Origin of the sequence: Bradyrhizobium betae (genome assembly GCF_004123905.1) — a bacterium.
In the GTDB taxonomy this organism is placed as follows: Bacteria; Pseudomonadota; Alphaproteobacteria; order Rhizobiales; family Xanthobacteraceae; genus Bradyrhizobium; species Bradyrhizobium betae_A.
In genome coordinates this window covers 561,675-788,839 of sequence record NZ_MZXW01000016.1, presented here as the reverse complement: position 1 = coordinate 788,839, position 227,165 = coordinate 561,675, and the positions used below count along the sequence as shown (strand labels likewise).

213 protein-coding genes, 1 tRNA gene and 4 pseudogenes (2 of these 218 cut by a window edge) are annotated in these 227,165 nt (G+C 64.1%); 103 read left to right on the top strand and 115 right to left on the bottom strand.

Translation table 11 applies throughout. The features are described from left to right. From B5V03_RS13980 to B5V03_RS13970, 3 genes are all read left to right on the top strand, one after another. A protein-coding gene (locus B5V03_RS13980) for an HPr kinase/phosphorylase (RefSeq protein ID WP_283811537.1) crosses the window boundary here: on the top strand, positions 1-125 show its 3' portion. It extends 355 nt beyond the left edge of the window; only the last 125 of its 480 coding nucleotides appear in the window; its start codon lies beyond the left edge, outside the window; its stop codon occupies positions 123-125. Between the two features lie 209 nt (positions 126-334). After that, positions 335-736, top strand: coding sequence for a PTS sugar transporter subunit IIA (locus tag B5V03_RS13975; protein ID WP_007597752.1), 402 nt, complete (start codon positions 335-337; stop codon positions 734-736). After that, positions 733-1,050 (top strand): HPr family phosphocarrier protein, encoded by a 318-nt coding sequence (locus tag B5V03_RS13970; RefSeq protein WP_129270864.1) that lies wholly within the window; start codon positions 733-735, stop codon positions 1,048-1,050. Before B5V03_RS13975 ends, B5V03_RS13970 begins: the two co-directional genes overlap by 4 nt. A gap of 116 nt (positions 1,051-1,166) precedes the next feature. Here B5V03_RS13970 and B5V03_RS13965 read toward each other — a convergent pair whose 3' ends face one another. Then, positions 1,167-2,792, bottom strand: coding sequence for a glycosyltransferase family 39 protein (locus tag B5V03_RS13965; RefSeq protein WP_129271215.1), 1,626 nt, complete (start codon positions 2,790-2,792; stop codon positions 1,167-1,169). 125 nt (positions 2,793-2,917) lie between these two features. On the opposite strand from B5V03_RS13965, the gene lepA reads away from it, so the two are divergent. The 3 genes from lepA (at position 2,918) to B5V03_RS13950 (ending at position 5,672) form a co-directional block, all read left to right on the top strand. After that, positions 2,918-4,729, top strand: a complete 1,812-nt coding sequence (lepA, locus tag B5V03_RS13960) for a translation elongation factor 4 (protein WP_129270863.1) — start codon at positions 2,918-2,920, stop codon at positions 4,727-4,729. A gap of 221 nt (positions 4,730-4,950) precedes the next feature. Further along, positions 4,951-5,253 carry an antibiotic biosynthesis monooxygenase family protein gene (locus B5V03_RS13955; protein ID WP_129270862.1) on the top strand — a complete coding sequence of 101 codons (303 nt, stop codon included), beginning with the start codon at positions 4,951-4,953 and terminating at the stop codon, positions 5,251-5,253. A 203-nt stretch (positions 5,254-5,456) separates the two neighbouring features. Next, positions 5,457-5,672, top strand: coding sequence for a hypothetical protein (locus B5V03_RS13950; protein WP_129270861.1), 216 nt, complete (start codon positions 5,457-5,459; stop codon positions 5,670-5,672). Between the two features lie 274 nt (positions 5,673-5,946). On the opposite strand, the gene B5V03_RS13945 is transcribed toward B5V03_RS13950, so the two are convergent. The 3 genes from B5V03_RS13945 to B5V03_RS13935 form a co-directional block, all read right to left on the bottom strand. Further along, the gene (locus tag B5V03_RS13945) at positions 5,947-6,360 is read right to left on the bottom strand and encodes an SRPBCC family protein (RefSeq protein WP_129270860.1); all 414 of its coding nucleotides are present in this window, start codon (positions 6,358-6,360) and stop codon (positions 5,947-5,949) included. Positions 6,361-6,507: 147 nt separating this feature from the next. Next, on the bottom strand, positions 6,508-7,848 hold the full coding sequence (locus B5V03_RS13940) for a serine hydrolase domain-containing protein (RefSeq protein ID WP_164987988.1): 1,341 nt from the start codon (positions 7,846-7,848) through the stop codon (positions 6,508-6,510). A 183-nt stretch (positions 7,849-8,031) separates the two neighbouring features. Beyond that, entirely contained in the window at positions 8,032-8,424 is a 393-nt protein-coding gene (locus B5V03_RS13935) for a VOC family protein (protein ID WP_129270859.1), read from the bottom strand. A 3-nt stretch (positions 8,425-8,427) separates the two neighbouring features. Between B5V03_RS13935 and B5V03_RS42290 the strand changes: the two are divergent. Then, a pseudogene (locus tag B5V03_RS42290) lies at positions 8,428-8,818 on the top strand (TetR-like C-terminal domain-containing protein); the annotation flags it as partial. A 68-nt stretch (positions 8,819-8,886) separates the two neighbouring features. Here the strand turns inward: B5V03_RS42290 and B5V03_RS13925 are convergent. The 3 genes from B5V03_RS13925 to B5V03_RS13915 form a co-directional block, all read right to left on the bottom strand. After that, positions 8,887-9,630, bottom strand: coding sequence for a hypothetical protein (locus tag B5V03_RS13925; RefSeq protein WP_129270858.1), 744 nt, complete (start codon positions 9,628-9,630; stop codon positions 8,887-8,889). 153 nt (positions 9,631-9,783) lie between these two features. Then, positions 9,784-10,473, bottom strand: coding sequence for an aspartate/glutamate racemase family protein (locus B5V03_RS13920; RefSeq protein ID WP_129270857.1), 690 nt, complete (start codon positions 10,471-10,473; stop codon positions 9,784-9,786). A gap of 289 nt (positions 10,474-10,762) precedes the next feature. Next, positions 10,763-12,373, bottom strand: coding sequence for an amidase family protein (locus B5V03_RS13915; protein ID WP_129270856.1), 1,611 nt, complete (start codon positions 12,371-12,373; stop codon positions 10,763-10,765). A gap of 79 nt (positions 12,374-12,452) precedes the next feature. Here B5V03_RS13915 and B5V03_RS13910 point away from each other — a divergent pair, with 79 nt between their 5' ends. Then, positions 12,453-12,908, top strand: coding sequence for a GNAT family N-acetyltransferase (locus tag B5V03_RS13910; protein WP_129270855.1), 456 nt, complete (start codon positions 12,453-12,455; stop codon positions 12,906-12,908). Positions 12,909-13,001: 93 nt separating this feature from the next. Beyond that, positions 13,002-14,156 carry an acyl-CoA dehydrogenase family protein gene (locus B5V03_RS13905; protein ID WP_164987987.1) on the top strand — a complete coding sequence of 385 codons (1,155 nt, stop codon included), beginning with the start codon at positions 13,002-13,004 and terminating at the stop codon, positions 14,154-14,156. A 95-nt stretch (positions 14,157-14,251) separates the two neighbouring features. On the opposite strand, the gene B5V03_RS13900 is transcribed toward B5V03_RS13905, so the two are convergent. Next, on the bottom strand, positions 14,252-16,414 hold the full coding sequence (locus tag B5V03_RS13900; protein ID WP_129270853.1) for an EAL domain-containing protein: 2,163 nt from the start codon (positions 16,412-16,414) through the stop codon (positions 14,252-14,254). 501 nt (positions 16,415-16,915) lie between these two features. Between B5V03_RS13900 and mepA the strand changes: the two genes are divergently transcribed. The 5 genes from mepA (at position 16,916) to modC (ending at position 20,869) form a co-directional block, all read left to right on the top strand. Next, on the top strand, positions 16,916-17,860 hold the full coding sequence (gene mepA / locus B5V03_RS13895) for a penicillin-insensitive murein endopeptidase (RefSeq protein WP_129270852.1): 945 nt from the start codon (positions 16,916-16,918) through the stop codon (positions 17,858-17,860). A gap of 154 nt (positions 17,861-18,014) precedes the next feature. Next, on the top strand, positions 18,015-18,521 hold the full coding sequence (locus tag B5V03_RS13890) for a hypothetical protein (protein WP_164987986.1): 507 nt from the start codon (positions 18,015-18,017) through the stop codon (positions 18,519-18,521). A gap of 195 nt (positions 18,522-18,716) precedes the next feature. After that, positions 18,717-19,502, top strand: a complete 786-nt coding sequence (gene modA / locus B5V03_RS13885) for a molybdate ABC transporter substrate-binding protein (protein WP_129270850.1) — start codon at positions 18,717-18,719, stop codon at positions 19,500-19,502. Positions 19,503-19,508: 6 nt separating this feature from the next. Next, a complete protein-coding gene (modB, locus tag B5V03_RS13880) occupies positions 19,509-20,204 on the top strand; it encodes a molybdate ABC transporter permease subunit (RefSeq protein WP_129270849.1) in 696 nt (231 codons plus the stop codon). Positions 20,205-20,206: 2 nt separating this feature from the next. Beyond that, complete coding sequence (modC, locus tag B5V03_RS13875) at positions 20,207-20,869, top strand: molybdenum ABC transporter ATP-binding protein (protein WP_129270848.1); 663 nt, start codon at positions 20,207-20,209, stop codon at positions 20,867-20,869. A gap of 85 nt (positions 20,870-20,954) precedes the next feature. On the opposite strand, the pseudogene B5V03_RS13870 reads toward modC, so the two are convergent. The 5 genes and pseudogenes from B5V03_RS13870 to B5V03_RS13850 all read right to left on the bottom strand — a co-directional run. Then, positions 20,955-21,977, bottom strand: a pseudogene (locus B5V03_RS13870) (glycosyltransferase family 4 protein); the annotation flags it as partial. Continuing rightward, on the bottom strand, positions 21,977-22,870 hold the full coding sequence (locus B5V03_RS13865) for a UDP-2,3-diacylglucosamine diphosphatase (RefSeq protein WP_129271214.1): 894 nt from the start codon (positions 22,868-22,870) through the stop codon (positions 21,977-21,979). The pseudogene B5V03_RS13870 and the gene B5V03_RS13865, both read right to left, overlap by 1 nt. A 239-nt stretch (positions 22,871-23,109) precedes the next feature. Further along, a complete protein-coding gene (locus B5V03_RS13860) occupies positions 23,110-23,787 on the bottom strand; it encodes a DedA family protein (protein WP_129270847.1) in 678 nt (225 codons plus the stop codon). 10 nt (positions 23,788-23,797) lie between these two features. Continuing rightward, entirely contained in the window at positions 23,798-24,376 is a 579-nt protein-coding gene (locus tag B5V03_RS13855; protein WP_129270846.1) for a class I SAM-dependent methyltransferase, read from the bottom strand. 427 nt (positions 24,377-24,803) lie between these two features. Further along, positions 24,804-25,556: a GntR family transcriptional regulator gene (locus B5V03_RS13850; RefSeq protein WP_129270845.1), complete on the bottom strand. Its 753-nt coding sequence runs from the start codon at positions 25,554-25,556 to the stop codon at positions 24,804-24,806. A 196-nt stretch (positions 25,557-25,752) separates the two neighbouring features. Here B5V03_RS13850 and B5V03_RS13845 point away from each other — a divergent pair, with 196 nt between their 5' ends. Genes B5V03_RS13845 through B5V03_RS13825 form a run of 5 tightly spaced genes read left to right on the top strand, consistent with a single transcriptional unit; the run spans position 25,753 to position 30,436 of the window. Continuing rightward, entirely contained in the window at positions 25,753-26,787 is a 1,035-nt protein-coding gene (locus B5V03_RS13845; RefSeq protein WP_129270844.1) for an extracellular solute-binding protein, read from the top strand. Continuing rightward, positions 26,784-27,863, top strand: a complete 1,080-nt coding sequence (locus B5V03_RS13840; protein WP_129270843.1) for an ABC transporter ATP-binding protein — start codon at positions 26,784-26,786, stop codon at positions 27,861-27,863. Before B5V03_RS13845 ends, B5V03_RS13840 begins: the two co-directional genes overlap by 4 nt. Then, positions 27,860-28,723 carry an ABC transporter permease gene (locus tag B5V03_RS13835; RefSeq protein ID WP_129270842.1) on the top strand — a complete coding sequence of 288 codons (864 nt, stop codon included), beginning with the start codon at positions 27,860-27,862 and terminating at the stop codon, positions 28,721-28,723. The genes B5V03_RS13840 and B5V03_RS13835 overlap by 4 nt, the downstream gene beginning before the upstream one ends. Continuing rightward, positions 28,723-29,520: an ABC transporter permease gene (locus B5V03_RS13830; RefSeq protein WP_129270841.1), complete on the top strand. Its 798-nt coding sequence runs from the start codon at positions 28,723-28,725 to the stop codon at positions 29,518-29,520. Before B5V03_RS13835 ends, B5V03_RS13830 begins: the two co-directional genes overlap by 1 nt. Positions 29,521-29,524: 4 nt before the next feature. Next, positions 29,525-30,436, top strand: coding sequence for a polysaccharide deacetylase family protein (locus tag B5V03_RS13825; RefSeq protein ID WP_129270840.1), 912 nt, complete (start codon positions 29,525-29,527; stop codon positions 30,434-30,436). A gap of 128 nt (positions 30,437-30,564) precedes the next feature. On the opposite strand, the gene B5V03_RS13820 is transcribed toward B5V03_RS13825, so the two are convergent. After that, on the bottom strand, positions 30,565-32,358 hold the full coding sequence (locus tag B5V03_RS13820) for a potassium/proton antiporter (RefSeq protein WP_129270839.1): 1,794 nt from the start codon (positions 32,356-32,358) through the stop codon (positions 30,565-30,567). A gap of 212 nt (positions 32,359-32,570) precedes the next feature. Here B5V03_RS13820 and B5V03_RS13815 point away from each other — a divergent pair, with 212 nt between their 5' ends. Then, entirely contained in the window at positions 32,571-33,887 is a 1,317-nt protein-coding gene (locus tag B5V03_RS13815) for a mechanosensitive ion channel family protein (protein WP_164987985.1), read from the top strand. A 110-nt stretch (positions 33,888-33,997) separates the two neighbouring features. Further along, a complete protein-coding gene (gene map, locus B5V03_RS13810; RefSeq protein ID WP_129270838.1) occupies positions 33,998-34,816 on the top strand; it encodes a type I methionyl aminopeptidase in 819 nt (272 codons plus the stop codon). Positions 34,817-34,827: 11 nt separating this feature from the next. Here map and B5V03_RS13805 read toward each other — a convergent pair whose 3' ends face one another. Next, complete coding sequence (locus B5V03_RS13805; RefSeq protein ID WP_129270837.1) at positions 34,828-35,430, bottom strand: bifunctional transcriptional activator/DNA repair enzyme AdaA; 603 nt, start codon at positions 35,428-35,430, stop codon at positions 34,828-34,830. A gap of 133 nt (positions 35,431-35,563) precedes the next feature. Here B5V03_RS13805 and B5V03_RS13800 point away from each other — a divergent pair, with 133 nt between their 5' ends. The 3 genes from B5V03_RS13800 to B5V03_RS13790 all read left to right on the top strand — a co-directional run bounded on the left by B5V03_RS13800 (position 35,564) and on the right by B5V03_RS13790 (position 38,130). Beyond that, a complete protein-coding gene (locus B5V03_RS13800) occupies positions 35,564-36,505 on the top strand; it encodes a DMT family transporter (protein ID WP_129270836.1) in 942 nt (313 codons plus the stop codon). Positions 36,506-36,600: 95 nt separating this feature from the next. Continuing rightward, positions 36,601-37,314, top strand: a complete 714-nt coding sequence (gene radC, locus B5V03_RS13795) for a RadC family protein (RefSeq protein WP_129270835.1) — start codon at positions 36,601-36,603, stop codon at positions 37,312-37,314. Between the two features lie 27 nt (positions 37,315-37,341). Continuing rightward, a complete protein-coding gene (locus tag B5V03_RS13790) occupies positions 37,342-38,130 on the top strand; it encodes a DUF4239 domain-containing protein (RefSeq protein ID WP_129270834.1) in 789 nt (262 codons plus the stop codon). 50 nt (positions 38,131-38,180) lie between these two features. On the opposite strand, the gene B5V03_RS13785 is transcribed toward B5V03_RS13790, so the two are convergent. Next, the gene (locus B5V03_RS13785) at positions 38,181-38,501 is read right to left on the bottom strand and encodes a YMGG-like glycine zipper-containing protein (protein ID WP_129270833.1); all 321 of its coding nucleotides are present in this window, start codon (positions 38,499-38,501) and stop codon (positions 38,181-38,183) included. A gap of 168 nt (positions 38,502-38,669) precedes the next feature. Further along, the gene (locus B5V03_RS13780) at positions 38,670-39,044 is read right to left on the bottom strand and encodes a hypothetical protein (RefSeq protein ID WP_129270832.1); all 375 of its coding nucleotides are present in this window, start codon (positions 39,042-39,044) and stop codon (positions 38,670-38,672) included. Positions 39,045-39,307: 263 nt separating this feature from the next. On the opposite strand from B5V03_RS13780, the gene B5V03_RS13775 reads away from it, so the two are divergent. After that, positions 39,308-40,696 (top strand): peptidoglycan-binding protein, encoded by a 1,389-nt coding sequence (locus B5V03_RS13775; RefSeq protein ID WP_129270831.1) that lies wholly within the window; start codon positions 39,308-39,310, stop codon positions 40,694-40,696. Positions 40,697-40,933: 237 nt separating this feature from the next. Here the strand turns inward: B5V03_RS13775 and B5V03_RS13770 are convergent, their stop codons facing one another. Genes B5V03_RS13770 through B5V03_RS13750 form a run of 5 tightly spaced genes read right to left on the bottom strand, consistent with a single transcriptional unit; the run spans position 40,934 to position 45,278 of the window. Next, on the bottom strand, positions 40,934-41,626 hold the full coding sequence (locus tag B5V03_RS13770; RefSeq protein ID WP_129270830.1) for an AprI/Inh family metalloprotease inhibitor: 693 nt from the start codon (positions 41,624-41,626) through the stop codon (positions 40,934-40,936). Then, complete coding sequence (locus tag B5V03_RS13765) at positions 41,626-42,615, bottom strand: 2-hydroxyacid dehydrogenase (RefSeq protein WP_129270829.1); 990 nt, start codon at positions 42,613-42,615, stop codon at positions 41,626-41,628. The genes B5V03_RS13770 and B5V03_RS13765 overlap by 1 nt, the downstream gene beginning before the upstream one ends. Beyond that, positions 42,615-43,433, bottom strand: a complete 819-nt coding sequence (locus tag B5V03_RS13760; RefSeq protein ID WP_129270828.1) for an ABC transporter permease — start codon at positions 43,431-43,433, stop codon at positions 42,615-42,617. Before B5V03_RS13760 ends, B5V03_RS13765 begins: the two co-directional genes overlap by 1 nt. Continuing rightward, positions 43,430-44,245, bottom strand: a complete 816-nt coding sequence (locus B5V03_RS13755) for an ABC transporter ATP-binding protein (RefSeq protein ID WP_129270827.1) — start codon at positions 44,243-44,245, stop codon at positions 43,430-43,432. The genes B5V03_RS13760 and B5V03_RS13755 overlap by 4 nt, the downstream gene beginning before the upstream one ends. A 10-nt stretch (positions 44,246-44,255) precedes the next feature. After that, a complete protein-coding gene (locus B5V03_RS13750; RefSeq protein WP_129270826.1) occupies positions 44,256-45,278 on the bottom strand; it encodes an ABC transporter substrate-binding protein in 1,023 nt (340 codons plus the stop codon). 138 nt (positions 45,279-45,416) lie between these two features. On the opposite strand from B5V03_RS13750, the gene B5V03_RS13745 reads away from it, so the two are divergent. The 4 genes from B5V03_RS13745 (at position 45,417) to B5V03_RS13730 (ending at position 50,414) form a co-directional block, all read left to right on the top strand. Beyond that, positions 45,417-46,223, top strand: a complete 807-nt coding sequence (locus B5V03_RS13745) for a creatininase family protein (protein ID WP_129270825.1) — start codon at positions 45,417-45,419, stop codon at positions 46,221-46,223. Positions 46,224-46,361: 138 nt separating this feature from the next. Continuing rightward, a complete protein-coding gene (locus B5V03_RS13740) occupies positions 46,362-46,625 on the top strand; it encodes a hypothetical protein (protein WP_164987984.1) in 264 nt (87 codons plus the stop codon). A 398-nt stretch (positions 46,626-47,023) separates the two neighbouring features. Next, a complete protein-coding gene (locus B5V03_RS13735; RefSeq protein WP_129270823.1) occupies positions 47,024-48,994 on the top strand; it encodes a carbohydrate porin in 1,971 nt (656 codons plus the stop codon). A 124-nt stretch (positions 48,995-49,118) separates the two neighbouring features. Continuing rightward, complete coding sequence (locus B5V03_RS13730; protein ID WP_129270822.1) at positions 49,119-50,414, top strand: hemolysin family protein; 1,296 nt, start codon at positions 49,119-49,121, stop codon at positions 50,412-50,414. A gap of 43 nt (positions 50,415-50,457) precedes the next feature. Here the strand turns inward: B5V03_RS13730 and B5V03_RS13725 are convergent, their stop codons facing one another. The 4 genes from B5V03_RS13725 to B5V03_RS13710 all read right to left on the bottom strand — a co-directional run bounded on the left by B5V03_RS13725 (position 50,458) and on the right by B5V03_RS13710 (position 54,489). After that, complete coding sequence (locus B5V03_RS13725) at positions 50,458-50,697, bottom strand: PilZ domain-containing protein (RefSeq protein ID WP_129270821.1); 240 nt, start codon at positions 50,695-50,697, stop codon at positions 50,458-50,460. A gap of 104 nt (positions 50,698-50,801) precedes the next feature. Then, positions 50,802-52,427 carry an FMN-binding glutamate synthase family protein gene (locus tag B5V03_RS13720; RefSeq protein ID WP_129270820.1) on the bottom strand — a complete coding sequence of 542 codons (1,626 nt, stop codon included), beginning with the start codon at positions 52,425-52,427 and terminating at the stop codon, positions 50,802-50,804. A gap of 216 nt (positions 52,428-52,643) precedes the next feature. Next, a complete protein-coding gene (locus B5V03_RS13715) occupies positions 52,644-53,558 on the bottom strand; it encodes a patatin-like phospholipase family protein (protein WP_349643390.1) in 915 nt (304 codons plus the stop codon). A gap of 157 nt (positions 53,559-53,715) precedes the next feature. Beyond that, positions 53,716-54,489 (bottom strand): ferredoxin--NADP reductase, encoded by a 774-nt coding sequence (locus B5V03_RS13710; RefSeq protein ID WP_129270819.1) that lies wholly within the window; start codon positions 54,487-54,489, stop codon positions 53,716-53,718. A 373-nt stretch (positions 54,490-54,862) separates the two neighbouring features. Here B5V03_RS13710 and B5V03_RS13705 point away from each other — a divergent pair, with 373 nt between their 5' ends. After that, positions 54,863-55,666: an ATP-grasp domain-containing protein gene (locus B5V03_RS13705; RefSeq protein ID WP_129270818.1), complete on the top strand. Its 804-nt coding sequence runs from the start codon at positions 54,863-54,865 to the stop codon at positions 55,664-55,666. 186 nt (positions 55,667-55,852) lie between these two features. Here the strand turns inward: B5V03_RS13705 and B5V03_RS13700 are convergent, their stop codons facing one another. After that, positions 55,853-56,773, bottom strand: a complete 921-nt coding sequence (locus B5V03_RS13700; RefSeq protein WP_129270817.1) for an amino acid ABC transporter substrate-binding protein — start codon at positions 56,771-56,773, stop codon at positions 55,853-55,855. Positions 56,774-56,785: 12 nt separating this feature from the next. Next, a complete protein-coding gene (locus tag B5V03_RS13695) occupies positions 56,786-58,081 on the bottom strand; it encodes a dicarboxylate/amino acid:cation symporter (RefSeq protein WP_129270816.1) in 1,296 nt (431 codons plus the stop codon). A gap of 210 nt (positions 58,082-58,291) precedes the next feature. Here B5V03_RS13695 and B5V03_RS13690 point away from each other — a divergent pair, with 210 nt between their 5' ends. From B5V03_RS13690 to B5V03_RS13670, 5 genes are all read left to right on the top strand, one after another. After that, positions 58,292-59,293, top strand: a complete 1,002-nt coding sequence (locus B5V03_RS13690; protein WP_129270815.1) for an NADP-dependent oxidoreductase — start codon at positions 58,292-58,294, stop codon at positions 59,291-59,293. A 150-nt stretch (positions 59,294-59,443) separates the two neighbouring features. Next, positions 59,444-60,268 carry a cysteine rich repeat-containing protein gene (locus B5V03_RS13685; protein ID WP_129270814.1) on the top strand — a complete coding sequence of 275 codons (825 nt, stop codon included), beginning with the start codon at positions 59,444-59,446 and terminating at the stop codon, positions 60,266-60,268. A 132-nt stretch (positions 60,269-60,400) separates the two neighbouring features. Continuing rightward, positions 60,401-60,616 (top strand): hypothetical protein, encoded by a 216-nt coding sequence (locus B5V03_RS13680; RefSeq protein WP_129270813.1) that lies wholly within the window; start codon positions 60,401-60,403, stop codon positions 60,614-60,616. Between the two features lie 184 nt (positions 60,617-60,800). Then, a complete protein-coding gene (locus B5V03_RS13675; RefSeq protein WP_164987983.1) occupies positions 60,801-61,967 on the top strand; it encodes an FAD-dependent monooxygenase in 1,167 nt (388 codons plus the stop codon). After that, entirely contained in the window at positions 61,964-63,577 is a 1,614-nt protein-coding gene (locus B5V03_RS13670) for a benzoate-CoA ligase family protein (protein WP_129270812.1), read from the top strand. The genes B5V03_RS13675 and B5V03_RS13670 overlap by 4 nt, the downstream gene beginning before the upstream one ends. Positions 63,578-63,699: 122 nt before the next feature. On the opposite strand, the gene B5V03_RS13665 is transcribed toward B5V03_RS13670, so the two are convergent. Both B5V03_RS13665 and maiA read right to left on the bottom strand, forming a co-directional pair. Next, positions 63,700-64,212 carry a MarR family winged helix-turn-helix transcriptional regulator gene (locus B5V03_RS13665; protein WP_129270811.1) on the bottom strand — a complete coding sequence of 171 codons (513 nt, stop codon included), beginning with the start codon at positions 64,210-64,212 and terminating at the stop codon, positions 63,700-63,702. After that, complete coding sequence (maiA, locus tag B5V03_RS13660) at positions 64,202-64,834, bottom strand: maleylacetoacetate isomerase (protein ID WP_129270810.1); 633 nt, start codon at positions 64,832-64,834, stop codon at positions 64,202-64,204. Before maiA ends, B5V03_RS13665 begins: the two co-directional genes overlap by 11 nt. 110 nt (positions 64,835-64,944) lie before the next feature. Here maiA and gtdA point away from each other — a divergent pair, with 110 nt between their 5' ends. Beyond that, positions 64,945-65,985 carry a gentisate 1,2-dioxygenase gene (gene gtdA, locus B5V03_RS13655; protein WP_129270809.1) on the top strand — a complete coding sequence of 347 codons (1,041 nt, stop codon included), beginning with the start codon at positions 64,945-64,947 and terminating at the stop codon, positions 65,983-65,985. 117 nt (positions 65,986-66,102) lie between these two features. On the opposite strand, the gene B5V03_RS13650 is transcribed toward gtdA, so the two are convergent. The 4 genes from B5V03_RS13650 to B5V03_RS13635 all read right to left on the bottom strand — a co-directional run bounded on the left by B5V03_RS13650 (position 66,103) and on the right by B5V03_RS13635 (position 70,288). Continuing rightward, positions 66,103-66,921 carry an ABC transporter permease gene (locus B5V03_RS13650; protein ID WP_164987982.1) on the bottom strand — a complete coding sequence of 273 codons (819 nt, stop codon included), beginning with the start codon at positions 66,919-66,921 and terminating at the stop codon, positions 66,103-66,105. After that, positions 66,914-67,687 (bottom strand): ABC transporter ATP-binding protein, encoded by a 774-nt coding sequence (locus tag B5V03_RS13645; RefSeq protein ID WP_129270807.1) that lies wholly within the window; start codon positions 67,685-67,687, stop codon positions 66,914-66,916. Before B5V03_RS13645 ends, B5V03_RS13650 begins: the two co-directional genes overlap by 8 nt. A 188-nt stretch (positions 67,688-67,875) precedes the next feature. Next, on the bottom strand, positions 67,876-68,880 hold the full coding sequence (locus B5V03_RS13640) for an ABC transporter substrate-binding protein (RefSeq protein ID WP_129270806.1): 1,005 nt from the start codon (positions 68,878-68,880) through the stop codon (positions 67,876-67,878). A 43-nt stretch (positions 68,881-68,923) separates the two neighbouring features. Continuing rightward, on the bottom strand, positions 68,924-70,288 hold the full coding sequence (locus B5V03_RS13635; protein ID WP_129270805.1) for an FAD-dependent oxidoreductase: 1,365 nt from the start codon (positions 70,286-70,288) through the stop codon (positions 68,924-68,926). A 111-nt stretch (positions 70,289-70,399) separates the two neighbouring features. Here B5V03_RS13635 and B5V03_RS13630 point away from each other — a divergent pair, with 111 nt between their 5' ends. Next, positions 70,400-71,284 (top strand): LysR family transcriptional regulator, encoded by an 885-nt coding sequence (locus tag B5V03_RS13630; protein WP_129270804.1) that lies wholly within the window; start codon positions 70,400-70,402, stop codon positions 71,282-71,284. A 99-nt stretch (positions 71,285-71,383) separates the two neighbouring features. Here the strand turns inward: B5V03_RS13630 and B5V03_RS13625 are convergent, their stop codons facing one another. Next, positions 71,384-72,181 (bottom strand): enoyl-CoA hydratase-related protein, encoded by a 798-nt coding sequence (locus B5V03_RS13625; RefSeq protein ID WP_164987981.1) that lies wholly within the window; start codon positions 72,179-72,181, stop codon positions 71,384-71,386. A gap of 154 nt (positions 72,182-72,335) precedes the next feature. Here B5V03_RS13625 and B5V03_RS13620 point away from each other — a divergent pair, with 154 nt between their 5' ends. Further along, positions 72,336-73,310, top strand: a complete 975-nt coding sequence (locus tag B5V03_RS13620) for a ketopantoate reductase family protein (protein WP_129270802.1) — start codon at positions 72,336-72,338, stop codon at positions 73,308-73,310. A 3-nt stretch (positions 73,311-73,313) separates the two neighbouring features. On the opposite strand, the gene B5V03_RS13615 is transcribed toward B5V03_RS13620, so the two are convergent. Next, positions 73,314-73,991 (bottom strand): alpha/beta hydrolase family protein, encoded by a 678-nt coding sequence (locus B5V03_RS13615; protein WP_164987980.1) that lies wholly within the window; start codon positions 73,989-73,991, stop codon positions 73,314-73,316. Between the two features lie 126 nt (positions 73,992-74,117). Between B5V03_RS13615 and B5V03_RS13610 the strand changes: the two genes are divergently transcribed. Further along, positions 74,118-75,263, top strand: coding sequence for an acyl-CoA dehydrogenase family protein (locus B5V03_RS13610; RefSeq protein WP_129270800.1), 1,146 nt, complete (start codon positions 74,118-74,120; stop codon positions 75,261-75,263). Between the two features lie 33 nt (positions 75,264-75,296). Here B5V03_RS13610 and B5V03_RS13605 read toward each other — a convergent pair whose 3' ends face one another. Further along, a complete protein-coding gene (locus B5V03_RS13605; protein ID WP_129270799.1) occupies positions 75,297-76,181 on the bottom strand; it encodes a LysR family transcriptional regulator in 885 nt (294 codons plus the stop codon). Between the two features lie 105 nt (positions 76,182-76,286). On the opposite strand from B5V03_RS13605, the gene B5V03_RS13600 reads away from it, so the two are divergent. From B5V03_RS13600 to B5V03_RS13585, 4 genes are all read left to right on the top strand, one after another. Next, positions 76,287-76,715, top strand: coding sequence for a DoxX family protein (locus B5V03_RS13600; RefSeq protein ID WP_129270798.1), 429 nt, complete (start codon positions 76,287-76,289; stop codon positions 76,713-76,715). A 14-nt stretch (positions 76,716-76,729) separates the two neighbouring features. Beyond that, the gene (locus B5V03_RS13595; protein ID WP_164987979.1) at positions 76,730-77,203 is read left to right on the top strand and encodes a DsrE family protein; all 474 of its coding nucleotides are present in this window, start codon (positions 76,730-76,732) and stop codon (positions 77,201-77,203) included. Beyond that, positions 77,196-77,801, top strand: a complete 606-nt coding sequence (locus B5V03_RS13590; protein WP_129270796.1) for a TlpA family protein disulfide reductase — start codon at positions 77,196-77,198, stop codon at positions 77,799-77,801. The genes B5V03_RS13595 and B5V03_RS13590 overlap by 8 nt, the downstream gene beginning before the upstream one ends. 165 nt (positions 77,802-77,966) lie before the next feature. After that, positions 77,967-79,577: an ABC transporter substrate-binding protein gene (locus B5V03_RS13585; RefSeq protein WP_129270795.1), complete on the top strand. Its 1,611-nt coding sequence runs from the start codon at positions 77,967-77,969 to the stop codon at positions 79,575-79,577. Between the two features lie 42 nt (positions 79,578-79,619). Here the strand turns inward: B5V03_RS13585 and B5V03_RS13580 are convergent, their stop codons facing one another. The 3 genes from B5V03_RS13580 to B5V03_RS13570 form a co-directional block, all read right to left on the bottom strand. Next, positions 79,620-80,759 carry an amidohydrolase/deacetylase family metallohydrolase gene (locus B5V03_RS13580; protein WP_129270794.1) on the bottom strand — a complete coding sequence of 380 codons (1,140 nt, stop codon included), beginning with the start codon at positions 80,757-80,759 and terminating at the stop codon, positions 79,620-79,622. Between the two features lie 201 nt (positions 80,760-80,960). Further along, positions 80,961-82,421 (bottom strand): catalase, encoded by a 1,461-nt coding sequence (locus B5V03_RS13575; protein WP_129270793.1) that lies wholly within the window; start codon positions 82,419-82,421, stop codon positions 80,961-80,963. 115 nt (positions 82,422-82,536) lie between these two features. Continuing rightward, the gene (locus tag B5V03_RS13570; protein ID WP_129270792.1) at positions 82,537-83,178 is read right to left on the bottom strand and encodes an HD domain-containing protein; all 642 of its coding nucleotides are present in this window, start codon (positions 83,176-83,178) and stop codon (positions 82,537-82,539) included. Between the two features lie 86 nt (positions 83,179-83,264). Here B5V03_RS13570 and B5V03_RS13565 point away from each other — a divergent pair, with 86 nt between their 5' ends. Then, positions 83,265-84,278, top strand: a complete 1,014-nt coding sequence (locus B5V03_RS13565) for a GlxA family transcriptional regulator (RefSeq protein ID WP_245502213.1) — start codon at positions 83,265-83,267, stop codon at positions 84,276-84,278. A gap of 23 nt (positions 84,279-84,301) precedes the next feature. On the opposite strand, the gene B5V03_RS13560 is transcribed toward B5V03_RS13565, so the two are convergent. Further along, positions 84,302-84,378: transfer RNA gene (locus B5V03_RS13560), tRNA-Arg, on the bottom strand. Positions 84,379-84,520: 142 nt separating this feature from the next. Here B5V03_RS13560 and B5V03_RS13555 point away from each other — a divergent pair. Together B5V03_RS13555 and B5V03_RS13550 are read left to right on the top strand one after the other, a co-directional pair. Further along, positions 84,521-84,874, top strand: a complete 354-nt coding sequence (locus B5V03_RS13555; RefSeq protein ID WP_129270791.1) for a VOC family protein — start codon at positions 84,521-84,523, stop codon at positions 84,872-84,874. A gap of 124 nt (positions 84,875-84,998) precedes the next feature. After that, the gene (locus B5V03_RS13550) at positions 84,999-85,292 is read left to right on the top strand and encodes a GYD domain-containing protein (RefSeq protein WP_011082959.1); all 294 of its coding nucleotides are present in this window, start codon (positions 84,999-85,001) and stop codon (positions 85,290-85,292) included. Positions 85,293-85,349: 57 nt separating this feature from the next. Here the strand turns inward: B5V03_RS13550 and B5V03_RS13545 are convergent, their stop codons facing one another. The 5 genes from B5V03_RS13545 to B5V03_RS13525 form a co-directional block, all read right to left on the bottom strand. After that, positions 85,350-86,306: a tripartite tricarboxylate transporter substrate-binding protein gene (locus tag B5V03_RS13545; RefSeq protein WP_129270790.1), complete on the bottom strand. Its 957-nt coding sequence runs from the start codon at positions 86,304-86,306 to the stop codon at positions 85,350-85,352. Between the two features lie 47 nt (positions 86,307-86,353). After that, the gene (locus B5V03_RS13540) at positions 86,354-86,725 is read right to left on the bottom strand and encodes a cupin domain-containing protein (RefSeq protein ID WP_129270789.1); all 372 of its coding nucleotides are present in this window, start codon (positions 86,723-86,725) and stop codon (positions 86,354-86,356) included. 27 nt (positions 86,726-86,752) lie between these two features. After that, on the bottom strand, positions 86,753-87,391 hold the full coding sequence (locus tag B5V03_RS13535; RefSeq protein ID WP_129270788.1) for an RraA family protein: 639 nt from the start codon (positions 87,389-87,391) through the stop codon (positions 86,753-86,755). Between the two features lie 24 nt (positions 87,392-87,415). After that, positions 87,416-88,933 (bottom strand): AMP-binding protein, encoded by a 1,518-nt coding sequence (locus B5V03_RS13530; RefSeq protein WP_129270787.1) that lies wholly within the window; start codon positions 88,931-88,933, stop codon positions 87,416-87,418. 106 nt (positions 88,934-89,039) lie between these two features. After that, positions 89,040-90,068, bottom strand: a complete 1,029-nt coding sequence (locus tag B5V03_RS13525; RefSeq protein ID WP_129270786.1) for an alpha/beta hydrolase — start codon at positions 90,066-90,068, stop codon at positions 89,040-89,042. A gap of 210 nt (positions 90,069-90,278) precedes the next feature. On the opposite strand from B5V03_RS13525, the gene B5V03_RS41435 reads away from it, so the two are divergent. After that, on the top strand, positions 90,279-90,899 hold the full coding sequence (locus B5V03_RS41435) for a hypothetical protein (RefSeq protein ID WP_164987978.1): 621 nt from the start codon (positions 90,279-90,281) through the stop codon (positions 90,897-90,899). 153 nt (positions 90,900-91,052) lie between these two features. On the opposite strand, the gene B5V03_RS13515 is transcribed toward B5V03_RS41435, so the two are convergent. Both B5V03_RS13515 and B5V03_RS13510 read right to left on the bottom strand, forming a co-directional pair. Continuing rightward, complete coding sequence (locus B5V03_RS13515) at positions 91,053-91,268, bottom strand: hypothetical protein (RefSeq protein ID WP_129270785.1); 216 nt, start codon at positions 91,266-91,268, stop codon at positions 91,053-91,055. Positions 91,269-91,285: 17 nt separating this feature from the next. Further along, positions 91,286-92,293: a 2-dehydropantoate 2-reductase gene (locus tag B5V03_RS13510; protein ID WP_129270784.1), complete on the bottom strand. Its 1,008-nt coding sequence runs from the start codon at positions 92,291-92,293 to the stop codon at positions 91,286-91,288. A 142-nt stretch (positions 92,294-92,435) separates the two neighbouring features. Here B5V03_RS13510 and B5V03_RS13505 point away from each other — a divergent pair, with 142 nt between their 5' ends. Both B5V03_RS13505 and B5V03_RS13500 read left to right on the top strand, forming a co-directional pair. Continuing rightward, positions 92,436-93,038, top strand: coding sequence for a YidB family protein (locus B5V03_RS13505; RefSeq protein WP_129270783.1), 603 nt, complete (start codon positions 92,436-92,438; stop codon positions 93,036-93,038). Between the two features lie 40 nt (positions 93,039-93,078). Next, positions 93,079-93,351: a GlsB/YeaQ/YmgE family stress response membrane protein gene (locus B5V03_RS13500; RefSeq protein ID WP_129270782.1), complete on the top strand. Its 273-nt coding sequence runs from the start codon at positions 93,079-93,081 to the stop codon at positions 93,349-93,351. 126 nt (positions 93,352-93,477) lie between these two features. Here the strand turns inward: B5V03_RS13500 and B5V03_RS13495 are convergent, their stop codons facing one another. Further along, positions 93,478-94,263: an SDR family NAD(P)-dependent oxidoreductase gene (locus B5V03_RS13495; RefSeq protein WP_129270781.1), complete on the bottom strand. Its 786-nt coding sequence runs from the start codon at positions 94,261-94,263 to the stop codon at positions 93,478-93,480. Positions 94,264-94,509: 246 nt separating this feature from the next. On the opposite strand from B5V03_RS13495, the gene B5V03_RS13490 reads away from it, so the two are divergent. The 3 genes from B5V03_RS13490 to B5V03_RS13480 are packed head-to-tail and all read left to right on the top strand — an operon-like array spanning position 94,510 to position 97,603. Further along, positions 94,510-95,574, top strand: a complete 1,065-nt coding sequence (locus B5V03_RS13490; RefSeq protein ID WP_129270780.1) for an acyl-CoA dehydrogenase family protein — start codon at positions 94,510-94,512, stop codon at positions 95,572-95,574. A 16-nt stretch (positions 95,575-95,590) separates the two neighbouring features. Then, positions 95,591-96,751, top strand: coding sequence for an acyl-CoA dehydrogenase family protein (locus B5V03_RS13485; RefSeq protein ID WP_129270779.1), 1,161 nt, complete (start codon positions 95,591-95,593; stop codon positions 96,749-96,751). 39 nt (positions 96,752-96,790) lie between these two features. Beyond that, a complete protein-coding gene (locus B5V03_RS13480; protein ID WP_129270778.1) occupies positions 96,791-97,603 on the top strand; it encodes an enoyl-CoA hydratase/isomerase family protein in 813 nt (270 codons plus the stop codon). Between the two features lie 190 nt (positions 97,604-97,793). Here the strand turns inward: B5V03_RS13480 and B5V03_RS13475 are convergent, their stop codons facing one another. The 4 genes from B5V03_RS13475 to B5V03_RS13460 form a co-directional block, all read right to left on the bottom strand. Then, complete coding sequence (locus B5V03_RS13475) at positions 97,794-99,908, bottom strand: acetate--CoA ligase family protein (RefSeq protein WP_129270777.1); 2,115 nt, start codon at positions 99,906-99,908, stop codon at positions 97,794-97,796. Between the two features lie 175 nt (positions 99,909-100,083). Further along, on the bottom strand, positions 100,084-100,830 hold the full coding sequence (locus B5V03_RS13470) for a hypothetical protein (protein ID WP_164988032.1): 747 nt from the start codon (positions 100,828-100,830) through the stop codon (positions 100,084-100,086). Between the two features lie 2 nt (positions 100,831-100,832). Beyond that, positions 100,833-101,621: an enoyl-CoA hydratase gene (locus B5V03_RS13465; protein ID WP_129270775.1), complete on the bottom strand. Its 789-nt coding sequence runs from the start codon at positions 101,619-101,621 to the stop codon at positions 100,833-100,835. Positions 101,622-101,771: 150 nt separating this feature from the next. Beyond that, positions 101,772-102,980: an ABC transporter substrate-binding protein gene (locus tag B5V03_RS13460; RefSeq protein ID WP_129270774.1), complete on the bottom strand. Its 1,209-nt coding sequence runs from the start codon at positions 102,978-102,980 to the stop codon at positions 101,772-101,774. A 297-nt stretch (positions 102,981-103,277) separates the two neighbouring features. Between B5V03_RS13460 and B5V03_RS13455 the strand changes: the two genes are divergently transcribed. After that, complete coding sequence (locus B5V03_RS13455; protein WP_129270773.1) at positions 103,278-104,075, top strand: thermonuclease family protein; 798 nt, start codon at positions 103,278-103,280, stop codon at positions 104,073-104,075. Positions 104,076-104,203: 128 nt separating this feature from the next. After that, positions 104,204-105,595, top strand: a complete 1,392-nt coding sequence (locus B5V03_RS13450; protein ID WP_245502212.1) for a M48 family metalloprotease — start codon at positions 104,204-104,206, stop codon at positions 105,593-105,595. Between the two features lie 19 nt (positions 105,596-105,614). Here the strand turns inward: B5V03_RS13450 and B5V03_RS13445 are convergent, their stop codons facing one another. Then, entirely contained in the window at positions 105,615-106,010 is a 396-nt protein-coding gene (locus tag B5V03_RS13445; protein WP_129270772.1) for a c-type cytochrome, read from the bottom strand. A gap of 72 nt (positions 106,011-106,082) precedes the next feature. Continuing rightward, positions 106,083-107,411: an MFS transporter gene (locus B5V03_RS13440; RefSeq protein WP_129270771.1), complete on the bottom strand. Its 1,329-nt coding sequence runs from the start codon at positions 107,409-107,411 to the stop codon at positions 106,083-106,085. 180 nt (positions 107,412-107,591) lie between these two features. On the opposite strand from B5V03_RS13440, the gene cyoA reads away from it, so the two are divergent. The 7 genes from cyoA to B5V03_RS13405 are packed head-to-tail and all read left to right on the top strand — an operon-like array spanning position 107,592 to position 114,508. Continuing rightward, positions 107,592-108,752: a ubiquinol oxidase subunit II gene (gene cyoA, locus B5V03_RS13435; RefSeq protein ID WP_129270770.1), complete on the top strand. Its 1,161-nt coding sequence runs from the start codon at positions 107,592-107,594 to the stop codon at positions 108,750-108,752. An 11-nt stretch (positions 108,753-108,763) separates the two neighbouring features. After that, a complete protein-coding gene (gene cyoB, locus B5V03_RS13430; protein WP_129270769.1) occupies positions 108,764-110,761 on the top strand; it encodes a cytochrome o ubiquinol oxidase subunit I in 1,998 nt (665 codons plus the stop codon). After that, complete coding sequence (cyoC, locus tag B5V03_RS13425; RefSeq protein ID WP_129270768.1) at positions 110,762-111,391, top strand: cytochrome o ubiquinol oxidase subunit III; 630 nt, start codon at positions 110,762-110,764, stop codon at positions 111,389-111,391. It begins immediately after the preceding gene. After that, a complete protein-coding gene (cyoD, locus tag B5V03_RS13420; RefSeq protein ID WP_129270767.1) occupies positions 111,388-111,768 on the top strand; it encodes a cytochrome o ubiquinol oxidase subunit IV in 381 nt (126 codons plus the stop codon). The genes cyoC and cyoD overlap by 4 nt, the downstream gene beginning before the upstream one ends. Positions 111,769-111,776: 8 nt before the next feature. Then, complete coding sequence (locus B5V03_RS13415) at positions 111,777-112,616, top strand: SURF1 family protein (protein WP_245502211.1); 840 nt, start codon at positions 111,777-111,779, stop codon at positions 112,614-112,616. After that, positions 112,588-113,985 carry an ATP-binding protein gene (locus B5V03_RS13410; RefSeq protein WP_164987977.1) on the top strand — a complete coding sequence of 466 codons (1,398 nt, stop codon included), beginning with the start codon at positions 112,588-112,590 and terminating at the stop codon, positions 113,983-113,985. The genes B5V03_RS13415 and B5V03_RS13410 overlap by 29 nt, the downstream gene beginning before the upstream one ends. Further along, positions 113,975-114,508, top strand: coding sequence for a response regulator transcription factor (locus tag B5V03_RS13405; protein ID WP_129270764.1), 534 nt, complete (start codon positions 113,975-113,977; stop codon positions 114,506-114,508). Before B5V03_RS13410 ends, B5V03_RS13405 begins: the two co-directional genes overlap by 11 nt. A gap of 40 nt (positions 114,509-114,548) precedes the next feature. Here the strand turns inward: B5V03_RS13405 and B5V03_RS13400 are convergent, their stop codons facing one another. After that, entirely contained in the window at positions 114,549-115,253 is a 705-nt protein-coding gene (locus tag B5V03_RS13400) for a glutathione S-transferase family protein (protein WP_129271208.1), read from the bottom strand. A gap of 107 nt (positions 115,254-115,360) precedes the next feature. On the opposite strand from B5V03_RS13400, the gene B5V03_RS13395 reads away from it, so the two are divergent. Beyond that, a complete protein-coding gene (locus B5V03_RS13395; protein ID WP_129270763.1) occupies positions 115,361-115,720 on the top strand; it encodes a winged helix-turn-helix transcriptional regulator in 360 nt (119 codons plus the stop codon). 91 nt (positions 115,721-115,811) lie between these two features. Here B5V03_RS13395 and B5V03_RS13390 read toward each other — a convergent pair whose 3' ends face one another. From B5V03_RS13390 to B5V03_RS13365, 5 genes are all read right to left on the bottom strand, one after another. Then, positions 115,812-116,627 carry a CarD family transcriptional regulator gene (locus tag B5V03_RS13390; RefSeq protein WP_164987976.1) on the bottom strand — a complete coding sequence of 272 codons (816 nt, stop codon included), beginning with the start codon at positions 116,625-116,627 and terminating at the stop codon, positions 115,812-115,814. Positions 116,628-116,975: 348 nt separating this feature from the next. Further along, positions 116,976-117,314 (bottom strand): ferredoxin FdxA, encoded by a 339-nt coding sequence (gene fdxA, locus B5V03_RS13385; RefSeq protein WP_129270761.1) that lies wholly within the window; start codon positions 117,312-117,314, stop codon positions 116,976-116,978. Positions 117,315-117,446: 132 nt separating this feature from the next. After that, the gene (locus B5V03_RS13380; protein ID WP_129270760.1) at positions 117,447-117,704 is read right to left on the bottom strand and encodes an RNA-binding S4 domain-containing protein; all 258 of its coding nucleotides are present in this window, start codon (positions 117,702-117,704) and stop codon (positions 117,447-117,449) included. 22 nt (positions 117,705-117,726) lie between these two features. Continuing rightward, a complete protein-coding gene (locus B5V03_RS13375) occupies positions 117,727-121,110 on the bottom strand; it encodes a helicase-related protein (protein WP_129270759.1) in 3,384 nt (1,127 codons plus the stop codon). 676 nt (positions 121,111-121,786) lie between these two features. Next, positions 121,787-122,650 (bottom strand): DUF3108 domain-containing protein, encoded by an 864-nt coding sequence (locus B5V03_RS13365; protein WP_129270758.1) that lies wholly within the window; start codon positions 122,648-122,650, stop codon positions 121,787-121,789. A 473-nt stretch (positions 122,651-123,123) separates the two neighbouring features. On the opposite strand from B5V03_RS13365, the gene rpmB reads away from it, so the two are divergent. From rpmB to B5V03_RS13340, 5 genes are all read left to right on the top strand, one after another. Beyond that, positions 123,124-123,435 carry a 50S ribosomal protein L28 gene (rpmB, locus tag B5V03_RS13360; RefSeq protein WP_129270757.1) on the top strand — a complete coding sequence of 104 codons (312 nt, stop codon included), beginning with the start codon at positions 123,124-123,126 and terminating at the stop codon, positions 123,433-123,435. A gap of 210 nt (positions 123,436-123,645) precedes the next feature. Beyond that, a complete protein-coding gene (locus B5V03_RS13355) occupies positions 123,646-124,767 on the top strand; it encodes an ABC-three component system protein (RefSeq protein WP_245502209.1) in 1,122 nt (373 codons plus the stop codon). Then, a complete protein-coding gene (locus B5V03_RS13350) occupies positions 124,764-125,270 on the top strand; it encodes an ABC-three component system middle component 2 (RefSeq protein ID WP_164987975.1) in 507 nt (168 codons plus the stop codon). Before B5V03_RS13355 ends, B5V03_RS13350 begins: the two co-directional genes overlap by 4 nt. 155 nt (positions 125,271-125,425) lie before the next feature. Beyond that, positions 125,426-127,117 (top strand): hypothetical protein, encoded by a 1,692-nt coding sequence (locus B5V03_RS13345; protein ID WP_129270755.1) that lies wholly within the window; start codon positions 125,426-125,428, stop codon positions 127,115-127,117. Positions 127,118-127,140: 23 nt separating this feature from the next. Continuing rightward, positions 127,141-128,103, top strand: a complete 963-nt coding sequence (locus tag B5V03_RS13340; protein ID WP_129270754.1) for a DUF4917 family protein — start codon at positions 127,141-127,143, stop codon at positions 128,101-128,103. Between the two features lie 139 nt (positions 128,104-128,242). Here B5V03_RS13340 and B5V03_RS13335 read toward each other — a convergent pair whose 3' ends face one another. From B5V03_RS13335 to B5V03_RS13325, 3 genes are all read right to left on the bottom strand, one after another. Further along, positions 128,243-128,521: a DUF1488 family protein gene (locus tag B5V03_RS13335; protein ID WP_129270753.1), complete on the bottom strand. Its 279-nt coding sequence runs from the start codon at positions 128,519-128,521 to the stop codon at positions 128,243-128,245. 268 nt (positions 128,522-128,789) lie between these two features. Continuing rightward, entirely contained in the window at positions 128,790-129,086 is a 297-nt protein-coding gene (locus B5V03_RS13330; protein ID WP_129270752.1) for a hypothetical protein, read from the bottom strand. Then, positions 129,083-129,346 carry a hypothetical protein gene (locus B5V03_RS13325; protein WP_129270751.1) on the bottom strand — a complete coding sequence of 88 codons (264 nt, stop codon included), beginning with the start codon at positions 129,344-129,346 and terminating at the stop codon, positions 129,083-129,085. Before B5V03_RS13325 ends, B5V03_RS13330 begins: the two co-directional genes overlap by 4 nt. 343 nt (positions 129,347-129,689) lie before the next feature. Between B5V03_RS13325 and B5V03_RS42725 the strand changes: the two genes are divergently transcribed. The 3 genes from B5V03_RS42725 to B5V03_RS13315 all read left to right on the top strand — a co-directional run bounded on the left by B5V03_RS42725 (position 129,690) and on the right by B5V03_RS13315 (position 131,850). Further along, positions 129,690-129,824, top strand: a complete 135-nt coding sequence (locus B5V03_RS42725) for a hypothetical protein (RefSeq protein ID WP_283811536.1) — start codon at positions 129,690-129,692, stop codon at positions 129,822-129,824. Between the two features lie 218 nt (positions 129,825-130,042). After that, positions 130,043-131,365, top strand: coding sequence for a DUF2235 domain-containing protein (locus tag B5V03_RS13320; RefSeq protein ID WP_129270750.1), 1,323 nt, complete (start codon positions 130,043-130,045; stop codon positions 131,363-131,365). Between the two features lie 239 nt (positions 131,366-131,604). Then, complete coding sequence (locus tag B5V03_RS13315; RefSeq protein WP_164987974.1) at positions 131,605-131,850, top strand: PilZ domain-containing protein; 246 nt, start codon at positions 131,605-131,607, stop codon at positions 131,848-131,850. A gap of 18 nt (positions 131,851-131,868) precedes the next feature. On the opposite strand, the gene B5V03_RS13310 is transcribed toward B5V03_RS13315, so the two are convergent. From B5V03_RS13310 to cobS, 7 genes are all read right to left on the bottom strand, one after another. Continuing rightward, positions 131,869-132,282 (bottom strand): hypothetical protein, encoded by a 414-nt coding sequence (locus tag B5V03_RS13310; protein WP_129270749.1) that lies wholly within the window; start codon positions 132,280-132,282, stop codon positions 131,869-131,871. 299 nt (positions 132,283-132,581) lie between these two features. After that, entirely contained in the window at positions 132,582-133,694 is a 1,113-nt protein-coding gene (locus tag B5V03_RS13305) for an NADH:flavin oxidoreductase/NADH oxidase (RefSeq protein WP_129270748.1), read from the bottom strand. Between the two features lie 127 nt (positions 133,695-133,821). Further along, complete coding sequence (locus B5V03_RS13300) at positions 133,822-134,790, bottom strand: Bug family tripartite tricarboxylate transporter substrate binding protein (protein WP_129270747.1); 969 nt, start codon at positions 134,788-134,790, stop codon at positions 133,822-133,824. A gap of 55 nt (positions 134,791-134,845) precedes the next feature. Next, a complete protein-coding gene (locus B5V03_RS13295; RefSeq protein WP_129270746.1) occupies positions 134,846-135,916 on the bottom strand; it encodes an esterase-like activity of phytase family protein in 1,071 nt (356 codons plus the stop codon). Beyond that, positions 135,913-137,820, bottom strand: a complete 1,908-nt coding sequence (gene cobT, locus B5V03_RS13290; protein WP_129270745.1) for a cobaltochelatase subunit CobT — start codon at positions 137,818-137,820, stop codon at positions 135,913-135,915. The genes B5V03_RS13295 and cobT overlap by 4 nt, the downstream gene beginning before the upstream one ends. Continuing rightward, entirely contained in the window at positions 137,817-138,227 is a 411-nt protein-coding gene (locus B5V03_RS13285; protein WP_129270744.1) for a GNAT family N-acetyltransferase, read from the bottom strand. Before B5V03_RS13285 ends, cobT begins: the two co-directional genes overlap by 4 nt. A gap of 17 nt (positions 138,228-138,244) precedes the next feature. Beyond that, on the bottom strand, positions 138,245-139,243 hold the full coding sequence (gene cobS, locus B5V03_RS13280; protein ID WP_129270743.1) for a cobaltochelatase subunit CobS: 999 nt from the start codon (positions 139,241-139,243) through the stop codon (positions 138,245-138,247). 296 nt (positions 139,244-139,539) lie between these two features. On the opposite strand from cobS, the gene B5V03_RS13275 reads away from it, so the two are divergent. Further along, a complete protein-coding gene (locus B5V03_RS13275; RefSeq protein ID WP_129270742.1) occupies positions 139,540-140,199 on the top strand; it encodes a DedA family protein in 660 nt (219 codons plus the stop codon). An 11-nt stretch (positions 140,200-140,210) separates the two neighbouring features. Here the strand turns inward: B5V03_RS13275 and B5V03_RS13270 are convergent, their stop codons facing one another. Continuing rightward, the gene (locus B5V03_RS13270; protein WP_129270741.1) at positions 140,211-140,591 is read right to left on the bottom strand and encodes a nuclear transport factor 2 family protein; all 381 of its coding nucleotides are present in this window, start codon (positions 140,589-140,591) and stop codon (positions 140,211-140,213) included. A 71-nt stretch (positions 140,592-140,662) separates the two neighbouring features. After that, a complete protein-coding gene (locus B5V03_RS13265) occupies positions 140,663-141,397 on the bottom strand; it encodes an SDR family oxidoreductase (RefSeq protein ID WP_129270740.1) in 735 nt (244 codons plus the stop codon). Positions 141,398-141,508: 111 nt separating this feature from the next. Here B5V03_RS13265 and B5V03_RS13260 point away from each other — a divergent pair, with 111 nt between their 5' ends. Then, complete coding sequence (locus tag B5V03_RS13260) at positions 141,509-142,471, top strand: LysR family transcriptional regulator (RefSeq protein ID WP_129270739.1); 963 nt, start codon at positions 141,509-141,511, stop codon at positions 142,469-142,471. A 48-nt stretch (positions 142,472-142,519) separates the two neighbouring features. On the opposite strand, the gene B5V03_RS13255 is transcribed toward B5V03_RS13260, so the two are convergent. Further along, complete coding sequence (locus tag B5V03_RS13255; RefSeq protein WP_129271206.1) at positions 142,520-145,675, bottom strand: acetoacetate--CoA ligase; 3,156 nt, start codon at positions 145,673-145,675, stop codon at positions 142,520-142,522. A gap of 716 nt (positions 145,676-146,391) precedes the next feature. Here B5V03_RS13255 and B5V03_RS13245 point away from each other — a divergent pair. Continuing rightward, a complete protein-coding gene (locus tag B5V03_RS13245; protein ID WP_129270737.1) occupies positions 146,392-147,462 on the top strand; it encodes a glycosyltransferase family 4 protein in 1,071 nt (356 codons plus the stop codon). A 96-nt stretch (positions 147,463-147,558) separates the two neighbouring features. Here the strand turns inward: B5V03_RS13245 and B5V03_RS13240 are convergent, their stop codons facing one another. Continuing rightward, positions 147,559-148,785, bottom strand: a complete 1,227-nt coding sequence (locus tag B5V03_RS13240; protein WP_129270736.1) for a citrate synthase family protein — start codon at positions 148,783-148,785, stop codon at positions 147,559-147,561. A 78-nt stretch (positions 148,786-148,863) separates the two neighbouring features. Here B5V03_RS13240 and B5V03_RS13235 point away from each other — a divergent pair, with 78 nt between their 5' ends. Further along, positions 148,864-149,958, top strand: a complete 1,095-nt coding sequence (locus tag B5V03_RS13235) for a citrate synthase/methylcitrate synthase (RefSeq protein WP_129270735.1) — start codon at positions 148,864-148,866, stop codon at positions 149,956-149,958. 51 nt (positions 149,959-150,009) lie between these two features. On the opposite strand, the gene B5V03_RS13230 is transcribed toward B5V03_RS13235, so the two are convergent. Continuing rightward, positions 150,010-151,512 carry a flavin-containing monooxygenase gene (locus tag B5V03_RS13230; RefSeq protein ID WP_129270734.1) on the bottom strand — a complete coding sequence of 501 codons (1,503 nt, stop codon included), beginning with the start codon at positions 151,510-151,512 and terminating at the stop codon, positions 150,010-150,012. A 122-nt stretch (positions 151,513-151,634) separates the two neighbouring features. After that, a complete protein-coding gene (locus B5V03_RS13225) occupies positions 151,635-152,393 on the bottom strand; it encodes a S1 family peptidase (protein ID WP_164987972.1) in 759 nt (252 codons plus the stop codon). Positions 152,394-152,497: 104 nt separating this feature from the next. Between B5V03_RS13225 and B5V03_RS13220 the strand changes: the two genes are divergently transcribed. Continuing rightward, positions 152,498-153,133 carry an HAD-IA family hydrolase gene (locus B5V03_RS13220; RefSeq protein ID WP_164988030.1) on the top strand — a complete coding sequence of 212 codons (636 nt, stop codon included), beginning with the start codon at positions 152,498-152,500 and terminating at the stop codon, positions 153,131-153,133. A gap of 125 nt (positions 153,134-153,258) precedes the next feature. Here B5V03_RS13220 and mtnA read toward each other — a convergent pair whose 3' ends face one another. From mtnA to B5V03_RS13205, 3 genes are all read right to left on the bottom strand, one after another. Then, positions 153,259-154,365: an S-methyl-5-thioribose-1-phosphate isomerase gene (mtnA, locus tag B5V03_RS13215; protein WP_129270732.1), complete on the bottom strand. Its 1,107-nt coding sequence runs from the start codon at positions 154,363-154,365 to the stop codon at positions 153,259-153,261. An 18-nt stretch (positions 154,366-154,383) separates the two neighbouring features. Beyond that, entirely contained in the window at positions 154,384-155,259 is an 876-nt protein-coding gene (locus B5V03_RS13210) for an S-methyl-5'-thioadenosine phosphorylase (RefSeq protein WP_129270731.1), read from the bottom strand. A gap of 107 nt (positions 155,260-155,366) precedes the next feature. Then, a complete protein-coding gene (locus tag B5V03_RS13205; RefSeq protein ID WP_129270730.1) occupies positions 155,367-155,639 on the bottom strand; it encodes a phosphopantetheine-binding protein in 273 nt (90 codons plus the stop codon). A gap of 355 nt (positions 155,640-155,994) precedes the next feature. Between B5V03_RS13205 and B5V03_RS13200 the strand changes: the two genes are divergently transcribed. The 4 genes from B5V03_RS13200 to B5V03_RS13185 all read left to right on the top strand — a co-directional run bounded on the left by B5V03_RS13200 (position 155,995) and on the right by B5V03_RS13185 (position 162,335). After that, on the top strand, positions 155,995-157,212 hold the full coding sequence (locus tag B5V03_RS13200) for an acyl-CoA dehydrogenase family protein (RefSeq protein ID WP_129270729.1): 1,218 nt from the start codon (positions 155,995-155,997) through the stop codon (positions 157,210-157,212). 65 nt (positions 157,213-157,277) lie between these two features. Then, complete coding sequence (locus B5V03_RS13195; RefSeq protein WP_129270728.1) at positions 157,278-158,258, top strand: amino acid--[acyl-carrier-protein] ligase; 981 nt, start codon at positions 157,278-157,280, stop codon at positions 158,256-158,258. A 95-nt stretch (positions 158,259-158,353) separates the two neighbouring features. After that, complete coding sequence (locus B5V03_RS13190) at positions 158,354-159,229, top strand: acyl-CoA acyltransferase (protein ID WP_129270727.1); 876 nt, start codon at positions 158,354-158,356, stop codon at positions 159,227-159,229. 238 nt (positions 159,230-159,467) lie between these two features. Continuing rightward, positions 159,468-162,335, top strand: coding sequence for a PAS-domain containing protein (locus B5V03_RS13185; protein ID WP_129270726.1), 2,868 nt, complete (start codon positions 159,468-159,470; stop codon positions 162,333-162,335). 12 nt (positions 162,336-162,347) lie between these two features. On the opposite strand, the gene B5V03_RS13180 is transcribed toward B5V03_RS13185, so the two are convergent. Beyond that, positions 162,348-162,812 carry a MarR family winged helix-turn-helix transcriptional regulator gene (locus B5V03_RS13180; protein WP_129270725.1) on the bottom strand — a complete coding sequence of 155 codons (465 nt, stop codon included), beginning with the start codon at positions 162,810-162,812 and terminating at the stop codon, positions 162,348-162,350. Positions 162,813-162,909: 97 nt separating this feature from the next. On the opposite strand from B5V03_RS13180, the gene B5V03_RS13175 reads away from it, so the two are divergent. Continuing rightward, positions 162,910-163,278 carry an antibiotic biosynthesis monooxygenase family protein gene (locus B5V03_RS13175; RefSeq protein WP_129270724.1) on the top strand — a complete coding sequence of 123 codons (369 nt, stop codon included), beginning with the start codon at positions 162,910-162,912 and terminating at the stop codon, positions 163,276-163,278. Between the two features lie 84 nt (positions 163,279-163,362). Here B5V03_RS13175 and B5V03_RS13170 read toward each other — a convergent pair whose 3' ends face one another. Further along, positions 163,363-165,057 carry a bifunctional diguanylate cyclase/phosphodiesterase gene (locus B5V03_RS13170; protein WP_164987971.1) on the bottom strand — a complete coding sequence of 565 codons (1,695 nt, stop codon included), beginning with the start codon at positions 165,055-165,057 and terminating at the stop codon, positions 163,363-163,365. A gap of 221 nt (positions 165,058-165,278) precedes the next feature. On the opposite strand from B5V03_RS13170, the gene B5V03_RS13165 reads away from it, so the two are divergent. After that, positions 165,279-165,539, top strand: coding sequence for a hypothetical protein (locus tag B5V03_RS13165; protein ID WP_164987970.1), 261 nt, complete (start codon positions 165,279-165,281; stop codon positions 165,537-165,539). 155 nt (positions 165,540-165,694) lie between these two features. Here the strand turns inward: B5V03_RS13165 and B5V03_RS13160 are convergent, their stop codons facing one another. The 3 genes from B5V03_RS13160 to mtgA form a co-directional block, all read right to left on the bottom strand. Beyond that, a complete protein-coding gene (locus B5V03_RS13160) occupies positions 165,695-166,333 on the bottom strand; it encodes a hypothetical protein (protein WP_164987969.1) in 639 nt (212 codons plus the stop codon). Between the two features lie 144 nt (positions 166,334-166,477). After that, positions 166,478-166,660: a 50S ribosomal protein L32 gene (gene rpmF / locus B5V03_RS13155; protein WP_007598106.1), complete on the bottom strand. Its 183-nt coding sequence runs from the start codon at positions 166,658-166,660 to the stop codon at positions 166,478-166,480. Between the two features lie 168 nt (positions 166,661-166,828). Then, a complete protein-coding gene (gene mtgA, locus B5V03_RS13150; protein WP_129271204.1) occupies positions 166,829-167,503 on the bottom strand; it encodes a monofunctional biosynthetic peptidoglycan transglycosylase in 675 nt (224 codons plus the stop codon). 160 nt (positions 167,504-167,663) lie between these two features. Between mtgA and B5V03_RS13145 the strand changes: the two genes are divergently transcribed. Both B5V03_RS13145 and B5V03_RS13140 read left to right on the top strand, forming a co-directional pair. Continuing rightward, positions 167,664-168,587 carry a polyprenyl synthetase family protein gene (locus B5V03_RS13145; protein WP_129270720.1) on the top strand — a complete coding sequence of 308 codons (924 nt, stop codon included), beginning with the start codon at positions 167,664-167,666 and terminating at the stop codon, positions 168,585-168,587. Positions 168,588-168,800: 213 nt separating this feature from the next. Beyond that, on the top strand, positions 168,801-169,487 hold the full coding sequence (locus tag B5V03_RS13140; RefSeq protein WP_129270719.1) for a DUF1345 domain-containing protein: 687 nt from the start codon (positions 168,801-168,803) through the stop codon (positions 169,485-169,487). A 162-nt stretch (positions 169,488-169,649) separates the two neighbouring features. On the opposite strand, the gene B5V03_RS13135 is transcribed toward B5V03_RS13140, so the two are convergent. Together B5V03_RS13135 and B5V03_RS13130 are read right to left on the bottom strand one after the other, a co-directional pair. Then, positions 169,650-171,488, bottom strand: a complete 1,839-nt coding sequence (locus B5V03_RS13135; RefSeq protein ID WP_129270718.1) for a caspase family protein — start codon at positions 171,486-171,488, stop codon at positions 169,650-169,652. 181 nt (positions 171,489-171,669) lie between these two features. Further along, positions 171,670-172,098, bottom strand: coding sequence for a GFA family protein (locus tag B5V03_RS13130; RefSeq protein ID WP_164987968.1), 429 nt, complete (start codon positions 172,096-172,098; stop codon positions 171,670-171,672). 94 nt (positions 172,099-172,192) lie between these two features. Here B5V03_RS13130 and B5V03_RS13125 point away from each other — a divergent pair, with 94 nt between their 5' ends. The 3 genes from B5V03_RS13125 to B5V03_RS13115 all read left to right on the top strand — a co-directional run bounded on the left by B5V03_RS13125 (position 172,193) and on the right by B5V03_RS13115 (position 175,315). Beyond that, positions 172,193-172,567: a nuclear transport factor 2 family protein gene (locus tag B5V03_RS13125; RefSeq protein ID WP_007598116.1), complete on the top strand. Its 375-nt coding sequence runs from the start codon at positions 172,193-172,195 to the stop codon at positions 172,565-172,567. A gap of 223 nt (positions 172,568-172,790) precedes the next feature. Beyond that, the gene (bla, locus tag B5V03_RS13120) at positions 172,791-173,648 is read left to right on the top strand and encodes a class A beta-lactamase (protein ID WP_129270716.1); all 858 of its coding nucleotides are present in this window, start codon (positions 172,791-172,793) and stop codon (positions 173,646-173,648) included. 56 nt (positions 173,649-173,704) lie between these two features. Then, complete coding sequence (locus tag B5V03_RS13115; RefSeq protein WP_129270715.1) at positions 173,705-175,315, top strand: Na+/H+ antiporter; 1,611 nt, start codon at positions 173,705-173,707, stop codon at positions 175,313-175,315. Positions 175,316-175,417: 102 nt separating this feature from the next. Here B5V03_RS13115 and B5V03_RS13110 read toward each other — a convergent pair whose 3' ends face one another. From B5V03_RS13110 to B5V03_RS13100, 3 genes are all read right to left on the bottom strand, one after another. After that, on the bottom strand, positions 175,418-176,233 hold the full coding sequence (locus tag B5V03_RS13110; RefSeq protein ID WP_164987967.1) for an N-acetylmuramoyl-L-alanine amidase: 816 nt from the start codon (positions 176,231-176,233) through the stop codon (positions 175,418-175,420). A 3-nt stretch (positions 176,234-176,236) separates the two neighbouring features. Next, a complete protein-coding gene (locus B5V03_RS13105) occupies positions 176,237-177,574 on the bottom strand; it encodes a Rieske 2Fe-2S domain-containing protein (RefSeq protein WP_129270714.1) in 1,338 nt (445 codons plus the stop codon). Positions 177,575-177,749: 175 nt separating this feature from the next. Then, positions 177,750-178,646, bottom strand: a complete 897-nt coding sequence (locus B5V03_RS13100; RefSeq protein WP_129270713.1) for a TauD/TfdA dioxygenase family protein — start codon at positions 178,644-178,646, stop codon at positions 177,750-177,752. Positions 178,647-178,826: 180 nt separating this feature from the next. Between B5V03_RS13100 and B5V03_RS13095 the strand changes: the two genes are divergently transcribed. Beyond that, entirely contained in the window at positions 178,827-180,686 is a 1,860-nt protein-coding gene (locus B5V03_RS13095) for a hypothetical protein (protein WP_129270712.1), read from the top strand. 28 nt (positions 180,687-180,714) lie between these two features. Here B5V03_RS13095 and ispG read toward each other — a convergent pair whose 3' ends face one another. Genes ispG through B5V03_RS13080 form a run of 3 tightly spaced genes read right to left on the bottom strand, consistent with a single transcriptional unit; the run spans position 180,715 to position 183,494 of the window. Beyond that, positions 180,715-181,998, bottom strand: a complete 1,284-nt coding sequence (gene ispG / locus B5V03_RS13090) for a flavodoxin-dependent (E)-4-hydroxy-3-methylbut-2-enyl-diphosphate synthase (RefSeq protein WP_129270711.1) — start codon at positions 181,996-181,998, stop codon at positions 180,715-180,717. A 12-nt stretch (positions 181,999-182,010) separates the two neighbouring features. Next, a complete protein-coding gene (locus B5V03_RS13085; RefSeq protein ID WP_129270710.1) occupies positions 182,011-182,964 on the bottom strand; it encodes a DMT family transporter in 954 nt (317 codons plus the stop codon). 35 nt (positions 182,965-182,999) lie between these two features. Next, positions 183,000-183,494: a Fur family transcriptional regulator gene (locus B5V03_RS13080; protein ID WP_129270709.1), complete on the bottom strand. Its 495-nt coding sequence runs from the start codon at positions 183,492-183,494 to the stop codon at positions 183,000-183,002. A gap of 154 nt (positions 183,495-183,648) precedes the next feature. On the opposite strand from B5V03_RS13080, the gene B5V03_RS13075 reads away from it, so the two are divergent. Genes B5V03_RS13075 through B5V03_RS13065 form a run of 3 tightly spaced genes read left to right on the top strand, consistent with a single transcriptional unit; the run spans position 183,649 to position 186,848 of the window. After that, positions 183,649-184,131 (top strand): MarR family winged helix-turn-helix transcriptional regulator, encoded by a 483-nt coding sequence (locus B5V03_RS13075; RefSeq protein WP_129270708.1) that lies wholly within the window; start codon positions 183,649-183,651, stop codon positions 184,129-184,131. Beyond that, the gene (locus B5V03_RS13070) at positions 184,124-185,287 is read left to right on the top strand and encodes an HlyD family secretion protein (protein WP_129270707.1); all 1,164 of its coding nucleotides are present in this window, start codon (positions 184,124-184,126) and stop codon (positions 185,285-185,287) included. Before B5V03_RS13075 ends, B5V03_RS13070 begins: the two co-directional genes overlap by 8 nt. Before the next feature lie 4 nt (positions 185,288-185,291). Next, the gene (locus tag B5V03_RS13065) at positions 185,292-186,848 is read left to right on the top strand and encodes an MDR family MFS transporter (RefSeq protein WP_129270706.1); all 1,557 of its coding nucleotides are present in this window, start codon (positions 185,292-185,294) and stop codon (positions 186,846-186,848) included. 143 nt (positions 186,849-186,991) lie between these two features. On the opposite strand, the pseudogene B5V03_RS13060 reads toward B5V03_RS13065, so the two are convergent. The 6 genes and pseudogenes from B5V03_RS13060 to pcaF form a co-directional block, all read right to left on the bottom strand. Beyond that, a pseudogene (locus B5V03_RS13060) lies at positions 186,992-188,079 on the bottom strand (phosphotransferase). 48 nt (positions 188,080-188,127) lie between these two features. After that, positions 188,128-189,819: a methyl-accepting chemotaxis protein gene (locus B5V03_RS13055; RefSeq protein WP_129270705.1), complete on the bottom strand. Its 1,692-nt coding sequence runs from the start codon at positions 189,817-189,819 to the stop codon at positions 188,128-188,130. 205 nt (positions 189,820-190,024) lie between these two features. Further along, positions 190,025-190,627, bottom strand: coding sequence for a protocatechuate 3,4-dioxygenase subunit alpha (gene pcaG, locus B5V03_RS13050; protein ID WP_129270704.1), 603 nt, complete (start codon positions 190,625-190,627; stop codon positions 190,025-190,027). Between the two features lies 1 nt (position 190,628). Beyond that, positions 190,629-191,330: a protocatechuate 3,4-dioxygenase subunit beta gene (gene pcaH, locus B5V03_RS13045; protein WP_129270703.1), complete on the bottom strand. Its 702-nt coding sequence runs from the start codon at positions 191,328-191,330 to the stop codon at positions 190,629-190,631. Between the two features lie 111 nt (positions 191,331-191,441). Then, entirely contained in the window at positions 191,442-192,335 is an 894-nt protein-coding gene (locus B5V03_RS13040) for a dioxygenase (RefSeq protein WP_129270702.1), read from the bottom strand. Positions 192,336-192,515: 180 nt separating this feature from the next. After that, positions 192,516-193,724, bottom strand: coding sequence for a 3-oxoadipyl-CoA thiolase (gene pcaF / locus B5V03_RS13035; RefSeq protein ID WP_129270701.1), 1,209 nt, complete (start codon positions 193,722-193,724; stop codon positions 192,516-192,518). Between the two features lie 216 nt (positions 193,725-193,940). Between pcaF and mutS the strand changes: the two genes are divergently transcribed. Beyond that, complete coding sequence (gene mutS / locus B5V03_RS13030) at positions 193,941-196,679, top strand: DNA mismatch repair protein MutS (RefSeq protein WP_129270700.1); 2,739 nt, start codon at positions 193,941-193,943, stop codon at positions 196,677-196,679. 137 nt (positions 196,680-196,816) lie between these two features. Here the strand turns inward: mutS and B5V03_RS13025 are convergent, their stop codons facing one another. From B5V03_RS13025 to B5V03_RS13000, 6 genes are all read right to left on the bottom strand, one after another. Beyond that, positions 196,817-198,493 carry a methyl-accepting chemotaxis protein gene (locus tag B5V03_RS13025; protein ID WP_129270699.1) on the bottom strand — a complete coding sequence of 559 codons (1,677 nt, stop codon included), beginning with the start codon at positions 198,491-198,493 and terminating at the stop codon, positions 196,817-196,819. Positions 198,494-198,737: 244 nt separating this feature from the next. Further along, positions 198,738-199,547, bottom strand: coding sequence for a hypothetical protein (locus B5V03_RS13020; RefSeq protein ID WP_129270698.1), 810 nt, complete (start codon positions 199,545-199,547; stop codon positions 198,738-198,740). A 35-nt stretch (positions 199,548-199,582) separates the two neighbouring features. Next, positions 199,583-200,092, bottom strand: a complete 510-nt coding sequence (locus B5V03_RS13015) for an OsmC family protein (protein WP_129270697.1) — start codon at positions 200,090-200,092, stop codon at positions 199,583-199,585. A gap of 54 nt (positions 200,093-200,146) precedes the next feature. Then, positions 200,147-200,932, bottom strand: coding sequence for an ABC transporter ATP-binding protein (locus B5V03_RS13010; protein ID WP_129270696.1), 786 nt, complete (start codon positions 200,930-200,932; stop codon positions 200,147-200,149). Positions 200,933-200,949: 17 nt separating this feature from the next. Continuing rightward, entirely contained in the window at positions 200,950-201,795 is an 846-nt protein-coding gene (locus tag B5V03_RS13005) for an ABC transporter permease (RefSeq protein ID WP_129271202.1), read from the bottom strand. A gap of 255 nt (positions 201,796-202,050) precedes the next feature. Next, complete coding sequence (locus B5V03_RS13000; protein WP_164987965.1) at positions 202,051-203,022, bottom strand: aliphatic sulfonate ABC transporter substrate-binding protein; 972 nt, start codon at positions 203,020-203,022, stop codon at positions 202,051-202,053. Between the two features lie 188 nt (positions 203,023-203,210). Between B5V03_RS13000 and B5V03_RS12995 the strand changes: the two genes are divergently transcribed. Then, positions 203,211-206,003, top strand: coding sequence for a [protein-PII] uridylyltransferase (locus tag B5V03_RS12995; protein ID WP_129270694.1), 2,793 nt, complete (start codon positions 203,211-203,213; stop codon positions 206,001-206,003). A 35-nt stretch (positions 206,004-206,038) separates the two neighbouring features. Continuing rightward, a complete protein-coding gene (locus B5V03_RS12990) occupies positions 206,039-206,224 on the top strand; it encodes a hypothetical protein (RefSeq protein WP_129270693.1) in 186 nt (61 codons plus the stop codon). Between the two features lie 9 nt (positions 206,225-206,233). On the opposite strand, the gene B5V03_RS12985 is transcribed toward B5V03_RS12990, so the two are convergent. After that, positions 206,234-206,764: a methylated-DNA--[protein]-cysteine S-methyltransferase gene (locus B5V03_RS12985; protein ID WP_129270692.1), complete on the bottom strand. Its 531-nt coding sequence runs from the start codon at positions 206,762-206,764 to the stop codon at positions 206,234-206,236. Between the two features lie 95 nt (positions 206,765-206,859). Here B5V03_RS12985 and B5V03_RS12980 point away from each other — a divergent pair, with 95 nt between their 5' ends. From B5V03_RS12980 to B5V03_RS12970, 3 genes are all read left to right on the top strand, one after another. Next, on the top strand, positions 206,860-207,222 hold the full coding sequence (locus B5V03_RS12980) for a DUF1304 domain-containing protein (RefSeq protein ID WP_164987964.1): 363 nt from the start codon (positions 206,860-206,862) through the stop codon (positions 207,220-207,222). A gap of 135 nt (positions 207,223-207,357) precedes the next feature. Next, entirely contained in the window at positions 207,358-208,584 is a 1,227-nt protein-coding gene (locus tag B5V03_RS12975; RefSeq protein ID WP_129270691.1) for an ABC transporter substrate-binding protein, read from the top strand. Positions 208,585-208,738: 154 nt separating this feature from the next. Next, the gene (locus tag B5V03_RS12970; RefSeq protein WP_164987963.1) at positions 208,739-209,965 is read left to right on the top strand and encodes an ABC transporter substrate-binding protein; all 1,227 of its coding nucleotides are present in this window, start codon (positions 208,739-208,741) and stop codon (positions 209,963-209,965) included. A gap of 188 nt (positions 209,966-210,153) precedes the next feature. Here B5V03_RS12970 and B5V03_RS12965 read toward each other — a convergent pair whose 3' ends face one another. Next, positions 210,154-210,579: a DUF1330 domain-containing protein gene (locus B5V03_RS12965; protein ID WP_129270689.1), complete on the bottom strand. Its 426-nt coding sequence runs from the start codon at positions 210,577-210,579 to the stop codon at positions 210,154-210,156. A gap of 170 nt (positions 210,580-210,749) precedes the next feature. Here B5V03_RS12965 and B5V03_RS12960 point away from each other — a divergent pair, with 170 nt between their 5' ends. Continuing rightward, a complete protein-coding gene (locus B5V03_RS12960) occupies positions 210,750-212,963 on the top strand; it encodes a transglycosylase domain-containing protein (protein WP_129270688.1) in 2,214 nt (737 codons plus the stop codon). Positions 212,964-213,333: 370 nt separating this feature from the next. After that, a complete protein-coding gene (locus tag B5V03_RS12955; protein ID WP_129270687.1) occupies positions 213,334-213,993 on the top strand; it encodes a hypothetical protein in 660 nt (219 codons plus the stop codon). Between the two features lie 184 nt (positions 213,994-214,177). On the opposite strand, the gene B5V03_RS12950 is transcribed toward B5V03_RS12955, so the two are convergent. The 4 genes from B5V03_RS12950 to B5V03_RS12935 form a co-directional block, all read right to left on the bottom strand. Further along, positions 214,178-215,017 (bottom strand): M48 family metallopeptidase, encoded by an 840-nt coding sequence (locus B5V03_RS12950; protein WP_129270686.1) that lies wholly within the window; start codon positions 215,015-215,017, stop codon positions 214,178-214,180. Between the two features lie 217 nt (positions 215,018-215,234). Further along, positions 215,235-216,563, bottom strand: a complete 1,329-nt coding sequence (locus tag B5V03_RS12945) for a polyhydroxyalkanoate depolymerase (RefSeq protein WP_129270685.1) — start codon at positions 216,561-216,563, stop codon at positions 215,235-215,237. A gap of 121 nt (positions 216,564-216,684) precedes the next feature. Continuing rightward, positions 216,685-217,503, bottom strand: coding sequence for an ABC transporter permease (locus B5V03_RS12940; RefSeq protein ID WP_129270684.1), 819 nt, complete (start codon positions 217,501-217,503; stop codon positions 216,685-216,687). Beyond that, positions 217,500-218,297, bottom strand: a complete 798-nt coding sequence (locus B5V03_RS12935; protein WP_164987962.1) for an ABC transporter ATP-binding protein — start codon at positions 218,295-218,297, stop codon at positions 217,500-217,502. The genes B5V03_RS12940 and B5V03_RS12935 overlap by 4 nt, the downstream gene beginning before the upstream one ends. Positions 218,298-218,403: 106 nt before the next feature. On the opposite strand from B5V03_RS12935, the gene B5V03_RS12930 reads away from it, so the two are divergent. Together B5V03_RS12930 and B5V03_RS12925 are read left to right on the top strand one after the other, a co-directional pair. After that, positions 218,404-219,714 (top strand): ActS/PrrB/RegB family redox-sensitive histidine kinase, encoded by a 1,311-nt coding sequence (locus B5V03_RS12930; RefSeq protein ID WP_129270683.1) that lies wholly within the window; start codon positions 218,404-218,406, stop codon positions 219,712-219,714. A 102-nt stretch (positions 219,715-219,816) separates the two neighbouring features. Beyond that, positions 219,817-220,371: an ActR/PrrA/RegA family redox response regulator transcription factor gene (locus B5V03_RS12925; RefSeq protein WP_008141807.1), complete on the top strand. Its 555-nt coding sequence runs from the start codon at positions 219,817-219,819 to the stop codon at positions 220,369-220,371. A gap of 154 nt (positions 220,372-220,525) precedes the next feature. On the opposite strand, the gene B5V03_RS12920 is transcribed toward B5V03_RS12925, so the two are convergent. Next, entirely contained in the window at positions 220,526-221,017 is a 492-nt protein-coding gene (locus B5V03_RS12920) for an MmcB family DNA repair protein (protein WP_129270682.1), read from the bottom strand. A gap of 290 nt (positions 221,018-221,307) precedes the next feature. Between B5V03_RS12920 and B5V03_RS12915 the strand changes: the two genes are divergently transcribed. Next, positions 221,308-223,005, top strand: coding sequence for an alpha-amylase family protein (locus B5V03_RS12915; RefSeq protein ID WP_129270681.1), 1,698 nt, complete (start codon positions 221,308-221,310; stop codon positions 223,003-223,005). Between the two features lie 211 nt (positions 223,006-223,216). On the opposite strand, the pseudogene B5V03_RS12910 reads toward B5V03_RS12915, so the two are convergent. Further along, positions 223,217-224,812 (bottom strand): annotated as a pseudogene (locus tag B5V03_RS12910) (alpha-amylase family glycosyl hydrolase); the annotation flags it as partial. 173 nt (positions 224,813-224,985) lie between these two features. On the opposite strand from B5V03_RS12910, the gene B5V03_RS12905 reads away from it, so the two are divergent. Then, positions 224,986-225,654, top strand: a complete 669-nt coding sequence (locus B5V03_RS12905) for an MBL fold metallo-hydrolase (protein WP_129270680.1) — start codon at positions 224,986-224,988, stop codon at positions 225,652-225,654. 3 nt (positions 225,655-225,657) lie between these two features. Here B5V03_RS12905 and B5V03_RS12900 read toward each other — a convergent pair whose 3' ends face one another. After that, on the bottom strand, positions 225,658-226,146 hold the full coding sequence (locus B5V03_RS12900; protein ID WP_245502208.1) for a winged helix-turn-helix transcriptional regulator: 489 nt from the start codon (positions 226,144-226,146) through the stop codon (positions 225,658-225,660). 19 nt (positions 226,147-226,165) lie between these two features. Between B5V03_RS12900 and B5V03_RS12895 the strand changes: the two genes are divergently transcribed. After that, positions 226,166-226,471, top strand: a complete 306-nt coding sequence (locus B5V03_RS12895) for a hypothetical protein (RefSeq protein ID WP_245502207.1) — start codon at positions 226,166-226,168, stop codon at positions 226,469-226,471. Between the two features lie 27 nt (positions 226,472-226,498). On the opposite strand, the gene B5V03_RS12890 is transcribed toward B5V03_RS12895, so the two are convergent. Then, positions 226,499-227,165, bottom strand: partial view of an extracellular catalytic domain type 1 short-chain-length polyhydroxyalkanoate depolymerase gene (locus tag B5V03_RS12890; RefSeq protein WP_129270678.1) — the 3' portion only. It continues 488 nt past the right edge of the window; only the last 667 of its 1,155 coding nucleotides appear in the window; its start codon lies off the right edge, out of view — the gene reads right to left on this strand; the stop codon is at positions 226,499-226,501.

Below are 227,165 nucleotides of genomic sequence, written 5' to 3'. Positions count from 1 at the left end.
GGCTGCCGCCGGCCGAATCTCTGAAAACAAGCATTTTCGGTGTCGAAATACCGCGAATCCCGGTCGGACGCGACTATTCGCCCCTCCCCTTGGTTGTCGCGGCCTTGACCACTACCAAGAGTTAACCTTCTGCTAAGCCCTCAGGCGATTGTTTGAAGGGAAATTGTAACCATATGACCCCCACTATCGCGACCGAATAGACCGGCGCAGCTCCCCTCATCCATCCGTCTAGATTCAGGGAGATACGCAACATCCCCTCTTGCGCGGGGGCTCTGGATGGTCAAAGTGGCGCGTTCGTGCGGTGCACCAAAAGCGCCCGCGAGGAGTTTTTCCGATGATTGGTCTAGTACTTGTGACCCACGGGCGCCTTGCCGACGAATTCAAGGCAGCGCTTGAACATGTCATGGGCCCACAAAAGCAAATCGAAGCGATCACGATCGGTGCCGAAGACGATTCCGATCTCTGCCGAAGCGACATCATCGAGGCGGTTAACCGCGTCGATTCCGGCGATGGGGTAGCGATCCTCACCGACATGTTCGGCGGCACGCCGTCGAACCTTGCAATATCCTGCATGAGCCGACCGAAGGTCGAGGTGCTCGCGGGCATCAACCTGCCCATGCTGGTGAAGCTCGCGAAGGTTCGTGAAGAGCGTCCACTGCCCGATGCGATCGCGATGGCACAGGAAGCGGGCCGCAAATACGTCACCATCGCCAGCCGTGTACTCGCCGGCAAATGAGCGACGACGCGCCGCAAGCCGGAACCGGCGTGCCCGCGGGCGCGATCTCCAAAGAACTCCTGATCATCAACAAGCGCGGCCTGCACGCGCGGGCTTCGGCGAAATTCGTCCAGGCGGTCGAGCGCTTCAACGCGCAAGTGTGGGTGACGCGCGGCGGCGAGACCGTCGGCGGCACCTCGATCATGGGCCTGATGATGCTGGCGGCAGGACCGGGCACGACGATCACGGTCGCTGCAGCTGGTGCTGAAGCTGATGCCGCACTCGCGGCGATCACGGAACTCGTTGAAAGCAAGTTCAACGAGGAAGGGGTCTGAGCCACACGTTCAGTGCCGTGGGGCGGGCAAAGGCGCAACGCGCCGTGCCCACGACCTTTCTACAATCGTTAAACGTCGTGGGCACGCTTCGCTTTGCCCACCCTACGGCAGCTCGGCTATTTCGCCGGGCCTGCGATGTAGATGTTCCAGCTCATCGACGGGCCGGCCTTGCCGTGGGTGAAGCGGCGCGTCGTCATCACGATGCGCTCGGCATTCGGCGCCACTTCCGACACCCATTTCTCGAACGCCGGCAGGCGGCCATCGGTCGGATCGAACACGCCGATGAAGCCATACTTCCTGGCGTCATCGCGCGAGGTCAGGCCGGAATCCCAGGCTTCGATCGGAACGAGTGCCGCCGGATGATCCGGGCTGTAGAACACCATCGGCTGGATCGACTCCATCGTGCCGGCGACGACGGCCCAGCGCGAGGCAAAGCGCGCGTGCCAGGCCTGCGTCAGCTCTCGTGCAAGCTCCGACCGCGCGCCATAGGTCGCGGTGTTGCCGGCATTCGCCGCCATCTCGCGCGCGGCGATCCAGGGCGAGGCTATGAGCGTGGCCACGCTGAGCACGAGCCAGATCGCGACGATGTTGAACAGCACCGCGCTCTGCACCCGCAGCGCGGGGATCGCGACCAGCGCCAAGGGCGCCAGGAAGAACAGCGAGATGCCCCAATCGGTCTTCATGTAGATGCTGAACACCAGCGCGCCGAGCGGCGGGCCGAATGCGACGATGATCTGGATGATCCAGACATTCAGCGCCTGCGAGACATTGACGCCCATATTGGGACCGCGCGCCCAGGCGCGCGTGACGATGCGCAAGGGCGCGCGCAGCAGCAGCGACAACCACGGCGGCACCAGCGCCATGGCGAGCGCGGCGAGCGCCACCGGCAGCGCCAGCAGCGCGATATTGTGCAGGACGTAGCCGGCCACGAGCTGATGCACGAAGCCGGCGTCCTCGAGGCTGTAGGTGTCGCCGGCATAGGTCAGCGGCACGAAATGCACGTCCGCCAGCCAGACGATGTGCGGGATCATCGCCACCACCATCGTCGCGACCGCCACCCACGGCGCCGGCGACGACAGGAATCTCATCCGATCCGGATGGATCAGCGCGGCAAGGCCGATCGCGCCGATCATGGTCAGCACCCAATATTTGGTCATCAGCGCCAGCGCGCCGGCGAGCCCGAGCAAGACTCCAGATTGCCAGCTCCGCTTCTCGAAGGCGTTGAGATAAGCGAGCACGAGCAGCGGCAGCGTGACCAGCTGGAGCAGGTCCGGATTGTACTTGAAACCCTTGAAATTGAAGATTGGGTAGAGCGCGATCATCACCACGACCAGGAAGGCGCGGCGCGCGTCCACCACGCGCAGTGCAAGCAGCCAGCAGATCACCATGCCGACGCCGACCGTCGCCATTGCGAGCGCATAGGTCGCCCAATCCGTCGCCGGGAACACTGTGAACCAGAGGCCGGCGACCCAGCCCGACAGCGGCGGGTGCTTGCCGTAGCCCCACAGGAATTTCTGGCCCCAGCCCCAGGCTTCTGCGACGTCCATGTGAACGTCCTGCGCCGCCTTCAGATTGATCAGGATGAAGGTCCAGAGCACCGCATGCAGGATGGCGAGCTGGATCACCAGCCAGAGGCGCGCCTCGGGCCGGGTTGCACTGGCAATTAGCCAGGCCCGGAAACGGTCAAAGCGCACCCGGGTTCTTACGCGTGCTCGGGCGGAGGGGATCGAGGTGGTGGACATCGGCCTGGACATGGCCGCTGCGTAGCGCGTTTTGGGCCGTCGTGGAATCAGCTTGGCGTGAAGAAAGGCCCTGAAAATACAGCAATATGGTTGCCGCACGGGGATGTGAGTGGTATCCCGCGCCCATGACGACCGTCCCCATTTCGAACATCCGCAATTTCTCCATCGTCGCCCATATCGACCATGGCAAATCGACGCTGGCCGACCGTCTGATCCAGATGACCGGCGGCCTCTCCGACCGCGAAATGGCGGGCAAGGAGCAGGTGCTCGATTCCATGGACATCGAGCGCGAGCGCGGCATCACCATCAAGGCGCAGACGGTGCGCCTCGCCTACCGCGCCAAGGACGGCAAGGATTACATCTTCAACCTGATGGACACGCCCGGCCATGTCGACTTCGCCTACGAAGTCTCGCGGTCGCTGGCGGCGTGCGAGGGTTCCCTGCTGGTGGTCGACGCCAGCCAGGGCGTCGAAGCGCAGACGCTCGCCAACGTCTACCAGGCGCTCGACAACAATCACGAGATCGTCCCGGTCCTGAACAAGGTCGATCTTCCCGCGGCCGAGCCCGAGAAGATCAAGCAGCAGATCGAGGACGTCATCGGCATCGATGCCTCTGACGCGGTGATGATCTCGGCCAAGACCGGCCTCGGCGTGCCTGACGTGCTGGAAGCCATCGTCACCCGCCTGCCGCCGCCGAAGGGCGATCGCGATGCGACCCTGAAGGCGCTGCTGGTCGACAGCTGGTACGACGTCTATCTCGGCGTCGTCGTGCTGATCCGCGTCGTCGACGGCGTCATGAAGAAGGGCAGCCGCGTTCGCATGATGGGCACGGGTGCGGCCTACGACGTCGAGCGCGTCGGCTTCTTCACGCCGAAGATGACACAGGTCGACGAGCTTGGCCCCGGCGAGATCGGCTTCATCACCGCCGCGATCAAGGAAGTCGCCGACACCCGCGTCGGCGACACCATCACCGACGACCGCAAGCCGGTCACCGACATGCTGCCGGGCTTCAAGCCGGCGATCCCCGTCGTGTTCTGCGGCCTGTTCCCGGTCGATGCCGACGATTTCGAGACGCTGCGCGCCGCGATGGGCAAGCTGCGTCTCAACGACGCCAGCTTCTCGTTCGAGATGGAAACATCCGCCGCGCTCGGCTTCGGCTTCCGCTGCGGCTTCCTCGGCCTGCTGCACCTGGAGATCATCCAGGAGCGTCTCTCGCGCGAGTTCGATCTCAACCTGATCGCGACCGCGCCGAGCGTCATCTACAGGATGAAGCTCAACGATGGCACCGAGATCGAGATCCACAATCCGATCGACATGCCCGACGTGGTCAAGATCGCCGAGATCGAGGAGCCCTGGATCGAGGCCACGATCCTCACGCCCGACGATTATCTCGGCAGCGTTTTAAAACTGTGCCAGGAGCGCCGCGGCTCGCAGAAGGAGCTGACTTATGTCGGCTCGCGCGCGATGGTGAAATACGACCTGCCGCTCAACGAGGTCGTGTTCGATTTCTACGATCGGCTCAAGTCGGTCTCCAAAGGCTACGCCTCGTTCGACTATCATCTCACCGACTACAAGCCCGCGGATCTCGTCAAGATGCAGATCCTGGTCAACAACGAGCCGGTCGATGCGCTCTCCATGCTGGTCCATCGCACCCGCGCCGAAGGGCGTGGCCGCGCCATGGTCGAGAAGATGAAGGAGCTGATCCCGCCGCACATGTTCCAGATCCCGATCCAGGCGGCGATCGGCGGCAAGGTGATCGCGCGCGAAACCGTCCGCGCGCTGCGCAAGGACGTCACCGCAAAGTGCTACGGCGGCGACATCACGCGTAAGCGCAAGCTTCTGGAGAAGCAGAAGGAAGGCAAGAAGAAGATGCGGCAGTTCGGCAAGGTCGACATCCCGCAGGAAGCTTTCATTGCCGCGCTGAAGGTGGATAGCTGAGGCGAAGACTCGGGTCGCTTCGGGCATGAAGCGATGGGTCCGATCCGGGATGTTTGTGACCGGACGACACGAACGCGAAAACAACCCCATGCACAGTAGCCAACAGCCTGGCGGCGCTGGATTTTCCGATTTTACGAATCCTGATTGACCCGTCGGGCAAAACAGGGGCATGATGTCATCATGGCAACGGGTGCAGTCGGCAGACGGTGATGTCTCATCAAATGACCCCCGTCACGTTTGTGCTCATGGCCCGGATACCTCCAGAAAGCGTCGAAGCGTTTCGAGCTTACGAGGATGCCGCCCTGCCGTTGTTACCTGAGTTCAACGGATGCCTGGAGCGTCGTCTCCGCAATCCGGATGGCACCATCGAGATGCACATCGTCAGCTTCGCATCCGAAACGGACTTTCAAAATTACCGGAACGACCCACGGCGTATGAGCCAAGCCGGGCTGCTGGAAAAATCATCTGCGAAGATGGAATTGCTCCGGATGGCGGACGTCTCGAGCATTATCGGTTCTGATTGAATCAGAACCGAAGCGTACGGGCAAACGCGTCGGGCGGTACGGCCTCTACAGATTGCGCCAGTTGTGCCCGAAACGCGATTTGAAGGTGTAACGAAATCGAATCGCTCTTCAGGGCTGAAAATTAGTTCAGCGTCATAATCGTAATGACTCCAACGCAAAAAAAGAAAATAGGCTGCAATCAACAAGAATAAAGGGAGGAGTACATGGATACTGCGGGTCGCCTGCGCGCGATGGCAGTGTTGTGCCGTCAGACAGCCGCGCGTCATCCTGATCGAAGCTGGAAACTGCTCGCCGAAGCTGAATATTGGGAGCATCTGGCCAATGATACGGCGCTCGATCATTTCGACCGTTGCTTGGTTCGCTCACCGCTTCATCGAGCGCGTAGTATCCCACAACCGGCCGCAGCGCCTGCGGAGTGACTGCAAACAAAATAGTTTGTTAGCTTCTGTGTGCCTAACTTGGTGAGTGCCGCCCACCGCCGATTGCGGCACCTTGGAATGGGAATGCCGGCCCCGGCTGTTACCCCATCCTGCGGCTGGGGCCGTTTTGAACTTTCACAGCATCGTTCAACCCCGGTCCACAGCCATGCTTAGAGGCGTCGCTATAGCGCGCGTAGGATGGGTAGAGCGAAGCGCTTGATCGCGACGGAATAGATCGCTGTCACGGCAGAGTGACAAATCGCGCTACAAGCCGTCACGATGCGCGCTTCGCTTCCACATATCTTTTGAAATTGTCGAGGATCGCCTGCCAGCCGCCCTGCTGCTGCTCGACCGAGTGCGTCGGCTCGCTGTCGAAGACGACGCGGACGACAACGCCCTTCGGGCTGGGCACGAACTCGACCTCGGCCTTGCGATCGCCGAATGAATATTCGATCAGCTTGTGTTCGACGATCGTCGTATAAGTACCGGCGAAGTCAAAGCCCATGCTGCCGTCCTTGGCCTCCATGCGAGACGAGAAGACGCCACCTTCCCGCAGGTCGACCGTCACCTTGGTCGTGTGCCAGTCGTCCGACGCGGCGTTCCATTTCACGATGTCGGCAGGCGTCGTATAGGCACGCCAGACCTGATCGATGGGGGCTGCTACGTTGGTTTCGACGGTGATCCTCATGGGCATTGCTCCAGTTCAATTCTTGCAGTCGGGGTGACGACACCACATCCGCGGAACTTCCGGGGATTGTAACCAAGGACGATCGAACCCCGGCGGCGCCGACATGGTCGTCGCAAATTTTTGGGGATTCAAGGCGCCGTCAGACCATCATTGTCCGAGCTGTTGAAGCACGGCGAACCACAACGCGAGCGGCTCCCTGAGGCCGCCCGGCTCGGACGGCTTCTGGTGAACGGCGGTGTGCACCATGACGAGCTTGGAGGCCGGATCGACCAGGATGACCTGACCGCGGATGCCAAGCAGCGCAAATCTGCGCTGCTCGCCGGGGAGGAGCCACACCTGATAGCCGTAGCCGAAATAGGGTGTGGCCACGCCCGGAGCGAGATGGCCATCGCCTGGTCGGACGGTCGTGGCATCGAGCAGCCACTGCCGGGGGATCAATTGCCGACCTTCCCAGGCGCCGTCGTTTGCGAGCAACCGGGCCAGGCGCGCATAGTCGCGCAAGGTGGCGTTGAAGCAGCAAAAGGCAATCTCTTGCCCGCTACCGTCTATCGCCCACGACGCATCCGCTTCGGTGCCGATGGCGTCCCAGATCCGGTCGTGTAGATAGTCGGCAACCGGAATGGCCGTGGCGGAGCGCAGGACCAGGCCGAGTATCTCGGTTTCAACGCTTGCATAGTGCCATCGGGTCCCCTGCGGTGCGGTTCGGGTATTGAATTGCGCGACGATGGCGGCGGGATCTTTTGGCTCATCGACGAACAGGGCCCGCCCGAGCCGGGCGATGTCGTCGTGCCCATCATAGACTTCCGAGAATTCGACGCCCGAAGACATGTTCAGCAAGGCCCGGATGGATGTGTTTCCATATTCCGCTCCTGCAAGGCCGGGGACATAGGTTGAGACGAGGTCGTCGATCGACTTGATCCGTCCCTCCGAGACCGCGACCCCGACCAGCATGGCCACCAGCGTCTTCGCCATGGACTGCGAGAGAAAGCGATCGTGGTCGGTCCGCGAATATTGATAGTGCTCGTACAGGATGGTGTCGCCCCTGGCGATCAGGAGCCCCGTTACCGGGTTACGCTTGAGGTAGTCCGCGATGCTCAGCCGTTCGGCGCCAAAACTGTACGTGATTGATGGCTCTGGCGCGCGTTTGAATTGCCAGGGCGCCGTCGCGCGGCTGACCGCGCGCGAGGGGTAGATCTCGCCAAAATGGCTGTAGACCCCGACGAGCTTGTCAAGCTGGGTGGTGGTCCCGCGCGTGCCGACCGGATAACCGGAGGCCGCGCCGTAGAGTTCGGCATCGGGGCCGCTATCCGAAAAGACCGGCCCCGGCTCGCGAGGAGAGCTTCCACCATCCTGTGCGCATGCGAGAGGTGCCGAGACCGCAGCGGCGAAAGTGACAGCCATGAAAAGCCTGCGGCAACCGCGCGGCCTGCAAAGTGCTCCCCATCTCATTGAACTTGCCTCCTCGCACGTTCCTGTGTGCGCGCTCATGAGAACAACCTCGCAGGCCGGTGACGAGAGGCATGCTATCATGACGGGTAGACGGTGTCAGCGTGCGCCCAGCGCGCAGGATGGGGTGAGCCCTTGCGAAAACCATCAGGTTTCGTCACCGAGCAAGGCCTTGATGGGTTTCGCTCTCGCTCTACCCATCCTACGGGCTGCCCATGCTGCGAGCTATCGCGTCAGCTGCAGGAGGTCCCAGCGATTTCCGTAGAGATCAACGAAGACAGCAACGGTCCCGTACGGCTCGACGCGCGGCTCCTCCCGGAACAGCACGCCTTTCGAGCGGTAGGCTTCATAGTCGCGCCAGAAATCGTCGGTGTGCAGGAAGAGGAACACGCGCCCGCCGGTTTGATTCCCGATGTGCTGCGTTTGATTTGGCGTAGCCGCTTTCGCCAGGAGGATGCGGGTCTCCACGGAGCCCGGTGGCGCGATCAAGACCCACCTCTTGCCGTTGCCCAGGTTCGTGTCCTCAACCAGACCAAAGCCCAGCCGTTCGATGAAGTAGGCAATGGCTTCATCGTAATCGCGAACAAGAACAGACACGTATCCGATGTGCTGCCGCATGGTCGCATCGCTCTCAAGAATGTGGCGATGGCCTATCTCGCCTTCGGGCCAAGTCACCCTGCCCTCTATGAGGCCATGTTTGTCCTTTTTGAGGCACTCGTCAAGGTTGACCAGCGGCCCTCCGCGACCAACGAGAAACTCCCGACGGATCTGCGGTTCGCGGAAGCTGGAAGCAGACCGGAGCTACAGGCTGCTTTCGAAGCGCTGGCGGCTGTCGTCACGCCGTTTTTGCGACGATGTCGCTGTCGTCACCGAGACATTCTGGGCGGCGCTTCATGGGCTCGCTGAACTGGAACGTTCAGGGCGAATCAGGCCCGCGGCGCGGGACAAGCGCATCGCGCTGGTTGTTCGGGCGATCGTCATGTCCGGACACAGTTCGCCGGCACGCGGCTGATACCCTTTGTTTCATGGCCGCCTTGGGGCTTCGACGAAGCGTCGCCATCGCAGATCGAAAGGCGTAGCTCAATTCACCGCCCGCAGCGCCGCCGTGAAGGCGGCGAGATCCGCGCGTGCCGTCTCGTCCGGGGCCCAATGCGGGAGGTCGGCGAGCTCTGCGATCACGCGGGCCCGGTCCTGCGGCAGCAGGAAGCTCGCCCAGACATCGCTTGTGTCGCGGATGGCGGCGGCCACCAGGCGGGCGTTCTCGGGCTTGCTTGCGCCCTGGATCGCCGCGCAGACCGTGGTCAGGATGTATGTGGCGCTGTTCTTGCGGAAGCCCGTCATCCCCTCCTCGCGGATACGGGTGCGCTGCTCCGGCGGAAGGCCCGCCCAGAACAACTGGCCCGCAACCGCCTCGCGCGCCATGCCGCGGATCATGAAGCTGATCGCCACCGCGTACTGGTCACCGTACTCGGTCATGTTGCGCTGGAGCGCGACAAGATCGGGCTGCGGCGGCCTCGATCCGTAAAGGATGAACAGCTTGTGGGTCGCGTTGGCGGCGTCGGTCCAGTCCATCAGCCAGTTCATGTCGCTGGCCTGCGCGGGGGGCAGCGCCGCGAGGGCGTCGAGATTGAACACGTGGCCGAGCAGTACTGCGACCTCGGGCCGGGTCAGGTCGGGCCGCCCGCCCTTTTTGGCTACGCCATCCACATAGACCCGGAAAGCCTGCGCGGCCTCGCGCGCAGCGGCCGCATCATGCGCGCCGTCCTGCGCAAGCGCCGGTGACGCGAGTGCGAGAAGGACGAGGAGGATTCTGATGATCGGCATGGGCAACCTCAACCGGCGCGTTATGCGGCCCCGTTCGTGACGATGGCGGTTGTTGGTCGCAGCCAACGCCGTCAAGGTTCGCGGACCGTCCTTCGAGACGCCCGGCCAAGGCCGGCCCGCGGGATGAGGTGGTCGCCTCCACCGAGACCGCGATCACCCAATCGCAAAATCCGCCGCTGTCTCGGCGTGAATGGCCGTCGTGTCGAAGGTCTCGACTGACGTGTCTTCCGCGCCGACCAGCATCGTGATCTCGGTGCAGCCGAGGATGATGCACTCCGCGCCGGCAGCGACGAGCGCGGCCATCACCTCCTGATAGCGGCGGCGCGAGGGGGCCGAGACGACTCCAAGACACAGCTCATCATAGATGATGCGGTTCACTTCGGCGCGGGCGTCGGCGGGAGGAACCAGGACGTCGAGATCATGCGCGCGCAGCCGGTCGATGTAGAAATCTTCCTCCATCGTGAACTTGGTGCCGAGCAGCCCGACCCGCCGGTAGCCTTTGGACCGGATGCGCTCTGCCGTTGCGTCGCCGATGTGGATGAAGGGGATGGTCACGTTCGACACGATGTCGGGCGCCAGCTTGTGCATGGTGTTGGTGCAGAGCACGATCGCACGCGCGCCGGCGCTTTCGAGGCGCCGCGCGACCTCCGCGAGGCTGTTCGCCGCCTCGTCCCAGCGGCCGGCATATTGCATCTCCTTGATCGCCTGAAAATCGTAGGAATACAGCAGCAGCGGGGCTGAATGCAGTTGCCCCATCCGGTCGCGGACGCGCTCGTTGATGAGCTTGTAATAGAGCGCAGTGCTCTCCCAGCTCATGCCTCCAATCAGGCCAATGGTTCGCATTCCGGCGGCTCCACAAATGGTTCGACCGGATCGTAGACGAAGAGGTCGAGGCTGGCCATGTCGCATCGATCACACCTGTCACTCCGTCATCCTGAGGCGAGAAGCTTGCGATGCAAGGCATCGCAAGCTGAGCCTCGAAGGATGAACGGCCGAGATGCAGCCGGGCCGTCGCCCTTCGAGGCTCGCCGAAGAGGCGAGCACCTCAGGGTGACGGGGATGGAGTTTCGCCGTTGCGATCTTCGGGTGGTGGCTGAGGATCCGCCGATGGCCTCGGTAAGAATTTTGAAATCTAGAGCGCCGGCAAACCGGGCGGGGCCTTGCGCATGTTCGACGCCTGCTCGTAGGCATAGGCCAGACGCAGCAGCTTGTGCTCGCTCCAGGCACGGCCGGCGAAGGTGAGGCCGAGCGGATAGTCGGGCGTGTCCTTGCCGTCGATCCCCGAGACGAAGCCGGCCGGCACCATGACGCTGGGATAGCCGGCCTTGGCTGCAATTGCCGCGCCGGTCGCGCCGGGAAACAGAACGGCGTCCAGCCTGTGCTGATTCATATAGGCATCCATGCCGTGCGTCCTGGCGGAGAGCAGATCCATGGCGCGTGCCGATTTGTATTCGCGCTCGCTCAGGTCGCCTCTGGTGAGGGCGGCGGCGAGGAACAGGTCCTGGCCAAACCGGAGCGCCCTCTCCGCATTCGCAGCATTGAAGGCCACGATGTCGGCCATGGTCTTGATGTCGGTATTGGTCGCCCAATCCTTCAAATAGAGATTGAGACCGTATTTCAGCTCGTAGAGGAAGACGACCGGCGAGCCGGTCGGATTGCCCTTGTTGCGGCTGAGCGGATTGCGGTTGAGCACCGCCATGCCGGTGCCGGGCCCGGCAATCCAGCCACGCGTCGGCATGTTGGCGCGCACGATGACGGCGCCGAGATCCTCCAGCACCTTGATGACGTCGGCCATCAGCCTGGCCCCATCTGGTGGCAGCTTGCCGTAATAGCAATCGTTCAGCGGATCGGCGGGATCGCTCGGTACGCCGATGCGCGTCCCCTTCATCGCATCGCGTGCGAGGTCGGCCGTGTAATCGGCCGGCCTGCGCTGCCGCTCCGTCATGGGATCGCGTGGGTCGCCGGCGGCCAGCACGTTCAGCAGCATCGCCGCATCCCGCACGGTGCGCGTCATCGGTCCCGCCGTGTCCTGGCTGTGCGCGATCGGCATGATGCCGGCGCGGCTGATCAGTCCGACTGTCGGCTTCACGGTGACGATGCCATTGCGGCTGGCAGGATGCAGCAGCGAGCCCGAGGTTTCGGTGCCGATCGAGGCCGCGCACAGGCCTGCCGCCACGGCCACCGCCGAACCCGAGCTCGATCCACCGGGATCCACGAGCGGGATGCCGTGTTCGTTCAGCAGCGCCGGCACAAAGGGATTCTTCACCTGGCCTCCCAGCGAGGAATAGCCCGAGGGCATCTCGATCGCGAGGATGTTGGCGAACTCGGTCAAATTGGCCTTGCCGAGGATGACCGCACCAGCCTTGCGCAGCAGCTTGACGACCGTGGCGTCGCGCCTCGCGCGCGCCCCCTCCAGCGCCAGCGAGCCTGCCGTGGTCGGCTGCCTATCGCCGGTGGCAATGTTGTCCTTCAGCAGAATGGGAACGCCGGCCAGCGGCCGTTTGGCCGAGGGCCTGGTGCCGTCGAGCTTGCCCGCGATCGCAAGCGCGTCGGGGTTGAGCGCGCGTACGGAATTGAGCTTGTGGCCGTTGCGGTCACAGGCTTCGATCCGCGCGAGATAGGCTTTGGTCAGCGCCGTCGCGGTGACACGCCCGGCGGCCAGGGCATCGATGATGTCGGTCATGGGCGCGTCCTCGAGCTTCAGCTCGGGCGGCGCCGCGGCGCGGCCGGTTGGCGTCTTCATCGCGTGCCTCGTGGATGGATATGTGCTACGAAACGTAGCATTTCCGCCGATCGTAGGACAAGCCGCTCGGGAGCGACCAATGGACTGCACCATCCGGCCTGCGCTTGCCGATGACGCCGCCGACATCAGCACGGTGATCCTGCGTGCGTTGCGCGAAACGAATGCGAAGGACTATACGGGCGAGATCATCGAAAGGGTCGAGCGCAGCTTCAGCCCGGACGCCGTGCGGGCGCTGATCGCAAAACGCACCGTCTTCGTCGCCACCCTTGGCCGCGGCGTCGTTGGAACGGCAAGCCTCGACGGAAGCGTCATCCGCACGGTGTTCGTGGCTCCGGATGTTCAGGGCCGCGGGATCGGCCGGCTGCTGATGGCCGAGATCGGGCGGACGGCGCGCGAGCGGAGCATTGCCGCGTTGACGGTGCCTTCGTCGGTCACCGCGGAGACTTTCTATGCAAAGCTCGGATTCAATGCCGTGCGCGACAGCTATCATGGTGACGAACGCACGATCATCATGGAGCGGTTGCTCGGTGAATAGTCCGTGGCCCGGATGCCACCTTGATCCTCTCCGCTAAATAGACGACCATCGCGCCCGTCACCGCTCACACCAAGAATGGGCGAGGAAACGCGCATGAACGCAACTCCCGAACTTGGCCTGGTCGAGCGGGCCCGCGCCATCGCGCCGCTGATTGCGCGCGAGGCGGACGAGATCGAGCGGATGCGGCGGCTGACGCCTGTGGTCGTGACTGCGTTGGTCGAGAACGGGCTTTATCGCGCGCTGCTGCCGCAGAGCCTTGGCGGCGCCGAGGCCGCGCCGGAACATTTTATGCAGATGCTGGAGGAGATCGCCAAGGCGGATGCCTCTACGGCCTGGTGTCTTGGCCAATGCAGCGTCTGCGCGATGATCGCAGCCTCGCTCGATCACGACACCGCGCAGGAGATCTTCAACGCAGGCCCCGGCATCCTCGCCTGGGGCGCGATCGCACATGAGGCGCGCGCAGTCGAGGGCGGCTATCGCGTCACGGCGCGGTGGGATTTTGCCTCGGGCTCGCGGCAGGCGAGCTGGCTCGGGGCGCATGTCCGCATCGTCGGTAGCGACGGGACGCCGCGCAAGAATGCCGACGGATCGGCGGAGGTTCGCACCATCCTGTTTCCGGTTGCAAGCGCGACGTTGCATGATGTGTGGCAAGCGATCGGGCTCGCAGGCACCGGCACGGATTCGTATGACGTCGCCGACCTCTTCATCCCCGAGCGCTTCACCGCGTTCCGCGACGTGCCGCATGCGCTGGTCGAGAAAGGCCCGCTCTACAGGATAGGCACCGGCTCGACCTTCAGCCTCGGCTTTGCCGCGGTCTCGCTGGGCGTCGCGCGCGCCACGCTGGATGCCGCGATTGCGTTGTCGCGCGGAAAACATCAATCGCTGGCGGCGAGCGCCATGCGCGACAACCAGGCGATTCACGGCCTGATCGGCCGCACCGAGGGCGATCTGCGCGCCGCCCGCGCCTATCTCTATGCGACCGCGAATGCGATGTGGCGCGACCTCGTCGCGACTGGCGAGTTCAGCGCGGCGCATCGGGGCGCGGTGCGACTGGCCGCGACCTGGACCATCCATCAATCGGCAAAAGTGGTCGACGCGGCTTATCACATGGCCGGCGCGACCGCGGTGTTCCGCAGCAATCCGTTCGAGCGCCGGTTCCGCGACATGCACGCCATCGCGCAGCAGATCCAGGCGCGCGACACGCATTACGAGGACGTCGGGAAGATGATTCTCGCGAAGGCACGCTGAGCGCCAACGGTGCTGCGCTCCCTCGCCCGTTCTTACGGGGCCGCGACGAGTTCGCTCGCGCTGGGAGGGTTGGGGTGAGGGGGTGAGGTACGAAATCACGCCACCAGCGCGGCGTCTTCTTCGTCCCCGTCGATCCCGCGTTGCGCGGCCAGCAGGCTGATGATCTCCGCGTTCGGCCTCGCCTTGCTGAACAGAAAGCCCTGGCCTTCGTCGCAGCCTTCAGCGCGGAGGCAGCTCAGCTCGGCTTCGGTCTCAACGCCCTCGGCGGTGATGATGACCCCTAAGCCCTTGCCGAGGCTGACGATGGAGCGGATGATCGCCTGGGCCTCGCGATTGGCGCCGAGATCGCGCACGAAGGACTGGTCGATCTTGATCTTGTCGAACGGGAAGCTGCGTAAGTAACTGAGGCTGGAATAGCCGGTGCCGAAATCGTCCATCGAGATCCGGACGCCGAGCGCGCGTAGCGCATGCAGCGTCGCCAGCACCTGCGCGCTTTTCTCCAGCAGCAGCGTCTCGGTGATCTCGAGCTCGAGCCGGCGCGCCGGCAGGCCGGAATGCTTCAGCGCGTCCGTCACCACCGAGAGCAGATTGCCGCTGCGGAACTGGAGCGGCGACAGATTGACGGCCACGCGGACGTCGTCGGGCCAGGTCACCGCATCGAGGCAGGCCCGGCGCAGCATCAGCCCGCCGACCGGGTTGATCAGCCCCGTTTCCTCGGCGACCGGAATGAACTCGGCCGGCGAGACCATGCCGCGCTCAGCGTGCGGCCAGCGCACCAGCGCCTCGAAACCGGTGATGCGGCCGCTCTGGAGGTCGACCAGCGGCTGGTAATAGGGCCGCAGCACGTCGTTCTGGATCGCGTCGCGCAGCTCGACCTCGATCTTGCGGCGGCTCTGCGCCTTCGCATCGAGCGCGGCCTCGAAAAATGCAAAAGTGCCGCGCGCATCCAGCTTGGCGCGCGACAGCGCCATGTCGGCGTTCTTGAGCAGCTTTTCGGACTCGTCGCCGTCGGCCGGCGCCATCGCAATGCCGATGGAGGCGCCGATCACCACGGAATGACCGTCAAGCAGATAGGGATCGGCGATGGCCTCCAGCAGGCGTTTTGCCAGCAGCACCGCATCCTCGGGACGCGTCAGGCCACACTGCACGATCGCGAACTCGTCAGAATTCAGCCGCGCCAGCGCGTCGTCCTCGCGCAAGGTCGAGCGCAGGCGCTTGGCAACGCCGCGCAGCAGCTTGTCGCCGACCGCGTGTCCCAGCGTGTCGTTGACCGACTTGAAATTGTCGAGCCCCAGCATCAGCAGCGCGACCTTGTCCGAGCTGCGCCGGCCGTGCTGCAGCATCTCGTCGACCTGCTGGCGCAGCAGATTGCGATTCGGCAGGCCGGTCAATCCGTCATGCTGGGCCATGAAGGCGAGCCGCGCCTCGGCGCGCTTGCGCTCGGTGATGTCCATCAGCGCGAGCAGCACCGCGGGCCGCTCGGCATAGGTCAGTTCGCGGGAATAGATCGCGAGATCGATCAGCGCACCGTCGGCCTTGACGTGCTTCCAGGTGCGGCCGGCCTGCTCGTCGCTGGAGCGGTCAGTGGTCCAGGGCGGCTCGCTCTCGAAGGCCTGCAAGCTGCGGATCTTCAGCTTCTCGAACTCGGCACGGCTATAGCCGTAATGCGCGATCGCGGCGTCGTTGACACCGAGGATGCGTTCGTCGTCCAGCGCGCAGACGATCATCGGCACGGGATTGCCGTCGAACAGCAGGCGGAACGAGGCCTCGCGCTGCTTCAACTCGGTGATGTCGACGCGCAGGCCGACCACGCCGCCGTCATCGGTGCGGCGTTCCTCGATCAGGATGACGCGGCCGTCCGACAGCGTCTGCTCATGGCGCTTGCCGGGCTCGTAAAGCTTCTTCAGCCGCTGGGCGATCCATTCTTCCTCATGGCCTGCGGCTTCCGGATAGTCGCCGCGGGCGACGCCGACGCGCAGCGTATCTTCCAGGCGCGCGCCTTCCGCGAACAGATCGGCGGTCTTGCTGTAGATTTCCGAATATTGCTTGTTCCAGAGGACGTAGCGGCCTTCGGGGTCGAGAATCACGATGCCCTGCGGCAGCAGATCGACGGCCTGGCGCAGCCGCTCATGCGATTTGCGCGCCTCAGTGATGGCCGCTTCGGCTTCGGCGCGGCTCTGCACGAGTTCGTCATGGTCGACCGGCGGATGCGGCGCGCGCGCGAATCGCGGCTTGCGCGGCCGGTGGCCGGCAAGCACGTCTTGCTTTCGCTTTCTTGGTTTTCGAGACCCCAAACTCAACTTCACATGTCCCAGTCGCGCCCTGCAGCCGCAAGTCTTGGAGCAAGTGTCTGAAAAAAAAGTAATCTTCGCCGGTCGGACCGCGGGACGGCCAGCACCGCGGCTCTCGTGTGTCAGGCATCTGTGCCTGTTTGCGAGGCGCAAGAACCCCGATGGGCGCAGCAAACCTGCTTCGTCGTCGCAATGGGAGAGTGCAATGGCGCAAAATTGCGCGCTCGCTTGAATCATTTCCTCGATCGCGCGCGATTGCATGCGGCCTGCGGATATCCCTCACTCCGCGCACGAATTTTGGTCAACGCAGGATACGGTTATCGCGCCGTTAAAAATGCGGCCGGTCCCAGTAAAATCTACGACTTTTGGACCAGTTAGTTCGAAGTATGGATCGTCGTGTTGCGCGCGCCCTCGCGCCGGACCCTAATTCTTAACCCTGACGCGGTGTTGGGCTATAAGGATGTCAGCATGAGTCCCCGCCGCATCGCCCCTCTCCTGCTCGTCATGACGCTCCTGGCCGCCGGCGACGCGCTGGCCCAGGACAAGGGCAGCGTGAACGCAAAACCGCTGCCGCCGCTCGCCAATCCCAATGATCCCACGATCGGCGCCAGGGAGCTGTTCGCACGAAAGCTGCTGCCCTCGACGGGGCCGGCGCATGTCATCGGCTCCTACACCAAGGGCTGCATCGGCGGCGCCATGCAGATGCCGCTCAACGGCGACCATTGGCAGGTGATGCGGCTGTCGCGTAACCGCAATTTCGGCCACCCCGACATGATCGCGCTGATCAAGCGGCTCGCGGCCAAGGCGAACAAGGACGCCGGCTGGCCCGGCATCCTTGTCGGCGACATCGGCCAGCCGCGTGGCGGGCCGGCGCTGTCAGGCCACGCCAGCCACCAGATCGGGCTCGATGCCGACATCTGGCTGACGCCGATGCCGGATCATCGCCTCTCCCGCGAGGAGCGCGAGGACATGTCGGCGGTGATGATGGTGCGGCAGGACCGGCTCGACATCGACCCAAAGGTGTTCACACCTGGTCATGTGCTGGTGCTGCGCGATGTGGCGCAGGAGCCGGCGGTGCAGCGCATCTTCGTCAATGCCGCGATCAAGAAGGCGCTGTGCCGCGAAGCCAAGGGCGACCGCTCCTGGCTGTCAAAAATCCGGCCATGGTGGGGCCACGACTATCACTTCCACATCCGCATGCGCTGCCCGGCGGGCGCCGGCGAATGCGAAGGACAGCCGTCGCAATCCGAGGACGAGGGCTGCAAGCCTGCCGATCTCGCCTATTGGTTCAGCGACGCCGTGCTGCACCCGAAGCCGCCGCCCGAGCCGCCGAAGCCAAAGCCGCCAATGACGCTGGCGCAGATGCCGGCCGCCTGCAAAGTGGTGCTGCACGCGGGGGATGCGAAGCCGTAACAAGTTCGTCAGCCGGCTGGTCGCTGCGCTCTGAAATGCGCTAGGATCGCCCTGCCGCGCGGCCGTAAGCCCGCGGCATTCGGGGATGCGCATCCCTTTCACTAAGCCTGACCGCAAGCCCCGCATCCTCGCGTGGCCAACGATGAGATTTAACATGCGCATCCTCACCCTCCTTGCCGCACTTTCGCTTGGCGCGACCTCCGCTTTCGCCGCCGAGGAGCCCAGCGGCTGCGACAAGTTCAAATGGCCGATCGAGCGCGAGCGCGCCGCGCTGACTGCGCCGGATCGTGCCAAGCTCTCGACCGGAAGCGAACAGGCGGCCCTGCCCTCGTCGGCCATCACGCTGGGACTGGTCGCACCCGCGGAGGCAAAGCTGCCCTCGCCGCCGGAGCGGGCGCCGAAGGACGGCACGTTTGCCGGCTTCACGGGCATCAAGGCGGCGCCCAAGGCGGGCCTCTACACGATCAGCCTGTCCTCCGGAGCCTGGGTGGACGTGGTCCAGGACGGGCATGTCCTCAAGCCCGTGGCCTTCAGCGGCGCCACCGATTGCGACGGCATCCGCAAGACCATGAAATACGAGCTGTCGGCCCAGCCCTTCGTACTCCAGGTCAGTGGGGCCAAGGACAATTCGCTACCGATCGCGATCCTGCCGGCACAATGAGCGGGCCTGGCTAGACAAACGGTCGCCTTTGACCTGAGGCGCCGGCCTGCTATCTTCGAGGCCAGCGATATCCCTGCCGGCCGTAAGCCGCTGCGGGGACACGTGGAACAGCGCTTCCGCCCGTCGCGACCTGACTTAACCCAACGCCAGATTTGCGCGTGCCTTTGTGCGCGCGGACTCGCACGGAGCGCACCCATGATTCGTATCGCCGGACTTTTCACCGCCTTCGTGATCCTCGCGGGCGCAAGCCTCTCGCCTGCCGTGGCCGAGGACAAGACCATCACCGTGTTCGCCGCGGCGTCGATGAAGAACGCGCTCGACGAGGTCGACGCCGCCTACACCGCCAAGACCGGAATCAAGTTCAGCGTCTCCTATGCCGCAAGCTCGGTATTGGCAAAACAGATCGAGCAGGGCGCGCCGGCCGACGTGTTCGTCTCGGCCGACATCGACTGGATGGACTACGCCATCTCCAAGAAGACCATCAACGAGCCTTCCAGAGTCAACCTGCTCGGCAACAGCATTGTGCTGATCGCGCCGAAGGATTCCGCGATCAACAACGTCACCATCGCGCAGGGTTTTGACCTCGCAAAGCTCGCCGGCGACGGTAAGGTCGCGACCGGCGACGTCAAGTCGGTGCCAGCCGGCAAGTATGCCAAGGCTGCGCTGGAGAAGCTCGGCGCCTGGACCGCCGCGGAGCCGAAATTCGCCATGGCCGAGAGCGTGCGCGCCGCGCTGACGCTGGTCGCCCGTGGTGAAGCCAATCTCGGCATCGTCTATTCGACCGACGCCAAGGTCGAGCCCGGCGTGAAGATCGTCGGCACGTTCCCGGCGGATTCGCATCCCGCGATCATCTATCCGGTCGCGGCCACCACGACCGCGAAGTCGGAGACCAATGACTATCTCGCCTTCCTGCGTACCTCGGCCGCCAAGACCATTTTGGAAAAATACGGCTTCAAATTCCTGATCAGCCCGACCACCTGATCTTTCGTGCTCGACATTTCTCCCGCCGAATGGACGGCGATCCTGCTCTCGCTTAGGGTCGCCGTCATCGCCACGCTGGTCGCAACGCCGTTCGGCATTGCGCTGGCGTGGCTGCTCGCCCGCAAGGATTTTTGGGGCAAGTCGGTGCTCGACGCAATCGTGCATCTGCCGCTGGTGCTGCCGCCTGTCGTCACCGGCTATCTGCTGCTTCTCACATTTGGACGCCGCGGCCTCGTCGGCGCTTTTCTCGCCGACCATCTCGGCATCGTCTTCGCATTCCGCTGGACCGGCGCTGCGCTCGCTTGCGGCATCATGTCGTTTCCGCTGCTGGTGCGGCCGATGCGGCTGTCGATCGAGGCGATCGATCGCCGGCTCGAGCAGGCGGCGGAGACGCTGGGCGCGGCACCCTGGAAAGTGTTCTTCACGGTGACACTGCCCTTGGCGCTGCCCGGCGTGCTCGCCGGCATGGTGCTGGGCTTTGCCAAGGCGATCGGCGAGTTCGGCGCTACCATCACCTTCGTCTCCAACATCCCCGGCGAGACCCAGACGATTTCGTCCGCGATCTATTCGCTGATCCAGACGCCCGACGGCGACGCCGCGGCGGGACGACTTGTCATCGTCTCGGTCGTCCTCGCGCTCGGCGCGCTGATCGCCGCCGAATGGTTCGCTCGACGAGCCACGCAACGCCTGCACGGGAACTGACCATGCTGCGCGTCGACATCGAAAAACAGCTCGGCGAATTCTCGCTCTCCGCATCCTTCAGCAGCGAAGGCCGCGTCATCGGCCTGTTCGGCGCGTCCGGCGCCGGCAAGAGCTCGCTGGTCAACATGATCGCAGGGCTGCTGCGGCCCGACCGCGGCACCATCGCAATCGACGGCGAGACGGTCGACGACACCGCGGCCGGCATTCATGTGCCGACCTGGCGCCGCCGCATCGGCTATGTGTTCCAGGATGCGCGGCTGTTTCCGCATCTCAATGTCGCGCAGAATCTCGACTACGGCAGGCGGATGAACGGCCTTGCGTCCGACCCGGCCCAGCACAAGCGCGTCGTCGAGCTGCTCGACATCGGCGCTCTTCTCGACCGCCGTCCCGGAAAACTCTCCGGCGGCGAACGCCAGCGCGTCGCGCTTGGCCGCGCGCTGCTGTCGAAGCCGCGCCTGTTGCTGCTCGACGAGCCGCTCGGCGCGCTCGACGAGGGCCGCAAGCTCGAGATTTTGCCGTACCTTGTGCGGCTGCGGGATGAGGCCAACGTTCCCATGGTCTATGTCAGCCACGACGTCGCCGAACTGCGCCAGCTGGCCACGCAGATCGTGATGCTGAAGCAGGGGCGGGTGACGTCGTTGGGCGGGGTGAAGGTGCTGACGTGAGGGAGCGGCATGGGCTTTCTTCCCCGTCATGGCTAGGCAATGTCTGACCGAGATCGACACTTGCCGAGTGTGGAGATTTGAACACCGGCCGCGCGGCGTCTGCCAGCATGCCATGCGCCCGTTTGACGTTGTCGAGAAACTGCCGCACGCTTTCCCGCCACGTGAAGGTCAAGGCATAGGCCCGGCATTTTTCGCGCGGCACCTGCAAGGCGGCGAGCGCCGCGCGGCGCAAATCGGCATCGAGACAGCCGCAGCCGGACTTGCCGATCACGTCGAGCGGCCCCATCACCGGGAAGGCCGCGACCGGCAGGCCGCATGCCAGCGCTTCCAGGATCACCATCCCGAACGTGTCGGTCAGGCTCGGAAAGACGAAGACATCGGCCGAGGCATAGACATCGGCGAGCGCTTGCCCGGTCCGTATGCTCATGAAATGGACCTGCGGAAACCGCGCCTGCAGGCTGGCGCGCAACGGCCCGTCGCCAACCACGACCTTCGATCCCGGCAGGTCCAGAGCCAGGAAGGCCTCGAGGTTCTTCTCCACCGCGACGCGGCCGACATACAGGAACACCGGCCCGGGAAACGCGAGCGGCCGCACGCGGCGGGGACGAAACAACTCGGCATCGACGCCGCGCGACCACGGCATCAAATTGCGGAAGCCATGCGCCTTCAACGCCTGCTCCAGTGTCGGCGAGCCGACCATGATGCCATCGCCGCCGTTGTGGAAACGGCGCAACGCTGCATAGCTCCACCTCAGCGGCACCGGCAGCCGCGCCGCCAAATATTCGGGAAAGCGGGTGTGGTAGCTCGTCGTGAACGGATAGCCGCGGGTCTGGCAGACATAGCGCGTGATCCACCCGATCGGCCCCTCGGTCGCGATGTGCACGGAATCCGGACCCATGCTTTTGATCGCACGCTCGATCCGCCCCACCGGGGCCAGCGCAAGGCGGATCTCCCGGTAGCCGGGCAGCGGCACCGTGCGGAAATCGTCCGGCGTGAGGAAGCCGATATGGGCGCCGAACGCAGGCGCTTCGCTAGCGAGATATTCGAGCGAGCGCACCACGCCGTTGACCTGCGGGCGCCAGGCGTCGGTTGCCACCAGCACGCGCATCAGGCGACCGCCCGTGCGAACGGCACCACGCTCGACGCGCCCGACATCTGCCGTGGCCGCGCCTCGGCCCAGCGGATGATCTCGAAGCGGCCGTCATGGTGCTCCACGACACCGGTGCAGGATTCCACCCAGTCGCCGGTGTTGATGTAGCGAATACCGAACTCGTCGTGCATCGCCGCGTGGTGGATGTGGCCGCAGATCACGCCCTGCGCATCGTGGCGCCTTGCTTCCGACGCCAGCACCTCCTCGAAGCGGCCGATGTGATTGACCGCATTCTTGACCCGCAGCTTCGCCCAGGACGAGAACGACCAATAGGCAAGCCCGAACCGGTTCCGGATCCAGTTGAGCCAGACGTTGGAGGCAAGCGCCGTGCGATAGCCGACATCGCCGAGGAGCGCCAGCCAGCGGGCGTGGCGCACGACGAGATCGAAGTGATCGCCATGGACGACAAGGTAATCGCGGCCGTCGACGCTCCGGTGGATCGCGTGCTCAACCACCTCGACGTTGCCGAAGGTCGAGCCGACATAGTCGCGCACGAACTCGTCGTGATTGCCGGCCACATAGACCAGCCGCTTGCCACCCCGCGCAAGATCGACGAGCTCCTGCACCACCGCATTGTGCGTGCCTGGCCAATACCAGCTCGACCGCAGATACCAGCCATCGACGATGTCGCCGACCAGGTACACAGTGTCGGCATCATGATGATGGAGAAAGTCGATCAGCCGTTCGGCCTGGCAACCTCTCGTCCCGAGATGGACATCGGAGATGAACAGGCTCCTGACCTTGACGACATCGGGCGGCAAAGCCGCATCCCTGTCTTGGCATCGCTCCTGACATTGCTCCTGGCGTTGCGCCGACCGGTCGCCGCTAGGGCCATCGCGGAGGAATGCCATCGCGGCGGCTTCCGCCAATCCCGCGACCGCCTTCGTCACATCCCGGTTGGCGCGCCGCCGGAAGATCGAGCGATGCCAATAAACCGCGACGGCAAAAACCAGGAGCGCGAACTGGGCGCCGCGATGCCGCCCGTCCGACGCCGCGACACCGAACTGAAGGCCGGCGAGCAGGATCAGCACCCCGGCGCTGAGGTGCTCGAGCGTGTGCGAGCCGGGCCGGAAGCGGGACAACAGGGCTCTCATGCGATCTCCTCCACAGCCTTGATTTCCCCCAAAGCTTTGGGGGCGGCGATGGCGCGCGGTGACGCGAGGCCTGGCCGCGCGGTCGCGCGCTTGTAAAAGCGAAGTCCGAGAATGATCGCGACTTCCACCGCGACAAGGATGGCGACCACCCAGAAGCCGATGCTGACGGGATCCTGTCCGCTGTCGCGCAGCGCATAGCCGAGGCTCAAGAACGGCATGTTCCAGATCACGGTGCCGATCGCGGTGGCGGCGACGAAGGCGCGCGGCTCCAGCCGCAACACGCCGGCCGGCAACGCCAGATAGATTCGCACGGTCGGCAGCGTCTGGCCGATCAGCGTGACCCAGAAATGGTTACCGCGATAGGCATCGGTGAGCTGCTCGTAGAACGAGGGCCGCAGCAGCACATATTTGCCGTAGGTCCTCACCAGTCGCTCGATCCGCTGCGAGCCGAGCACGCGGCCAAGCCCGTACCAGCCGATCGCGCCGACCACCGACCCGACACTTGTCACCAGGATGGCCATGGCCAACGTCGCGCCATCGGGCACGGTGAGACCGAGCAGCATCAACAGAACGTAGGACGGAAACACCGGAATGAATTTCTCGGCGATCGCCAGGCAAGCCATGCCCAGCAGGCCGAAGTGCAGAAACATTGCGATCGTGCTCGACGTGTCCATGATGCCTCGGTTACGCGAAGGGGGGACGGCGGCTGATCCGGTACACCGAGGCCGGAGGCAGGTTGCGATAGGTCTGCCCGATGCGGCTTGCCTGCAGGTCGAGATGATCGAGAATCGCATCAGGGACGGGACAGCGCGGGCCGTAGGTGATCTGGTAGAACGCGCCGCCGGGACGGAGATAGGCAAACGCGCCGCCGAGAATCGCTAGCACTTTTCCCTGCGGCATCGTCAGCAGCCCGAGCCCGCTGACGACGGCGCCGACCAGCGCCCCCTCGAACAGTTTTTCTCTCACCAGCCAGGCTGCATCCATCCACAGCACCCGCGCGCCGGGGAAGCGCCGCTGCAGCAGCGGGATGAAATCGGAGCCGTATTCGACCAGCGTCAGATCCTGCTGCCGGACGCCGCGATCGAGCAATGCGCGGGTGAAGGCGCCGGTGCCGGGGCCGAGTTCGATGACGGGGCCGGTCTCGGCTGTGATCTCCTGCGCCATCAGCGACGATGCGGCGGGTCCCGTCGGCGCAACCGCTGCCACACGCAGGGGATCGCGAATCCAGGCACGAAAGAACGGCAGGATGTCAGCGGCCGACATGCCGTCTCTCCTTCGCAAGGCAGCCAATTTCGCAGGTGAGGTTCGGTACCAAAGCCATTCAAATGTCTTTCCGCTTGCGCGTGTCCGCCATCGAACGCGAAAGACACGCGCCAGATCAGCCATGTCGGGCGCGGCAGGATGATCAAGCCCGGCCCGACAGTCGATTCAGTCTCACGCCAACATTGCGAGAGTCTGTCGCGATTGCGCATGCTTCGGAAATATCCGCGACGTTGTCGCAAGATGGAGCCGCAACGTTGCCGCAATGAATTGGGCACAAAGCCGGCAACGAGGAGCGCGAAGGACGTTAAGCCCGTGGCCCTCCACCGTCATTGCGAGCGCAGCGAAGCAATCCAGAATCTTTCCGCGGAGGCAGACTGGATTGCTTCGCTACGCTCGCAATGACGGGTGGAGACAGCGGCGCGGAAAGCTAGCGCTTCCGCCGCTTCGGCTTTATTGCGCCGAACACATCCGTCAAATCCTCGCTCGCCGGCACCGGATCATCATCCAGATGCAGGCGGCTCTCCACATGCAGAAAATGCTCGCGGGACACGGCAATCGCGCGCGCCACATCGCGAGCACGTAGCGCTTCGACGATGGCGCCGTGCTCGTCCACCGCGCAGATCGAATCCGTCGCGGGCTCGTAGACCGAGACCATCACCGAGGAGCGGCTGAGCAGATCGGCGAGGAAACGCGTGAGCTCGGCATTGCCGAGCGCCTCCACCAGATGGACGTGGAACGCGCCTGACAGCCGCACCGATGCGGCCCGGTCGCCGCGCGTTGCGGCGGCGCGCTCCTCAGTGAGATGCGCGGTCAGCTTTTCGATCAAGGCATCGTCGACAAGGCGGACGAGCTGCGTCAGCACGCCAGCCTCGAGCACGCGATGCGCTTCGTAGACGCTCCTGATATCGTCGAGCGTCGGGCGCGGCACGCGGGCGCCACGATTGGGGATCATCTCCAGGCGCCGCTCCGCGCCAAGCCGATGCAGCACCTTGCGGATGCGCTCGCGCGAGACGCCAAAAATGTCGGCGAGCGGCGGCTCGGCGAGCTTCACCCCGGCCTTCAGCTTGCCCTCCAGCAGCGCGTGCAGGATGGCCTGATAGACCGCCTCGTCCTCCGCGGGATTGGCCTTACCAGCCCTCTTGCCGTTCGTCTTGCCGTTGCGCCTGCGCTGCGTCGCCATGGCGCTAGCTAGGCCCAAAGGCTGCGCAGCGTCACCTCCAAAAAATGTGCACATTTTTCGCGCGACGAGGCAGGCGGCAGAGACGACCTGAATTCATATAATTGATATCATTATCTAATTCATAAATGTGCACATTTGGCATGACGCTTGCTGCTGCCTCATAGCAAGCTTTACGCACAACAAGCGGGATATGCCCATGCACACCCCCTCCCGACGCAGCGTTCTGACATCAGGCGCGGCCCTCACCGTGGTTCTCGCAGCTCCCGCGCGGCTGCGCGCCGCGCCCAAGGAGATCGTCATCGGCGGTCCCGCGGGCGCCGCGAAATATTTCAACGCCGATCTGTTTCCGGTGCTGGAGAAGAAGCTCGACTGCAAGGTGCTGTACGAGGGCACCAACTCGCTGACGAATTTGCAGAAGATGCAGGCCGACAAGGCCGCGCCAAAGATCTCCGTCGTCATCATGGACGATCCGGTGATGCTGCCGGCGGCGAGCGAGGGACTGATCACAAAAATGTCGGCCTCGTCGATCGCCAATCTCGGCAAGCTCGTGGACGGCGCGGTGCACCAGGACGGGATGTGGGCGAACTATCAGCGGCCCTGGGCCGGCATCGCCTATTCGACCAAGCGCATGAAGACGGCGCCGGCAAAATGGTCGGACCTGTGGGACGCGAAATATGCCTCTAAGGTGATCGTGCCGTCGCTCTCCAACACCGAAGGTTTCTGGACGCTGCTTGCGGCCGCGCATCTCGAGACTGGAAAACCCTACAAGGAGGCGCAGTACGAGATCGATGGGGCCTTCAAGAAGGTGAAGGAGCTGAAGGCGAATTTGCTGAACGTCTACACCAACGCGCCGCAGGCCATCAATCTGATGGAGCAGGGCGAGGCCTGGATGATCGGCGGGCAATTCTCGGCCTACACGCTGATCCGAAAGGCGGAAGGGTCGCCAGTCGATCTCGCCGTGCCTGGGGACGGCGGATTTGCGATGCCCTCGGGCATTGCGAAAGTGGCGGGCGCGCCGGCCGGCGACCTCGCTGATGCCGCGATCGACTTCTTCCTGAGCCCGGAAGCGCAGACCATTCTTGCCGACAAGGCGTTTGTCGCGCCGACCAACAAGGGCACGCCGACGCCGGCGGGTTTTCCCGATCCCGCCTCGCTGTTCGCGCCGGACTGGGCGTTCGTCGCCAAGAACCGCGCGGGCTGGGTGGACCGCTGGAGCAAGGAGATGACATGAGCGAGAGCAGCCCGCATCTCGTCGTCCGCGGCGTCTCCAAGCGATACGGCCCGACCACGGTTCTCGATCATATCGACCTCACCATCCGCCGTGGCGAGCTGGTGACGCTGCTCGGCCCCTCCGGTTGCGGCAAGACCACCCTGCTCCGCGCCATCGCGGGGCTGGCGCAACCCGACACCGGCAAGGTCGAGCTCGCCGGCCGCGACATCACCCACGTGCCGCCGCACAAGCGCAATGTCGGCGTCGTGTTCCAGAGCTACGCGCTGTTTCCGCATCTCACCGTCGCCGGCAATGTCGCGTTTGGATTGAAAGTGCGCGGCATGGCCAGGCGCGAGATCGACGTTGCTGTCGATCGCGCGCTGTCGCTGGTCAAGCTCGGCCATCTCGCTAGCAGACGCATCTCGGCGCTATCAGGGGGACAGCAGCAGCGCGTGGCGCTGGCGCGCGCCATCGCGGTCGAGCCAGATGTGCTGCTGTTCGACGAGGCGCTCTCCGCGCTCGACCGCAAGCTGCGCGAGGAAATGCAGGTCGAGTTGCGCCGCCTGCTCCAAGAGGTGAAGGCGACCGCGATCTTCGTGACGCACGACCAGGACGAGGCGCTGACCATGTCCGACCGCGTCGCGGTCATGAACAAGGGACGTATCGAGCAGCTCGCCGAGCCGCGCGAATTGTATTTGCGGCCCGCAAGCCTGTTCGCTCTCAACTTCGTCGGGCTGTCGACGCGGATTTCCGGCACCGTGCTGTCCGCTGACAACGGCAAGGTCGATGTCGAGACCAAGGTCGGCCGCCTCTCCGCGCTGGGCAATTTCCAGGCCGGCTCTCCCGTCATCGTGGCCGCGCGGCCCGAGCAGCTTCGGATCGGCGGAGAGGATGAGACGAACTCTGCATCGGGGCGCGTGCGCTCCGTGGTGTTCCAGGGCTCGCGCACGCTGGTCGAGGTCGATGCGGGCGCAGGCGAAAGCCTGCTCGCCGAACTCTCCGGACGCGACGGCGCGATCCCCGGCGTGCATGACGAGATCCGCCTGAGCTGGCCTGTGGCCGAGACCTTTGCGTTTCCGATGGAGGCGCAGGCATGACCGAGGCAGCCCTTTCCGCGCCGGTCGCGGCGCCTGCGGTCGATCGCGAACGGTTGACGGCTGTTGGATTCGTGCTGCCCTCCTTCGTTATCATCGCTGGCGTGTTCGCTCTGCCGCTGATGCTCTTGCTCGGCGTCAGTTTTGTCGATGCCAACGGGCTGACCATTGCCAACTACAAGCGCCTGCTCGGCACGCCCTATTATCTCTGGGTGATCTGGAATTCGCTGCGGCTCGGGTTGCTGACCACCATCATCGCCTTCCTGATCAGCTATCCCGCTGCCTTCGCGCTGGCGCGGGCCCGCGGGCCCTTGCGCTCCGTGCTGCTGGCGACGCTATTCCTGCCGCTCGCGGCGAGCGTCATCGTGAAGGCGTTCGCCTGGACGATCCTGCTGCGCAGCGACGGCATCGTCAACGAGACGCTGATGGCGCTCGGCATCATCGAAGACCCGATCCGGATGATCTTCACCGAGACCGCGCTGATCGTCGGCGCCGTCAACATCTTCCTGCCCTTCATGATCCTGCCGATCTACGCGATCGTCGCGCAGCTCGATTCCCGTTACGCGGAGGCCGCTGCCACGCTCGGCGCCTCGCCGGTCGTGACGTTCTTCCGCGTCATCCTGCCGCTGACCTTGCCCGGCATCATCGCCGGCGTCGCGCTGGTGTTCTCGCTTTCCGTTTCGGCTTATGTGGTGCCGACGCTATTGATCGGCGAGAAATATCCGACGCTCGCGACCACGATCGCTAAAGCTTATCTGCTGGCGCGTGAGCCCGGCTTCGGCGCCGCCGCCGGTGTCGTGCTGCTCGCCATCGCGATCGCCGTCGTCGCGCTGAGTGCGCGCCTGTCGCGGGAGCCGAAGTGATGACGCGGGCTGCAATCATCGTCTGCTGGGTGATGGCGATCGGCCTCGCGCTGTTCCTGATCATCCCGTTGCTGGTGATCGCCGCCGCCAGCTTCTCGCCGACGCCGGTGTTCGACCTGCCGCTGACCGGCGCTTCGACGCGCTGGTATGGCCGGATCGGCCGGCTCGACGGCTTCTGGCCGTCGCTGTTGCTATCGCTCCAGATTGCGCTGCTGTCGACGGTCATCTCGCTGGTGTGCGGCACGCTCGCGGCGATCGCGATCGCACGCGGAAAGCTGCCGGGCGCTGGCATCTTTGCGACCGCGCTTGTGTCGCCGCTGATGATGCCGGGCCTCGTGCTCGGCATCGCGCTGTTGCAGGGCTTTCGCGCGGTTGGTTTCACCGCACCATGGGCGACGCTGCTGGTTGCGCATCTCGTGATCACCCTTCCTTACGTCGCCCGCACGATGATCTCAGGGCTTGCGCGGTTCGACTTCACGCTGATCGAGGCGGCGCGCACGCTCGGCTGCAGCTATCCCGGCAGCGTGCTGCGCGTGATGGTGCCGGCGCTGGCGCCGTCGTTCCTGATCGCGGGGATTTTTTCGTTCCTGGCCTCGTTCGACAATTATCCGGTGTCGATCTTCCTCGCCGACGTCCGCACCAAGACGCTGCCGATCCGGATGCTGCAATATATCGAGGAGGCGCCCGACCCGACGCTCGCGGCGCTCTCCACCCTCATCCTCGCCGGCACAGTGATCCTGCTGTTCGTCAGCGACCGCGTCGTCGGCCTGCATCGCATGGCCGGAACTTCGGATTGATGCCATGAGCGAAGCAAAGCATCCCCTCTCACAACGTGACTTCGCCGGCTATCGCGGCAATCCGCCGAACCCGCGCTGGCCCAACGGCGCGCGCGTCGCGGTGTCGCTGGTGGTGAATTTCGAGGAGGGCTCGGAGTTTTCCATCAACGACGGCGATGCGAACAACGAGGCGATTTACGAGGTCGTGCACCAGCTGAAGGGCCCGGATTCCTGCATCGACGGCCATTTCGAATACGGCACGCGTGCCGCGTGGTGGCGCATCATGGATTTGTTCGACGCCCATGGCGTCAAAGTGACGGTGAGTTCCTGTGGCCGCGCGGTCGAGCGTTCACCGGAGCTGGCGCGCGATGCGATCGCGCGCGGCCACGAAGTGTCGGCGCATGGCTGGCGCTGGCAGAGCCATGCCGACATGGACGAAGCGAGCGAGCGGGAGGTCATCGCCAAGACAGTGGCGGCGATCGAACGCGTCACGGGACAGCGCCCGGTCGGCTGGCACACCCGCTCGGCGACCTCGCCGAACACGCGGCGGCTGCTGGTCGAGGACGGCGGCTTTCTCTACGACAGCGACGCCTATAATGACGATTTGCCCTATTATCACGAAGTCTCGGGCAAGCAGCACCTGGTGCTGCCCTACGCGTTCGATACCAACGACATGCAGTACTACAATGCCGGTCGCTTCAGCGGGCAGGATTTTGCCGACTACGTCATCGACGCCTTCGAGTGGCTGACGCGTGAGAGCGACACGTCGCCGAAGATGATGTCGATCGGATTGCATTTGCGCATGATCGGCCGGCCGGGGCGCATCGGTGCGCTGGATCGGATCTTGGCGCATATTGCGGGGAACAGCGCTGCGTGGATCGCGCCGAGGGCGGCGATTGCGCGGCATTGGAAGGAAGTGGTGCCGGCGGAGAAGTAACACGCTCCGTGCCCCGGACGCGATGCAGCACGAAGTGATGCGTCGCAGAGCCGGGGCCCACCCGACATGGGTCCCGGCTCTGCGGTGCAGCGTTTCACGCTGCGCCGCGTCCGGGACACGAGGGTATTCTAGACCCCCGCCACCGAGGTCCACAGTTCCGCGAGCTTCTTCCGCAGCGCCTGACGGCGCGTCAGCGGCGGTGGCGTTTCGTCCTCTTCCGGCAGACGCAGGCCGACGACGTTGACCCGGCCGCCGGAGATGCTGCGCGCGACCAGCACGATCTCGTCCAGCGCGAGCTCGGCACCCTCTTTCGGCGCGCGGTCGAGATGGACGTCGAAATAATCGGCAAGTGTCAGCTTGCCCTCTTCCTCACTCACCTTGACGCCGTAGATCTCCGCAAGCTCGGCCAGCGTGTGCTCGCCAGAGACCATGAAGTCGCCGAGAAGATGCGGATCGGGCGCGGTGCTCGGCTGCATGTCGACGAAGAAGCGGTCGAGTGACTCGGCCTTTTCCGGCGGGGCCAGCAAATAGATGTAGTCGCCGGGCGCGATCGGATCGGCTTCCACGGGCGTCAAAATGCTCTCTTTGCGGATCACCAGCGTCGGCTTCGACCAGGACGGGATCAGGCCACGGCGGAAATACAGGCTTTTCGGCCGCACCGGATAGCCCACCAGTTGCTGCTCGAGCTGGCCGGGCAGGTCGAGCTCCACGCGACGCGGGCCGCGTTCGGCGCGCGGCAGCGCGACGTGCAGCTTGCGCGCGGCGGGCGCCAAGGTCCAGCCCTGCAACAACAGCGAGATGATGACGACGACGAAGGCGACGTCGAAATAGAGATAGGCTTTCGACAGGCCCACCAGCATCGGGATCGAGGCCAGGAAGATCGCGACGGCGCCACGCAGGCCGGTCCAGGCGATGAAGATCTTCTCGCGCCAGTTGAAGCGGAATGGCGCCAGGCACACGAACACCGCGAGCGGCCGCGCGACCAGCATCAGCACGAATGCGACCCCGACCGCCGGCAGCACGCTGATGCCGAGCCGGCTCGGCGAAACCAGCAGGCCGAGCAGCACGAACATCACGATCTGCGCCAGCCAGGTCGCAGCATCGAGGAACGCCACCACCGAATTATGCGCGCGCGTCGGACGATTGCCGATGATGATGCCGGCGAGATAGACCGCAAGGAAACCCGAGGCGTGCATCATCTGCGAGCCGCCGAAGATCACGAGCGCGCCCGTGGTCACGAACGGCGCATGCAGGCCCTGCGGCAGCGCCACCTGGTTGAGCGCGATGACGACGAAACGTCCGCCGAGGAATCCGACGACGGCGCCCAGCACGGCCTCCTGAATGAACTCCATCGCGACGTGCCCTGCCGAGGTCGAGCCCAGCGAGATGTATTCGACCAGCATCAGGGTGAGGAAGATCGCGAAGGGATCGTTGGTGCCGGATTCGGCCTCCAGCGTCGCACCGACGCGCGGGCGCAGGCGCAGGCCCTGGGTGTGCACCAGCAGGAACACGGCAGCCGCGTCGGTCGAGGCCACGACGGCGCCGACCAGCAGCGACTCCGTCCAGTTGAGGTCGAGCGCGTATTTGGCGAACGGCGCCGTAACCAGCGCGGTCAAGAGCACGCCGACGGTCGCGAGCACCACGGAGGGCGCGAGCACGGTGCGGATGCTGGCAAAGCGCGTCTTCAGGCCGCCGTCGAACAGGATCAGGGCCAGCGCCACCGAGCCGACCAGATAGGTGGTGCGGACGTCATCGAACTGGAGCTGCCCGGGGCCGGAATCGCCCGCGAGCATGCCGATCGCAAGGAAGACTAGCAGCAGGGGCGCGCCGAAGCGCAGTGCAAGCAGGCTCGACAGGATGCCGGCCATGACGAGGACGGCGCCGAGCAATATGGCGAGGCTGACAGAGTCGAGAGAGGCCATCCACCTTCCGGGTAAAATCGCTGGAATTGCATCCTTATCGTCGCCACACCGGCGCGCCAACCCATTTTCGCACCTCGCGGCAATCTGCCCGTATTTTGCGGCCTTAACGCGCTTCACTTCACGGTGTATCGATGGCCCGGCCGCGCCCTTTGTGGGATTCTGCGGCGCCCTCGAATCAAATCCTTCCGCCCGCTTCCCGACGAGACCTCCCGATGGACATGGACCTCAAAGACTTCATGGAGTTCGTGCAGACGACCGCGCGAAGCGTCGGGGCGGAAATCTCCTCACCCTGGTTCTACCTGCAATTCGGCCTCATTCTCGCCGCGGCCGGAATCGCCTATGCGGCGGAAGCCGGGGTTCGCAACCGCGTCGACATGACGTCGCTGGCGCTGCGCTGGCCGCTGCCGCTCCGGCACTTCGCCCGCGTGATGGTGTCCAGCGCCTCGACGGCGGTGTTCACCCTGCTCGTGATCATCGAGCGCGTGGTGATGTACCATGCGACCTGGCCGAGCCGCTCCTATCTGCTGATGGTCGCGGCCAAGCTGGGCCTGGCCTGGCTCGCGATCCGGCTCGTGACCCCGGTGCTGCGCAACGCCTTCATCGTCAAGCTGGTGTCGATCACGGCCTGGTTCGTTGCCGCGCTCTCCATCCTCGGCCAGCTCGATGCGACGGTGGATCTGCTCGATTCCTACGCCATCGTGCTCGGCGGCCTGCGGCTGACGCCGCTTCTGGTGATCAAGGCCGGCGCGCTTCTGCTCATCGCGCTCTGGGCCACCAACATCGCCAGCAATTTCGCCGAGAACCGGATCAATTCGGCGACCGATTTGACGCCGTCGGTGCAGGTGCTGCTGGTCAAGATCATCCGCATCGGGCTGCTTGCGATCGCGATCGTGATCGCGCTCGGTTCCGTCGGCATCGACCTCTCGGCGCTTGCGGTCTTCTCCGGCGCGGTCGGTGTCGGCATCGGTATCGGCCTGCAGAAGATCGTCGCCAATTTCATCTCGGGGATCATCCTGCTCGCCGATAAATCGGTGAAGCCCGGCGATCTCGTGACCATCGGCGACAACACCGGCCGCATCAGCGCAATGAAGACGCGCTATATTTCCGTCGCCGCCGGCGACGGCCGCGAATTCCTGGTGCCGAACGAGGATCTGGTGACGCAGAAGGTCGTCAACTGGACCTATACCGACAAGAATACGCTGGTGAAGATCGCCTTCGGCACCAATTACGACGCCGACCCCCGCCTGGTCTGCAAGCTCGCCGCCGAGACCGCCGCCGCCCATCCCCGCGCACAGAAGGGCAAGCCGCCGAACAGCATTTTGACCGAGTTCGCCGAAGCCGGCATGAAGTTCTCGCTGACCTTCTGGATCGCGGACCCCGACGGCATGGACAACGTCAAGAGCGACGTGATGCTGGCGCTGTGGGACGCCTTCAAGCGCGAGGGCATCCGGGTTCCCTATCCGGTGCGCGAAATCCGCGTCCGCGGCGGCGCACTACCGGTGGAAACCACCGTAGAAGTCCCGAATTAGGCCCGGTTTCGGGCGCAATAGGAACGCTTAACTTGCATGAAGGCCCGCGATCATTAGATTAGGGCCTGAAATCAATCCTTTCCGCCGATATTTCAGAAGACACCACCCGCATGAGCTACGTCGAAGCCTCCGATACCTCCTTGCGCAAGACCGGACAGATCAAGCTGCATGGGCCGAGCGCCTTTGCCGGCATGCGCAAGGCGGGAGCGCTGGTGGCAAAGTGCCTCGACGAGCTCACCGATATCGTCGGCCCCGGCGTGCCGACCGAGCGCATCGACCAGTTCGTCCGCGACTTCGCCTTCAGCAACAATGCCTATCCGGCGACGCTGATGTATCGCGGCTATCGCTACTCGACCTGCACCTCGCTCAACCACGTGGTCTGCCACGGCATGCCCGGCGATCGTCCGCTGAAGGAAGGCGACATCGTCAATATCGACGTCACCTTCATCGTCGACGGCTGGTACGGCGATTCCAGCAGGATGTATGCGATCGGCCCGATCGCGCGCAAGGCGGAGCGGCTGATCGAGGTGACCTATGAGGCCATGATGCGCGGCATCGCCGCCGTGAAGCCAGGCGCCACCACCGGCGACATCGGCCACGCCATCCAGAGTTTTGTCGAACCGCAAGCCATGAGCGTGGTGCGCGATTTCTGCGGCCATGGCCTCGGGCGCATGTTCCACGACGAGCCGAACATCATCCACATCGGCCGGCCCGGCGAAGGCGTCCAGCTCAAGCCCGGCATGTTCTTCACCATCGAGCCGATGATCAATCTCGGCAAGCCGCATGTGAAGATTCTCTCCGACGGTTGGACCGCGGTGACCCGCGACCGCTCGCTGTCGGCGCAGTTCGAGCACTCGGTCGGCGTGACCGCTGATGGCGTCGAGATTTTCACGCTGTCGGAGCGGCACGGCGAGAAGCAGATCGGGTGATCTGCCTGGCGCTAAGCCCTGTGGCGGCGCCGGAATGACGACGGCGCCCGCTTGTAGGTCGCAGCAAAGGCATCGTTGAATCTGCGCACGCTGCCGAAGCCGGCCGCAAACGCGATCTCCGCGAACGTCATGTCGGTCTGGTCGATCAGGCGCTTGGCCTCCTGCACGCGCCGCGTCGCGGCGATCTCGCTCGGGCTGGCGCCGGCGTGGCGCATGAACAGACGCAGCAGATGGCGTGGCCCGACGCCGAGCGCTTCCGCAAGATCCGCCATCGATGTCCGATCCAGAAAGCCCTCATTGATCAGGCGCATGCCGCGCGCCACGGTGGTCGCCGTACCCATCCAGGCCGGCGAGCCCGGCGCCGTTTCCGGACGGCAGCGCAGGCACGGACGGAAGCCGGCCCGCTCGGCGGCAGCAGCGGTTGCGTAGAAGGTGACGTTCTCGGAGCGCGCGGGACGCACCGGGCAGACCGGCCGGCAATAGATGCGCGTCGAACGCACGCCAGAGAAGAACAGGCCGTCGAACGCGCGGGCGCGCGCCAGCCGCGCCCGATCGCAGGTCTCCCGGTCGAGATGTGGCGGCAGGGTCTGCCGCTGCGCTGAAACGCTCGCCATACCAGGACATTAGTTTCAACGCGGCCGGCCGAGTAGCTGAAATCGGACTCGATCGGGCGATGAGGTCCGAATTCAGCCAGCCCGCACCACAGCTTTCGGATCATCGTGCCTGATAGCTTCAGGAGCACGACGCATGAACATGCACGCACAGGCCATGTCGAAGCCGATCCGCCTCACGCGCGAGATCGGTCTGCTGCTGCTGCTCGCGCTGATCTGGGGCAGTTCGTTCACGCTGATCAAGGTCGCGATCCCGACGATTCCGCCGTTCACGATGGTGGCCGTGCGCGTGACGATCGCAGCGGTTCTGCTCCTGCTCATCGCAACTGCGCAAGGACACGCACTGCCTCGCCAGGGATCGGTCTGGGCGGCCTTCCTGGTGCAGGGGCTGCTGCAAAGTGCGCTGCCGTTTACCCTGATCAGCTGGGGCGAGGCGCATATCACCAGCGGTCTCGCCGGCGTGCTCAATGCAACGCCGCCGATGTTCGTGCTCGCGATCGCGATGATGAGCGGGCGCGGCCGGCAGGCCATCGACGGCCGCAAGATCGTTGGCGTCGCGCTTGGCCTCGCCGGTGTCGCCGTGACCATCGGTATCGATACGCTGGCCGGGATAGGCACCGCCGCGCCGCTGGCGCAAGCCGCCGTGCTCGGCGCCAGCCTCTGCTATGCGCTCGCACCGATCTGGGGACAACGGTTTTCGAAGTTACCCGCGATCGTCACGGCGGCCGGTGCCATGAGCTGCGCCGCCATCCTGATGCTGCCCGCGGCCGCAATCCTCGAGCAGCCATGGACGCTGGCGCCGCCGCCAGCGCAGGCGATCGCGGCGGTCATGGCTCTCGCAATCGTCTGCACGGCGCTTGCGATGGTGATCTATTTCCGGCTGATCCGCACGCTCGGCCCGCTCGGAACCACCAGCGGGAGTTACTTACGGGCAGGATTCGCGGTGGTGCTCGGCACCACCCTGCTCGGTGAGAGCTTTAGCTGGTCCAATCTTGCCGGAATGGTGCTCATTCTCGCCGGTGTGGTGGCGGTCACGGTGCGTCTGCCGGCGCGGCAGGACCAGATGCGGCCGGGATGATTGCCGCCATCTTCAAAGCCTGATGATTGAGACCAGCGCGGAGTCCCGCAATTGACGGTTGCAAAAGCGCAAGTCCGCGGCAATGCTGGCGGCCGATGCCCGCCAAGCCCGACCACGACAAGACCAGCCCGGAGGACGCGCCGCACTATCACGGCCATCGCGAGCGGCTGCGCGAACGCTTCTACAGCGCCGGCGCGGACGCGCTCAGCGACTACGAGCTTTTGGAGATGGCGCTGTTTCCGGCGCTGCCGCGGCGCGACACCAAGCCGCTGGCGAAAACGCTGATCAAGATTTTCGGCTCGTTCGCAGAAGTCATCCACGCGCCGGTGGCGCGCTTGCGCGAGGTCGATGGCATCGGTGAGTCCGCGGTCCACCAGCTCAAACTGATCGCGGCGGCGACGCACCGCGTCGCCAAGGGCGAGGTCAACAGCCGCAACGCGCTGTCGTCCTGGAACGAGGTGATCGACTATTGCCGCTCCAGCATGGCGTTCTCGGACAAGGAGCAATTCCGCCTGCTCTTCCTCGACAAGCGCAACCAGCTGATCGCCGACGAGGTGCAGCAGACCGGCACCGTCGACCACACCCCGGTGTATCCGCGCGAAGTGATCAAGCGCGCGCTGGAGCTGTCGGCGACGGCGCTCATTTTGGTGCACAATCATCCAAGCGGCGATCCCTCGCCCTCGCAGGCCGATATCCAGATGACCAAGGCGATCGTCGAGATCGCAAAGCCGCTCGGCATCTCCGTGCACGACCACATCATCGTCGGCAAGAACGGTCATGCGAGCCTGCGCGGGATGCGGTTGATCTAAACTCTCGAATCACATGACAACAACAGCATGAGCGACTGGCTGCACAATCTGCCGCTGCCCTTGATGGCGGTGGTGATCTTCGCCTTCACCTATCTTCTGGCTGCGGGCATCTTCGCAGGCATAGCGCTTGCCGCGACGGAGGAGCGCGCGAAGTCGCTGAAGGCGATCTCGCCAGGCATGCTGCCGGTGCTCGGCATCATCTTCGGCCTGTTCGTCGCCTTCACCGCGGCGCAGGTCTGGGGCGACAGCGACCGCGCCAGCGCGGCGGTCAGCCGCGAGGCCAGCGCACTCAGAAGCGCCGTCCTGCTGGCCGGCGGCCTGCCGACGGAGCAGGAGACCAAGCTTCGCGGCTTGGTGCGCGACTATGTCGGACAGGCTGTCGCAGTGGAATGGCCGATGATGGCGCATCAGCAGGCGTCACTGAAGGTGACACCGCCTCCGCTCGCGGAAGCCTTGCAGCTCGTCGTCACGATGACGCCGCAAGGAACGGGTCAGGCCAACGTGCAGCGCGAGCTGATCGCCGCGCTGGAGCAGGCGCTGGATGCGCGGCGGCAGCGGATCATCGTCAGCCTCGCCGCGGTAAACCCGGTCAAATGGTGGTGCCTGTATCTCCAGGCGGCCTGCGCGCTGCTGGTGATCGGCCTCGTTCACTGCGACAACCGCCTGGGATCGGCGATCGCGATGGGCCTGTTCGCGACGGGCGTGGCCACCTCCGTCCTGCTCATCGCCGCGCATGACCGGCCGTTCGCCGGCCAGATCTCGATCCAGCCTGAGCCGCTGCTCCAGATCATGCCGGAAGGACCCGGCAAGGGTTGAGCCGGGATCCTGCCCGGCACCAGCAGCCAATCGCGCCGACGGCCGATCGATCAATAGCAATAACGGGGATCGACCGGGACGTAGCGGCCGTCGGGGCGCTGCATGTAGCAGCCGCGCTGATAGGCGTAGTAGCCGGAGCGGCGACGCTCGCCTTCGGAGGCGATCGCAGCGCCCGTGCCGGCACCGACGACGGCGCCGATTGCCGCGCCGCGGCCTCCGCCGATCGCGCCACCGAGGATCGCCCCGCCGACACCGCCGATGATCGCGCCGCCGACGGCATCCTGGGCTGCCGCTTCATGTCCCGGCACCGCCATCGCAACGGTCAGACACGCTGCGATTCCAAAAGTTCCCATTCCAAGACGTCGAAGCATCGCGCGCCCCTCCCTGTGATGAGGCAAATCCTAGCCCTGGAGGCGGCTTCGGGCCAGACAAATTGCCGGTGCCGCGGCTCATCACGTCACGCGATGGCGTCGGAGGCGCAGCGCGACGGCGCTTTAACCATGCCGCTTGCGATCCATCGGCTTGCCGATTCCATCATCTCAGGGTTCGATCCAGCGCTGCACGGCCTCGGCGGTGTCGGCAGGCGTGGTGTTGAAGCAAATTGCTGCATCCGGCGCGAGGCGGTGGACGAGGTTGAGCACCTTCTCGAACAGCAGCAGGCGCTCCTTCGGCTCGCGCAGGCCCGCGCCGATCACGATGCAGTCGAAGCTCTCCTCGCGCAGCGCGGCGGCGACGCCGGCTTCCGCAGTTGCTTCGAGATCGATCAGGCAGCTCGTGACCTCGAAGCCGAGATCACGCAGGCGCAACAGCTGCGCCTCGATATAGCCGCGTACCAGCTCCGGCGTCAGTTGCGGGAATGCGCTGTAGTCGGCACTGCCGGGTTCGATACCGATCGCGAGGACGCGCTTGGTCATGCAGGGCTCCTTGCAGGACTCCTTGCCGAAACGTCTCCGTTTCTAACGGATGGACGGCGTCGCCGGTTCCCGGAGGGACAATCGCATTGACGTGGGGCGCGCCGATTGGCGGGCCAAAATCTGTAAGCCATTTCATATGGCCCCAACCGGCAACCTGCGACATTCGCGCAGATCACGCTGGAGTCACGCCCTGCTCACGGCGCCTGGTCCATATCTAGATTGCACGAAATTTCGATCATCCATCAATTTGCGGGAGCGGAACAATGGCTGTGTCATTCGACAGGATCAAGGACGAGTACGAACGAAACTGGTCCAACATGAAGATCAGGCCCTCGCACGCCGACGAGGCGAACCACGCGGCGAACACGGCCATCAAGAGCAAGGACATCTATAAGCAGATCGAAGACAAGACCGACGTGCCCTGGTGGTTCGTCGCCATCCTTCATTCGCGCGAAGCCAGTTTCAACTTCAACAAGTATCTCGGAAACGGCCAGCCGCTTAATCGGATGACGACCATCGTCCCGAAGGGACATGGCCCGTTTACCTCGTTCGCCGAAGGCGCCGTGGACGCGCTCAGGCACGAGGGATTTATCGGCGCACGCGACTGGGGCGTTGCAAGAACGATGTTCCGGCTGGAGCAGTATAACGGCTTCGGCTATCGCGGCCGCGGCATCAATTCGCCGTATCTGTGGTCCGGATCCAATATCTATGGGCCGCCGGAGCAGAGGGGTGGAAAGTTCGTCGGTGATGGCGACTTCTCGTCCGGCGAGGTCGACAAGCAACTGGGCGCAGCGACGATCCTCCGGGCGATGATGGAACTGGACTCCTCGATCAATCTCGACGGCGCCCCGACGCTGGGGGGCCAACTCGAACCCGAGGAGCGGATCGCGCCGATGGCGTTGCTGATGCAACAATCGCTCAACAAGATCGGCGCCAATCCCCCGCTTGAGGAAGACGGCATCGTCGGACCGAAGACCAAGGCGGCGGTGGCGCAGTTTCAGCAGCAGCACGGCATCACCGAATCCGGGGCCCTGGACAGCGTGACGGTCGCCGCCATCACGCGGGCGGCGCACCAATCGGTGACGGTTGCACAGCCAGCGGACTTGTCTCCCGTTCTGACGCGCCTGGAGGATCTGGTGACGTTGTTTCAATCCGGACCGAAGGTGCTGGCACCGCCGAACAACCCGGCGCCCGCGGCCGGCGACCCGATCAACTTGCTGGAGCGGTTGCTGACGCTCGTCAACAAGACCGGCACCGCGCCGGGGACGACCACGCCGGGCGCGCCCAGCAAGGCGCGCGTCGATCAGTTGAAGCAGGTGATCGACCTGGTCGGCGCGCTGCTCAACAAGGACGGCAAGCCTGTGCTTGGCCAGGTCAACGGCGCGCTCGGCGAAACCGTCGGGAAGCTGCTCGACGGCAAGAAGACCGCGCTCGGCCTCGGCGGCTCGGTGCTCACCGCCCTGCTCTCGTCGGTGACGGCGAGCCCCAATGCGGGCGGCATTGCCGGATTGCTCGGGACGATCGTCTCGGCGGTGCCGGGCCTCGGCCAGTTCGCAATGCCGATCTCGCTGGCGCTCACCGCCTGGGGCGTGCTCGGCAAGCTGGAGAAATGGGCGCAAGGCACCGCGCCGCCGCCCAAGGTGACGACGTGATGCGATAAGATCAGGGCGCGGTGTTCGTCACAGAACAGCTGCGCTCCCTCCCCTGCTTGCGGGGGGGGTTAGGGAGAGGGTGTCTCCACAGCGGGACAGCCCCCAAGAGGAGAGAGCCCTCACCCGGCGCTTCGCCATAGCCGAGGCTTCGCCTCGGCGTTCCGTAAACGGCCGCCGAAGGCGGCCTATGCCTCTCCCGCACGCGGGAGAGGTGCACCGACCGCGGCGTCCGCGGGCCTACTGCCGCAGCATGATCAGGGGATCGGCGGTGTCGGGGACGCGCCGCCACTGCGCGTTGTCGTCGGCTTCGAACTGCCAGACGTCGCCTGATTTCGACATCAGGATGATCTGGCCGCGTTCGAGCCGCCATTGCGTCGGGTTGAACTGCGCGATGGTCGCGTCGCATTTCGGCTTGAGGAAGACCTGGAAATTGTCGGGGCCTGCCTCGGTGTTGGTCAGCGTCAGCCCGCACACCGGCTGGCCGTTGCCGCGCACCATCGACCAGTCGCCGATCATCTGGTCCATCGACTTGGCCATCGAGCGGGCGGCGGCGAGATCCTGAAGGATATAGACGCCCTCGCCCTGCCGCAGCCCCTCGAAGATGCCGGCCTCGACCTCGGTGAAGTCGATCACGGATTCACCGGTTGCGTCCTGCAAACGGACGATGTCGAGACCCCTGACACTCCAGGCGACGATGTCCTTGGTGAAGGGCAGCGCGGTCTTGCAAGCCGGCTCCAGCTCCAGCTTGAACCCCGGGCCCGCAGGATCGCCCTTCATCGTGACCACGCAGGTCTTGCTGCGCTCGGTGGTCGAAAGCTCCCACTGCCCGACCATGTCCTTCTTCAGGGTCGTCGCATCCTGCGCACGCGCGATGCCGATGGCGGCCAGGCAGGCCGCGACGGCGAATGCAACGACCCGAAGAACTTTCATCAGCGCCCCTTGAACGGCGTTTCCGCAACCGGTGTTAACGGCGCCTTGCCTGAGAACCATGACTTGAGGTTATCGACCACGAGCTGGTCCATCGCGTTGCGCGTCACCACCGACGCCGAGCCGATATGCGGCAGCAGCACGACGTTCTGCATGGTCTTGAGCTCGTCCGGCACGCTCGGCTCGGCGGCGAACACGTCGAGGCCGGCAGCGAGAATGGTGCCTGATTTCAGCGCCTGGACCAGCGCCTGCTCGTCAACCACCGAACCGCGCGCGACGTTGACCAGCACGCCGCGCGGGCCGAGTGCCTTGAGCACCTCGGCATTGACCATCTTGTTGGTCGAGGCGCCGCCGGGCACGATCACCATCAGCGTGTCCACCGCCTTCGCCATCTCGATCAGATCGGGATAGTGCTTGTAGGAGACATCCTTGGACGGATTGCGCGAGTGGTAGACCACCGGCACCAGCGAGGCATCGAGCCGGCGCGCGATGGCCTGGCCGATCCGGCCCATGCCGACGATGCCGACCTTGCGGTCGCGCAGCGAGCCGACGCTGAGCGGATAGTTCTGGGTCTGCCAGAGGCCGGAGCGGACGTAACGGTCGGCCTTGATGAATTCGCGGACCGTCGAGATCAGAAGGCCCATCGCGACGTCGGCGACCTCCTCGGTCAGCACGTCAGGCGTGTTGGTGACGATGATGTTGTGCTCAGCCGCGTATTTGGCATCGACGTGGTCGTAGCCGACGCCAAAACTCGCCACCATCTCGATCTTGGGCAACTGCGACAGCGATTCCCTGTCGGCGCGCACGGTGTGATAGGTCACCGCGACGCCGCGAATCTTTTCGCGGACCGCCGGCGTCAGCCGCTCGAGGTCGCCCCGCGTCTCGGCCTTGTGCACGACGAAATGATCGGAAAAACCGTTCTCGAGGATCGGCCGGACCGGCCCATAAATCAGAAGGTCGATCTTTTCGGACGAAATCGAACCGGTGGTCATCAGTTGTCCTTTCCAAGCGCGCTCTCGTGCCAGCGCCGTAAAACGAGGTGGGAAACTAGCGCCAGCACCCCATAGATGACAATCCCGGCCAGCGACAACAAAAGCAGCGCTGCGAACATGCGGGGTATGTTTAATCGGTAGCCGGATTCGGCGATCCGGTAGGCAAGCCCGGAGCCCGCGCCGGCGGTGCCGGCCGCGATTTCGGCCACGACCGCGCCGATCAGCGACAGGCCGCCTGCAATGCGCAGGCCGCCGAGGATATAGGGCAGCGCCGCCGGCAGCTTCAGGAAGCGCAGCGTCTGCTGTGGCGAGGCGCCATAGAGCTGGAACAGGCCTGAGAGGTTGCGATCGACCGAATTCAGCCCGAGCGTGGTGTTCGACAGCACCGGAAAAAAAGCGACGATGAAGGCGCAGACGACGACCGCGGTCTGCTGCTCCAGATAGATCAGCAGGAGCGGCGCGATCGCGATGACAGGCGTCACCTGGAGCACGATGGCATAGGGGAACAGCGAATATTCCACCCATTTCGACTGATTGAACAACAGCGCCAGCGCGATGCCGCCGATGCTGGCGGCGACAAAACCTTCGAGCGTGGTCAGCAGCGTGGCCGCAAGCGATTGTGACAGCACCGCCCAGTCCTTGATCAGGGTCAGGACAATGACGGAAGGCGCGGGCAGCACATAAGGCGGGATGTCCTTGACGCGGACCACGAGTTCCCAGGCCAAGAGTCCGGCCGCGAACACGATGACCGGAAGCACGAAACGCATCGCGCGTTGCGCGCCGGATGGCTTTGCGGTGATGGCAGCTTGCGCGCTCATAGCGTCGACTGCCCCGAATAGGACGGCGCCAACGCGGCCGATACTTTGCGGCAATAATCGGAATAGGCCGCCGAAGTACGAAACTCCTCGCCCCGCGGCTCGACCGTCTCGATCCGGATGTCGGCCTGGATGCGGCCGGGCCGCGCCGTCATGACCACGACGCGCTGGGACAGATAGACGGATTCGAACACCGAATGAGTGACGAAGATGACGGTCTTGCCCAGAGCTCGCCACAGCGCCAGCAAATCGTTGTTGAGGCGAAAGCGCGTGATCTCGTCGAGCGCCGCGAACGGCTCGTCCATCAGGAGGATGTCAGGATCGGTGACGAGCGCGCGCGCCAGCGACACCCGCATCTTCATCCCACCGGAGAGTTCGCGTGGGAAGGCGTCGGCGAAATCGGCAAGCCCGACACTGGCCAGTGCTTCATCGGCACGCGCGCGGGCCTCGGCTTTCGCCACGCCTGCAAGCCTCAAGGGCAGCCGCACGTTCTCGCGCACGCTGGTCCAGGGCATCAGGGTCGGCTCTTGGAACACGAAGCCGATGCCGTGACCCGGCAGCACCTCGCCTTCGTGGCGCGCCACCCGCACGGTGCCTGATGACGGCGCGCTGAGCTCCGCGATCAGTCGCAGCGCGGTCGACTTGCCGCAGCCGGACGGGCCCAGCAGCGAGATGAACTCGCCCTTGCGCACGGCGAGATCGAGCGGGCCGAGCGCCATGACGCCATTGTCATACGCCTTCGTCACGCCGCGCAGGCTGGCGGCGAGAGCCGTCAGGCCGGCCTCGGCCCCGGACGAAGTTTTGACAGCAGCCATCGTCCCAGCGTTACGGCTTGCTCGGACGCAGCTCGACGCCGACGCCCTTGTTGACGAAGCGCAGCGTGTAAGACTTGCGGAAGTCGAGATCGCCCTTCACGACGCCTGCCTTCACCATCTTGTTGAAGAAGGAGGTGTAGCGCTCGTCGCTCATCGCGCCGATGCCGCCCTTCACGCTGTCGCCGGAATCGACGATGCCGTATTCCTTCATCTTGGCGACGGAGTAGGCGAGCAGATCGTCGGTCATTTCCGGGTTGAGCTTCTTGATCATGGCATTGCCGGCCGAATTGTCGCGGTAGATGTAATTGTACCAGCCGATCATGGAGGCATCGACGAAGCGCTGCACGAGGTCTGGCTTCTTCTCGGCGATGTCGCGGCGGGTCTCGATCAGGGTCGAATAGGTGTTGAAGCCGTAATCCGCGAGCAGCAGCACGTTCGGCTTGAAGCCGGCAGCCTTCTCGACCGCGAAGGGCTCGGAGGTGACGTAGCCCTGCATCGCGCTCTTGGGGTTGGCGATGAAGGGCTGCGGATTGAAATTGTAGGGCCGGACATTCTTCTCGCTGAAACCGTATTCGGACTTCAGCCATTGGAAGTAGCTGGTCATGCCTTCCTTGGAGACGAACAAGGTCAGCGGCTTGAGATCCTCGATCTTGGCGACCTTGGCATCGGGCTGCGTCAGCATCACCTGCGGGTCCTTCTGGAACACCGCGGCAATGGTCACGACGGGAACGTTGTTGGCGACGGCGTCGAACGACATCAGCGTGTTCGCGGCCATGAAGAAATCGATCTTGCCGGCGATCAGCAGCATCCGGTTGTTCTCGTTCGGACCGCCCGGGACGATGGTGACGTCGAGGCCGTATTTCTTGTAGGTGCCGTCGGCAACCGCCTGGAAGAAGCCGCCATGCTCGGCCTCGGCGACCCAATTGGTGCCGAAGGTGACCTTGTCCAGCGTCTCGGCCCGCGCCGGCGCAAGAGAGACGCAAGCGGCCATCAAGCCCGCCGTTAACGCTCGCCGCAGATGAGAGGGGCTCATGGGTGCACTCCGTCGATCGCTTCTAGCCGATACCAGTCCAACGCGATAAAACCGCAAGATATCGGGGGACGCGAGCCGGCCAGGCCCGTGTCCCCTCCATACCCAAACTACGTGACAAAATTGGGCAAAGAAACCTTGATGACGCCGTCCCGCGACTGGACCTCGATCCGCTGGGCCGACGCCGCCCCCGCGGATGTGTCGCGCTGGATCGCGGTGCTGCCGCTGGCGGCGACCGAGCAGCATGGCCCGCATCTGCCTGTTACGACCGACGTGCTGATCGCGGACGCCTATCTGGCGCGCGTGCGCGAGCTTCTGCCCGACAGCGTTCCGGCGACGTTCCTGCCCGTTGAACCGATCGGAATTTCCACTGAGCATATCGACTATCCCGGCACGCAGACGCTGCCAACTGAGGTCGCGCTGAAGCGATGGACCGCGATCGGCGAAGAGGTCGCGCGGCGCGGGGTGAAGAAGCTCGTCATCATCACCAGCCATGGCGGCAACAGCGCGGCCATGATGCTGATCGCGCAGGATCTGCGCGCGCATCAAAAACAATTCGTGGTGACGACGTCGTGGTCACGGCTCTCGGGCGCGGACACTTTGTTCCCGGCCGATGAAGTGCGCCACGGCATTCACGGCGGCGCAATCGAGACCTCGATCATGCTGGCGCGCTATCCCGATCAGGTGCGCGTGGATGCGATCGCGGATTTTCCCGCGAGCAGCATCGCCATGGAAAAACAATATCGCTGGCTCTCGACGCAGCGGCCCGCGCCGTTCGCCTGGCAGGCGCAGGATCTCAACACCAGCGGCGCCATCGGCAACGCGACATTGGCCGTCCCCGAGAAGGGCGAGCGGCTGCTCGATCAGGGCGCGACGGCCTTTTGCGAGTTGCTGGCTGAAGTCGATAACTTCGACGTGAACAGGCTCGCCAACGGGCCTCTCGGCTAACTCTCATCCTCCTGGAATCATTCAGGAAAGAGCCGCATTCCGGGGACGCTTTTCGCGCTTTCGAACCGGATGCGAGCAGCCTCCGTCCAACTGGGCACGCGGACCACAACGGACCGCCTCAACCGGATGGAGTTTCACATGTCGATCAAGACCAAGATTGCCGCCGTCGCTCTCGCTGCCCTCGCCGTCACCGGCAGCATCGTGTCCACCACCTCTTCGGCCGAAGCCAAGCAGCCCGGCTGGGTCTGGGGAGTCGGTGCCGGCATCGCCACCGCCGCCGTCGTCGGCTCCGCGATCGCCGCCAGCAACGACCCCTATTATTACGGCTATCGCCGCTGCGGCTGGGTCGCCCAGTACAACGCCTTCGGCCAGTACGTCGGCCGCGTTCGCAGCTGCTACTGATCTGAGTACCTGAGGCCGATCTCACGTGGATCCTGCGTCCGACACGGGCGCCTCATCCACCCCGTGTCGTGCCCCCGACCCCGCCCGGCTGTCCCCCCGGGCGGGGTCAACCATTTTTGGGCCCGGGAATTTGTTGCAGTCCCGTCACACGGCGGTGCGAACTATTGCCTGCGGCAATCCGCACTAGTTGCTATTGCGAATTAATCGCAATAAGCTTCGCAGCAAGCTGAGGGGCTTGGGAAGAAATCGCGTCGAATCCGGATCGTCTGGTCCGATCGCGGAGGCACCTGAGACCTGATGACAGGGCCGCTGCGAATCGGCAGGGATAGCGCAGCGGATGGGTCCATTCGCGTTTGGGGGCGTGCGTTTTGACGTTGAGAGGTCACCGTTACAGGTATTTGCGGACGGCCGCGGCGATTGCCTCGGGCGCGCTGGCTTTTCCCGCTACCGGCCTCGCGGCCGATCTGCCGCTGAAGGCGCCGGCCCTGAAAGCGGTGTACGACTGGACCGGTCTCTATATCGGTGCCCACGCCGGCTATGGGCTCGGCTCGTCGCACTCTGCACTGAACGACGGCCTCGCGATCAGCGGCAATGGCGTCTTCAGCGGCATGATCGGCGGCGTGCAGGCCGGCTACAATTACCGACTCAACTCCGGCTGGCTCGTCGGCGTCGAAGGCGATTTCACGTTTCCGAACTACATCACATCGAATTCGATCGTCTCGTTCCACGCGACGCCGGCCAACACGGTCACGCAGCAATGGGACTACGCCGCGAGCCTGCGCGGCCGCGTCGGCTACGCCAGCGGTTCGTGGCTGGTCTATGCCACCGGCGGCTTTGCATGGATGGGCGAGCGCTATTTCGACGCGCCGGCCTCCGGCGAAGCCGTCCCGAAAATCCTGAACACGCGGCCCGGCTGGATCGCGGGCGCCGGCGTCGAATACGGCTTCGCGCCGCATTGGAGCGCGCGGCTCGAATATCTCTACAGCCGCTTCGACGGGGCCAACGTCGCCTTCTCGACGGGTGCCCAATACAGCTCCTCGTCGCTCGACTTCCAGCAGGTGAGGCTCGGCCTCAACCGCAAGGTCGATTGGCCGGGCATGCCGAGCTACAACCCGAAGAGCTCGCTGATCGACACTGAATCGGATCGCTGGGAGATCCACGGCCAGAGCACGTATCTGCCGCAAGGCTATCCGTCGTTCCCCGCGCTCTACAGCGGGCCGAACTCGCTCTCGCCATCGAGGCAGGCCAAGGCGACCTGGAGCAACAGCCTGTTCCTGAACGCGAAGCTGTGGGACGGCGGCGAGGTCTATTACAATCCAGAGCTGCTCCAGGGGTTTGGACTGAACGACACGGTCGGCGCAGCCGGCTTCCCCAACGGAGAAGCGCAGAAGTCGAACTTCCCCTACCCGCACTACAACACGTCGCGCCTGTTCGTGCGCCAGACCTTCGGCTTCGGCGGCGAGCAGGAAGAGCTCGCCAGCGGCCAGTTGCAGCTCGGGCAGAAGGTCGACGTGTCCCGCCTCACGATGCAGGCCGGCAAGTTCGCAGTGATCGACGTGTTCGACGGCAATGCCTACGCCAAGGACACTCGCAAGGACTTCATGAACTGGTCGCTGTGGGCGCCGGGTGCCTTCGACTATTCCGCCGACAAGGTCGGCCTCACCTACGGCGTCACCGCCGAGCTCAATCAGAAGCAATGGGCGCTGCGCGGCGGCTATTTCCTGATGGTCACGGAGCCCAACGCGAATCATTTCGACACCAAGGTCGGGGAGCGCGGCCAGTACGTGGTCGAGCTCGAGACGCGCTTCTCGCTGTTCGGCCAACCCGGCAAGCTCAGGACCATGGGCTGGCTCGACAGTGCCAACATGGGCAGCTTCCGCGAGACGCTGGACAATCCTGCACTCAATCTCGACATCGCGCAGACCCGGCGCGGCCGCATCAAGGTCGGCTATGTCGTCAATCTCGAGCAGGCGATCACCGATGATGTCGGGCTGTTCGGCCGCTGGAGCTGGAACGACGGCAAGAGCGAAACGCTCGCCTTCACCGACATCAACCGCAGCCTGTCGGGCGGATTGTCGATCAAGGGCACGAAATGGGGCCGGCCCGACGACGTCGTCGGCATCGGCGGCGCGGTCAATGCCATCTCGCAGGATTACCGCGACTTCCTGGCCGCCGGCGGCCTCGGCGTTCTCATCGGCGACGGCGCGCTCAACTACCGCAAGGAGCGGATCCTCGAGACTTACTACGCCTACGCGCTGAACAAGAACCTCACCCTCACCGCCGATTACCAGCTCATCGTAAATCCCGCCTACAACGCTGACAGAGGGCCGGTCTCAGTATTCTCGGGACGGCTGCACGGCGAGTTCTGAGCGGCCCAACTACGGATGCGGTGCGACAATTTGGGTCGGAACCGCGCATATTGCCTACGGAGTTCATATATAAAGGGTTCGGCCCGGCGTCCGCCGGGCTCGATATCCTTCTCCATTGCGCAAAATGTTGTCCGTCGAAATCATCATCGTCGTCGTCCTGATCGTCATCAACGGCCTGTTGTCCATGTCCGAGCTGGCCGTGGTCTCCTCGCGCCCGGCCCGGCTCTCGCTGCTCGCCGCCAAGGGCGTGCGCGGTGCGGAGCGGGCGCTGACGCTGGCCGCCGATCCCGGCAAATTCCTCTCGACAGTGCAGATCGGCATCACGCTGGTCGGGGTGCTCTCGGGCGCGTTCTCCGGCGCGACACTCGGACAGCGGCTGACGCAATGGCTGGTCGAGCTCGGCCTGTCCGCGGGAATCGCCGACATCGTCGGCGTCGGCCTCGTGGTCACGCTGATCACCTATGCGACGCTGATCGTCGGCGAGCTGGTGCCGAAACAGGTCGCACTGCGCGACCCCGAGAGCATCGCGGTGAGGGTTGCGCCGGCGATGCACATGCTGGCGAAGGTTTCGCTGCCGCTGGTCTTCCTGCTCGATCTCTCCGGCAGGCTGATCCTCACGCTGCTCGGCCATGGCGGAAAGTCCGAGGAGAAGGTCTCTGAGGACGAGATCCACCACCTCGTCAGCGAAGCCGAGAACGCGGGCGTGCTCGAGTCGGGCGAAAAGGAGATGATCGCCGGCGTGATGCGACTCGGCGATCGGCCGGTCGGCGCGATCATGACGCCGCGCACCGAGGTCAACGAGATCGACCTGAGCGATACGCCGGAGGCCATTCACGAGATCATCGTCAAGAGCCCGCATTCGCGCTTTCCGGTCTCGGACGGTGATCGCGACAAGCCGATCGGCGTGCTCCAGGCCAAGGATTTGCTGATCGCCTATATGAGCGAACGCGCGCCGGATTTGCGCCCGCTGGTGCGCGAGGCGCCCGGCATCCCGGCATCGGCGGATGCGCGCGATGTGCTGGCCATCCTGAAAGCCGCGCCGGTTCACGTCGGTCTGGTCTACGACGAATACGGTGCCTTCGAAGGCATGGTGACGACGGCTGACATTCTGGAATCGATCGTCGGCGCCTTCCATTCCGAGGAGGGACCACCGGAGCCGGCCTATGTCAGGCGCCCCGACGATTCACTTCTGGTCTCCGGCTGGATGCCGGTCGACGAGTTCGGCGAGCTGCTCGGCATCCAGCTGCCGCCGCACCGCTACAACACGGTGGCGGGCCTGGTGCTGCAACAGTTCAGCGTGCTGCCCAATGTCGGCGATGCCTTCGACTTCGCCGGCTGGCACGTCGAGGTGGTCGATCTCGACGGACGCAGGATCGACAAGATTCTGGCGAGCCGGCTGAGTGAGGTCGAGACGGGGTGAGATGCTTCCCTGCTCCCTTTTGGGAGAAGGTGCACCTACATCCTCACCCGAACCTCACCCCGATCCGCTTTTCCTTGCGCCAGACCACCGTGCAAGCGAGATGCTTCCCGTCGGCCTGGATGAACAGGGTGAAGTGTTCGGGGATGCCGACCGGGCTGGTGACGTCGAGGGCAGCACCTGTGTCGGAGAAATTGCGGACGGTGCAGGAGATCGCGCCGCCGCCGAACTCGATGGTTCCGGCCTTCAGCACGCGGTGCCTGGCTTTATCGCGTCGCTCGTCCATGGGGCCAATGTACACCCAAAGCTGACCCAGACCTTAAAGCCTCCACACACTCCCCCGCGAATTCAGACTGCCGTGACACCGGTCGGTATTATGCGGTGGATCGTCTACATCGCCGGCTGGAACGTCCCGGTCTGCGCCATCCGCCAGGCGTCGCGGAACCGCGGGTCCTCCGTGCCTTCGAGGAGCTCGCCGGGGCGCAGCGCTGGATAGAGCTGGGCGAAGGACCTCACGTCGGTCGTCGAGGTCCGCTGGGTGAAGTGGATCGGGCGCAGCTGCTGGGGATGTTCGAGGCCGGCCGCGGCGATCAGCTCGGTCAGCGAGTGCAGCGTGGCATGGTGATAATTGTGCACGCGGTCGATCTTGAGCGGCACGTAGAGCGCGCGCGCCCGGGTCGGATCCTGCGTCGCGACGCCGGTCGGACAGCGGTCGGTGTGACAGCTCAGCGACTGGATGCAGCCGAGCGAGAACATGAAGCCGCGCGCCGAGTTGCAATAGTCGGCGCCGATCGCCATCGCCCGCGCCATGTCGAAGGCGGTGGCGATCTTGCCGGAGGCGCCGATCTTGATGCGGTCGCGCGCGTTGATGCCGACCAGCGCGTTGTGGACGAAATTGACGCCCTCGCGCATCGGCATGCCCAGATGATCCATGAACTCCAGCGGCGCGGCGCCGGTGCCGCCTTCGTTGCCGTCGACGACGATGAAATCCGGATAGATGCCGGTCTCCAGCATCGCCTTGCAGATCGCCAGAAATTCCCAGGGATGGCCGATGCACAGCTTGAAGCCGGCCGGTTTGCCCCCGGAGAGCCTTCGCATTTCGGCGATGAACTGCATCATGCCAACAGGCGTCGAAAAGGCGCGGTGCGAGGCCGGCGAGATGCAATCCTCGCCCATGGCAACGCCGCGGATCTTTGAAATCTCCTCCGAGACTTTTGCGGCCGGCAGCACGCCGCCATGGCCGGGCTTGGCGCCCTGGCTGATCTTGAGCTCGACCATCTTGATCTGGTCCTGGCTCGCGACGCGCGCGAAGGCTTCAGGATCGAAGGTGCCGTCGAGGTGGCGGCAGCCGAAATAGCCGGAGCCGATCTCCCAGATGATGTCGCCGCCCATCTCGGCGTGATAGGGGCTGAAGCCGCCCTCGCCGGTGTCATGCGCGAAGCTACCCTTCTTGGCGCCGGCATTGAGCGCGCGCACCGCATTCGGGCTGAGCGCACCGAAGCTCATCGCGGAGATGTTGAACACCGAGGCCGAATACGGCTGCTTGCAGTCGGGACCCCCGATGGTGATGCGGAATTTCTCCTCGGCATGCGTCTTCGGCGAGACCGAGTGATGCATCCACTCGTAGCCCTCGCGGTAGACGTCCTCCTGGGTGCCGAACGGCCGCTTGTCGAGCTGCATCTTGGCGCGCTGATAGACCAGCGAACGGGTGTCGCGCGAGAACGGCATGCCGTCCTTCTCGCTCTCGAAGAAATACTGCCGCATCTCCGGGCGTATCTCTTCGAGCAGGAAGCGCATATGCGCCGAGATCGGGTAGTTGCGCAGGACCGCGTGACCCTTCTGCATGAGATCGCGGACGCCGAGCAACGTCAGGGCCCCGAAGATCACGATCGGGATCAGCAGGATGTCGAAGATCTTGCGGTCGGCGATGCCGATGCCGATCAGCAGCGCAGTGACCACCGCGCAGATCGTCAGCACGATGAAGCGCGGCGAGAATGGAAGCAGCAGGGTTTCCATGATCCCCTCTTCGAGGGGGCCCCTGGGTCGATTGTGCATCTTGTTCACGTTGGCCACGACCGCGTCCCTCTCGTCAGATTGACGGGGTATAATACGCCCGCACCACGTCCATGGATATGACGCGGGGCTGGCTTGAGGCTACCGAATCCGGATGCTGCAAATCAATCGCCTCGGGGAACGCTTTTGCAGTGCAATAGATTCAAATGAAATGACAAATCAGTGACCATGCGGCTGCGCCTCGTGCGGGATCACGCCGTGCTGCTCAAGGCCCCCTTGCGCCAGCCAGGCATCGGTACTCGCGACTGCACGCTCGATATGGTCATCCGTGCGCGAGAAATCGTAAGGTGATCCCACCAGCGGACAGAGCGGCGGCACCACGACATATTCGATGTCGGACCCAAGGCCTTCGAGCTCCGCCACCAATTGCCGCGCGATCAGCAGCGTCAGCGCATGCAGGGCATTGGCGACGGCGCCAATCGGCGGATCTTTCAGCGCACAGGCGTGCCCGGTCGGCAGCACGACCAGCCGTCTTGCGCCTTTCTGGATCGCGACCCGGACCGGTGTGTTCGAGGAGAGCGCACCGTCGGCGAGGTAACGATTGCGGTGATGGACCGGCGAGAAGGCACCCGGGATCGCGGTGGATGCCAGGATCGCGTCCACAGTCGACCCCTCCGACAACACGACGCTCTCGCCGGAGACGAAATCGGTGGTGACGATGTGCACCGGCAGCGCGGCATCCTCAAGGTAGCGATAGGGTATATGGTCCTCGACCAGCTTGCGGATGCCGCCATGGGAAATCAGGAAATCCCGCCGCCACATGAATCCGGCGAGGCCCTTCCAAGTCACCGGGAAGACATCATGACGTTTCAGGCCGCGCCAGACTGCTTCGAGCCCGAGCACGCCCTTGAGCGAGGGATCGCCGGCGAAATAGGCGCCGTTGATCGCGCCGACGCTGGAGCCGACCACGAGGTCGGCGACGACCCCGTGCCGCGCCAGCGAATGCATCATCCCGACCTGGATCGCGCCGAAGCTGCCGCCACCCGCCAGCACGAAGGCAGTCGGTTTCGGTGGACGGCCATGGTCGATCGCGGACAAGATTTGCGCGGCTCCCCAGCTCTCGCATTGCAACATCGCGGCGAGATTTTGGCACGAGCATATAGCAACGCGCGCGCGAGCAGAGCCAATAACAAAGTCGGGGGAGGATGGTGAGGTCCCGGATCTGCGCTTCGCTTGTCCGGGACGATAGCTGTTTTGTGGTTAGCGCGCCGCGCTCAATGCCGATCGCCGCTTAGCGCTCGACGAACGCCTTCTCGATCACGAAGTGACCGGGCTTGTTGCCGCTTCCCTCGATAAAGTCGCGGCTTTCGAACATCACCTTCAGCTCTTCCAGCATCGCCGGGCTGCCGCACATCATGATGCGGTCGGTCTCGATGTTGAGCGGGCCCTGCCCGATGTCGTTGAACATCTGCTCGGAGCTGATGAGGTCGGTGATGCGGCCGCGGTTGCGGAACGGCTCGCGGGTCACGGTCGGATAGTACACCAGCTTGTCCGCGAGCAGCTCACCGAACAGTTCGTCCTCGCGCAAGGCCGCGACGAGCTTCTCGCCATAGGCCAGCTCGGAGACCTGGCGGCAGCCGTGAACCAGCACGATGCTCTCGTACTGATCATAGACCTCGGGGTCCTTGATCAGGCTGGCGAACGGCGCAAGGCCGGTGCCGGTCGAGAGCAGCATCAGCCGCTTGCCAGGGATGAGGTTGTCGGTGATCAGCGTGCCGGTCGCCTTGCGGCCGACCAGGATGGTGTCGCCTTCCTTGATCTTCTGGAGGCGCGAGGTCAGCGGGCCGTCCTGAACCTTGATCGAGAAGAACTCGAGCTCTTCCTCGTGGTTGGCGCTCGCCATGCTGTAGGCGCGCAGCAGCGGACGGCCGTCGATCTCGAGGCCGATCATCGCGAACTGGCCGTTCTGGAAGCGGAAGCCGGTATCGCGCGTGGCGCGGAAGCTGAACAGCGTGTCGGTCCAGTGCTGGACGGACAGAACCTTCTCTCGGTAAAACGCGCTCATGATTTTCGATATTCCGAATAGTTGCGGTTTTAGGGCAAAAGCGTTGCCCGGCCCTGAAAACCGGGCGGACACCATTGCCATGGCGGAGGATTTCGCGTGTGTGATCTACGCCATTGAGACCAATAATCAACCTCGTTTCGGATGCAATTGATGCCGATCAAACCGGCATTTGCGCAGGAAACGGCCGCATCATTAACGGATCTGCTGTCCGGCCTGCCCTGAGGGCAATTTCTTTTCCCTGGGAGACGCCATCGCAGCACTTAATTTCCGTCGTGCTCGCGAGAATTTCATTAAGAATAGCTCTGATTTCACCCCGGTTTGGCGCCGTTTCCCGCATTTTCGCGGCTTCTGGCGACAGGAATGAAGACAACACATGGCAGGCGGCGAGCGGATCTTCGTTCAGGCGATCAGGCGCTATTGCGCGGCGCGTGGCATTGCGGTCGATGCCCGCGCCAGTGGCTGGCTGATCGCGATGCGCCGGGGCGATCAGCGGCACTTCGCCTTCGGCTATGACATCGGCCTCAACAGCGCCATCGCGCATCGCCTCGCCAATGACAAATCGGCGACATCAGAGGCGCTGGCGCTGGAGGGCGTGCCCTCAATTCCTCATCACCTCTTCCTCAATCCAAAGCTGGGCAAGAACGTTGTCGGCCCCGCCTGGCGGGATGCGATGCTTGAAGTGCTTCACGACCATCCGCAAGGCGTGGTGGTGAAGCCGAACGAGGGGACATCGGGGCGCTCGGTGTTCAAGGTGACGACGGAGGCGGAACTCGACCACGCGGTTGGCGAGGTTTTTTCGATGAGCGCCGGGCTCGTGATCTCGCCCTATGTCGCAATCGCGGACGAGGTCCGTGTGGTGCTGCTCGATGATGGGGCCCTCGTCGTCTACAGCAAGCAGCGTGGCACGGATTGGCGGCACAATCTCGATGCCGGCGCAAAGCCGGTGTTGCTGGAGGACGGCGAGGTTCGAACGGCTTGCGTGAAGCTCGCAATGGATGCTGCAAAGGCGATCGGCATCACCTTTGCGTCGATCGACGTCGTTCGCGTCGATGGTCAGTGGCGCGTACTCGAGATCAACTCCGGCGTGATGATGGAGGCGCTGGCGAAGCTGCATCCGGAACTGGTGCAGGCCACGTATGACGCGGCGCTGGATCGGGTGTTTGGGGAGGCCCGCTGAGCGGGAGCGCTGCCCTATCCCCGTCACCCTGAGGTGCTCGCCTCTTCGGCGAGCTCGAAGCGCGACGGCCACCGTCGGGGCCGTTCATCCTTCGAGGCTTCCGGCGCGATGCATTTGCATCGCGCCACTCGCACCTCAGGATGACGGAATTGGTAGCCCGCTCCTCAACCTCTCGACGAAACTCTCCTAATTATTCGCGCTGGCCGAATCGTCCATCGCCTTGAACGCTTCTTCCAATTGCAGCGAGATCGGCACGTTGAGCCGCTCGCCGGTTGGAAGCCGCGCGGTGAACCATTTGTTGTAGAGCGGGACGAGATCGCGGTTGGAGCCGAGCTTGCGGAAGGTGCGCTCGACCACGGCGGCGAGTTGCGGCTCGCCCTTCTTGAACATGATGCCGTAGGGATCGTAGGACAAATAATCGCCGGTGACGCGGAACTTGTCCTGCGCTTTGTGGCGCGCGATCAGGCCGAAGAGCAGGATGTCGTCGGTCGCGAACGCATCGGCCTTGCCGTCGGCGAGCATCTGGAACGACTGCTCGTGATCGGCGCCCACGGCGATCTTCAGCCCCAGCGAGAGCTTCTTGTCGGCCGCCTGGATCGCCTGCTCGTTGGTAGTGCCCTTCGTCACCACGATGGTCTTGCCCTTCAGGTCGGTCAGCGACTGCACGTTCGACGCCTTCGGAACCATCAGCTTGGTGCCGGCGACGAACATCAGCGGCGAGAACGCGACGCGCTTGCCGCGCTCCGCATTGGCCGTGGTCGAGCCGCACTCCAGGTCGATCTTGTTCTGGAGTACCGCGTCGATGCGATCGTCCGAGGTGACCTTGACGTAATCGATCTTCAGATTGGGATCGTCGACCTCGACGCCGATCTCCTCGACGATGGCCTCGCACAATTCGAGGCTATACCCGATCGGGCGCCCCGACTGGTCGAGGAAGGAGAACGGCGGCGAACTCTCGCGATAGCCGAGCCGCACGGTGTGCGCCGTCTTGATGGCCGACAGCGACGGGCTAAGCCCTTCGCTGCCGCCGGTCTGGGCGGAGGCACCGGTTACCAGCAGACATACTGCCAGCAACAGACCGCCCGAAATCGCCGTTGAAAGGCGCATGTTGCACTCCGATCAATGGCCGGCCATTGCGGGCACTTCGCCGGGGATCATGTCGCCGGGCACGGCGTCGCCCGTTCCGAGCTCGTGCTCGGGCCCGAGTTCGCCTTCCCACTTCGCCACGACCGAGGTCGCCAGCGTGTTGCCGATCACGTTGGTGGCGCTGCGGCCCATGTCGAGGAAGGTGTCGATGCCCATGATCATCAGCAGCCCCGCCTCGGGGATGCCGAACTGCGACAGCGTCGAGGCGATCACGACGAGGGAGGCGCGCGGCACGCCGGCGACGCCCTTCGAGGTGATCATCAACGTCGCCAGCATCGCGAGCTGCGTGCCGAGCGGCATGTCAATGTGATAACTCTGCGCGATGAAGACGGCCGCGAAGGTGCAGTACATCATCGTGCCGTCGAGATTGAAGGAATAGCCGAGCGGCAGCACGAAGCTCGAGATCCGCGACGACGCGCCGAAGCGGTTGAGCGCCTCCAGCGTCTTCGGATAGGCCGCTTCCGAGCTCGCGGTCGAGAACGCGATCATCAGCGGCTCGCGGACCAGCTTCAGCAGATGGCTGTAGCGCGGCCCGATCACGATGAAGCCCACGACCACCAGGATGCCCCACAGGATCATGAGGGAGAGATAGAAGCCGCCCATGAAGACGATCAGCTTCCAGAGCACCAGCAGGCCGTTCTTGGCAACCGTCGCCGTGATGGCCGCCCACACCGCGATCGGCGCGAACAGCATCACATAGCTCGTCACCTTCAGCATGATGTGGCCGATGTCGTCGATCAGCGCCAGAATCGGCTTGGAGCGCTCGGGCATCGAGCCCATCGCCACCGAGAAGAACACGGCGAAGATCACGATCTGCAAAATCTCATTCTGCGCCATCGCGTCCGCGATCGAGGTCGGGATCAGATGGGTCAGGAATTTCTCGATCGAGAAGGCCGAGACCGGCAGGCCGGTCGACTGCCCCGCCGCGGGCAGCGTGCCCGGGAAGTTCGCGCCGGGCTGGAGCAGGTTCACCATCACGAGGCCGAGCAGCAGCGAGACGAAGGAGGCGCTGATGAACCAGCCCATGGTCTTGGCGAAGATGCGGCCGAGCTTGGAGCCCGAGCCCATATGCGCGATGCCGCCGACCAGGGTCGCGAACACCAGAGGCGCGATGATCATCTTGATCAGGCGCAGGAAGATCACGGCGACCAGGTTGATGGAGGAAGCCCAGTCTCCGCGCGTATCGGGCAGGAAGTTGTAGATCGCGGAGCCCATGACGATGCCGAGCACCATCGCGGCCAGAATGTATTGCGTAAACCTGTTCGACATCGAAACACCCCCACACCACCGGCCGCTTCATGATGTCGCAGATATGACGACGACGCAACACGCTTGGCGGGTGGCCGCCTGGGGCGGATGTTCCCGTTGCGAAACCAGCGCCCGCGATCTAGCCTTCATGCAGCGCACAACGAATGCGGCTTGCACGTTTTGTTTGCGGCAGCTGCATCAATAATCGTCAAATAAACGGAGGGAAACATCATGAGCAGCAGCAGCAATCGTCAGATTCTTCTGGTGGAAAAACCCAGCGGCAAGCTCGGCCCTGAACATTTCAGGATGATCGAGGCGGCGATGCCGGAGCCGAAGGACGGCGAGGCCTTGCTGCGCGTGCGTTACATCTCGCTCGACGCCGCCAACCGGGCCTGGATGCACGGCGCGACCTATCGTTCGGCCGTCGAAGCCAACAGCGTGATGGCCGGCGGCGCCATCGCCGAGGTCGTGAGTTCAAGCGCGCCGGGGCTGGCGCCCGGCGACATCGTGTTCGGCGACACCGGCTGGCAGGACTATGCCGCGGTGCCGGCGAAGCATCTCACGAAGATGCCGAAGCTCGAGCCAATGACGCATCTGCTCAGCGTGTTCGGCATCGCCGGCCTCACCGCCTATTTCGGGCTGCTGGAGATCGGCAAGCCCAAGGAGGGCGAGACGGTCGTGGTCTCGGCGGCTGCGGGCTCGGTTGGCTCGATCGTCGGGCAGATCGCCAAGATCAAGGGATGCCGCGTCATCGGCATCGCCGGCGGCGCCGACAAGTGCAACTGGCTGACCTCCGAGCTCGGCTTCGATGCCGCCGTCGATTACAAGGACGGCGCGGTGTTCAAGGCGTTGCGCGCTGCAGCACCCAAAGGCATCGACGTCTATTTCGACAATGTCGGCGGCGACATTCTGGAAGCCTGCCTGCCGCAGATGAACAATTACGGCCGTATCGCCTGCTGCGGTGCGATCTCGCAATATGACGGCGCCCCCTCCGCACATGGTCCACGCGGCGTGCCCGGCCTGATCGTAGTGAAGCGGCTCGTGATGCAGGGCTTCATCGTGATGGACTACATGAAGGACAGTGCGCGCGCACTCGCCGACCTGCAAGGCTGGGTGAAGTCTGGAAAGTTGAAAGTGCAGGAGGACATCATCGATGGATTGCAGAACACGCCGCAGGCGCTGATCGGATTGCTCGCCGGCGAGAACCGCGGCAAGCGGATGATCAGACTTTGACGACGTAGTTACGTCGCAATTACAAAGGCATTATCTACTTGCGGTTGAGGTCGAAGCGGCCAATGATGCCGCGCGCGGCATCACCGCGACGATTGTTGCATCACATTTGAAAAATTGTCGGCGTTACCGCCAGGGCAGGAATTCACTCAGATGTTCAACACGTTGAAACATGCATCAACGCGCACCGCGTTGCTCGCAGCAACGCTCTTCGCAACTGCAACAGGCGCATTCGCGCAAGCGCCGACCGAGGCCCAGAAGAGCGCCATCCGCTCCGCATGCCGCTCGGACTTCATGGCGCATTGCTCGAGCGTGACGCCCGGCGGCGTCGAAGCTTATCAATGTCTCCAGAGCCACATGTCGAGCCTGTCGTCGGGATGCCAGACCGCGGTTCGCGCGGTCGAGCCGGCTGCGGCGCCGAAGACCGAAGCTGCGCCGGCCAAATCCGAACCGGCCAAATCTGAGCCGGCAAAGACGGAAGCTGCGCCGGCCGCCGAGGCGAAGCCGGCTACTGCTGCTCCGAAAGCTGCCGCCGCAAAGCAGCCAAGCAGCGCGCAGGTATCCGCGGTCAAGAGCGCGTGCCGCGCCGATTATCCCAAAGTCTGCGCCAGCGTGCCGCCGGGCGGTGCGCCCGCGCTCGAATGCCTGGAGAAGAACAAGGCCAAGGTGTCGCCGGCCTGCGCGAAGGCCGTGACCGCCGCGACCGGCGGTGGCGGCGCAACAGCCGCAGCGCCAGCGAGCGGTGCTGCACCGGCTGGTGCAGCAGCACCGGCAGCCACGCCCGCCGTGATCGTGCTTCGCCCGCTGCGACCGCGCGAAGAGCTGTTCATCGTACGCTCGGCCTGCGGCGCCGACATCCGCACGCTCTGCGCCGGCGTCGCGCCGGGCGGCGGCCGCATCGTGCAATGCATCGCGAGTAATGCGGCGTCGCTGTCACCCGCCTGCAAGGATGTGCTGGCCCCGTTCGCGGCGCAATGAGGCCGCATACGATGGCGCGCCAAAGTTCGCGGCAATGACGAACGGCGGGCGCGAATGAATTTTCGCGCGCCTGCAACGACAAACCTTTTTGCAAATGTCCGATTTCAATCACGACAAGACCGGGAGGATAATATGCGGGCTCTGCTGCTCATCGCTTCTGCAATTTTTGCTTTCGCCGCGACTATGACGTTCGAGGCCACCGACGCCAATGCGGTGGTGTGCGCCCGCGGCGTCTATCGCGCCGGTTGCGCCGGGCCGAACGCGGCCGTCGTGGTCCGCAAGCCGGTTCCGGTGGTCCGCTGCAGCCGGGTGCTGGTGAACGGGGTCTACGTGAAGCGCTGCGTCTGACGCGCGAATAGCCAAGCCGTCGCGGTTTGGCTATGATTTGCAATGTCACTGCTTCGGACACACGCGATGCGCGTGTCCGGGCGTGTGATTTGGCGCGCCTTCGATAATTCCGCTGGCGTGAGAGGCCGGAGCCCATTAGGCTACCCCTAGATAGTAAGTATACTGTCAATTAGGGAGGCAGACGTTGCGGATCGCCGTGATTGGCGGGGGGCCAGGTGGGCTCTACTTCGCCTATCTCTGGAAGAAGCGTCATCCCGAGGATCAAGTCGACCTGTTCGAACAGAACCCGGCCGACGCGACCTGGGGTTTTGGCGTCGTGTTCTCCGACCAGGCGCTGGAATTTTTGCGCGCGGATGACCCCGAGACGGTCGACGCGATCGCGCCGCATATGGAGAGCTGGGAGAACATCACGCTGAACCTCGCCGGCGACAATGTCGCCATCGACGGTGTCGGCTTCTCCTCGATCGGCCGGCTGGAGCTGTTGCAGTTCCTGCAGCAGCGCGCGCTCGATGCCGGCGTCACGCCACGGTTCGACACCCAGATCCATGCGATCGACCAGCTCAACGGCCACGATCTGATCGTCGCCGCCGACGGGCTGAACTCGCTGGTGCGCCGCGCCTATGAGGGCGATTTCGGCACGTCGCTGTCCTACTCGTCCAACAAATTCGTCTGGTACGGCACCTCAAAACGCTTCGACACGCTGTCGCAGACGTTTGTGAAGACCGACCGTGGCGCCTTCAACGCCCACCACTACCGCTACTCGCCGACCATGAGCACCTTCCTGGTCGAATGCGACCACGCGACGTGGCAGGCCTACGGCTTCGCCTACAAGGACGTCGAGCAGTCCAAGGGCGTCTGCGAAGAGGTGTTTGCCGACACGCTGGGCGGCCATTGCCTCGTCTCCAACAAATCGGTCTGGCGCAATTTCCCCTGGGTCTGGAACGAGCACTGGTCGTTCAAGAACATGGTGCTGATCGGCGACGCCCTGCATTCGGCGCATTTTTCGATCGGCTCGGGCACGCGGCTTGCGATCGAGGATGCGATCGCGCTGGTCAAGGCGCTGGAATCCGATGCGCATCTGACCACCGCGCTGCACCGCTACCAGGCCGCGCGAAAGCCGGTGGTGCAGAAGCTGGTCAATGCCGCCCGCACCAGCGCTTTCTGGTACGAGCATTTCGCCCAGCACATGCAGCTCGATCTGGTGGACTTCGCCTACAGCTACATCACCCGCTCCGGGCGCATCGACGATGCCCGCCTGCGCCACATGTCGCCGGCCTTCATGGCGCGTTACGAGGCCGCCAAGAACGGCGCGGACAAGGGCAGAGACGCGGACGGCGAGGCGACCGCATGAGCAACGAGATCAGCGACCAGGTGCCCGTCGACAGCGCGGGCGCCCGCGAGATCGGCTTTGCCGTTCCTGATGTCTACAACGCCAGCCGTGTGCTGTTCGACAATCTTGCCAAGGGTCACGGCGACAAGCTGGCGCTGATTGGTCCCGCGGGCACGCGGACCTATGCCGAGCTCTGCGCAGAGGCTTGCCGCTGGGGCAATGGCTTCACCTCGCTCGGCCTGAAGCGCGGCGACCGCGTGCTGCTGTTCCTCGACGACACGCCGTCCTACCCGGCCGCCTTCTTCGGCGCAGTGCGCGCCGGCTTCGTGCCGCTGCTCATCAACACGCTGACGCCGCCGGATCTCTTGCAATTCTATCTCGCCGATTCCGGCGCGAGCGTCGCGGTCGCCGAGTCCGAATTCTGTGCGCGCTTCAACGCCGAGGCGTGCAAGGACACGCGCCTGCGCACGTTGATCGTCGTCAACGGCGAGGTCGGCGATCACGCCGCGCCAGCGGCGGTCGGAGTGGCGAGCTGGCTCGCCCAATTCCCGACCGAGCTGGACGAAGCCGGCACCCATCGCAACGAGATGGCGTTCTGGATGTACTCCTCGGGCTCGACCGGCCGGCCCAAGGGCATCGTGCATCTCCAGCACGACATGCCCTATAGCGAAGTCGCGTTCGCGCAGAACGTGCTGAAGCTCACGCCGGATGACATCTGCTTCTCGGTGCCGAAAATCTTCTTCGCCTACGGTTTTGGCAATTCCGTCACCTTCCCGTTCTCCACGGGTGCAGCGACGCTGCTGCTGCCGGGACAGCCGAAGCCGGCGGCGATCTTTGCAGCGATCGAGCAGTACAAGCCGACGGTCTTCTTCGGATTGCCGACGCTCTACACCTCGCTGACCAAGGCCGAGGGCGCGGCAAAGACGAATTTTTCCTCGCTGCGCATGGCGCTGTCCGCAGCCGAAGTGCTTTCGGCCGAAGTCTTCAACGGCTGGAAGACGCTCACGGGGCTCGAGATCGTCGAAGGCCTCGGCTCGACCGAGGTGCTGCACATCTATCTCTCGAACCGCCCCGGGCAGAAGAAGCTCGGCGCCGCCGGCCTGCGCGTGCCCGGCTACGAGGTCGCGCTGCGCGACAAGGAGGGCCGCGACGTCGGCGACAACGAGGAAGGCATCTTGTGGGTACGCGGCGATTCCAACACGCCGCTGTACTGGAACCGGCCGGACAAATCCGCCGAGACCATTCGCGACGGCGGCTGGATCTACACCGGCGACCGCTTCGTCCGCGATGCCGACGGTTTTCACTTCTTCCGCGGCCGCGCCGATGACCTCATCAAAATCTCGGGCCAGTGGGTCTATCCGCTCGAGGTCGAGCTGTGCCTCGCCGACCACCCCGACATCCGCGAATGCGCGGTGTTCGCCGCCGAGCTGCCTGATCGTCGCATGACGCTGAAGGCGGTGGTGGTGATGAACAACCGTGCCGGCGACCAAGGCGAAGTTACACGGCGGCTCCAAGACTATGTGAAAGGCAAGCTGCTGCCCTACAAATATCCGCGCGAGGTGATCTTCATCGACGAGCTGCCGAAGACCGGCACGGGGAAGATCGATCGGCAGGCGTTGTTGCGGATGTGAGTATCGCTGTCATCGTCCGGCTTGACCGGACGATCCAGTATTCCAGAGGCGGTTTGTGATTGAGTCGAGAGGCCGCGGCGTACTGGATTCCCCGCCTTCGCGGGGATTGACAGCGGACAAACTCAGCCTGCCTTTCCCAGATGCTCCAGCGCATCCTCGGCCCGCAGCGGCACCCGCGAAGCCTCGTTGTTGAGGTCGACGAGCTGGGCCATCAGCCCCATCAATGCCTTGCGCTCAGCGGGTTTCAGCGGCTCCAGCATGCGCGCCTGGGCGCGCTCGACGGCGGGGATGATCTCGCGCAGGATCGCCGCGCCGGACTTCGTCAGATGGAGCAGCTTGATGCGCTTGTCCTCGGGCGCCGGCTTGCGCTCGACGAAATCCTTGGCTTGCAGCCGCTCGATCACGCTGCCGAGCGTGGAGCGGTCGAAGGCGATCACCGCCGACAGCCGCGTCGCGTCGATTCCGGGATGGGTGTGGATCGCGATCAGCGCTGCGTATTGCACCGGCGTCAGGTCGAACGCCTTGCACTCCTCCATGAAGATCGAGACCGCGATCTGCTGCATGCGCCGGAACAGATAGCCCGGCGCGGCATAGACGGCGTCGATCGTGATCGGAGGAGAGGGCTTACTCGGCATCGGGCTGCTTCTCCGGGGCGGCGTTGGCAAAGGCCGGCAGCGCTTTTGCCGCGGCTTCCGCCTTCAGCAGGCGCGGATAGGCCGACACGTCGACGCCGAAGCGGCGCGCATTGGCAAGCTGCGGCACGAGGAAGAGATCGGCGAGCGTCGGCGCATCGCCGAAGCAGAACGGCCCCGGCTCGTTCCTGATCAGCGTTTCGCAGGCCGACAGCCCCTCGCGGTTGACCCAGGCTGCCCAGTCCTGGACCTTCTCTTCGGCAAGGCCAAGCTCACGTAACCGCGCCAGCACCTTCAAATTCTGCACCGGGTGGGTATCGCAGGCGATCGCCAGTGCGAACGCCCTCACCTTGGCGCGCTGCAACGCGTCCTTCGGCAGCAGCGGCGGATGGGGGCGGGTCTCGTCGAGCCATTCGATGATCGCGACCGATTGGGTCAGCACTACGCCCGCATCGCTCTCCAGCGCGGGCACCAGGCCTTGCGGATTGATGGCGAGATAGGCCGGCGCACATTGTTCGCCCTTGCGGAGATGATGCGGCAGGTGCTGGGCGCCGAGGCCCTTGAGGTTCAGCGCGATCCGCACGCGATAGGCGGCGCTGGAGCGGAAATAGCCGTGCAGCTTCATCAAAGCCCTCCCGTGAATTTTCTCATTACTTAGCAATCTTGGCTGCCATTGACGCTACAAAGATTGTCAGTATGCTGTCAATCTACAGAAAAAACGATTGGAGGCGCGCCATGGAAGCCGTGACAAAGACGCCGGAACGCGAGGCGTTCTACAAGAAGATCGACGGCGAAAATCTCACCGCGCTGTGGACGGTGATGAGCGATTTGATCACCCCGGAGCCCAAGAGCGCCTGCCGGCCGCACCTCTGGAAGTTCGATGTCATCCGCGACTACATGACGGAGGCCGGCAAGCTGATCACCGCCAAGGAAGCCGAGCGGCGCGTTCTGGTGCTCGAAAACCCCGGCCTGCGCGGCCAATCAAAAATCACGACCTCGCTCTATGCGGGCGTGCAGATGGTGGTCCCCGGCGACGTCGCGCCCGCGCACCGCCACAGCCAGTCGGCGCTGCGCTTCGTGCTCGAAGGTAAGGGCGCCCACACCGCTGTCGACGGCGAGCGCACCGCGATGGAGCCGGGCGACTTCATCATCACGCCGTCGATGACCTGGCACGATCATTCCAACGAGACCGACGAGCCGATGTTCTGGCTCGACGGTCTCGACATTCCCCTGGTGCAGTTCTTCGACTGCTCCTTCGCGGAAGGATCCAAGGAAGACCAGCAGAAGATCACAAGGCCCGCCGGCGACAGCTTTGCCCGTTACGGCCATAATCTGCTGCCCGTCGACGTCAAGAGAAGCTCGAAGACCTCGCCGATCTTCAGCTATCCCTATGCCTACACCCGCGAAGCGCTGGAGAAGGCGAGGGCGAGCCAGGAGTGGGACGCCTGCCACGGGTTGAAGCTGAAGTTCAGCAATCCCGAGACCGGCGATTTCGCGATGCCCACCATCGGGACGTTCATCCAACTGCTGCCGAAGGGATTTGAGACCGCGCGCTATCGCGCGACGGATGCGACGGTGTTCTGCCCGATCGAGGGCCGGGGACGCAGCCGGATCGGCGACGCCGTTTTCGAATGGGGCCCGCGCGATCTGTTCGTGGTGCCGAGCTGGCAATGGGTGACGCACGAGGCGGATGACGATGCCGTGCTGTTCAGCTTCTCGGACCGGCCGGTGCAGCAGAAACTGGATCTGTTTCGCGAGGATCGTGGAAACGCGTGACGGCGTCGCCTGCTAACCACATTCGTCATTGCGAGGAGCTCTTGCGACGAAGCAATCCAGAATCCCGCGGCGGAAAGATTCTGGATTGCTTCGCTGCGCTCGCAATGACGGGCGTGGCTACCGCCAGTGCAACAACCTTGTCTCCAGCCAGCCGATCACCTTCCCCACCACCAGCCCGAACACCGACAGGATCACCACGCCCGCGAGCAGCTGATCGGTCTGCATCAGATTGCCGGCCTGGAGCACGAAAGCGCCGATGCCGTATTGCGCGCCGATCATTTCGGCGCTGACGACGAGCAAGAGTGCCACTGACGCCGTGATACGGAAGCCGGCGAGGATCGCGGGCAGCGCGCCCGGCCAAACCACCTTGCGCACGATGGTGGCGAAGGGGACGTTGAAACTCTGCGCCATGCGGATGAGGTTGCGCGGCACCGCATCGACACCGCTATAGACCGAGATCGCGGTCGAGAAGAACACCCCTAACGCAATGGTCGCGATCTTCGGCTCTTCGCCAATGCCGAGCCAGAGGATCAACAGCGGCAGCAGCGCGATCTTCGGGATCGGGAACAGCGCCGAGATGAAGGTGATGCCGACGCTGCGCGCCAGCCGCGACAGGCCGATGGCGAAGCCGACGGCGACGCCGGCCGCGGTCCCCAGCACCCAGCCGACACCGATGCGGAGCAGTGAGGCCGAGAGGTGCTGCCAGAGCGCACCCGACTTGGCGAGCTCGTAGATCGCCCGCACGATTGCGGATGGCGCCGGCAGGAACAGCGGATTGACGAGGCCGGCGCTGCCGGCGGCCTGCCAGATCGCGATGACGAGGGCGAGCGCGATCCAGCCACCAAAACGGCTCGACGCGGGCACGAAGCCCGCGCCGCGAAACCGGACGCGCCGTGTCGTGTCGTCCTTCACAGGCTTGCCCGCGCGATCAAGCATGCTGGACCTCGCGCTCGGCATCGATCGCCTCGTTGCGGATCAGCGACCAGATCTGGTTCTGAAGCGCGAGCAGCTTTTCACGCGCAGCTGCTTCACCGCGCGCGGCGCGCGTCATCGGCACCGTCACGACCTCGCGAATGCGGCCCGGGCGGCGCGACAGCACCACGATGCGGTCGGCGAGCCGTGCCGCCTCCTCGAGATTATGGGTGACATAGACCGCGCCCATGCCGCCATCGGCGAGCAGGCGGACGAAATCCTCCATCAGCAGCTCGCGCGTCTGCGAGTCCAGCGCCGAGAGCGGCTCGTCCATCAGCAGGATGGCAGGCTTCACCGCAAGTGCGCGCGAAATGCCGACGCGCTGGCGCATGCCGCCGGACAGCTGCTTTGGATAGGTTTTGCGAAAATCGGTCAGCCCGGTGCGGCGCAGAGCATCCTCGACCAGCGCGCGGCGCTGCGTTGCCGAGAGCTGCGTGTGCAGCAGCGGGAATTCGACGTTCTCCTCGACCGTCGCCCAGGGCAGCAGCGCAAAATCCTGGAACACGAAGGTCAGCGGATTGAGACTGTCCGCTGGCGGCGCACCGCGCAGCTCGGGCGCGCCGGAGGTCGGCTGCAACAGCCCGCCGAGGATCGACAGCAGCGTGCTCTTGCCGCAGCCGGACGGACCGACGATCGCCACCACTTCGCCGGCACTGACGGCGAAGGAGACGTCGTCGAGCACGGCGAGATCGCCGAAGCGGTGGGAGATGTGGTTGGCGATCAGGTCCATGCGGTGCCCTCCACTCTCAAGCCGTCATCCTGAGGTGCTCGACTTGCGGCACGCCGCAAGTCGAGCCTCGAAGGATGAACGGCCCGGATGCAGCTCGGCCGTACATCCTTCGAGGCTCGCCCCGCCGTGTTCTCGCACGGCCGAGCTCGCACCTCAGGATGACGGAGCGAGAAGGGTGCGCGCATCAATCAATCCGCCTTCACGAATTCCTTGGCGATGATCGCATTCGCATCAAAACCCTTGTCGGCAAAGCCCTGCTCCTGGAGCCATTTGATCTGGTTGTCGACATTCTTCACGTCGAGCTTGCCGTCGGGATCGATATAGGCGCAATTGCCGACCACCTGCTCGACCGGCAGATTGGTGTATTTGGCGATGATCTCCAGCAGCGGTTTTGTCTGCTCGTTGATCGGGGCAACACCGTCCTTCATCGCGGCGAGGACGACGTCGTGATATTCGCGGTCGGCTTTCGCCAGCACGCCGAGCAACTTTGTCACCAGCGGCTTGTTGGTCAGCGTCTTCGGCGAAGCGAACACCGCGCCGAGCTGCCAGGGCGTCTCGTCGCCGACCCAGCCCAGAAACTTTGCCCCGCCCTCGTCCATCAGCTTGCGCGCGGTGGAGATCGGCAGCAGCGCCGCATCGACGGTCTCGCCTTTCAAGGCGGCAGCCGCGTTCGACAGCGATTGCAGCGGGACGATCTTCACCTCGGCGAGCTTGAAACCGTATTTGTCGGCAAGCAGGCCGAGCGAATAGTGAAAGCTCGATCCGACCTGCGTCATGGCCACGCGCTTGCCCGCGAGGTCCTTCGGCGTCTTCAGACCGCTCGCATAGGCATTGTTGCTGGCGAAATAGCCGATCAGGGGATAGCCTGATTTCTCGCGGCTCATGCCGCCGATCACTTTGAGCACGCCCTTGCCGGCGAGATTGTAGAGTCCCGCAGTGAAGGCGGTGACGCCGAAATCGATGTCACCCGAAGTGGTGGCGACCGCGATCGGCTGCGCCGCGTCGAAGAACTTCAGCTCGACGTCGAGGCCCGCCTCACGAAAGTAGCCCTTGTCCTGGGCGATGAAGACCGGCGCGGAGGACGACAGGCGGAGGACGCCGATTTTGGCCTTCAGCGCGTCTTCGGCCCGGGCTGCGCCCATCGCCATGATCGCCACCAGGCCGGCAGCCGCGAGCCGCGCAATCCCGATCATCCCGTTTCCTCCAGTGGTTCTCTTGGTCGTTCTGTTACAGCTGTCACAAACCTTCGGGCACGGGCTGGTCCCGCCCGATGAAGGCGCCCTGTTGTTTCAACGTTTCCTGCAATTTTTCAATGGGGATTTCGCGTGGAATCCGGTTTCCGGAGAGCGCCAGCGCGGCGGCGGAACCGGCTGCCTCCCCCATCACGAAACAGGCACCGGAAACCCGCGCCGCCGACTGGCCCTCATGGGTCATCGAGGCACAGCGCCCGGCGATCAGAAGATTGTCGACGCCTTCGGGCACCAGCATACGATAAGGCAGCTCGTTATAGCCGCGCGATTCCGGGATTGGCGGAAAAGTGAAAACGACATCGCCGGGAACATGGGCCTCGATCGGCCAGCCGTTGACGCCGATCGAGTCCTCGAACGAGGCGCAGCCGAGCACATCCTCGCCGCTGAGCTGGTAGCCGCCCTTGATGCGACGGGTCTCGCGGATGCCAAGCTGCGGCGGCAGGTCGACGATGTAGGATTTTTCAAACCCCGGCACCGTGCGCAGGAATTCGAACGCCGCGAGCGCCTGCTTGCGGCCCTCGATCTCGCCGCGGGTGAGATCGTCGGGCTCGACGCCATTGATGGCGTGGCCGTCCTCGCGCGCCACCTGCGTAAAATTCACCCGCCATTCGATGCCGGACTTTTGCGGCCGCACGATCGCGCTTTTCCGCGGGAATGTGTGGGTGCCGGCGGCGAGCGCCTTTTCCATCAATTGCGGAATGGTGCGCCAGGCATCGCCCGCCTTCTCTGGATCGATGCCGTTGAGACGGAGCATCATCGAGGGGTACATCGGATGGCCGTGCTCGTCGCCGATCTCGAACGGCGCGCCGGCCCACACCGCAAGATCGCCGTCGCCGGAGCAGTCGATGAAAATCTCCGAGCGCACCGCCTGCCGGCCGGCCTTGGTCTCGACCATCAGCGCGTCGATGCGGCTGTTATCGCCCATCATCACGCCGGCGCCAAGCGCGTGGAAGAGGATGTGGACCTTGTGGCTCGCCAGCAGCTCGTCGGCCGCGATCTTGTAAGCCGCGGTGTCGTAAGCCTGGGCGAAGACCTTGCCGAGGATCAGATGCGGCGCGTTCAGGCCGTTCAAGCGATCGATCCGCGCCAACAGCTCGGACGCCATGCCCTGCACCAGCCGATGGGCTTGGCCGTAGACATTGCCATGCAGGCCACAGAAATTGGTGACGCCGGCAGCGGTGCCCATGCCGCCGAGAAAACCATAGCGCTCGATCAGCAGCGTCTTCCGCCCGGCGCGCGCCGCTGACGCCGCCGCGACGATGCCCGCTGGTCCGCCGCCCAGCACGACGACTTCATATTCGCCGTAGAGCGGCACTTGGCGTGCTGGTTCTTCGATCGTCGTGGCCCGCATGGCGCGTCCTGTCCCTGAAAATCTTGCTTGGCGCCGACTATGAATTAACGCGAGCCGGGCTACAATCCACCAAAATAAGCGATCAGCTTTCGCGAATCGAGAAAGGTCGAGATGGACATCCTGGTGAACCTTCGGGCCTTCCTCGCCACCGCGGACGCCGGCGGATTCTCGGCCGCCGGGCGAAAGCTTGGCGTCTCCACCTCGGTTGTCGCAAAACGCGTCACGCAGCTGGAAGCGCGGATCGGCACGCCGTTGTTTCACCGTTCGACCCGGCAATTGCGGCTCACCGACGCCGGCCAGCGCTACGTCCATCGCTCGCGTGGCGTCGTCACCGACGCCACCGATCTGCTCTCGCGGATGGGCGAGAAGGGGCACGACCTCGTCGATCACCTCCGCATCAAGGCACCGACCTCGCTCACCGTGGCGCGGCTCGCCGATGTCTTCAGCACGTTCCAGACGCAGAACCCGCGGCTAAAACTCGAGATCGTGCTGATCGATCGTCCCGTCGATCCCGTCACCGAAGGCTTTGACATCGCCATCGGCGCCTTCCCGCATTCCTTCGGCGGCGTGGTCGACGAACCGCTGTGTGCACTGAAGCGGCTGCTCTGCGCCTCGCCGGCCTATTTGAAGAAGCACGGCACGCCAAAACATCCGCGCGATCTCGTCGAGCACCGCTGCCTCAGCTTTATGCCGACCGGCCCCGAATGGATCTTTGAGGGGCCACGCGGCCGCATCAGCATCCAGGTCAGCCCGCTGCTCTCCTCCAACGAAGGCCATGTGCTGGCGCGCAGCGCGATCGCCGGCAACGGCATCGCGCTGATGTCGCATTATCTCGTCGCAGACGCGTTGCGTAATGGCACGCTCAAGCCGGTGCTGCGCGACTTTCCGATTCCGGAATTGTGGGTGAAGGCGGCGATCCCCGAACGGCGACGCAACGCCGCCGCGGTGCAGGCGCTGCTGACTTTGCTGAAAGCATCACTCGCGCCGTCGCTGTGAATTGCGGTGCCGTAGCCCGTATGGAGCGCAGCGGAATACGGGGACGCCGGCCCCGGATTGCGCTGCGCTCCATCCTGGCTACACGCTGAGTGTTTGGGCTTAAGCACTTCCCCAATTCGCCGCCCGCTTCTCGGCGAATGACGCCAGCCCTTCCGCCGCCTCAGCGCTCTGGCGCTTGAGCGAATGCAGCTGAACGAGCCGCGTGTAAGCCGCATCGTCCACCGCCATTCCGCCGAACGAGCTCTCCAGCGCCAGCCGCTTGGTCTCGGCCATCGCCTCCGGGCCGTTGGCCAGCAGCTGCTCGACGACCTTGGCGCCTGCGGCTTCGAGATCGGCGAGCGGCACCACGTCATGCACAAGGCCGATGCGCCGGGCGTCCTCGGCGCCAAACCGTTCGCCGGTCAACGCGTACCGGCGGACTTGCCGTACACCAATGGCATCGCAGAGCTGCGGGATGATGATGGCGGCCGTCAGGCCCCAGCGGACCTCCGTGATCGAGAACAGCGCGTTGTCCGCGGCGATCACGACATCGCAGGCCGCGATCACGCCGGTGCCGCCGCCAAAGCAGCCGCCCTGCACCAGCGCGACCGTTGGGATCGGGAGGGTGTTGAGCCGCTGCACGGCCTCGAATGTCGCCCGCGACGCCGCCTCATTGGCCTCGGGCGATTGCGGCCGCACGCCGTTGATCCATTTCAGGTCGGCACCGGCCTGGAAATGCTTGCCATTGCCCTTGAGCACGACGACGCGAAGGTTCGGCTTCTTAGCCAGCTCGTCCATCGCCGCGAGGACACCCGCGATCAGCGCACCGTCATAGGCGTTGTTGACCTCCGGCCGGTTCAACGTGACGGTCGCAACCCCACGCTCGTCTAAAGTCCACAGGACGGGGTTGGCAGTCATCGGCGATCCTCCGGTCGTTTGTTTGGCGCGCACTATGGCCGAGGCCACGCACCCCGATCCATATCTTTCCAGCGTGGGGCGGCCGCGTCCACCGCATGGCGGGTTGTGTCATGGTGACGTCAGGCGGCACCAAGGGATCAGGGACGGGATCAACATGCGCATCTGCATTTTCGGCGCGGGCGCCGTCGGCAGCCATATTGCGGTTCGGCTGGCGCGCGCCGGCCATGAGGTCAGTTGCGTGATGCGCGGCGCGCATCTGGAGGCCGTGCGCGCCAACGGCCTGAAGCTCCGCGTCGGCGATTCCGAGGTCACCGCCAAGGTGAACGCATCAGGCGATCCGGCCCAACTCGGCCCGCAGGACGTCGTGATCTCGACGCTGAAGGCCACCGCACTGACGGGGCTGGTCGCCAGCCTCAAACCGCTGCTCCAGGACGACACCGCCATCGTGTTCGCGCAGAACGGCATTCCCTGGTGGTACGGGATCGGCCTGCCGCCGCGGCACCCGACCCCGCCCGACATTTCGTTCCTCGATCCGGGCGGACGGCTGCGCGCCTGCATCCCGAAGGAGCGGATCATCGGCGGGGTCATCTTCTCCTCCAACGAGGTGACCGCGCCCGGCGTCGTGCAGAACCTGACGCCCGACCGCAACCGGCTCTTGATCGGCGAGTGCGACGACCGCAATTGCGAGCGCATCACGAAACTCCGGGGCGTCTTCAACGATTCGCGGCTGGAATCCCCGCCGGTGGCCGAAATCCGCGAGGCGATCTGGTCAAAGCTACTGACCAACATGTCGCTGTCGGTACTGTGCCTGCTCACCGGCCAGACCGCGCGCGGCGTCCGCGACGACCCCGCCTTCACCGAAGTGATTCCGCGGATGCTGAACGAGGCCAACGACATCGCCCAGCATTTCATCCCCGAGGTCAAGCGCGTGACCCGCAGCGGCCCCGCACCGAACCACAAGCCGTCGCTACTGCAGGATTACGAGCTCGGCCGCGCCATGGAGATCGACGTGCTGGTGAAGGCGCCCGCCGCCTTCGCGCGCGCCGCCGGCCTGTCGACGCCGACGCTCGATCTCATCGCCGCGCTCGCGATCCAGAAGGCGCGGGACAAGGGGCTGTATTCGGCCTGAGCCTCAGGCAAGCGCGTCGATCCAGGCCGCGAGCGTGTCGAGCACCTCTGTCAGCGCCTCGTCATTCGTGCGGCCGGACTTTTTCAGCACCGCGAAGGAATGATCGCCGCCTGCGATCTCGTGCAGCGTGGCCTTCGCGCCCAGCCCATCGACCACCGGCCGGAGGAGGCCGAGATCGGCAAGCCCGTCGCGCGTGCCTTGCAGGAACAGCATCGGGATAGTGACCTGCGCGAGATGCTCGGCGCGCTCGGTCGACGGCTTCTTGTCGGCATGCAGGGGAAAGCCGAGGAATGCGAGCCCCTTTACGTGAGGCAGCGGCGCCTTGGATTGCGCCTGCGATGTCATGCGGCCGCCAAACGACTTGCCACCCGCCACGAGCTTCAGCCCGGGGCACAGCCGCGCCGCCTCCTCGACCGCCGCGCGGATGGTGGCGTGCGCGACCACCGGTTGGTCGGGACGCCCCAGCTTCTTTTCCATGTAGGGGAAATTGAAGCGGAACGTCGCAATGCCGCGATCTGCGAGGCCCATCGCAATCTTGTCCATCGACGCATGCCGCATGTCGGTACCGGCGCCGTGCGCCAGCACGTAGCAGGCGCGCGCATTGGCCGGCTGCATCAGGATTGCCGAGATCGTGCCGATGCGCTCGATGTCGAGCTTGAGCTCTTTGATTTTGACAGCCACAATCAACCATCCCGACAGACGCTGCGACGGCCGCCTTGGTAGCGGCACTGGCGCAGCCTGAAAACACAATAATTACAGCAGTCGGCTGGCCTACCAAGCCGGCAAGCTGAATCAACCGAGGTGACCATGGCCTACCGCTCCTCCTGGATGACCGAAGAGCTCGATGTCTTCCGCGACCAGTTCCGGAAGTATCTTGCCAAGGACCTGGCGCCGCATGCCGAAAAATGGCGCGAGCAGAAGATGGTCGACCGCTTCGCCTGGCGCGGGCTCGGCGAAATGGGCGCGCTGCTGGCGAGCGTGCCGGAGGAATATGGCGGGCTGGGCGCGACCTTTGCCTATGACGCTGCCGTACTGGACGACCTCGAAAGCACGGTGCCGGAGCTGACGACCGGCATCTCCGTGCACAGCGCCATCGTCGCGCACTACATCCTCAATTACGGCTCGGAGGAGCAGAAGAAGCGCTGGCTACCGAAGATGGCGTCAGGCGAAATGGTCGGCGCCATCGCCATGACCGAGCCAGGCACCGGCTCGGACTTGCAAGCCGTCAAGACCACGGCGAAGAAGCAGGGCAATTCATACGTCATCAACGGCCAGAAGACTTTTATCACCAATGGGCAGGCCGCTGACCTCGTCGTTGTCGTCGCGCGCACCGGTGAAGCCGGCGCAAAAGGCATCTCGCTGATCGTGGTCGAGACTGCGGGCGCGGACGGTTACAAGCGCGGGCGCAACCTCGACAAGATCGGCCTGCACGCCTCCGACACGTCAGAACTGTTCTTCGACAATGTGACGGTGCCGCCGGAAAACCTGCTCGGCAAGGAAGAGGGCCAGGGCTTTGTCCAGCTGATGCAGCAGCTGCCGCAGGAGCGCCTCGCGCTCGCGGTCGGCGCCGTCGCCGCGATGGAGCGCGCCGTCAAACTCACCGTCGACTACACCAAGGAGCGGAAGGCGTTCGGCAAGCCGCTGATGGATTTCCAGAACACCGCCTTCACGCTCGCCGAGCGCAAGACCGAAGCGATGATCGCCCGCGTTTTCGTCGACTGGTGCATCGAACGCCTCGTCGCCGGGGATCTCGACACCGTCACTGCGTCGATGGCGAAATACTGGTGCTCGGACAAGCAGGTCCAGACCGCCGACGAATGCCTCCAGCTGTTCGGCGGCTACGGCTACATGCAGGAATACCCGATCTCACGCATCTTCATCGATTCCCGCATCCAGAAGATCTATGGCGGCACCAACGAGATCATGAAGCTGCTGATCGCCAGGTCGCTGTAAGCAGATCGCTGTAAGCAGGTCGCTGTAGCCCGGCTACTTCATCCGCTTGTCAGCGGCGACGAAGTCGATGAAGGTCCGCACCTTCGCGGAGAGATATTTGCGGCTCGGATAGGCCGCGAACAGTTTTCCGACGAAGATGATGTGCTCCGGCATGACGTGCTCGAGACGTCCGCTCGCGATGTCGTCGGCGACCAGCCATTTCGGCAGGAAGGCGAGGCCCATGCCTTCGAGCGCGGCCATGTGCAGCAGCGTTTCGTTGCCGCTGCGCAGCACCGGATTGAGCTTGATGGTCTCGGTTCCGTGCTCGCCCGCGAAGGAGAAGCTCTCGCCGGGATAAAGCGCATAATGCAACAGCGCCTGGCCGGCGATATCGGCCAGTCTGGTCGGGCGCCCGGCGCGTTTGAGATAGGCGGGTGCTGCGACCAGGTAAAACGGCACGTTGGTGATGGGACGCGCGATCAGCCCCTCGTCGGGAGCCTTCGTCGCGCGCAAAGCGAGATCGAATCCCTCCTCGACGAGATTGACCAGCCGGCCGCTGAGATCGATGTCGAGGCGTACCTCCGGATAGCGCGCCTGGTAGTCGGCCAGCACACCCGCAAAGATCGTGTTCGCCATCCACACCGGCGCGGTCAACCGCAGCGTGCCGCGCGGAACGACCGTCGCATGGCTGACGGCGGCCTCGACCTCGTCGAGCGAATCCAGCATCTGCCGCGCCTGCTCGAAATAGAGCGCACCGCTCTCGCTCAGGCTGACGCGCCGGCTGGTCCGGTTGAGCAGCCGGGTGCCCAGCCGCTTCTCGAGCTGCATCACGTGCTTGCTCGCCATGGCCGGCGAAATGCGCAGGCGCTGCGCCGCGGTCGCAAAGCTCTTCAGCTCGGCGACCAGGCAAAACACCCTCATACTGACCAGAGAATCCATGAAATCATCAACAATCAGGAAATGAACCCATCCTGAATCATATAATGATCAAATAAGGAGAAACTATCAAATGGTGGCAACCCTCACATTTTGGAGAAAGCCACCATGTCCACCACCACCTTCGAGACCGCCACCCCCGGCCGCGCCCTTCGCATCGGCCTCTGGGCCGCGCAGGCCCTGATCGCCTTCGTCTTCGTCTCGGCGGGCTTCGTCAAGCTGACCGCGCCGATCCCCCAACTGGCCGCGATGATGCCCTGGGCCGGGCAGTATTCCGAAACCTTCGTTCGCGCCATCGCGCTGGTCGATCTCGCCGGCGGGATCGGCATCCTGCTGCCGGCGCTGACGCGAATCCTGCCGCGGCTGACCGTGCTGGCCGCGCTGGGCTGCGCGGTGCTGCAGGTGTTTGCACTCGTCTTCCACCTCTCGCGCGGCGAGGCGCCGGTCACGCCGCTCAACGTCGTGCTGCTCGCGCTCAGCCTGTTCGTGCTGTGGGGACGCGGCCGCAAGGCGCCGATCGCGCCGCGCCAGTTCTGATCGGCCGGTCCGCCATGATCCCGGTCAAGTTTCCAGACAAGGGATGGTCCCGCAGGGGCCTGCTCGCGGGCACCGCGATCCTCACGGCCGGCGGCCCCGCCGCCGCCAAGGAGGATCGTCTCGCAGACGGCGTCGTCATCCTGATCGACAGCAACGAGCCTTATGTCATGGGGCACGCGATCAGCTATTCGGCCAATCTCGCAAGGCATTTTGCCGACAAGGGCGCGCGATTGCTGATCGAGGTCGTCGCCAACGGCAAGGGCATCGACGTCTTCCGTGCCGACAAGACTCCGCTGGTGGAGCCGCTGGCGACGCTGCGGCAGTCGCTGCCGAACCTCACCTACAGCATGTGCGCTTCGTCCAAGGCGATTGCCGAGACCAAGGAGCAGGTTTCGATCCCGCTGATCGCAGGTGCGAGCCTCGTGCCGTTCGGTATCGGACGCGTCGTCGATCTGCAACTCAAGGGTTTTGCCTATATCCATGCGTGAGGCACCTCGCGAGGTCGGCGCAGCACTGACCCGGCGATCGCTCCTGATGGCCGCGCCGGCGATCCTTGTTTCTCCGCGTGCGAGCCGCGCGCAGGGCGGCAATCCCGCCTGGCCACCGGTGTTCGAGACCGGCCGCAGCCAGTTCACGCTGGTGCGGCCCCGCGCCGCGATGCCGCCGCTGCGGCTTCAGGACCTGCATGGAAAGGACGCCCTGGTGACGGCGAAGCCGGGACGCATCACGCTCATCAATTTCTGGGCGACGTGGTGCGCGGCCTGCCGGCTCGATCTGCCCGTGCTCGCAAGCCTCGCGGCATCGCAGCGCGACCAGTTGGAAGTCGTGGCGATCTGCACCGACACCAGGGACCTGCGAAAAATCCGCGCGTTCCTCGGCGGCCTCGCCGTGCAGAACCTCGCCTGCTATGTCGACGCGTATGGCGCAGCAGCCGAAGCATCCAGCTCGGTCTTCACGCTCATTGGCATGCCCATCACCTATCTGGTCGGAACAAGCAACCGCGTCGAGGGCTACATCGCAGGCGCCCCCGACTGGCTCTCACCCGAGGGCGCGCGGCTGCTGAAATTCTATCGCGAACAAGGCTAGAACGAGACAGCCGGCCGCCGCGCCGCCGATTCCGACGGCCCTTGCTCAACCGCAAACCAAGTCAGATTTGCGAGACAACCGTCATTGCAAGGTGCGGCGGCAAACCATACGCTGCCCACCATCGGCAGCCGCCGTCTGGTCTCGCTTGCATCGGGAGAATTGCGAATGGTTCACGTCTCGCGACGGAAATTGCTTCAGCTTGCGGCTGTTGCGCCATCGGCACTTCCCATGGCCTGGACGTCGGTTGCATCCGCGGCAAGCGGAAAGAAGATCCTGACTGCGGTGATGCAATCGGACCTTCGCGTCACCGACCCTGGCTTCACGACGGCCATCATCACCCGCGACCATGGCTACATGGTCTATGACACACTGCTCGGCATCGATTCCAGCTTCAAGGTGCGGCCGCAGATGGCCGACTGGACGGAGTCTGCGGACAAGCTGACCTACACCTTCACCTTGCGCGACGGCCTGAAATGGCATGACGGAGCGCCGGTGACGGCGGAGGACTGCGTCGCCTCGCTGAAGCGCTGGGGATCGAGCGTCGACGGCATGGCGCGCAAGCTGATGGACTTCACTTCGGGCATCGAAGCCGCGGACGCCAAAACCATCGTCTTCAAGCTGAAGGAGCCCTATGGCCTGGTGCTGGAGACGATCGCCAAGCCGTCGGCTGTTGTCGCCTTCATGATGCCGAAGCGGTTGGCCGAGACCCCGATCACCAAGCAGATTCCGGAGCAGATCGGCTCCGGCCCGTTCAAATTCGTGGCGGGCGAATTCCAGCCCGGCGTGAAGGCCATCTACGAAAAGAACACCGACTATGTGCCGCGCAAGGAGCCGGCCGAATGGACATCGGGCGGCAAGGTGGTCAAGGTGGACCGCGTCGAGTGGATCACGATGCCGGACGCGCAGACCGCGCTCAACGCGCTGCAATCCGGTGATGTCGATTTCGTTGAAACGCCGCCGTTCGACATGCTGCCCGCGCTCGAATCCAATCCGGACATCACTGTTTCCATCCTGAACAAGTTCGGCTTCCAGTCGTTCGGCCGGATGAACTTCCTGCATCCGCCGTTCGACAATGTGAAGATCCGCCGCGCCGCGCTGCTCGCGATCAACCAGAAGGACGTGCTCGACGCACAGATCGGCAATCCCAAATACTACAAGTTCTGCGGTGCATTCTTCATCTGCGATACGCCGCTGGCCAGCGACGTCGGCGGCGAGACCCTGATCAAGGGCAACGGCATGGCGGACGCGAAGAAGGCGTTGGCCGAGTCCGGCTATGACGGCACACCCGTGGTGATCCTGGCGCCAGGCGACCAGATCCTGCTGAAAGCGCAGCCGATCGTGGTCGCACAGCTGCTGCGCGAGGCCGGATTCAAGGTCGACCTTCAGGCGATGGACTGGCAGACCGTGGTCACCCGCCGCGCCAATCAGAAGTCGCCGAAGGAAGGCGGCTGGAACATGTTCTTCACCTACCAGGGCGCCGCCGACTCCTTGAACCCGCTGGTCAACGTCCCGATGGGCGGCAAGGGCACGAATGGCGGCTGGTACGGCTGGTCCGAGGACCCCAAGATCGAGGAGCTGCGCGACGCCTTTGCCCGCGCCACCTCACCGGAAGAGCAAAAGAAGATCGCCTTCGACGTGCAGAAGGAGGCCTACGATCAAGTGATCTACGTCCCGCTCGGTCAGTTCCAGGCGCCGAGCGCCTGGCGCAAATCACTGACCGGCGTAATCGATGGCCCGGCGACCCCGATGTTCTGGAATGTGGACAAGAACGACTGAACCGCTCTCCCTCTCCCCGTTCTTGCGGGGAGAGGCGAAGCCCTAATTCGGATGCCACCAGCGTCCGCCGATCACGACACCTTCGGAGACGATCTTGCGGTCGCCGATGAGGTGCTCGCCGACCACGTCCTCATAGTCGAACTGGCCTTCTTTGACCGAGATCAGCGTGGCATCGCCGGCGCTGCCGGGCTTGAGGCTGCCGAGCTCGGGACGCCGCAGCGCCATCGCGGCATTCACCGTGGAGGCCGCGACCACATCGGACAGCTCCATGCCCATGCACAGGAACTTCGACATGGTCGTGACCTGGTCGAAGGCCGGGCCGTCGATGCAGAGCTGATGGATGTCGGAAGAGATCGTATCAGGATAGAAGCCGTTGGCGAGCATCGCGCGCGCGGTCTTGAAGGCGAACGAGCCCTTGCCGTGGCCGATATCGAACAGCACCCCGCGCTCGCGCGCGTCCAGCACCGCCTTCTTCACCGTGCCCTGCGCGGTCGCCGGCGTGTTGGGGAAGGGACGGAACGCATGGGTGAGAATATCGCCGGGACGCAGGCGGGCCAGCACTTCCTCGTAGCTCGGCGGCGGATGGTCGATATGCGCCATCAAGGGCATGCCGACCTCGTTGGCGACCTCGAGCGCGATATCGAGCGGCACCACCCCTGACGTGCCCGAGGAGTGCAGGCCGACACGCACCTTGATGCCGACGATGAGATCGCGGTTTTCATCGGCCACCTTGGCCGCCTCGATCGGATTCATCAGCCGCAGCTCCTCGCTCTCGCCGACCATGATCCGGTGCGAGAAGCCGAAGATGCCGGCATGGGAGACGTGGAGGTAAGCGAGGATGCGGACCTGGCTTGGCTCGATCACATGCTTGCGGAAGCCGGCGAAATTGCCGGGCCCTGCGCTGCCGGTGTCGACCGAGGTGGTGACACCAGAGGCGCGGCAGAATTCCTCGGCATCGATGCCGAGCGAGGTGCCGCCCCAATAGACATGGGTGTGGAGATCGATCAGCCCTGGGGTGACAATGTACCTGGAAACGTCGCGCACATCGGTGCCCGGATCCGCCTTGAGCCCGCTGCCAACAGCAGCAACCTTGCCGCCCGCAAAGGCAACATCGGTCACGGCGTCGAGCTTCTGGGACGGGTCGACCACACGGCCGCCGCGCAGGATCAAGTCGAAAGGCATTGTCGTCTCCGGATATTGCAGTGGGGCGGCTGGCCTTCAGCCAGCCGAAAGGAAGGATTCCCCCACTTCTAGCAATTTTTGCGCCGGAGTCCTTGGCAAACAGGGATGATGACCCATGACAAAATGACGATCCCGGGAAGCGTTTCGCGTCCGACTTGCCACGTCGGACGCCGTCTCTTCCCGGGATCGTTGCGACGCCACCTATGCGGGGCGAACCGTGGCGAGGCGTTCCAGCGCTTTGCGGACGCCGGCGCCATAGGCCGGATCGGCTTTCATGCAGTTCGCGATGTGCCGCTCCTGGATATGGACCGCCGCACCGCCGACGGCGCGTGCCGTGTTCTCGAACAGTATCTGCCGCTGCGCCGCGTTCATATTGCGGAACAGATCACCGGGCTGCTGATAATGATCGTCGTCGACACGGTGATCCCAATGTGCGGCCGCGCCGTCGATCTCCAACGGCGGCTCGTTGAGATCGGGCTGGTCGGTCCACTCGCCGTGGCTGTTCGGGAAATAGGTCGGCGTCCGCCCCAAATTGCCGTCCGTCCGCATCGCGCCATCGCGATGATAGCTGTGATACGGACATTTCGGCGCGTTGACCGGAATCAAATGATGGTTGACGCCAAGGCGATAGCGCGCCGCGTCGCCGTAGGAGAACAGGCGCGCCTGCAGCATCTTGTCGGGCGAAAAGCTGATGCCGGGCACGATATGAGCCGGCGAGAAGGACGCCTGCTCGACCTCGGCGAAGACGTTCTCCGGATTACGGTTCAGCTCGAAATAGCCGACCTCGATCAGCGGAAAGTTCGCCTTGGGCCAGACCTTGGTCAGATCGAACGGGTTGAACGGAAACGCCTTGGCCTCGTCATCGGTCATGACCTGCACGAACAGGGTCCAGCGCGGGAATTCGCCGCGCTCGATGCTGCCGAACAGATCGCGTTGATGAGTCTCGCGATCCTTGCCCACCAGCGTCTCGGCGTCGGCGTCCGTCAGGTTTTCTATACCCTGCTTGGTGCGGAAGTGAAGCTTCACCCAGGTCCGTTCGTTGGCGGCATTGATGAAGCTGTAGGTGTGGCTGCTGAAGCCGTGCATGTGGCGATAGCTTCTGGGAATACCGCGCTCACTCATGACGATGGTGACCTGATGCAGCGCCTCCGGCAGCAGCGTCCAGAAATCCCAATTGTTGTCGGCGCTGCGCATGCCGGTGCGCGGGTCGCGCTTGATCGCATGATTGAGATCGGGGAAACGCAGGGGATCGCGGAAGAAAAACACGGGGGTGTTGTTGCCCACCATGTCCCAGTTGCCCTCCTCGGTGTAGAATTTCAGCGCAAAGCCGCGGATGTCGCGCTCGGCATCGGCCGCGCCACGCTCGCCGGCGACCGTCGAGAACCGCGCGAACATCGGTGTCTGCTTGCCGACGTCCGAGAAGATTTTCGCCTTGGTGTAGCGCGTGATGTCATGGGTCACGGTGAAGGTGCCGAAGGCGCCGGAGCCCTTGGCGTGCATCCGCCGCTCAGGGATCACCTCGCGATCGAAATGCGCCAGCTTCTCGATCAGCCAGACATCTTGCAGCAGCACGGGGCCGCGCCGGCCCGCGGTCATGATGTTGAGATTGTCGCTGACGGGCGCGCCCGTCGCATGGGTCAGACGTTTCGGTTCATCGGTCATGGGATGGTCCTGGATATGGGGCTATTTGCTGTTGCTGCCCGCGCACGAAATCTCAGGCTCGCACGTGTCCGCAGCAGTCGATTTCGAGATTGCACTGTCCTTGCGCAAACGCCGGTCAGCCGTGCCAATGCGAGCCGCGGATGACGCTACAAAAATTGCCGCGATGGAAATGTGGCTCCTTGTCGGCGATGACGTCGGCCTTGACGTTGCCGAAGGTCGTATCCGGCCGGTGCTTGATGCCGTCGTAGAACGCCTGGATGATGTCTTCCTTGAACTGCGGCGTGCGTGGAAACGCCTTCACGACGGCCTCGCGCTCCGCGTCGGAATAATCCTTGTAGGTGAGCCCGAGGACGTCCATCTCGACGCCGGCGGTTACCAGGGCGACGACGGGATGCATGTGCTGCGGCACGCCGGGCGTGGTGTGCAGCGCGATCGCGGTCCAGACGGTATAGGCATCAGCTTCGGAGATGCCGTGGCTGCGCAGGAAATCGCGCGCGGCGTGCGCGCCGTCAACTTCGAACCGCTCGTGCGTGCTGCCATGACCGGGCATCAGGCCGATGTCGTGAAACATCGCGCCGGCATAGAGCAACTCGCGGTCGAACGTCAGCCCGCGCTGGACGCCGGCCAGCGCCCCAAAATGATAGACGCGGCTGGAATGGTTGAAGAGCAGGTCGGTTTCGGTATCGCGGATGTAGTCGGTGATGGCGCGCGCCAGCTTGCTGTCGGGAATGGCGGCGGCTTCGGTGATCTTTTGCATGATGGTCTCCTGAAATTCTTGGTGACCAACAAGATAGATCCGAGATATCTTGTCCTCAATTGACGCAATACGTCTAAAACGGACAAATGCCGACCGAGGCGGACATGGGCGCCAAGCCGAAACCCAAGCCGAAACCAAGGACTGTTGTGATCGTTGCGCTCCCCGGCGTGCAGCTTCTCGACGTCGCCGGACCTCTCGACGTTTTCGCCGAGGCCAATGTGCAGGCCGGCCATCAGGCCTATACGCTGCTCGTTGCGGGAGCGGAGCCGGGCTCGATCCGCAGTTCCTCAGGCGTGCGGCTGATGCCCGACCGCATCATCGATCGCGGCTTCCAGGAGAATATCGACACCCTGTTGATCGCGGGATGCCCGAACGCTGCCGATGTGCCAGCCGACGGCATGGTGATCGACTGGCTTCGCCGCCGGGCCTCCAGGACCCGGCGTTTCGGGTCGGTGTGCTCAGGCGCCTTCTTTCTTGCGGCGGCAGGTCTGCTCGACGGCAGACGGGTCACGACGCATTGGGCGGTCGCCGACCGGCTTGCCGAAAAATTCCCGTCGGTCAGCGTGGACAAGGACGCGATCTACGTCACCGACGGCAAGCTCCGCACCGCTGCCGGCGTGACCGCAGGCTTAGATCTCGCGCTGGCTCTCGTGGAGGAAGATCTCGGACGCGAGACGGCGATGAAGGTTGCGAGCCAGCTCGTGATGTTTTTCAAGCGGCCGGGCGGGCAGATGCAGTTCACCCGCAAGGGCGAGGCCGTCCCCGCCGGCCGCGCCGCGCTGCAGGAGCTCCAGCGCTGGGTCGCCGCCAATCCCGGACTGGATCACAGCATCGCAGGCCTCGCGGCGCGCATGGACATCAGCCCGCGCCACTTTGCACGGCTGTTCCGTGCCGAAGTGGGAATCACCCCCGCCACCTGGGTCGAGGAAGCCCGCGTCAACGCTGCGAGGCGCCTGCTGGAGCTCGGAAACGAAGCCCCCAAGCAAGTGGCGACGCATTGTGGCTTTGCCGACGCAGACACCTTGCGCCGCGCCTTCGCGCGCCATGTTGGCGTGACACCCGCCGAATATCGCAAGCGCTTTGCGCGGATTGTGGCTTAGACGATCACAGGGGAAGATGAGAATGGCGATCCCGGGAAGACTCGAACTTCCGACCTACGGTTTAGGAAACCGTCGCTCTATCCGGCTGAGCTACGGGACCGCGGAACCCGCCGATGGCGGGCTCGGCCCCTCATAGCAGAGCAAGATAGGGTTCGCCAGCCGCAAGGCGGGCCGGATCATCGTCAACCTGAACAAGGCGGCTATACAATCGCGTCCAGGTCCCTCTTGGCGGAGCAGCTCACATGATCGAAAGCATCAGCGCCATCACGCTCGGCACGCATGACATGGGGCGCTCCGTGCACTTCTACCGTTCGCTGGGGTTCGAGCTCCTGTATGGCGGCGAAGCCGCTGCATTCACCAGCTTTCGTGCCGGCACTGGCTATCTCAACCTGACGGCGCAGCCGGACGACAAGCGCTGGTCCTGGTGGGGCCGCATCATCTTCTACGTCGCCGATGTCGACGGGACCTACGAGCGCGCACGCGCCGCCGGATGGCAGCCGTCGACCGCGCCGCGCGATGCAGAATGGGGTGAGCGCTACTTCCATCTCAACGACCCCGACGGCCATGAGCTCAGTTTCGCGCGGCCGCTGCCCTGACCGAATAAGACACACCCGCTGACGTTCCCAACGCGCAAGTAGCGCGGTCTCAGCCGCCGTGGCAAGCTCGGCGCGGTTGCCTCAAGCGAGACTTGTATCTGGGTTCTAACCAGGGAGGACGACCATGGTAACCTATGTCGTGCTGGGAAACTTCACTGATCAGGGAGTCCGCAACGTCAAGGACTCGCCGAAGCGGGCCGATGCCTTCAAGGAGATGGCCAAAACGTTCGGCGTGACCGTGAAAGAAATCGTCTGGACGCAGGGACGATATGACGTTGTAACCGTTCTCGAGGCTCCGGATGAGGCTGCCGCGATGTCGCTCAGCCTTAGTCTCAGCGCACTCGGCAATGTCCGCACCGAAACGCTGCGCGCGTTTTCGGCGGCAGACATGACAAAGATCGTCGGCAAGATGCTCTGACGCTCAAGCCCGCGCGAACGCACTGGACCCGGGATGGCAATCCCGGGAATAGGCCTCTCATGCCTTGATATTATTGTCCTTCACCACCTTGCCCCAAGTGGCGACCTGCTTGTCGAAGAAGATCTTGAAGGCGGGGCCGTCCTCGAGCAGCAGCGTCATCTGCTGGGTCTCCTTGAGCTGGGCGGCGGTCGCGGGCTCGCTCAGGATCTCCTTGGACGCCGTCGCGAGGCTCGCGACGATGTCCGGCGGCGTGCCCGTGGGTGCAAAAATGCCCCACCAGGCCAGCGTCTCGAAGTCCGGAAAGCCGGCCTCGATCGCGGTCGGCGTATCCGGCAGGCCCGGCAGCCGCTCGCGGCCGAGTTGCAGGATCGGACGCAGCATGTTGGTGCCGAGCTGGGCTGCGACCAGCGCCGCCGATCCCGCGATGAGATCGACATGGCCGCCGAGCACGTCGTTCATCGCCGGGCCGCCGCCGCGATAGGGAACATGCATGATCTCGACGCCGGCCTTGTTGCCGAGCACGGTCATGGCGAGATGGCCGAGCGTGCCGATGCCGACGGAGGCGTATTTCACCGCGCCGGGGGTCGCCTTGCAGGCGGCGACCACGTCGGCAAAGCTCTTGTAGGGACGCCCGGCGCCGGCCGCGATCACGTAAGGCGCGGTGCCGACCAGCAGCACGGGCATCAGCTCGCGCTCGACGTCGACCGGCGGATTGTCGAGGATGGACGGGATCACCGCGTGGGAATCGAAGGTGACCAGGAATGTGGACCCGTCCGCCGGGCTCTTGGCGACCTGCGCTGCGCCGAGCGCACCGGCCGCGCCCGACTTGTTCTCGACAATGACGATGCGATTGAGTTTTGTCTGCAGATTGGCCTGCAGCAGCCGCGCCATCGCGTCGGTCGAGCCGCCCGGTGGGAACGGCACGACCAGCGTGATTTTCGAGGCCTGCGCACTTGCCGGTGCCATCGCCAGGATGGCGGGCGCGGCCAGCAGCGCCCGTCGTGTGATCGTCATCGTTTTCTCCCTCTTGTTTTTTGCGCCTGGCTTTTGCTCTTTGGCGCTTAAGTCGTTCCGAAACCCGACCCCGCTTTTTTGTATTCTGGCCGTGGCGGACTGAAGATATCCAGCACCCGGGCGCCGTCAGGGCCCGCACGCATGGTGTGCGGCACGTGGCCGGGTGTGCGCCAGAAATCGCCCTTCTTCACAGCGATTTCCTCATCGCCCTGGACACGGATGGCGGAGCCGTCGAGCAGCACGCCCCATTGCTCCTCGGGATGATGGTGCAGCGTGCCTTGCGCATGCGGCGCCAGCGTCACCACCGACAGCATCGCCTGCTCGCCGGAGAAGATGCGCGTGGTCACGCCGGCCGCGAGCTCGCGAAACAGCCCGTCGTCGGGATTATCGATGTTGTGGAATTCGTCCTTCTGGCTCACGCTATTCTCCCCTTCGTTTTGATCTGCTCAGGACTTGCCGTAGGAGCCCTGATAGCGGCCCTCGCGGATCGCCTTCATGGTCTCCTCCTCGCGCGCGACCTGGGCGCGCACGGCCTCCAGCAGCGCCGCGGCGCCCGCGGCGGGGAAGGACACCACGCCGTCCTCGTCACCGACGACGATGTCGCCGGGCGAGATCACGCTGCCGCCGATCGAGACCGGAATGTTGATCTCGCCGGGGCCGTTCTTGTAGGGGCCGCGATGGATCACCGCGCGGGCGTAGCAGGGGAAGTCGTCGGCCGCGAACGACGCGACATCGCGGATCGCGCCGTCGATCACATAGCCTTCCGCTTTGCGCCACTGCGCGATGTTCTTCATGATCTCGCCGACCAGCGCGCGGGTCTCGTCGCCACCGCCGTCGACCACGATGACGTCGCCGGGACCGACCAGCTCGAGCGCACGGTGGATGGCGAGATTGTCGCCGGGGCGGGTGCGCACGGTGAAGGCGGTGCCCACCAGCTTGCCGCCGCGATGATACGGCTTCAACCCCACCGCGCCGGGCAGCCGGGCGAGATTGTCTGAAATGACCGACGTCGGCGCACCGCGAAAGCCCTCGATGATCCCGGCCGGCGGTTTTGGTACGCTGTTCGTTGCGATGGTGACGGTCATACGTTCAGTCCTTCCGTGATTGTCTTACTCGGCGTGCGCCCGCGCCTTCGCCGGCATGATCCGGAAGGCGCGCCCTTCTTTCATCCACGCCGCGCGCTCGTCGCGCAACAGTGTTCTGCGAACCTTGCCTGAATCATCGCGCGGCGGGGCGCTGACGATCTCGAAGCTTTCAGGGTGCTTGTAGCGGCTGAGCCGGTCCTTCAAAAACTCCGCCATGCCGTCGGCGATGGCCTGGCCATCCGCGTCCGGCTCCGGCTCGATGATGGCGTGCACACGCTGGCCCAATTCCGGGTCGGGCAATCCCACCACCACGCAGGACCGCACGCCGGGAGCCTCCGAGACCGCCGCCTCGACCTCGGCCGGATAGATGTTGGCGCCGCCGCGCAACACCATGTCGGCGAGGCGGTCGCCGAGATAGAGATAGCCTTCCGCATCCAGCCGTCCGATGTCGCCGAGTGATTCCCAGCCGTCCGTGCGGCGCTTCGGCTCGGCACCGAGATAGTGATAGGTGGCATCCTTGCCGTCATTGTTGAGGAAATAGATCTCGCCGGTCTCGCCCCGTGCGACGTCGTTGCCGTCCTCGCCGATGATGCGCAAGCGCGCCATCTCGCCGATCTTGCCGACCGAGCCCTTGTGCGCCAGCCATTCCGTGCCTGAGATGATGCAGGAGCCCTGGCGCTCGGTGCCGCCATAGAGCTCCCACACCCGCTCAGGTCCGAGCCAGGCGATCCAGTTCTCCTTCAGCCAGGGCGGCATCGGAGCGGCCATGTGGAATACGGTTTGAAGGCTCGAGACGTCGTAGCCGTTGCGCACGTTCTCCGGCAGCGCCCAGATCCGGTGCATCATGGTCGGCACGAAATTGACCCATTGCACGCGCTCGCGCGCGATCTGCCGCAGCGTCTCCTCGGCGTCGAACTTGACGAGGCCGGTGAGCTTGCCGCCGGTGAACAGCGCATAATGCGACACGATGAACGGCGCATTGTGATAGAGCGGACCGGGATTGAGCAGCGAGACCCCGAAGGGGATGTTGAGCGGCGGCGCCGCGACCGTGTCGGTCACCGCCGGCTGATGATCGAGGATCACTTTTGGGCGGCCGGTCGAGCCGCCTGAGGTCATGGCTTTCCAGTAGCGCGCCACCGGCGGATTGAGCGGCTCGTCCGAAAAACCTTCGGGCACGAAATCGGCGGGCAGACGGTTCGGCGCATTCCAGTCGACCTCGCCGCCGACCACAAGCGCAGGCTTGAGGATGTCGAGCACCGCGGCGGCCTCGCCGCGCGGCAGCCGCCATGACAGCGAGGTCGGCGTCGCCCCGCACTTCCACACCGCAAAGGATGTCTCGAAGAAGGCGTTGCCGTTGGGCAGACCGATCGCGACAAAATCGCCCGGCTTCACACCTTTCGCGGCAAACGCCCGCGCGCGCCGATTGGCGCCGCGTTCGAGTTGGTCCCATGTCAGCGTGTCCTGTCCATGCTGGACTGCGATCGTGCCTTGCGGTTTGCGCTCCGCATACCAGCGCGGCACGTCGGACAGGGGCAGCAGCATCAGGCGTTTCCACTTCGTCTTCTTGGCGCCGCCTCAGAATGAGGCGCGGCGCGGGGCGAAGTGTAACAGCCGGAGCCGAGCCTTCAAGACATCTGGCTTCAAGACATCACCGCTCCGCGCCGCAGCCCGGAATATCGAACAGGGCCGCGAGCCCGCATTTCGAGGTCAGCATCTGGTCGCCGTCATGGCCGACGCCGGCGACGTCCCACACCCGGTGATTGGGCGTGCCGTTGTCGCGCTTGGCCATCGCGTCCACATAGGCGTGCCCCCTGGCGTAACGATAAGGCCCTTGCGCCTCCGCCATGCAGCTCTTGTCCAGCGCGGAATGTTTTGGATTGGTGTCGAGCGTGCCGAGCAGATAGATCACCTCGCGCTCGACATAACGCTGCTCGAGCGCCGCCGGTGTCGCATCCGCGAGATAGGGCGGACGATCGCCCATGCCGTATTTCCAATTGTCGTAGCCGGGACAGGATGCGGCAATCTTCGGCAGGGGCCGCTCGGCGCTGAAATAGGCATAGGACGAGGGGTTGGCGACGACGTAGCGGATCTCGATGTGCTGACGCAGCAGCGCCGCCTCGCCCTTGCCGGCAATCGCATAGCGCTGCACGACCTGGCCGCCACCGGAATGCCCGGCGACCACGACCTGCTTCAGGTTCGGGAAGATGCGCCGTTCCGAGAGTTTTGCCAGGATCGCATCGAGCGCCTCGAACGAGGAGACCGGATTGGGCGCAAGCGCGGCGTCGCCGCCCTCCCATCCCACCAGCGACCAGCGCAGCATGTCCTGCGGCAGCTTGTGCGCTTCGATGTCGATCTCGGCCAGGAACTGCGGCACGATCATCAGCGCGGCCTTGCCGTCGTCGCCCGCCGCGGCCTGGGCGTTGTTGGCCGAGATGTAATATTCGTCGGCATTGCGCAGCCGCCCATGCAGCACGATGATCGCGCGCAAGATCGCGGGCTGTGGCAGCGACCAGTCGCGGGAGAGGTAGAGCGGCAGCATTCCGCGGCCGCCGACCGAAAGCCGCGCGTCGCCGATGGCCTTGACGGGCTTGCGGTTGGGCGCGTCTTCGTCCGCCGCGAAGGCGCGGCCGCAGATCAGCATCAAAGCTAGTGCGGCGAGACAGGCCAGCGCTCTCATGACGGATAGTCCCCCCTCGTATTCAGATCGATAAAACTCTAATCGCATCAGGTGCCGCGCGGCTGTGACTGCCGCGCCACGTCAAGCAAAAAATGTCAGCATTGCAGCCATGAAATTCCCGAGTTCCATGGGTGACAAGCCGGCGATAAAGGGGCAAAAATCTGGCTCGACTCAGTTCGGGTTGAGTTTTGCAAGGAATGCTCTCGTAGAATGTCGATTGTGGTTGCATCGCGTCGTGCGGCGCTTCTCTTTGCCGCAGCAGGAATTTTTCTGCTGACGCATTCGCATGCCCAGGCGCAATGGTGGAAGCGCGCGCCGGTTGATTTCGAGGAATGCGCCGACGCCGCCGAGAAGGCCGCAACCAAGGCCGAGAAGACATCCGCGCTCGCCGATTGCAACGCCAAGTTCGCCGGCCGCCGCAAGGCGGGCGGCGGCTATTCCTATTACGACTTCCTCCAGGACCGCACCTTCGACATCGCAGGTCCCAACCCGACGCCGGACGAGCAGAAGAAGATCGACGAATTCTATACCGCCTATCTCGCCAATCAGCGCCGCAGCAATGAAGCAGCCCAGGCCGCCATGCGTCAGCAGCGCGAGCAGCAGGAACAACAAGCGCAGCAGCTCCAGCAGGTCGCGCTGCGAACCGAGGTCGCGCGCGTGCCGGTGCCGGTGGAGCGGCCGAAGGTGCAGCAGGCTGTGGGTCCGCGGCCAAAGGGTGCACCCTGCGCCAAGGGCTCGTTCTCCTGCGAATGGCCGCGGCTGTCGGAAAGCCTGAACGATCTGAAGAAGCTGTTCAACCCGACGCCGAGCAAGCCGGCGAAGAAGGGCTAGCCAGCTACAGCCGTCATTGCGAGCCAACGGGTCCGCGCGAAGCGCGGCCCGACGAAAGGCATCTCGAAGCAATCCAGAGTCTTTCCGCTGAGGGATTCTGGATTGCTTCGCTGCGCTTGCAATGACGAGTGGATGGAGATTCTCGCCCCATCCTCAGTTCGTGTGCTTCTTTTTGCTGCGCTTGGGCTTGGCCACCGGCTCACTCGCGGGCTCCATCACCGTCGGTGAACTGCCCAACTGCGACCGGCTCTCCTGCAGTCGCCTGTCATAGCCGGGCGAGTTCATCACCGTCGGCGGCCTCGCATAGGCGAGCGTGGATGCGCCGCAGAGCGCGGCCAGCGCGAGACCGATCAACACAGAACGTCTCATCGCACTCCTCCTCACCCTCAAGCCTCACCGCGAATCTGCTGCGGCGTCAGCTCGGGCGGGCCGTTGCCCGCGCTCTCGGCCTCCCTAATCAGCGCAACAATGCGACGCATCAGCGGCACGGCGACATTGTTCTGCTCAGCAAGCGCAATGACCGCTCCTTGCAGATAATCGATCTCGGTCTTGCGGCCCAGTTTCAGATCCTGCCACATCGAGGAACGCGCCTCCGGATCAATTTTCATCGTCCGCCCCAGGATCGCGTTGAAGATCATGTCGGGCAGCCGCAACAAGGTCGGCGTCCACTTCATCGGGATCGGCGTCGCGGAGACCGGCGCGATGCCGGCGGCTTTCAGCACCGCCACGCCCTCCGCCATCTGGTCGGCGAACAGCCTTCGCCAGTCGCGATTGGCCAACTGCGCGGCGAGCGGCATGTCGGACAATGCGCTGAGCGCGTTGTTCAGATTGATGATCAGCTTGCCCCATTGCACGCCGGTGATGTCACCGCTCGCGCGCATGACGAGGCCCGGCACCGATAGCGCCGCAGTCGTGTTCGCTTCGTCCTCGCCAACATGGATGTCGCCGGAGGTCGAGCGATGGAAACGCCCCTCGCCCATTCCGATCACATTGAACGGCACCATGCCGGCGAGCACGCGGCGGCCGCCGAGACGCTCGCGCAGAACCGCGACATTGCCGACGCCGTTTTGCAAGGAGATAATGACAGCATCCTCCGGCGCATGCTGCGCGATCTGGTCCGCGACATCGGCGGTGTCGGCGCTCTTCACCGTGACCAGGACGACGCCGGCGCTATGGAAGATCGCAGGGTCCTCCGACAGCGCGAGCTGGCCGGGACCGAGCTTCTTCTCGGAGCCGTCGAAATCGGTCAGCCGCAGGCCGAACCGCTCGATCTCGGTCTTCACCCGCGGCCGCACCAACAGCGCGACGCGCCGGCCGGCCGCCGCCAACTGGCCTCCGACGAAACAGCCGATGGCGCCCGCGCCCGCCACCACGATCGGTCGATCCGTAACCACAGCCTTGCTCCCTGAATGACCGGCCTTCAATAGCAGAGGCGACACCTGGTGCCCATGGAACGGTTGCGGTGCAATCGCCTTGTAACCGTCATGAGAGCCTCATATGTTTTCGAAAGGGGCTTGTCACCGGCAGGAGAGCACCATGGGTCTACTCGACGTCCTCAACGGCATGCAGAACGGCCCGCGCGGCCCGAGCACGCCCAGCTCTGAAAAATCCTCCGGCGGCATGTCGCCGATGACGATAGCGCTGCTCGGCCTGCTCGCCTGGAAGGCATTCAAGCATGTGACGGCAGGCCAGCCGGGCGCGGCGCCGCAGCCGTCCCCGACGCCGACACACCTGCCCCCACCGGTGAATGCGGGTGCTGGCGGTGGTCTCGGAGGCGCGCTTGGCGGAGGCGGCGGCCTAGGCGATCTCTTGAAGGGCGGCCTCGGCGGCCTGCTCGCGGGTGGTGCGGCCGGCAGCGTGCTCAGCGGCGGGCTCGGCGATCTCCTCAATCAGCTTCAGCAGGGCGGCCACGGCGAGACCGCGAACACCTGGGTCGGCAAGGGCGAGAACAAGCCAATCGCACCCGGCGATCTCGCCAATGCGCTCGGCGCCGACCAGATCGAGAGCCTGTCCGCCCAGAGCGGCCTGTCGCGCGAGGAGCTGCTCTCCGGCCTCAGCCAATACCTGCCGCAGGTGATCGACCATCTGACGCCGGACGGGCGGCTGCCGACCGAGAACGAACTCTCGGGCAGAATTTAATCCAAATTGGATCTACGCATTCGGCAAGGGGAGCACTGTCATGAGTTTCGGCGGCCTGTTGTGGATCATCTTTGTCGGCTTCATCGCCGGCCTCATCGCACGCTGGCTCGCGCCGGGACCGAACAACCCGAGCGGCTTCATCCTCACTACCATCCTCGGCATCGCCGGCGCGTTCCTGGCCACGTTCATCGGGCAGGCGATCGGGCACTACAGCCCTGACCAGGGCGCCGGCTTCATCATGGCCACGATCGGCGCCGTGGTGGTGCTGTTCATCTGGCACCGCCTGGTCGCGAGCGGCGTGATCAAGGGGTAGCGCCTCAGGACGTAGCCCACGCCGACCGCCCCGCACTCCGTCATTGCGAGGAGCGAAGCGACGAAGCAATCCAGGCTGTTTTCGCGGAGGGATTCTGGATTGCTTCGCTTCGCTCGCAATACGAGCTCACGTAATCAAATGCATCCCAGCATCCATGCGCACGACCTCGCCGGTCATGTTGCTCGACGCCGGCATTGCCAGGAAGCAGACGAGCTGCGCGATGTCCTCGGCCGTTGATGCGACCTTGAGCGGCACCTTCGTCACCACACTGTCCCGCACCTGCTTGGCGCCGGCTTCGCCACGGCCCTTGGTGAACCAGGGCGTGTCGATATAGCCGGGACACACGGTATTGACCCGGATCAGCGGTGCCAGCGCGCGCGACAGCGACAGCGTCATGGTGTTGAGCGCGCCCTTGCTCGCGGCATAAGCGATCGACGAGCCGACGCCGCTGATGCCGGCCACTGAAGAGATGTTGACCACGGCGGAGGGCCGCCCCGACGTCTTTGATCCGGCCTCGAGCAGGCTGCGCGCGGCGCGCACCATCTGGAACGGGCCGATGGTGTTGACCCCATAGAGCCGCTGGAAATCTTCAGCCGACAATCCGTCGAGGTCGGCATGGGCGACATGCTTGGTAGTGCCGGCATTATTGACGAGGATGTCGAGCCGGCCCCAGCCGCTGGCGGCCGCGACGATCTTGCGGCAATCCTCATCCTTGGAGACGTCGCCCTGAGCGACCAGCACCTCGGCCGCGCCGGCCTTGCGACAGAGCTCTGCCGTGGCCTCGGCCTCCTTCTGACTCGACGAATAGTTGATCACGAGCCGCGCCCCGCTCCGCGCGAGAATTTCAGCGGTCGCAGCGCCAAGTCCGGATGCCGACCCCGTCACGATTGCGCACAAGCCATCCTTTGCCATCCGGCATTCCTTCCCTTTGTAAGTTGTCGGCGCCCTGTTTAGCGAGTTTGCCGCGCCCTGCAAATCGAGCAAACTCCGCTAAGCGGAATTAGCCTCCTGCTGACCTTGCGCCCATGCCCGCGCCGCAGGTTGACCTGCGATCAACGCTTGTCAGGGCCATGGCTTTTTCGGATCATCGGGCGCAAGAAGAGACCGCGCGCCGGCCCATCGGGCGGAACGCGCCAACGGCAAAACACGGGGAACGCTGTGGCGGAGAGTGACAATATCGTCGTCGAGACCGCGGAAAAAATCTTCGCCGATCTCGCCGATCCGCAGACCATCAACAACGACAAGAAGAACTCGTGGCAGGCGCCGCTGTGGCTGGCGCTGACCGAGGCCGGCTTGCCGCTGTCCTGGGTGCCCGACGATCTCGGCGGCTCCGGCGCCAGTCTCGCCGACGGTTTTGCGCTGCTCAACGCCGCCGGCCGCTTCGCAGTCGCGGTTCCCCTCGCCGAGACCATGCTGGCAGGCTGGCTGCTGGCACAGGCGAAGATCGCCTCGCCCGAAGGCGAGATGACCGTGTTGCCGGCCTCCCCGAAGGACCGCATCACCCTTGATGCCGACGGCGCGCTCTCCGGCCGCTGCCGCGGCGTGCCCTTTGCGAAAGGGGCGAAGCATCTTGCGGTGCTGGCCCATGGCAAGGATGGCGTTACCGTCGCGCTGGTCGATGCGAGCAAGGGTCGGATCGAATCCGGTCTTAATGTCGGCTACGACCACAGCGACACCGTGACGCTCGACAAGGTGCAGCCCGTCACCATCAAGGCCGCGCCAAAAGGCTTTGACCAGACCACGCTGATGCTGATGGGCGGCGTCGCACGCAGCCTTCAGATCGCGGGCGCGCTGGAATCCCTGCTCGACATCTCCGTGCGCTATTCCAACGAGCGCGTCGCCTTCGAGAAGAAGATCTCGAAATTCCAGGCGGTGCAGCACAACCTCGCCCGCCTCGCCGGCGAGTCGGCTGCAGCGCTTGCGGCTGCGACGTCCGCAGCCGACGCCATCGCGAATGCAAAGTCGTTCGACGACGAAGTCTACCTCGAAGCCGCCTCCGCAAAAATCCGCTGCGCGGAGGCCGCGGAGAAAGGCGGCGCCATCGCGCATCAGGTTCACGGCGCGATCGGCTTCACCAGCGAGCACATCCTGCACCGCTATTCGCTGCGGGCGCTGGCTTGGCGTGACGATTTCGGTTCGGAAAGCCACTGGGCCGTCGAGCTCGGCAAGCTCGTTGCAAATCGCGGCGCCGATGAATTGTGGCCGCTCGTGGCGTCGCGCTGATCAGGGAACGAAACACATGACCGCTGCCCTCCGTTTCGATCCGATCCGCCTGCCCGAGAAGTGCGAGCAATTGCGCAAGGAAGTGCGCGCGTTCCTCGCCGAAGAAATCGCCGCCGGCACCTTCGATCCGCACAAGCCCAACCGCGAAGACACCGACGCGCCGGAATTTTCCCGCCGGGTCGGTGCCAAGGGCTGGCTCGGCATGACCTGGCCAAAGAAATATGGCGGTCAGGAACGCTCCTTCCTCGAACGCTACGTGGTGACCGAGGAAATGCGCGTGGCCAATGCGCCGACGCGGCGCTTCTTCGTCGCCGACCGCCAGAGCGGGCCGGTGCTGATCAAATACGCGCCCGAGCATATCAAGATGGAGATCCTGCCGCGGATCTGCCGCGGCGAGATCTGCTTTGCCATCGGCATGAGCGAGCCGAACTCCGGCTCCGACCTGTTCGCCGCGAAGACCCGCGCGACCAAGACCGATGGCGGCTATCTCATCAACGGCACAAAAATCTGGACGTCGTCGGCGCATATCGCCGACTACATGATCGCGATCTTCCGCACGTCGCAGCCGACCAAGGAAAACCGCCGTCACGGCCTGACGCAATTTTTAGTGAAGATGAAGCAGCCGGGCATTCAGGTGAACCCGATCGGCCAGATCACAGGCCAGCGCGAATTCAACGAGGTCGTTTTCACCGACTTCTTCGTGCCCGACGATCACGTGCTCGGCGAGGTCGACGGCGCCTGGAAGCAGGCGACGAGCGAGCTCGCCTATGAGCGTTCGGGCCCCGAGCGCTTTCTCGAGACCTACTACGTGTTGACCGAGCTGGTCCGCGCGGTCGGCCCCAACCCGGACACCCGCAGCGCCGAAGGCATCGGCCGTCTCGTGGCGCAGCTCCATACGATGCGCCGGATGTCGGTCTCAGTCGCCGGCATGCTGCAAGCCGGCAAGGAGCCGGTGGTGGAGGCCTCCATTGTCAAGGACATCGGCACGGTCTGGGAGCAGCAGCTTCCGCACCGTGTGCGCGATCTCGCCGCCTTCGTCGAGGAGACCGCGACCAACCGCCAGACGCTGGAGCGGCAACTCGACTTCGCCATCAAGACCGCACCGAAACTCACGATCCAGGGCGGCACCACCGAGGTGCTGCGCGGCATCATCGCGCGCGGACTTGGTTTGCGCTAGTCGCGCGGACTGGGCTTGCGCTAATCATTCGAGGACATCATGAGCACCTATAAAGACATCGGCGTCGAGAAGGTCGGGCACGTCGGCACCATCGAGATCCGCAGGCCCCCGCTGAACTTCTTCGACATCTCGCTGATCAACCAGATCGCGGATGCGCTCGACGAGTTCGACCGCGACATCGAGATCCGCGCTTCCGTTCTCTCCGCACAGGGCAAGGCATTCTGCGCCGGCGCCAATTTTGGTGATCCAGCGCGACAAGCGCAGGAGGCGCGCGAAGCCGAGAAGAAGGGCGATCCGGCCGACAGCCTTGGCGCGATCAATCATCTCTACATTCAGGCCGTCCGCATCTTCCGCGCCAAGAAGCCGATCGTCGCCGCCGTGCAGGGCGCCGCCATCGGCGGCGGCCTGGGCCTCGCGGTGTCGGCGGATTTCCGCGTCACCTGCCCGGAAGCGCGCTTCTCGGCAAACTTCACCAAGCTGGGCTTTCATCCCGGCTTCGGCCTGACCGTGACGCTGCCCGAGCTGATCGGCAAGAACAACGCCGAGCTGATGTTCTACACCAGCCGCCGCGTCACCGGCGAAGAGGCGGTCAAATGGGGCCTCGCCAACGAGCTGGTGCCGCAGGACCAGGTCAAATCAGCCGCGATGAAGCTCGCCGGCGAGATCGCCGAATGCTCGCCGCTCGGCCTCCTCTCCACCCGCGCCACGATGCGCGCCGGCCTCGCTGACCGCGTCATGGCCCAGACCAACCACGAGCTCGCGGAGCAAACGCGGCTGAGGGCGACGGAAGATTTCAAGGAAGGCGTAAAGGCCACGGAAGAGCGGCGCGCGGCGAATTTCAAGGGAAGGTAACTACTGCCTTGCGTGCCGCATAGCCGCGTCAATCTCCGCTGCCGTCCCCGCGAATGCGGGGACCCATAACCACAGGGAGAAGTTGCGGCGCGCGGCTGGTCACCACGAGTCTTCGCCAGACCTCTCCCTGGGGTTATGGGTCCCGGATCGGCGCTCCGCTTGTCCGGGACGACAGCGGAGTTGAGGTGCGCTACTTCCGCCTCACCACCAGCGCATCGACGATCGTCACGCCCTGCCCCTCCGGATGCACCAGCACTGGATTGATCTCGATTTCCGCGATCTCTTTCGCATGCCGCGCGGCGAGCACTGACACATCCGCGATCAACCGCGCCAGAGCTGTAACATCCGCCTTCGCCGCTCCCCGAAAGCCGTTCAGCAACGGCGCAGCCTTCAAGCCCGCCAACATCGCACCGGCCTCCTCCGCACTCACCGGCGCGGGGCGATAGACGACATCTCGAAACAGCTCCGTGATGATGCCGCCGAGGCCCACCATCACCATTGGCCCAAACGTCTTGTCTGTCATCGTACCCACGATGATCTCGACGCCCTTCTTCGCCATCGGCCCGACCAGCACGCCCTGGATCGTCGCCTCCGGCCGATGCTTACGCGCATTGTTGAGCATCGCCTCGAACGCCAGAAACACCTCGCCCTTGGTGGTGATGTTGACGCGCACGCCGCCGACCTCGCTCTTATGCGGGATATCCGGCGACTGGATTTTCATCGCAAGCGGAAAGCCGACGCGGGCGACCGCTGCATCCAGCTCGCTCTTGTCCTTTACCAGCACCTCGTCCGGCAGCGCGATGCCGGCGGCGCGGAGCAAGGTCTTGCTGTCGGCTTCCGACAGCACCGGCGAGGTCAGATGCGCGCAGAGATCGCGCGCCGGCAGCCGCGCTTCGTCCGCGGGCTTCGGCAGACTGAATTTCGCGTAGTCGACGATCTGCCGCAGGGCAACGCCGGCATGCGTGAGGCCCGAGAGCACCACGACACCGGATTTCGCGAGATCGTGCCGGGCGAAATCCGACGGCACCGTGTAGGAATAGAACAGCACCGGCTTCTTCTGCGCGGCCAGCACCGGCTTCAGCTCGGCCTCCTTAAACGGCTTGCGCACCTCGCTCGACAGTGACAGCAGGACCAGGACAGCATCGACCTCGTCCGAAGCGGTCAGCAGATCGACGCTCTTTTGCAGACCGCCCGAGGTGACGCCTTGCGCGGTGACATCGATCGGGTTGCGCGCGGTGCCGTAGGGCGGCATCAGAATCTTGATCTTCGCTTGGACCGGCTCGGACAGCTCCGGGACTCGCAAGCCATGCAGTGCCACCGCGTCGGCACCCCAGATGCCGGCGCCACCCGACACCGTCACGACGGCAACCCGGTCGCCCCTCGGCAACGGATTGCTCGCGAGCACCGCCGCAATCGTCAGCGCCTCGTCGAGGTCGTTGGAAACGATAAAACCGTATTTCGCGAACACAGCGTCATAGGCCGCCGACCAGCCGGCCATGCTCGCAGTGTGCGAAGCCGCCGCCCGCTCGCCGGCGCCGGAACGGCCGACCTTTGTCACAATGACCGGCTTCTTCGTCTCCGCGGCGCGTTGCGCGGCGGCGAGGAACTTACTGACGTCGCGAATGCCTTCGATGAACAGCAGGATCACATCGGTCGCAGGGTCCTGCACCAGGTAATCCAGGAATTCGCCGGCGCCGAGATCGGATTCATTGCCGGCACTGACGACGTAGCTCACGGAGATGCCCAACGCCTTGGCGCGGTGATAGTAGGCGAAGCCGATGCCGCCGCTCTGCGCGACGATGCCAATCCGTCTTGTGGTGGCGACCAGCGGCACGACATCAGGCTTGACGTCCACGGCGGGACTGAACGTTGCCGCCACGCGCTGCATTTGGCTGAAAAAGCCCTCGGCATTCGGACCTGAGATCCGCATGCCGGTGCGCCTGGCCAGCGCCGCGATCGCATCCTGCATCGCCGCGCTGTCGCCGCCCTCCTCGGCAAAGCCGGAGGAGATGATGACGGCGTTCTTGACGTCCGCGGCGGCGCACTGCTCAAGCGCGGGCAGCACTGCGCGCGCGGGAATGATGATGACCGCGAGATCGATAGGCGCGCCGATGTCAGCGATCGATTTGTAGCAGGCGAGACCGTCAATATCGGCGTAGTTCGGGTTCACCGGATAGATCTTTCCGGGATACTCGTTCTTGCGCAGCATCGATAAGAGCCGCCCGGGAATCTTCTCGTGATCGCGCGAGGCGCCGATCAGCGCGATGCTTGCGGGTGCGAAGAAGCTGTCGAGCGGATGCGGCATGTTGAATTCCTGCTCTTCTATCGACCCGTCATCTCGGCGCAGCGGCGAAGCCGCAGTCGCTGAAGGTGCCGGAGCGCAGCGGAGGCCTCGAAGGATGAACGGCCCCGCCGGTGGCCGTCGCCCGAGGCTCGCCGAAGAGGCGAGCACCTCAGGGTGACGGATAACGATTGAGGGATCAACTGACGCGGAACGTCACGCCGCCCAGCAGAAACTCATTGCCGGCCACCGCAAGCCCCTTCGCTCTAGCCGCATGCAGCACGCCCGCCACATCGGTCACCCGAAATTCGAGCGCGCTCATGATCTCGCTGGCGCCCTTCACGAAGCGAAAGGTTGCGTTGGGCAACTTCAACTCGGGTCCATCAGCCGCAACCCCGATGATCTTCCCCCAATGCTCCGCCAGCTCCTGCGGGTCCGGGCTCTGCATTTCCACAGCCGTCAGCGCTTGTGTCACATCCTTGCGGATGAAGTTTTGCCAGTCCGGTCCTGCCGGCGGATACGCACCAAAAATGTCGTCACTGCCTTCGGTGTGGTTGAACTCGATGAAGGCGGCGCGGCAGTCGCGAGGGTGGAGCTGGACACCGTGATAGGGCGCGTGGTCGATCACGTTCGCGGTGCGCACGCCCATCGCGTTCGCGTTGCGGCCACGCTCGTCGGGATCGTTGCAGCAGAAGATCGCCATATAGCCGCCGCGGCCGCCGGTCTTCTCGATGAAGCGGCCGGCCGTGGTGCCGTCCCTAACCGGCGCGACCACCTCCAGCATGATCGTGTCGACCGGGAGCAGCGCGTTTTTCAGGCCGTATTTTGCGACATTGCCGTCCTGATAGCAGACGGCGAGGCCCATGATCCCGGCGATGTCTGAGATGACGGGCGCCAGCTGCGGCGCGACGAGACAGATCTGCCGAAGCCGCACATAGGGCGCCATGATCATGCGCCCCTGAAGCTCGGCTTACGCTTCTCGACGAAGGCCTTTGCGGCCTCCTTGTGGTCCTCGGTGTCGCTGCAGCGGGTGTGATGGATCGCTTCGCCGTCGAAGCAATCTTCCAGCGCCAGATGCTCGGCATTGTTGATGTTGCGCTTGATGAAGCCGAGCGCGATCGAGGGGCCCTGCGCCAGCGACAGCGCGAGCTCGTGCGCGGCGGCATCGATCTCGGCGTCGGGGACGACCTTCGTCACCATGCCGATCGCATGCGCTTCCTTCGCGGTCAGCACAGGCGACATCAGATAGAGCTCGCGCGCCCGCGCGCTGCCGAGCAGTTGCGTCAGGAAATAAGTGCCGCCGTAATCACCGGAGAAGCCGACCTTGGCGAAAGCGGTCGTGATCTTGCAGGATTCGGAGGCAACACGGAGATCACACGACAGCGCCATCGAGAGACCGGCGCCGGCCGCCGCGCCGTCGAGCTGCGCTACCACGGGTTTGGGCATCTGGTGCAGGATGCGCGAGACCTCCATGCCGCGGCGGAGGTTCGCCATCTTCACCTCGAACGGCAGCGGTGCGCGGCCCGCCGCCATCGATTTGACGTCGCCACCGACGCAGAACGAGCCGCCGGCACCCTTGAACAGCACCGCGCGCACCTCGGGATCGTCAGCCGCGCGCCGCGCCGCCTCGACCAGTCCTGCGACCATCTCGGGGTTGAGTGCGTTCTTCCGCTCAGGACGATTCATCGTGATGGTGAGCAGCCCGGATTCGAGCTTTTGCAGGACCATGTCGTTCATGGGACGTCTCCCTTGTTGTTGTTTTGCTGCACTTTCACCACACCGTCATTGCGAGCGAAGCGAAGCAATCCAGAAAGGTTTCCGCGGATGCAGTCTGGATTGCTTCGTCGCAAGAGCTCCTCGCAATGACGGCGCGACTTCGTCACGCCGTCATTTCTTCACCAACGGGCAACGCGACTGCTCCAGCGACTGGAACGCCTCGCTCCCGGGCACGGTCGCCAGCAGCTTGTAATCGTCCCAGCGGCCCTTCGACTCCGACGGCTTCTTCACCTCGAACAGATACATGTCGTGGATCATGCGGCCGTCCTCGCGGATCTTGCCGTTCTTGGCGAAGAAGTCGTTGATCGGCGTGTCCTTCATCACCTTGATGACAGCAGCCGAATCCGTCGTGCCGGCCGCCTTCACGGCCTTCAGATAGTGCGTGACCGAAGAATAGACACCGGCCTGCGCCGAGGTCGGCGGCCGCTTCATGCGCTCCGTGAAGCGCTTCGAGAAGGCGCGCGTGTCGTCGTTGAGATCCCAGTAGAAGGCCTCTGCCAGCAGCAGCCCTTGCGCCGTCTCGAGGCCGATCGAGTCGATATCAGTAACGAAAGCGAGCAGCGGCGAGACCTTCTGGTCGCCCTTGGTGATGCCGAACTCGGCCGCCTGCTTGATGGCGTTAACGGTGTCACCGCCGGCATTGGCCAGCCCAATCACTTTCGCTTTCGAGGCCTGGGCCTGAAGCAGGAACGACGAAAAATCCGACGTGTTGAGCGGATGACGCACGGCGCCGAGCACCTTGCCGCCGGTCTTGGTGACGACGGCGCTGGTGTCCTTCTCCAGGTCCTGGCCGAAGGCGTAGTCGGCGGTGAGGAAGAACCAGCTGTCGAGGCCCGACTTCACGGCCGCAAGACCGGTCACGTTGGCCTGGCCGTAGGTGTCGAACACGTAGTGGATGGTGTAGGGACCGCAAGCCTCGTTGGTGAGACGGATCGAGCCCGGCCCGTTGAACATGATGATCTTGCCCCGCGCTTTCGCGATCTCGCCGGCGGCCAGCGCCGTCGCGGACGCCGCGACGTCGTAGATCATCTCGACGCCCTGATTATCGAGCATGTCGCGTGCGATGTTGGCGGAGAGGTCGGCCTTGTTGAGATGGTCGGCGGCCAGCACCTGGATCTTGCGTCCGAGCACCTCGCCGCCGAAATCGTCAACAGCCATCTTCGCCGCGGCCTCGCTACCGGGGCCGGTGATATCAGCATAGAGGCTCGACATGTCGAGAATGCCGCCGATCTTCAGCGGCGGCTTGTCCTGGGCCTGCGCGGCGGCGCTCGCACTGAGGGCAAACGCTGCGGCAAAAATGCCCGACAAAATATGCTTCATCGAAAATGACCTCCCTTGATCGCCTGTCTCTAACGGCGGCCTGGTTATTGCTGTTGCCGCAATCATGCCGCATGCGCGACAGGGCAGCAAGCAGAAGCGCCATATGCGTTTTGCGATTGCGGCATGTTTTCCGCAAAACGGAATAGTGCGATCCGGGTAGCTATCTCCACGTCATTGCGAGCGCAGCGAAGCAATCCAGAGTCCCTCCGCGGAAAGATTCTGGATTGCTTCGCTGCGCTCGCAATCACGGAGTATGACGAAGCCTCTTCGCGACCCGCTACGCTTGAGTTAAAATGAATGCTCAATGCAACCTCTCCGGGGCACGTGACGCGACTGCTTCACCTCATCGTCGCATCTCTTCTCGTCGCGGGTCACAGCGCGTTCGCCACACCGTGCCAATTCGAAACGCAAGGGGATGGCCGCGTCGCCACGATCATCGACGCGCGCAGCCTGCGTCTCGACGACGGCCGCGAAATCCGCCTGACCGGCATCGAGTCCACGGCGACAACGAAGCAAGCACTGACATCGCTGCTGGTCGGCCGCGACGTGATCCTGCGCGGCACTGACGACACGCCCGACCGCTATGGCCGGCAAGGTGCGATCCTGTTCATCGGCGAAAGCGAGACCTCGATACAGGCCACGCTTCTCGCCCAGGGCGACGCCATCGCTTCCGCCGAAATCACCGACAAGGACTGCGCGGCGGCCCTGATGGCGGCGGAGGCCGAGGCGCGGCGCCAAAAAAAGGGCAACTGGGCTGACCCGTTGGCCATAAAAAACGCGGAAAGTCCGGACGATATTTTGGCCGGGATCGGGCGGTTTATGGTGGTCGAGGGCAAAGTCCTGTCGGTCCGGCAAGCTGGGGCAATGACCTACCTCAACTTCGGACGGAACTGGACACGCGGCTTTGCCGTGACTATTTCAAGGCGCGCGTTGCCGGCGTTCGAAAACGCCGGTGTAACCCTTAAGTCCCTGGAAAATAGGCGTATTCGAGTCCGGGGCTGGGTTGAGGGGACTGTGGGGCCGCGGATCGACGTGCGTCTCTTGGGACAGGTTGAGTTGCTGGGCACAAACGAGCCTATCGGGGTACGGCCTTAAGGCCAGGGCACGGGTTAAGCGACGTGAATGGGGTGCTAGAACGGCACGGACGAGGCGAACGCCGCCTGCGGGCAGCGCCGGCCGCGCTATGCCTTGTGCTGGGTACGGCTCTCGCCGGTTGCGGCGACATGAACCGGTTCCAGACCGCGGCCGTTCCGCCAACCGTCGCCCTCCCCAAACCGAAACCCGCCGTCGCGCAGACGCCCGCCACCGAAAAGGAGCACGAGCGCATCCTGGCGAGCTATGGCGGCACCTACGACGACCCCCGGCTCGAATCATTGGTGACCAAGACCGTCGACCGGCTGGTCGCGGCGTCCGACCGCCCCGACCAGGGCTATAGGGTCACCATCCTCAATTCCGGCGCGGTGAACGCCTTCGCGCTGCCGAACGGCCAGCTCTATGTCACGCGCGGACTTCTTGCGCTTGCGAGCGACACGTCGGAATTGTCCTCCGTGCTCAGCCACGAGATGGCGCATGTGCTGTCCAAGCACGCCGCGATGCGCGAGGACCAGGCGCGCCAGGCCGCGATCGTCACCCGCGTCGTCACCGACATGAGCAACGATCCCGATCTCACCGCGCTCGCGCTCGCCAAGACCAAGCTCACCATGGCGAGCTTTTCGCGCAATCAGGAGTTCGAGGCTGACGGCATCGGCGTCGGCATCTCCGCCAAGGCCCATTTCGACCCTTATGGTGCCGCGCGTTTCCTCTCGGCTATGGAGCGCAATGCCGAGCTGAAGGCCGGCAAGACCTCGCTCGATCCGCGCGCGCAGGATTTCACCTCGTCGCATCCGGCAACGCCCGAGCGCGTGCAGAATGCCCAGACCATCGCGCGGCAATATGCGGCGCCCGAGGGCGCCGAGCGCGACCGCGAGACCTATCTCGCCGCGATCGACAACCTCGTCTACGGCGAAGACCCCAGCGAAGGTTTTGTCCGCGGCCGCAGATTCCTGCATCCAAAGCTCGGCTTCACCTTCCAGGCGCCGGACAATTTCACGCTCGACAACACCGCGCAGGCGGTCATCGGCGTGCGCGACGGCGGCTCGCAGGCGATGCGCTTCGATGTCGTGCGCGTGCCGGCCGAACAGTCGCTCGGCGATTATCTCAACTCCGGCTGGATGGAGGGCGTCGAGAAGGCGTCCACCGAGGACATCACCATCAACGGTTTCCCGGCCGCGTCCGCCACCGCCAAGGGCGATCAATGGTCGTTCAAGGTCTATGCGCTGCGCTTCGGCAGCGACGTCTACCGCTTCATCTTCGCGGCACGGCAGAAGTCGACCGAGAGCGAGCGCAATGCGCGCGAGACCGTCAATTCATTCCGCCGCCTGACGCTGGACGAGATCCAGGCTGCGCGCCCGCTGCGCATCAAGGTCATCACAGTGCAGCCCGGCGACACCGTGGAATCGCTCTCGCATCGCATGGCCGGCGTCGATCATCCCGCCGAGCGTTTTCGTGTGCTGAACGGGCTCGACCGCACCGCGCAGGTGAAGGTGCGTGATCGCGTGAAGGTGGTGGCGGATTGACGAAACGGTCGTGCCGTAACTACCGCGCCTTTTCCTTCAAATACGCGATGATGTCCGCGCGATCCTGCGGGTCCGGCACATCGAAAAACATCTTGGTTTCTGCAACCATGGCCTGCGGTCCGGCCAGCCATTTGTCGAGATTGTCCTCGGTCCAGACAATCCCTGAGCTCTTCAGATCAGGCGAGTAGTCATAGCCGGGAACGCTGCCCGCCTTGCGCCCGACGACGCCCTTGTGCATCGGGCCGACCGCATTCTCGTTGATTGAATGACAATCCGCGCAGCCCTTGTAGAGCGTCTGGCCGCGCGCGACGTTGCCGGTGGCGTGGGCAAGCCCGGTCGAGCAAACAATCGCGATGGCGGCAAAGGTCAGACTTGCAAAGCTGCGCTGGTGGACGGAATTGGACCGGATTTTCATGGGATCTCCTGCTTGCGTCGCCGCAAACAGGATCGTCCGGCCAAAATTTTATTCCCGTCCGCGGAGCGCTCTTTAAGCGCCCGCATCCATATCGCCGGCCTCGCGCTGGCCGCTGAGCCACAGCGCGAGCAGCGTCCAGAACGCGCCGGAGAGCAAATACGCGCCCGAAGCGATAACGCCGAGATTGGTGGCGAGCAGCAGCGCCACCAGCGGCGCGAAACCGGCGCCGAACAGCCAGGCCATGTCAGAGGTCAACGCCGAGGCCGTGTAGCGGTAGGCCTGCTTGAAGTTCGAGGCGATCGCGCCCGAGGACTGGCCGAAGGACAGACCCAGCAGGATGAAGCCGATCACCATGTAGATGGTCTCACCGAACGCGCCGGCATCGAGCAGCTGCGGGGCAAAACCGCTATAGATCGCGATCGCGATCGCCGATCCCATCAGCAGCGACTTGCGGCCGACACGGTCGGCGATGATGCCGGAGAGCACGATGGCGCCGACGCCGAACACGGCGGCGACGATCTCGATGATCAAAAAACGCACCGGGCTTTCGCGGGTGAACAGGAACACCCAGGACAGCGGAAACACCGTGACCATGTGGAACAGCGCAAAACTCGCCAGCGGCGCGAACGCGCCGAGCATGATGTTCTGGCCTTCGCGCGCAACCGTCTCTGAGATGCGCGCGGGCTGCAATTCGCGGGTTTCGAACAGCGTGGCATATTCCTCCGTCGTCACCATGCGCAGGCGGGCGAACAGCGCCACGACGTTGATCGCAAAGGCGACGAAGAACGGATAGCGCCAGCCCCAGTCGAAGAAGTCGTCGGCCGAGAGGTTGCCGGCGAAATAGGCGAACAGCGCGCTCGCCACGATCAGTCCGAGCGGTGCGCCGAGCTGCGGCACCATCGCGTACCAGCCGCGCTTCGAGGGCGGTGCATTCAGTGCCAGCAGCGAGGCCATGCCGTCCCAGGCGCCACCCCAGGCCAGACCCTGCGCGATACGCGCCAGCGCCAGGAGCCAGATCGCGGCGCTGCCGATGTCGTGATAGCCGGGCAGGAACGCCAGCGCCACGGTGGCGGTGCCGAGCAGGAACAGCGCCGAGACCAGCTTGGCCGTCTTGCCGTACTCCCGGTCGACCGTCATGAAAATGACGGTGCCGAGCGGCCGGGCCATGAAAGCCAGCGCGAAGATCATGAAGGAATAGAGAGTGCCGGTCAGTTCGCTCGTGAACGGGAACACCAGGCGCGGAAACACGATCACCGAGGCGATCGCGTAGACGAAAAAGTCGAAGAATTCCGAGGTGCGGCCGATGATGACGCCGATGGCGATCTCGCCGGGACTGGCCTGGTCGTGGCCGTGCTCGCCCGAGTGGATGTCTGCCATTGCGGGGGTCTGTGCCGTCGCCATGCGTGCGCCCTTAACGTCCTGAAAACCAAAGCCGACCGCCCGGCGGGGCGCCAGGCGATCCGGACCTGTCTGGCGTAACATTCCGCAGTGCAACATTGGACAAATTGTCCAATGTCCGGATTGCTGCGCCGCAGCTACCCGTTGGCCCCGCAACGGAAACCCATTTCAAAGGCTCGGCCCGTGTCCCGTCTCAAGATCCTGGCGCTGCTACCCCTGGCAGTTGCGCTCAGCGGCTGCAACTACGTCGTGCTGGCGCCAGCCGGCGATATCGCGGCGCAACAGCGCGACCTCGTCATCATCTCTACCGTCCTGATGCTCCTGATCGTCGTCCCCGTGATGGCGCTGACGGTGCTGTTCGCCTGGCGCTACCGCCAGTCCAACACATCGGCCCGCTACGAGCCGGAATGGGATCACTCGACCAAGCTCGAGCTGGTGATCTGGTCGGCGCCGCTGCTGATCATCATTTGCCTGGGCGCGCTGACCTGGATGGGCACGCATCTGCTCGACCCCTATCGCACGCTCGGCCGCATCAAGGCGGAGCACGCCGTGGATCAGTCCAAGGCTCCGCTAGAGGTCGACGTCGTCGCGCTCGACTGGAAGTGGCTCTTCATCTATCCGGACTACGGCATTGCCACCGTCAACGATCTGGCCGCTCCGGTCGATCGTCCGATCAACTTCCGCATCACCGCCTCTTCGGTGATGAACTCGTTCTACATCCCCGCGCTCGCCGGTCAGATCTACGCGATGCCGGGCATGGAGACCAAGCTCCACGCGGTGGTGAACCACACCGGCACCTACCGGGGCTTCTCGGCGAACTACAGCGGCGCCGGCTTCTCCGGCATGCACTTCAACTTCCAGGGCCTCGACGACAAGGGCTTTGACGCCTGGGTCGCCAGCGCCAAATCCGCCGGCGGCTCGCTCGGCCGCGCCGACTATCTCCAGCTCGAGAAGCCGAGCGAAAACGAGCCGGTGCGCCGTTACGGCACGGTCGATTCCGATCTCTACCGCCTGATCCTCAACATGTGTGTCGAGACCGGCAAGATGTGCCAGAGCGAGATGATGGCGATCGACTCCAAGGGCGGCGCCGGCCATGAGGGCCTGAACAACACCCTGCCGCTGGCCTACGACAAATACGCCCGCCGCGGTACGGCGTTTGGGCCGGAGCCGACCTTCGTCGCCGGCACCTGCACGCCGGATGCGCCGCAGGGCAAGACCACCGCCTCCATCACGGCTCCCCTCGACACCGCGCCGCTCACTGGCGCTGGCCTGAAGCGGCCGACCTTCGCGCCGCTGAAGTCCTCGTCCTTCTTCCTCGGACTGCGTCCGAAGTCAGACTCCTAAAGAGAGCTCGCATGTCTCCTGATCTTCTCAAGCTCATCTTCGGCCGTCTCGGTATCGACTCGCTGCCGCTGCACGAGCCGATCCTCGTCGGCACCTTCGTCATGGTCGCGCTCGGCGGCATCACGCTGTTCGCCGGCGTCACCTATTTCCGGCTCTGGGGCTATCTGTGGCGCGAGTGGTTCACCACCGTCGACCACAAGCGCATCGGCATCATGTACATGATCCTCGGCATCGTGATGCTGCTGCGCGGCTTCGCCGACGCGCTCATGATGCGCGCGCAACAGGCGCTCGCGTTCGGCGGCTCCGACGGCTTTCTCCCCTCCCATCACTACGACCAGGTCTTCACCGCCCACGGCGTGATCATGATCTTCTTCGTGGCGATGCCGTTTGTCACCGGCCTGATGAACTATGTCGTGCCGCTCCAGATCGGCGCGCGCGACGTCTCGTTCCCGTTCCTGAACAATTTCAGCTTCTGGATGACGGTCGGCGGCGCGGTGCTGGTGATGGCTTCCCTGTTCATCGGCGAATTCGCCCGCACCGGCTGGTTGGCTTATCCGCCGCTGTCGAATATCGGTTACAGTCCTGATGTCGGCGTCGACTATTACATCTGGGCGTTGCAGGTCGCAGGCGTCGGAACGACCTTATCCGGCATCAACCTGATCTGTACCATCGTCAAGCTGCGGTGCCCCGGCATGACCATGATGCGGATGCCGGTGTTCACCTGGACCTCGCTCTGCACCAACATCCTGATCGTCGCCTCCTTCCCCGTCCTGACCGTGGTGCTCGCGCTGCTCTCGCTCGACCGCTACGTCGGCACCAACTTCTTCACGAACGACTTCGGCGGCAGCCCGATGATGTACGTGAACCTGATCTGGATCTGGGGCCATCCCGAGGTCTACATCCTGGTTCTCCCCGCCTTCGGCGTCTTCTCGGAAGTGACCTCGACCTTCTCCGGCAAGCGGCTGTTCGGCTACACCTCGATGGTCTACGCCACGGTGGTCATCACCATCCTGTCGTACTTGGTCTGGCTGCACCACTTCTTCACGATGGGTTCGGGCGCCAGCGTCAACTCGTTCTTCGGCATCACCACGATGATCATCTCGATCCCGACGGGCGCGAAGATGTTCAACTGGCTGTTCACGATGTATCGCGGCCGTATCCGCTTCGAGCTGCCGATGCTGTGGACGATCGCCTTCATGCTGACCTTCGTTCTCGGCGGCATGACCGGCGTTCTGCTCGCAGTGCCGCCGGCCGACTTCGTCCTGCACAACAGCCTGTTCCTGATCGCGCACTTCCACAACGTGATCATCGGCGGCGTGGTGTTCGGCGCGTTCGCCGGCATCAACTACTGGTTCCCGAAGGCGTTCGGCTTCAAGCTCGATCCGTTCTGGGGCAAGATGTCGTTCTGGTTCTGGGTCACCGGCTTCTACATGGCCTTCATGCCGCTCTATGTGCTCGGCCTGATGGGCGTGACCCGCCGCCTGCGCGTGTTCGACGATCCGAGCCTGCAGATCTGGTTCGTCATCGCCGCGATCGGTGCCGTCTTCGTCTTCATTGGCATCCTCAGCATGCTGATGCAGTTCGCGGTCTCTTTCCTCAAGCGCGAGCAGCTCAAGGACGTCACCGGCGATCCCTGGGATGCGCGCACGCTGGAATGGGCGACCTCCTCGCCGCCGCCGGACTACAACTTCGCCTTCACCCCCGTCGTTCACGACAATGACGCGTGGTGGGACATGAAGAAGCGCGGCTACCAGCGTCCGCTCACCGGGTTCAAGCCGATCCACATGCCCAGCAGCACAGGCACCGGAATCATCCTCGCCGGCCTCGCCACCGCGATGGGTTTCGGCCTGATCTGGTACATCTGGTGGCTGGCAGCCGTGAGCTTCATCGCGATGCTCGCCGTCGGGATCGGTCACACCTTCAACTATCACCGCGACTTCGACATTCCGGCTGAAGACGTCATCCGGGCCGAGGACGCGCGCACCAAACTGCTCGCCGGAGCCAAGTAAATGACTGTTGCTGTCAATCCCTCGACGACCGGCGAGCCGGTCTTCTACCTCGCCGACGAACACCCGCATCCGGAAGGCTACAGCACCTCGCTCGGCTTCTGGATCTATCTGATGAGCGACTGCCTCATCTTTGCGATGCTGTTCGCCGCCTTCGGCGTGCTCGGCGCCAACTACGCCGCCGGGCCCGCGCCGAAGGACCTGTTCGAGCTGCCGTTGGTCGCGGTCAACACCTCGATGCTGCTGCTGTCGTCGATCACGTACGGTTTTGCGATGCTGACGATGCAGCAGAACAAGATTGCCCAGACGCAGATGTGGCTGGCGATCACCGGTCTGTTCGGCCTCGCCTTCATCGGCATCGAGCTCTCCGAGTTCGCCCACATGATCCATGAGGGCGCGACGCCGCAGCGCAGTGCCTTCCTGTCGGCCTTCTTCACCCTGGTCGGCACCCACGGCCTGCACGTCTCCTGCGGCCTGATCTGGCTGGTGACGCTGATGGTGCAGGTCGGCAAGTTCGGCCTGATCGAAGCCAACCGCCGCCGCCTGATGTGCCTGTCGATGTTCTGGCACTTCCTCGACGTGGTCTGGATCGGCGTCTTCACCTTCGTCTATCTCCTGGGAGTTCTGCGATGAACACCGATACCCGCGCCGCCCACGCCGACGATCATCACCACGGCGACAGCCACACCCACAGTACGTTCTCGGGCTACATGCTCGGCTTCGTGCTCTCGGTGGTGCTGACTGCGATCCCGTTCTGGCTGGTGATGAGCGGCGCGCTGCCGAGCAAGCAGATCACCGCGCTGGTCATCATGGCCTTCGCGGTCGTGCAGATCGTCGTGCACATGATCTACTTCCTGCACATGAGCCCGAAGTCCGAGAACGGCTGGAGCATGATGGCGCTGATCTTCACCATCGTCATGGTGGTCATCGCGCTGTCGGGTTCGCTGTGGGTGATGAACCACCTCAATAGCAACATGATGCCGATGCACGAGATGACGGGAATGAAGTGAGCGATCCCGTGAGACCCGAGGAAAGCGAAGCGCGCGAGCCTGCAAGGGCTGCGCGTCCGCGCCTGTGGCTCACGGTCCTCTCGCTCACGGCTTTTGCTGTTCTGATTGCGCTCGGGATCTGGCAGATCGAGCGCCGCGCCTGGAAGCTGGCGCTGATCGACCGCGTCGAGCAACGCGTCCATGCCCCCGCCCAGCCGGCGCCCTCGCCCGCGGCGTGGCCCGCGATCTCCACTGCGAATGACGAGTACAGGCACGTCACCGTCGCCGGCCGTTTCCTGCATGACCACGAGACGCTGGTTCAGGCTGTCACCGAGGAAGGTCCCGGCTATTGGGTGCTGACGCCGCTCAAACGCGACGACGGCACGCTGGTCCTGGTCAACCGCGGCTTCGTGCCGTCCGAGCGGCGCGACGCATCGACGCGCCAGGGCGATAATCCGGATGGCCGGGTCGAGATCACCGGCCTGCTGCGCATCACGGAGCCGAAGGGCGGATTCCTCCGCAACAACGTGCCACAGCACAACCGCTGGTATTCGCGGGATGTCGCCGCGATCGCCGCGGCGCGCGGGCTCGACAAAGTCGCGCCCTTTTTTGTCGATGCCGACGCCGGATCACAAACCACCGGCGGTCCAATCGGCGGATTGACCGTGATCCGCTTTCCCAATAACCACCTGATCTACGCGCTGACGTGGTTTGCCCTGGCGTTCATGCTGGCCGGTAAACTTCTCGTCACATTCGGCGGCGGGCTGTTCCGCGGCAAGAAACCCTGGAACGGCTTCGTCCACGAACCGGCCGGCGATGCCGCCCGCAGGACGGGATCAGATGCTGGAACGATCGTCGAACAGGCCTGACGACGGAAGAACGCCTCCCCGACCGCTTGGCGAGCTGGCCGTCACGCTGCAATCGCCGGCGGACACGCGCAGCGAGCTGATCGGCGCTGCTCCCACGGACGACGAGACCAACCGCAAGAACATGGCGCTGCTGATCCAGCTGCGCTGGACCGCTGTGGTCGGCCAGATCGTGACCATCGGCGGCGTGCATTTCTGGCTCGGCATCCCCCTGCCCCTGGAGCGGATGGGCGCGGTGATCGGCGCGCTGGTGCTGCTCAACGTCTCCAGCCTGGTTTGGGTGCGCCATCGCGCCGCCGTCTCCAGCAACGAGCTACTGGTCGCGCTGATGCTCGACGTCGCCGCGCTGACCGCACAGCTGTACCTCAGCGGCGGCGCCACCAATCCCTTCACCTCGCTGTTCCTGCTCCAGGTGACACTGGCGGCCGTGCTGCTCGACGCCCGCTCGACCTGGTCGCTGGTGGCGCTGACCTGCGCGTGTTTTGTCTGGCTGACGCTGGCCTACCGGCCGCTCGATCTGCCGCCGAATCCGCTCAGCGAGACCTATACGCTCACCGTTGCCGGCATGCTCCTGGGCTTCGCACTCAACGCGATTCTGCTTGTCGTGTTCGTGACCCGCATCAACAGGAATTTGCGCGAGCGCGACGCGCATCTGGCGGCGCTGCGGCAGCATGCCGCCGAGCAGGACCACATCGTGCGCATGGGTCTGCTCGCCTCCGGCGCAGCCCATGAGCTCGGCACCCCGCTGGCCTCGCTCTCGGTCATCCTCAGCGACTGGCGCCGCATGCCCGATCTTGCCGCCGATCAGGAGCTCGCCGAGGATCTTTCGGAAATGGAAACCTCGCTGCAGCGCTGCAAGACGATCGTCACAGGCATCCTGGTGTCGGCGGGAGAGGCGCGCGGCGAAGGCTCGTCGCCGACCACGGTGACGGCTTTCGTGACGGCGCTGGTCGACGAGTGGCGCGACGCACGCTCGGCCCGCACGCTCTATTTCGTCAACACCTTTGGCGAGGACGTCGCGATCGTCTCCGATATCGCGCTGAAGCAGGTGATCTTCAACGTGCTCGACAACGCCTATGAGGTCTCGCGCGAGTGGGTCGAGCTTGTGGCCGAGCGCGAGGGCGACAATCTGGTGCTGGCGATCAGCGACCGCGGCCCCGGCTTTGCGCCGGAAATGCTGACGCAGCTCGGAAAGCCCTACCAGTCGAGCAAGGGCCGCGCCGGCGGCGGGCTTGGCCTGTTCCTGGTGGTGAACGTCGTGCGCAAGCTCGGTGGCAGCGTGACCGCAGAGAACCACAGGAAGCGCGGCGCCACCGTCCGCCTGACCCTGCCGCTCGCAACGCTCGCGATCGGAGGCAGCTTTGACGCCTGACCGTTCGCTCATCGTCGTCGAGGACGATGAAGGCTTTGCGCGCACGCTGAAACGCTCATTCGAGCGCCGCGGCTACGATGTCGTGCTGGCCGCTTCAATCGAGGACGTGCGCAAGGTGCTGGAGGAGCGATCCTTCGGCCATGCCGTGGTCGACCTCAAGCTCGGCGGCGCCTCTGGTCTTGCCTGCGTCGAGCTGCTGCACACGCACGATCCTGACATGCTGATCGTGGTGCTGACAGGCTTTGCCAGCATCTCCACCGCCGTGGAAGCGATCAAGCTCGGCGCCTGCCACTATCTGGCAAAGCCGTCGAACACCGACGACATCGAAGCCGCCTTCAACAAGGCCGAAGGCAACGCCGAGGTCGCCCTCGATGCGCGGCCGACCTCGATCAAGACGCTGGAATGGGAACGCATCCACCAGACCCTGATCGAGACCGATTTCAATATCTCGGAAGCGGCGCGAAGGTTGGGGATGCATCGCAGGACCCTCGCGCGCAAGCTCGAGAAGCGGCCGGTGAAGTAGGAGGAGCGGATCGAGCTCCCTCCTCCTTATGCGGTGACACTTATCTGCCGAAGCGCGCCGTGACGTCGGCCAGCGCCGCATGTCCTGTGCAGAATCCGACTCCCGGATTGCTATCTCCGTTCTCCAAAGCAGTGGCGTAGACGACGGCAGGATCAGCTTCGAGGCGCTCTCGCAAAGCCGCCAGCTTTGGCCAGCGGCGCCTTTCCGCGACGGCGTGGAAGTCGAGCCAGCGCGCTACACCTGCCAGCACGGCGTCGGCAAGGGTCGGCCGGTCGCCGAGCAGGAATTCCCTCGCTTCGATCATCCCTTCGAGCTTGTCGTGGCGCTCGATCACTTTCGCCCTGCCAAACTCCCGCAGAGCCGACGTCATGGCGGGCTCCATCGCTTTCGCTTCCATTGCGGCCCAGAGCGGCGCAAAGGCAGCCGTAAAGCCAGTATTCACGAACGCCATGAGCTGATGCATGCGATCGGCTTGCGGCGATAGCGGATCGAAGCTGATGCGCCGTTCGACATCCCTGGATTCGAGCCAGGCCGCGATCGCCAACGTTTCCGTTAGCACTGCGCCTTGCTCAGTGATGAACGCGGGCGTCTCGTGTCGCGGATTGATTCGGGCGTATGACGGCCTCCGCATCTCGCCCAACATATCGACGCGACACAACCGATATGGCTTGCCCAGCCATTCGAGCGCCGCAACGAGTCCCATGGAGCTTCCCGTCGGGAAGCCATAGACTAAAATCGGATCCATGATCCATTCTCCGTGATTTCTGATGATCACGCTGCGCAGCGTTGGCGCACCCTAGTTACTCGCTGCACCAAGTAAATTACGAACTTTTTTGTAACCAGGAGTCGCCGATGAAAGATCTTGTCTCAAGATGCCCCATCGAGGAGGTGATGCAGATTCTGAGCGGTCGCTGGCCTACGCTTCTGATCTACTATTTGAAGCAGGGCACCAAGCGCTTCAGCGACTTGCGCCGGGACAATCCGACCATCTCGCACAGAATGCTCGCGCTCGAGCTTCGCAAGCTGGAGGACGCCGGTATCGTGGCCCGCACCGAATTCGACGGATATCCGCTCCGGGTCGAGTATGACCTGACCTCCGCGGGGCACACGCTCGTGCCGTTGATCGACGCGTTGGGCGACTGGTGGTCGACAGTTGCGGTCGCGGCCGACGAACAAGGCCGCGGGATCGGCTCGTCACGAAGCGCGATCTGACACGTCGCCGAACGAGGACAGCCTCCCGTCCAAACAAAAAGCCCGGCCACCGGCCGGGCTTTTGATCTGTTGCGATCGACGCGAGAGCTGCTTACGCGGCCTCGTCGGCGACGGTGGTGCCGTCGCCATCGGTCTCGTCGGAATCGCCCTCGGCATCCGCCTCGCCTTCGCCGTCGGCGGCTTCCGCCTTGGCGTTGCGGCGCGGGCTCTTGGCGAGCTGGCCCTCGATCTCCTTGACCGCTTCGGTCTCGGTCGAGTGCTGCACCACTGCGATCTCACGGGACAGACGATCGAGCGCCGCTTCATAGAGCTGGCGTTCGCTGTAGGACTGCTCCGGCTGCGACTCCGAGCGATAGAGGTCGCGCACGACTTCCGCGATCGCGACGATGTCGCCCGAATTGATCTTCGCTTCGTATTCCTGGGCGCGACGCGACCACATGGTGCGCTTGACGCGGGCGCGGCCCTTGAGGGTCTCCAGCGCCTTCTTCACCAGCGCGGGCTCCGACAGCTTGCGCATGCCGACATTGGCGACCTTGGCGGTCGGCACGCGCAGCGTCATCTTGTCCTTGATGAAGTTGATGACGAACAGCTCGAGCTTGGCACCGGCGATCTCCTGCTCCTCGATGGCCAGGATCTGGCCGACGCCGTGAGCGGGATAGACGACGAATTCGTTGGCCTTGAAGCCCTGACGCTGGGTCACGACCTTCTTTTCCTCGACCTTCGGCGCGGGTGCAGCAGCCTTCACGACCGGCTTGGCAGCAGCAACAGGGGCCTTGGCAGGGGCGGCAGCAACAGGAGCCTTCGGAGCAACGGGCTTGGCAGCGGGAGCCTTTGCAAGAACGGGCTTGGCAGCAGCAGGCTTGGCAACGGTCGCTTTCGCGGCCGGTTTGGCAGTCTTGTGAGGCATTGCGCTTCTTTTGTTCTTCGAGGACTTTGCAGCCGGCGGCGCCTTGGCAGCGGCCCGACCCTTGGATGCGCTACGGCTGGCCGTGGCGACTTTTTTGGCCTCCTTATGGGAAGCCCTCGCTGAAGTACTCTTTTTACGCGTTTTCTGTGACACAGCCTGCGCGCGGAAACTGCCACGCCCCTGTTCGACATTTGGTTTCACGGGAACCCAACGGGGCCAACTGGGCTGACGGGGGTTCAGCTTAATGTGCCCAATATAGCACATTTCCCGCAAAAATCAATGGTTTAGGGGTCTTCAGGGCTGGTTTTCGGCGCTGACGAAGGTATTAGGGTTAAGTTTGGGCGGGAATTAGTCCCCCGAGCCCGGGTTCGGAGAAAAATATTTCTCGAACTTGCCGTCCTGACCGTCAAATTCCTTGGCGTCGGCAGGTGATTCTTTCTTCTGGGTGATGTTCGGCCAGCTCTTGGCGTAGTCGGCGTTGACCTGGAGCCACTTTTCGAGGCCCGGTTCCGTGTCCGGCTTGATGGCGTCGGCGGGGCATTCCGGCTCGCACACGCCGCAGTCGATGCATTCGTCAGGATGGATGACGAGCATGTTGTCGCCCTCGTAGAAACAGTCGACCGGGCAGACCTCGACGCAGTCGGTGTACTTGCACTTGATGCAGTTTTCAGTGACGACGTAAGTCATCCAACGCTCCGAAAAGCTCTTTTAAAAGTCGTGGCTTGCGTAGCGCGGATGGCCGGGCGCTGCAAGGTCGGGAAACCCCGATCATGACGGCTTTATGTGTTTGATCGACCAAGGAATGAATTGAAAGCGCAATTAATTGCGCTTTGCTTCATTCAGCTCCTCGTAGAGCACGCGCGCCGAAGCAGCATCGCCGCGGCGCTCGTTGAAGGCGGTCACTTTCAGCACGCGCACGGTGCGATCGAGTGCGACGGTGATGACGTCACCGATCTTGATCGCACGGCCTGGCGACTTTTCGCGCTCACCGTTGACGCGGACGTGGCCGGACTCGACGAGCTCGGCCGCGGAGGTGCGCGCCTTCACGACGCGCGCGTGCCACAGCCATTTATCGATGCGCTGCCGCTCGGTCGTGGGATCACTCCTTGCGACCGGATAGCTGCTCCTTCAGCGCGGCGAGCTTTGCGAAGGGCGAGTTGGGATCGACCGGGCGATCGCGCTCGCGCGGGTTCGCGCTCGATGCGTAGGGACGCAGCGACGGACCGCCCTGGCGATCGCGGCCCTTGTCGCGGTCACGGCCACGGTTGTCGCGGCCCTTATCGCGATCTCCGCCGAACTTCTTGTTGTCGCGGTTGCGATCGCGGTCCTTGTTGTCGCGATCCTTCCCTTCGAAACGGCGGTTTCCGTCGCCGCGCCCTTCGGGACGCGGCGCGCCTTCGGCGCCAGCTTCGCGCGGCTTGCGGAAGTCTCGGCCGCTATCCCTGCGATGACCGCCGTGACGATGACGCTCACCGCGCTTCTCGCCATCGGCGGCTTGCGCTGCTTCACCTTCAACGGGCGCGGCGCCAGCTTCAGCACCAGCCTGCGGACGCGGCTGATTGTTGTGACGCTGGTGGCGATGGCGTTCGTGGCGCGGCTTGCGATCGTCGTGACGGCCACCGGGACGCCAGACCTCGATGAGTTCGGGTTCAGCGGGCGTAGCGGCAGCCTCAACCGGTGCGGCGGCATCGGCCGATGCGGCGGCTTCGGTTGCAGCAGTCTCGGCGGAAGCGGCTTCAGCAGCCGCCTCCGCAGGCGCAGCAGCTTCTTCGGCCGGCGGCGCGATGCCGGGGGCATCTTCAGGCGTGACGGGAGTTTCAGGCGATGCTTCGAGCGCCGGCTCTTCCTGCGCGGGCTCGTCATGCTGCTCCATGCCGGGCGCGTCTTCGACGGTGGCAGGCTCTGCGGCAGCTTCGATCGCGTTGTCCTCGGAAACTGCGGCTTCCTCGGTCGCGGGCGTCTCAGAAGAGGCTTCTGCAGCCGGCGTCTCCGCAACAACCGCAGCGGGCTTCACCGGCAGCGGCGGACGCTTGTCCATGCGATAGCCGAGCGCACGCAGCACGGACGCAAAGTCTTCGCCGGCGGAACCGGTGAGCGAGGTCATCGCCTGCGTCACCACAAAGCTGCGGCCGTCGAATGCGCCGGCGGGCTTTTCGCCGGACGCATTCTCGCGCCAAGCCAGCGCCGGGCGGATCAGATCGGCAAGGCGCTCCAGAATATCGACGCGGACGGCACGCTCGCCGGCCTGCTTGTAGCCGAGCACGCGATAGGCATCGCGCGGCAGCTGCTTGTCGACCGGGAACGAGGTGCGGCCGGAAGATGCCAGATGCTGCGCGCCCGACAGCGAGGACAGATCGACATTGTCCTGCTTCAGCGCCCACAGCAACGCGGCCAGCGCACGCCCGGCAGGCTTGAGCAGGCCGGGGAAATAGATGTGATAGGCGCCGAAACGGACGCCGTATTTGCGCAACACGGCGCGCGAGGGCTGGTCGAGGTCCTTCAGCTCGTTGGCGATCTTCGGCCGCTCCAGCACGCCGAGCGCCTCGACCAGCTGATAGGCGATGCCGCGGGCAATGCCGGTGACGTCCTCGGCCTTCGACAGCTCGAACATCGGTCCGAGCAGCTTTTCGATATGGGTCTTGAGCCAGAGCTCGAGCCGGGCCTGCACCTTCTCACGCGGCGCACCCGTCAGGCGCTCGTCCGAGATGATACGGATGCGCGGATGCAGCGCCTCCTCTGCGGCAGACAGCCGCGCCACGGCATCGCCGGTCCAGCGGATGGTGCCTTCGGACGTCAGCACGAACTGATCGTCCGGCGCGTTGCCCAGTTTTTCGGCGCGCGAGTTGATCTCGCCGGCGAGCACCGCTTGCGCGGCAGCCTGCAAGGCTTTCGCATCGGAGCCGGCTTCCGCCGCATCCGGTGCAAAGGTGAAGCCATCGAGGCGGCCGATGACATGGCCTTCGACGATGACTTCGCCGGTCTTGCCGATTTCCGTATTCAAGCTCGTGTTCTCCCGCAGGCGGCGCATCAATACACTGGTCCGGCGATCAACGAAACGCTCAGTCAAGCGTTCATGGAGCGCATCCGATAATTTATTTTCGACCTCGCGGGCGATTCCCTGCCAGCGTTCGGGGTCTTTCAGCCAATCCGGGCGGTTGGCGACGAAGGTCCAGGTCCGAATCTGCGCGATCCGGGCCGACAGCGTGTCGATGTCGCCGTCGATGCGGTCGGCCTGGTCGATCTGGGCCGCAAACCAGGAATCGGGGATGCAGCCCTTCTGCATCAGGAAGCCGTACAGCGTCGTGACGAGCTCGGCATGGGCGGCCGGCGACAGTTTTCGGTAGTCCGGGACCTGGCAGGCCTCCCAGAGCCGCTCCACGGCGTCCTTGCCATGCGCGATATCGCGCACCTCGACGTCGCGGGCGGCGTGGTCGAGCACGCGCATGTCTTCGGCGATCGGGGCCCGCGTCAGCGCCTCATGGCCGGGCGACTGGTTCAGGGACACCTGGAGCGCGCCGAGCGAGGAGAAATCCAGCTTCGAATTGCGCCATTGCAGCATCTTCACGTTTTCGAAGGTGTGGTTCTGGAGCGCGTTGACGAGCTCGGTCTCGAACGGCGCGCAGCGGCCGGTGGTGCCGAATGTTCCATTGCGCGTGGCGCGGCCGGCACGGCCGGCAATCTGCGCGAATTCGGACGGCGTCAGGCGGCGGAACTGGTAGCCGTCGAACTTGCGGTCGGAGGCGAAGGCGACGTGGTCGACGTCGAGATTGAGGCCCATCCCGACCGCGTCGGTGGCGACGAGATAATCGACGTCGCCGTTCTGGAACATCTCGACCTGCGCATTGCGCGTGCGCGGCGAAAGCGAGCCCAGCACCACGGCGGCGCCGCCGTGCTGGCGCTTGATCAGCTCTGCGATGGCGTAGACCTCATCCGCCGAGAAGGCGACAATCGCAGTACGGCGCGGCTGGCGCGTGATCTTGCGATCGCCGGCGAATTCCAGCTGCGACAGGCGCGGCCGCGTGATCATGGACACGCCCGGCAGCAGCCGCTCGATGATCGGGCGCATCGTGGCGGCGCCCAGCAGCAGCGTCTCGTCGCGGCCGCGGCGGTTGAGGATGCGGTCGGTGAAGACGTGGCCGCGTTCGAGATCGGAGGCGATCTGGACCTCGTCGACGGCGAGGAAGGAGACATCCAAGTCGCGCGGCATCGCCTCGACGGTCGACACCCAATAGCGCGGGTTCTTCGGCTTGATCTTCTCCTCGCCGGTCACAAGCGCGACGGCGTCGCTGCCGACCCTGGCTGCGATCTTGTTGTAGACCTCGCGCGCGAGCAGGCGCAGCGGCAGGCCGATCACGCCCGAGGGATGCGCGAGCATCCGCTCGATGGCGAGATGGGTCTTGCCGGTGTTGGTCGGCCCGAGCACCGCAGTGACGCCAGCGCCAGGGAGCCGCTCGGAAGCGAAGGGGGAGGGAGAGAAGGGCATCTGGGTGATTAGGTAGTGCCGATTTGGGCGAATGTCAGTGCCGGATGAGGCGGGGTGGGGGCTCCACTGCGGCCCGCCCCATCTCCGTCATCCCCGCGCGAGCGCAACGCGCTCGTCGCCGGAGGCGCGAGGCATGGGACGCAACGCGTCCCATGGGGAGCCTCGAAGGATGGACGGCCCGGGTGCCAGCCAAGAGCATGTCGCAGCATCAGCCGGGCCCGCCGCCCTTCGAGGGCCGCTGAAGAAGCGGCCACCTCAGGGTGACGGGATTGGATAGCGATAAGCCGGGCGATGACACCGAGTGGGTGGGAGCAGCTTCGAAACATCCCGCGCAACTGTCTCACTTTGCGACGCTTTTCCCGTTGGCTTTAAGCTTCGGAACGACTCTAGAACGAATCGCGGCCGAATCGCTGAGTCTCGTTCCGTTCACGCAACATGTCGCGGGACTCTCATTCGTTACGACTAGATGGAGTTTCGCCCTGCCGCACAAGCGACGATTTGATGACGGAAAGCCTTAAGTTGGGGACGACGCGGAGTCGAATCAGAATCGGGGCGGAGTCAAATGGATTCCCGGATCGGAGGCGCCCAAACTCATTTGTGCGAAAACAACCCCATGCACAGTAGGCAAGTGATTGAATTCGTTGGATTAGCCCCGACGACGGGGCGCAGCCCGGCTTTACTGCGTCTTCGCCACGCGCGGGGGCTGGGCTGAGGTGATGAAGCTGGTGGCTTCCAGCATCGCCGGGCCGAGCGGCGTCGGTACCTTCAGCCAGAACGGGACCAAAATCCGCGTGCCCGCTACCGGCGCGAACGCGATCTCGATGTTGCGCTGGGCGGCGAGGTATTTGATCACGGGGCGGTCGGGGATGTAGCCGGCGACAGGCACGAAATAGAGCGAACAGACCACGACCGGGCCCCTGTAGCCCTTCTCGGCCTTCACCGTCTCCATGCGCTTGAAATCGAGTTTCAGCTCGTAACGCATGCGGCCGTCGAACACGGCCGCGCTGCTGTGGCAGGCCTCCGCCGACAGCACCTCGCCGGTGCCGGGCACGCGCAGCAGCGAGGCCGTCATCGGATCCCAGACGCCGCGGCGATGCGCGTCGGTGACGACGATGCGGTCGGCATCGACCGGCGGCTCCGGCACGATGCCAAATTCCTTCACATTGCCCTTGTCGAGGGTGATGTGGATCTCTTCGGTCTTCTTCGAGGTGGTGGTGGAAGCCTGGTAGCCGGTCGCGACCAGCGCGCCGTTGACCACCCGCCCCTGCGAGGCGCCGGTGCCGGACCCGCCCGCGAAGGATTTCAGCAGCCCCGAGGTGCCGCCGGAGGCCGCAGCCGCGAACACGTCGTCGCCGATATCGATGTTCCAGGCGCCCTTGCCGACCGGAATGCCCGCCAGCGAGGCCTCATATTGCGCCTCGAGCTTGCCCTGCGCCGCCACCGGCTCCGCCCCCCACGCCACGACGAGCCCGCAAAGGGCCGCGAAGGCCAGCCGGCCGGCCGAACGCAGCCGGGACCAATGTCGGGGAGATGTGAGCACGAAACGGTCCAATCGGGGCGCGAACGGTTGTTACTTAAGCCAAAAACCGCGGCAGACAATGTGTCCGCGCATGAGCTTCGCGGAACTCCACCTGATATTTCGAGGGTGAATGCGCCCTTTATGTGATGGTAAGGCGCGACAAACATTGCCGTTTTGGTGATCGGGGAACGGCGTCAGGCGCGCGCACCTCCCTCCGCCCATTCCGCTGTCATACCCCGCGAAAGCGGGGTATCCAGTACGCCGCGGCGCCTCTGGCCACCGCAGGCGCCTCGGAGTACTGGATCGCCCGCCTGCGCGGGCGATGACGCCGAGGGTGGGGCGCGAAACCCGCGTGCCACACACCCCAAATCCTTGACTACCCGCCCCTTCCCCCCTATACGTCCGCCCGCTCCCTGCAAGGACACAGAATTAGCCCCCGTGGCGCCCAGAATGGCGGCCGCAAATCGTTTGGGGGACAGAAGAGGATTTCTACCATGTCTCGCCGCTGCGAACTGACCGCCAAGGGTCCCCAGGTTGGCCACAAGGTCAGCCACTCCAACATCAAGACCAAGCGCCGCTTCCTGCCGAACCTCGTCAACGTGACCTTCATCAGCGAAGCCCTCGAGCGCAACGTGCGCCTGCGCGTCTCCACCAACGCGGTGAAGAGCGTCGACCACAATGGCGGCCTCGACGCCTTCCTGCTCAAGGCCAAGGCGGACGTGCTGTCGCCGCGCGCCCTCGATCTGAAGCGCGCCATCCAGAAGAAGGTCGGCCCGACGACCGCGCCGGCGAAGAAGGCCAGCTAAGCGATTTTTGGAATTGGGCGGGGCTAGGTTGCGTCGCGTGGCGTAGGCTTAGCCAAGTAGAGTTTGCGTTACGGCCGGATCGGAAGATCCGGCCGTTTTTGTTTTTGGGGACCTCAAAACCCAACCAGCCATGAACGTCATAGACCAATTGCTCAGACCGCCCCCTTTTCACTGCAGCCACAGATTGTAGTAATTAACTACGGGGGAAACGTGCAAAAAACAAAACCGCATCCGAATTTGCTTCAGCAATTACCCGGACCAACACCTTGGCCGGGGGCGAACGCTCGTCTGTTGGGGCACGGCATGGGCCTCCCCGTGAAACCGTTGGACCGTCTTGCCCAATTTAGCCCGCTAGACTTCGAGCGCTTCACACTTGAATGGGCTTCGGACTATCTAGCTAAGACCCAGGGTGTTTATGAAGTGCAGCAGCGCGGAGGTTCTGGCGACAAGGGCCGCGACGTGGTGGTTTGGTTTGATCCGCCTTCATCGAAGCCGCGGCGATGGTCTCTTTACCAATGCAAGCACTACGACAGCCGACTCGGCGCCGGCACAGCCGCTGCCGAGATAGGCAAGGTTCTCCATTATACTCAGATTGGTGACTATGCCGCGCCGCGTGAATATTGGTTTATAACACATCTCGGCGTTACGTCTGACTTCCAAGATATGGTGGACGACCCCGAGAAGTTACGCACGTACATCCTTGCTAACTGGGACGATCGGTGCGCAACGAAGATCGTGCGGAACACAATTTCTCTTACACCAGCGCTGAAAACTCACATCGCCAACTTTGATTTCTCCATCTTTCGCGTAAAGCAACCTCTGGAGCTAATAGCTGAGCACGCCAAGACAAAATATCATCTGACTGTATTTGGAGCACCATTAGTCGACCGGCCACCTCCGCCGAAGCCTCCATCGACAGTGGCGGCGGGCGAAACAGAGTACGTCAATCAGCTTTTTGATATTATTAGCGAGGCGCTCGGAGCGACCGTTTCGAAGGTTGCCGACTTCGCCCATCATCAAAACTACACACGCCTATTTGATCGCTCGCGTTTAACCTTCTACTGCGCCGAGGGATTGAAGGAGTTGGCGCGCGATCAGATGGCAGATAGCAGCTATTTCGACACTCTGCTGGACGAGTTTTCGAATGGCCTTTTCCACGACTATACCGCTCCCACTCTGACGGGGCTGCAGCGCTTAATCGAAACAGTCAAAGCCGCTCAGACGTTGCAGCTTGGTGGCCACGTGCTCGCACCTCACGTCCTTGCGAACGATCGAGAGGGCATGTGCCACCAAATGGCTAATGAGAAGCTCGTGAGCTGGTGCAAGCCATGACCCCTAAACATGCCGAACGCGAACCCCGGCCGTTCAATTCACCGCTTGAGTGCGGATTGCGAATGCTCTTCGTGCTAAGCGCAGCCAAGGAAAGACCGTCAGACCTACAGCGGTTGATTTCCTACGACTACCTCTTAGTCCACTCGGGCGACGTTCCTGCTGGCCCCAATAGCCTCCACCCATCCGTACCGTTTCGTAGCTCGGAGCTACTCGTCAAGCGAGACTTGTTGGACGCCGGCCTAAATCAAATGTTTTCCCGAGAGCTTATCGAAAAAACATTCGAACCTTCCGGCATCTTGTATCGCTCTACAAACCTAACAAAGCCGTTTATCAATTTATTGCGCTCTGAGTACGCTGCCGCGCTACGCCTTCGATCGAAGTGGCTTATCGACCGATTTGGCGCGATGCACGATTCCGAGCTTGCAGCATTTATGACCACAAATATTGGCCGCTGGGGCGCGGAATTTGAGCGTCTGTCGGCGATCAAGGATTTAGAGCTCTAAGAATGATGCAGATACGATCAATATTATTGAGGGGGCCCGGCCTAGACGACGCCCTCGTCACCTTCGAAGATCGCGCGAATATTCTCGCAGGGGAATCGGATACCGGAAAGAGCTACTTGGTCCATTGCCTAGACTACATTCTCGGTGCAGATGAAATGAAAAAGCGCATCGAAGAAGCCGAGCCGTATTCGCAACTGCTCGTCGAATTCGAGAATTCTGAGGCGCAATTCCTCACGCTCGAGCGGAGTTTAAGCGGCGGAGATATCGCCGCCTACGCCAGCAGGATTAATGACATTAAGCCGGGCAGCGGAGAGCGTATCGTCCCAAAGCGATCAGGGAAGAGTCAAGCAAAGGACGTTACCGAAATCCTTTTCGCTTTTGCCGACATCAAAGAAGCTACACTGAGAAAGAACGACAGAGGGGACGTCAATCGACTGACTATTCGCACCATGCTGCCTCTCTTTCTTGTAGACGAGATTTCCATCATTGACGAACGTTCTCCGATTACAGGGCGGCTTGGATTTGACGCCACCGCAAGGAAACGTGCATTTGCGTATATGCTGTCTGGCAAAGATGACGCGGGTATTATTGCAAGCGAACGGAAAGACATTGCAGCAGCGCGCTTGAACGCCCAGCTTAGCGTCATCTCCGACATTCTTACACCGATCGAACAACGGCTCCAGAGCCGCACTCAACATGCCGACGACTCCATCGAAAGAATCGACAAGACCATACAAGCACTTTCGCAGTCCTTAGCTGATCACTCGGAAGAACGAGAGACGCTTGAGAATGAGCGTCGCGACGCGATCGCACTCGTTCAACACGCGGAGTCGCAACTGCTTGCGATCACGGAGCTTCAACGACAATATAATCTTCTGGCCGAGAGGTATCGGAGCGACCTCGATCGGCTCGATTTCATCACTGAAGGTGCTCACTTCTTCGACGGGCTTCAAGAAGTTCGATGCCCTCTTTGTGATCAGCTTATGTCGCCTGAACACTCTCACAAAGCCTCGGAAAGGCGCATTGAAGTCTATGAAGCCGCGCGAGCAGAGGCATCAAAAATAAGAGCTCATAGCAACGACCTCAGAGAAGCAATAAAGACGCTCGAACTGCTACGCTCAGCGCGCGAAACTGAACGCAATGCTGGCCAAGACACTATAAAGCGGACAGACTCGCGCATTCGAAGCATCCTTGCCCCTGCAATGCAAGACGATAACACGAGATTAGACCGCCTCTTCTCCCGTCGGGTAGAGCTAGAGGCTGCGCGCAGTGACGAAGTACAAGCTTCCGATCTCCGGGGGCTTAAAGAGAAGATCGAAAGCGAGGTTTCAGGACGCAGCCCATCCTCTCAAAAATGGGAACCATTACCCGCAGGCGCACTACGCAAGCTTTGCGCTGAAGTGGAAGGGGTTCTCAAGGAATGGAAATGGGAAGGCGAGGGTCGAGTAGAGTTCGATGAAACTGAATACGACATCAAAGTAGATGGGCAGCGACGACAATCCCACGGCAAGGGCGTTCGCGCGGTACTTTACTCTGCTTTTGTTATCGCTGTGCTGAGATACTGTCACACCAATGGCCGACCGCACCCCGGCACTCTCGTGATCGACTCGCCGCTCACGAGTTACAAAAAGGGCAAGACTGGCGGAAAAAGCGATGGCCCAGTCAGCGAAGGAATTGAGTCTGCCTTTTGGCAGGCCCTTCGTAGAACTCCGACAGGCGTTCAGATAATCATCATCGAGAATAAGGAACCGCCGCCCGAGGTAGCGGAGGCGGTTCACTACGAGTGGTTTGCCGGCAAGAACGGTCCGCCGGGGGAACGAAAAGGCTTCATTACAGCCCAGAGCTAGAGCGACTCTATTGGGATTTCTTCATGCCAAATCCGATTCTATTTGAGGAGGCACTTTCCGCTACGGAAGGAGTGAACCGCTCTCTCCTCGTCGGGAATGGATTCTCTTACAAATATTTCAGCTATACGAATCTTTTGGATAATGCCGGCCTAGAGACTAATGAGCCCTTACGATCTCTTTTCGATACCTTCGACACGGTCGACTTTGAGGCGATCATAAAGACCTTAGAGGACGCGGCTCTAGTCGAGGGAAAATACAACAAGCCGTCAAGAGTTCTAAAACTGGGCAAAGAGGCGGGCAAGCTTCGGCGGGCGCTAGTCCACGCGGTCCGTGCAGTCCATCCGGACTTTCACTTTGAAATCGAAGGTCTAAATCTCGCGCTTCAGTTTATTTCTAACTTCTCATCACTATTTACACTCAACTACGACTTTCTCCTCCACTGGGTACGCTTGCAGGATCCAGAGCGTTTTTGGGATGGGTTCGGCCTGGGTGGGAACAACGGCGGCTTTCGCGGGCCGTTCACACCCGAAGCTTGGTGCAATGTTTACAACGTTCACGGAGGATTGCATTTGTTCGCCGAGGCAGATGGCTCGGTGCGCAAACGCATTGGAGAGCCAGCAATCATTGAAGCGATCGGCAAGACTATCAGCGAGGATGGCCGGCTCCCCCTGTACGTTGCTGAAGGCTCCTCGTCTCAGAAGCTTTCGCGAATATTCGGATCGCCGTATCTTCGACATTGCTTCGATAAGATCAAGAAGTGCGACGGCGCATTCTTCGTGTTCGGTCATTCAGCGAATCGAAGCGACGAGCATGTTTATGATCAGATTTTCAAATCGGCAGCAGACCATCTGTACTTCTTCGTGCACGAACCCACCCAAGCGAAGGTCGCTCTGTTGAATGCCGAGTTGGAACGCTACAAAGTAATCGCCGAGTCGGAGATCGAGTTCACTTTTGTCGATTCCGGCTCCGCAAACGTTTGGGGCTAGCGTTAGAGTAGTTTTGCGCGATTAGGATCGTGCCCCGTCAACCTCGATCCACGAAATCCCTGCGTCTCTGTCCCGCACTCATCAAAACTGTTTATACCCGCTCCGATCGAGTCACCGGGAGGGACATCCTTGCCGTCCCCTACCCCCGAAAATCAATACTCCGCAGCACGATTCCCGGCGGCGTGCCCTCGAACTCCGTCGCCTGATATTTGCGTTCCACACAGGCTTCGATGCGGTCGCGCAGGCGGGTGAACTGCTCCTCGCGCTCGCTCGGCCGGGCGCGCGGGCCGCGCTCGAGGTCGTCCATCGCGGAGGTCGAGATCGCACAGGCGACCTCCTTCGTGCCGTCCTGCATCGAGAACTGGACGATGCCGCGGTCCTGTTCGTGGCCGATGAAGCGGCCGCTGGTGAGTGTCATGGGGTTACTCCTACTTCCTGAGAGCCGATGAGAAGAGGCTCGATTGCCGCCATGGAGGAGGTGCGCTCCCTCTCCCGCTTGCGGGCCGCGACGAGCTTCGCTCCCGCTGAGAGGGTTGGGGTGGGGGTGTCGCCGCGAGCGAGGCACTCCCCGTGTGGAGAGAGCCTCACCCGCCGCGCTCGGGACGATGCTTCGCATCGCCCTGAAAGCGTCGACCTCTCCCGCAAGCGGGAGAGGCGCAGAGCGAGCCCGCGGCTTGCAGCTTGCTTCAATTATCGCCGGTGAGCCGGACGAAATCGTCGAACAATGCGGCCACCAGCGCGCGGTGGCGGGTGTCCTCAGTGGGCAGGCTTGCGGCATAGAGGTTGAGCAGATGGCGCGCCTTCACCGCGGCCTCCGGCCACGACATCGCGGGCACCGTCATCATGCGGTTTTCGAGCTCGGCCTCGCGCTCGCGCAGCTCCCTGACCTGGGACTCGACGTCGGCCAGCGCGCGGCGCAGATCGGTCGCCTTCTGGGCGGCCATGCCGCGATGCTTGTCGAGATCGACCGGGATCTCAGTCATGGGCGGCGCTCGCGGTCGGCGGCTTGCGCATCGGCGAGGTCGACCGAGCCGATCGCGAGCCGCTCGGTGGCGCCGCGCAGGCTTTCCGACGGCACCGTGATCAACGTGGCGACGCGGCGCCAGACCGGGAAGGACAGCTCCTCGATCATCTCCTCGTCGGTGACGACCTCGTAGGCGCCCGCCGGCAATTGGCGCGCGATGCCGCGGAGGTGGAACGGATGCTTGAATGTCACGGTTTCGTGCCGCGAGCGGATGGTCATGCGCGCCTGCCTTTCGCAAAGAGGGGCCCCAACCGACGCCGACTTGCTGTGACCATGCGCTTGTTGCACGGCAATAGCCAGCACTATCGCCACCGCCGCCCGCGCGCACGGACGGCCGCAAGCTGCGCGCGGCTTGCGCGCGGCGTTTTAGTCCTCGCTATCGGCGTGGTGCAGGCGTACGCTCGATCGCGTCAGCGCAACTCACGCAATTGCCGCAGGTCTGTTGCGCTGCATTGTTCGTGTCTCGTGTGCGTGGCACCGCGTGCCCCATCTCGTCGCTGCGCGCCTGACGCGTACGGCAGCGCCGATCTCGCGAATTCGAACCCCAGAGGAGACGAACATCATGGCCAAGGGACAGCAACGCAGCAATCGCGAAACCAAGAAGCCGAAGAAGGACAAGATCAAGACGACCGCCGCGGCACCGAGCCGCAAGGACGCCGCCTGGCAGCCGGAGATCGGGGCGGGGAAGAAGAAGTAGGGGGATAGAGGGAGCGCTATCATCGCCGAATTCCGTCATGGCCGGGCTTGTCGGGCCCTCCACGTTATTCGTGCGGAAGCAGGAACGTGGATGCCCGGGACAAGCCCGGGCATGACGAGTTTGTGGCGCGATCACGCGTCCAACCCTCGTCATCGTCTCCTCCCCGTCGCGATTTTCGGCTATACTCGCCCCGGTAGCATCACCGGGAGGGGCATACCGTGGAGCACGATCACACAACCACACCGAAAAACCTCGTCCTCTGCTGTGACGGCACCGGCAACGAGATTTCGGAAAACATCTCCAACGTCCTGAAGCTGTATCGCTGCCTGCGCAAGACCGACAAGACGCAGCCGCGACAGATGGTGTTTTACGATCCCGGCGTCGGCACGGTGACGGAGCCGTCGACGTGGCATCGCTGGAAGGCCAATATCAATCTGGTGCTGGGGCTCGCCACCGGCTACGGCCTCGATGACAACGTGCTGTCGGCCTATTGCTTCCTGATCGAGCATTATGCGCCCGGCGACCGCATCTATCTGTTCGGTTTCTCGCGCGGGGCCTACACGGTTCGCGTGCTGGCGGGGCTGATCCACAAAATCGGCTTGATCTCGCCGGAGCAGGCGAACCTCGCAGGCTCGGGCCTCGTCGCCTACAAGCAATATTCCGGCACCGGGCGCGGCAACGACATCGAGGACCTCAAGGACGTCGGCTCCGACGAGAACGGGCCGCTACCGAAGGACCAGTTCGACCTCGCCGCCCAATTCGCGCGCATCACCTCGACGCGCTGGCCGACCATCCACTTCATCGGCGTCTGGGACACGGTGGCGAGCGTGATCGTGCCGCGGCGCGACAACTTTTTCTTCGTGTTCAGCCTGGAGGAGCTCGCCTTCACGCTGCGCAATCCGAGCGTCAACATCTTCCGGCAGGCGATCGCGATCGACGAGCGGCGCTGCATGTTCCGCCTGAAAGAGTATGTGGAGCCGCAGGACTATTGGCGCAACCGCTTCGTGCCCGACGACAAGAAGGAGCCGCAGGACATTTTGCAGGTGTGGTTCGCCGGCGTGCATTGCGACGTCGGCGGCGGCTATCCGGAAGCCGAGAGCGGCGAGTCCAAATATCCGCTGATCTGGATGATCGGGGAGGCGGCGAAGGCGGGGCTGAACTTCAACAAGCGCACGGTGAACCAGCTCGCCTGGGGCATTCAGCGCAAGAACTCGCCGTTCCAATATGTCGCGCCCGCCTACACCGGCAAGACCGGCGAGTTGCACAATTCGATGAGCGCGGCCTGGCGCGTGCTGGAATATCTGCCGAAGAGCGCGAAATATAAGGAATGGCCGGAGCGGAAGGTTTTCCTCGGCCTCTACATCCCCGATTGCGAGCCGCGCGTCATCCCCGAAGGCGCGCATGTGCACGAGAGCGTGCTGAAGCGGATGGCGGTGGAGCCGGGGTACCGGCCGGTGAATTTGCCCAGGGATTATGTGGCGGTGCCGATGCCGGTGGAGCCGGGGGCTGGCGTTGAGGCGGATGAGATCGTGACGGGGTGAGGTGGGGCGCAATGACGGTGTGGCGGTAGGTTCGCACCTAACCAACGGTGTCGTCCCTGCGAACGCAGGGACGACAGTGAGTTTGCCGCACCGCCACCGCACCCCACCACCGCTCCTTTTCAAACTGCCGGCAACTTTTCATTAAAATTCTCAGCCCCGCCTTAGCCGGATCGCATGAACTCCCTCCGCATCATCGGAGCCTACCACCGCGCTATCCGCGGAATTGGAGGAGAGTGCCAATGCATCCGCGCCGACATGCCCGCGTCAAACCCGCAGGCCTGGTGTCCCGCCAGGCCAAGATCATCACCGACCCGCGCGCGCCCGTCATCGTCTGCACGCTGATCGACTATTCGCCCGGCGGGGCCTGCGTCGATCTCGGCGGGCAGGTGAAGATCCCCGACCGGTTCGAGTTGCTGCACGTCAACACCAAGAAACGCTGCCGCATCGCCTGGAAGCGCGGCACGCGGGTGGGCGTGGTGTTCTAGCCCTGCTTCCGCGTGCGCTTAGCCCTGCTTCCGCGTCCGCGCCTTCGTGCCGCCGACGATCTGCATCGCGACGCCGGCAATCCAGCCGAACAGAGCGAACCAGCTCCACAGGATGTGCGGCTCGAGCCTGAGCACGATGATGGCCACCGACGCGAGCGCGGTGAGCGTGGCGCAGAGCGTGCCGGCGGCGCTCAAAAGTTCCGCGGCGTCGATGGCGCTGTGGGCGTCGTCGAAGGGCAACTGCGGCGTGTCGATGCCGAGATAGAAGCCGACGAAGCCGAGCAGCATCATCAGCAGCAGGAAGCCCTGCGTGGTCAAAGGCGCGATCGCCGAGCCGACATAGGCGCCGACGAACAGCCCGCACGCCGCACCCGCCATCGCGAGGCCCACGCGCTCGAACACATGGGCCGTCTTGCGAACACGAAACCGCATGTCCAGCCTCCGTGATGCCTTGAGTGGGCGGAGGTTAGGCCAGTTTTGGCGGGCGTGGAAGCTGAAGAGTTTTACGGATGCGTGAGGAGGGGGATGGTGAGGGGTGCGATGGCGTTGCCTCACTCTCCGCTGTCGTCCCTGCGAACGCAGGGACCCATAACCACAAGGAGGGGTTTGGCGAAGATTCGAAGTCAAGTTGTCAACGTATACCATGCACGATCGATAGATCACGCGGTATGGGTCCCTGCGTTCGCAGGGACGACAGCGGTGATTGTCGCACCGCCGTCGCGCCTCGCGCCCTACCGCGCCCCGAACGTGGTCTTGCCGAACAGCGCCTTTTGCGTCGAGGGCTGCGAGCGCCAATATTGCGGAGGCGCCTCGACTTCGCCGCCGACTTCCGCCGCCGCGTGCCAGCCCCAGCGCGGGTCGTAGAGCATGCCGCGGGCGAGCGCGATCATGTCGGCCTTGCCGCTCGCGACGATCTCCTCGGCGTGCTTGCCTTCGGTGATCAGGCCGACGGCGATGGTCGGCAATCCCGTCTCGCGCTTGATGGCCTCGGCGAACTGCACCTGATAGCCGGGGCCGAGCGCAATCTTCTGCAGCGGCGAGACGCCGCCGGAGGAGGCATCGATCCAGTCGACGCCGCGCGCCTTCAGCGCGTTGGCGAATGCGATGGTCTGCGCGAGATCCCAGCCGCCCTCGACCCAATCGGTCGACGACACCCGCATGCCGATCGGCTTGTCGCGCGGGAATACCGCCCGGACGGCGTCGTAGATTTCGAGCGGGAAGCGCATGCGGTTCTCGAGCGAGCCGCCATATTCGTCGGTGCGCTTGTTCGAGATCGGCGACAGGAACTGATGCATGAGGTAGCCGTGCGCGCCGTGCAGCTCGATGGCGTCGATGCCGATGCGCTCCGCGCGTTTTGCCGAGTCGACGAAGGCGTCGCGGATGCGCTTCAGGCCCGCTGCATCGAGCGCCAGCGGCGCGGCCTCGCCCTCCTTGTGCGGCAGCGCTGACGGCGCCACCGTCTGCCAGCCGCCTTGCTCGACCGGAATCAGCTGGCCGCCGTCCCAGGGACGCGCGCTGGAGGCCTTGCGGCCGGCATGGGCGAGCTGCATCGCGATCGCCGTCGAGGAATGCTTGCGCACCGAGGCGAGGATCTGTTTCAGCGCGGCTTCCGCGGCGTCGCTGTAGAGCCCGAGGCAACCCGGCGTGATGCGGCCGATCGCCTCCACGTGAGTCGCCTCGATGCAGAACATCGACGCGCCCGACAGCGCGAGATTGTTGATGTGGGTGAAGTGCCAGTCGGTGGGAACGCCGTCGTCGGCCGAATACTGGCACATCGGCGACACCACCAGGCGGTTCTGCAACGTCAGGCCGCGCAGCTTGATCGGGGAAAACAGGGCGCTCATGCGGGGAGTTCCGGGGAATGGAGGGATGGAAGCGATTGCATGAAGTTTAGTGGGTGGACGGCGGATTGCCAGCCGCGCGGCGGGCATGGCCGCCCGGGACGGTATGCATTGCGCTGGAGATGCGCGCCTACGGCTTGATGCCTGCGGCCTTGATCAGTTCCTGATTGGCCGCCAGCTCGCGCTTGACGAGGTCGTCCATCCCGGCGGGCGTCATCGGCCTCGGCTCGAGCCCTAGCTTGGCCAGGCTCGCTTGCATCGCCGGCGTGGCCAGGACTTTCCCGGCCGCCGCGTGCAGCTTGTCGACGATCTCGCGCGGCGTCTTCGCCGGCACGAACACACCGAACCAGATCTCGCTGTCGGCGTCCTTCAGGCCGATCTCGCCTGCAGCCGGCACGTCGGGCAGCTCGGCCACGCGCTTTGGTGTCGAGACCACCAGCGCGCGGACCTGGCCCTCGCGGATCAGCGGCAGCGCGGTCGCCAGCGGACAGAAATACAGATCGATGCGCCCGCCGAGAATATCGGCGATCACCTCCGGGCCGGCGCGATACGGCACATGCGTCGCCTCGATGCGTGCGGCGTAGCGGAACTTCTCGCTCGAGATGTGCACGGCGCTGCCGATGCCGACCGAGCCGAACGAGATCGAGCCAGGCTTGGCCTTGGCGTCAGCGATGAAGTCCTGGATGGTCTTCCAGGGCCGCTCCTTCGGCACGATCATCACGTTGGCACCGGATCCGATCATGAACACCGAGGCGAGATCGCGGGTGGGGTCGAAGCTCGCATTCGGGAAAATCAAGGGCGCCACCGTCAGCGCCGAGGACTGCGCGAGCAGGCTGTAACCATCGGGGTCGGACTTCGCGACCGCCACTGATCCGACCACACCGCCGCCGCCGGCGCGGTTTTCGACCACGATCGGCTGGCCGAGCTCGGCGGAGAGACGCTCGAACACCAGCCGCGGCACCACGTCCGCCGCGCTGCCCGGACCGAACGGAATGGTCGCCTTGATCAGCCGCGCCGGCCAGTCCTGGGCCTGGACGCAGTCTGCGGCAGCGACCCAGAAGCCGGCACACAGACACAATACGCGAAGGAACCTGGTCATCGAAATCTCCGGTCGAGTCACGCGATTAGTGCAAAAACCGTTCCGGTGCGATGCTCTATTCCACCAGCGTGAACTGCAACAGCAAGGTCCGTTGCAGCAGCGAAAAATTATCGTCGGACACCAGCGTCAGCACGGTCTCGCCCTCGGCCGTCACATGGCTGTCGATGCCTTCCATGTTGTCGACCTCGTGGCCGAGATCGGCGTTGAACAGCACGGGGCCGTCGACCAGCGCGTTCGGCGTGATTCCCTTCAGCGGGATCGAACGGATGCGGATGTTGATGCCGGTGAACCAGGAGAATTTGCGTTCGAGGATGAGAAGCTCGCCCGAAGGCAGCAGTGTCGCATCGCTGATGTCGAACTTGTCGGTGCGGCGCACGCTGAACTGGCCGGGCGACGGGCCGCCGATCAGGAAACAGACGAGATTGCCGTCGCCATCCAGGCCGCGCTCGGAGAGCGCGATCAGCGTGCCCGCGAGCGGCTGGCCCTTCGGCACGACGACCAGCCCTTCCAGCCCTTTGTTGGAGGGCAGTTTTCGTATCTCGGCCGGTGCGGGCAGAACCTCGGCGCGGGAGCGCGTGCCGCCCTTGGAAAAATCGTAGCGCAGGATCAGGTTGACGCGCTCGAGCCCCACGTAGACGAAATTGCCGTCCCGCGCGAGCGACTCCGAATCCCACCAGATCCGCTTCTCCGTGATCGGACGTCCCTCGGCATTGAGCATCGGCGCCGCTTCGACGCCATCGAGCCCGACCATGTTGCGGCCGGAGTAGCGGATGCGTCCCGTGAACCAGCCGCCCTGATCGGAGACTGCGAGGAAGTTCTCCCCCTTCGCGTCGAGCCGGATGCCGGACAGGCCACCGAAGCCGCGATAGGGCGAGGTGAGCACGAGGCCGCTGCGATACTCCAGCGACCCGAAGCGGACGCGCGAACGGTCGCGCGGCTCGAAATTGGGGATCGGCCGCGCATTGACCTCGACGCTGACGGGCTCGGTGACGGCGTGCTCGATCTGCGCGGCACGCGGCGGCGGCTCGATCCTGGGCTGCGCCTGCGCGATCCGCGAGAGTGCGAGAGTGGAAAATCCCGCCGCCGCGTGGCCAAGAAAGCTGCGGCGGGACGATTGCGTGCTCACGAATGCAGTTTGCGTCGCGGGCGACCGGCCGGCTGCGTGGGGGCGGTGTTGGTCTCGCTGAAGAGTTCGGCGAGCTTTTCGGTGATGGCGCCACCGAGCTCTTCGGCGTCCACGATCGTCACCGCGCGGCGGTAGTAGCGCGTCACGTCATGACCAATGCCGATCGCGATCAGCTCGACCGGCGAGCGGGTCTCGATCTCCTCGATGATGTGACGCAGGTGCCGCTCGAGATAGTTGCCGGGATTGACCGACAGCGTGGAATCGTCGACCGGCGCACCGTCGGAGATCATCATCAGGATCTTGCGCTGCTCGGGCCGGCCGAGCAGGCGCTTGTGCGCCCAGTCGAGCGCCTCGCCGTCGATGTTCTCCTTCAGCAGCCCCTCGCGCATCATCAGGCCAAGGTTCTTTCGCGCGCGGCGCCAGGGGGCGTCGGCCGACTTGTAGATGATGTGCCGGAGATCGTTGAGACGGCCGGGATTGGCCGGCTTGCCGGCGGCAAGCCACGCCTCGCGGGACTGGCCACCCTTCCAGGCGCGCGTGGTAAATCCCAAAATCTCGACCTTGACGCCGCAACGCTCCAGCGTGCGGGCGAGAATGTCGGCGCAGGTCGCGGCCACCGTGATGGGCCTCCCGCGCATCGAGCCGGAATTATCGAGCAGCAGCGTCACCACGGTGTCGCGGAACGTCGCCTCCTTCTCGTGCATGAAGGACAGCGGATGATAGGGATCGGTCACCACGCGCGACAGGCGCGCGGGATCCAAAATGCCCTCTTCGAGATCGAACTCCCAGGCGCGGTTCTGCTGCGCCATCAGGCGGCGCTGCAGCCGGTTGGCGAGACGGGCGACGATGCCTTGCAGATGCGCGAGCTGCTTGTCGAGATAGGCGCGCAGGCGCTCCAGCTCGTCGTGGTCGCAGAGGTCTTCGGCGGCGATCACCTCGTCGAATTTCGGCGCGAAGGCGTGATATTCCGGCCCGCGCGGCTCGTTCTTGCCGTGCGCGTTCGGACGCGTCGCTTCACCCGGCGTCTCGTCGTCGCCAAGCTCGCCGTCATCGAACGTGTCAGACGTCGAGGCCTGCGCGCTTTCCATCGCGCTCTCGCTCATCTCTTCGCTCGAGGCCTGGGCCTGGTCGGCGCTCATTTCCTGCGCGGCATCGGAATCGGGCGAGCCCTCGGCACCGGACTGATCGTTGTCGCCGTCCTGGTTCTCGTCGTTGTCCTCATTGTCTTCGCTGTCGGCGCTACGCTCGTCGCCGATCTCGAGCGCCGTCAACAGATCATGCACGGCATCGCCGAACCTGGTCTGGTCCTCGACCAACGTATCGAGCCGGTCGAGCCGCCTGCCGATCTTGTCTTCGAGGATGGGACGCCAGAGGTCGACCATCTTCTTCGCGGCCGTCGGCGGCGCCATCCCGGTCAGGCGCTCGCGCACCAGCATCGCCAGCGCGTCGGCGAGCGGCGCATCGGCGCGGTCGGTGATCTCGTCGAACTTGCCGCGGTGGAAATGATCGTCGAGCATCGCGGTGAGATTCTTGGCGACACCCGCCATGCGGCGCGCGCCGATCGCCTCGACGCGGGCCTGCTCCACCGCCTCGAACACGCCACGCGCCTGCGGATTGCCAGGCATCAGCTTGCGATGCAGCTTTGCATCGTGACAGGCGATTTTCAGCGCGATGGAATCGGCGTGGCCGCGCACGATCGCGGCGTCACGCTTGGTCATTTTTCGCGCAGGCTCGGGCAGCCGCGCCTTGCCCGGCGCAAGGCCCGGACGCTCGGCCGCAAAGCTGACGTCGAGCTCGGGCGATTTCGCGATCGCCTTCAGGCAGGACGCGACCGAGCGCTTGAACGGCTCGGTCGGCGCTTCCTTGGTGTTACGGAATTTGGAATTGGATGATGATGTGCTCATAGCGACTTCGTCAACGAATGGCGCGTCACGCCGCCGGGATAGCCCTTGAGGGTGCCGAATTCCTCGTACCCTTGGGAACGATAGAAGCCCGGCGCCTGGAAACTCATCGTGTCGACATGGGCCTGGACCGCACCCTGCCGTCTTGCCTCGTCCTCGATCGCCGCGATCAGCTTCGTGCCAGCACCCTTGCCGCGCTGCTTCTGGTCGATCCAGAAATACTGGATGAACAGAACCGTGGCCCAGATATGCCCGACGATGCCGCCGACGATCTTGCCGCGGTCCTTCAACGAGACCGCGATGCTCTTGATCGGCTGCTTGCCGAAGTGCTCGTCGTTATAGGCGCCGAGCCCGGCGAGCACAGCCTTCTTGGTGGTCCCAATGGTGCGCTCGACGGTGATGGTGGCCATTGTCCGGCTTACTTGGATCAGCTGAGCGCCACATTGACTGCCGATTCCGGCAGCTCCGCGTTGAAGCAGCGCTGGTAGAACTCGGCGACCAGGGAACGCTCGAGCTCGTCGCACTTGTTGAGGAAGGTGACGCGGAAGGCGAAGCCGATATCGCCGAAGATGTCGGCATTCTCAGCCCAGGTGATCACCGTGCGCGGGCTCATCACCGTCGACAGATCGCCATTGGCGAAGGCGTTACGGGTGAGATCGGCGAGGCGAACCATCTTGTTGACGATGTCGCGGCCTTCCGGGGTGCGATAGTGCTTGGCCTTGGCCAGCACGATCTCCACTTCCTCGTCATGGCTGAGGTAGTTGAGCGTCGTGACGATCGACCAGCGGTCCATCTGGCCCTGGTTGATCTGCTGGGTGCCGTGATAGAGGCCCGAGGTGTCGCCGAGACCGACCGTGTTGGCGGTCGAGAACATGCGGAACGCCGGATGCGGCTTGATCACCTTGTTCTGGTCGAGCAGCGTCAGACGACCGGAGACTTCGAGCACGCGCTGGATCACGAACATCACGTCCGGGCGGCCGGCGTCATATTCGTCGAACACCAGCGCGATGTTGTGCTGAAGCGCCCACGGCAGGATCCCGTCGCGGAATTCGGTGACCTGCTTGCCGTCGCGGACCACGATCGAGTCCTTGCCGACGAGGTCGATACGGCTGATATGGCTGTCGAGGTTGACGCGCACGCAGGGCCAGTTCAGGCGGGCCGCGACCTGCTCGATATGGGTGGATTTTCCGGTGCCGTGATAGCCAGTCACCATCACGCGGCGGTTCTTGGCGAAGCCGGCGAGAATGGCGAGCGTGGTGGCACGGTCGAAGCGGTAGTCGGAATCGACTTCGGGCACATGAGGATCGACTTCGGAATAGGCCGGCACTTCGAGATCGCTGTCGATCCCGAACACCTGGCGCACCGACACCTTCATGTCGGGCATTCCGGAAACTTCCTCAACTTTGGACATCGCGGCGGTCGTCATCAATCCTCCGAGGCCCCGGGCGATCCCGAGACCAGTTATTTGCACGTTGGCTGCGGCTGGGTGCGTCTGCGAACCTATCAGAGACAACGAGCGGGCAGAAGCCCGCACCCCAATCAAAGTTCCGTTGTCTTTTCATTTAGATAGCCAAGGAACGCGATTTTTGGAAGGCTGCCCTGCGAATCACGCTTGAATTTGATGCGGGATGCGCGGCCTGCCTACGCGAGTGGCACTTTTACCGCCGCCCCTTACTTATGTAGGGTCCGAACCCCAAAGCCCAATCCCACCACAGAGACGATGTGACGTCCTTTCTCGATCCCCTCATTTCATTCGTCTCGGCCCATGCGTGGCTCGCCTATCTGACCCTGTTCCTGGCGGCCCTGCTGGAGGCCGTTCCGGTGGTCGGCTCGGTGATCCCCGGCTCGACCGTCATCCTGGCGCTGAGCGCCCTGGTTCCCGGCGGCGAGCTCAAGCTGCAATGGGTGTTGCTGGCAGCGGCGCTCGGCGCCGTGCTCGGCGACGGATCGGCCTATTGGGTCGGACACCGGCGGCAACGGGAGATCCTCAACACCTGGCCGCTGACCAACTATCCGCGTGTGGTCGCGGAGAGCGAAAGCTTCTTCAACCGCTTCGGCACCTGGGCCGTGTTCTTCGCCCGCTTCGTGCCGCCGATCCGCGCCTTCGTCCCGGTCACCGCCGGCGCGCTCGGGATGGCGCCCGCGCGCTTCTACGGCATCAATATCCCGGCGATTCTGGTCTGGGCCCCGGCGCATGTGCTGCCGGGCGTGCTGGCGGTGTCGGCCTTCCACCAATATTTCGGGGTGCCGCATCACGGGCACCCCTTCAAGCACATGTGGATCTTGACGGTGGCGGGAGTCGCGATCGTGGTCGGCGTGGCGGTGTGGATTTATCGCCGGCGGAACGGCGATGGTGTCGCGGAAGCGAAGCCGCGAGCTTAGAGGCGGCGATGCTATTTGCTCTTCTGCGCATTGAGTAGCACCCATAGCCGCGCGATCTTACCGCCTTCAATTTCGGCCACGTCCGCCCCCGTCACCGCGACCGGGCCGTCCTCGGGCCCTGCGTGCCAAGCCAGATGCGCCAGGCCATGATGCCCGACAGCGACGCCGTCGGGGATAAAACGGAACGTCGGCCCGAACTGCTTCAAAAGGTTTGCGGCAACGCGCGAAATTTCTGCCCGTCCCTGAACGATATCCGTCGGCTCGTACATGACGGGCTCCTCAACGAACAGTTCGGCTATGGCGGCTCGACGTTTGTCGTCGTCCCGCTCGTTGAAGACGCGCTCCAGATTTGAGCGCAGCAGATGGTCGAAATCGATATTGTCGGTCGTCATCTCATGGCCTTTCGTAATCTCATCGTGTTGGGGGCGGCGTCGCGGAAACAAAGCTGCGGACACAGGGGCAATCAGACGAGACGCGCACCACCATCGACATGCAGCGTCTCGCCGTTCATGAATTCGTTGCTCATCAGGAAGACCACGGCATTTCCCGCTTCCCGTGCGGTGCCAACACGGTGCAGCGGAGGCTTTTCTTTCAGCGCCGCCACGTAGGCATCGCGGCCTTCGCCAAGCGTACGTGCGAGGAGCGGCGTGTCGATCGTCCCAGGCGACAAGGTATTCACGCGGCGTGGCGCCAACTCCAGGGCAAGGCCGCGGGCGAAGGCCTCCATCGCAGCGGAGGCGGCCGCGAGCACGGACGTGCCATATGCGTTGGGCCGATCGGCCAAGGCTCCGGAAATGAACGTGACGGACCCGTCGGCCGCGAGCCGGTCCCCAAGGCTTCGCAACACATGCACGGCCGCCCAGATTCGCTCATCGAAGGCGCGGCGCAAATAGGCGACATCTGCCTCCATCACTTTGCCCGCGACGAAGCTGCCCGCAAGCAGAACGAGATGGTCAACTTGCGGGATGTCGGCAAGGGCGGCGGCAATGGTCTCGGGTTTGGTCACATCCGCAGCGCGCCAGCCGGCGAATCCATTTTCGGCGGCAACTCGTTCGGCTCCCGCGGGGTCGAAGCCAATAACGATAACCTTGGCGCCGGCGGCTTTGGCCTGCTGCGCGGCAGCCAGCCCAATGCCGGACGTGCCGCCGAAGATGACGACGTTGCGGTCTTTGAGGGTCCTGGAAGCAAAATCGGTCACGGGGGTCGGTCCTTTCAAGAGCAGCCGCGCAACGCGCTGCCAATGAATGGAAACCTAGGCCAATGAGTTTTACTTGAAAATTAGGCCGATATTCGCTTTTGTTATTCCATCATGGCACAAATTGGCCTCGATCGACTGACCGGTCTCATCGCTTTTGCCCGCTCCGGCTCCCTTGGCAGCTATTCAGCCGCCGCTCGCGCACTGGGTGTCTCGCCGTCTGCGATCAGCAAGAGCGTGCAACGCCTGGAGCAGCATCTCGGCCTGCGCCTGTTCAGCCGTACGACGCGATCGCTCACTCTGACCCCGGAGGGGCGGGACCTGCATGAGCGGACGCTGCGGCTTTTGCGCGATGCGGACGCGATCGAGCAAGCGGCAGTGGCGGCCCGTTCCGAACCTGCGGGCACGCTGAGGATCGCGGCGCCGCTACCTATCGGCGTGAATATTCTCTCGTCGGCCCTGCCACGCTTTCGGGAACGCTATCCAAAGCTCACGATCGATTTGCGGATCGGCGACCGCTACGTTGATCTGATCGAAGAGGGCATCGATGTCGCGATCCGCGTCGGCGATCTCGCGGACTCCCGGCTGATCTCACGTCAGCTCGCGCCGCACCGTATCTGCGCTTTCGCGTCCCCCGACTACCTGGCCCGGCGCGGCACGCCGATCCATCCCGACGAACTGGTCAACCATGACTGTGTGAACTTTCGCTTCCAGAGTTCGGGCCAGACATTTCGCTGGCCTTTCCTCATCGGCGACCGCCTGGTCGAGATCATGCCCGACGCGGCGATCATCACCGATGTGAGCGAGGCTGTGGCCACTGTCATTGCGTCGGGCGGTGGCATCGGTGTTACCCCCACTTTCGTCGCGGCTCCTTATGTCAGACGCAACGAACTCGTCCCCGTCCTGCGAGATTTCGTCGTCCCGAGAACCAACATCACCGCGTTATGGCCGGAAAGCCGTCGAGGCAATCCAAACGTGAAGGCCTTCGTCGCGTTCCTCGCGGAGGTTTTCCCGCCGGATCCGCCGTGGGACGATGTATTGGCCAAGGCCCATAGACGCGCACGGCCGTCGACATGAGGCGTCTCGCAGTTCATGAACCCGTTGCAGCAGCATCGAGATCGTGTGTCAGATAGGCAAAAGCACGATTTCTGAATACAGCCGGTCGAGGTCGCTGGCCGCGAGCAACGGGGAACGGTAACAGGTGGACATCGGGAGCCTCATGCCCCGAGGTTGCACATCAAAGAGCCTTGCCTCCGCGACAAGCGCCATCGTGCGCTGTCGGCGCAGGATCGCCAGCTTGACACGCTCAAGATGCCGCGACAGCAGCGCCGGCGCACTGCAATGCAGGATGTCCGAATAGGGGAGCCGCAAGGGCATAACCTTCCCTACTCCCAACAGCCGCCCGGCATTGAAGCGCTGTGTCCGGCGCTTCACCACCATATAGGCATGATCGCATCCATCGCTCACGGTCAGCTGCAAGCAATCATACGGTGCGTGGTCGTCGAAGATTTGACGTTGCTGGCTGCTTAATTTCGTGCGGACAACCGTAGGATCAAAGCTGATGAGCGGCCGGTTCGATCTGAAGAGCGTCTCGGCCTCTAGCAGGGGTGGCATCCAGACCAGGTGCGTTTCCAGTGGCGCGAAACGCTGTGCCAGGAAGGCAGACCGGGAAACCGGCGCCGGCGTGAAAGCAGTAAAGGTTAGACTCTCATCTCGTAGCAGCTCCGCGAGCAAAGCCATCCCCCAGCCGCGATAGCTCGGGTGAACGGCCCAGGAGGAAACGTTGCAGACGTGGTCGACCTTCTCATTCACTTGGCGCCGGACGACGATGGCGCCAAGGAAGCCCACGACCGCCTCGCCGTCGAGGAGCACGAAGCCGGCCCCGTGATCGGACCAACCATGCTCAAATATCCGGCGCCAGGAGGCGGCCTGGATGCCCGACTCCCGGAAGGTTTGCTCGAGGAAGCGACACACCGGCTCGCGGTCCCCCGGGTTCACGGCGCGCAAATGCGGTCTCGGCCGATCGACCTGTTTCGTTGCCAATCTCACACTGCCGGACAGTGTTGTCGCCACGCCTTCGATCGACGGCGCCGCCAGAAAGGCCGAGAGGGGTAGGCAGTGTCCCACACAACTTTCGATTTCGAGCAGCAAGTTCACTACCGCAAGCGAATCCGCGCCGACATCGAGAAGATTATCGGACAAGGCGATGGGCGAGACACCCAGAGTGCGCTCACAAATGGCCTGCAACTCCTGCAGCAACTTGGCACCATCAGCAAAAGCCTTGGGCCTCCGCGACGGAGCCCGCGACACCGTCACGGCCGAAGGCGCCCGAACAATCGGATGCGCGGCGATTGCATCAAGACATTCCGGGTTCTGGATGGCATCACGGTTGCGTACCGTGCGGGCATTCACGGCATCCCGCGCTGCAGCTTCGGACCGCTTGCCGCTAAAGGTGACTGGAAGGGCATCGACCTGTGCGATGCGCGCCGGCACGAAGGCAGGAGAGCCGCAGCGCGCAAGCTCCGAGCGAACGTGCTTCGCCAGCGTGTTGTCCAGCAAAAGGCCTTTGCGGAGCACGACCAGCAGAACCATACGCGTGCCGCCAGGCTCGTCCTCGGCTTGCTGCTCCACCGCCATCGCCTCGAGAATCTCCTCGACCGCGTCGAGGATGCGGTAGATCTCCGCAGTGCCGATCCGAATGCCGCGCACATTGAGGACGTTGTCGGAACGGCCGTGAAGTTTCCAGCCGCCCCGGGGGGTGGCCTCGATCAGATCGCCATGCGTCCAGACGCCGGGGTTCTGGGCGAAGTAGGTGGCATGGAAGCGCCTGCCGTCGGTGTCACCGTGAAAGCGGAGGGGACGCGAGGGAAACGGATTGGCGCAGACCAACTCGCCGACCGGTGCATGCGGTTCGTCAGGCGGCGCTAGCGAGCGCACGTCGAGCCCGAGACTGCGGCACTGTACCTCGCCGCGATGGACGGGCAGATTCGGATTGCCCAGCACAAAGCAGCCGATGATGTCGGTGCCACCCGAGATCGACTGTAGCGGCATGGCGGCCTTCACCTCATCGCCGACCCAGTCGTATTGGCGGGGATACAGGATGGACCCGGTGGAGAGAACGGCACGTAAGGCGGAGAGATCGAGCGTCCGGCGAGGCGAGAAGCCTGCCTGCTCGCAAAACTGCAAATAGGAAGGATTGGTGCCGAAGACGGTCACGCCCACCTCGGCAACGATGCGCCAGAGGGTATCTGGCCCTTCGAGCGGCCCATCGTAGAGCACGAGTTCCACGCCCGACGCGAGCGCCGAGAGCTGCCAGTTCCACATCATCCAACCGCAGGTGGTCTGAAAGAACAGCTTGTCGCCGGGCGCGAGATCACAGTGCAGCCGATGCTCCTTCAGATGCTCCAGCAGGGTACCGCCGGCGCCGTGCTCGATGCATTTCGGCGGGCCTGTCGTCCCGGAGGAGAACATCGTGAACAGGGGCTGATTGAACGAATATCGTGGCCAACCGGCTCGGTCCTTGTCGTCAACGGCATCGCGCAGCAGATCAGCAAGTCTGTGCAGAGACACCGTGTCCTCGCCGGCGGCAAGCGGGCCGTCGTCCAGCGCGATGATCGCGGCAAGACCTGGCAGCCCTGCCGCCGCCGTGATCACGCGCTCTGCGACAGGGACGCCACGATCCCATGGCTCCGCCCTGAGGCAGCCAAAGAGCACCACGGGATTGAGAGGAGCGAAGCGGGCGAGGATGGCGGGCACGCCCATGTCCGGCGCGCAACTGGCGAAGGTTGCACCTATGGCAGCGGTAGCCAGTGCAGCAATGACCGCCTCGGCATTGTTGCGCGCGATCGCCACGACATGTTCACCGGGCCGCACATTCCGTCGCTCTAACCACGTTGCCAGTCGGGCGACCGCGAGGCGCAGAGCGCCGCGCGTGTAAGTATCCTGTGCGCGGCCCGCGTGGCAGGCCGTCAGGACCTGCTCTTCTGGGCGGCCGGCGAGCAGACACTCGGCGTAGTTCAGACGGAGGCCTGGGAAAAAGCGTGCGGTCTCGCAGGTATCGCCGACGCAGACGGGATCGGCGTCCCCCTCTCTGGGCGGGTCGCACCACTCGATAAAGAGGCGCCAGAAGCTACGGAACTCCTGCACCGAGAAGCGGTCCATCGCAGCATGGTCCGACAGCTTTTGTCCGATGCGGGTCTCACACCAATGCGTGAAGGCGGTCAATTGCGAATGCGCGAGAGACCGATGATCGGGACCGGGCACCGCCTCCGCGAGAGACATCACGAAAGCCCTCTGACTTGCATGGTGGCCGTGCCCAAAGACTTAGGGAGGGCGCCCATTCATCATGGAGCCCGATCCGCTGCTCTTCGCATTTTGGCGGGATAATTTGGCAATGGAAGGATACTCCAGAGGTACCTCGTTTGGCAGGAATCGCAATGTCGCGGCGCGTTGACGCGCCGTCGTTTGCAGCGCGCCGGCAGCTGACGCTCGTCTCGAACCAGCCGGGCGACGCCAACGCAAGCGGCGCGGCCGCGCCGGCCGCGAGCGCGCGACGCGACGCGACGCGGCCGCACTTGAGCCTCTCGGGAAAAATAGGAAACATTCTGAGCACGTAGAGTTACTCGTGATCAGGTTCGAGTCGCCGGAGCAAGAGAATGGTGGACGAGGTTACGGTGAGAAGGGCCGCAGACACAGCATGGTCGGTCTTCCGGGCGACGCGTCCGGGCGTTGATGAGTCCGACTGCCGTCGCTGCTTGCTCGAGCGTCACCTGCAAAGGAGAGGGGAAGAGCGAGAAAGCGATTCCGAAGAACTCGCAAGCTTCGGACTGGCCTATCTGCACCGGCTTCCCGCGGACGAATGTTGACCCGCATGAAGATGTTCGTGGCCCGCGTGGCTCGCGGAAGCACAAGGCCGGGTTGGACCCTGCTGGCGATCTCATCTCTCATTTCGGCGACCGTTGTGCTGGCCTTGCGATGCGCGTTGGGGGCCTAGGCCGATGCGCATCGCCCAGATCGCCCCCTTGGCCGAAAGCGTTCCTCCGAGGCTTTATGGCGGCACGGAGCGGGTGATCGCATGGCTGGTGGACGAACTGGTGAAGCTCGGACACGACGTCACGCTGTTTGCGAGCGGCGACTCCCGGACAAGTGGCAAACTTCATCCCGTATGGCCGCACGCGCTGCGCCTCGGGCGAAGGGGCGCCGATCCGAACGCCGCCTACGCTCTGCTGATCGAAGCCATCGCGCAGTGCGCGGGCCACTTTGACGTGATCCACTCCCACATCGACTGGCTGCCTCTTCCGCTCCTGCGCCGTACTGGCGTGCCGTTTCTCACGACCATGCACGGCCGGCTCGACCTGCCGGGACTACCCGAGGTCGTCCGAGAATATGCGGAAGCGGGCTTCGTTTCGATTTCCGACCATCAGCGGCGACCGCTTCCGGATGCGAACTGGATCGGCACGATCCTCCACGGGCTGCCGACGGGCTCGCTTCAGCCGTCCTACGAACGGGGATCATATCTGGCGTTTCTCGGCCGCCTGACGGCGGACAAAGGCCCAGAGGACGCGATCCGCATCGCGCGTACTGCCGGAAAACCCCTACGCATCGCCGCCAAGATACCCCGTGCCGAGACTGTGTACTTCAAGAAGCGGCTTGAACCTCACATCGACGGCGAGAGCGTCCAGCTCGTAGGCGAGGTCGACGACACCAGGAAGCAGCCCTTCCTCGCCGGCGCTGACGCCTTGTTGTTTCCGATCAGCTGGCCGGAGCCATTCGGTCTTGTCATGATAGAGGCGATGGCGTGCGGGACGCCGGTGATTGCCTATCGCTCCGGCTCCGTGCCGGAGATCGTCGAGCACGGCTTGACGGGCTTCATCGTCGAGGACGAGGCGCAGGCCATCAAGGCGGTGAACGAGCTGGGGCGGCTGGACAGACGAAAAGTGCGCGCCCGTTTCGAAGAGCGGTTTTCGGCGAAGCGAATGGCCAAAGAGTACGAAGGCCAATATCGGAAGCTGATCGCTCCCGGAGAGGGCGCCGAACGCGAGCGCGCTCTGCAACTACCACGAACGTGAAGGGGCCGGCTCTGGACAGTTTCCGCAACTACCGGTGTTGCTTTCGGACGCCTGCGCCGCCGCGGGATGCGAACAACGCCCATGCGCGTGTGCGCCCTAGGCCTCCGTCACCAACGCTGCCCTTCTTCCCGGCGCAGGTCCCACATAACGTGCCCGCGGCCGGATCAGCTTGCCGAACTCCAATTGCTCGCTGGCATGCGCGATCCAGCCGACGCTGCGGGCCATTGCGAACAGGGCGAGCTCGCTGCCCGCAGGCAGGCGCAGCGCGTGCACGAGCACCGCGAGCGCATAGTCGATATTGACCAGTTCGCCGGTTGCCTCCGCGATCCGGTCCGGCACCTCCTTGGTGAATTTGCGCGGCGCGCCGGCGCGGGCCAGAGCATTGAGGAGTGACTGCGCGCGCCGATCGCCGCGCTTGTAGACGCCGTGGCCGAAGCCGGCAAAACGCTCGCCGAGCGCGACGCGTTCGCGCACCAGCGGCTCGACGTCACGATCCACCAGCGTCTTCACGAGCTGCGAGGCCAGCACGCCGGCGCCGCCATGCTTGGGACCCTTGAGCGCTGCGAGGCCGGCGATGACGGAATCATAGAGATTGAGACCGGTCGACGCCGCGCAGCGCGCGGTGAAGGTCGAGGCGTTCAATTCATGCTCGGCGAGCAGCACGAGCGCGCGGCGGATGAGGTCGGCCGCGTGCTTGTTGTCGGGCGCCCAGGCGCCGGCGATCTGCTGGTGCAACGCCGCGGATGACGGCTCCGTATTGAGCATGGTTGCGACCAGGAGCCGGACAATGCGCGCACCGACCATCGCACGTCCATCATGTGCGCGGGTAAAGGCGCGGGGATCGGCGCTCGATGCGAGCGCCAGGACAGCGATGGCGCGATCGATCGGCGCGGCACGGCGCGCGGCCTGCGCGATCGCGCGCATCTCGTCGGAGATCGCGGGACAATTGTCCGGCGCGAAGGGATCGACGCCGGAGACGTCCCACAAGAGCGTCGCCGTGTGCTCCAGCGTGTCGTTCTCGGCGAGATCGACGCAATTGACGCCGCGGTAGATCGCGCCCTCCTCCGTGATGGTCGATATCTCCGTGTCCATCACCGGCAGGTCGGCATCGAAGCTGCGCAGGCCGCGCGGCTCGGGCGACGGCACCCGGCGCTCCTTCAGCGCACGGACGTCCTCGGCGCGGTAGCGGTTTTTGCGGGAGTCCAGCGTCGGCTCGGAGCGGATCAGGCCGCGGCTGACATAGGCGTAGAGCGTCGCCGGGGAGATCGCGAGTTCGGCGGCGGCTTCCCGGGCGGAGAGGTAGAGTTCCTCGGAATTATTCATATTGATTAATGTAATCAAGATTGATCAATCTGTCGAGAGGTCTGATTTTCCCGGGTGCAGTGCAAAGGAGATTGGGCCATGACCATCCACTTCACCAAAAGCCAGATCGGGCTGGACGGCGTTCCCGCGGCCGAAACCGTGCTGAGCCATGTCGATGGCGAGCGCGGCGAACTGATCATCGCCGGCGAGCATGTCGGGCGCCTCGCCGCTATCTCGAGCTTTGAGGGCATCACTGCCCGGCTCTGGAACGGCGCGAGCCAGACCAGCTTAAGCGAAGCCAATGTGCGGGCTGCGCTCGGCGCCGCGCGCGAGCGTGCCTTCGCCAGGCTGGACGAGTTGCTGCCGGCGACGCGCGGCATGGGCATCGTCGACGGATTTCGCGCGGCGGTCGCAGGCCTACGCGCCGAGCACGGCCTCGCGCATGAGGCGGCCATCGTCGGCGCGTTTCCGGTGATCACGGGCGCGCTGGTCCGGCGTGCCAAAGGTCTCGATCCGGTCGTACCAGATCCGAATTTGAGCCATGCCGCCGATACGCTGCGCATGCTGCATGGGCGCGCGCCCGCCTCGCGCGAGATCACGGCGCTCGATGCCTATCTCGTCACCGCCAGCGACCACGGCATGAACGCCTCGACCTTCACCGCGCGCGTGGTGGCCTCGACGCAGGCCGATCTGTTTGCCGCCGTCACCGCCGGCTATTGCGCGCTGACCGGTCCGCTGCATGGCGGCGCGCCGGAGCCGGTGCTGGAAATGCTCGATGCTATCGGCTCGCGCGAGCGCATCCAGCCGTGGGTGGATGCGGCGCTGGCCCGCGGCGAGCGGATGATGGGTTTTGGCCACCGCGTCTATCGCGTGCGCGATCCGCGCGCCGACGTGCTCAAGACCGCGATCGAGGCGCTGGCGTCCAACGGCGCCGATTTGCCGTTTGCCGGCGAGGTCGAGTCCTATATCCGCAGCGCGCTGCGCAAGAAGAACCCGGAGCGGCCGCTGGAGACCAATGTCGAGTTCTTCACCGCGATCCTGCTCGACGCGCTGGCGATCCCGCGGCAGGCGTTCACGCCGATCTTCGCGGTGGCACGCAGCGCGGGGTGGACCGCGCATGCGCGCGAGCAGCAGCGGACGGGACGGTTGATAAGGCCGAGTTCGTCCTATGTCGGGGCGATGCCGGAGGCATAGCGAATGCGGGGCTTCGGGACGGCGGGTCTGCCGCCGTCCCGAATGGCTCCCTCACCCATACACGAACGCCCCGTCATCCAGATCCGTCTTCGGGATCTCGTCCTTCTCGGTCCAGTAATCCTGGCTGTGCTGCCATTCCGGCTTGTCGCCGCGCTTGGGCAACAGGTTCATGTCGCGCATGATGTAGCCGGGGTTGAAGTTTTCCGGATCGATCCAGGGCAGGATCGGCATGTTGTGGTCTTCGGGACGCAGCTTGACCTCGACCTTTTTCGTACCCTTCGCCTTCATGTGGCCGAGCAGCCGGCAGACGAAGTCGGCGACGAGGTCGACGCGCAGCGTCCAGCTGGCGCGGAAATAGCCGAACACCCACACCATGTTCGGCACGCCCGTGAACATCATGCCGCGATAGGTGACGGTGTCGCCGAAAGCGAGCGGCTTGCCGTCGACCTCGAAGGCGATGTCACCGAGCGCCGCGAGATGGAAGCCGGTCGCGGTGACGATGACGTCGGCCTCTAACAGCTTGCCCGATTTAAGCTGGATCCCGTTCTCGACGAAGCATTCGATCTCGTCGGTGACGACGGAGGCCTTGCCGCTGGCGATGCCCTTGAACAGATCGGCATCCGGCACGAACGCGATGCGCTGCCGCCACGGCCGGTAACTAGGCGTGAAATGCGTCTCGACATCGTAGTCCGGACCGAGCACTGCGATGATCTGGCCGATCAGCTCCTTCTTCACCTGCTCCGGCTTGGACAGGCAGAGTTTTGTGAACGCATCCTGCTCGAACAAAATCTTGCGCCGGACAATTTCATGGATCCACTCCTCGTCGACCTGAAGCCTTCGCAGCTCCTCCGCGATCTCGATGGCGTTGCGGCCAAGGCGAAAATAGGTCGGCGAGCGCTGCAGCATGGTAACATGCGCGCACTTGTCCGCGATGTTCGGCACCAGCGTCGCCGCGGTTGCGCCCGAACCGATCACGACGACCTTCTTGTTCGTGAGATCGATGTCGTCAGGCCATGTCTGCGGATGGACGATGCGGCCCTTGAAGCGCTCAGTGCCCTTCCATTCCGGCGTGTAGCCTTCCGAATGGCGGTAATAACCCTGGCACATCCAGAGGAAGTTCGCGGTGAAGGTTTTTGCCTCGCCGGTGTCGGTCGTCACCGCCTCGATGGTCCAGAGATTTTGCTCGCTCGACCAGCTCGCGGAATTGATCTTGTGCTTGTAGCGAATGTGCTTCGCGATGTCGTTGTCGTCGATCACCTCGTTCATGTAGGTAAGGATTTCCTCGGCGGTCGCGATCGGCGGCCCGACCCAGGGCTTGAAGCTATAGCCGAAGGTGTGGAGGTCGCTGTCCGAACGAATGCCGGGATAGCGATGCGTGGTCCAGGTGCCGCCGAACGTCGCCTGCGTTTCCAGGACGACGAAGCTCGCGCCCGGAAGCTGCTTTGTCATGTGATAGGCGCTGCCGATGCCGGAGATGCCGGCGCCGACGATCAGCACGTCGAAATGTTCAGAGGCCTGCTTGGTGGCGGCGTGACTGCGAACAGCGACATTCATTGTTGCTTCTATGCCTTGTCTTTTTCAGGCCGCCATTGATTGGCGACGCGTTTCCTCCGCGACGGGCATTGTCGCCCATCGCGCTTCCGCTGCAAAATGGCATAGATCAAGTCGCGATCAAACTACAACGCCGCGCCCCAGCCCCGCGCGGTCTGCAAGATCCAGTCGCGATAGAGCGTGAGTGGCGTGACGCCGGTCAATCCGCCGCAACCGGCCGCGCCGTTCGGCCCCGTCGACCAGCTGATGACGCCGACGAGCACGGCGCCATCAGGCTTGTCCTCGAACACGGGACCGCCGGAATCGCCGGTGCAGGCGCCAATTCCGTCGCGAACACCGTTGGTTACGGGATCAACCAGCCGGATCTGAAGCGTTCCGGGCTGGCCGGTGGCGACGAGGCCGGCAACGCGAATGGTGCCGCCGCTCTTGCCATCACCGCGCACGGTGACGCCGATCCCGGCGATGACGAAGCGGCCGCCGACCTGGATTGGAATGCTTGGTGCGCCGACCGGCACGGTCGATTTTCCCTTGAGTGGAATTTCCAGTTGCAGCAATGCCACGTCCGCGGTGGCGCGGTGTCCCTGCATCGCCTGCATGTTGAAGTTCGGATGGATCGCGACGGTGCGGACGTTCAGCAATTGCGGCGCGCCGTCGGCACCGCGATCGACGATCTTGTAGTCGGCGCCCGGCTGCACGCAGTGCGCGACCGTCAACACCAGCTTCGGTGCGATCAGGGTGCCGGTGCAGAAGTTGCCGCGCGAGCCGACGATGGTGACGACCGCGCGCGCAACGCCATCCGTCTGCGGCGTGCCGCCACCGACAATGGCGTGAGCGGGCGTCGCGAGCAGCAGCGCGGCTGCGATAAGAGTTGCAAGCTTCTTCATGGGAACACGCTTCAACATCGGTGGCGGCGGTGAATTGCTTCGGACTGGCCCTTGCCGATAGCGCATGCTAGCCGTCTTGGAAAGGAATTGACGAGGGCAGGATGGTGGCGATCGAGGCTGTGATCTTTGATTTTGGCGGCGTGCTGACGACCTCGCCGTTCGAGGCGTTTGCGCGGTTCGAGACCGAGCGCGGCCTGCCTGTCGACATCATCCGGCGGACCAACGCCGCCAATCATCTGGAAAATGCCTGGGCCAAGTTCGAGCGCGCCGAGGTCGATATCGAGACGTTTGATCATTTGTTCGCCGAAGAATCGCGTGCACTCGGCGCCGAGGTGCGCGGCCGCGACGTGTTGCCGCTGCTTCAAGGCGATCTGCGCCCCGAGATGGTTGAGGCCTTGAAGCGCATCAAGGCAAAGTTCAAGACCGGCTGCATCACCAACAATCTGCCGGCCAATGCGATCGGCAGCATGACCGGGCGGTCACTCTATGTCGCGGAGGTGATGGTGCTGTTCGACCACGTCATCGAATCCGCCAAGATCGGCCTGCGCAAGCCCGACCCGCGCATCTATCAGCTGATGGTGGAGACGTTGAAGGTAGATCCGAGGAAGTGCGTTTATCTGGACGATCTCGGCGTGAACTTGAAGCCCGCGCGCGAGATGGGCATGACCACGATCAAGGTCGCCAGTGGGGCACAGGCGATCGCGGAGCTCGAGAAGGCGACGGGGATGAAGCTCGGATAGTCTATCCTTCGTCATTGCGAGCGAAGCGAAGCAATCCAGAATCCCTCCGCGGCGATAGCCTGGATTGCTTCGTCGCAAGGGCTCCTCGCAATGACGGCGTGGAACGATCGCGCCTGGCAGACTACCTACTCCGCCGCAGCCCCAATGCGATCCGGAAATGCAGCCGCGAGTGCGGCACGGTCCGGCTTCAGCACGCCGCGCTCGGTGATGAGGCCCGTCACCAGCCGCGCCGGGGTCACGTCGAACGCGTAGTTCGCGACCGGCGAGCCCTCCGGCACGATCCGCACCGTCTCCAGCCGTCCATCCGCGGTGCGGCCGGTCATGTCGGTGACTTCCGTGCCGCTGCGCTGCTCGATCGGGATGTCGCGGATGCCGTCATTGACGGTGAAGTCGATCGTCGGCGACGGCAGTGCGACGTAGAACGGCACGTTGTTGTCGTGGGCGGCGAGCGCCTTCAGATAGGTCCCGATCTTGTTGCAGACGTCGCCATTGGCTGCAACGCGATCGGTGCCGACGATGGCGAGATCGACCATGCCGTGCTGCATCAGGTGCCCGCCGGTGTTGTCGGGGATCACGGTGTGCGGCACGCCGTGATGGCCGAGCTCCCACGCCGTGAGCGAGGCGCCCTGGTTGCGCGGACGGGTCTCGTCGACCCAGACATGGATCTTGATGCCGCGCTCATGCGCCAGATAGATCGGCGCCGTCGCCGTGCCCCAGTCGACGGTGGCGAGCCAGCCGGCGTTGCAATGGGTCAGCACATTGACCGTCTCGCCCGGCTTTTTCGATGCGATCGCCTCGATCAGCTTCAGGCCGTTACTGGCAATGCCGCGGTTGATCTCGACATCCTGCTCGACGATCTCGTCGGCGCGGGCATAGGCGGCTTCCGCCCGTTCCACCGGATCGATCGGCGCGAGCGTCGCGCGCATCTCGTCGAGCGCCCATTTCAGATTGATCGCGGTCGGCCGCGCCACAACGAGCGTCTCGTAAGCTCGTTTCAGGCCGGCGTCGGAGGCATCCTCGCGCATCGCGAGCGCCATGCCGTAGGCCGCGGTGGCACCGATCAACGGCGCGCCGCGCACCAGCATGTCGCGAATCGCCACGGCCGCGTCTTCGCACGACGTCAGCCTTGCCACGACGAATTCATGCGGCAGCCTGCGCTGATCGATCGCGCCGACCGACCAGCCGTCACGTTCGCGCCAGATGCTGCGGAAATGCTTGCCGTCGACCTTCATGGCATTCTGCCTTTCGTATCACGCCCGCAGGATGCGCCCGGCCACCGCATCGAGCTTCTTCAGAAGCTCGGGATCACGCGCCTCGGGCGCCGTGATCAGCGCGGTGTCGAGTGCGCGGTCCGAGCCGATCGGGCACGGCTCGTGCTCGCGCGGGAAATCCTTTGCCAGCCGCGCCACCAGGGCCTTGGCCTTGTCGGCGTTCGAGGTCAGCACGCGGATGATGTCCTGGACCGTGACGGCATCGTGATCGGGATGCCAGCAATCGAAATCCGTCACCATGGCGACGGTGGCGTAGCAAATCTCTGCTTCGCGCGCGAGTTTTGCTTCGGGCATGTTGGTCATGCCGATCACGGAATAGCCCAGCGTCTTGTAGGTCATGCTCTCCGCATAGGTGGAGAATTGCGGCCCCTCCATGCAGACATAGGTGCCGCCGCGCGCAAACGCGATGCCCTCGGCTTCGGCAGCCGCGGCAAGATGGATGCGCAGCCGCGGCGAGACCGGATGCGCCATCGACACATGCGCGACGCAGCCCCGGCCGAAGAACGAGCTCTCACGCTTGTGGGTGCGGTCGACGAACTGGTCGACGAGAACGAAGGTCCCCGGCGGCATCTCTTCCTTGAAAGAACCACAGGCCGACAGCGAGATCAGGTCGGTGACGCCGGCCCGCTTCAGCACGTCGATGTTGGCGCGATAATTGATGTCGGAGGGCGACAGCCGATGCCCCTTGTCGTGCCGCGGCAGGAACACGATCGGAAGACCCGCGATGGAGCCGCGCCGCAGCGGCGCCGATGGCTCGCCCCAGGGGCTGGCGATCACCTCTTCGTGCGCGCCTTCGAGACCCGGCAAATCGTAGATGCCGGAGCCACCGATGATGCCCAATACCGCCTGCGTCATGCCTGCTCCACCCTGTCAGCTACGTGCGACATGGTTAAGCTATGCCAGTTTTGCGGCGGTTTTGGAACGGGGTGGTGAGATCCTGCCGGGAGGTAGGCGCGCCGGACTCAAGCCGCGGTCGCCGGCTGCAACTGGGTCGCGACCATGCGCTCCAGCGTCTCGACGGACTGGAAATTCTCCGGCGTGATCTCGACTTGCGGAATGGTGAAGTCGAACTCGGCTTCGACGCCGAGCATCAGGTTGACCATGTCCATCGAGGTCAGGCCGGCATCGACGAGTTTCGTCGATGGCGTGACGTCAGCCGTGAGCGAGTTCTGCGCGAGGATGCCCTTCACCAGCTTGATGATGCGATTGCGCACGTCGGTGTCGAAGGCCTGCATGGTTAAATTCCATCTGGATATAAAGTTCGGACCGGTCTGCCGGCTACGATGGGCAGGGACGGCCGATCCCGCAATGGGCGACACCATTACTTCGCGTTTCTTAGTAAACGATGACTCAGATTGTCTGGAATCCTGGCTTCTTCCAGATCCCTAACGCGATCGCGGAAATCCGGGGGATGCAAACAACCGGGCCTTAACTGTTCGTTCGGAATTGGACTTCGTTTACCCTCTATTTCATCGACGAATTTGAATTAAATCCGTAGCCTCCGACCACAAGCTAGGATTGTCGGATGATCGTGGATGGCATCGCGAATGATGCTCTCGATCTCGAACGGCAAAACGGAGGCGGACGAGCATGAACGTGCATGAAGCGGTCCTCACTGTCGACGAGACGCAAACGAGCTTCCTCGAGCAAGGTCCCTCGCTGATTGAGCGCACCGCCCGAACCGCCACTGCGGCGGCAGCCGACGCAGACGGGGTCGATCGCGACGCCCGCTTCCCTCACAGGGCTTTCGACGTCGCGCGTGAGCAGAAATTGCTCGGCGTCATGATCCCCGTCGAGTTCGGCGGCTTCGGTGCCTCGATCCACGACGTCACCGACATCTGCTACACGCTCGGGCGCGCCTGCGCCTCGACCGCGATGATCTACGCGATGCACACGACCAAGGTCGCCTGCGTGATCAGGCACGGCCACGGCATTCCCTGGATGGAGACCATGATGCGCCGGGTCGCCCGCGACCAATGGCTGCTCGCCTCCTCCACCACCGAAGGCCAGAACGGCGGCAACATCCGCGCCAGCGCCGCGGCCGTCGACCACGCCGGCGACACCGTCTCGCTGATGCGCGACGCCACCGTGATCTCCTACGGCGCCGAGGCCGACGGTCTCGTCACCATCGCCCGCCGCGCCACCGAGGCCGCCGCCTCCGACCAGGTGCTGCTGGCGCTCGCCAAGGACGATTATTCGCTGAAGCGGACGCTGGGCTGGGAAACGCTCGGCATGCGCGGCACCTGCTCGACCGGTTTCGAGCTGAAGGTCGACTGCCCGGCCGACCGGGTCTTCCCCGAATCCTATGACAAGATCCATGCCCAGACCATGACGCCGTTCGCGCATCTGTGCTGGTCGTCGGCCTGGGCCGGCATCGCCGCCGCCGCCGTCACGCGTGCGCAGGCTTTCGTCCGCAAGGCGGCGCGTACCTCTGGTGGCCAGATGCCGCCGGCGGCCGCGCATTTCACCGCCGCAAAAATGTCGCTCGCAAAACTCCGCGCGCTGATATCAGCCAATATCGACGCCTTCGCTGGCGCCGAGCACGACGAGCGCGCACTGAGCGCGCTCGATTTCCAGTCCTCGATCACCCTTCTCAAGGTGCAGGCTTCGGAACTCGCGGTCGAGACCGTGATGCACGCGATGCGCACTGCAGGCCTTTCGGGCTACCGCAACGACGGCGAATTCACCATGGGCCGCCATCTGCGCGACGTGCTGTCGTCACCGATCATGATCAACAACGACCGTATTCTGGCCAACGCCGCAACCTCGACGCTGATGAGCGGCGTGCCAGCAAGCCTTCGTGACTAAAAGCCTTCGTGACTGACGTGCCTTCGAGGCCAACAAGAATAATTTCAGATAGCAGGACATCGAACATGAACATTGCTGTTCTTCCCGTTTCGCCCGAGACCGCGCCTGAGATCGCCGATCCGCTCGATCATCTCGCCGACAAGCTGTTTCACCGCATGGGCGCCGACGGCGTCTATGCCCGCACCGCGCTGTATGAAGGCGTCGTCGAGAAGCTTGCCGCGCTGATCACTGGCAATCGCGAAGCCGGCACCGAGGTGATGCGCTTCCCGCCGGTGATGAGCCGCACCCAGCTGGAAAAGTCCGGCTATTTGAAGAGCTTCCCGAACCTGCTCGGCTGCGTCTGCGGCCTGCACGGCACCGAACGCGAGATCAACGCCGCGGTGAGCCGCTTCGATGCCGGCGGTGACTGGACCACCTCGCTCTCCCCCGCCGACCTCGTGCTGTCGCCCGCCGCCTGTTACCCCGTCTATCCGATCGCGGCGAGCCGCGGCCAGCTGCCGAAGGGCGGCCTGCGCTTCGACGTCGCCGCCGACTGCTTCCGCCGCGAGCCGTCAAAGCATCTCGACCGCCTGCAGTCGTTCCGCATGCGCGAATATGTCTGCATCGGCACCGCCGACGACGTCTCCGATTTCCGCGATCGCTGGATGGTGCGCGCGCAGGCGATCGCGACCGATCTCGGACTGACCTACCGCGTCGATTATGCCAGCGATCCGTTCTTCGGCCGTGTCGGTCAGATGAAGGCGGTGAGCCAGAAGCAGCAGCAGCTCAAGTTCGAACTGCTGATCCCGCTGCGTTCGGAAGAGCAGCCGACGGCGTGCATGAGCTTCAACTATCACCGCGAGCATTTCGGCATCACCTGGGGCATCCAGGACGCCAATGGCGAGCCCGCCCACACCGGCTGCGTCGCCTTCGGCATGGACCGGCTTGCGGTCGCCATGTTCCACACCCACGGCACTGATGTTTCCGCCTGGCCCGCCAAGGTGCGGGAGATCATGGGCCTGCAGCCGCCAATCGCGGCCAATGCTCATGGCGAAGGCTGGCGCTAGAGCATGATCCGGAAAAGTGCGAAGCGGTTTTTCGGAAAGATCATGCTGAAACGATAGACTGTAAGAGGCCGACCATTTCCACGTGCAAGACGAGCGTGATCCACACCAAGGTCCGATGCCGCGAGATCACCGAAGCCGACGTCGATGCGGTCGCGGACCTGTTGACGCGTGGCTTCGTGGGCCGCTCGCGCAACTATTGGATCCAGGGCCTGCGCCGGCAGGCTTTCCGGCCCGTGCCGGAGGGCTATCCGCGCTTCGGCTACATGCTCGACAATGACGGCACGCCGGTCGGCGTGCTGCTGCTGATCTACACGGCGCGGAAGGACGGCGAAGAGACCTCCATCCAGTGCAATCTGTCGAGCTGGTACGTCGATCCGGCCTACCGCAACTACGCGCCGCTGCTGACTAAGATCGCGCAGCGGCACAAGGACGTCACCTATCTCAACATCAGCCCGGCGCCGTGGACCTGGCCGATCATCGAGACGCAGGGCTTTCGCGCCTATTGCCGCGGCATTTTCTTTTCGGTGCCTGCGCTGGCGCGTGCCCCGCGCTGGAGCAAGATCGAGGTCATCTCGCAACACGCCAAGACGATCGAGGGGCTCACCGAAGCCGAGACCGAACTCTTGACGCGGCATGCGCGCTACAATTGCCTCAGCCTGGTCTGCCGCACGCCGAAGGGAACGTTTCCGTTCGTCCTGCAGCCGGTGCGCATCCGCCGCGGTTTCATTGCACCGCCCGCAATGAAGCTGATCTACTGCCGCAGCGCCGCCGAATACGCCGCCTGCGCCGGCCGCATCGGCCGTCTGCTGCTGCGGCTCGGCAAGATCTCGGTGGCGGTCGACGCCAACGGCCCGATTCCCGGCCTCGTCGGCATCTATACCGAGCGGCGCGGCCGCAAATATTTCAAGGGTCCACACCGGCCGCGGCTCGCCGACCTCACCGACACCGAGCTCGTGCTGTACGGCCCGTAGGGACTGTCGACCCTGCGAACGCATGCGTTCGCAGGGTCGACATCAAATTTGTGGCGCTTACTCAACCAACCCTGGCTTGCAGACGCCTCGGCATTCTCGTGCCGGCACACGTTTCTCTCCATCGCCAGTCACCCTCCGTAAACTACTGCGCTTAAGGGAATTTTCCCGCCTCTTCGTTACCCTCGGCACTCGGACTACGTTGCGTTAAGTCTATTGCCCTCCGAGACCCCCGCCGCCCATGACGTCGACCCGCGACAACGAGCTTGGTGCACGCCGTGAGCAGGGCCCGGAGGCCCTGGTCGGGCTGAGCCAGCTTGCGCTCGACCACATGGAGCAGGGTGTCTGCGTCTACGACGCCGACAACCGGATCGTGCTGGTCAACCAGCGTTACCTCACGCTGTTCAACATGTCGGCCGAAATCGTCCGCGTCGGCACGCGCTATCGTGATGTGCTCGGCCACAGCGTTGTGCTCGGCAACATCTCGGCAGAGGAAGTCGACGCGCTCTACGCTTCACGAATCGCATTGATCGCGGCTGGCAAACCCTTCCGTACCCGCCAGACACTGCCAAGCGGTCTTGTCATAACGCTCGAACTGAAGCCGCTCCCCGACGGCGGCTGGATGACGATTTGCGATGATGTCAGCCGGCTCGCCCGACTCGAGGCTGAGCTGCAGCTTCAGACCGAGCGCAGCCAGCACGCGCTCGCCAACATGTCGCACGGCCTCATCATGTATGATGCCGACGGCCGCATCGTCGTCTGCAACGAGCGCTTCCTGAACCTCTACGACCTCGACCCCGACATCGTGAAGCCGGGCGTCGCGCACGGCACGTGCATCGACCATTGGCTCTCGCGCGGCAACATGCCGGGCATGTCGGCCGACGAATTCCACGACACGCGCCTGGAGGACGTGCGCGGCAGGAAGGCAAAGACCCTGCTGGTCATGCGCTACGACGGGCGGATGGTGCAGGCGGTCTCCCGCTTCCTGCCCGACGGCGGCTGGGTGACCGTGCACGAGGACGTCACCGAACGGCTGCAATACGAAGAGACGCTGAGGCAGCAGAACTTCATGCTCGACGCGGCGCTGGAGAACATGGCGCACGGTCTCGCCTTCTACGACAGCGACATGCGGCTGCGCGTCTGCAACACCACCTACCGCAAGATCTACCGGCTGTCGCCGGAAGAGACCAGGCCCGGCACGCATCTCGGCGAGCTGATCCGGCGATCGATGGAGAACGGCGCGTTCGCTTCGGAATACACCCCGCAGCAGATCCTGGAAGCCGCCCGCGCGCGGATCGCGAACCGCGATTCCTCCCCGATGCGCCGGAGCATGTCGAACGACACCGTGATCTCGGTGCGCTATTGCGCGCTGCCCGAGGGCGGCTTCGTCGCCACCTACGAGGACATCACCGAGCGCGAGCACGCGGTCGAGGAGCTGAGCGAGCAATATCGCCGCTTCGACGCGGCGCTGAACAACATGAGCCAGGGCCTGTGCATGCTCGATTCGAGCCTGCGCGTGATCGTCTGCAACCGCCGCTATATCGAGATGTACGGGCTCTCGCCCGAGATCGTGAAGCCGGGCGTCTCGATGCGGGAGATCATGGAGCACAGCTGCTCGATCGGCATCCATCCGAACATGACGGGCGCCAAGCTCTATGCCGACTACGTCGAGCGGCTGCGCGAGGGCGAGCACACGCTGCACCGCCATTTGAGCGATGGCCGCATCATCAAGCTCAACCACAAGCGGATGGAGCTCGGCGGTTGGGTCGTCACCTATGAGGACGTCACCGAGCGTCACAAGGCGCAGGCCCGCGTCGCACACATGGCGCGGCACGACTCCCTGACCGACTTGCCCAACCGCACGCTGTTCCGCGAGAAGATGGGCGAAGGGCTGAACCAGGTCGCGATTGCCGGCGGCGCGATGGCCGTGCTGTGCTTCGACCTCGACAATTTCAAGACCGTCAACGACCGCCTCGGCCACGCCGCCGGCGACCGGCTGCTGCGCTGGGTCGCCGCGCGCCTGAAGGAGAATGTCGGCGAGCACGACACCGTCGCGCGCCTCGGCGGCGACGAGTTCGCCGTGCTCCAGCGTGGACCGCAGCCGCAATCGGCCGAACGGCTCGCCCGCCGCCTTGTCGAGATCATCGGTCACCCGCCGCCGCTGGAAAGCCAGTCGATCCATGTCGGCGTCTCCGTCGGCATCGCGATCGCGCCCGATCACGGGTTAGACGCCGACGAGCTGATGAAATGCGCCGACCTTGCGCTGTACCAGGCCAAGGCCAAGGGACGCGGCGCCTATCAACTGTTCGAGCCCGAGATGGAGGAGCAGGCGCGCAGCCGGCACGCGCTCGATCACGATCTACGCGGCGCGCTGGAAGCCAACGAATTCCACTTGGTGTTCCAGCCGCAGGTGCGGCTCGATACCACCGAGCTGACCGGCTTCGAGGCGCTGCTGCGCTGGAAACATCCGACACGCGGCCTGGTTTCGCCTGCCGAGTTCATTCCGATCGCCGAAGAGAACGGATTGATCGTTCCGATCGGCGAGTGGGTGTTGCGCACCGCCTGCTCCTCGGCCGCCTCCTGGCCTGATATGACAATCGCGGTGAACCTGTCGCCGGTACAATTCCGCTCGCGCGGGCTGGTGGCGATGGTCACGAGCGCGCTTGCCGAGGCCGGCCTGCCGCCGCAGCGGCTCGAACTCGAGGTCACCGAGACGGCGCTGCTCGACGACAGCGAGGCGACGATCGAGATCTTGCACCAGCTCCGCGGGCTCGGCGTGCGCGTCAGCCTCGACGATTTCGGCGTCGGCTATTCCTCACTCAGCTATCTGCGTAAATTTCCGTTCGACCGCATCAAGATCGATCGCTCCTTTGTCGGCACACTCGGCGAAAGCCCGGAGAGCGTGGCCATCGTCCGCACCATCGCGAGCCTCGGCTCCGTGCTCGGCGTCGAGACCACGGCGGAGGGCGTCGAGACGATCGAGCAGCTCGACTTCGTGCGCGAATGCGGCTGCACCACGGTGCAGGGATATTATTTCGGCAGGCCCTGCCCGGCGGCCGAGGTCGGCCGCACCATCGAGACGTTGAACGCGGTTCGAAGAGTGGCGTGAGGCGCGGCGCAATCAGTCCTCGCCGGGGGCCTCGAGCCGATCGCGAAGAGCACGGATCACGCGATGAGTGGTCTCGATGTCCTTCACCGACAGGCCATCCGCGAGAGCGTTGACCCACGGGACCTGCAAACGGCCGGCAGCATCGTAAACCTGCCTGCCCTTGCCGGTGAGCACCACCAGCTGCGCCCGGCGGTGATGCGGATTGGTCTCGAACGCGACGAGACCATCCCGCTCGAGGTCGTTGACGATACGCTGAACGTTCTGGCGGTTGGCACCGAGATTGCGCGCCAGCCAGGCCACCGGCTCCGGGCGCTCGGCATCGACGATCGCCCCCAGAATCTGCCAGCGCGCGCTGGTGAGGCCGAGCGATGCCACCAGCCGGTCGCCGGCGGTCAAAAGCAGCCCGTTGGCGCGGAACAAATCGAGGATGAAGCCGGTCAGGGCCTCGCCCGGCGGGGTCCATTTGGTCCTGGTCATTTGTAATTATTACTCCGTATTGACATCTTCATGTCAAATATCTATGTCACATCTCGTCGAATTGACATGATGATACCAACTCGAATGGAGTAATGCCATGGCCCAAATGCGCCCGCTCGACCCGAGCTTCCCGATCGACCGCCAGATTGCACGCGAGGCTGGCCCCGTGGTGCTGGTCAATTTGTTCATGCTCGATGCGGCGGCCGAACAGAGCTTCCTGACGAGCTGGCAGGACGATGCCGCTTTCATGAAGCGGCAACCGGGCTTCATCTCGACCCAGCTTCACCGCGCCGTCGGCGATAGTCCGACCTATCTCAACTATGCTGTCTGGGAAACGAATGCGCATTTCCGGGCGGCGTTCACGCATCCGGAATTCCGCGCAAAGATCGCGGTCTACCCCGCATCCGCCGTTGCAAGCCCGCATCTGTTTCAGAAAGTCGCGGTCGCGGGCATTTGCGTAGCATAGCGGCGCACGCGATGACGGAGGAGAGAGTCGACTCCACCATATGCTAGTGGTGGGCACGCTTCGCTTTGCCCACCCTACGGCATCTCAACTTGCCGCGGGCAGTGCACTATCCGGCGGCGCGCCCCAGGGGCGGTCGGCTGAGGCGAGGCCGATCAGGCGGCCCTGGATGTAGTCGCAACCCCAGTCGCGCAGCATGCTGGCGGCCTCTTCGTCCTGCACCCATTCGGCGACCGTCTTGATGTCGAGGCGGCGGGCGAGGTCGATCAGGGTCTGCACGAAGGCGCGGTCGTCGGCGGAACGGGTGATGTTCTGCACGAAGGCGCCGTCGATCTTCACGATATCCACGCCGAGCTTGCGCAGGTTGCGGAACGAGGTGTAGCCGGCGCCGAAATCGTCGATGGCGATGCGGCTGCCGAAATTCTTCAGCCGCGTGACGAAGCCGCGGACATCATCGATGTCCTGGATCGCAACCGTCTCGGTGATTTCGACGATCAGCCGCTCGGCGACGCCGGGATGGGCCTGCATCAGCGATTCGATGCTCGCCCACCAGTCCGGATCCATGGTCGTATCAGGCGAGATATTGAGGCTGAGACTGACATCGGGCGCCGCCGCGAGCTCGGCAACCACGAGCTCGAGCACGCGGTGGTCGACGAGGCGGATCAGGCCGAGCCGTTCGGCGACCGGCACGATGTCGGGCGCGAGCAGCACCTGCCCGTCGCCCTGGTCCATCCGCACCAGGCATTCATGGAATGCGCGCTCGCGCGAGGCGGCCGCAACCACCGGCTCATAGGCGAGCTTGATGCGGCGCTCGTTCAGCGCGGTGACGATCTCGTCGGTGACGCGGATGTTGACGCGGCGCTGCGCATCGCGCGTGGCATCCGGGCGCCAGGTCGCAAACGAGCCGGCGCGGCGGCGCTTGGCGGCATCCAGCGTCTCATGGGCGCGATTGACCGCCTCGTCGGTGTTGCGGGCATAGCGCGGCAGGCTGACCGCGCCGATCGACGCGGTGACCGAGACCGGGCCTGATTTCGTCGGCACCACCTCGTCGCGGATGCCGGCCAGGAAACGCTCGGCGGCGACGTTCATGTCGTCGATGGTGCAGTTCTTCAGGATCAGGCCGAACTTGTTGCCGGAAAAGCGCCCGAGCACGTCGCCGCCGCGCAGGCGGGCACGGATGCGTTTGCCGATGTCGAGGATCACGGCATCGGCGACGTCGAAGCCGAAGGCGTCGTTGACGCGGGCGAGGTGGTCGATTCCGACCAGCATGAAGGCCGCGGTCGAGCGGAAGCGGGTCGTCTCCTCGATCGCCTCGGCCAGCGCCGCAATCAGATGCGAGCGGTTGAGCTCGCCGGTGAGGGGATCGAGCCGCGCCAGCTTCGTCAGCTCTTCGTCGCGGGCGCGACGCTCATTGTTGATGCGAACGGAACCGATCGCACGCGTCGGGCGGCCGTCGGGACCGGCAAACCAGCGGCCGGTCTCCTCGATCCAGACCACGGGATCGGCAGCGCTCATGCGCACGCCGTACTCGACCCTGTAAGGCGTACCGTCGGCACCGTGCACGGGGGAGGTCTGCGCCAGCGCGGCGGTTCGGAGCGTTTGCACGGGCTCGATCAGCTTGGCGAATTCGGCGCCGGTCGCGAGCCGCTCGGCGGGGATGCCGGGAAAGACGCTAGTGACCTGGTCGCCCCACACGATGGCGTCGTTGGCGATGTCCCAGACAAACACGGCCTGGCCGAGGGCAGCCAGGATGTCGGAGGCTTGCGGCAATGCAGGGGTCAAAATCGCCTCGTTTCGGGACAGGGGGGAGTCCTGAGCCGGCACAGAATACGGCCAGATTCGCCTCTGACCCTAGGCAAAGTTCATAAACAATTTGGAAACCACGTTATGAAGAGGCGACGGAACCAAACCGGCCCGTCCGGCATAGGCCTTGCGAGTACTGACACGCACCCGGCGCCCGCGTCCCGAAACGCGACAGGCTCGCCGGATCAACGGTGATAGCGATGTTGGGTACTGATCGATCGGACGTGGTGGAAGGCAGCATGGGCACGGCCCTGGTGCCGCTGGTCGCGACTGTCCAATGGATCCACAAGGCCCCGCTGCCGCACCCCGATCCGAGCTTCGTCACCCAGCTCATCGCCAATGCCGAGCACCTGCCCCAGACCAGCCGGCTCCGCCGTGCCTCCTCTGAAGATGCGCAGATGGCCTATGGCAACAAGCGCCCGCTTCCGAGCGTCACCGCCCGCACGCGGCAGGTGGCTTGAGAGAAATACCCGTTCGCGGAACAGCCATCGCCGCACGCTCGGTGCACCTCTCCCGCTTGCGGGGGAGGTCGGCGCGTAGCGCCGGGTGGGGGCCCTCCCCCGCAAGCGGGAGAGGGAGCAGACCGTCCAAGCGGTGACAGGTGTACTGATCTCAGCTAGCGCGGCGTATCGGGTGAGGACGGCGTGCCGTTGCCCGGCTGCAGATCCGGCGAGGGAATTTCCGGCGAGGGCGGCATCACCGGCTTCGGCGCAGGATGATCCATCAGCACGGACTCAGCGACCGACTGCGCCGAGGGCGCGGGCGGTGCTGGGTGCGGCGCAGGCACCGGCTCGAACCTGGGCTCGGCCGCGGCATCCTCCACCGGTGCCTCGGCCTGGCGCTTGGCCTTGCGCGGCGCCGGCACTGTCGTCTCGGCGACATAGGTGACGCGGCGGCGCGTGCGCTGGGCGATACCGCCGAGGAAATCGGCCATCGCGAGCAGCACCAGCAGGAAAAAAGTGGAGTTGCCGAATTTGGGCCACATCACGAATTCGGCCGCGGCTGCGCCGAACAGGATCAGCGACAGCAGATGATCCATCAGGAATTTCGAGCCGGGCCGCGCGCCCTTGACCACTTCAAGCAGCAGCAGCACGATCCCGAGAGCGAGCATCAAATCAGCGAGCGTGACCGGCCAGGTCTCGCCCGTGATCATCGGCACCTTGAACAGCACGTCCGTAAAGGACACGCTCGGCATCAGGAAGGCGATGATGTTGTAGACCGCGAGCGGAATCAAAAGCAGCGGGAAACCGACCATCGGCGAAATGCCTTCTCGATCAAGATATCCGGACAGGACAATGCGGCGGCGAAGCATTTGCTCCGCCGCCGTCACTGTCATATCTCATAGGGTGGCCGAAATCAGGCAGGCGAAATCATCCTGCCCGAAGAAAGGTCCCGAAACTCAGGACTCTTTCTTCTTCAGGACCTGACGGCCCTTGTACATGCCGGTCTTGAGGTCGAGATGGTGCGGACGACGGAGCTCGCCGGAGTCCTTATCTTCCACATAGGTCGGCTTCTTGATGGCGTCTGCCGAGCGGCGCATGCCACGACGCGACGGCGAGGTTTTTCTTCTCGGAACGGCCATTTCAATATCCTCTAGGGATTGGTGTTTCGGGGCATCGTCCGCAAAGGGACGGCTCAGCACCCGCAAACCGAGGCGAGCTGAATGCCAGTCAAGGCCGGGCTTATAGAGGAAGGCCGACCTTAAATCTAGGGTTCTGGGCCGGAAAATACGCCCGAAAAGGACCCGAAATCAGCGATTTTCCCGCCAGCAGGTCGAAAGCGAGCTGGCCTGCGCCCTCGCCACATAGGTCCCGGCCAGCCGCCTGACACCCGGGCCGGGGGTCCGGGCGCTGCGTTTGACCGGATTCGGCAGGATCGAGGCCAGAAGGGCTGCTTCCCGGGGCGAGAGGTCCTCGGCCGATTTGCCAAAGGCATAGGCGCTGGCCGCCTCGACGCCAAACTGGCCCTGCGGGCCGAGCTCGGCGATGTTGAGGTAAATTTCCAGGATCCGCGGCTTGGGCAGGACGAAGTCGATCCACAGCGCCAGCGGGAATTCCAGACCCTTTCGGACGAAATCCCGGCCCTGCCAAAGGAACAGGTTTTTCGCGACCTGCTGGGTGATGGTGGAGGCACCCCGAAACGGGGTGCCGTCCTCCTTCGCATCGTCGATCGCCTCGCGCAGTGCGCCCCAGTCGATGCCACGGTGCTTGCAGAAATGGGCGTCCTCGGCCGCCACCACCGAGCGCGGCAGATACGGCGACATCGCCGCCAGATCGATCCATTCCCGCTGCATCGGCGCGCCCCGCAAGCTGCGCCAGGCCATCAGCGTCGAAACCGGATGACCGGTGCGGTAGAACGGCGCGATCACGTAGGGCGCGAGCAGCGCAACCGCGAGCACCAGGAGAAGGGTTTTGACGATCCGCAAATCAACCTTTCCGGCGCAAAATGAAATGCGGCCACGGGCTGGACCATTAAGTCTGTGATAATTCGGGCCTTTTCCAGCACTTTTTAGGCCTTCCAAACGATTGACTGGGGCGGGCGCATAAAGGATTGTCCCGCCGAATTTAGTTCTGGAGCCCTTCTTGATGACCGGCACGTCCCCGTCCGATTTTGCCAAACGTCTGGACAAGACCGCTGATGATACCGAGGCCCTGCTCGGCCGCCTGCTGTCGGATGATATCCTGCACGATGAGATCGCCCGGCCCAAGCGGCTGATGGACGCAATGCGCTATTCGAGCCTGAACGGCGGCAAGCGCCTGCGGCCGTTCCTGGTGGTCGAGAGCGCGGCCGTGTTCGGCGTTCCCCGCGAAGCCGCGCTGCTCGTGGGCGCGGCGCTCGAATGCATCCATTGCTATTCGCTGATCCATGACGACCTGCCGGCGATGGACAATTCGGACCTGCGCCGCGGCCGCCCCACCCTCCACAAGAAGACCGACGACGCGACCGCGATCCTCGCCGGCGACGGCCTGTTGACGATCGCCTTCGACATCGTCACCCGCGACGAGATCCATCGCGACGCCAATGTGCGCCTCCTGCTGACGCGCGCGCTGGCGCGCTGCGCCGGCATCGGCGGCATGGTCGGCGGCCAGATCCTCGACCTCGCCGGCGAAGGCCGTTTTGGCGGCAACGAGCCGATCGACGTCGCCCGTATTCAGCAGATGAAGACCGGCGCGCTGCTGCGCTATGGCTGCATCGCCGGCGCAATCCTCGGCCAGGCCTCGCAAAAGGAATATCAGGCGCTCGACGATTACGGCCGCGCGCTCGGCGAGGCCTTCCAGATCGCCGACGATCTGCTCGACGTCGAAGGCGATGCAGCCGCGCTCGGCAAACCGGCCGGCGCCGATGCCGCGCTCGGCAAGACCACCTTCGTCACCCAGCTCGGCATCGAGGGCGCCAAGCAGCGCGTCCGCGACCTGCTCGCACGCGCCGACAGCGCGGTCTCGATCTTCGGCGACCGCGCCACCGGGCTGCAAGCCGCCGCGCGGTTTGTCGCCGAGCGGAAGAACTGACGTCGCGGACGATCTTCACCTCGCCCCGCTTGCGGGGAGAGGTCGACATTCAAGCGCAGCTTGAAGGTCGGGTGAGGGGGACTCTCCACGAATCCAACTCTCACCGTCCTCGCGGAGCCTCCCCCTCACCCGACCCTCTCCCCGCAAGCGGGGCGAGGGAGCAGATCACCGCTGCGGCAACAATGAAAATCTGGCGAGGGAGCCTTAGTCATCATGGCCACTGACAAAAAGGAAGATCCCGCCCTCGTCCGCTTCCGCCAGATGTCGCGGCCGGTGAGGCTGATCTACGCGCGGCCGCGGACCTTCATTGCACTTGCCGCCGGCATCCTGATCGCCCTGCTGCTTCCGGGCTCGCACCGGGTTGTGACGCGGCTTCTGTTCGGCTGGGATGCGCTGATCGCGGTCTATCTCGTGCTCGTCTACGCGATGATGCTATGCAACGACCACCAGCACATCCGCCGGAGCGCCGCGATGCAGGACGACGGCCGCTTCGTGATCCTGCTGGTGACGGCGATCGGCGCCTTCGCAAGCATTGCGGCCATTGTCGCCGAGCTCGGCGCCCACCGCGGCCCGGTTGAGCTGACGATCGCGATCACGACCATCGCGCTGTCATGGGCCGCCGTGCACACGACTTTCGCGCTGAATTACGCCCATGATTATTACCGCGACCCGATCGGCGGATTGCAGTTCCCGAGCGGCGACAAGGAAGACCACTGCGACTATTGGGACTTCGTCTATTTCTCGTTCGTGATCGGCATGACCGCGCAGGTCTCCGACGTCGGCATCTCCGACAGGATCATCCGCCGCACCGCGACGGCGCACGGGATCATATCCTTCATCTACAACACGGCCCTGCTGGCGCTGACGGTGAACATCGCGGCGAGCGCGATCTCGAATTAGGTCGTCGTCCCTGCGAACGCAGGGACCCATACCGCGTGATCTATCGCATTCAGATGGTGCGAGTACCGGGGAATACTTAATAGCTTCCAGTCTTCGCCAAACTCCTCCCTGGGATTATGGGTCCCCGCGTTCGCGGGGACGACACTGAGGAAGCTTTCAGACCTAGTTACACACTTCGGCATTGGCGTCATTGCCCGGGCCTCCGCCACCGCGATATTCGAGATGGCAGCCGCGATTGACCGGACGGCAGCCGCCACCATTGCAGAACACCTGCCCGCCACCCGAGGCGCGACCCGCGCCGGCTGCGATACCGGCCGCAGCGCCGCCCATGCCGCCATAACCACCCGCCGCGCCCATCTGCGGACGCTGCCGCGCCGGACGGTCCTCGCTGCCGTCGCGCCGCGAGGTCGCGGGCTTTGACGGCGCAAGCTTTGACGGCACAGGCTTGGCGGCGCGCTTCTTCTCGCATTCATTGTCGCCGTTCAGCGCATAGCCGTCGCCGCAGAGGATTTTGGTGCATTTGTCGCCGTCGGCCTTGAAGCCGTGCTCGCAAACCAGCGGGCAGACGCGCGACGGTTTTGACTTGACCGCATCGAGCGCGTCGGTGCTCGCCACCTTCACGTCGAGCCTGGTGCCGGCATAGCGGTTGAACTGCGACAGCGAGCGCTGCGAGGACGTGGTCCAATTGCCGTCGGCCTGACCCGAGAAGCAACCGACGCGACCGAGCTCGGTCTGCACCGAGCGGCTGAGATCGGCCGGCGCGATCGCGGGCGTCAGCGACGCCACGTTGGTGCCGGCGGGGCTCGCCGTGCTGGCCGGCGCGGCATTCGGCGCGGCGGCGGCGAGATTGACGCGCTGCTGCTCGGCGGCAGCCGCCTGCTGCTGGGCCTGCTCCTTGGCCTTTTGCGCAGCGAGCTGCGCCTGCTCGGCCGCCTTGGCATCGGCCGCTGCCTTGGCCTGCGCATCCTTCTGCGCGCCGAGAGCGGCAAGGCGATCGCGCTCGGCCTCAGCCTGCCTGGCCTTCTCGGTGGCCGCCGCATGAGCCTGCTCGGCGCCGATTTTCTCGACCTGAAGCTTGGCAAGGCTCGCATAGAAACCGTCGGGATGCTGGGCGAGGAATGCATCCCACGCCGCCCTGTTGCCGACCTGAAGCGCGAGCTCGTAGTCCCGGCGGATATCGGCCTGCGGGTTCGTCACTGGCGGCACAGGTGCTGCAGTCACCATTTTGACCGGCACCAGCGGGACGTCTTCGCCGCCGAGCGAGCCGTACACGAACGGCTCTTGCTTGTTGCCGGTCGATTTCAGCACGTCGTCGCGGACGAAACCGAAGGCGCGGCGGACGTCGAGACCCGGTGTCGTCAGATGCTTCGACAGCGCGATCGTGAACGGGCTGTTGGCGCCGTCGCCATCCTGCGCCGTGAAGCCGGCCTTGGCGGAATAGGCAATCAGCGTGTTGGAGCTGGTCGGCTCGACCTGGGCCAGGCCACGGCCGATACCGCGCGAGGCAAGCGTGCGCTTCATGGTCCGGCCGAACGGATTGTCACGGCAGGCATCGAGGATCACCAGGCGAAGCTGTTTTGCCGGCTCGACGGCGACGAGGACGCGATCGAGCGAGAGCGCCTCGTCATAGACGTCGGTATCGCGCTCGAGCTTGGCATCGACAGGGATCAGATAGTTCGAGCCTTCGACCTCGATGCCGTGGCCGGCATAGTAGACCACCGCGATGTCGGCATCGCGGGTTGCATCGGCGAATTCGCGCAGCACGCGCCGCGTATCGAGGGCCGACAGATCGTGCCGGGAATCGACGATGTCGAAGCCGGCGTCCTTCAGCGTCTTCGCCATCACCGAACCGTCATTGATGGGGTTCGTCAGCGACGGCGCGTGCTGATAGGCCGAGTTGGCGATCACCAGCGCGACACGCTTTCCCGCGAATGCGGGCCCGGCGCCGAACACCAGCGCGGCGGCGAGGAGAAGCGGGTAAAGTCTGAACAAGATGCGCATGACACGACTTCCGAAAATTCTTTGGGGCCGCTTTAGCAGGGCCGGCCAGCGGCGCTTGTGATGGAGGTCACGAAGGCGGCGCCGGCGACGGGGCGAAAGCCCCCTTTGGTTTGTCGCACCAGAACGGCCGCGGTTCGCCGGCAGAGACGGGGCGCGGGCCAGATTCTCCTGGAGATCTCCCCTAGGGATCCCCGACATGCCCCCGGTGCTGCGGCAGATTGTCCGTGATCTCGTGCCAGGGCGCCTTCGAGCCCACGAAAATATGGGCGCTCGGCCGGATCGAGGGGGCATCGACCAGGGTTCCCATGGCGACATGGACCCATTTTCCCTCGCGCACCCGGGAATAAAGCAGCGAGCCGCAGCGGGCGCAGTGCACGTCATGAGTGATGTCGTCGCCGTAGATGAGGCGCTGATCCTCGCCATGGACGATGCGGAGCTTGTCCTGCGGGATCCCGGCAAACGGCTTGAAGGCCGAGCCGGTGGTGCGGCGGCAGTTCGAGCAGTGGCAGTTCATCGCATAGGAGAACGCGTCGGCGACCTCATAGCGCACGGCGCGGCAACAGCATTCGCCGGTGAGGATACGAGCGTTCGAATTTTCTGATCCGGTCATGGCAACGCCTTCACGCAAATGGCTGACACACCCATAGCGCATTTCGATGTGTACGACTAAGTTCCGCCCGCGCCATCATGCAAAGGGATGACCCATGAGCCAGAACCGTTCGAGCGTCGAAGCCGTCGTACAATCCTATTTCGACGGACTCTACGAGGGCGATGCCGAAAAGCTCGGCGCCATCTTCCATCCCTCGGCCGATTTGCGTTGGGTCGAGAAGGGCGAATTGCAGGTGCTGACCGTGCCCGACTGGCTCGACCGCGTGCGCAAGCGACCCTCCGGCAAGGCCGAAGGCAAGCCGCGCGAGGATTTCATCGTCACCATCGACCGCTCCGACGACAAGACCGCCTTCATCAAGGTACGCTGCCAGCTGCCGCCGCGGTTTTTCACGGATTATCTGGTGGCGATGAAGCTGGCTGATGGCTGGCAGATCGTGTCGAAATCGTACCGGTACGATTTGAGGGAGTGACGGGGAGCCTCAGTCTCCCGCTGCCCAATATCTGCCGCGCTCGTCCCTGATTCTCCGTCATTGCGAGCCCAACTCTCGCCACTCGTCATTGCGAGGAGCCCTTGCGACGAAGCAATCCAGAGTGCCTCCGCGGAGAAACTCTGGATTGCTTCGCTTCGCTCGCAATGACGGCGTGGATAAAGCGCACGCTACATCTCCGCCTCCGCTCGCCTGAAAGCCCCCCATGCCGCTCGACCGCCGCTCCCTGCTCGCCTCGCTCTGCTGGATAGCCGCTTCGCCCGCACTCGCCGCGGAGGCGCCGCCTGAACTCGAATCCTACGAGCGCGAAAGCGGCGGACGCATCGGCCTCTATGCTGAAAACCTCGCAACCGGCGCAAAGCTCGCCTGGCGTGCCGACGAGCGCTTTGTGATGTGCTCGACCTTCAAGGCCTCGCTCGCGGCCTGCGTGCTGGCGCGGGTCGATCGCGGCGAGGAGCAGCTTGCGGCGATGATCCCCTACGGCAAGGCCGACCTGCTGGAGTACGCACCGGTGGCGAAGCAGAATCTTGCGGCCGGCGCGATGTCGGTCACCGACATGTGCAAGGCGATCGTCGAGCTCAGCGACAACACCTGCGCCAATTTGCTGCTGGCGCGGATCGGCGGGCCCGCCGCGCTCACCGCGTTCTGGCGGTCGCTCGGCGATGCCACTTCACGGCTCGACCACAACGAGCCCGAGCTCAACCGCTCCCAGCCCGGCGATCCCCATGACACCACGACACCTGTGGCAATGGCCGGCAATCTGAAACGGCTGGTGGTGAGCGAGGCGTTGTCGGCGGCCTCGCGCGCCCAGCTCACCGAATGGATGGTCGGCTGCAAGACCGGCGCCAACCGGCTGCGCGGCGGCCTGCCGGCAGCCTGGACCATCGGCGACAAGACCGGCAACAACGGCAAGGACGCATCGGGCGATATCGCAGTCGCCTGGCCCAAACCCGACAGGCCGATTCTGATCGCGGCCTATACCCAGGGCGGCACGCCGACCGCGGCACAGATCGAAGCCGTGTTCGCACGCATCGGGCGTATGGTGACCGAGCGGCTGGCGTAAGGCCGCCGCATTGACCTCATGTTGACCTTTTGGCCGCTTCCGGGCCAAGACAGGCCATGATCGCAGCGAAATTCCAGACCTTTCTCATCCTGCTCGCGGTGCTGGCGGGTACCGCGCTCGTCGCCCGCCGCTTCAACATCGCACCCGCCATTCTGCTGATGCTGACAGGCGTGGGCCTTGCCTTCGTGCCGGGCATGCCGCCGGTGGAACTGCCGCCGGAGCTGGTGCTGCTGATGGTGCTGCCGCCGCTGATCTACTCGGCGAGCGTCGCCATGAGCTGGCGCGAGTTCAGGAATAATCTGCGGCCGATCGTGCTGCTCGCGGTCGGCGCCGTGATCTTCACCGCGGCGCTGGTGGCGACCGCCACGCACTATCTGATCGGCCTGCCCTGGACCATCGGCTTCCTGTTAGGGGCCATCGTCGCGCCGCCCGACGTGGTGGCGCCGCTCGCGATCGCGCGCCGGCTGAACCTGCCGCGCCGGCTCGTGGTCATCCTCGAAGGCGAAGGGCTGGCCAACGATGCCACCGCGCTGATCCTCTACCGCTTTGCGCTTGCCGCGATCACAGTCGGCCATTTCTCGCTGCCATTGGCGGCGGGCGAGTTCTCCCTGATCGTCGCCGGCGAGATCGCCTTCGGCATCGGTGTCGGCTGGCTCTCGCTGCGCGCCCGCAAATGGTCGAGGGATCCGCAGGTCGAGCTGACGCTGTCGCTGATCACGCCCTACGTCTCGTACTGGCTGCCGGAGCATGTCGGCGGCTCCGGCGTGATCGCCACCGTCGCCTGCGGCCTCTATGTCAGCTGGAACGGGCCATTGCTGATCTCTGCCTCGACGCGCCTGCAGGGCATCTTCTTCTGGGACCTCATCATCTACCTGATCGAGGGCCTGCTGTTCCTGCTCACGGGCTTTCAGATGCGGGCGCTCTACGAGAAGTCGAAGGCGTTTCCGCTCGACGACATCCTGGTCGCGACCGCCGTGGTGCTGGCGATCATCGTGATCGCGCGTTTCGTCTGGCTTTATCCCGCGACCTATTTGCCGCGGATCTTCAGCAAATCGCTGCGCGAGCGCGATCCGTCGCCGCCCTGGCAATGGCCGTTCGTGCTCGCCTTCACCGGCGTGCGCGGCGCCGTGTCGCTGGCGGCCGCGCTGGCGCTGCCGTTCACGCTGCCTGACGGCGATGCCTTTCCCTATCGCGATCTGATCCTGTTCGTCGCATTCGGCGTCATCTTCGTCACGCTGATCGGCGTCGGCCTGACGCTGCCGCCGGTGGTGCGCTGGCTCGGCGTCGCGGAAGCCGGCCGCAACGAGCATGTCGCCGAGCACGAGGCCGAGATCGCTGCACGCCGCCAGGCCCTCGACGCCGCGCTGAAATCGCTGGATGCGCTGACCGCGGAAAAGGACGTTTCCGATGAGGTGATGCGGCTCCTGCGCGCCCGCCACGATATCCGCGTCAACCAGCTGCCGGATTCACTCGATCCCGGCCACCACGACGTCTCCGCCGCCGGCACCGCGCTGACCCGCGACCTGATCGCCGCCGAGCGCAAATTCATCCACGACCTCCTGCGCGACGGCCAGATCACCGACGAGACCAGGCGTCGAATCGAGCGGGATCTGGATCTGGAGGAGGCGAGCTTGGCGAACAGGGAGTATCGGGGGGTGCCGCTGTAGCCTCTCGTCATTGCGAGGTGCCCTTGCGACGAAGCAATCCAGACTGCCTCTGCGGAAAGATTCTGGATTGCTTCGCTGCGCTCGCAATGACGGCGGAGCACACTACCGCCTCTCGCAAAACTCTCCGACCCCCGCTGCCACGGCCCCCGCAATCACCTCCTGCCGCTCCGGCGAGTTCATCGCCATCTCTTCTTCGCGATTGATGATCGAGCCGGCCTCGAGCAGCACCGCGGCGCTTCGGGTCTGCGACAGCACGACGAGCCCGTCATAGCGGTAGACGCCGACATCCTTGTCCAGCAGCTGGCGCCGGTAGCGACCCATCACCGGCATTGTGTATTGGCTGGCATAATGCAGGCCCTGATCCCTCAACTGCCGGCCGATCATCCGGGCCAGCATCAGGCTGGTGGCGAAGTGCGGATTGCGCTCGGACACGAACAGCGAATGGCCGGAAAACCGGTCGCTGAAATAGCTCTTCGCGCCCTCGAATTCCCAGGTCTCGAGCAGCTTGTCCGGCACTGCATCGTGATGGACCGACAGGAACAGGTCGGCCCGGCCGTCATTGGCGGCACTGACGCGCTTGACGAGGCTCGGCCGCGCCTTGCCGTCCGTGACGAGCAGGCGGGTTGCGACAAAGCCTGCGGACTTCAGTTTCGCCGTAATGAGCCGTGCAAGGTGGAAGTTGAAGCCGAATTCCGGATCGTTGCGCGCGCTCAACGCGCCGTAGGAGTCCGGGGTGTGCCCGACATCCACGACGATGCGGAATTTTGGCTTCTCACATTTGGCCGTTGACGGCGGCGATTTCGCCTTGGGTTTCGCAAACCTTCGCACGGCTGCGGCTTGGCCGGCGTCAACCAATGCCGATGACGACAGCAGGATCGACGCGACGAGCCCGATGATGATGCCCCGCGCCCGTGACAAGCCCTACTCCGCTGCAGCGACCTGGGGACGGCCGACGAAGCCCGCGACATCGCCAAAGCGTTCCAGCATCACCGCGGGCAGGTCCTTGGCCTTGGTGGTGACGCAGGCGCCGGAGCGTACCGCGTAGCGATCCTGATGCGCGGCCTGCGGCGGTGGCTCGCCCTGCTGGAGCGCGCGCGCCAGCTCCATCACGACTTTGCGGAAATGCATGATGCCGAGATCCGTCGGTCCGAGATGCTCGCGGGTGCGGTCGGCGATCGAACCCTGGCTGTCCTGCACGGCGGCGTCCTGCTCGGACACGCCCTTGATGCCGGTGTAGCTCCGGGTCTTCTGGAGCTTGCGGTCGATCAGATAGTCGTTGCCCTTGTGGCGCAGCGGCACGTAATTGTCGTCAACCTCCGCGATCACGCCGTTGCCGCGGTCGAAGGCGTCGCGCTCTCCTTGCGTCAGCGGGCGCTCCGGATTCCAGACGTAGGTGTAGATCCAGCAATTGGTGTCAGTGACGGGCACGAAGGTCTGGCTAAAGATGTTCTCGCCCGGCATCGCGCTCGGCGCATAAGCGTGGAACGGCATCAGGAATTGCGCGATGCGCCAATAGATATTGTCACTGCCCGTGAGCCGGCCGCCGGCAATCGTCAATCCCGCCTCATGCGGGGCAACCTTGATCACCGGGCGCGGATCCTCAGCGATACAGCGCATGTGGTCGCTCGACATCCGCACCAGCGGATTCACGAAATGCTTCTTGATGTCCAAAATCTCGTTCTCCTCCTTGTCGAAGGAGAGGTGGGCGAAGGTGAAATGCGCCGTGTCGATCGAGCCTTCCAGCGCCTGCACCCAGTTGCAGTCCTGCCATTTCTTGCTGACGTAGCGGTGCGAGGCCGGCAGCAACGCCATTTCGAGATCGGGCAGCTCGGGCATGGCCTCAAGCGGGCCCATATAGGCCCAGATCATCTCGCCCCATTCGCGTACCGGGTAGGATTTGATGCGGATAAGGTCTTTGGCGTTGAGATCGGGATAGGAGGTCGGCATATCGACGCAGGCACCATCGGTGTCGAACTTCCAGCCGTGATAGACGCAGCGGATGCCGCATTCTTCATTGCGCCCAAGCCAGAGATTTGCGCCGCGATGCGGGCAGTACTGATCGATGATTCCGACGACGCCGCGCGAGTCACGGAAGGCGAGCAGCTCCTCACCGAGCACGATGATCTTCTTGGGCTCGCCGTCGGGCTCGGGGAGTTCTTCGGACAGCAGCACCGGAATCCAGAACCTGCGCAGCAACTCGCCCATGCCCGTTCCCGGGCCGGCCTCGGTCAGAAATTTGTTGTCTTCGGCGCGGAGCAAGGCTGATCCTCCCGATATTATTTTCAGGAAGATTGGCGCGGGAGCGCGAGGACGTCAACGCAAGAACAGTTTCGTGGATGGGCAAAGGCGCTCTTGCGCCGTGCCCACCACCCTTCCGTGATCACAACAGAAGTGGTGGTCACGCTACGCTTTGGCCACCCTACGGCACCGCCGCCTAAACCGGCCGCTCCCCCTTCACCGTCACCCGCGTGCCCGAACGCGTGTGCGGCCAGTAATCCCACATCGCGCGGTGCTGGGTGCAGCGGTTGTCCCAGAACGCGATGGCGTTCTCGGTCCAGCGGAAGCGGCACTGGAACAGCGGGTTCTCGGCGTGCTGGTAGAGATAGGCAAGCATCGCATCGCTCTCGTCGCGCGGGATGCCGTTGATGTGGCGGGTGAAGCCGCGGTTGACGTAGAGCGCCTTCTTGCCGGTGACCGGATGGGTGCGCACCACGGGGTGCTCAGCGTTAGGATAGGACGGACGATCCGCGACGCCATAATTGGCGTAGAGGCCGCGATAAATCGGCTCGCCGTCATGCAGCGCGGCCAGGCCGTCGAGATAGCCTTTCATCCGATCCGACAGCGCCTCATAAGCGGCATACATGTTGGCGAACAGCGTGTCGCCGCCGCGCGGCGGACACTGCTTGATGTAGAGGATCGAGCCCATCGGCGGCTCGAGATCGCAGGACACGTCGGAATGCCAGCCTTCGCCGTTCGCGCGTGGCGAGTTCTTGTCGGCGTAGATCTTCATCAGTGCCGGATCTTCATCCTCATGCGGCGCGGCGGGATGGAAATGCAGCTCACCGAACTTGCGGCCGAAGGCGAGATGCTGTTTTGGCGTGATCTCCTGGTCGCGGAAGAAAATGACAAGATTTTCGGCCAGCGCGCGGTGGATCTCGTCCATCTGCTGGTTGGAGCGGGCATCGCCCTCGACGAGCTTGCCGATATCGACGCCGGAGATTTCCGCACCGATGATGGGGGTGAGCTTTTCGACCGCGATGGTCTCGTAAGCCGCGCCGTCCTCAGCCGTGTGGCGATAGCGCGGGCCCTGCTTGCCGGCGAGTGAGCTCATGGAACCCTCCCCATCTTACTCTTACGTCTCTGTTTCCTCACATTTTATCACGGCTGCTCAATCACAATGCAAGTCAGTTCCTCATGACGACAATGGGAACGCGGCACAACCTTCGCTGGCTAGTCGATCTCGAGAATTCCAGCTAAGATGCATCTTTCAATTATACACGCGGAGGTCGGCGTGAAAAACATAGTAAACATGTTGGTGGGCCTGATTATTATCGTGTCAGTGGTCGCCCTGATTGAATGGGCGGCGTTCGGGCTCAATTTCGTCCTGGACTATCTTTATCTTTCCATTGGAATTCTTTCGGCCTTGGTAATGGTTGCCGACGTGTACCGCTCCTGGACACAGCGCGGGACGACGGTGCGGGACCGGTTCGCGAATGACTTCATGACGAGGCAGATGTTTTCGTCCACCCGTGGCATTGTCGGAATAGCGCTCCGCCTCGTGAAGGAAGCATCGCTCCGTCTGACGTATTGGCCGCTAGAACTCTGCCTTCTCCCGGTCCAGGAGAGGGTCAAGCAGGCTCAGGATCGGGCCACACGGGGGGCAATTGCCCTGCAGGCCACCCCGAGGCTTCCAGTCATCTCGGCCAGCTGGATGCTGGCGATCAATCTCATCTGGCTTGGACTCTGGACCGTATTCCAATTCAAACCCGGATCCAGCTTTCAGCTCTACATCACGATTTCGATGTACGTTACCATTGTCTGGTTTCTCGATTTTTTCATCAACCCGATCGAGAAGCAGATTCGCAGCGTCGGAAGCTTCCCCAAGGCGGTGATGCGGTACGCATTCGTCTGCATCGTCTCGCTATTTGGGGCCGTTGTCCTCATCTACACGTATCGCCTGACAATAACGACCAACGCCTCGCTGAGCGGGACCGTGAGCGACGTCCTTTTCGCTGGAGCCTATAACGAGGAATTCAAGGGGCTCAAAGAGAGGATCTCGAAGTCACTGCTAGGAGGTGATTTCAACGCTGCGTGGCTGTCGCTCGCCAAGATCGACCGCAGCTTTATTGTCGCCATGTGCATCTGTGCATTGTTCTATCTTACGATTGTCAAACGTGTAGGCCAGATCGTCCTCGGAGGAGGGGCATTGCTGCGCAGAACCGATGCGGAGAGCAAGCTGGCGGTCGGCACCGCAGTCCGACTGGGCGACATCCAGGCCGCACGCCAATACGCCGACGAGCTCGCTCCGGACGACCCACTTCCCATAATGATCAATTTGCGGGAAGCGATCGATCAGCGCGATTTCGACCGCGCCTATGGCATGATCGACGATCTTACCTTTCGGCTGCGCCGACAAAACAAGTCAAAGGAAAATGTGCAACTCGACGCGCGCGAAAAGTGGTTCGCGCTTGCGATGCAGTTTTGGCAGCTCGCATCGGGCGACGCTGTTCTGGATTTCGTACGATGGAGCATCAATCGTCCGGAACTCGAGCCCAGGGACCTCGCCAAATTCATAGTCTCGCTCTCGATTCACAGCGGGCCGGCCCAAATGATGGCCGTCTCACACTTCTTGAATGTCACTTTGACAAATCAGGGGGCGCGAGCAGAACTCTTCCGAAAAGAGGTGATTTCACGCTTCCTGATCAGCGCGTGGGACAATGTATCCGGCGAACCGCCCGATCCGGCGACGTTCGAGACCTCGTACCTGGATTATCTGGTGGCGATAGCGCAAACCGAGAAGGCTGCCATTCTGCTGCGGGAGGCGCCAATTTTCCACGAGGCCAGCCAAGAGCTTAGCGACCAGGTGTTCCGGGATTTCATCGCTCAGGTCGATCCCGGCCAATGGAGCGACGCCTCTAGATACAGTCCTCTCAAGAGCGTCGACAGGCTCTATCTCGTCGACATCTTGATCACCCTCGCCGAGGTAGCAAAAGGATCCGGAACTGCGGGTGGACTTTCAATTTCCGCCGCCATCATGGCCTCCAAAACAAAGCTGGAGGAAGGATGGGGAGGGCCGGCCCTCGAACGTATCGGCATTGGCCAGACGGAGCTCAATCGGGCCGGCCCCTCGATCGGCGCAGTCCTCCGCTAGAAGTCAGCCTCGAACTCCGTGACTGAAACTACTCCGCCGCGGTCACCGGCACCTTGGCGCCCTGGCCGTAGCGCTGCTCGATATAGTCGATCACCAGCGCCTTGAAGTCGGCGGAGATCGTGGGCCCGCGCAGCGTGCGGAACTTCTTGCCGTCGACGAACACCGGGGCAGCCGGCGCTTCGCCGGTGCCGGGCAGCGAGATGCCGATATTGGCATGCTTGGATTCGCCGGGGCCGTTGACGATGCAGCCCATCACCGCGACGTTGAGCTCTTCAACGCCGGGATATTTCGTCTTCCAGGTCGGCATCTCGTCGCGAATGAAACCCTGGATCGAGCTCGCCAGTTCCTGGAACGTGGTCGAGGTGGTGCGACCGCAGCCGGGGCACGCCGCAACCAGCGGCACGAAGGTGCGGAAGCCCATGGTCTGGAGCAGCTCCTGGCCGACCTGCACTTCGCGGGTGCGGTCGCCGCCGGGCTCCGGCGTCAGCGAGATGCGGATGGTGTCGCCGATGCCCTGCTGAAGCAGGATGCCGAGCGCGGCCGACGACGCCACGATGCCCTTGGTGCCCATGCCGGCTTCGGTGAGGCCGAGATGGATGGCGTAGTCCGAACGGGCCGCGAGATCCTGGTAGACCGCGATCAGATCCTGCACCGCCGAGACTTTTGCGGAAAGGATGATGCGATCCTTGGGCATGCCGAGCTCTTCGGCGCGCGCGGCCGAGAGCAGCGCCGACTGCACCATCGCCTCACGCGTCACCGCGCGCACGTCGCGCGGATTGGGCGACGCGGCGTTCTCGTCCATCAGCTTGGTCAAGAGCTCCTGGTCGAGCGAGCCCCAATTGGCGCCGATACGGACCGGCTTGCTGTTCTTGTTGGCGATCTCGATGATGTCGCCGAACTGGGTGTCGCGCTTGTCCTTGAAGCCGACATTGCCCGGATTGATGCGATATTTAGCGAGCGCTTCGGCGCAGGCCGGATAAGCCGCGAGCAGCTTGTGGCCGATATAATGGAAGTCGCCGATCAAGGGCGTGGTGATGCCGCGCTTGGCGAGACCATCGCGGATGTGCGGGACGGCGGCAGCGGCCTCCTCGCGGTCCACGGTGATGCGGACCATTTCGGAGCCGGCGCGCGCGAGCGCTGCGACCTGGGCGATGGTGCCGTCGATATCGGCGGTGTCGGTGTTGGTCATCGACTGCACGACGATCGGCGCACCGCCGCCGACGGCGACGTCGCCGACCTTCACCTGGGTGGTCCGGTGCCGGGGCGCGGGGCCCGCGATGTCTGAAGCGATGGGGTTTTCGAGCTTGTTCATGGCGTCCAAATATCAGGTTTTGGTGACGTTCAGCAATGCATCGCGCGGCGCCGCAGCCGATTGGCTGGGACGGTTAACCAGAAAAAGCCCAGCAATTACAAGGACCGCAGCGGCCCCGAATGTCAGGCTCAAGGTGTCGTGCATGATGAAATAGCTACCCACCACGCCAAACAAAGGGGTGATGAAGGTAAAAGCCGACAATTTGCTGGCCGAATAGGTCTTCACCAGCGCGAACCAAAGCGTGAACGTGGTTCCCACCACCCAGATCGCTTGGAAGGCCACCAGCGCCATGGCCTGCGGTGACGGCGTATGGGGGATGGTCTCGCCGAACAGCCAGGCGGCGAGGCCCAGGATCGGGATCGAGGTCGCGACCTGATAGCCCAGCGCCTTCTCGGGCGCGACGAAGCGCAGCCGGGTGCTCTTCGCAACCAGCGTGGTTGCCGCCCACAGCCCGGCGCCGCCGACGATCATGAGGTCGCCGAGCAGCACCTTGGCGTCGACATCCGGCTGCGGCACGCCGATCGCGAGCGCAACGCCGGCAAAGCTCACGGCCAGACCCAGCCATTGCGTGCCGCCAAGCCGCTCGCCGAGCACCTGGTAGGCGCCGAGCGCGACGAAGAACGGCGCGGTGTAGAGGAACACCACAGCACGGGACGCCGGGGTGAAGCGCAGGCCCTGGTAGATCAGCACAAACTCGATGCCGAACATCAGTCCGGCGATCAGCCCGGCCTTCCAGGTACCGTCACGTTCGAAGAATTTGACGCCGCGGAAGGTGCCGATGATGAACAGCACAGGCAGTGCGCCGATCGAACGGATCGTGGCCTGCAGCATCGGCGGAATCTCCGGCAGCACCAGCTTCACCGCGATCTGATTGAAGGCCCAGGTCAGGCACAGCATCAGCATCAGGGCGATGGCGCCGGCACTGAGAGGGCGCGCGGCGGATGGGTTGATTTGAGGTGAGGACATGTCTTCCCGGATACCGGCTTTGCGCCGTTGTTGCTTTATGCAGCTTTCTGACAATGGGTGCAGACGCCCGTGATCTCCACCACGGACAGCTTTGGCGCGAATCCTGACGCTCGCGCCGCGGCGTTGAGGTCGCCGGCGAAGGACGCCGACGGGATCTCGCCGACGAGACCGCAGCGCTCGCAGATCAGGAACGCCACCGCCGAGGTCGCGTCATGGTCATGGGCGGCGCAGGCGAGATAGGCGTTGCGGCTCTCGATGCGGTGCACGAGGCCGTTGGCCATCAAGAAATCGAGAGCACGATAGACCGTGATCGGCGCCGGCCGCGGCATCGATTTCGCCAGTTCGTCGATCATCTCATAGGCCCCGAGCGGGCGATGGCTGGAGAGCAACGCCCCCAGCACCTGGCGGCGGATCGGCGTGAATTTCTGCGCCCGCTGCTCGCAAACCGCCTCGGCATGCGCCAGCGCGTCCGCTGTGCAGCGGCCGTGATCATGGTCGGGCGTCGGAAATGCCGGCTTTGCAAGGGTCATTCGGCCGCCTTCTAGCATTTCGGCGATGGAACCCAAAGCGCCACGGGCGAACGGCTGCCAGCCATGCTCTTGCTGCGGGACAGCACCGCGTTAACCCGCCATGAGATAATCATAAGCTTGCTTATTATATGCGAGCTTATTGGAGACAAAGCTTATGACCCGCGGGTCGGTCGACCACAACTTCCTGTTCACGCTCGGCGAGCTCTACCGCCTGCTGCGCGTCTACGCCGACAAGGAGGCCTCGCGCTTCGGCATCACCCGCGCGCAATGGGCGGTGCTGGCCAAGGTCGAGCGCAGCGAGGGCATGAAACAGTCGGAACTCGCCGAGCTGCTGGAGATGCAGCCGATCACGCTGACGCGGTTGATCGACAAGCTCTGCGACAGCGACTGGATCGAGCGCCGCAACGACGCCTCGGACCGCCGCGTCAAGCGGCTCTACCTGAAGAAAGCCGGCCGCAGCTTGCTCGGCAAGATGAGCGGCCTGAAGTCGGAACTCACGGCGAACGCGCTCGACGGGATCAGCCCGGCGGATGCTCACCGCCTTCTCACCCAACTCGAATCCATCAAGGAAAACGTGCGTAACGCGATCCAGGCGTCCGGCGCGGAACAAGCACGTAAGGAGCAGCGCTATGGCTGATCAGGTTCTCAAGTTCCAGCCCGAGCAGAAGAGCGACAGCGGCAAGCCCAGCAAAAAGGCCGGCACCAATCCGCGCCGCCGCCTGCTGGCCGGCCTGCGGCGCTATCGCCGATTCCTGCTGATGGTCGTGCTGCCCGTTATCGCCGTTATCGGCGGCGTCACCTTCTATCTGCATGGTGGCCGCTATGTCGGCACTGACGACGCCTATGTCGGCGCGCAGAAGGTGCTGGTGACGCCCGACATCTCCGGAAAGATCGAGAAGGTCGTGGTGAAGGAAGGCCAGCTCGTCAAGCAGGGCGACGTGCTGTTCGAGATCGACCCCGTGCCGTTCCGCCTCGCGGTGGACGAGGCCAAAGCGCAGCTGATGCAGGCTCAGACGACCTATGACAACCTCCGTGCCAACATCAAGATCTACGGCGACATGCTCGATCTCGCTCAGAAGGGTGTCGACCTGAAGCAGCGCGATGTAGAGCGCAAGCAGGCGCTGGTGAAAAACAGCTACGGCTCGCAGCTCGACCTCGACAACGCCTCGAACGCGCTGGTTACGTCCGGCTCGATCGCGCAATACGTCAAGCAGCAGATGTCGACGGCCAAGACCCAGCTGCTCGGCGACACCGACCTGCCGCTGGAGAAATTCCCGCCCTACGCCCAGGCCAAGTCCAAGCTCGACAACGCCGAGCGCAATCTCGACCATTCCGTGGTGCGCGCGCCGATGGGCGGCGTCGCGACCCAGGTCGAGCAGATCCAGCTCGGCCGCTATGTGTCGGCGGGCACGGCGGTGTTCTCCATTGTCGACATCGCCCATCCCTGGGTCGACGCCAATCCGAAGGAGAGCGACCTCACCTACGTCACCGAGGGCCAGGCTGTTACGCTCGAGGTCGACGCGTTCCCGAACCATGTCTTCAAGGGCAAGATCGGCTCGCTCTCGCCCGGCACCGGCGCGCAATTCGCGATCCTGCCGCCGCAGAACGCCACCGGCAATTTCGTCAAGGTGGTGCAGCGCGTGCCTGTCAGGATCTATTTCGATGAGACCGACAAATACGTGAGGAGGCTGAAGGCCGGCATGAGCGTCTATGCCACCATCGACACCGGCCACCAGCGCTCGCTCGCCGGCCTGCTCGGCCTGTCGGCGACGGCAAGTCAGGACAAGGACTGATCCGATGTCAGGCCCCAATGCCAGCCTGATGGTCCCCGGCCTGCGCCGGAACATGGTGACGATCTGCGCCATGACCGCGACCATCATGCAGGCACTGGACACCACCATCGCCAACGTTGCCCTGCCCTACATGCAGGGCACGCTGTCGGCCTCGCAGGACCAGATCAACTGGGTGCTGACCTCCTACATCGTCGCCGCCGCGATCATGACGGCGCCGGTGGGCTGGATCTCCAACCGCTACGGCCGCAAGCGCATCTTCATCATCTGCGCGGCCGGCTTCACCTTCGCCTCGGTCCTGTGCGGGCTGGCGCAGGACATCAACCAGATGGTGCTGTTCCGGCTGCTGCAGGGCGTGTTCGGCGCGGCGCTGGTGCCGCTGTCGCAGTCGGTCATGCTCGACTATTACACGCTGCAGGAACGCGCCACGGCGATGTCGATCTGGGGCATGGGCGTGATGATGGGTCCGATCATGGGGCCGTCGCTCGGCGCCTGGCTGACCGAGACCTATTCCTGGCACTGGGTGTTCTTCGTCAATTTGCCGTTCGGCGCCATCACCGTGCTCGGGCTCGCCGTCTTCCTGGATGAGACCGACAAGAATCTCAGCCTGAAATTCGACTGGTTCGGCTTTGCCGCGCTGGCGATCGGGATCGGCGCACTCCAGCTCGCCCTTGATCGCGGCGAGCAGCTCGACTGGTTCGAATCCGCCGAGATCGTAACCGAGTTCGCGATCTCGGGCGTCGCGTTCTATTACTTCTTCGCCCACTCGTTCACGACCTCGCGGCCCTTCATCCAGTTTGCGTTGTTCAAGGACCGCAATTTCCTCACCGGCTGCATCTTCATGACGGTGATGGGCCTCGTGCTGTACTCGACCATGGCGCTGGCCTCGCCTTACCTGCAGAACGTGATCGGCTATCCCATCATGACCGCCGGCGGCCTGCTGGCGAGCCGCGGCTTTGGCACTTTTTTCGCGATGATGATGGTCGGCCGCATCATGCGCTGGATCGAGGCGCGCACGCTGATCATCTGCGGCCTGACGCTGACGGCGGCCTCGCTGTTCCAGATGACCGGGTGGACCGACCAAACCCAGGTGCCGGAAATTGTGGTCGTCAGCGTCATCCAGGGCTTTGGCTTCGGCCTCGTCTTCGTGCCGCTGTCGACGGTGGCGTTCCTGACGCTGCCGAACCATCTGCGCACCGACGGCACCTCGATGCTGACCTTGATGCGCAACGTCGCGAGCTCGGTCGGCATCTCCATCGTCGTCGCCGAGCTGACGCAAGGAACGCGCAAGACCTACGCGATCCTGTCCGAGCACATCAACCCGTTCAACCACGCGCTCCAGATGCCCGACGTGCGCGGCATGATCAACCTCTCCACCGACGCCGGCCGCGCCATGGCGGACCGGATGGTCAGCGTGCAGGCGCAGATCATTGCGTTTGCGCACGACTACATGCTGGTGATGGTCTTCATCCTCTGCACCATCCCGCTCGCCCTGATGATCGGCTCGACCAAGGCGACGCTGAAGAAGCAGGCGGCGGGGCCGGAACATGCGGTGATGGAGTAAAGGGTCGGTCTCGTGCCCCGGACGCAGCGCAGCGCTTCTTCAGCGGTGCGCTGCTGAGCCGGGGCCCATGCCGCAGCACACTGGGTCCCGGTTCTGCGGCGCAGCGTTACACGCTGCACCGCGCCCGGGACAAGAGAAGTCGCTTACAACAACTCCTCGCACCCGAGATCATCGACCGCCATCATCACCCGCTCCAGATTGTTCCACCAGATCAGCGGCGGGAGATTGATGCTCCAGTGCCAGACCGGCTTGGTGATGTGCCAGAGTACCGACCAGCGATAGTCGCGGTCGAGCGCGCCCCGGGTATAGCCGGTGACACCATTCGCGATCAGCGTCTCATGGTAACGATTGAGCAGCGTCCGCTCGAGCGCCTGCCGGCGCTCCGGATACCATTGCACGGCCATCATATAAGCGAGGTCGTTCGTCGGCACATTGATGCGCCACTGGTCGAAATCGAAGATGCGCACGGCATCCGTGACACCCGCGCGCGGCAGCAGGAAATTCCAGGTATGCGCATCGCCATGCGCGACGGTTACGTGGCAATGCGAGTGATATCGCTGCAGCAGCCGCTCTGCATTCTCGATGAAGCGCCGGTAGAGAATACGCCGCTCTTCGCTGAGACGAGAGCCGAGCAGATCGGCGAAGCGGTCGTAATGGCCGGCGAACATCTCCATATGCCTCGCGCTGTCATCGGCGCTCGCCCAAATGCCGACAGTGTCGCCGAGACTCGGATGGTCCCACCAGGCCGCATGCCACTGCGCGAGCGCCGTCACAATCGCCAACGCCTGATCGCGCGAGGGCGGCAACGGCCAGTCGGCTGCGACCTCATGGCTCTCGGTTAAGTCCTCGAGCAGGAGGTGCCAAGCCTGGCTCTCTTCGTCGAAATGGCCGTCGTAGCATCGCGGCACGATCTGCGACGGCGTATTCGGCGCAATTCGGGTGTAGAAGGCCACCTCCTGCCTACCGGAATTGGCCAGTGTCCTGGCATAGGCCGAATGCGGCATCTTGAGGATGATGGACTGCGGGGCCCCGGTGGATTCCCCGACATAGCGCAGCCCAAGGCGGATGACGTGCGATACGATGGCTGGGTGCTGGTGCAGCACCTTCACCTCGCGCACCGCGCCGGCGTCCAGCACGCGCTCCTGCGCAGCGCGGCCGTCAGGCGGGCCGGCTCGACGACATCAGGTAGTTGTGGAGGTGTCATAGCCATGATGCCCCTGCCCCGCGCCATACTGCACGATCACAAGTCCGGGCACCAGCGGACGGCTGGATGCCGGGCTCAAGCCGCCGCGGTGGAATCGCGCACGGTCCGGACCACGACCGACCGCAGCTGTTCGAGATTGGCCGCCATGCCTGCGATCGCCTGCCTGACCTCCGCGGCGCGCTCGTTCACCGAGGCGGCGTCGCGGCTGACATTGCCGATCTTGGCCGAGACCTCCTTCGCGGCGGACGCTGATTCGGAGATCGAGCGCGTGATCTCCCGCGTCGCAGTGTCCTGCTCTTCCATTGCCGCGGCGACCGAGGTCGCGACGCCGTCGATCTCGACGATGTGGCCGCCCATCGTTTCGACGGCATCGACCGCGGCCTGCGTCGAAGCCTGAATCTCCGCGATCAGCCGCCCGATCTCCTCGGTGGATTTGGCGGTCTGGTCGGACAGGGATTTCACTTCGGCGGCGACCACCGCGAAGCCGCGGCCGGCCTCGCCGGCGCGCGCCGCCTCGATCGTGGCGTTGAGCGCCAGCAGATTGGTCTGGCCGGCGATGCCGCCGATCAGGTCGGAGACCTCGGCGATCTTCTTCACCGATCCGGCCAGCGTCTGGATGGTCGAACGCGCCTGCTCGCGGCCGGCGACCGCCGATTTGGTGACCGTGCTGGTGCGCGCGACCTGGCTCGCAATCTCCCGGATCGAAACGCTCAGCTCCTGGGCCGCGGCCGAAACGGTCTGCGAGCTGCCCAATGCCTGGGTGGATGCGGAGGCAACCGCCTGCGACTCCAGGGATAGCGATCGGGCGATCTCGGACAGGCTGGCGGCGGCCCGCTCCACGCCTTGCGTCGCCGCACTCGCCGTGTCGACCGAGCGGCCGGTCTCGCGCTCGACGGTCTCGGCCATCTGGTGCAGCGCGCCGCGCTTGGCGAGCGCCGCTTCCTGCTCCTTCAGCAACTGTTCCTCGCGGAGGCGGGAATTCTCGACCGCCGCCTGCTTGAACACCAAGAGGGCACCCGCCATCGAGCCGACCTCGTCCTGCCGGCGCGCGAAGGGAATGTCGGCGGCGAGATCCCCGGTTGCGAGCTTCTGCATCGTATCCGTCATGCGCACGATCGGGCGCACCACACCGAGGGCGACGCCGAGCAGGCCGGCGGCGATGAAGGCCAGGACCGCGGCGGAGACGCCAAGGAGGATATAGAGCATCGCACTGTCGCGATCCGCGGCCAGCTTCTCCATGTCCGCGTTCTGCTTGTTGGCGCTCTCGACGATGCTGTCGATGACGGCACGATGCGCGGCGTAGGCGTCCTTGAGCTGCGCATAGGCGCGCTCGGCGGCGGCCATGTCCTTCGCCTTGAGGGCTGGCAGGACCTGGTCGGACAGGAGTTTCCAGAACTTCTGCACCTCGGCATCGGATTTCGACACCAGCGCGGTCTTCAGGTCGGCCGAGAGGCTGGAGCCGACCCAGAACGCCTTGCGCTCGTCATAATCCTTGCGGAGCTGCACCAGTCGGTCGCCATGGGCCGCCAACTGGTCCGGCTCGCGCATGGCCAGCGTCGCCTCGAGATAGGCCTCGATGACGTATTCCGGCGGCGGCAGGATGTCGGCGATGAGGTCGTTGCCGAGCTTGATGTCGGAATAGAGCGGACCGCCGACCTTGAGCTCGCGCAGGGCGTAGAGGCTGGTGGAGACCACGGCCGTGAAACCGATGGCCAGGACGATCCCGAAAGCAATGATTGCAGAGGAAAGCGAAAGACGAATTTTCATGGAACAATCCGATGGGCCGCGGCGAATCCAAACGGACGCTAAACGATTACGGTAAACACGGGATTGCTTCGCGCGGAAATTGTATCCCTCGAACTCCGGGAAACTACGGGAAAAGACGTCGGGGGTAACTGGAGGACAATGTGCCCCCCGCCGTCGTCCCGAATCGGCGTGCGCCTGGGCGCGCTTGTCCGGGACGACGCTGGAGCTACACGTCGAAGAACACCGTCTCATCGTCGCCTTGGAGCCGCAGGTCGAGGCGATAGACCGCCTTGCCGGCCTCGCGCGCAGCGATCAGCGTGGCGCGGCGATCGGCAGGGACCAGCGCCAGCACGGGATCGGCGGCGTTGCCGGCCTCGTCGCTGAAATAGATCCGGGTATAGAGATGCCGCAGCATGCCGCGCGCGAACACCGCCAGAACGATGTGCGGCGCCTGCGGCTTGCCGTCGGGGTCGGGCACGACGCCGGGCCTGATGGTGTCGAAGGAGTAATTGCCGTCCTTGTCGGTGCCGCAGCGGGCGAAGCCACGGAAGCTGGCGTTCGGCAGCGCGCGCTTGTCCTGCGGGTCGGCGTAGCGCCCCTGCGCGTCCGCCTGCCAGATCTCCAGCATGGCGTCGGGCATGGCGGCACCGTCGCCGTCGAGCACCCGGCCCTCGATGCGGACGCGATCGCCGGAAACGTCGGGCGTCAACGTCGAGTTGGTGAACGCGTCGTTCCAGGCATATTCGCCGGTCGGCGTCATGCCGTATTTGAAGAACGGACCGACGGTCTGCGACGGCGTGATCCCATCGGGCTTCACAGAGTCCTGCACGTTACTTGGTCTCCATGGGGGTGGCGTTCTTGCCGCGCAGCACGATGTCAAAGCGATAGCACAACGCCCATTCGGGCTGGGTGTTCTCCAGGTCGAACGACGAAACCATGCGCGCCCGCGCGGTTTCGTCCGGCACCGAGTTGAAGATCGGGTCGAACGGGAACAGCGGGTCGGCCGGGAAATACATCTGCGTCACCAGCCGCGTGACGAAGGAATGGCCGAACACGGAGAGATGGATGTGGGCCGGCCGCCAGGCGTTGTGATGATTGCCCCAGGGATAGGCGCCGGGCTTGATGGTGACGAACCGATAGTAGCCGGCGGCATCGCTCACGGTGCGGCCTGCGCCGGTGAAATTCGGATCGAGCGGCGCCGGATGCTGGTCGCGGACATGGACGTAGCGGCCGCAGGAATTGGCCTGCCAGATCTCGACCAGCGAGTTCGGCACGCCGCGTCCGTCCTCGTCGCGCACATGCCCGTGCACGATGATGCGCTCGCCGAGCGGCTCGCCGGTATGCTGGGTAGTGAGATCGGCGTCGCCCTCGCGTACGGTCTCGTGGCCGTAGACCGGGCCGGTCAATTCCGACAGCGTGTGGCGCATCGGGATCAAGGGCTTGTTCGGCGCGCGCTTGATCGAGCTCTTGTATTCGGGCGACAGCGGCAGCGGATGCGCCTTGTTGCTGTCCGTGGGATAGATGAACGTCATCGGCGAACTCCTCCCCGGCCATTTTGGGCCAGCGGTCAACATTTGCGCCAATCATTATAGAACATAACTAATCTAGGGAAGCCCTCCCGGCAGCAGGCGTTTGGCCGGCTCCTACTTGATCGGCGCACGCGGCAACACGGCCTCGCCGGCCTCCAGCCGGTAAGTGTGGCCGAGCGAATACCAGGGCGTCGAAACGTCACGCGCGGTCGGATGCGGCGTCTCGTGGCGCACGAACTCGCCGATCAGCGCTCGTGTCACGCCGAACTGGACGTCGCTGTCGATATGGGGATCGTTGGGATCGTAGACCTGCGAGATCAGCACCTTGAAGCCGGGCTTGAAGATCAGGGCGTGCAGATGCGCGGGACGGTAGGGATGCCGGCTCTGCGCCTCGAGCAGGCGGCCGACCACGCCGTTGGTCGGAATGGGATAGCCGATCATCATCACCGAGCGGAAGGCGAAGCGCCCATCGGAATCGGTCGTGAACTTGCCGCGCAGGTTCATGTCGGCCTGATCGGGGTCCTGGTTTTCGTAGAGGCCAACCGGCGAGGCGTGCCAGACATCGACCTCCGCGCCAGCGACGGGACGGCCGTCCTTGTCGACGACGAGGCCGTTGACGAACAGCGGCGCACCCGGTGTTTCCGAGCGGACGATCGATCCGCCATTCTCCACGCGCGGCGAGTTCAATCGCCAGAACGGACCGAGCAGCGATTGATCGGTTTCCGTATTGCCCTGATCGCCATTGTTCAGGAGGCACACCAGCGGCGAGACGCCGAGCGAGCCCGCCATCAGCACGACCTCGTTATGCGTGTCGGTCGAGAGCTTGCCGAGCTCGGCAATGATCGCGGTCGCGTCGCGGAATTCCTTCTCGGTCAGGCGCACATCGCGGACGAAGCCGTGCAGATGCTTGACCAGCGAGACCATGATCTGCCGCATCCGCGGATCGGACGTCCGCTCCATCACCGCCAGTGCGGCCGCCGTGACGTCCTGCTCGCGCGCGATGATCATGCTTGCCTCCCAGCTGTCGGCGGGCTCTTCACCTCGCCCCGCTTGCAGGGAGAGGTCGGAATTTGCGACAGCAAATTCCGGGTGAGGGGGTACAGGTCCCACGGTCATCTCATCTGCGGAGAGAGGCCCCTCACCCCACCCCTATCCCCGTAAGAACGGGGAGAGGGAGAGGATAGACCGTTAATTCAGCCTCTCGATCGCAACGGCCACGCCCTGGCCGACGCCGACGCACATGGTGGCGAGCGCGAGCTTGCCGCCGCGCTTTTCCATGCCGTGCACGGCGGTGAGCGCGAGGCGCGCGCCGCTCATGCCGAGGGGGTGGCCGAGCGCGATGGCGCCGCCATGCGGATTGACGAAATCGGCGTCATCGGCAACGCCGAGCTGGCGCATGCAGGCGATGCCTTGCGAGGCGAAGGCCTCGTTGAGCTCGATCAGGTCGAAATCGCTGATCTTTTTACCCAGACGCTCCATCAGCTTGCGGGTCGCCGGCACCGGGCCGATGCCCATGATGCGCGGCGGCACGCCGGCCGAGGCAAGGCCGAGGATGCGCGCGCGCGGCGTCAGACCGTGCTTCTTCACCGCGGCTTCCGAGGCGAGAATCATTGCGGCCGCGCCGTCATTGACGCCCGACGCATTGCCGGCGGTGACCGTGCCGGGATTCCGCACGATCGGCTTCAGTTTTGCCAGCGCTTCCAGCGTGGTCTCGGGACGCGGATGCTCGTCCTTGTCGATCGTGATGGGACCGGCCTTGCCGCCGGGAATGACGATCGGCGTGATTTCTTCCGCGAAATAGCCGGCCGCAATCGCGGCACCGGCGCGCTGCTGCGAGCGGATGGCGAAGGCATCCTGATCGGCACGCGAGACCTGGAATTCCTCGGCGACGTTCTCGCCGGTTTCCGGCATCGCATCGACGCCGTACTGCGCCTTCAGCAGCGGATTGATGAAGCGCCAGCCGATGGTGGTGTCAAAAATCTCGGCGGAGCGCGAGAACGCTTCCTGCGCCTTGCCCATCACGAAGGGCGCACGGGTCATGGATTCGACACCACCGGCAATCGCCAGCTCGATCTCGCCGGAGCGGATGGCGCGACCGGCCGCACCGACCGCGTCGAGGCCGGAGGCGCAGAGCCGGTTCAGGGTCTGTCCCGGAACCGAGTCCGGGAGGCCCGCCAGCAGCAGCGCCATGCGCGCGACGTTGCGGTTGTCCTCGCCGGCCTGGTTGGCGCAGCCGAAGAAGACTTCGTCCACCTGCGCCCAGTCGAGATTGGGGTGTTTTGCCATCAGCGCCTTGATCGGCGCGGCGGCCAGATCGTCGGCGCGCACTTTTGCGAGCGAGCCGCCGAAACGGCCGATCGGGGTCCGCACGGCATCGCAGATAAAGACGTCACGCATCGTTGTTCTCCCTGAATGCCGCGGTTCGGCCAAAATTCTTCAATGTCGGCGGAGTTTTAGGAGGGCGCCCGCGGCAGGTCAATTGACGGTTTCTTGCGCGTTCCGAGGGGTGCGCACGCCGGCAACGCATGCCGCGGTGCGGACAACGTGGAAAACCTCCCCTCCCCGGCCAAAGCGATAGGAGCAGGTGCCGAAATTTTGTAGGTTGCGCCGCCCATGACCATGCAACAGCCGATACCCGTACCGCCCCCTGACGAAGCGCCCACCCCGCCTGCGGAAGCTGCCGCGCGTGTGACGCCGATGATGGAACAATATCTGGAGATCAAGGCGGCGCATCAAGGCCTGCTGCTGTTCTACCGGATGGGCGATTTCTACGAGCTGTTCTTCGAGGACGCCGAGATCGCCTCGAAAACGCTCGGCATCGTCTTGACCAAGCGCGGCAAGCATCAGGGCGCCGACATCCCGATGTGCGGCGTGCCGGTCGAACGCTCCGAGGATTACCTGCATCGGCTCATCACCGCCGGCCACCGGGTCGCCGTGTGCGAGCAGACCGAAGATCCCGCAGCCGCGAAAGCGCGCGGCAACAAGAGCGTGGTCCGCCGCGGCGTGGTACGGCTGGTCACCCCGGGCACGCTGACCGAGGACACGCTGCTCGACGCGCGCGCCAACAATTACCTGCTGGCGGTCGCGCGCGCCCGCGCCTCCGGCGGCGGCGACCGCTTTGGTCTTGCCTGGATCGACATCTCGACCGCCGAATTCACCGTGCTGGAATGCTCGAGCGGTGAGCTCGCCGCCACGCTGGCACGCATCAACCCGAACGAAGCGATCGTCACCGACGCGCTCTACAGCGATAACGAGCTCGCCCAGACCTTGCGCGAGCTGCCGGCCGTGACGCCGGTGACCCGAGACGTCTTCGACGGCGCCACCGCCGAAAAGCGGCTGTGCGACTATTTTGCGGTCGCGACCATGGACGGGCTGGCGCAGCTGACGCGGCTGGAAGCCACGGCTGCTGCCGCCGCCGTCACCTATGTCGATCGCACCCAGGTCGGCAAGCACCCGCCGCTGTCGCCGCCGGCACGCGAAGCCTCCGGCGCGACCATGGCGATCGATCCGGCCACACGCGCCAATCTCGAACTGACGCGGACGCTTGCGGGCGAACGCCGCGGCTCGCTGCTCGATGCGATCGACTGCACGGTGACCTCGGCCGGCTCGCGTTTGCTCGCGCAGCGGCTCGCGGCGCCGCTGACGGATGCGCCGGCGATCGCGCGGCGGCTCGATGCCGTCAGCGCCTTCGTTTCGGACTCGGCTGCGCGCGAAGACATCCGCAGCATTTTGCGTGGCGCGCCCGATATGTCGCGGGCGCTGGCCCGTCTCTCGGTCGGCCGCGGCGGACCGCGCGACCTCGCAGGCCTGCGCGACGGCATCATCGCTGCCGACCAGGTGCTGGCCCGACTTTCCGAGCTCGACCAGCCGCCGTACGAGATCGCAACGGTGATGGCGGCGCTGCAAAGACCGTCGCGCGAACTCGCGGCAGAATTTGCCAGCGCACTCGACGACCAACTGCCGCTGATCAAGCGCGATGGCGGCTTCGTTCGCCAGGGCTACGAGCCCGCGCTCGACGAAACGCGAAGCCTGCGCGACGCCTCACGTCTCGTCGTGGCTTCGATGCAGGCCCGCTACGCCGACCAAACCGGCGTGAAGGGCCTCAAGATCCGCCACAACAACGTGCTCGGCTATTTCGTCGAGGTCACCGCGCAGCACGGCGACAAGCTGATGTCCGCGCCGCTGAACGCGACCTTCATCCACCGCCAGACGCTGGCGGGCCAGGTGCGCTTCACCACCTCCGAGCTCGGCGAGATCGAGGCCAAGATCGCCAATGCCGGCGACCGCGCACTCGGGCTCGAGCTTGAAATCTTCGAGCGGCTTTCAGCCAAGGCGCTTGATATCAGCGACGATTTGCGCGCTGCCGCCCATGCCTTTGCGCTGCTCGACGTCGCGACCTCACTCGCAAAACTTGCGGTCGACGACAATTATGTGCGGCCGGACGTGGATGAATCGCTCGGCTTCGCGATCGAGGCCGGCCGCCATCCCGTTGTGGAGCAGGCGCTCAAGCGCAATGGCGAGCCCTTCATCGCCAATGCCTGCGACCTGTCGCCGGGACCTGCGCAAAAGTCCGGCCAGCTCTGGCTGCTGACCGGCCCCAACATGGCGGGTAAGTCGACCTTCCTGCGCCAGAACGCGCTCATTGCCTTGCTGGCACAGATCGGCAGCTTCGTGCCCGCCACGCGCGCGCGGATCGGCATTATCGACCGCCTGTTCTCGCGTGTCGGCGCCGCCGACGATCTCGCCCGCGGCCGCTCCACCTTCATGGTGGAGATGGTCGAGACCGCCGCGATCCTCAACCAGGCCGGCGAGCGCGCGCTGGTGATCCTGGATGAAATCGGCCGCGGCACCGCGACCTTCGACGGCCTCTCGATCGCCTGGGCCGCGATCGAGCATCTGCACGAAAGCAATCGCTGTCGCACGCTGTTCGCAACGCATTATCACGAGCTGACCGCGCTCTCGGCCAAACTGCCGCGGATGTTCAACGCGACGGTGCGCGTCAAGGAATGGCAGGGCAACGTCGTGTTCCTGCACGAGGTGCTGCCGGGCTCGGCGGATCGTTCCTACGGCATCCAGGTGGCAAAACTCGCCGGCCTGCCGCCGGCCGTGATCACGCGCGCCAAATCCGTGCTGGCGAAACTGGAGGCCCAGGACCGAGGCCAGACCGCACGCGCGCTGGCCGACGATCTGCCGCTGTTCGCCGTCCCCTCGCGCGCCGCCGCGGAAGCCGCGCCACCGAGCGAAGCCGAGCTCTTGATGGAGGCCGTGAAGGCGCTGCACCCCGACGAGATGTCGCCGCGCGAAGCGCTCGATGCGCTGTATGCGTTGAAGGCCAAGCTGCCGAAGCAGTAGGATGCCGTAGGGTGGGTTAGCCGAAGGCGTAACCCACCAACTTCGTCCTGCAATCGTGGAAGCATGGTGGGTTAGCCCCGCAGATGCGCTTCGCGCATCTGCGGGGCTAACCCACCCTACGATTCCTGTGCGCTTCGCTACGCCCTCGCCGCGATCGCGGCCGCTTCCGCGGCGGCGCGCTGCATGCTGGTCGACATCTCGTTGGTGACCGTGCTCTGCTCCTCGACGGCGGCGGCCGTGGACGTCACGTATTCGCTGACATTGTTGATCGCCTGCTTGATCGAGCCGAGCGCGCTGACGACGTCGCCGGAGATGCCGTTAAGGCTGCCGATCTCCTGGCCGATCTTGTCGGTTGCCTGCTTGGCCTGGTTGGCGAGGCTCTTCACTTCGGACGCAACCACGGCAAAGCCGCGGCCGGCTTCGCCGGCGCGGGCGGATTCGATCGTGGCGTTCAGCGCCAGCAGATTGATCTGGCCGGTGATGCTGTTGATCATCTCGACGATGCCGCTCATCGACTGCGCGGCCTCGGTGAGGCGCTGGGCCTGGGCGTCGGCAGAAGCGACCTGATCCACCGCGCTCATCGCGGTCTCGCGCGATTTGGTCATCGCCGCAGAGATCTCGCGCACCGAGGCGTTCAGCTCCTCGGAGCCTGCAGCGACCGATTCCATCATGCCGCGGACGCGCTCGTTGCCCATGCGGACCAGCACCTGCCGCGTGGTGTCGGTGGCGTATTTCACGACCTTGAACGGCTTGCCGTTGAGATCGAGGATCGGGTTGTAGGAGGCCTGGATGTAGACCTCCCGGCCGCCCTTGCCGATGCGCTTGTACTCGGCCGCCTGGTACTGGCCGCGGCCGAGCGCCGCCCAGAACTCGCGATAGCCGGCACCGTCGCGCTCACCGGGCTCGACGAACATGCTGTGGTGCTTGCCCTGGATCTCGGCCAGCGAATAGCCGAGCGTGGCGAGGAAGTTGGGGTTGGCGGTGATGATCGTGCCGTCCATGTTGAACTCGATCACGGCCTGCGCCTTGTCGATCGCCGACATCTGACCGGCGAGATCGGCGTTCTTCAGCTTCTCCGCGGTGACGTCGGTTGCATATTTGACGACGCCGAACGGTTTGCCGTTCTCGTCGAGCAGCGGATTGTAGGAGGCGAGGATCCAGACCTCGCGGCCGCCCTTGCCGATCCGCTTGAACTCGCCGGCCTGGTAGTCGCCCCGGTTGAGCGCAGCCCAGAATTCGCGATAGGCCGTGCCGTTGCGGTCAGCCTCGGCTACGAACAGGCTGTGATGCTTGCCTTGGATCTCGGCGAGCGAATAGCCGAGCGCCTTGCAGAAATTCTCGTTGGCGGTGACGATGGTGCCGTCGAGCTTGAATTCGATCACGGCCTGGGCGCGGCTGTTGGCGGCGATCTTCGAGGCGTCCGTCATGCTCCGGATCTTCTTCTCAGTGATGTCGGTCGCAATCTTGGCGACCATCACCGCCTTGCCATCGCCGTCGAGCACCGGATTGTAGGATGCTTCGATCCAGACCTCGCGGCCGCCCTTCGCGATCCGCTTGAACTCGCGCGCCTGATACTCGCCACGGTTCAGCGCGGCCCAGAACGCCTTGTACTCCGCGTTGTCGCGCTGGTCGGCCGGCACGAACATGGAGTGATGCTTGCCCTGGATTTCGTCGAGCCGATAGCCGAGGGCATCGAGAAAATTCTTGTTGGCCGTGATGATCGTCCCATCAAGCTTGAATTCGATCATCGCCTGCGAGCGGCCGATGGCAGCGAGCTGTGCGTCCGCATCACCGCGGGACTTACGACCAAACATCAAAGAATCTCCATCTCGAAATAACGCCGATGGGACACGCCCATCTAACCAGGAATTGCAACCGCGCGGCGGAGTCGCCGTATTCCAATCCACAATCCCGCGGGTCCGGAGCGATCAAATCGCCAAATTCGTCATCATGACGCACGGATGGAGCCGAGACGGGCACGCAATAATTCGTAAAAGAAAAGATCGAATAAAGTTCTAACGGACGTATCGAAATTCGGCAGCGGAGGCGTCCGCAATTTCACGACGCCTGCCGCGCCTTGTGCATCGCACGCCGGCCGATCCCCCACAGCGTCAGGTTCCAGGTGACGCAGGTGCCGAGCGCAAGGCAGAGACCAATGGCGGAACCGAACTGCACCACCGCGACGTGCATGACGGCGATCGCCGTGCCGAATCCGAGCAGGCCCCAGGCGGAGTTGGCGAGCACGGCGGCGGTCGGCGGACCGCCGATGCGTGGATGCAGGATCACCATCATGCTGGAAAACACGACCGGAAAGATCGCGATGATGCCGCTGATGCGGGGGCCGACCCAGCTGGAGGTCGAGACCACGATGGCGACGAGCGTTGCGACCAGCACGGCCCGCATCGGGACGTCGTACCAGCGGCGCGCCACCAGCGGCATCTTGACGTGACGGTAGCCCGCAAGCAGCGGAATGCAGATGCCGAACGCGATCAGATTGGCGGCAAGTCCGGCGGTGAGCGACCAGTCGAACTGGCGGATGATCGAGGCCAGAACGATCCAGACCGCGAACGCGCTAGCGCAACTCACCAGCATGCCGCGCCGCTGCGCCAGCATGACATAGGTCAGACACATGAAAATCGTCGCCGCGTTGATCGGCAGGCTCGCCAGCGCGCCCTGCGCGATGAAGGCGGCGTCGTGGTCGATCGCGAGGAAGACATAGGACGGACCGGCCGACACCGGCAGGGTCGCGATCAGCGCGCCGATCACGGGGCCCGAGCGCTCGGTGATAACAGACGCCGTCACGACGAACGCCGCCGCGATCGCCATGCGCAGGAGGAGGAAGAGGATGAAGTGGAGGTCGAGGGACATTTTTTCTTCTCACCCTCCTCTGGAGGGTAAGAGACTCACATCCGCTGCATCGACACCGAGACCTTCGGGCCATTCTTGATGGTCTGATAGACCACACAATAGCGCTCGGTGAGCTTGAGCAGCAGATCGAGCTTGTCCTGCGGCGCATCAGTGTCGACCTCGAAGCGGAGACGAATTTCGGCGAAGCCGACCGGGGTCTCCTTGTCGATGCCGAGCGTGCCCCGGAAATCGAGATCGCCCTCGGCATAGACGTTGCCGGTCTTCAACGGAATCTCGACCGCGGTCGCGACCGATTTCAGCGTGACGCCGGCACAGGCGACCAATGCCTCCAGCAGCATGTCGCCGGAGCAAAGCTCCAGGCCGGAGCCGCCGGTCGCAGGATGCAGGCCTGCCATCGCGATGGCGCGGCCGGTCTCGACCTTGCAGGCGATGCCTTCGCTGTCGGTCGAGCCCTTGGCCTTCAGCGTGATCATCGCGGTCTTGGGATCGGTCTTGTAGCGTTCCTTGATCGGGGCCTGCATCTGGCGCAATTCTGCGGCGTCCATCTTGTTCTCTCCCGGAAAAATCGCCTCTCGATGTACCGGCTCAAGGGCGAATTGTCACCACCACATGGCCTGACCGGGACCCTGGGTTGCGTCACGGTCGGGCACGCTGCGGTCGAGCGAACGGTCGAGTGACGTCAGCACACTTCGCTTGAAATTCTCGAACAGCGGCGAATTGCGGTCGCGCGGCCGGCCCAGATTGATCTCGATCTGGTCGAACAGCCGGCCCGGCCGCGGCCGCATCACCAGCACGCGGTCGGCCAGCACCACGGCCTCGTCGACGTCATGTGTGACGAGGATCAAGGTCGGGCGCGTGTCGGCCCAGAGATCGAGCAGATGGTCCTGGAGATCCCTGCGGGTGAAAGCATCGAGCGCGGAGAACGGCTCGTCGAGCAGGAGCACCTCGGGCTGCGGCACCAGCGCGCGTGCGATCGCGACGCGCTGCGCCTGCCCGCCGGAAAGCTCGCGCGGCCAGGCCTGCGCCTTGTCGGCAAGGCCGACGCGCTCGAGCGCGCGCGCCACCTTCTCGCGCCGCTCTGCCGCGGGCAGATCGGCGAGACCAAAACCGATATTGTCGGCGACACTGAGCCAGGGCAGCAGCCGCGGCTCCTGAAAGATGATGCCGATTTTTGAGTGCGGCGAAGCGATCGCCTCGCTGTCGAGCGTCACCGTGCCGGAGCTGGCGCGGTCGAGACCGGCGATGGCGCGGAGCAGTGTTGATTTGCCGCAGCCGGAGCCGCCGATGATGGCGAGGATCTCGCCCTGCCTGATCTCGGCCGAGAAGCGCGCCAGCGCCTGCACGCCGTTGGGATAGGTCTTGCTGACCCGGTCGAGCGCCAGCATCGCGTTACGCTCCCTTGTCAAGTTTCTTTGGCGCGCCCGAAGGCGTCCTGCCAGCGCAGGAACGGCGCGGCGCCGACTTCGATCAGCCAGTCGGTGAGTTTGCCGAGAATGGCGAAGATGACGATGGCGGCGAGGATCTGCGCGGGCTTGCCGAGCTGCTGGCCGTCGAGCAGGAGATAGCCGAGGCCTTCGGAGGCGCCGATCAATTCGGCCGCGACCACGAACATCCAGCCGAGGCCGAGGCCGACGCGCAGGGACACGACATAGGCCGGCAGGACCGCAGGCAGCAGGATGCGGCGGATCATCGCGAAGCCGGAGAGGCGGAAGGTGCGGCCGACCTCGACGATCTTGCGATCGACGGAGAGGATCGCGCCCATCACGCCGAGATAGACCGGGAAGAACACGCCGACCGCGATCAGCGCGATCTTGGACGTCTCGAAGATGCCGAGCCAGAGGATGAACAGCGGCACCCAGGCGAGCGACGGGATCGCGCGCAGCGCCTGCACGGTCGGATCGAGCAGCCGCCGCGCCAGCGACCAATAACCGGAGATGGCCCCGAGCAGCGTGCCCGCGACCACGCCGAAGGCGAAGCCGAGCCCGACCCGCCACAGCGTTGCGGCGATGTGGCGGACCAGTTCGCCGGAGCGGGCGAGGTCGGCGATGGCGGCAAGGACGCGCGAGGGCGGCGGCACCAGCCGGCCGTTGGACCAGCCGAACCAGACCACGAGCTCCCAGCCGGCGGCGAGGATCAATGGCAACAGCACGCCCAGCAGAGGCCGCGCATAGCGCGACAGCCGCGAGGGCGCAGCAGATCTGTCGGCCGGTTCCGAGGTTTGTTGCAGGACTGGCGCGTCGGAGATCATGGCCGGTAGGAAGCGCGTCTGGTCAGGGAATGCAAGCGAGCGCAGCAAACACCGCTGTCGTCCCGGACGAGCGAAGCGCAGATCCGGGACCCATAACCACAGGCAGATATGACTACGGGGACTCGGGGTGACCACCTTTGCCCCAAACCGCTCCCTGTGGCTATGGCGACGAGCGCAAGCGCTCGCGCCGGGGATCCCGGGTTCGCTTCGCGCCCCGGGACGACGGCGGAGTTTGCGGCGCCGGCGTGCCTCTTACTAATTCGTCGGCAGCGGAACCTGGTCGTCGATCAGGGCATCCAGCGTCGCCTTCACGTCGACCTTGGCGTCGACGACGCCGGCTTGCTGGAGCGCAAGGCCCGCCGCGAGGATCGACTCGCGCTGGGGTGCGCCGATGCGGCTGTGGGTGAGCTCGGTGCGCTCCTTGAGCTGCTTGTCGACGACGGCCTCAGGCAGCTTGGTCACCGCGATGAACGTCTTCTTGAGATCATCGTAATTCGCCAGCGAATACTTTCGCGCTTCTTCGTACACCGCGAGTACGCGGCGGGCGGCGTCCGGATAATCCTTCAAGAACTGCTCGCGCACATTGAGGATGCCCCAGGTGTTGGCGTCGGCCTTGCGATAGAACAGTTTTGCGCCCTCCTCGACCTCGGCCTGCGCCATCATGGGATCGAGACCGGCCCAGGCATCGACGTCGCCGCGGATCAGCGCGGTCTTGCCGTCGGCGTGCTGGAGCAGCACTGGCGTGATGTCCTTTTCGGTGAGGCCGGCACCGAGCAGCGCGCGCACCAGGAAGATGTGCGGATCGGTGCCGCGCGTCACCGCAACGCGCTTGCCTTTGAGGTCAGCAACGCTTGCGATCTTGGAATCCTTACCTGTCACCAGCGCGGTCCATTCGGGACGCGAATAGACGTAGATCGACTTGATCGGGTTGCCGTTGATGCGGGCGACCAGCGCGGCGGAGCCCGCGGTCGAGCCGAAATCGATCGAGCCGGCGTTGAGGAATTCGAGCGCCTTGTTGGAGCCGGCCGACTGCACCCAGGTGACGGTGATGCCGTCCTTGGCGAACTCCTTCTCCAGCAGCCCCTTCTGCTTCAGGACCATCGACACCGGATTGTAGGTCGCCCAGTCGATGCGGATTTCCTTGAGCGGGTCCGCTGCCTTTGCCGCGGGGGTCATGGCGAGCGCAACCGCTCCCGCCAACAGAATGCGTCGTGTAATGTTCGTCATGCCCAGCCTCCTCAAAAAATTCATTGTTTTTCAATGAGTTATACCTAGAAATCAACGAGAAAATCCCACCTTTGAAAGCGGGTTGCCTGAGAACAACTTTGCCCGAGGCCGCCCTTTTCCAGCATGGAACGACTATTGCCAGCGAATGGCGGGTGACAGCGCCTGTCACCTCTTATATCCGGTGAAGCATGGACAGCGTCGCGACTGAACATAAGCCAGAGGTGGACGATCGCTTCGACACCGCGCGGATCACCGCCGCGGTCGATGCGCTTGCCGAAAAGCATGAGGGCCGCGAGGACGCGTTCCGCACCGCCATGGCGCAAATGCTCAAGGCCGAGCTGATCGCAGCACGCGCCGCAGCACAAGCGATCCTGCTGAAGGACCGTCACGGCCGCCGCTGCGCCGAGCGGCTGTGTCATGTCCAGGACGAAATCATCCGCATCCTGTATTCGGCGGCGACGCGCCATCTCTACCGCTCGCATATCCCGAGCGGCGCGGAGCGGATGGCGGTGGTCGCGACCGGTGGCTATGGCCGCGGCCTGATGGCTCCCGAATCCGACATCGATCTGCTGTTCATCCTGCCCTACAAGCAGACCGCCTGGGGCGAGCAGGTGGCTGAGGCCATCCTCTACTGCCTCTGGGACATGGGGCTGAAGGTCGGCCACGCCACACGCTCGGTCGATGAATCGATCCGGCAGGCGCGCGGCGACATGACGATCCGCACTGCGATCCTGGAGACGCGCTTCCTCACCGGCGACCAGCCGCTCTATGACGAGCTGGTCGAGCGCTTCGACAAGGAAGTGGTGCAGGGCACCGCATCCGAATTCGTCACGGCGAAGCTCGCCGAGCGCGAGGAGCGCCACCGCCGCGGCGGCCAGTCGCGCTATCTGGTCGAACCCAACGTCAAGGACGGCAAGGGCGCGCTACGCGACCTGCACACGCTGTTCTGGATCGCCAAATACGTCTATCGCGTACGCGACACCGACGAGCTGGTCGAACGCGGCGTGTTCGACGCGCAGGAGTACCGCACCTTCCGCCGCTGCGCCGATTTCCTCTGGTCGGTGCGCTGCAATCTGCATTTCTATTCCGGACGGCCGGAGGAACGGCTGTCGTTCGACCTCCAGCGCGAGATCGCGGTCCGGCTCGGTTACACCTCGCATCCCGGCATGCAGGACGTCGAGCGCTTCATGAAGCACTACTTCCTGGTCGCCAAGGAAGTCGGCAACCTCACCGCCATCCTCTGCGCCAAGCTCGAGGACCAGCAGGCCAAGCCGGCGCCGGTGCTGAGCCGGATGATGGCGCGGCTGCGCCCGACTGCCGTGAAGCGGCGCGTGCCTGACAGCGACGACTTCATCGTCGACAACAACCGCATCAACGTCGCGGCGCCCGACGTCTTCAAGCACGATCCGGTCAATCTGATCCGAATCTTCCGCCTGGCGCAGAAGAACAACCTGGCCTTCCATCCGGATGCGATGCGCGACGTGACGCGCTCGCTCGGCCTGATCAACGCGCAGATGCGCGAGAATCCGGAAGCCAACCGTCTGTTCATGGAGATCCTGACCTCCGACAACGCCGAGATCGTGTTGCGGCGGATGAACGAGACCGGCGTGCTCGGCCATTTCATTCGCGCCTTCGGCAAGATCGTCTCGATGATGCAGTTCAACATGTATCATCACTACACCGTCGACGAGCATTTGATCCGCTGCGTCGGTTTCCTCCAGGACATCGAGCGCGGCGGCATCGAGGAATTCACGGTCGCCAGCGACCTGATGCGCAAGATCCGGCCCGAGCACCGCTCCGTGATCTACATCGCCACGCTCCTGCACGACGTCGCCAAGGGCCGGCCGGAAGACCACTCGATCGCCGGGGCCAAGGTGGCGCGGCGGCTCTGCCCGCGGCTCGGCTTCAGCCCTGCCGACACCGAGCTCGTGGCCTGGCTGATCGAGGAGCATCTGACGATGTCCACGGTCGCGCAGTCGCGCGACCTGTCCGACCGCAAGACCATCGAGAATTTCGCCGCCGTGGTGCAGTCGACCGAGCAGATGAAGCTGCTGACGATCCTCACCACCGCCGATATCCGCGGGGTCGGTCCGGGCGTGTGGAACGGCTGGAAGGCGCAGCTGCTGCGTTCGCTATATTACGAGACCGAGCCGGTACTGACCGGCGGCTTCTCGGAGGTCGATCGCGGCAAGCGGCTGACGGCCGCTCATGCCGAATTCCGCAACGCCTTCGCCGAATGGCCGAAGGACGAGCTCGATGCCTATATCGGCCGGCATTATCCGGCCTATTGGCTCAAGGTCGAGCTGCCGCGAAAGATCCGCCACGCCCGCTTCGTCCGCTCCAGCGAGCAGGCCGGCCACAAGCTCGCGATCAATGTCGGCTTCGACGAGGTGCGCGGCGTCACCGAGCTCACGATCTTCGCGGCCGACCATCCCTGGCTGCTCTCGATCATCGCGGGCGCCTGCGCCTCGGCCGGCGCCAACATCGTCGACGCCCAGATTTACACCACCACCGACGGCCGCGCGCTCGACACGATCTCGATCTCCAGGGAATACGACCGCGACGAGGACGAGGGACGGCGTGCCACGCGGATCGGGGAGATGATCGAGGACGTGCTGGAAGGCAAGCTGCGCCTGCCGGAAGTGGTGGCGCGGCGCACCGTGCGCAGCAAGGCGCGGCCCTTCACGATCGAGCCGGAGGTGACCATCAACAATCAATGGTCCGACCGCTACACCGTGATCGAGATGTCCGGCCTCGACCGCCCCGGCCTGCTCTACGAGCTGACCACCGCGATCTCGAAGCTCAACCTCAACATCGCGTCCGCCCACGTCGCGACCTTCGGCGAGCGCGCCCGCGACGTGTTCTACGTAACCGACCTCCTGGGCGCACAGATCAACGCCCCGACGCGCCAGTCCGCGATCAAGAGCGCGCTGACCCATGTGATGGCCGGCGACAAGGCGGTTGCGGCACCGGCGGCGTGAGGCCAATCTCTCGGTCCCAAAATGATTGTTGACCCATGGCTGATTTTCTTCCGGTCGAGTCTTTCATCATCCAACGACTCGAACAGGGCGGATGGTGCGTGATCGAGCGTCGTGCCGACCTTACCGACATTCCGATCGCTGATTTCGTCTCGCTTCGAGACGCGGAGGAATGGGTTGCCTGGAAACAGGGAACTCCGAGGATCAACCCTCATAGTACTTGATGCTTCGGTTCAGACCTGGACCCCCTCATGCCTGAGCAGCCAGCGCTTGCGCGCGAGGCCGCCGCCATATTTCACCAGCGAGCCGTCCGCGCCGATCAGGCGGTGGCATGGCAGCACCACGCTGATCGGGTTGGAGCCGTTGGCATGGCCGACCGCGCGAATGGCCTTGGGCATCTCGATCCTGGCGGCCATCGCGCCATAGCTCATCGTGGTGCCGGCAGGGATTTGCGCGAGAGCAGTCCAGACCTTTTGCTGAAACGGCGTGCCGGCGATGCGCCAGACGATGGCTGAAAGCTGGCCGAGATCACCTTCGAAATAGTGCGACAACGCCGTCCGCATCTCCGTCGGTGCAGGCCGGCCACTCAGATCGACCGCGCCGTAATGCAGACGCAACAGCTCGCGCATGCGGTGTTCATAATCTTCCCAGTCGAGCGCGCGCAGCGCACCGTCAGCATCGGTGACGAGCAAGGCGATCCCGATCGGCGTCACCAGCCGATCGAGGCCGAAGCTTACGGACGGTTTGGTTGATCGCGCGGGCATTGCGGCACCATGGCATCGAAACACACCCATCGCGTTTGCCATGGCGGCCGTGCTAACGTCCACCCGAAAGCTGACGCTTTTGGGGGGAGCTCAACTTGATCTGGATCGCCAATGTCCTGGTGGCGCTGGTCGCCGCGCTGCACGCCTACTTCCTGATCCTGGAGATGTTCCTCTGGGACAAGCCGCTTGGCTTGAAGACATTCCGCAATACGCCCGAGAAAGCCGAGATCACCAAAGTGCTCGCTGCCAACCAAGGGCTCTATAACGGCTTCCTTGCCGCCGGCCTGATCTGGGGTCTGGTCCACGGCAACCCGGCCTTCGCGTTCCAGATCAAGGCGTTCTTCCTGCTCTGCGTGATCGTGGCCGGTGCCTATGGCGCTATGACCGTCAGCACGCGAATCCTGATCGTGCAGGCGCTGCCGGCGGCGATCGCGCTGGTTGCGCTGTTTCTCGCCTGAGACGCTTCGGCGCAGCGCCGCGATCCTTGCGCGGCGGCTGACGTTCCTCCACAATCTTCGGCAGCGATGGCGACCGTTGCAAGCAACGGGACAAGACCGTCGGCCGGAAAATTCCGTCAGGAGGAACATCCCATCATGAGCAATCGCAGAGCCTTTTTAGCTGCCACGGCGGCGCTCGCCTTCGCGTTCTCCGCCACCCAAGCCCTCGCACAAAAGAAATACGACACCGGTGCGAGCGACACCGAGATCAAGATCGGCCAGACCGTGCCGTTCTCCGGCGCCTACTCCGTCTATGCCAATATCGGCAAGACCCAGGCCGCCTACTTCAAGATGATCAACGACCAGGGCGGCATCAACGGCCGCAAGATCAACCTGATCCAGTATGACGATGCCTATTCGCCGCCGAAGACGGTCGAGCAGGTGCGCAAGCTTGTCGAAGGCGACGAGGTGCTCTTCACCTTCCAGATCATCGGCACGGCCGCCAACGCCGCCGTGCAAAAATATCTCAACGGCAAGAAGATCCCGCAGCTGCTGGCCTCGACCGGGGCCGCGCGATTCAACGATCCGCAAAACTATCCCTGGACCATCGCCTACAATCCCAACTACGTGTCCGAAGGACGGATCTACGCAAAGTACATTCTCAAGGAGCATCCGAACGCCAAGATCGGCGTGCTCTACCAGAACGACGACATGGGCCGCGACTATCTCGCGGGCCTCAAGAGCGGCCTCGGCGACAAGGCCGCCGGCATGATCGTCGGCGAAGTCTCCTACGAAGTCACCGATCCGACGGTGGATTCGCAGGTGGTCAAGCTGAAGTCGATGGGCGCCGATCTTTTCTACGATGCCTCGACACCGAAGTTCGCGGCGCAGGCGATCAAGAAGGTGGCCGAGCTCGGCTGGAACCCGGTGCACATCCTCGACATCAATGCGAGCCCGATCTCGGCGACGCTGAAGCCGGCCGGCCTCGACATCTCCAAGGGCATCATCTCGACCCAATACGGCAAGGAGCCGAGTGATCCGCAGTGGAAGGACGATCCGGGCGTGAAAGCGTTCTTCGCCTTCATGGACAAGTATTTCCCGGAAGGCGACAAGCTCAACACGGTCAACACCTACGCCTATTCGGTGGCCGAACTGCTGACGCAGGTGCTGAAACAGTGCGGCGACGACCTGTCGCGTGAGAACGTGATGAAGCAGGTCGCCAATATCAAGGATTTCACCCCGAGCTTCGCGCTGCCCGGCATCAAGATCAACACCGGGCCGAACGACTACCGCGTCAACAAGCAGATGCAGATGATGAAGTTCAACGGCGAACGCTGGGAGCTGTTCGGACCGATCATCGAGGACAATGGCCCGGCGGGTTAGTTCAAGGACGAATCTCGTAGGGTGGGTTAGCGTCAGCGTGACCCACCCTACGAACGCCCACCTTGCGTTGCAGCAACGCCTCCTCCACACTCGGCCTCAGCGGTGACGTCCAGCCGGATCGATCACCTGCAATAACAAGCTGAGGAAACGGCGAATGAGGAATGGAATTCTGCATCTGGCCACGGCAACGGCGCTGACCCTGGCGCTGTCGGTCTCTGCGGCCAATGCCCAAAAGAAATATGATCCGGGCGCCAGCGACACCGAGATCAAGGTCGGCCAGACCGTGCCGTTCTCCGGACCGGCGTCGGCCTATGCGTCGATCGGCAAGACCCAGCTCGCCTATTTCAAGATGATCAACGACCAGGGCGGCATCAATGGCCGCAAGATCAATCTGATCCAGTATGACGACGCCTATTCGCCACCGAAAGCGGTGGAGCAGGTGCGCAAGCTCGTCGAGAGCGACGAGGTGCTGCTGACCTTCCAGATCATCGGTACGCCCTCGAACGCGGCCGTGCAGAAATATCTCAACTCCAAGAAGGTGCCGCAGCTGTTCGCGGCTACCGGCGCCTCGAAGTTCACGGACCCCAAGAACTTCCCGTGGACGATGGGCTACAATCCCAACTACTTCGTCGAAGGCCGCATCTACGGCCAGTACATTCTGAAGGAATACCCGAACGCCAAGATTGGCGTGCTCTACCAGAACGACGACCTCGGCAAGGACTATCTGAACGGCATCAAGGCCGGCCTCGGCGACAAGGCCGCCAAGATGATCGTGACGGAAGCGTCCTACGAAGTGTCCGATCCCACGGTCGATTCGCAGATCCTCAAGATCAAGGACGCCGGTGCCGATTTGTTCTTCAGCGCAACAACGCCGAAGCAGGCCGCACAGGCGATCAAGAAGATCGGCGAGATGGGCTGGCATCCGGTGCAGATCGTTGACATCAACGCCACCTCGGTCGGCGCGGTGATGAAGCCCGCCGGTCTCGATGCCGCCAAGGGCGTCATCAGCGTCAACTACGGAAAGGACCCGCTCGATCCGACCTGGAAGGATGATGCCGGCATGAAGCGCTATTTCGACTTCATGGCGAAGTATTATCCTGACGGTGACAAGGATTCGAACTTCAACACCTACGGCTACGGCACCGCGCAGCTGCTCGCCCATGTGCTGCAGCAGTGCGGCGACAACCTGACGCGCGAAAACGTCATGAAGCAGGCTGCGTCCCTCAAGGACGTGATGGGCGACATCGCGCTGCCCGGCATCAAGGCCAACACCTCGCCGACCGACTACCGCGTCAACAAGCAGCTTCAGATGATGAAGTTCAACGGCGAGCGCTGGGAGCTGTTCGGCCCGATCCTGGAGGACGCCGGTCCAGCGGGTTAGTGGTTGATGTCTGAAACGTATTCGGCGGCCCGCGGGCCGCCGATTTTTACCCTTCCATCACCGTCACCCTGAGGTGGCCGCTTCTTCAGCGGCCCCTCGAAGGGCGACGGCGCCGCTGGTGGCCGCGCATCCTTCGAGGCTCGCGAAAGCTCGCACCTCAGGATGACGGAGAGAGATCGCCGCTTGGCTCAAGTCGGTATCTCGCCAAAGTTCTTCCCGACCGGCAGCACGGCGTGGCGAATCAATCGCGAGTCTTCCACCGCCGCCTGGCGGTGCTTGACCGCCTCGCGATAGGCGGGGTCGCGGATCATCTCGACGAAGGCTGCGACGCTCGGATATTCGGCGATGAAGCAATGGTCCCAGCGCTCGGCCGCGGGGCCGATCAGCATCAGCTCGAACCTGCCCTGCCAGACGATGCGGCCGCCGAGGCGTTCGAACACCGGGCCGCTGTCGCGGCCATAGGCCGCATAGGCTTCGGCGCCGCTGGCCTTGCGGCCGTCGGGATAGGCCGCGTCCTTGCGCAGGCGTACGAGGTTGAGCATGTGGATCGGACCGGGGCGGTCGCTGTCCCGAAACTGCGCGAAAATTTCCTTGGTCGGATCGACGTGGCCCATGCGTGGTGTTCCCTCTTGTTTTATGGCCGCGATCCTAGCCCTGCGGCCCGAGAAGCGGAACTGCGGCGGGCGAATGCCGCATCTCCTAATCGCGCGTTAACGCCGGGGTAACCGGGCCTTAAACCGCGACCGCTAGCGTGCGGCGGGGCGGGCTGACCGGGCGTTTGCGTATGGGGTTGGGAAAGAAAAAGGGTGGGCGGAAGGAGCCGTTGTTCGGCTTGCCTGCTGCGCTCGCCGATCTGCGCCTGACGGCCGCGGACCGCATTCCCAATGCCGAGGACAAGCCCAAGAAATCCGCGAAATCATCCGCCAAGCGCAAGACCGAGGATGCCAGCGACGAGCCGCCGCGCGAGCGGAAGCCGCAAGCCGGTCGCAGCGGCGCCAAGCGCCGGTCGAAATCACGCTTCGGTGCCGGCCTCGGCCGCCTGGTCTATTGGGGCGCGGTGCTGAGCCTGTGGGGCGTGATCGCCGTGATTGGCGTCGTGATCTATGTCGGCGCCCATCTGCCGCCGATCCAGTCGCTGGAGATCCCCAAGCGCCCGCCGACCATCCAGATCGTCGGCATCGACGGCAGCATGCTGGCGCAGCGCGGCGAGATGGCCGGCGCCAACGTGTCGCTGAAGGATCTGCCGCCCTATCTGCCGAAAGCGTTCATCGCCATCGAGGACCGCCGCTTCTATTCGCATTTCGGCATCGACCCGATCGGCATTTTGCGCGCCCTCGTCACCAACGTGCTCCATCGCGGTGTTTCGCAGGGCGGCTCGACGCTGACGCAGCAGCTCGCGAAAAACCTGTTCCTGACCCAGGAACGCACCATGGCGCGCAAGCTGCAGGAGGCGGAGCTCGCGATCTGGCTCGAGCGCAAGCATTCCAAGAACGAGATCCTGGAGCTCTATCTCAATCGCGTCTATTTCGGCTCCGGCGCCTACGGCGTCGAAGCTGCCGCGCAAAAATATTTTGGCAAGCCGGCGAAGAACGTCACCGTCGCCGAGGCCGCGATGCTGGCCGGCCTTGTCAAGTCGCCGTCGCGCCTGGCGCCGAACCGCAACCCTGAAGGCGCGGAAGCGCGCGCGAAAATCGTGCTCGCGGCGATGGCGGATGCACAATTCATCACCGATGCGCAGGCGCAGGCCTCGATCGGCCATCCCTCCTACAATGTGAAGCCGGCCGGCGCCGGCACGGTCAATTACGTCGCCGACTGGATCGGCGAGGTGCTGGACGATCTGGTCGGCCAGATCGACGAGAGCATCAAGGTCGAGACCACGATCGATCCGAAGCTGCAGAGCGTGGCGGAAGCCGCCATCATCGACGAGCTCGCGGCCAAGAGTGTGAAGTTCAATGTCAGCCAGGGCGCGCTGGTGGCGATGACGCCCGACGGCGCGGTGCGGGCCATGGTCGGCGGGCGGAACTATTCCGACAGCCAGTACAACCGCGCGGTCACGGCAAAACGCCAGCCGGGCTCCTCGTTCAAGCCGTTCGTCTACCTGACCGCGCTCGAGCAGGGGCTGACGCCGGATACCATGCGCCAGGACGCACCGATCGAGGTCAAGGGCTGGAAGCCCGAGAACTACACCCACGAATATTTCGGCGCGGTGACGCTGACGCAGGCGCTGGCGATGTCGCTCAACACGGTCGCCATTCGTCTTGGCCTCGAGGTCGGGCCGAAGAACGTGGTCCGCACCGCGCACCGACTCGGCATCACTTCGAAGCTCGAGCCCAATGCCTCGATCGCGCTTGGGACGTCGGAAGTCTCCGTGGTCGAGCTGGTCGGCGCCTATGCGCCGTTCGCCAATGGTGGTTTTACGGTGGCGCCGCATGTCGTGACGCGGATCAGGACGCTCAGTGGCAAGCTGCTCTACATGCGCCAGCCGGACGAGCATAACCAGGTCATCGACCCCCGCTATGTCGGCATGATGAACACGATGATGCGGGAGACGCTGATATCAGGCACCGCCAAGAAGGCGGAGATTCCCGGCTGGACGGCGGCCGGCAAGACCGGCACCAGCCAGGATTACCGCGACGCCTGGTTCATCGGCTACACCGCCAACCTCGTCACCGGCGTCTGGCTCGGCAATGACGACAACGCGCCAACCAAGAAGGCGACCGGCGGCGGGCTGCCGGTGGAGGTCTGGTCGCGCTTCATGCGCACGGCGCACGAGGGCGTGGCGGTGGCGAACTTGCCGAGCTCGCCGGGCGGCTGGGGCCTGTCGAACCTCGCACAAGCGGCCTCGCAGGTGTCACCGCCGACAGCGGCAGCGCCCGGACCGGCCCCGGCCAACAACAGCGGCTATCGCCCGCCCCCCACGCGCGCCAATGCACGGCCGGAGGCAGCGGCGGGGCTGGATGGCTGGTTGATGGACCGGCTGTTTGGCGGGAACCGGTAGGCTCGGGCTGAGGTCATCGGGGCCTCAAAACAAAAACCGCGAAAACAACCCCATGCACAGTAGAACGCGACATCCGGCGCGATGCGCGGTGGATGGTGCGAAGCGCTTGATGTGGCGGGGGTCATCAGGCGCGCCGCGCAATCGTCGCGAAGTGTGGCGAGAATCGAGCAAACGCGCGCCACCCTCCTCTGTCATTCCGGTCTCGCCTTCGGGCTTAACCCGCACCCACCGCTTCGGCAAGTTCTGCCTATGGCGGCAGGATTCTCCGCGAGCAGCGATTCCCTGCACGCAAAAACACCAGTCTCTTCAAGCTCCCGTCATCGGCCCGGAAATTGCTCTCACAGGTTGAGCAAGTGGGAAGGAGCGTTCCATGATGTCAGGTGTATCCGGCGCGACGTTGCCTTATCTGCGTCCCGCCTCGACGTCCGCGTCACATGCGGCATCGGGTCTTCAGCCGGAGGTGTCGGATACGACCGACGCAGCGACCAGCGGCTTCCGGATCGACGTCTCGCAGGTCAAGCCGCTGTCAGGCGTCAAAATGATATCGGCTGCGGATGATCCTGTGTTGCACGATCTGATGGCAACGAACTGGCTGATGACCCACGATACCAGCACGCCTCAATCGGTCGTCGCGGACAATGCATCGCAGAGCACCTACGCGCAGGTGAAGGTGGACGGCAAGGTGGTGGTTACGCTGTACAATGGCGGGTCCTCCGCGATGACCAACGCGGCGGCTGCAAAGGTCGGCAAGCTGGAAGATCCTCCCGGCCTGAGTGGACCTGACTTGGCGCAGTGGCGGGCCGACAGCTACGCCGAGCGACTTGGCGGCACCGTCGAAAAAGCTCCCACCGCCATCACGCAATCGCAATGGATCCCACGTGAAAGCAGGTCCACGAGCTATAGCCGCGAGCAACTCGATGCGGCCTTCCAGGCGATGCTGGCCGAGGGACAGAAGGCCGCGGCGCAGCAGCAATCGTCCTATCTGACGTCACGCCCGCAGCCGGGGACAAGTGCGGATCTCAGTGCGTGAGAGCGCGCTGTCGGAGTTCGATGCCACCCCTTCTCCGCCGTCATTCCCCGCGAAAGCGGGGAATCCAGTGCGCGGCGGCCTCTCGGCTGAACAATAACTGCTGGTGGAATACTGGATCGCCCGCTCCAGTGCGCAAGAGCCACAAGGCGGGCGATGACAGTGACCGCTGGGCTAACAGCGAGGGCTAATCCTCGACCCCATACCGGTGCAGATCATTGCCGTAGGTGTCGAGCCACTTCTTGGCGCGCTCCATCGACGGGCAGACTTTTCCGCAGACGCGCCAGAAGCGGGCCGAGTGGTTCATCTCGACGAGATGGGCCACTTCATGCGCGGCGAGGTAGTCGAGCACGAAGGGCGGCGCGAGGATCAGGCGCCAGGAGAACGACAGCGAGCCCGCCGAGGTGCAGGAGCCCCAGCGGCTGGACTGATCGCGGATCGAGAGCCGCTTCACCTTGACGCCGAGCTCGACGGCATAGGCCTCCGCCGAACGCTGCAGATCTTTGCGCGCCTCGCGCTTGAGGAAGTCGTGGACGCGACGGTCGGCATGCTCGGCGCCGCCGGCGACGCAGAGAATGCGTTCGCCGCTGTCGCGCACCTCGGTCCACACCGTGCCGCGCGTGCCCGCGCGGTGAACGATGCGATGGGGCGTGCCGCGAAGCGGTATCACTGTGCCAGGCTGGAACGGTGCGGCCTTCGGCAAGCGGCCGAGACGTGCCGCGATCCACGCACCGTGACGCGACGCAAAGTCCTTCGCTTCGGCCAGCGTGCCGCGCGGCGGCATGGTCAGGATGGCTTCGCGATCGCTCGGATGAATTCGGAGCGTGTAGCGGCGCGCGCGCCGATGCCGGCGCAGCCGGATCGCAAAAAACTGCGATCCGTGGGTGATGACAAGGGTCTTTGGTTCGTGGGGCCGACGGTAGAGGAGCGCGCGAGTGGCCATGTCTGTCAGTCCGGGGAGCAAGAGGTCGCCCGGATTCTGCCATAACCGCCGCCAGGGAAAGCGCTCGGCGCAAAAACAAATCATTTGCCCAATATACAGGGGTCTGACGTCCGGGAGACCCTACAGACTGGGGTTGGAACCGGCTTTTTTCGCCCCCGCTGGATGCATGCGACACCCCCAAGGGGTGAGGGCTGACTCACTCCTAGATCGCTACCTAAATACCTCGAATCTGGAGGGAACCAGGCACTCCCGGAACCTCCGGCAGGGCCTGAAATTTCGACGGGAAAGCCGAAACTGAAGATTATTCGGCTGCGAGCGCCTGCAACGAGCTCGGATTCGCAGCCGAGACCATGAAATCATGAATCCGCGGCACGATTTCCGACTTGAAACGCGATCCGTTGAACACGCCGTAATGTCCGACGCCCTTCTGGACGTAGTGAACACGGCGATGATCGGGAATCGCGCTGCACAATGTGTGCGTTGCTTCGGTCTGACCGATACCGGAGATGTCGTCGTTCTCGCCTTCCACCGTCATCAACGCAACGCGCGTGACCTTGGAGGGATCGACGCGAGTTCCACGATGGGTCATCTCGCCCTTCGGCAGCGCGTGCTTCACGAACACGGTGTCGACGGTCTGGAGATAATACTCGGCGGAGAGGTCCATCACCGCGAGATATTCGTCATAGAAGTCGCGATGCTTGTCGACGAGGTCACCGTCGCCCTTCACCAGATTGGCGAAGAGCTGCTTGTGGGCGTCCATGTGACGGTCGAGATTCATGCTGATGAAGCCGTTGAGCTGCAGGAATCCCGGATAGACGTCGCGCATCATGCCCGGATGCGGAAACGGCACCTTGGTGATGACGTGGTTGCGGAACCAGTCGATGCCGCGCTCCTGGGCGAGGTTGTTCACCGCGGTCGGATTGCGACGGGTGTCGATCGGACCGCCCATCAGCGTCATCGAGGTCGGCACGAAGGGATCGCGGCGTGCTTCCATGATCGAGACGGCGGCGACCACGGGCACGGAGGGCTGGCACACTGCCAGCACATGGGTGTTGCCGCCGAGGACGTGCAGCATCTCGATGACATAGTCGATATAGTCGTCGAGATCGAAGCGGCCGTCGCTCAAGGGCACCATGCGGGCGTCGGCCCAGTCGGTGATGTAGACCTCATGCGCCGGCAGGAAAGCTTCGACCGTGCCGCGCAGCAGCGTCGCATAGTGGCCGGACATCGGCGCGACGATCAGCACGCGCGGCTGCGGGCTGCGCAGCGGACGGGTGAACTTGCGATCGAAGTAGAGCAGCCGGCAGAACGGCTTTTCCCAGACCGAGCGGACCTCGACGGGGACGCGGATGCCGTTCACCTCGGTGTCGTTGAGACCCCATTCCGGCTTGCCGTAGCGGCGCGTGGTGCGCTCGAACAATTCGCAGGCCGCGGCGACCGACTTGCCGACCTCGGTACGCGCCCAGGGATTGAGGGGATTCTGAAACAGGAACTTGGTTGCGTCGGTGATCGCACGCGCCGGATTGAGAGAGGCTTGCCCCATCTCGTACATCCAGTACATCGGCGTCGTCAGGACCGGACTGCCTTCGGCCGACAGGGGCGGCGCGCCGCCAAACTCACCAATAGGCATCGCTATATTCCTCTTCGCATCGCAGCATACTGCCGAATGCGTAATATTGCGTCAATGCATGGTCCCGTACATCTACGTAGCGAAAACGGTTAAACCAGCCTGAATCCACGAGAAAGTGACGTTATTCACCGCCCGACAGCAGCGAGCCGTTGTTCTTGGCGCTGCGCAAAAGGGCAAGGAATGCCCAAAAGGATGCAACCAGCAGCACTGCATTGATGGCCAGCGCATCCAGCATCAGATCGATCCGGAAGGTGTTTTCGATCAACAGCGCGCGCATCCCTTCGAACACGTAAGTCGGCGGCAGCGCCCAGGCGACATATTGCAGCCAGACCGGCAGCACGCTGACGGGATAGTAGATGCAGGCGAGCGGCATGATCGCGAACATCAAGGTCCAGACGATGCTCTCCGCGCCGAGGCCGTTTCGCAAGACGAGCCCCGAGACGAAGATGCCGACCGACCAACTGGTGAAGATCAGATTGCAGAAGAAGGCGATCAACGGCAGGCCGAGCGCATAAAAATTGAAGTGAAACAGCACCAGCGCCAGCAGCGTCATCGGGATTACGCCGATCGCAAGCCGGATCAGGCTCATCACCATCAGCGACAGCAGAAACTCGATGGGCTTGAGCGGGCTCATCATGAGATTGCCGAGGTTACGCGCCCACATCTCCTCCAGGAAGGAGATGGAGAAGCCGAGCTGGCCGCGGAACAGGATATCCCAGAGGATGACCGCGCCGATCAGCGTGCCGCCGGCCCGCGCGAAGAAATTGGCGTTCAGGGCGATGTAGTGCTGGATGAAGCCCCAGGTGATGATTTGCATCGCCGGCCAGTACAAGAGCTCGAGCAGCCGCGGCCAGGACGACATCAGCAGGTACCAGTAGCGCAGGATCATCGCGCCGATGCGATGGACGGAGATGCCGCGGTGGAGGGTGAGGTCACTCATCTCACCCCCTCCTTCACACCATTCACCCGGCCGCGGGCGACGTCCAGAAACACCTCTTCCAGCGTGGTGCGGTTGTAGCGCGCCATGATGGCCTCGGGCGTATCGTCGTCCTCGACGCGGCCGCGCTTCATGATGATGACGCGGTCGCAGAGTCGCTCGACCTCGAGCATATTGTGCGAGGCCAAAAGGATGGTGGCGTTGTTGGCCTTGCGATAACGCTCCATATGGCCCCGCACCCAGTCGGCGGTGTCAGGGTCGAGCGAGGCTGTGGGTTCGTCGAGCAACAAGAGCTCGGGCTGGTTGATCAGTGCCTTCGCCAGCGCGACACGGGTCTTCTGCCCGGCCGAGAGCTTGCCGTTGGCACGGTCGACGAATTCGGTGAGATCGAGATCCTCGGCCAGTTCAGCGATGCGGTCCGACAGGTTCTTCACCGCATAGAGCTTGCCGAAGATGGTGAGATTTTGCCGCACCGTGAGCCGCATCGGCATGTCGACATAGGGGCTCTCGAAATTCATCCGCCCCAGCACCGCCGCGCTTTCCTCGGGCATGCGGTGACCGAGCACCTGGACGCGGCCGGAGGTCGGCAGCACGAGACCCATGATCATCGCGATGGTCGTGGTCTTGCCGGCGCCGTTGCCGCCCAGGAGCCCGGTGATGCTGCCGCGCGGCAGCGAAAAGGAGATATCGTCGACGGCGCGGGTCTGCTTGTAGACCTTGACGAGGTGATCGACCTCGATCGCCGCGGAGCGATCCGCGACAGTCGGCGGACTTGAAGCTTTGTCGTTCCCGGTCATGCTGAGCCGTTCTTCTGCTATTGCAGCGGAGAGCGCAAGGCTTGTAATCCGGGTGGTTCCGCAAGCCCAGCGTTTGTGACCAGAAGGTACCGCCACATTGGCCGAGATGACTGAGACTGCCGATACGGACTTCCGCCCCGCGCAGCGGCATATCCGCCTGGACACCATCCTGCGGCTGCGCTGGCTCGCGGTGCTGGGCCAGCTCGCCGCGATCTTCATCGTGGCGCAGGGGCTGGAGTTCAACGTCGAGATCGTCCCCTGCGTCAGCATCATCGCGCTGTCGGCCGCGCTCAACCTGGCGCTCCAGACCGTGGCCAATCCGATGCATCGGCTGGAGCCGATGCAGGCGGCCGGCCTGCTCGCGCTGAACATCGTCGAGCTCGCCGGCCTGCTGTTCTTCACTGGCGGGCTGCAAAATCCGTTCTCGTTCCTGTTCCTCGCGCCGGTGCTGATCTCGGCCACCGCGCTGCCGGCGCGCTTTACCTTCGGGCTCGGCGTGCTGGCCGTGGCCTGCGCATCGGTGCTGTTCTTCTTCCATCTGCCGCTGCCCTGGGATTCCGACGATCCGCTGGTGCTGCCGCCGATCTATCTCGTCGGCGTCTGGCTCTCGATCGTGCTCGCGATCGGCGTCACCAGCCTCTATTCGTTCCAGGTCACCGAGGAGGCGCGCAAGCTTGCAGACGCTTTGGCCGCGACCGAGCTGGTGCTGACGCGCGAGCAGCATCTGACCCAGCTCGACGGCCTCGCGGCCGCTGCCGCGCACGAGCTCGGCACGCCGCTCGCGACCATCTTCCTGATCTCGCGCGAGCTGGAAAAGACGGTGAAGGATGCGAGCTTTGCCGCCGATCTGAAAACCCTGCGCGAGCAGACCCAGCGCTGCCGCGACATCCTCAGCAAGATCACCCAGTTGTCCTCCGAAGGCGCGCCGTTCGACCGCATGAGGCTGTCCGAGCTGATCGAGGAGGTGGTGGCGCCGCACCGCGATTTCGGCGTCGACATCAAGGTGCGGATCGCGGTCGCCGTCGTGGCCGAGCCGGTCGGCTCGCGCAATCCGGCGATTCTCTATGGCGTCGGTAACATCGTCGAGAACGCGGTCGATTTCGCCCGCACCACCGTCGAGGTGAACGCGTGGTGGAACAAGGACACGATCGAGCTGCTGATCTCCGACGACGGCCCCGGCATTCCGCCCGACATCCTTAACCGGATCGGCGAGCCCTATCTGTCGCGGCGGCGCACCCAGGATGCAGGCGGCGGGCTCGGGCTCGGCGTGTTCATCGCACGCACTTTGCTCGAACGCACCGGCGCCAAGGTCTCGTTTACCAATCGGGTGTTCCCGGAGCACGGTGCAGTGGTCCAGGTCACATGGCCGCGAGAGCGTTTTGAGACTATCGAGACGCTCGAAGAAACAATAGGATAGACCGCGACCTTGCGTCGCACGGACCGCCCGATCGACTATCGGCGGCCTTGGCACCGCCCGATTGCGAGGCCATATGTAGATGAGCAGGAGAGAGGAAAAACCTTGAACGCCATCGCCGAACTGAACGAACAGACCGACCGCTCGCTTCTCATCGTGGAGGACGACAAGCCGTTCCTGGAGCGCCTGTCGCGCGCCATGGAGACACGCGGCTTTGCGGTGACGTCATGTGACACGGTCTCGGATGGTCTTGCGCAGATCGGCAAGGCTGCGCCGGCATTCGCCGTGGTCGACCTTCGCCTCGGCGACGGCAACGGCCTCGACGTCGTCTCCGCGCTGAAGAAGAAGCGCCCCGATGCCCGCGCGATCGTGCTCACCGGCTACGGCAACATCGCCACCGCCGTCACCGCGGTGAAGATGGGCGCGATCGATTATCTCTCGAAGCCGGCCGATGCCGACGACGTCGTCGCCGCATTGCTCTCGACCAGCGCGGAGAAATCCGAGCTGCCGACCAACCCGATGTCCGCCGACCGCGTCCGCTGGGAACACATCCAGCGCATCTACGAGATGTGCAACCGCAACGTCTCGGAGACCGCGCGCAGGCTCAACATGCACCGCCGGACCTTGCAGCGTATTCTGGCGAAGCGCGCGCCGAGGTAAGTTTCCGCACTCTATCTCGTTCACCGTCCCCCTGAGGTGGCCGCTTCTTCAGCGGCCCTCGAAGGGCGACGGCCCGGCTGCATCCGGGCCGTACATCCTTCGAGGCTCGCTTCGCTCGCACCTCAGGATGACGGGGATACAGCTTTCTTTTCCGCTACTCCCAAAAATCCGCGTGGCCTTGCGGATCGACCAGGCGGTTGATCCGCAAAGCCGCCGCCATCCCAAACCGCACCGTCATCTGCTTGCGCGTAGCCGCCGCGACCTTGTGCTCGGGCGCCTCGCATTGCATGTGCGCGCCATAGGCATCGGCGATGATCAGGCCGGTGTCTTGCGGGAAGATATCGCACGGCAAATCCTGCGTGAAGGCGAAGAACAGCCGGTCGCAATGGGCGCGGTATTCGTGCCATTTCTGATCGGCGCGCAAATCCTCGACTGACGATTTGATCTCGACGATCCAGATCTCCCCGCGCTCGTTAAGCGCGACGAGATCAGCGCGCCGGCCCGACGGCAGCGGCAGTTCGCTGATGCAGGTAAAGCCGAGCGAACGCAGCAGCCGCGCCGTGCCACGCGCGATCGCCAGCGCCGTCTCGGATTGGCGACGATCCGGCGGCGGTACGAGGGCGATGTTGCGGGCGGAGCTGTCCATGGGGGGCAGGATAGCCGATTCCGTTGGGCGCGGACACTGGCCGATGAGGCACGCTGCGGCCTCATTCTCCGCCGTCGTCCCCGCGAACGCGGGGACCCATAACCACAGGGAAGATTTTGGCGAAGATTCTTCGTTCGGTACTTCTAGCGAATACGATCGAAGGATCACGCGGTATGGGTCCCCGCGTTCGCGGGGACGACAGCAAACGCGGGTCGAAAGTGGGAACCTCCCCTCCCCCTCGCGCTTATCACGCAGCCGCCGCCTGGGCGGAACCATCGAGGCTGCGGCGCATGATCGACGATCTCTGGTACAAGAACGGCGTGATCTATTGCCTGTCCGTCGGCACCTATATGGATGCCAATGGCGACGGTATCGGCGATTTCAAAGGGCTGCTGCGCCGGCTCGATTATCTGCACGGGCTCGGCATCACCACGATCTGGCTGATGCCGTTCCAGACCTCGCCGGGCCGTGACGACGGCTACGACATCGCCGATTATTACAGCGTCGATTCCCGCTACGGCACGCTCGGCGATTTCGTCGAATTCGCCCACGGCTGCAAGCAGCGCGGCATCCGCATCATCATCGACCTCGTCGTCAACCACACCTCCGACCAGCACCCCTGGTTCAAGGAGGCGCGGCGCGACAAGAATTCCCCGTATCGCGACTGGTATGTCTGGTCTGACAAGAAGCCGGCCGGCGCCAACAAGGGCATGGTGTTTCCCGGCGTGCAGAAATCGACCTGGACGCGCGACAAGGACGCCGGCGCGTATTACTTCCACCGCTTCTACGATTTCCAGCCCGACCTCAACACCTCGAACCCGCATGTGCAGGCGGAAATTCTGAAGATCATGGGCTTCTGGATCCAGCTCGGCGTCTCCGGCTTCCGCATGGACGCCGTGCCGTTCGTGATCGCGACCAAGGGCGCGAAGGTGAAGAAGCCGGTCGAGCAATACGACATGCTGCGCGCGTTCCGCGAATTCCTGCAATGGCGCCAGGGCGACGCCATCATCCTTGCGGAGGCCAACGTGCTGCCCGAAACCGACATGGAGTATTTCGGCAGGGATGCCGACCGCATGCACATGATGTTCAACTTCCACGTCAACCAGCATCTGTTCTATGCGCTGGCGTCCGGCGACTCCCGTCCACTGGCGAAGGCGCTAAAAGCAACCAAGCCACGGCCGGCCACGGCGCAATGGGGCCTGTTCCTGCGCAATCACGACGAGCTCGATCTGGGGCGGCTGACCAAGGCGCAGCGCGACACCGTCTTCAAGAAATTTGGCCCCGACAAGGACATGCAGCTCTACGACCGCGGCATCCGCCGCCGCTTCGCGCCGATGCTGGGCGGCGACCGCCGGCGGCTCGAGCTCGCCTACAGCCTGATGTGCACGCTGCCGGGGACGCCCGTCATCCGTTACGGCGACGAGATCGCGATGGGCGATGATCTCTCGCTGCCGGAGCGCAATTGCGCGCGCACGCCGATGCAATGGTCGACCGAGCCGCAGGGCGGCTTCACCAAGAGCGACAAGCCGGCCTGCCCCGTGATCGACAAGGGACCGTACGGCTACCCCCACGTCAACGTCGCAAAACAGCGGCGCGATCCCAACTCAATGCTGAACTGGACCGAGCGCATCGTCCGCATGCGCAAGGAGGTGCCGGAGATCGGCTGGGGCGATTTCGCTGTGATTCCGACGCGCGATCCCGCCGTGTTCATCATGCGTTACGACTGGCGCAACAATTCGGTGCTGTTCGTGCACAATCTCGACGAGAAGCCGCGCGAGACCGCGTTCTCGGTGGGACTGCCTGGAGAGGCCGGCGCGCATCTGATCAATCTGCTCGCGGAAGACCACAGCCATGCCGACAAGCGCGGCCAGCATCGCGTCGTGCTGGAGCCGTATGGGTATCGCTGGTACCGGGTGGGCGGGCTGGATTATCTGTTGAAGCGGAGTGACATCGACGAGACGACGAAGGGCAACAAGCATCCGGGGTGACGTGGCCGTCGCTGTCCCCGCACCCTCCGCTGTCGTCGCCGCGAAAGCGGGGACCCATAACCACAGGGAGAAGTTTGGCGCGCGCTGACAACTCCGAGTCTTCGCAAAACACCTCCCTGTGGTTATGGGTCCCGGAGCTGCGCTCCGCTTTGCTGCGCTTGTCCGGGACGACATGGGAGAATGACGCCAGCGCCGTACTCTCCAACAGCTGGGGCGGCGCGACGATCACACCCTCATTGCCGCGCAGATCCAGCACACCCTCCAGCTTCTCGCCTTCACGATCCAGAAACGTCGAGAGCAAGATCTCGCTGCCGAAACGGATCGCGCTGGTGGTCACGGCGATCGGCTCGGGGCCGAGATTGAGCACCACGATCACGCCCCGGCCCTCGGCCTCGCGGCGATAGACGAGCAAATCGCCTTGCGCGGCGATCGGGTGATAGTCTCCTGACACCAGCGGCGGGCAGGTCTTCCGCAACGCGATCAGGCGCTTGTACAGGCTGAGGATCGAGCGCGTATCGGCTTCGAGATTGACGACGTTCTCATGGATGTGGTCCTCGGGCAGCGGCAGCCACGGCCTGACCTCCGAGAAGCCGCCGAAGCCGGAAGAGTCCCATTGCATCGGCGTGCGGCAGCCGTCGCGCCCGACGCCGAGCCCGGGGACGTTCTTCTCGAAGGGGTCGCGGACATCCTCGGGGGCGATCGCGAGCTGATGCATGCCAATCTCGTCGCCGTAATAGAGCGTCGGCGTGCCACGCAGCGTCAGCAGCAGCATGGCGGCGACGCGGGCCTGCTCGGGCCCGACGCGGCTGGCCACGCGCGGCCGGTCGTGATTGCCGAGCACCCAGTTCGGCCAGGCGCCGTTCGGCAACGCCTTCTCGTAATCCTCGATGATGTGCTCGATCGAGCGCGCACTCCAGAACGTCGAGAGCAGCGCGAAGTTGAACGGCATCTGCGCGCCGGTGAGATCGTTGCCGTAATAGGCCATCAGGCGGTGCAGCGGCAGATAGATCTCGCCGATCAGCACGCGGGCGCGATAGCCATCGGTGACGCGCCGCATCTCGGCGATGACGTCAAACACTTCCGGCTGATCGGTCGAGTATTGCGTCAGGATTTTTTCGTGCGGTGGCCGGCCCTCGACAAAATGCGGGTTTGGCGGGTTGTCGCGGAATTCGGCGTCCTTGATCAGGTGCCAGATCACGTCGACGCGAAAGCCGTCGACCCCCTTCTCCAGCCAGAACCGCATCACGTCGTAGATCGCGGCGCGGACGTCGGGGTTGCGCCAGTTGAGGTCCGGCTGCGTCGCAAGGAAGGCGTGGTAGTAATATTGCCCCGTCGCCTCGTCGAAAGCCCACGCGCTGCCGCCGAACTCGGACAGCCAGTTGTTCGGTGCGCTTCCGTCGGGCTTCGGGTCGCGCCAGATGTACCAATCGCGTTTGGGATTGTCGCGCGAAGAGCGGCTCTCGACGAACCAGGGATGCTGGTCGGAGGTGTGGTTCGGCACGAGGTCGAGGATCAGCTTGAGGCCGGCCTCGTGCACCGCGGCGAGCAGCGCATCGAAATCCGCCATCGTGCCGAACAGCGGATCGATGCCGGTATACTCGGAAATGTCGTAGCCGAAATCGGCCATCGGCGAGGGAAAGATCGGCGACAGCCAGATCGCGTCGACGCCGAGCGATTTCACGTAAGGAAGACGCCGGAGGATGCCGGCGAGATCGCCGACGCCATTGCCGTCGGAGTCCTGATAGGAGCGCGGATAGATCTGATAGAAGATGCCGTCGCGCCACCAGTTTTCGCCGCTCTGAGCCATGCCGGAAAATCCACCTGAAAATCAGTCTCTCGCGCGGGAGAACGCGAAAGCAACGCCCGGGTTCAAACCAGCAAGCCAATTGGGACGGTGGTGTGACGGCCGGGGCGGCCGTTCCCCGGGCTCGGCACGAATCTTTTGCTTGGCGGCATGGCAAAAATCGGCATTGTGGCGCCATGACCGAGCAAGATGACAACAAAGCCAAGGCCGGCGCGATCATCGTCCCCGTGACGCTGTTCGAGCAGAACTGCACCATCATCTGGGACGAGCCTTCCAAGAAGGCCGTGGTGATCGATCCCGGCGGCGACGTTCCGAAGATTCTTGAGGCGATCAAGCAGACCGGCGTCACCGTCGAGAAGATCTGGCTGACCCACGGCCATATCGACCATGTCGGCGGTGCCGCGGAATTGCGCGATGCGCTGAAGGTGCCGATCGAGGGTCCGCATGCGGCCGACAAGTTCTTGCTCGACAACGTCGTCGAGAGCGGCGCGCGCTTCGGCATGACGGGGGGCCGCAATTTCGCGCCGGACCGCTGGCTCGACGAGGGCGACACCGTGTCGATCGGCGACCTCAACTTCGAGATCTTCCACTGCCCCGGCCATTCGCCCGGCAGCGTGGTGTTCTTCAACAAGGATTTGCGCTTTGCCCATGTCGGCGACGTCCTGTTCGCGGGCTCGGTCGGGCGCACCGACCTGCCCGGCGGCAATCACGCTACGCTGATCAACTCGATCAAGACAAAACTGCTGCCGCTCGGCGACGATGTCGGCTTCATCTGCGGCCACGGCGCGGGCTCGAGCATCGGCCAGGAGCGGATGACCAATCCGTTCATCACCGGCGAGATGTGAGGGTTATTCCGCGGCGACGGCGAGCGCCGCTGATACACTCAGGTTGCGATCGCCCCATTCGCGGATTGCCGCCACCACGGGCACAAAGCTTTTGCCCTTGCGGGTGAGGCGATACTCGACCTTCGGCGGCACCTCGCCAAAATCCTTGCGATCAATGAGACCGCTCTCCGTCAGCGCCTTCAATTCACGGCTGAGTACGCGCGGGGTGATCTCGGCGCTGCCTTCCGTGCCGCGCAGCAGGCCGCTGCGGATCTCGCCATAGCGGCGCGGGCCGTCCTTGAGGTCCCAGACGATGCGCAGCTTGTACTTGCCGCTGATCATTTTTTGAAAAGCCGCGACCGGACAGGTGCGCACTGGAATCACTTTTGCCATGTCGTCTCCTCCATGTGCAGCGAGCATGCGCAAGGATAGGAGCGACGGCGAAAAAGTCCATACTATCAATTTTGTCCATACTTGCAGGATCGCCCGCAGGGCGCAGATGATGGTGCACATGACGAACAGGGAGCGTCACATGAAGCACTTCATGATCCGATACGAATTCAGGAACGGCACGACGGAGGCCTGGCACCAGGAGATCGGCCGCTTCATCAAGGCGATCGACGGCGACCCGGAGCTGAAGGGGCGGATCGGCTACCGTGTCCTCAAGAACCGCGAGGACGGCCACTATTTCCACCTCGCCAGCGTCACTGACGAGGCCGCGCAAAAGACGCTGCAATCGCGCGAGTTCTTCAAGGCCTACCAGGAAATGACGCGGAAGGTCGCCGGCGGCGAGGTGACGGTGACGCCGATCGAGGTGATTGACGCGACTGTCGGCTAGGGACTCTCGCGGCGAGCGCTTGCCCGATTACTTCATCAACCCGGCGGCGGTCAGCGCGCGCGTGATGATCTGGCCGAGATCGAAGCCGCGGGCCTCCTCGGGCTTCGGCTCGGCAGGCTCCGCGACCGCCGCGCGGATCGAGCGTGCCAGATGCGGCGCGGGCGAACGTGCCGGCTTTGCCTCCGCCTTCTTCGCGTCCGCAATCCATCCGGTCAGGCCGAAGAATTTTGCGATGTGATACGACGACGAGATGCCGGCCTCAATCAGGAACGCGCCTTCGACGCCATAGCGCTGGTCGTTGTCGGCTAGCCCAAGCGGCGTGCCGTGGGCCATGTCGGTGATGGCGTAGGACTCGACCAGCGTCTCTCCGTCCTTGTTCCACCAGGCCTGGCGCGGATAGCCGTCGACATTGGTCTCCGCCATCGGCACGGCGGGCAGATCATGCAGATCGAGCCACTGCTTGACGATCTCGTTGGCATTGCCGGGATTGACGGTGCGATCGGCGCTGCCGTGCCACACCGAAACCTTCGGCCAGGGCCCACGATGGTTCGAGGCGCGCCGCACGAAATCGCCGAGCTCGCGTTCGGGCCGCGCTGGCGAATGGAACATACCGTCGAGCGCCTCGCGCAAATTCGACGCGATGCCGTAAGGAAGCCCGGCGATGATGGCGCCGGCCGCGAAGACTTCCGGATAG

Bases quoted from the DNA above. Each gene is read 5' to 3' on its own strand.
- B5V03_RS13975 (WP_007597752.1), top strand. From the start codon at position 335: ATGATTGGTCTAGTACTTGTGACCCACGGGCGCCTTGCCGACGAATTC.
- B5V03_RS13970 (WP_129270864.1), top strand. From the start codon at position 733: ATGAGCGACGACGCGCCGCAAGCCGGAACCGGCGTGCCCGCGGGCGCG.
- B5V03_RS13965 (WP_129271215.1), bottom strand. From the start codon at position 2,792: ATGTCCACCACCTCGATCCCCTCCGCCCGAGCACGCGTAAGAACCCGG.
- lepA (WP_129270863.1), top strand. From the start codon at position 2,918: ATGACGACCGTCCCCATTTCGAACATCCGCAATTTCTCCATCGTCGCC.
- B5V03_RS13955 (WP_129270862.1), top strand. From the start codon at position 4,951: ATGACCCCCGTCACGTTTGTGCTCATGGCCCGGATACCTCCAGAAAGC.
- B5V03_RS13950 (WP_129270861.1), top strand. From the start codon at position 5,457: ATGGATACTGCGGGTCGCCTGCGCGCGATGGCAGTGTTGTGCCGTCAG.
- B5V03_RS13945 (WP_129270860.1), bottom strand. From the start codon at position 6,360: ATGAGGATCACCGTCGAAACCAACGTAGCAGCCCCCATCGATCAGGTC.
- B5V03_RS13940 (WP_164987988.1), bottom strand. From the start codon at position 7,848: ATGAGCGCGCACACAGGAACGTGCGAGGAGGCAAGTTCAATGAGATGG.
- B5V03_RS13935 (WP_129270859.1), bottom strand. From the start codon at position 8,424: ATGCGGCAGCACATCGGATACGTGTCTGTTCTTGTTCGCGATTACGAT.
- B5V03_RS13925 (WP_129270858.1), bottom strand. From the start codon at position 9,630: ATGCCGATCATCAGAATCCTCCTCGTCCTTCTCGCACTCGCGTCACCG.
- B5V03_RS13920 (WP_129270857.1), bottom strand. From the start codon at position 10,473: ATGCGAACCATTGGCCTGATTGGAGGCATGAGCTGGGAGAGCACTGCG.
- B5V03_RS13915 (WP_129270856.1), bottom strand. From the start codon at position 12,373: ATGAAGACGCCAACCGGCCGCGCCGCGGCGCCGCCCGAGCTGAAGCTC.
- B5V03_RS13910 (WP_129270855.1), top strand. From the start codon at position 12,453: ATGGACTGCACCATCCGGCCTGCGCTTGCCGATGACGCCGCCGACATC.
- B5V03_RS13905 (WP_164987987.1), top strand. From the start codon at position 13,002: ATGAACGCAACTCCCGAACTTGGCCTGGTCGAGCGGGCCCGCGCCATC.
- mepA (WP_129270852.1), top strand. From the start codon at position 16,916: ATGAGTCCCCGCCGCATCGCCCCTCTCCTGCTCGTCATGACGCTCCTG.
- B5V03_RS13890 (WP_164987986.1), top strand. From the start codon at position 18,015: ATGCGCATCCTCACCCTCCTTGCCGCACTTTCGCTTGGCGCGACCTCC.
- modA (WP_129270850.1), top strand. From the start codon at position 18,717: ATGATTCGTATCGCCGGACTTTTCACCGCCTTCGTGATCCTCGCGGGC.
- modC (WP_129270848.1), top strand. From the start codon at position 20,207: ATGCTGCGCGTCGACATCGAAAAACAGCTCGGCGAATTCTCGCTCTCC.
- B5V03_RS13865 (WP_129271214.1), bottom strand. From the start codon at position 22,870: ATGGCATTCCTCCGCGATGGCCCTAGCGGCGACCGGTCGGCGCAACGC.
- B5V03_RS13860 (WP_129270847.1), bottom strand. From the start codon at position 23,787: ATGGACACGTCGAGCACGATCGCAATGTTTCTGCACTTCGGCCTGCTG.
- B5V03_RS13855 (WP_129270846.1), bottom strand. From the start codon at position 24,376: ATGTCGGCCGCTGACATCCTGCCGTTCTTTCGTGCCTGGATTCGCGAT.
- B5V03_RS13850 (WP_129270845.1), bottom strand. From the start codon at position 25,556: ATGGCGACGCAGCGCAGGCGCAACGGCAAGACGAACGGCAAGAGGGCT.
- B5V03_RS13845 (WP_129270844.1), top strand. From the start codon at position 25,753: ATGCACACCCCCTCCCGACGCAGCGTTCTGACATCAGGCGCGGCCCTC.
- B5V03_RS13840 (WP_129270843.1), top strand. From the start codon at position 26,784: ATGAGCGAGAGCAGCCCGCATCTCGTCGTCCGCGGCGTCTCCAAGCGA.
- B5V03_RS13835 (WP_129270842.1), top strand. From the start codon at position 27,860: ATGACCGAGGCAGCCCTTTCCGCGCCGGTCGCGGCGCCTGCGGTCGAT.
- B5V03_RS13830 (WP_129270841.1), top strand. From the start codon at position 28,723: ATGACGCGGGCTGCAATCATCGTCTGCTGGGTGATGGCGATCGGCCTC.
- B5V03_RS13825 (WP_129270840.1), top strand. From the start codon at position 29,525: ATGAGCGAAGCAAAGCATCCCCTCTCACAACGTGACTTCGCCGGCTAT.
- B5V03_RS13820 (WP_129270839.1), bottom strand. From the start codon at position 32,358: ATGGCCTCTCTCGACTCTGTCAGCCTCGCCATATTGCTCGGCGCCGTC.
- B5V03_RS13815 (WP_164987985.1), top strand. From the start codon at position 32,571: ATGGACATGGACCTCAAAGACTTCATGGAGTTCGTGCAGACGACCGCG.
- map (WP_129270838.1), top strand. From the start codon at position 33,998: ATGAGCTACGTCGAAGCCTCCGATACCTCCTTGCGCAAGACCGGACAG.
- B5V03_RS13805 (WP_129270837.1), bottom strand. From the start codon at position 35,430: ATGGCGAGCGTTTCAGCGCAGCGGCAGACCCTGCCGCCACATCTCGAC.
- B5V03_RS13800 (WP_129270836.1), top strand. From the start codon at position 35,564: ATGAACATGCACGCACAGGCCATGTCGAAGCCGATCCGCCTCACGCGC.
- radC (WP_129270835.1), top strand. From the start codon at position 36,601: ATGCCCGCCAAGCCCGACCACGACAAGACCAGCCCGGAGGACGCGCCG.
- B5V03_RS13790 (WP_129270834.1), top strand. From the start codon at position 37,342: ATGAGCGACTGGCTGCACAATCTGCCGCTGCCCTTGATGGCGGTGGTG.
- B5V03_RS13785 (WP_129270833.1), bottom strand. From the start codon at position 38,501: ATGCTTCGACGTCTTGGAATGGGAACTTTTGGAATCGCAGCGTGTCTG.
- B5V03_RS13780 (WP_129270832.1), bottom strand. From the start codon at position 39,044: ATGACCAAGCGCGTCCTCGCGATCGGTATCGAACCCGGCAGTGCCGAC.
- B5V03_RS13775 (WP_129270831.1), top strand. From the start codon at position 39,308: ATGGCTGTGTCATTCGACAGGATCAAGGACGAGTACGAACGAAACTGG.
- B5V03_RS13770 (WP_129270830.1), bottom strand. From the start codon at position 41,626: ATGAAAGTTCTTCGGGTCGTTGCATTCGCCGTCGCGGCCTGCCTGGCC.
- B5V03_RS13765 (WP_129270829.1), bottom strand. From the start codon at position 42,615: ATGACCACCGGTTCGATTTCGTCCGAAAAGATCGACCTTCTGATTTAT.
- B5V03_RS13760 (WP_129270828.1), bottom strand. From the start codon at position 43,433: ATGAGCGCGCAAGCTGCCATCACCGCAAAGCCATCCGGCGCGCAACGC.
- B5V03_RS13755 (WP_129270827.1), bottom strand. From the start codon at position 44,245: ATGGCTGCTGTCAAAACTTCGTCCGGGGCCGAGGCCGGCCTGACGGCT.
- B5V03_RS13750 (WP_129270826.1), bottom strand. From the start codon at position 45,278: ATGAGCCCCTCTCATCTGCGGCGAGCGTTAACGGCGGGCTTGATGGCC.
- B5V03_RS13745 (WP_129270825.1), top strand. From the start codon at position 45,417: ATGACGCCGTCCCGCGACTGGACCTCGATCCGCTGGGCCGACGCCGCC.
- B5V03_RS13740 (WP_164987984.1), top strand. From the start codon at position 46,362: ATGTCGATCAAGACCAAGATTGCCGCCGTCGCTCTCGCTGCCCTCGCC.
- B5V03_RS13730 (WP_129270822.1), top strand. From the start codon at position 49,119: ATGTTGTCCGTCGAAATCATCATCGTCGTCGTCCTGATCGTCATCAAC.
- B5V03_RS13725 (WP_129270821.1), bottom strand. From the start codon at position 50,697: ATGGACGAGCGACGCGATAAAGCCAGGCACCGCGTGCTGAAGGCCGGA.
- B5V03_RS13720 (WP_129270820.1), bottom strand. From the start codon at position 52,427: ATGGAAACCCTGCTGCTTCCATTCTCGCCGCGCTTCATCGTGCTGACG.
- B5V03_RS13715 (WP_349643390.1), bottom strand. From the start codon at position 53,558: ATGTTGCAATGCGAGAGCTGGGGAGCCGCGCAAATCTTGTCCGCGATC.
- B5V03_RS13710 (WP_129270819.1), bottom strand. From the start codon at position 54,489: ATGAGCGCGTTTTACCGAGAGAAGGTTCTGTCCGTCCAGCACTGGACC.
- B5V03_RS13705 (WP_129270818.1), top strand. From the start codon at position 54,863: ATGGCAGGCGGCGAGCGGATCTTCGTTCAGGCGATCAGGCGCTATTGC.
- B5V03_RS13700 (WP_129270817.1), bottom strand. From the start codon at position 56,773: ATGCGCCTTTCAACGGCGATTTCGGGCGGTCTGTTGCTGGCAGTATGT.
- B5V03_RS13695 (WP_129270816.1), bottom strand. From the start codon at position 58,081: ATGTCGAACAGGTTTACGCAATACATTCTGGCCGCGATGGTGCTCGGC.
- B5V03_RS13690 (WP_129270815.1), top strand. From the start codon at position 58,292: ATGAGCAGCAGCAGCAATCGTCAGATTCTTCTGGTGGAAAAACCCAGC.
- B5V03_RS13685 (WP_129270814.1), top strand. From the start codon at position 59,444: ATGTTCAACACGTTGAAACATGCATCAACGCGCACCGCGTTGCTCGCA.
- B5V03_RS13680 (WP_129270813.1), top strand. From the start codon at position 60,401: ATGCGGGCTCTGCTGCTCATCGCTTCTGCAATTTTTGCTTTCGCCGCG.
- B5V03_RS13670 (WP_129270812.1), top strand. From the start codon at position 61,964: ATGAGCAACGAGATCAGCGACCAGGTGCCCGTCGACAGCGCGGGCGCC.
- B5V03_RS13665 (WP_129270811.1), bottom strand. From the start codon at position 64,212: ATGCCGAGTAAGCCCTCTCCTCCGATCACGATCGACGCCGTCTATGCC.
- maiA (WP_129270810.1), bottom strand. From the start codon at position 64,834: ATGAAGCTGCACGGCTATTTCCGCTCCAGCGCCGCCTATCGCGTGCGG.
- gtdA (WP_129270809.1), top strand. From the start codon at position 64,945: ATGGAAGCCGTGACAAAGACGCCGGAACGCGAGGCGTTCTACAAGAAG.
- B5V03_RS13650 (WP_164987982.1), bottom strand. From the start codon at position 66,921: ATGCTTGATCGCGCGGGCAAGCCTGTGAAGGACGACACGACACGGCGC.
- B5V03_RS13645 (WP_129270807.1), bottom strand. From the start codon at position 67,687: ATGGACCTGATCGCCAACCACATCTCCCACCGCTTCGGCGATCTCGCC.
- B5V03_RS13640 (WP_129270806.1), bottom strand. From the start codon at position 68,880: ATGATCGGGATTGCGCGGCTCGCGGCTGCCGGCCTGGTGGCGATCATG.
- B5V03_RS13635 (WP_129270805.1), bottom strand. From the start codon at position 70,288: ATGCGGGCCACGACGATCGAAGAACCAGCACGCCAAGTGCCGCTCTAC.
- B5V03_RS13630 (WP_129270804.1), top strand. From the start codon at position 70,400: ATGGACATCCTGGTGAACCTTCGGGCCTTCCTCGCCACCGCGGACGCC.
- B5V03_RS13625 (WP_164987981.1), bottom strand. From the start codon at position 72,181: ATGACTGCCAACCCCGTCCTGTGGACTTTAGACGAGCGTGGGGTTGCG.
- B5V03_RS13620 (WP_129270802.1), top strand. From the start codon at position 72,336: ATGCGCATCTGCATTTTCGGCGCGGGCGCCGTCGGCAGCCATATTGCG.
- B5V03_RS13610 (WP_129270800.1), top strand. From the start codon at position 74,118: ATGGCCTACCGCTCCTCCTGGATGACCGAAGAGCTCGATGTCTTCCGC.
- B5V03_RS13605 (WP_129270799.1), bottom strand. From the start codon at position 76,181: ATGGATTCTCTGGTCAGTATGAGGGTGTTTTGCCTGGTCGCCGAGCTG.
- B5V03_RS13600 (WP_129270798.1), top strand. From the start codon at position 76,287: ATGTCCACCACCACCTTCGAGACCGCCACCCCCGGCCGCGCCCTTCGC.
- B5V03_RS13595 (WP_164987979.1), top strand. From the start codon at position 76,730: ATGATCCCGGTCAAGTTTCCAGACAAGGGATGGTCCCGCAGGGGCCTG.
- B5V03_RS13590 (WP_129270796.1), top strand. From the start codon at position 77,196: ATGCGTGAGGCACCTCGCGAGGTCGGCGCAGCACTGACCCGGCGATCG.
- B5V03_RS13585 (WP_129270795.1), top strand. From the start codon at position 77,967: ATGGTTCACGTCTCGCGACGGAAATTGCTTCAGCTTGCGGCTGTTGCG.
- B5V03_RS13580 (WP_129270794.1), bottom strand. From the start codon at position 80,759: ATGCCTTTCGACTTGATCCTGCGCGGCGGCCGTGTGGTCGACCCGTCC.
- B5V03_RS13575 (WP_129270793.1), bottom strand. From the start codon at position 82,421: ATGACCGATGAACCGAAACGTCTGACCCATGCGACGGGCGCGCCCGTC.
- B5V03_RS13570 (WP_129270792.1), bottom strand. From the start codon at position 83,178: ATGCAAAAGATCACCGAAGCCGCCGCCATTCCCGACAGCAAGCTGGCG.
- B5V03_RS13565 (WP_245502213.1), top strand. From the start codon at position 83,265: ATGCCGACCGAGGCGGACATGGGCGCCAAGCCGAAACCCAAGCCGAAA.
- B5V03_RS13555 (WP_129270791.1), top strand. From the start codon at position 84,521: ATGATCGAAAGCATCAGCGCCATCACGCTCGGCACGCATGACATGGGG.
- B5V03_RS13550 (WP_011082959.1), top strand. From the start codon at position 84,999: ATGGTAACCTATGTCGTGCTGGGAAACTTCACTGATCAGGGAGTCCGC.
- B5V03_RS13545 (WP_129270790.1), bottom strand. From the start codon at position 86,306: ATGACGATCACACGACGGGCGCTGCTGGCCGCGCCCGCCATCCTGGCG.
- B5V03_RS13535 (WP_129270788.1), bottom strand. From the start codon at position 87,391: ATGACCGTCACCATCGCAACGAACAGCGTACCAAAACCGCCGGCCGGG.
- B5V03_RS13530 (WP_129270787.1), bottom strand. From the start codon at position 88,933: ATGCTGCTGCCCCTGTCCGACGTGCCGCGCTGGTATGCGGAGCGCAAA.
- B5V03_RS13525 (WP_129270786.1), bottom strand. From the start codon at position 90,068: ATGAGAGCGCTGGCCTGTCTCGCCGCACTAGCTTTGATGCTGATCTGC.
- B5V03_RS41435 (WP_164987978.1), top strand. From the start codon at position 90,279: ATGTCGATTGTGGTTGCATCGCGTCGTGCGGCGCTTCTCTTTGCCGCA.
- B5V03_RS13515 (WP_129270785.1), bottom strand. From the start codon at position 91,268: ATGAGACGTTCTGTGTTGATCGGTCTCGCGCTGGCCGCGCTCTGCGGC.
- B5V03_RS13505 (WP_129270783.1), top strand. From the start codon at position 92,436: ATGGGTCTACTCGACGTCCTCAACGGCATGCAGAACGGCCCGCGCGGC.
- B5V03_RS13500 (WP_129270782.1), top strand. From the start codon at position 93,079: ATGAGTTTCGGCGGCCTGTTGTGGATCATCTTTGTCGGCTTCATCGCC.
- B5V03_RS13495 (WP_129270781.1), bottom strand. From the start codon at position 94,263: ATGGCAAAGGATGGCTTGTGCGCAATCGTGACGGGGTCGGCATCCGGA.
- B5V03_RS13485 (WP_129270779.1), top strand. From the start codon at position 95,591: ATGACCGCTGCCCTCCGTTTCGATCCGATCCGCCTGCCCGAGAAGTGC.
- B5V03_RS13480 (WP_129270778.1), top strand. From the start codon at position 96,791: ATGAGCACCTATAAAGACATCGGCGTCGAGAAGGTCGGGCACGTCGGC.
- B5V03_RS13475 (WP_129270777.1), bottom strand. From the start codon at position 99,908: ATGCCGCATCCGCTCGACAGCTTCTTCGCACCCGCAAGCATCGCGCTG.
- B5V03_RS13470 (WP_164988032.1), bottom strand. From the start codon at position 100,830: ATGGCGCCCTATGTGCGGCTTCGGCAGATCTGTCTCGTCGCGCCGCAG.
- B5V03_RS13465 (WP_129270775.1), bottom strand. From the start codon at position 101,621: ATGAACGACATGGTCCTGCAAAAGCTCGAATCCGGGCTGCTCACCATC.
- B5V03_RS13460 (WP_129270774.1), bottom strand. From the start codon at position 102,980: ATGAAGCATATTTTGTCGGGCATTTTTGCCGCAGCGTTTGCCCTCAGT.
- B5V03_RS13455 (WP_129270773.1), top strand. From the start codon at position 103,278: ATGCTCAATGCAACCTCTCCGGGGCACGTGACGCGACTGCTTCACCTC.
- B5V03_RS13450 (WP_245502212.1), top strand. From the start codon at position 104,204: ATGAACCGGTTCCAGACCGCGGCCGTTCCGCCAACCGTCGCCCTCCCC.
- B5V03_RS13445 (WP_129270772.1), bottom strand. From the start codon at position 106,010: ATGAAAATCCGGTCCAATTCCGTCCACCAGCGCAGCTTTGCAAGTCTG.
- B5V03_RS13440 (WP_129270771.1), bottom strand. From the start codon at position 107,411: ATGGCGACGGCACAGACCCCCGCAATGGCAGACATCCACTCGGGCGAG.
- cyoB (WP_129270769.1), top strand. From the start codon at position 108,764: ATGTCTCCTGATCTTCTCAAGCTCATCTTCGGCCGTCTCGGTATCGAC.
- cyoC (WP_129270768.1), top strand. From the start codon at position 110,762: ATGACTGTTGCTGTCAATCCCTCGACGACCGGCGAGCCGGTCTTCTAC.
- cyoD (WP_129270767.1), top strand. From the start codon at position 111,388: ATGAACACCGATACCCGCGCCGCCCACGCCGACGATCATCACCACGGC.
- B5V03_RS13410 (WP_164987977.1), top strand. From the start codon at position 112,588: ATGCTGGAACGATCGTCGAACAGGCCTGACGACGGAAGAACGCCTCCC.
- B5V03_RS13400 (WP_129271208.1), bottom strand. From the start codon at position 115,253: ATGGATCCGATTTTAGTCTATGGCTTCCCGACGGGAAGCTCCATGGGA.
- B5V03_RS13395 (WP_129270763.1), top strand. From the start codon at position 115,361: ATGAAAGATCTTGTCTCAAGATGCCCCATCGAGGAGGTGATGCAGATT.
- B5V03_RS13390 (WP_164987976.1), bottom strand. From the start codon at position 116,627: ATGCCTCACAAGACTGCCAAACCGGCCGCGAAAGCGACCGTTGCCAAG.
- fdxA (WP_129270761.1), bottom strand. From the start codon at position 117,314: ATGACTTACGTCGTCACTGAAAACTGCATCAAGTGCAAGTACACCGAC.
- B5V03_RS13375 (WP_129270759.1), bottom strand. From the start codon at position 121,110: ATGCCCTTCTCTCCCTCCCCCTTCGCTTCCGAGCGGCTCCCTGGCGCT.
- rpmB (WP_129270757.1), top strand. From the start codon at position 123,124: ATGTCTCGCCGCTGCGAACTGACCGCCAAGGGTCCCCAGGTTGGCCAC.
- B5V03_RS13350 (WP_164987975.1), top strand. From the start codon at position 124,764: ATGACCCCTAAACATGCCGAACGCGAACCCCGGCCGTTCAATTCACCG.
- B5V03_RS13345 (WP_129270755.1), top strand. From the start codon at position 125,426: ATGAAAAAGCGCATCGAAGAAGCCGAGCCGTATTCGCAACTGCTCGTC.
- B5V03_RS13340 (WP_129270754.1), top strand. From the start codon at position 127,141: ATGCCAAATCCGATTCTATTTGAGGAGGCACTTTCCGCTACGGAAGGA.
- B5V03_RS13335 (WP_129270753.1), bottom strand. From the start codon at position 128,521: ATGACACTCACCAGCGGCCGCTTCATCGGCCACGAACAGGACCGCGGC.
- B5V03_RS13330 (WP_129270752.1), bottom strand. From the start codon at position 129,086: ATGACTGAGATCCCGGTCGATCTCGACAAGCATCGCGGCATGGCCGCC.
- B5V03_RS13325 (WP_129270751.1), bottom strand. From the start codon at position 129,346: ATGACCATCCGCTCGCGGCACGAAACCGTGACATTCAAGCATCCGTTC.
- B5V03_RS42725 (WP_283811536.1), top strand. From the start codon at position 129,690: ATGGCCAAGGGACAGCAACGCAGCAATCGCGAAACCAAGAAGCCGAAG.
- B5V03_RS13315 (WP_164987974.1), top strand. From the start codon at position 131,605: ATGCATCCGCGCCGACATGCCCGCGTCAAACCCGCAGGCCTGGTGTCC.
- B5V03_RS13310 (WP_129270749.1), bottom strand. From the start codon at position 132,282: ATGCGGTTTCGTGTTCGCAAGACGGCCCATGTGTTCGAGCGCGTGGGC.
- B5V03_RS13305 (WP_129270748.1), bottom strand. From the start codon at position 133,694: ATGAGCGCCCTGTTTTCCCCGATCAAGCTGCGCGGCCTGACGTTGCAG.
- B5V03_RS13300 (WP_129270747.1), bottom strand. From the start codon at position 134,790: ATGACCAGGTTCCTTCGCGTATTGTGTCTGTGTGCCGGCTTCTGGGTC.
- cobT (WP_129270745.1), bottom strand. From the start codon at position 137,820: ATGAGCACATCATCATCCAATTCCAAATTCCGTAACACCAAGGAAGCG.
- B5V03_RS13285 (WP_129270744.1), bottom strand. From the start codon at position 138,227: ATGGCCACCATCACCGTCGAGCGCACCATTGGGACCACCAAGAAGGCT.
- cobS (WP_129270743.1), bottom strand. From the start codon at position 139,243: ATGACGACCGCCGCGATGTCCAAAGTTGAGGAAGTTTCCGGAATGCCC.
- B5V03_RS13270 (WP_129270741.1), bottom strand. From the start codon at position 140,591: ATGACGACCGACAATATCGATTTCGACCATCTGCTGCGCTCAAATCTG.
- B5V03_RS13260 (WP_129270739.1), top strand. From the start codon at position 141,509: ATGGCACAAATTGGCCTCGATCGACTGACCGGTCTCATCGCTTTTGCC.
- B5V03_RS13255 (WP_129271206.1), bottom strand. From the start codon at position 145,675: ATGTCTCTCGCGGAGGCGGTGCCCGGTCCCGATCATCGGTCTCTCGCG.
- B5V03_RS13245 (WP_129270737.1), top strand. From the start codon at position 146,392: ATGCGCATCGCCCAGATCGCCCCCTTGGCCGAAAGCGTTCCTCCGAGG.
- B5V03_RS13240 (WP_129270736.1), bottom strand. From the start codon at position 148,785: ATGAATAATTCCGAGGAACTCTACCTCTCCGCCCGGGAAGCCGCCGCC.
- B5V03_RS13235 (WP_129270735.1), top strand. From the start codon at position 148,864: ATGACCATCCACTTCACCAAAAGCCAGATCGGGCTGGACGGCGTTCCC.
- B5V03_RS13230 (WP_129270734.1), bottom strand. From the start codon at position 151,512: ATGAATGTCGCTGTTCGCAGTCACGCCGCCACCAAGCAGGCCTCTGAA.
- B5V03_RS13225 (WP_164987972.1), bottom strand. From the start codon at position 152,393: ATGAAGAAGCTTGCAACTCTTATCGCAGCCGCGCTGCTGCTCGCGACG.
- mtnA (WP_129270732.1), bottom strand. From the start codon at position 154,365: ATGAAGGTCGACGGCAAGCATTTCCGCAGCATCTGGCGCGAACGTGAC.
- B5V03_RS13210 (WP_129270731.1), bottom strand. From the start codon at position 155,259: ATGACGCAGGCGGTATTGGGCATCATCGGTGGCTCCGGCATCTACGAT.
- B5V03_RS13205 (WP_129270730.1), bottom strand. From the start codon at position 155,639: ATGCAGGCCTTCGACACCGACGTGCGCAATCGCATCATCAAGCTGGTG.
- B5V03_RS13200 (WP_129270729.1), top strand. From the start codon at position 155,995: ATGAACGTGCATGAAGCGGTCCTCACTGTCGACGAGACGCAAACGAGC.
- B5V03_RS13195 (WP_129270728.1), top strand. From the start codon at position 157,278: ATGAACATTGCTGTTCTTCCCGTTTCGCCCGAGACCGCGCCTGAGATC.
- B5V03_RS13185 (WP_129270726.1), top strand. From the start codon at position 159,468: ATGACGTCGACCCGCGACAACGAGCTTGGTGCACGCCGTGAGCAGGGC.
- B5V03_RS13180 (WP_129270725.1), bottom strand. From the start codon at position 162,812: ATGACCAGGACCAAATGGACCCCGCCGGGCGAGGCCCTGACCGGCTTC.
- B5V03_RS13175 (WP_129270724.1), top strand. From the start codon at position 162,910: ATGGCCCAAATGCGCCCGCTCGACCCGAGCTTCCCGATCGACCGCCAG.
- B5V03_RS13165 (WP_164987970.1), top strand. From the start codon at position 165,279: ATGTTGGGTACTGATCGATCGGACGTGGTGGAAGGCAGCATGGGCACG.
- B5V03_RS13160 (WP_164987969.1), bottom strand. From the start codon at position 166,333: ATGGTCGGTTTCCCGCTGCTTTTGATTCCGCTCGCGGTCTACAACATC.
- rpmF (WP_007598106.1), bottom strand. From the start codon at position 166,660: ATGGCCGTTCCGAGAAGAAAAACCTCGCCGTCGCGTCGTGGCATGCGC.
- B5V03_RS13145 (WP_129270720.1), top strand. From the start codon at position 167,664: ATGACCGGCACGTCCCCGTCCGATTTTGCCAAACGTCTGGACAAGACC.
- B5V03_RS13140 (WP_129270719.1), top strand. From the start codon at position 168,801: ATGGCCACTGACAAAAAGGAAGATCCCGCCCTCGTCCGCTTCCGCCAG.
- B5V03_RS13135 (WP_129270718.1), bottom strand. From the start codon at position 171,488: ATGCGCATCTTGTTCAGACTTTACCCGCTTCTCCTCGCCGCCGCGCTG.
- B5V03_RS13130 (WP_164987968.1), bottom strand. From the start codon at position 172,098: ATGACCGGATCAGAAAATTCGAACGCTCGTATCCTCACCGGCGAATGC.
- B5V03_RS13125 (WP_007598116.1), top strand. From the start codon at position 172,193: ATGAGCCAGAACCGTTCGAGCGTCGAAGCCGTCGTACAATCCTATTTC.
- bla (WP_129270716.1), top strand. From the start codon at position 172,791: ATGCCGCTCGACCGCCGCTCCCTGCTCGCCTCGCTCTGCTGGATAGCC.
- B5V03_RS13115 (WP_129270715.1), top strand. From the start codon at position 173,705: ATGATCGCAGCGAAATTCCAGACCTTTCTCATCCTGCTCGCGGTGCTG.
- B5V03_RS13100 (WP_129270713.1), bottom strand. From the start codon at position 178,646: ATGAGCTCACTCGCCGGCAAGCAGGGCCCGCGCTATCGCCACACGGCT.
- ispG (WP_129270711.1), bottom strand. From the start codon at position 181,998: ATGAACAAGCTCGAAAACCCCATCGCTTCAGACATCGCGGGCCCCGCG.
- B5V03_RS13085 (WP_129270710.1), bottom strand. From the start codon at position 182,964: ATGTCCTCACCTCAAATCAACCCATCCGCCGCGCGCCCTCTCAGTGCC.
- B5V03_RS13080 (WP_129270709.1), bottom strand. From the start codon at position 183,494: ATGACCCTTGCAAAGCCGGCATTTCCGACGCCCGACCATGATCACGGC.
- B5V03_RS13075 (WP_129270708.1), top strand. From the start codon at position 183,649: ATGACCCGCGGGTCGGTCGACCACAACTTCCTGTTCACGCTCGGCGAG.
- B5V03_RS13070 (WP_129270707.1), top strand. From the start codon at position 184,124: ATGGCTGATCAGGTTCTCAAGTTCCAGCCCGAGCAGAAGAGCGACAGC.
- B5V03_RS13065 (WP_129270706.1), top strand. From the start codon at position 185,292: ATGTCAGGCCCCAATGCCAGCCTGATGGTCCCCGGCCTGCGCCGGAAC.
- B5V03_RS13055 (WP_129270705.1), bottom strand. From the start codon at position 189,819: ATGAAAATTCGTCTTTCGCTTTCCTCTGCAATCATTGCTTTCGGGATC.
- pcaH (WP_129270703.1), bottom strand. From the start codon at position 191,330: ATGACGTTCATCTATCCCACGGACAGCAACAAGGCGCATCCGCTGCCG.
- B5V03_RS13040 (WP_129270702.1), bottom strand. From the start codon at position 192,335: ATGATCATCGCGCGCGAGCAGGACGTCACGGCGGCCGCACTGGCGGTG.
- pcaF (WP_129270701.1), bottom strand. From the start codon at position 193,724: ATGCGTGACGTCTTTATCTGCGATGCCGTGCGGACCCCGATCGGCCGT.
- mutS (WP_129270700.1), top strand. From the start codon at position 193,941: ATGACCATGCAACAGCCGATACCCGTACCGCCCCCTGACGAAGCGCCC.
- B5V03_RS13025 (WP_129270699.1), bottom strand. From the start codon at position 198,493: ATGTTTGGTCGTAAGTCCCGCGGTGATGCGGACGCACAGCTCGCTGCC.
- B5V03_RS13020 (WP_129270698.1), bottom strand. From the start codon at position 199,547: ATGTCCCTCGACCTCCACTTCATCCTCTTCCTCCTCCTGCGCATGGCG.
- B5V03_RS13015 (WP_129270697.1), bottom strand. From the start codon at position 200,092: ATGGACGCCGCAGAATTGCGCCAGATGCAGGCCCCGATCAAGGAACGC.
- B5V03_RS13010 (WP_129270696.1), bottom strand. From the start codon at position 200,932: ATGCTGGCGCTCGACCGGGTCAGCAAGACCTATCCCAACGGCGTGCAG.
- B5V03_RS13005 (WP_129271202.1), bottom strand. From the start codon at position 201,795: ATGATCTCCGACGCGCCAGTCCTGCAACAAACCTCGGAACCGGCCGAC.
- B5V03_RS13000 (WP_164987965.1), bottom strand. From the start codon at position 203,022: ATGACGAACATTACACGACGCATTCTGTTGGCGGGAGCGGTTGCGCTC.
- B5V03_RS12995 (WP_129270694.1), top strand. From the start codon at position 203,211: ATGGACAGCGTCGCGACTGAACATAAGCCAGAGGTGGACGATCGCTTC.
- B5V03_RS12990 (WP_129270693.1), top strand. From the start codon at position 206,039: ATGGCTGATTTTCTTCCGGTCGAGTCTTTCATCATCCAACGACTCGAA.
- B5V03_RS12985 (WP_129270692.1), bottom strand. From the start codon at position 206,764: ATGCCCGCGCGATCAACCAAACCGTCCGTAAGCTTCGGCCTCGATCGG.
- B5V03_RS12975 (WP_129270691.1), top strand. From the start codon at position 207,358: ATGAGCAATCGCAGAGCCTTTTTAGCTGCCACGGCGGCGCTCGCCTTC.
- B5V03_RS12970 (WP_164987963.1), top strand. From the start codon at position 208,739: ATGAGGAATGGAATTCTGCATCTGGCCACGGCAACGGCGCTGACCCTG.
- B5V03_RS12965 (WP_129270689.1), bottom strand. From the start codon at position 210,579: ATGGGCCACGTCGATCCGACCAAGGAAATTTTCGCGCAGTTTCGGGAC.
- B5V03_RS12960 (WP_129270688.1), top strand. From the start codon at position 210,750: ATGGGGTTGGGAAAGAAAAAGGGTGGGCGGAAGGAGCCGTTGTTCGGC.
- B5V03_RS12955 (WP_129270687.1), top strand. From the start codon at position 213,334: ATGATGTCAGGTGTATCCGGCGCGACGTTGCCTTATCTGCGTCCCGCC.
- B5V03_RS12950 (WP_129270686.1), bottom strand. From the start codon at position 215,017: ATGATTTGTTTTTGCGCCGAGCGCTTTCCCTGGCGGCGGTTATGGCAG.
- B5V03_RS12945 (WP_129270685.1), bottom strand. From the start codon at position 216,563: ATGCCTATTGGTGAGTTTGGCGGCGCGCCGCCCCTGTCGGCCGAAGGC.
- B5V03_RS12940 (WP_129270684.1), bottom strand. From the start codon at position 217,503: ATGAGTGACCTCACCCTCCACCGCGGCATCTCCGTCCATCGCATCGGC.
- B5V03_RS12935 (WP_164987962.1), bottom strand. From the start codon at position 218,297: ATGACCGGGAACGACAAAGCTTCAAGTCCGCCGACTGTCGCGGATCGC.
- B5V03_RS12930 (WP_129270683.1), top strand. From the start codon at position 218,404: ATGACTGAGACTGCCGATACGGACTTCCGCCCCGCGCAGCGGCATATC.
- B5V03_RS12920 (WP_129270682.1), bottom strand. From the start codon at position 221,017: ATGGACAGCTCCGCCCGCAACATCGCCCTCGTACCGCCGCCGGATCGT.
- B5V03_RS12915 (WP_129270681.1), top strand. From the start codon at position 221,308: ATGATCGACGATCTCTGGTACAAGAACGGCGTGATCTATTGCCTGTCC.
- B5V03_RS12905 (WP_129270680.1), top strand. From the start codon at position 224,986: ATGACCGAGCAAGATGACAACAAAGCCAAGGCCGGCGCGATCATCGTC.
- B5V03_RS12900 (WP_245502208.1), bottom strand. From the start codon at position 226,146: ATGTGCACCATCATCTGCGCCCTGCGGGCGATCCTGCAAGTATGGACA.
- B5V03_RS12895 (WP_245502207.1), top strand. From the start codon at position 226,166: ATGAAGCACTTCATGATCCGATACGAATTCAGGAACGGCACGACGGAG.